General features: G+C 72.2%; 201 protein-coding genes, 1 pseudogene and 2 riboswitches (2 of these 204 running past the window's edge). Of the genes and pseudogenes, 122 read left to right on the top strand and 80 right to left on the bottom strand.

Going from position 1 to position 228,221, the window contains the following annotated elements; all coding sequences use genetic code 11:
- The 3 genes from IE124_RS08045 to glnA all read right to left on the bottom strand — a co-directional run.
- On the bottom strand, positions 1-895 hold the 5' portion of the coding sequence (locus IE124_RS08045; protein WP_229832254.1) for a cytochrome P450. 302 nt of this gene lie to the left of the window's left edge; 895 of the gene's 1,197 nt are visible here — the first part of the coding sequence; the start codon lies at positions 893-895; its stop codon lies off the left edge, out of view.
- Positions 892-1,623 carry a cyclodityrosine synthase gene (locus tag IE124_RS08040; RefSeq protein ID WP_189506251.1) on the bottom strand — a complete coding sequence of 244 codons (732 nt, stop codon included), beginning with the start codon at positions 1,621-1,623 and terminating at the stop codon, positions 892-894. The genes IE124_RS08045 and IE124_RS08040 overlap by 4 nt, the downstream gene beginning before the upstream one ends.
- A 259-nt stretch (positions 1,624-1,882) precedes the next feature.
- Positions 1,883-3,307 carry a type I glutamate--ammonia ligase gene (gene glnA / locus IE124_RS08035; protein WP_150270986.1) on the bottom strand — a complete coding sequence of 475 codons (1,425 nt, stop codon included), beginning with the start codon at positions 3,305-3,307 and terminating at the stop codon, positions 1,883-1,885.
- Between the two features lie 221 nt (positions 3,308-3,528).
- On the opposite strand from glnA, the gene IE124_RS08030 reads away from it, so the two are divergent.
- Positions 3,529-3,996: an RDD family protein gene (locus IE124_RS08030; RefSeq protein ID WP_189506249.1), complete on the top strand. Its 468-nt coding sequence runs from the start codon at positions 3,529-3,531 to the stop codon at positions 3,994-3,996.
- A 111-nt stretch (positions 3,997-4,107) separates the two neighbouring features.
- Here IE124_RS08030 and IE124_RS08025 read toward each other — a convergent pair whose 3' ends face one another.
- From IE124_RS08025 to lipB, 4 genes are all read right to left on the bottom strand, one after another.
- Positions 4,108-4,812 (bottom strand): DUF4191 domain-containing protein, encoded by a 705-nt coding sequence (locus IE124_RS08025; protein WP_055643958.1) that lies wholly within the window; start codon positions 4,810-4,812, stop codon positions 4,108-4,110.
- A gap of 10 nt (positions 4,813-4,822) precedes the next feature.
- On the bottom strand, positions 4,823-5,038 hold the full coding sequence (locus IE124_RS08020) for an SCO2195 family GlnR-regulated protein (RefSeq protein ID WP_141295984.1): 216 nt from the start codon (positions 5,036-5,038) through the stop codon (positions 4,823-4,825).
- A 314-nt stretch (positions 5,039-5,352) separates the two neighbouring features.
- Positions 5,353-6,321 carry a lipoyl synthase gene (lipA, locus tag IE124_RS08015; RefSeq protein WP_150270992.1) on the bottom strand — a complete coding sequence of 323 codons (969 nt, stop codon included), beginning with the start codon at positions 6,319-6,321 and terminating at the stop codon, positions 5,353-5,355.
- Between the two features lie 145 nt (positions 6,322-6,466).
- Positions 6,467-7,276, bottom strand: a complete 810-nt coding sequence (lipB, locus tag IE124_RS08010) for a lipoyl(octanoyl) transferase LipB (protein WP_189506247.1) — start codon at positions 7,274-7,276, stop codon at positions 6,467-6,469.
- 349 nt (positions 7,277-7,625) lie between these two features.
- On the opposite strand from lipB, the gene IE124_RS08005 reads away from it, so the two are divergent.
- The gene (locus tag IE124_RS08005) at positions 7,626-9,200 is read left to right on the top strand and encodes an NsdA family TPR-like regulatory protein (protein ID WP_189506245.1); all 1,575 of its coding nucleotides are present in this window, start codon (positions 7,626-7,628) and stop codon (positions 9,198-9,200) included.
- A gap of 7 nt (positions 9,201-9,207) precedes the next feature.
- Here the strand turns inward: IE124_RS08005 and IE124_RS08000 are convergent, their stop codons facing one another.
- Both IE124_RS08000 and IE124_RS07995 read right to left on the bottom strand, forming a co-directional pair.
- On the bottom strand, positions 9,208-10,578 hold the full coding sequence (locus IE124_RS08000) for an NAD(P)/FAD-dependent oxidoreductase (protein ID WP_189506242.1): 1,371 nt from the start codon (positions 10,576-10,578) through the stop codon (positions 9,208-9,210).
- A 192-nt stretch (positions 10,579-10,770) separates the two neighbouring features.
- The gene (locus tag IE124_RS07995) at positions 10,771-11,682 is read right to left on the bottom strand and encodes a TIGR01777 family oxidoreductase (RefSeq protein ID WP_189506240.1); all 912 of its coding nucleotides are present in this window, start codon (positions 11,680-11,682) and stop codon (positions 10,771-10,773) included.
- 46 nt (positions 11,683-11,728) lie between these two features.
- Here IE124_RS07995 and IE124_RS07990 point away from each other — a divergent pair, with 46 nt between their 5' ends.
- Positions 11,729-12,229: a GNAT family N-acetyltransferase gene (locus IE124_RS07990; protein WP_189506238.1), complete on the top strand. Its 501-nt coding sequence runs from the start codon at positions 11,729-11,731 to the stop codon at positions 12,227-12,229.
- Here the strand turns inward: IE124_RS07990 and IE124_RS07985 are convergent.
- The gene (locus IE124_RS07985) at positions 12,218-12,874 is read right to left on the bottom strand and encodes a TetR/AcrR family transcriptional regulator (protein WP_229832252.1); all 657 of its coding nucleotides are present in this window, start codon (positions 12,872-12,874) and stop codon (positions 12,218-12,220) included. The genes IE124_RS07990 and IE124_RS07985 overlap by 12 nt on opposite strands.
- A 120-nt stretch (positions 12,875-12,994) precedes the next feature.
- Between IE124_RS07985 and IE124_RS07980 the strand changes: the two genes are divergently transcribed.
- Positions 12,995-13,789 carry an SDR family NAD(P)-dependent oxidoreductase gene (locus tag IE124_RS07980; protein ID WP_229832251.1) on the top strand — a complete coding sequence of 265 codons (795 nt, stop codon included), beginning with the start codon at positions 12,995-12,997 and terminating at the stop codon, positions 13,787-13,789.
- 416 nt (positions 13,790-14,205) lie between these two features.
- On the opposite strand, the gene IE124_RS07975 is transcribed toward IE124_RS07980, so the two are convergent.
- Positions 14,206-14,727 (bottom strand): DUF4240 domain-containing protein, encoded by a 522-nt coding sequence (locus IE124_RS07975; protein WP_189506431.1) that lies wholly within the window; start codon positions 14,725-14,727, stop codon positions 14,206-14,208.
- A 110-nt stretch (positions 14,728-14,837) separates the two neighbouring features.
- On the opposite strand from IE124_RS07975, the gene IE124_RS07970 reads away from it, so the two are divergent.
- The gene (locus tag IE124_RS07970) at positions 14,838-15,758 is read left to right on the top strand and encodes an SDR family oxidoreductase (RefSeq protein ID WP_189506233.1); all 921 of its coding nucleotides are present in this window, start codon (positions 14,838-14,840) and stop codon (positions 15,756-15,758) included.
- A gap of 250 nt (positions 15,759-16,008) precedes the next feature.
- Here the strand turns inward: IE124_RS07970 and IE124_RS07965 are convergent, their stop codons facing one another.
- From IE124_RS07965 to IE124_RS07940, 6 genes are all read right to left on the bottom strand, one after another.
- Positions 16,009-16,248, bottom strand: a complete 240-nt coding sequence (locus IE124_RS07965; RefSeq protein WP_189506231.1) for a WCX domain-containing protein — start codon at positions 16,246-16,248, stop codon at positions 16,009-16,011.
- A gap of 116 nt (positions 16,249-16,364) precedes the next feature.
- Positions 16,365-19,070, bottom strand: a complete 2,706-nt coding sequence (aceE, locus tag IE124_RS07960) for a pyruvate dehydrogenase (acetyl-transferring), homodimeric type (RefSeq protein WP_189506229.1) — start codon at positions 19,068-19,070, stop codon at positions 16,365-16,367.
- 319 nt (positions 19,071-19,389) lie between these two features.
- Positions 19,390-20,013, bottom strand: a complete 624-nt coding sequence (locus IE124_RS07955; protein WP_189506227.1) for a GntR family transcriptional regulator — start codon at positions 20,011-20,013, stop codon at positions 19,390-19,392.
- Positions 20,014-20,141: 128 nt separating this feature from the next.
- Entirely contained in the window at positions 20,142-21,941 is a 1,800-nt protein-coding gene (gene sucB / locus IE124_RS07950; protein ID WP_189506225.1) for a 2-oxoglutarate dehydrogenase, E2 component, dihydrolipoamide succinyltransferase, read from the bottom strand.
- 63 nt (positions 21,942-22,004) lie between these two features.
- On the bottom strand, positions 22,005-23,393 hold the full coding sequence (gene lpdA / locus IE124_RS07945) for a dihydrolipoyl dehydrogenase (protein WP_189506223.1): 1,389 nt from the start codon (positions 23,391-23,393) through the stop codon (positions 22,005-22,007).
- A gap of 299 nt (positions 23,394-23,692) precedes the next feature.
- Positions 23,693-25,201, bottom strand: coding sequence for a leucyl aminopeptidase (locus tag IE124_RS07940; protein ID WP_189506221.1), 1,509 nt, complete (start codon positions 25,199-25,201; stop codon positions 23,693-23,695).
- 314 nt (positions 25,202-25,515) lie between these two features.
- On the opposite strand from IE124_RS07940, the gene IE124_RS07935 reads away from it, so the two are divergent.
- From IE124_RS07935 to IE124_RS07915, 5 genes are read left to right on the top strand one after another with little or no spacing between them, the layout of a single operon-like run.
- Positions 25,516-27,606 (top strand): Agd3-related carbohydrate deacetylase, encoded by a 2,091-nt coding sequence (locus IE124_RS07935; RefSeq protein ID WP_189506219.1) that lies wholly within the window; start codon positions 25,516-25,518, stop codon positions 27,604-27,606.
- A 26-nt stretch (positions 27,607-27,632) separates the two neighbouring features.
- Positions 27,633-29,189: a GT4 family glycosyltransferase PelF gene (gene pelF / locus IE124_RS07930; RefSeq protein ID WP_189506217.1), complete on the top strand. Its 1,557-nt coding sequence runs from the start codon at positions 27,633-27,635 to the stop codon at positions 29,187-29,189.
- Positions 29,186-30,676: a hypothetical protein gene (locus IE124_RS07925; protein ID WP_189506215.1), complete on the top strand. Its 1,491-nt coding sequence runs from the start codon at positions 29,186-29,188 to the stop codon at positions 30,674-30,676. Before pelF ends, IE124_RS07925 begins: the two co-directional genes overlap by 4 nt.
- Positions 30,677-30,690: 14 nt before the next feature.
- On the top strand, positions 30,691-31,314 hold the full coding sequence (locus tag IE124_RS07920; RefSeq protein ID WP_189506213.1) for a spherulation-specific family 4 protein: 624 nt from the start codon (positions 30,691-30,693) through the stop codon (positions 31,312-31,314).
- Positions 31,311-32,120, top strand: a complete 810-nt coding sequence (locus IE124_RS07915) for an endo alpha-1,4 polygalactosaminidase (RefSeq protein WP_189506211.1) — start codon at positions 31,311-31,313, stop codon at positions 32,118-32,120. The genes IE124_RS07920 and IE124_RS07915 overlap by 4 nt, the downstream gene beginning before the upstream one ends.
- A 42-nt stretch (positions 32,121-32,162) precedes the next feature.
- On the opposite strand, the gene cobS is transcribed toward IE124_RS07915, so the two are convergent.
- Positions 32,163-32,969, bottom strand: a complete 807-nt coding sequence (cobS, locus tag IE124_RS07910; protein WP_189506209.1) for an adenosylcobinamide-GDP ribazoletransferase — start codon at positions 32,967-32,969, stop codon at positions 32,163-32,165.
- Between the two features lie 25 nt (positions 32,970-32,994).
- Here cobS and IE124_RS07905 point away from each other — a divergent pair, with 25 nt between their 5' ends.
- Entirely contained in the window at positions 32,995-33,759 is a 765-nt protein-coding gene (locus IE124_RS07905; protein WP_189506207.1) for a hypothetical protein, read from the top strand.
- On the opposite strand, the gene IE124_RS07900 is transcribed toward IE124_RS07905, so the two are convergent.
- The 4 genes from IE124_RS07900 to IE124_RS07885 all read right to left on the bottom strand — a co-directional run bounded on the left by IE124_RS07900 (position 33,699) and on the right by IE124_RS07885 (position 38,624).
- A complete protein-coding gene (locus IE124_RS07900; protein WP_189506205.1) occupies positions 33,699-34,409 on the bottom strand; it encodes a hypothetical protein in 711 nt (236 codons plus the stop codon). The two genes, IE124_RS07905 and IE124_RS07900, sit on opposite strands and share 61 nt — an antisense overlap.
- The gene (locus tag IE124_RS07895) at positions 34,406-36,169 is read right to left on the bottom strand and encodes a phosphatidylglycerol lysyltransferase domain-containing protein (RefSeq protein ID WP_189506203.1); all 1,764 of its coding nucleotides are present in this window, start codon (positions 36,167-36,169) and stop codon (positions 34,406-34,408) included. Before IE124_RS07895 ends, IE124_RS07900 begins: the two co-directional genes overlap by 4 nt.
- 111 nt (positions 36,170-36,280) lie before the next feature.
- Entirely contained in the window at positions 36,281-37,375 is a 1,095-nt protein-coding gene (gene cobT, locus IE124_RS07890) for a nicotinate-nucleotide--dimethylbenzimidazole phosphoribosyltransferase (protein WP_189506201.1), read from the bottom strand.
- Between the two features lie 46 nt (positions 37,376-37,421).
- Positions 37,422-38,624 (bottom strand): bifunctional adenosylcobinamide kinase/adenosylcobinamide-phosphate guanylyltransferase, encoded by a 1,203-nt coding sequence (locus tag IE124_RS07885; RefSeq protein ID WP_189506198.1) that lies wholly within the window; start codon positions 38,622-38,624, stop codon positions 37,422-37,424.
- A gap of 91 nt (positions 38,625-38,715) precedes the next feature.
- On the opposite strand from IE124_RS07885, the gene IE124_RS07880 reads away from it, so the two are divergent.
- Complete coding sequence (locus IE124_RS07880; RefSeq protein WP_024758380.1) at positions 38,716-38,922, top strand: hypothetical protein; 207 nt, start codon at positions 38,716-38,718, stop codon at positions 38,920-38,922.
- A gap of 275 nt (positions 38,923-39,197) precedes the next feature.
- Here IE124_RS07880 and IE124_RS07875 read toward each other — a convergent pair whose 3' ends face one another.
- Positions 39,198-39,974 (bottom strand): methyltransferase domain-containing protein, encoded by a 777-nt coding sequence (locus tag IE124_RS07875; protein WP_229832249.1) that lies wholly within the window; start codon positions 39,972-39,974, stop codon positions 39,198-39,200.
- 95 nt (positions 39,975-40,069) lie between these two features.
- Positions 40,070-40,675, bottom strand: coding sequence for a DUF3043 domain-containing protein (locus tag IE124_RS07870; RefSeq protein ID WP_055643981.1), 606 nt, complete (start codon positions 40,673-40,675; stop codon positions 40,070-40,072).
- A 271-nt stretch (positions 40,676-40,946) separates the two neighbouring features.
- On the opposite strand from IE124_RS07870, the gene IE124_RS07865 reads away from it, so the two are divergent.
- The 5 genes from IE124_RS07865 to IE124_RS07845 all read left to right on the top strand — a co-directional run bounded on the left by IE124_RS07865 (position 40,947) and on the right by IE124_RS07845 (position 47,427).
- A complete protein-coding gene (locus IE124_RS07865; protein ID WP_189506196.1) occupies positions 40,947-41,744 on the top strand; it encodes a PspA/IM30 family protein in 798 nt (265 codons plus the stop codon).
- A 35-nt stretch (positions 41,745-41,779) separates the two neighbouring features.
- On the top strand, positions 41,780-42,058 hold the full coding sequence (gene pspAA, locus IE124_RS07860) for a PspA-associated protein PspAA (RefSeq protein WP_189506194.1): 279 nt from the start codon (positions 41,780-41,782) through the stop codon (positions 42,056-42,058).
- Between the two features lie 98 nt (positions 42,059-42,156).
- A complete protein-coding gene (locus IE124_RS07855; RefSeq protein WP_189506192.1) occupies positions 42,157-43,395 on the top strand; it encodes a sensor histidine kinase in 1,239 nt (412 codons plus the stop codon).
- Positions 43,392-44,078, top strand: a complete 687-nt coding sequence (locus IE124_RS07850; RefSeq protein ID WP_189506190.1) for a response regulator — start codon at positions 43,392-43,394, stop codon at positions 44,076-44,078. Before IE124_RS07855 ends, IE124_RS07850 begins: the two co-directional genes overlap by 4 nt.
- A gap of 178 nt (positions 44,079-44,256) precedes the next feature.
- Entirely contained in the window at positions 44,257-47,427 is a 3,171-nt protein-coding gene (locus tag IE124_RS07845) for an efflux RND transporter permease subunit (protein WP_189506189.1), read from the top strand.
- Between the two features lie 73 nt (positions 47,428-47,500).
- On the opposite strand, the gene nadA is transcribed toward IE124_RS07845, so the two are convergent.
- Entirely contained in the window at positions 47,501-48,682 is a 1,182-nt protein-coding gene (gene nadA / locus IE124_RS07840) for a quinolinate synthase NadA (protein WP_189506187.1), read from the bottom strand.
- Between the two features lie 246 nt (positions 48,683-48,928).
- Between nadA and IE124_RS07835 the strand changes: the two genes are divergently transcribed.
- Positions 48,929-49,285, top strand: a complete 357-nt coding sequence (locus IE124_RS07835) for a HesB/IscA family protein (RefSeq protein WP_015033024.1) — start codon at positions 48,929-48,931, stop codon at positions 49,283-49,285.
- A 139-nt stretch (positions 49,286-49,424) separates the two neighbouring features.
- Here IE124_RS07835 and IE124_RS07830 read toward each other — a convergent pair whose 3' ends face one another.
- Together IE124_RS07830 and IE124_RS07825 are read right to left on the bottom strand one after the other, a co-directional pair.
- Positions 49,425-50,942 carry a hypothetical protein gene (locus IE124_RS07830; protein WP_189506184.1) on the bottom strand — a complete coding sequence of 506 codons (1,518 nt, stop codon included), beginning with the start codon at positions 50,940-50,942 and terminating at the stop codon, positions 49,425-49,427.
- 66 nt (positions 50,943-51,008) lie between these two features.
- Positions 51,009-51,215 (bottom strand): hypothetical protein, encoded by a 207-nt coding sequence (locus IE124_RS07825; RefSeq protein ID WP_055643988.1) that lies wholly within the window; start codon positions 51,213-51,215, stop codon positions 51,009-51,011.
- 177 nt (positions 51,216-51,392) lie between these two features.
- Here IE124_RS07825 and IE124_RS07820 point away from each other — a divergent pair, with 177 nt between their 5' ends.
- Entirely contained in the window at positions 51,393-52,367 is a 975-nt protein-coding gene (locus IE124_RS07820) for a carbohydrate kinase family protein (RefSeq protein ID WP_189506182.1), read from the top strand.
- 27 nt (positions 52,368-52,394) lie between these two features.
- On the opposite strand, the gene IE124_RS07815 is transcribed toward IE124_RS07820, so the two are convergent.
- Positions 52,395-53,783: a cysteine desulfurase/sulfurtransferase TusA family protein gene (locus IE124_RS07815; RefSeq protein WP_189506179.1), complete on the bottom strand. Its 1,389-nt coding sequence runs from the start codon at positions 53,781-53,783 to the stop codon at positions 52,395-52,397.
- 510 nt (positions 53,784-54,293) lie between these two features.
- Here IE124_RS07815 and ctaC point away from each other — a divergent pair.
- The 4 genes from ctaC to IE124_RS07795 all read left to right on the top strand — a co-directional run bounded on the left by ctaC (position 54,294) and on the right by IE124_RS07795 (position 58,780).
- The gene (ctaC, locus tag IE124_RS07810) at positions 54,294-55,259 is read left to right on the top strand and encodes an aa3-type cytochrome oxidase subunit II (RefSeq protein WP_189506176.1); all 966 of its coding nucleotides are present in this window, start codon (positions 54,294-54,296) and stop codon (positions 55,257-55,259) included.
- Entirely contained in the window at positions 55,256-56,992 is a 1,737-nt protein-coding gene (gene ctaD / locus IE124_RS07805; RefSeq protein ID WP_189506174.1) for an aa3-type cytochrome oxidase subunit I, read from the top strand. Before ctaC ends, ctaD begins: the two co-directional genes overlap by 4 nt.
- Positions 56,989-57,387 (top strand): cytochrome c oxidase subunit 4, encoded by a 399-nt coding sequence (locus IE124_RS07800; protein WP_189506171.1) that lies wholly within the window; start codon positions 56,989-56,991, stop codon positions 57,385-57,387. Before ctaD ends, IE124_RS07800 begins: the two co-directional genes overlap by 4 nt.
- A gap of 136 nt (positions 57,388-57,523) precedes the next feature.
- Positions 57,524-58,780 carry a L,D-transpeptidase gene (locus tag IE124_RS07795; RefSeq protein WP_189506168.1) on the top strand — a complete coding sequence of 419 codons (1,257 nt, stop codon included), beginning with the start codon at positions 57,524-57,526 and terminating at the stop codon, positions 58,778-58,780.
- Here the strand turns inward: IE124_RS07795 and IE124_RS07790 are convergent, their stop codons facing one another.
- Positions 58,781-59,182 carry a DNA-binding transcriptional response regulator gene (locus IE124_RS07790; RefSeq protein WP_055643994.1) on the bottom strand — a complete coding sequence of 134 codons (402 nt, stop codon included), beginning with the start codon at positions 59,180-59,182 and terminating at the stop codon, positions 58,781-58,783.
- A 191-nt stretch (positions 59,183-59,373) separates the two neighbouring features.
- Here IE124_RS07790 and ctaE point away from each other — a divergent pair, with 191 nt between their 5' ends.
- The 6 genes from ctaE (at position 59,374) to IE124_RS07760 (ending at position 66,612) form a co-directional block, all read left to right on the top strand.
- Positions 59,374-59,994 (top strand): aa3-type cytochrome oxidase subunit III, encoded by a 621-nt coding sequence (ctaE, locus tag IE124_RS07785; RefSeq protein WP_189506166.1) that lies wholly within the window; start codon positions 59,374-59,376, stop codon positions 59,992-59,994.
- A 74-nt stretch (positions 59,995-60,068) separates the two neighbouring features.
- Entirely contained in the window at positions 60,069-60,878 is an 810-nt protein-coding gene (qcrC, locus tag IE124_RS07780) for a cytochrome bc1 complex diheme cytochrome c subunit (RefSeq protein WP_189506164.1), read from the top strand.
- Positions 60,875-61,927: a cytochrome bc1 complex Rieske iron-sulfur subunit gene (gene qcrA, locus IE124_RS07775; RefSeq protein WP_189506162.1), complete on the top strand. Its 1,053-nt coding sequence runs from the start codon at positions 60,875-60,877 to the stop codon at positions 61,925-61,927. The genes qcrC and qcrA overlap by 4 nt, the downstream gene beginning before the upstream one ends.
- Positions 61,924-63,549, top strand: a complete 1,626-nt coding sequence (gene qcrB, locus IE124_RS07770; RefSeq protein ID WP_189506160.1) for a cytochrome bc1 complex cytochrome b subunit — start codon at positions 61,924-61,926, stop codon at positions 63,547-63,549. The genes qcrA and qcrB overlap by 4 nt, the downstream gene beginning before the upstream one ends.
- A gap of 137 nt (positions 63,550-63,686) precedes the next feature.
- Complete coding sequence (gene trpD, locus IE124_RS07765; RefSeq protein WP_189506158.1) at positions 63,687-64,751, top strand: anthranilate phosphoribosyltransferase; 1,065 nt, start codon at positions 63,687-63,689, stop codon at positions 64,749-64,751.
- A gap of 92 nt (positions 64,752-64,843) precedes the next feature.
- Positions 64,844-64,960, top strand: a riboswitch (SAM riboswitch).
- A gap of 221 nt (positions 64,961-65,181) precedes the next feature.
- Positions 65,182-66,612 (top strand): aminotransferase class V-fold PLP-dependent enzyme, encoded by a 1,431-nt coding sequence (locus IE124_RS07760; RefSeq protein WP_189506155.1) that lies wholly within the window; start codon positions 65,182-65,184, stop codon positions 66,610-66,612.
- Between the two features lie 72 nt (positions 66,613-66,684).
- On the opposite strand, the gene IE124_RS07755 is transcribed toward IE124_RS07760, so the two are convergent.
- Both IE124_RS07755 and IE124_RS07750 read right to left on the bottom strand, forming a co-directional pair.
- Positions 66,685-66,966: an Lrp/AsnC family transcriptional regulator gene (locus IE124_RS07755; protein WP_030205672.1), complete on the bottom strand. Its 282-nt coding sequence runs from the start codon at positions 66,964-66,966 to the stop codon at positions 66,685-66,687.
- Entirely contained in the window at positions 66,963-67,697 is a 735-nt protein-coding gene (locus IE124_RS07750; protein ID WP_189506152.1) for a rhomboid family intramembrane serine protease, read from the bottom strand. The genes IE124_RS07755 and IE124_RS07750 overlap by 4 nt, the downstream gene beginning before the upstream one ends.
- Positions 67,698-67,854: 157 nt before the next feature.
- Here IE124_RS07750 and IE124_RS07745 point away from each other — a divergent pair, with 157 nt between their 5' ends.
- The 5 genes from IE124_RS07745 to IE124_RS07725 all read left to right on the top strand — a co-directional run bounded on the left by IE124_RS07745 (position 67,855) and on the right by IE124_RS07725 (position 73,314).
- Positions 67,855-68,097 (top strand): hypothetical protein, encoded by a 243-nt coding sequence (locus IE124_RS07745; protein ID WP_055644001.1) that lies wholly within the window; start codon positions 67,855-67,857, stop codon positions 68,095-68,097.
- 33 nt (positions 68,098-68,130) lie between these two features.
- Complete coding sequence (locus IE124_RS07740; protein ID WP_189506149.1) at positions 68,131-69,495, top strand: NYN domain-containing protein; 1,365 nt, start codon at positions 68,131-68,133, stop codon at positions 69,493-69,495.
- 259 nt (positions 69,496-69,754) lie between these two features.
- Positions 69,755-70,801 (top strand): C40 family peptidase, encoded by a 1,047-nt coding sequence (locus IE124_RS07735; RefSeq protein WP_189506146.1) that lies wholly within the window; start codon positions 69,755-69,757, stop codon positions 70,799-70,801.
- 190 nt (positions 70,802-70,991) lie between these two features.
- Positions 70,992-72,008, top strand: coding sequence for a C40 family peptidase (locus tag IE124_RS07730; protein ID WP_189506143.1), 1,017 nt, complete (start codon positions 70,992-70,994; stop codon positions 72,006-72,008).
- A gap of 70 nt (positions 72,009-72,078) precedes the next feature.
- Positions 72,079-73,314, top strand: coding sequence for a hypothetical protein (locus tag IE124_RS07725; RefSeq protein WP_189506140.1), 1,236 nt, complete (start codon positions 72,079-72,081; stop codon positions 73,312-73,314).
- Here IE124_RS07725 and IE124_RS07720 read toward each other — a convergent pair.
- The gene (locus IE124_RS07720) at positions 73,271-73,849 is read right to left on the bottom strand and encodes a PadR family transcriptional regulator (protein ID WP_189506136.1); all 579 of its coding nucleotides are present in this window, start codon (positions 73,847-73,849) and stop codon (positions 73,271-73,273) included. The genes IE124_RS07725 and IE124_RS07720 overlap by 44 nt on opposite strands.
- A 100-nt stretch (positions 73,850-73,949) precedes the next feature.
- Between IE124_RS07720 and IE124_RS07715 the strand changes: the two genes are divergently transcribed.
- A complete protein-coding gene (locus IE124_RS07715; RefSeq protein WP_189506133.1) occupies positions 73,950-75,314 on the top strand; it encodes an MATE family efflux transporter in 1,365 nt (454 codons plus the stop codon).
- On the opposite strand, the gene IE124_RS07710 is transcribed toward IE124_RS07715, so the two are convergent.
- Complete coding sequence (locus IE124_RS07710) at positions 75,275-76,552, bottom strand: glycosyltransferase 87 family protein (RefSeq protein WP_229832247.1); 1,278 nt, start codon at positions 76,550-76,552, stop codon at positions 75,275-75,277. The two genes, IE124_RS07715 and IE124_RS07710, sit on opposite strands and share 40 nt — an antisense overlap.
- 83 nt (positions 76,553-76,635) lie before the next feature.
- On the opposite strand from IE124_RS07710, the gene IE124_RS07705 reads away from it, so the two are divergent.
- Entirely contained in the window at positions 76,636-77,778 is a 1,143-nt protein-coding gene (locus IE124_RS07705; RefSeq protein WP_189506130.1) for a glycosyltransferase family 4 protein, read from the top strand.
- 110 nt (positions 77,779-77,888) lie between these two features.
- Here IE124_RS07705 and IE124_RS07700 read toward each other — a convergent pair whose 3' ends face one another.
- Positions 77,889-79,685 (bottom strand): AMP-dependent synthetase/ligase, encoded by a 1,797-nt coding sequence (locus tag IE124_RS07700; protein ID WP_189506128.1) that lies wholly within the window; start codon positions 79,683-79,685, stop codon positions 77,889-77,891.
- Between the two features lie 254 nt (positions 79,686-79,939).
- On the opposite strand from IE124_RS07700, the gene IE124_RS07695 reads away from it, so the two are divergent.
- From IE124_RS07695 to IE124_RS07670, 6 genes are all read left to right on the top strand, one after another.
- Positions 79,940-80,707: a metallophosphoesterase family protein gene (locus tag IE124_RS07695; RefSeq protein WP_189506125.1), complete on the top strand. Its 768-nt coding sequence runs from the start codon at positions 79,940-79,942 to the stop codon at positions 80,705-80,707.
- Positions 80,708-80,814: 107 nt separating this feature from the next.
- On the top strand, positions 80,815-81,258 hold the full coding sequence (locus tag IE124_RS07690) for an SRPBCC family protein (RefSeq protein ID WP_055644012.1): 444 nt from the start codon (positions 80,815-80,817) through the stop codon (positions 81,256-81,258).
- A 70-nt stretch (positions 81,259-81,328) separates the two neighbouring features.
- The gene (locus IE124_RS07685) at positions 81,329-82,462 is read left to right on the top strand and encodes an ArsA family ATPase (protein ID WP_189506122.1); all 1,134 of its coding nucleotides are present in this window, start codon (positions 81,329-81,331) and stop codon (positions 82,460-82,462) included.
- Between the two features lie 41 nt (positions 82,463-82,503).
- Positions 82,504-83,001: a DUF5304 domain-containing protein gene (locus IE124_RS07680; RefSeq protein ID WP_189506119.1), complete on the top strand. Its 498-nt coding sequence runs from the start codon at positions 82,504-82,506 to the stop codon at positions 82,999-83,001.
- A 76-nt stretch (positions 83,002-83,077) separates the two neighbouring features.
- Positions 83,078-84,019 carry an ROK family glucokinase gene (locus IE124_RS07675; protein WP_189506116.1) on the top strand — a complete coding sequence of 314 codons (942 nt, stop codon included), beginning with the start codon at positions 83,078-83,080 and terminating at the stop codon, positions 84,017-84,019.
- A gap of 77 nt (positions 84,020-84,096) precedes the next feature.
- Positions 84,097-84,840 carry an endonuclease/exonuclease/phosphatase family protein gene (locus tag IE124_RS07670; protein ID WP_189506113.1) on the top strand — a complete coding sequence of 248 codons (744 nt, stop codon included), beginning with the start codon at positions 84,097-84,099 and terminating at the stop codon, positions 84,838-84,840.
- Between the two features lie 33 nt (positions 84,841-84,873).
- Here the strand turns inward: IE124_RS07670 and IE124_RS07665 are convergent, their stop codons facing one another.
- Together IE124_RS07665 and IE124_RS07660 are read right to left on the bottom strand one after the other, a co-directional pair.
- On the bottom strand, positions 84,874-85,668 hold the full coding sequence (locus tag IE124_RS07665) for a hypothetical protein (protein WP_189506110.1): 795 nt from the start codon (positions 85,666-85,668) through the stop codon (positions 84,874-84,876).
- Positions 85,661-86,443: an alpha/beta hydrolase gene (locus IE124_RS07660; protein WP_189506108.1), complete on the bottom strand. Its 783-nt coding sequence runs from the start codon at positions 86,441-86,443 to the stop codon at positions 85,661-85,663. Before IE124_RS07660 ends, IE124_RS07665 begins: the two co-directional genes overlap by 8 nt.
- A gap of 188 nt (positions 86,444-86,631) precedes the next feature.
- On the opposite strand from IE124_RS07660, the gene IE124_RS07655 reads away from it, so the two are divergent.
- From IE124_RS07655 to IE124_RS07640, 4 genes are all read left to right on the top strand, one after another.
- On the top strand, positions 86,632-87,363 hold the full coding sequence (locus IE124_RS07655; protein WP_370468740.1) for a lysophospholipid acyltransferase family protein: 732 nt from the start codon (positions 86,632-86,634) through the stop codon (positions 87,361-87,363).
- Between the two features lie 32 nt (positions 87,364-87,395).
- Positions 87,396-88,619 carry a MacS family sensor histidine kinase gene (gene macS, locus IE124_RS07650; protein WP_189506103.1) on the top strand — a complete coding sequence of 408 codons (1,224 nt, stop codon included), beginning with the start codon at positions 87,396-87,398 and terminating at the stop codon, positions 88,617-88,619.
- Positions 88,616-89,290 carry a response regulator gene (locus IE124_RS07645; protein WP_189506099.1) on the top strand — a complete coding sequence of 225 codons (675 nt, stop codon included), beginning with the start codon at positions 88,616-88,618 and terminating at the stop codon, positions 89,288-89,290. Before macS ends, IE124_RS07645 begins: the two co-directional genes overlap by 4 nt.
- 100 nt (positions 89,291-89,390) lie before the next feature.
- Positions 89,391-90,401, top strand: a complete 1,011-nt coding sequence (locus IE124_RS07640) for a 2-hydroxyacid dehydrogenase (protein ID WP_189506096.1) — start codon at positions 89,391-89,393, stop codon at positions 90,399-90,401.
- 242 nt (positions 90,402-90,643) lie between these two features.
- On the opposite strand, the gene IE124_RS07635 is transcribed toward IE124_RS07640, so the two are convergent.
- The 3 genes from IE124_RS07635 to IE124_RS07625 form a co-directional block, all read right to left on the bottom strand.
- Positions 90,644-92,524, bottom strand: a complete 1,881-nt coding sequence (locus IE124_RS07635) for an anthranilate synthase family protein (protein WP_189506093.1) — start codon at positions 92,522-92,524, stop codon at positions 90,644-90,646.
- Between the two features lie 104 nt (positions 92,525-92,628).
- Complete coding sequence (locus IE124_RS35610; RefSeq protein WP_107049246.1) at positions 92,629-92,685, bottom strand: trp operon leader peptide; 57 nt, start codon at positions 92,683-92,685, stop codon at positions 92,629-92,631.
- Positions 92,686-92,778: 93 nt separating this feature from the next.
- Positions 92,779-95,562 (bottom strand): N-acetylmuramoyl-L-alanine amidase, encoded by a 2,784-nt coding sequence (locus IE124_RS07625; protein ID WP_440862306.1) that lies wholly within the window; start codon positions 95,560-95,562, stop codon positions 92,779-92,781.
- 196 nt (positions 95,563-95,758) lie between these two features.
- Here IE124_RS07625 and IE124_RS07620 point away from each other — a divergent pair, with 196 nt between their 5' ends.
- Positions 95,759-97,111 (top strand): class II 3-deoxy-7-phosphoheptulonate synthase, encoded by a 1,353-nt coding sequence (locus IE124_RS07620; RefSeq protein ID WP_189506086.1) that lies wholly within the window; start codon positions 95,759-95,761, stop codon positions 97,109-97,111.
- Positions 97,112-97,246: 135 nt separating this feature from the next.
- Positions 97,247-97,495 carry a (2Fe-2S)-binding protein gene (locus tag IE124_RS07615; RefSeq protein ID WP_150271117.1) on the top strand — a complete coding sequence of 83 codons (249 nt, stop codon included), beginning with the start codon at positions 97,247-97,249 and terminating at the stop codon, positions 97,493-97,495.
- A gap of 8 nt (positions 97,496-97,503) precedes the next feature.
- Here the strand turns inward: IE124_RS07615 and bfr are convergent, their stop codons facing one another.
- A complete protein-coding gene (bfr, locus tag IE124_RS07610) occupies positions 97,504-97,980 on the bottom strand; it encodes a bacterioferritin (protein WP_015032978.1) in 477 nt (158 codons plus the stop codon).
- A gap of 184 nt (positions 97,981-98,164) precedes the next feature.
- Between bfr and IE124_RS07605 the strand changes: the two genes are divergently transcribed.
- Entirely contained in the window at positions 98,165-98,815 is a 651-nt protein-coding gene (locus IE124_RS07605) for a sulfite oxidase-like oxidoreductase (RefSeq protein WP_189506084.1), read from the top strand.
- Between the two features lie 37 nt (positions 98,816-98,852).
- Here the strand turns inward: IE124_RS07605 and IE124_RS07600 are convergent, their stop codons facing one another.
- The 6 genes from IE124_RS07600 to thiO all read right to left on the bottom strand — a co-directional run bounded on the left by IE124_RS07600 (position 98,853) and on the right by thiO (position 104,853).
- Positions 98,853-99,458 carry a DUF4396 domain-containing protein gene (locus IE124_RS07600; protein ID WP_189506080.1) on the bottom strand — a complete coding sequence of 202 codons (606 nt, stop codon included), beginning with the start codon at positions 99,456-99,458 and terminating at the stop codon, positions 98,853-98,855.
- A gap of 98 nt (positions 99,459-99,556) precedes the next feature.
- The gene (locus tag IE124_RS07595) at positions 99,557-100,408 is read right to left on the bottom strand and encodes a deoxyribonuclease IV (RefSeq protein WP_189506079.1); all 852 of its coding nucleotides are present in this window, start codon (positions 100,406-100,408) and stop codon (positions 99,557-99,559) included.
- Positions 100,409-100,413: 5 nt separating this feature from the next.
- Positions 100,414-102,336 (bottom strand): Stk1 family PASTA domain-containing Ser/Thr kinase, encoded by a 1,923-nt coding sequence (gene pknB / locus IE124_RS07590; protein WP_189506078.1) that lies wholly within the window; start codon positions 102,334-102,336, stop codon positions 100,414-100,416.
- Positions 102,337-102,683: 347 nt separating this feature from the next.
- Positions 102,684-103,496 (bottom strand): thiazole synthase, encoded by an 813-nt coding sequence (locus tag IE124_RS07585; RefSeq protein WP_189506077.1) that lies wholly within the window; start codon positions 103,494-103,496, stop codon positions 102,684-102,686.
- A gap of 5 nt (positions 103,497-103,501) precedes the next feature.
- Positions 103,502-103,702 (bottom strand): sulfur carrier protein ThiS, encoded by a 201-nt coding sequence (thiS, locus tag IE124_RS07580; RefSeq protein ID WP_189506076.1) that lies wholly within the window; start codon positions 103,700-103,702, stop codon positions 103,502-103,504.
- On the bottom strand, positions 103,699-104,853 hold the full coding sequence (gene thiO / locus IE124_RS07575; protein WP_189506073.1) for a glycine oxidase ThiO: 1,155 nt from the start codon (positions 104,851-104,853) through the stop codon (positions 103,699-103,701). Before thiO ends, thiS begins: the two co-directional genes overlap by 4 nt.
- Positions 104,851-104,963: riboswitch (TPP riboswitch) on the bottom strand. (Overlaps the previous gene by 3 nt.)
- 116 nt (positions 104,964-105,079) lie before the next feature.
- Here thiO and IE124_RS07570 point away from each other — a divergent pair.
- The 5 genes from IE124_RS07570 to IE124_RS07550 all read left to right on the top strand — a co-directional run bounded on the left by IE124_RS07570 (position 105,080) and on the right by IE124_RS07550 (position 109,453).
- Entirely contained in the window at positions 105,080-106,294 is a 1,215-nt protein-coding gene (locus tag IE124_RS07570; RefSeq protein ID WP_189506071.1) for an NAD(P)/FAD-dependent oxidoreductase, read from the top strand.
- Positions 106,295-106,337: 43 nt separating this feature from the next.
- Positions 106,338-106,703: an Rv2175c family DNA-binding protein gene (locus tag IE124_RS07565; protein ID WP_189506069.1), complete on the top strand. Its 366-nt coding sequence runs from the start codon at positions 106,338-106,340 to the stop codon at positions 106,701-106,703.
- A gap of 116 nt (positions 106,704-106,819) precedes the next feature.
- Positions 106,820-107,473 carry a thiamine phosphate synthase gene (gene thiE, locus IE124_RS07560; protein ID WP_189506067.1) on the top strand — a complete coding sequence of 218 codons (654 nt, stop codon included), beginning with the start codon at positions 106,820-106,822 and terminating at the stop codon, positions 107,471-107,473.
- 123 nt (positions 107,474-107,596) lie between these two features.
- A complete protein-coding gene (gene metF / locus IE124_RS07555; RefSeq protein ID WP_189506066.1) occupies positions 107,597-108,514 on the top strand; it encodes a methylenetetrahydrofolate reductase [NAD(P)H] in 918 nt (305 codons plus the stop codon).
- A gap of 54 nt (positions 108,515-108,568) precedes the next feature.
- Positions 108,569-109,453 carry a hypothetical protein gene (locus IE124_RS07550; RefSeq protein WP_189506065.1) on the top strand — a complete coding sequence of 295 codons (885 nt, stop codon included), beginning with the start codon at positions 108,569-108,571 and terminating at the stop codon, positions 109,451-109,453.
- A 22-nt stretch (positions 109,454-109,475) separates the two neighbouring features.
- On the opposite strand, the gene IE124_RS07545 is transcribed toward IE124_RS07550, so the two are convergent.
- The 5 genes from IE124_RS07545 to IE124_RS07525 form a co-directional block, all read right to left on the bottom strand.
- A complete protein-coding gene (locus IE124_RS07545) occupies positions 109,476-110,918 on the bottom strand; it encodes a phytoene desaturase family protein (RefSeq protein ID WP_189506064.1) in 1,443 nt (480 codons plus the stop codon).
- Positions 110,919-110,951: 33 nt separating this feature from the next.
- A complete protein-coding gene (locus IE124_RS07540) occupies positions 110,952-111,605 on the bottom strand; it encodes a DUF4126 domain-containing protein (protein ID WP_189506062.1) in 654 nt (217 codons plus the stop codon).
- 426 nt (positions 111,606-112,031) lie between these two features.
- A complete protein-coding gene (locus IE124_RS07535) occupies positions 112,032-112,640 on the bottom strand; it encodes a TetR/AcrR family transcriptional regulator (RefSeq protein ID WP_189506061.1) in 609 nt (202 codons plus the stop codon).
- Positions 112,641-112,683: 43 nt separating this feature from the next.
- Positions 112,684-114,771 (bottom strand): YhgE/Pip family protein, encoded by a 2,088-nt coding sequence (locus IE124_RS07530; protein ID WP_189506059.1) that lies wholly within the window; start codon positions 114,769-114,771, stop codon positions 112,684-112,686.
- Complete coding sequence (locus IE124_RS07525; RefSeq protein WP_229832244.1) at positions 114,743-115,792, bottom strand: ATP-binding cassette domain-containing protein; 1,050 nt, start codon at positions 115,790-115,792, stop codon at positions 114,743-114,745. Before IE124_RS07525 ends, IE124_RS07530 begins: the two co-directional genes overlap by 29 nt.
- A gap of 165 nt (positions 115,793-115,957) precedes the next feature.
- On the opposite strand from IE124_RS07525, the gene IE124_RS07520 reads away from it, so the two are divergent.
- The 3 genes from IE124_RS07520 (at position 115,958) to IE124_RS07510 (ending at position 118,021) form a co-directional block, all read left to right on the top strand.
- Complete coding sequence (locus IE124_RS07520) at positions 115,958-116,488, top strand: SAV_6107 family HEPN domain-containing protein (RefSeq protein WP_189506055.1); 531 nt, start codon at positions 115,958-115,960, stop codon at positions 116,486-116,488.
- A 67-nt stretch (positions 116,489-116,555) separates the two neighbouring features.
- Positions 116,556-117,344, top strand: coding sequence for a methyltransferase (locus tag IE124_RS07515; RefSeq protein WP_189506053.1), 789 nt, complete (start codon positions 116,556-116,558; stop codon positions 117,342-117,344).
- A gap of 272 nt (positions 117,345-117,616) precedes the next feature.
- Positions 117,617-118,021 (top strand): SCO2097 family morphological protein, encoded by a 405-nt coding sequence (locus tag IE124_RS07510; protein WP_056645593.1) that lies wholly within the window; start codon positions 117,617-117,619, stop codon positions 118,019-118,021.
- Between the two features lie 304 nt (positions 118,022-118,325).
- Here the strand turns inward: IE124_RS07510 and IE124_RS07505 are convergent, their stop codons facing one another.
- The 4 genes from IE124_RS07505 to IE124_RS07490 form a co-directional block, all read right to left on the bottom strand.
- Positions 118,326-120,752 (bottom strand): transglutaminase TgpA family protein, encoded by a 2,427-nt coding sequence (locus IE124_RS07505; protein ID WP_189506051.1) that lies wholly within the window; start codon positions 120,750-120,752, stop codon positions 118,326-118,328.
- The gene (locus tag IE124_RS07500; protein ID WP_189506048.1) at positions 120,749-122,098 is read right to left on the bottom strand and encodes a DUF58 domain-containing protein; all 1,350 of its coding nucleotides are present in this window, start codon (positions 122,096-122,098) and stop codon (positions 120,749-120,751) included. The genes IE124_RS07505 and IE124_RS07500 overlap by 4 nt, the downstream gene beginning before the upstream one ends.
- Positions 122,098-123,117, bottom strand: coding sequence for an AAA family ATPase (locus tag IE124_RS07495; protein WP_189506046.1), 1,020 nt, complete (start codon positions 123,115-123,117; stop codon positions 122,098-122,100). The genes IE124_RS07500 and IE124_RS07495 overlap by 1 nt, the downstream gene beginning before the upstream one ends.
- A gap of 145 nt (positions 123,118-123,262) precedes the next feature.
- Positions 123,263-123,802 (bottom strand): beta-class carbonic anhydrase, encoded by a 540-nt coding sequence (locus IE124_RS07490; protein ID WP_189506044.1) that lies wholly within the window; start codon positions 123,800-123,802, stop codon positions 123,263-123,265.
- A gap of 342 nt (positions 123,803-124,144) precedes the next feature.
- Here IE124_RS07490 and rsmH point away from each other — a divergent pair, with 342 nt between their 5' ends.
- The 16 genes from rsmH (at position 124,145) to IE124_RS07410 (ending at position 142,001) form a co-directional block, all read left to right on the top strand.
- Positions 124,145-125,101 carry a 16S rRNA (cytosine(1402)-N(4))-methyltransferase RsmH gene (rsmH, locus tag IE124_RS07485; protein ID WP_189506042.1) on the top strand — a complete coding sequence of 319 codons (957 nt, stop codon included), beginning with the start codon at positions 124,145-124,147 and terminating at the stop codon, positions 125,099-125,101.
- Positions 125,098-125,784, top strand: a complete 687-nt coding sequence (gene ftsL / locus IE124_RS07480) for a cell division protein FtsL (protein ID WP_370468739.1) — start codon at positions 125,098-125,100, stop codon at positions 125,782-125,784. The genes rsmH and ftsL overlap by 4 nt, the downstream gene beginning before the upstream one ends.
- A 7-nt stretch (positions 125,785-125,791) precedes the next feature.
- Complete coding sequence (locus tag IE124_RS07475) at positions 125,792-127,786, top strand: peptidoglycan D,D-transpeptidase FtsI family protein (RefSeq protein ID WP_189506040.1); 1,995 nt, start codon at positions 125,792-125,794, stop codon at positions 127,784-127,786.
- A gap of 16 nt (positions 127,787-127,802) precedes the next feature.
- Complete coding sequence (locus IE124_RS07470) at positions 127,803-129,524, top strand: UDP-N-acetylmuramoyl-L-alanyl-D-glutamate--2,6-diaminopimelate ligase (protein ID WP_189506038.1); 1,722 nt, start codon at positions 127,803-127,805, stop codon at positions 129,522-129,524.
- A gap of 4 nt (positions 129,525-129,528) precedes the next feature.
- Positions 129,529-130,953 (top strand): UDP-N-acetylmuramoyl-tripeptide--D-alanyl-D-alanine ligase, encoded by a 1,425-nt coding sequence (locus IE124_RS07465; RefSeq protein WP_189506036.1) that lies wholly within the window; start codon positions 129,529-129,531, stop codon positions 130,951-130,953.
- A complete protein-coding gene (mraY, locus tag IE124_RS07460) occupies positions 130,950-132,020 on the top strand; it encodes a phospho-N-acetylmuramoyl-pentapeptide-transferase (RefSeq protein ID WP_189506034.1) in 1,071 nt (356 codons plus the stop codon). The genes IE124_RS07465 and mraY overlap by 4 nt, the downstream gene beginning before the upstream one ends.
- Positions 132,002-133,441, top strand: coding sequence for a UDP-N-acetylmuramoyl-L-alanine--D-glutamate ligase (gene murD / locus IE124_RS07455; RefSeq protein ID WP_189506032.1), 1,440 nt, complete (start codon positions 132,002-132,004; stop codon positions 133,439-133,441). Before mraY ends, murD begins: the two co-directional genes overlap by 19 nt.
- A 55-nt stretch (positions 133,442-133,496) precedes the next feature.
- The gene (gene ftsW, locus IE124_RS07450; protein WP_189506029.1) at positions 133,497-134,837 is read left to right on the top strand and encodes a putative lipid II flippase FtsW; all 1,341 of its coding nucleotides are present in this window, start codon (positions 133,497-133,499) and stop codon (positions 134,835-134,837) included.
- 6 nt (positions 134,838-134,843) lie between these two features.
- Entirely contained in the window at positions 134,844-135,938 is a 1,095-nt protein-coding gene (gene murG, locus IE124_RS07445) for an undecaprenyldiphospho-muramoylpentapeptide beta-N-acetylglucosaminyltransferase (protein WP_150271171.1), read from the top strand.
- 20 nt (positions 135,939-135,958) lie between these two features.
- Positions 135,959-136,756 carry a cell division protein FtsQ/DivIB gene (locus tag IE124_RS07440; protein WP_189506027.1) on the top strand — a complete coding sequence of 266 codons (798 nt, stop codon included), beginning with the start codon at positions 135,959-135,961 and terminating at the stop codon, positions 136,754-136,756.
- Positions 136,757-137,037: 281 nt separating this feature from the next.
- On the top strand, positions 137,038-138,252 hold the full coding sequence (gene ftsZ / locus IE124_RS07435; RefSeq protein WP_189506025.1) for a cell division protein FtsZ: 1,215 nt from the start codon (positions 137,038-137,040) through the stop codon (positions 138,250-138,252).
- A complete protein-coding gene (pgeF, locus tag IE124_RS07430) occupies positions 138,249-138,989 on the top strand; it encodes a peptidoglycan editing factor PgeF (RefSeq protein ID WP_189506023.1) in 741 nt (246 codons plus the stop codon). The genes ftsZ and pgeF overlap by 4 nt, the downstream gene beginning before the upstream one ends.
- Entirely contained in the window at positions 138,986-139,705 is a 720-nt protein-coding gene (locus IE124_RS07425) for a YggS family pyridoxal phosphate-dependent enzyme (RefSeq protein ID WP_189506021.1), read from the top strand. The genes pgeF and IE124_RS07425 overlap by 4 nt, the downstream gene beginning before the upstream one ends.
- Before the next feature lie 139 nt (positions 139,706-139,844).
- A complete protein-coding gene (locus tag IE124_RS07420) occupies positions 139,845-140,468 on the top strand; it encodes a cell division protein SepF (RefSeq protein ID WP_189506019.1) in 624 nt (207 codons plus the stop codon).
- Positions 140,469-140,545: 77 nt separating this feature from the next.
- On the top strand, positions 140,546-140,836 hold the full coding sequence (locus IE124_RS07415; protein WP_055644055.1) for a YggT family protein: 291 nt from the start codon (positions 140,546-140,548) through the stop codon (positions 140,834-140,836).
- Between the two features lie 61 nt (positions 140,837-140,897).
- A complete protein-coding gene (locus IE124_RS07410) occupies positions 140,898-142,001 on the top strand; it encodes a DivIVA domain-containing protein (RefSeq protein WP_189506017.1) in 1,104 nt (367 codons plus the stop codon).
- A gap of 345 nt (positions 142,002-142,346) precedes the next feature.
- Here the strand turns inward: IE124_RS07410 and ileS are convergent, their stop codons facing one another.
- On the bottom strand, positions 142,347-145,490 hold the full coding sequence (gene ileS, locus IE124_RS07405) for an isoleucine--tRNA ligase (protein WP_189506015.1): 3,144 nt from the start codon (positions 145,488-145,490) through the stop codon (positions 142,347-142,349).
- Between the two features lie 568 nt (positions 145,491-146,058).
- Between ileS and IE124_RS07400 the strand changes: the two genes are divergently transcribed.
- The 6 genes from IE124_RS07400 to IE124_RS07375 all read left to right on the top strand — a co-directional run bounded on the left by IE124_RS07400 (position 146,059) and on the right by IE124_RS07375 (position 151,294).
- Positions 146,059-146,820, top strand: a complete 762-nt coding sequence (locus IE124_RS07400; RefSeq protein ID WP_189506013.1) for a TraR/DksA family transcriptional regulator — start codon at positions 146,059-146,061, stop codon at positions 146,818-146,820.
- Between the two features lie 67 nt (positions 146,821-146,887).
- A complete protein-coding gene (lspA, locus tag IE124_RS07395; protein ID WP_189506011.1) occupies positions 146,888-147,484 on the top strand; it encodes a signal peptidase II in 597 nt (198 codons plus the stop codon).
- A 71-nt stretch (positions 147,485-147,555) separates the two neighbouring features.
- On the top strand, positions 147,556-148,497 hold the full coding sequence (locus IE124_RS07390) for an RluA family pseudouridine synthase (protein WP_189506009.1): 942 nt from the start codon (positions 147,556-147,558) through the stop codon (positions 148,495-148,497).
- Positions 148,494-148,961: a GNAT family N-acetyltransferase gene (locus IE124_RS07385; protein ID WP_189506007.1), complete on the top strand. Its 468-nt coding sequence runs from the start codon at positions 148,494-148,496 to the stop codon at positions 148,959-148,961. The genes IE124_RS07390 and IE124_RS07385 overlap by 4 nt, the downstream gene beginning before the upstream one ends.
- 122 nt (positions 148,962-149,083) lie before the next feature.
- Positions 149,084-150,670 carry a Na+/H+ antiporter gene (locus IE124_RS07380; RefSeq protein WP_189506005.1) on the top strand — a complete coding sequence of 529 codons (1,587 nt, stop codon included), beginning with the start codon at positions 149,084-149,086 and terminating at the stop codon, positions 150,668-150,670.
- A gap of 54 nt (positions 150,671-150,724) precedes the next feature.
- Positions 150,725-151,294: a dienelactone hydrolase family protein gene (locus tag IE124_RS07375; protein WP_189506003.1), complete on the top strand. Its 570-nt coding sequence runs from the start codon at positions 150,725-150,727 to the stop codon at positions 151,292-151,294.
- An 85-nt stretch (positions 151,295-151,379) separates the two neighbouring features.
- Here the strand turns inward: IE124_RS07375 and IE124_RS07370 are convergent, their stop codons facing one another.
- The 5 genes from IE124_RS07370 to IE124_RS07350 all read right to left on the bottom strand — a co-directional run bounded on the left by IE124_RS07370 (position 151,380) and on the right by IE124_RS07350 (position 157,507).
- The gene (locus IE124_RS07370) at positions 151,380-152,336 is read right to left on the bottom strand and encodes a zinc metalloprotease (protein ID WP_189506001.1); all 957 of its coding nucleotides are present in this window, start codon (positions 152,334-152,336) and stop codon (positions 151,380-151,382) included.
- 355 nt (positions 152,337-152,691) lie between these two features.
- Positions 152,692-154,341, bottom strand: coding sequence for an alkaline phosphatase D family protein (locus IE124_RS07365; RefSeq protein WP_189505999.1), 1,650 nt, complete (start codon positions 154,339-154,341; stop codon positions 152,692-152,694).
- Positions 154,342-154,529: 188 nt separating this feature from the next.
- On the bottom strand, positions 154,530-155,345 hold the full coding sequence (locus IE124_RS07360; protein WP_189505997.1) for a DsbA family protein: 816 nt from the start codon (positions 155,343-155,345) through the stop codon (positions 154,530-154,532).
- Positions 155,346-155,401: 56 nt separating this feature from the next.
- Positions 155,402-156,088: a hypothetical protein gene (locus tag IE124_RS07355; protein WP_189505995.1), complete on the bottom strand. Its 687-nt coding sequence runs from the start codon at positions 156,086-156,088 to the stop codon at positions 155,402-155,404.
- 93 nt (positions 156,089-156,181) lie between these two features.
- Positions 156,182-157,507 (bottom strand): DUF2252 domain-containing protein, encoded by a 1,326-nt coding sequence (locus IE124_RS07350; protein WP_189505993.1) that lies wholly within the window; start codon positions 157,505-157,507, stop codon positions 156,182-156,184.
- Positions 157,508-157,765: 258 nt separating this feature from the next.
- On the opposite strand from IE124_RS07350, the gene dnaE reads away from it, so the two are divergent.
- Positions 157,766-161,305 (top strand): DNA polymerase III subunit alpha, encoded by a 3,540-nt coding sequence (dnaE, locus tag IE124_RS07345; RefSeq protein WP_189505991.1) that lies wholly within the window; start codon positions 157,766-157,768, stop codon positions 161,303-161,305.
- Between the two features lie 151 nt (positions 161,306-161,456).
- On the opposite strand, the gene IE124_RS07340 is transcribed toward dnaE, so the two are convergent.
- On the bottom strand, positions 161,457-161,630 hold the full coding sequence (locus IE124_RS07340; RefSeq protein ID WP_189505989.1) for a hypothetical protein: 174 nt from the start codon (positions 161,628-161,630) through the stop codon (positions 161,457-161,459).
- 238 nt (positions 161,631-161,868) lie between these two features.
- Here IE124_RS07340 and IE124_RS07335 point away from each other — a divergent pair, with 238 nt between their 5' ends.
- From IE124_RS07335 to IE124_RS07320, 4 genes are all read left to right on the top strand, one after another.
- Entirely contained in the window at positions 161,869-163,176 is a 1,308-nt protein-coding gene (locus IE124_RS07335; RefSeq protein ID WP_189505986.1) for an NYN domain-containing protein, read from the top strand.
- A 20-nt stretch (positions 163,177-163,196) separates the two neighbouring features.
- On the top strand, positions 163,197-164,168 hold the full coding sequence (locus IE124_RS07330; RefSeq protein ID WP_189506424.1) for an ABC transporter ATP-binding protein: 972 nt from the start codon (positions 163,197-163,199) through the stop codon (positions 164,166-164,168).
- Positions 164,169-164,229: 61 nt separating this feature from the next.
- Positions 164,230-165,057 carry an ABC transporter permease gene (locus IE124_RS07325; protein WP_189505984.1) on the top strand — a complete coding sequence of 276 codons (828 nt, stop codon included), beginning with the start codon at positions 164,230-164,232 and terminating at the stop codon, positions 165,055-165,057.
- A 34-nt stretch (positions 165,058-165,091) separates the two neighbouring features.
- Entirely contained in the window at positions 165,092-165,823 is a 732-nt protein-coding gene (locus IE124_RS07320) for a DUF2567 domain-containing protein (RefSeq protein WP_229832240.1), read from the top strand.
- A gap of 3 nt (positions 165,824-165,826) precedes the next feature.
- Here IE124_RS07320 and ybaK read toward each other — a convergent pair whose 3' ends face one another.
- The 4 genes from ybaK to IE124_RS07300 all read right to left on the bottom strand — a co-directional run bounded on the left by ybaK (position 165,827) and on the right by IE124_RS07300 (position 169,913).
- Entirely contained in the window at positions 165,827-166,324 is a 498-nt protein-coding gene (gene ybaK / locus IE124_RS07315; protein ID WP_189505982.1) for a Cys-tRNA(Pro) deacylase, read from the bottom strand.
- Between the two features lie 15 nt (positions 166,325-166,339).
- The gene (locus IE124_RS07310; protein WP_189505981.1) at positions 166,340-167,077 is read right to left on the bottom strand and encodes an LON peptidase substrate-binding domain-containing protein; all 738 of its coding nucleotides are present in this window, start codon (positions 167,075-167,077) and stop codon (positions 166,340-166,342) included.
- Positions 167,078-167,087: 10 nt separating this feature from the next.
- Positions 167,088-168,128 carry a hypothetical protein gene (locus IE124_RS07305; protein WP_189505980.1) on the bottom strand — a complete coding sequence of 347 codons (1,041 nt, stop codon included), beginning with the start codon at positions 168,126-168,128 and terminating at the stop codon, positions 167,088-167,090.
- 171 nt (positions 168,129-168,299) lie between these two features.
- Positions 168,300-169,913 (bottom strand): oxidoreductase, encoded by a 1,614-nt coding sequence (locus IE124_RS07300; protein ID WP_189505979.1) that lies wholly within the window; start codon positions 169,911-169,913, stop codon positions 168,300-168,302.
- Positions 169,914-170,127: 214 nt separating this feature from the next.
- On the opposite strand from IE124_RS07300, the gene hisD reads away from it, so the two are divergent.
- From hisD to IE124_RS07250, 10 genes are all read left to right on the top strand, one after another.
- The gene (gene hisD, locus IE124_RS07295) at positions 170,128-171,471 is read left to right on the top strand and encodes a histidinol dehydrogenase (RefSeq protein WP_189505978.1); all 1,344 of its coding nucleotides are present in this window, start codon (positions 170,128-170,130) and stop codon (positions 171,469-171,471) included.
- The gene (locus IE124_RS07290; RefSeq protein ID WP_229832238.1) at positions 171,468-172,589 is read left to right on the top strand and encodes a histidinol-phosphate transaminase; all 1,122 of its coding nucleotides are present in this window, start codon (positions 171,468-171,470) and stop codon (positions 172,587-172,589) included. Before hisD ends, IE124_RS07290 begins: the two co-directional genes overlap by 4 nt.
- Entirely contained in the window at positions 172,586-173,179 is a 594-nt protein-coding gene (gene hisB, locus IE124_RS07285; RefSeq protein ID WP_015032911.1) for an imidazoleglycerol-phosphate dehydratase HisB, read from the top strand. Before IE124_RS07290 ends, hisB begins: the two co-directional genes overlap by 4 nt.
- A gap of 2 nt (positions 173,180-173,181) precedes the next feature.
- Positions 173,182-173,346, top strand: a complete 165-nt coding sequence (locus IE124_RS07280) for a CG2302 family histidine operon protein (protein WP_189505976.1) — start codon at positions 173,182-173,184, stop codon at positions 173,344-173,346.
- Positions 173,343-173,993 (top strand): imidazole glycerol phosphate synthase subunit HisH, encoded by a 651-nt coding sequence (hisH, locus tag IE124_RS07275; RefSeq protein WP_189505974.1) that lies wholly within the window; start codon positions 173,343-173,345, stop codon positions 173,991-173,993. Before IE124_RS07280 ends, hisH begins: the two co-directional genes overlap by 4 nt.
- Complete coding sequence (priA, locus tag IE124_RS07270; protein ID WP_189505972.1) at positions 173,990-174,718, top strand: bifunctional 1-(5-phosphoribosyl)-5-((5-phosphoribosylamino)methylideneamino)imidazole-4-carboxamide isomerase/phosphoribosylanthranilate isomerase PriA; 729 nt, start codon at positions 173,990-173,992, stop codon at positions 174,716-174,718. Before hisH ends, priA begins: the two co-directional genes overlap by 4 nt.
- Positions 174,715-175,116 (top strand): RidA family protein, encoded by a 402-nt coding sequence (locus IE124_RS07265; protein WP_189505970.1) that lies wholly within the window; start codon positions 174,715-174,717, stop codon positions 175,114-175,116. The genes priA and IE124_RS07265 overlap by 4 nt, the downstream gene beginning before the upstream one ends.
- A complete protein-coding gene (gene hisF, locus IE124_RS07260; protein ID WP_189505968.1) occupies positions 175,113-175,868 on the top strand; it encodes an imidazole glycerol phosphate synthase subunit HisF in 756 nt (251 codons plus the stop codon). The genes IE124_RS07265 and hisF overlap by 4 nt, the downstream gene beginning before the upstream one ends.
- 113 nt (positions 175,869-175,981) lie before the next feature.
- Positions 175,982-176,569, top strand: a complete 588-nt coding sequence (locus IE124_RS07255; RefSeq protein WP_189505966.1) for an ArsR/SmtB family transcription factor — start codon at positions 175,982-175,984, stop codon at positions 176,567-176,569.
- A complete protein-coding gene (locus tag IE124_RS07250; RefSeq protein ID WP_189505964.1) occupies positions 176,566-177,807 on the top strand; it encodes an MFS transporter in 1,242 nt (413 codons plus the stop codon). The genes IE124_RS07255 and IE124_RS07250 overlap by 4 nt, the downstream gene beginning before the upstream one ends.
- A gap of 50 nt (positions 177,808-177,857) precedes the next feature.
- On the opposite strand, the gene IE124_RS07245 is transcribed toward IE124_RS07250, so the two are convergent.
- Positions 177,858-178,493, bottom strand: a complete 636-nt coding sequence (locus tag IE124_RS07245; protein ID WP_189505962.1) for a TIGR03085 family metal-binding protein — start codon at positions 178,491-178,493, stop codon at positions 177,858-177,860.
- Positions 178,494-178,577: 84 nt separating this feature from the next.
- Here IE124_RS07245 and hisI point away from each other — a divergent pair, with 84 nt between their 5' ends.
- From hisI to lgt, 11 genes are all read left to right on the top strand, one after another.
- Positions 178,578-178,928 carry a phosphoribosyl-AMP cyclohydrolase gene (hisI, locus tag IE124_RS07240; RefSeq protein WP_189505960.1) on the top strand — a complete coding sequence of 117 codons (351 nt, stop codon included), beginning with the start codon at positions 178,578-178,580 and terminating at the stop codon, positions 178,926-178,928.
- 11 nt (positions 178,929-178,939) lie between these two features.
- Complete coding sequence (locus IE124_RS07235; RefSeq protein WP_189505958.1) at positions 178,940-180,430, top strand: anthranilate synthase component I; 1,491 nt, start codon at positions 178,940-178,942, stop codon at positions 180,428-180,430.
- A gap of 14 nt (positions 180,431-180,444) precedes the next feature.
- Positions 180,445-181,095, top strand: coding sequence for a TIGR02234 family membrane protein (locus tag IE124_RS07230; RefSeq protein ID WP_189505956.1), 651 nt, complete (start codon positions 180,445-180,447; stop codon positions 181,093-181,095).
- A gap of 206 nt (positions 181,096-181,301) precedes the next feature.
- Positions 181,302-181,556 (top strand): HGxxPAAW family protein, encoded by a 255-nt coding sequence (locus IE124_RS07225; protein ID WP_189505954.1) that lies wholly within the window; start codon positions 181,302-181,304, stop codon positions 181,554-181,556.
- 191 nt (positions 181,557-181,747) lie between these two features.
- Positions 181,748-182,293, top strand: coding sequence for a DUF2752 domain-containing protein (locus IE124_RS07220; protein WP_189505951.1), 546 nt, complete (start codon positions 181,748-181,750; stop codon positions 182,291-182,293).
- A 155-nt stretch (positions 182,294-182,448) separates the two neighbouring features.
- Positions 182,449-183,258, top strand: coding sequence for an indole-3-glycerol phosphate synthase TrpC (gene trpC / locus IE124_RS07215; protein WP_189505949.1), 810 nt, complete (start codon positions 182,449-182,451; stop codon positions 183,256-183,258).
- 7 nt (positions 183,259-183,265) lie between these two features.
- A complete protein-coding gene (gene trpM / locus IE124_RS36000; RefSeq protein ID WP_189505947.1) occupies positions 183,266-183,547 on the top strand; it encodes a tryptophan biosynthesis modulator TrpM in 282 nt (93 codons plus the stop codon).
- Positions 183,548-184,194: 647 nt separating this feature from the next.
- A complete protein-coding gene (gene trpB, locus IE124_RS07205) occupies positions 184,195-185,484 on the top strand; it encodes a tryptophan synthase subunit beta (protein ID WP_189505946.1) in 1,290 nt (429 codons plus the stop codon).
- Positions 185,481-186,299 (top strand): tryptophan synthase subunit alpha, encoded by an 819-nt coding sequence (gene trpA / locus IE124_RS07200; RefSeq protein WP_189505945.1) that lies wholly within the window; start codon positions 185,481-185,483, stop codon positions 186,297-186,299. The genes trpB and trpA overlap by 4 nt, the downstream gene beginning before the upstream one ends.
- A 64-nt stretch (positions 186,300-186,363) precedes the next feature.
- The gene (locus tag IE124_RS07195) at positions 186,364-187,203 is read left to right on the top strand and encodes a DsbA family protein (RefSeq protein WP_189505944.1); all 840 of its coding nucleotides are present in this window, start codon (positions 186,364-186,366) and stop codon (positions 187,201-187,203) included.
- Between the two features lie 64 nt (positions 187,204-187,267).
- Complete coding sequence (lgt, locus tag IE124_RS07190) at positions 187,268-188,275, top strand: prolipoprotein diacylglyceryl transferase (RefSeq protein WP_189505943.1); 1,008 nt, start codon at positions 187,268-187,270, stop codon at positions 188,273-188,275.
- An 88-nt stretch (positions 188,276-188,363) separates the two neighbouring features.
- On the opposite strand, the gene IE124_RS07185 is transcribed toward lgt, so the two are convergent.
- Genes IE124_RS07185 through IE124_RS07155 form a run of 7 tightly spaced genes read right to left on the bottom strand, consistent with a single transcriptional unit; the run spans position 188,364 to position 196,270 of the window.
- Positions 188,364-189,197, bottom strand: a complete 834-nt coding sequence (locus tag IE124_RS07185) for an HpcH/HpaI aldolase/citrate lyase family protein (RefSeq protein WP_189505942.1) — start codon at positions 189,195-189,197, stop codon at positions 188,364-188,366.
- Positions 189,194-190,420, bottom strand: a complete 1,227-nt coding sequence (locus tag IE124_RS07180) for a CaiB/BaiF CoA transferase family protein (RefSeq protein ID WP_189505941.1) — start codon at positions 190,418-190,420, stop codon at positions 189,194-189,196. Before IE124_RS07180 ends, IE124_RS07185 begins: the two co-directional genes overlap by 4 nt.
- Positions 190,417-191,337: a ribokinase gene (rbsK, locus tag IE124_RS07175; protein ID WP_189505939.1), complete on the bottom strand. Its 921-nt coding sequence runs from the start codon at positions 191,335-191,337 to the stop codon at positions 190,417-190,419. Before rbsK ends, IE124_RS07180 begins: the two co-directional genes overlap by 4 nt.
- The gene (locus tag IE124_RS07170) at positions 191,334-192,707 is read right to left on the bottom strand and encodes an ADP-ribosylglycohydrolase family protein (protein ID WP_189505937.1); all 1,374 of its coding nucleotides are present in this window, start codon (positions 192,705-192,707) and stop codon (positions 191,334-191,336) included. Before IE124_RS07170 ends, rbsK begins: the two co-directional genes overlap by 4 nt.
- The gene (locus IE124_RS07165) at positions 192,704-193,870 is read right to left on the bottom strand and encodes an ADP-ribosylglycohydrolase family protein (protein WP_189505935.1); all 1,167 of its coding nucleotides are present in this window, start codon (positions 193,868-193,870) and stop codon (positions 192,704-192,706) included. The genes IE124_RS07170 and IE124_RS07165 overlap by 4 nt, the downstream gene beginning before the upstream one ends.
- Positions 193,836-195,275 carry an ADP-ribosylglycohydrolase family protein gene (locus tag IE124_RS07160; RefSeq protein ID WP_370468738.1) on the bottom strand — a complete coding sequence of 480 codons (1,440 nt, stop codon included), beginning with the start codon at positions 195,273-195,275 and terminating at the stop codon, positions 193,836-193,838. Before IE124_RS07160 ends, IE124_RS07165 begins: the two co-directional genes overlap by 35 nt.
- Positions 195,275-196,270, bottom strand: coding sequence for an ADP-ribosylglycohydrolase family protein (locus tag IE124_RS07155; protein WP_189505933.1), 996 nt, complete (start codon positions 196,268-196,270; stop codon positions 195,275-195,277). The genes IE124_RS07160 and IE124_RS07155 overlap by 1 nt, the downstream gene beginning before the upstream one ends.
- 253 nt (positions 196,271-196,523) lie before the next feature.
- Here IE124_RS07155 and IE124_RS07150 point away from each other — a divergent pair, with 253 nt between their 5' ends.
- The 3 genes from IE124_RS07150 to IE124_RS07140 all read left to right on the top strand — a co-directional run bounded on the left by IE124_RS07150 (position 196,524) and on the right by IE124_RS07140 (position 203,889).
- Positions 196,524-197,252, top strand: coding sequence for a VIT1/CCC1 transporter family protein (locus tag IE124_RS07150; RefSeq protein WP_189505931.1), 729 nt, complete (start codon positions 196,524-196,526; stop codon positions 197,250-197,252).
- A gap of 624 nt (positions 197,253-197,876) precedes the next feature.
- On the top strand, positions 197,877-202,436 hold the full coding sequence (gene gltB, locus IE124_RS07145; RefSeq protein ID WP_189505929.1) for a glutamate synthase large subunit: 4,560 nt from the start codon (positions 197,877-197,879) through the stop codon (positions 202,434-202,436).
- Positions 202,429-203,889: a glutamate synthase subunit beta gene (locus IE124_RS07140; protein WP_189505927.1), complete on the top strand. Its 1,461-nt coding sequence runs from the start codon at positions 202,429-202,431 to the stop codon at positions 203,887-203,889. The genes gltB and IE124_RS07140 overlap by 8 nt, the downstream gene beginning before the upstream one ends.
- Before the next feature lie 288 nt (positions 203,890-204,177).
- Here the strand turns inward: IE124_RS07140 and IE124_RS07135 are convergent, their stop codons facing one another.
- The gene (locus IE124_RS07135; protein WP_189505925.1) at positions 204,178-205,299 is read right to left on the bottom strand and encodes an LLM class flavin-dependent oxidoreductase; all 1,122 of its coding nucleotides are present in this window, start codon (positions 205,297-205,299) and stop codon (positions 204,178-204,180) included.
- Between the two features lie 199 nt (positions 205,300-205,498).
- Between IE124_RS07135 and IE124_RS07130 the strand changes: the two genes are divergently transcribed.
- The 5 genes and pseudogenes from IE124_RS07130 (at position 205,499) to IE124_RS07110 (ending at position 209,999) form a co-directional block, all read left to right on the top strand.
- On the top strand, positions 205,499-206,083 hold the full coding sequence (locus tag IE124_RS07130; protein ID WP_229832236.1) for a PadR family transcriptional regulator: 585 nt from the start codon (positions 205,499-205,501) through the stop codon (positions 206,081-206,083).
- Positions 206,074-206,793, top strand: coding sequence for a vWA domain-containing protein (locus IE124_RS07125; RefSeq protein ID WP_189505922.1), 720 nt, complete (start codon positions 206,074-206,076; stop codon positions 206,791-206,793). Before IE124_RS07130 ends, IE124_RS07125 begins: the two co-directional genes overlap by 10 nt.
- A gap of 169 nt (positions 206,794-206,962) precedes the next feature.
- A pseudogene (locus IE124_RS07120) lies at positions 206,963-207,334 on the top strand (VOC family protein); the annotation flags it as partial.
- 115 nt (positions 207,335-207,449) lie between these two features.
- Positions 207,450-208,070, top strand: a complete 621-nt coding sequence (locus IE124_RS07115; RefSeq protein WP_189505918.1) for a TetR/AcrR family transcriptional regulator — start codon at positions 207,450-207,452, stop codon at positions 208,068-208,070.
- 243 nt (positions 208,071-208,313) lie between these two features.
- Entirely contained in the window at positions 208,314-209,999 is a 1,686-nt protein-coding gene (locus IE124_RS07110; RefSeq protein WP_189505916.1) for a DEAD/DEAH box helicase, read from the top strand.
- Here the strand turns inward: IE124_RS07110 and IE124_RS07105 are convergent.
- The 3 genes from IE124_RS07105 to IE124_RS07095 form a co-directional block, all read right to left on the bottom strand.
- Positions 209,924-210,829: a tyrosine-protein phosphatase gene (locus IE124_RS07105; RefSeq protein ID WP_189505914.1), complete on the bottom strand. Its 906-nt coding sequence runs from the start codon at positions 210,827-210,829 to the stop codon at positions 209,924-209,926. The genes IE124_RS07110 and IE124_RS07105 overlap by 76 nt on opposite strands.
- 437 nt (positions 210,830-211,266) lie before the next feature.
- Positions 211,267-212,736, bottom strand: coding sequence for an ankyrin repeat domain-containing protein (locus IE124_RS07100; protein WP_189505911.1), 1,470 nt, complete (start codon positions 212,734-212,736; stop codon positions 211,267-211,269).
- A 56-nt stretch (positions 212,737-212,792) separates the two neighbouring features.
- Positions 212,793-213,677, bottom strand: a complete 885-nt coding sequence (locus IE124_RS07095) for a hypothetical protein (RefSeq protein WP_189505909.1) — start codon at positions 213,675-213,677, stop codon at positions 212,793-212,795.
- Positions 213,678-213,837: 160 nt separating this feature from the next.
- On the opposite strand from IE124_RS07095, the gene IE124_RS07090 reads away from it, so the two are divergent.
- Entirely contained in the window at positions 213,838-214,620 is a 783-nt protein-coding gene (locus IE124_RS07090; RefSeq protein ID WP_229832234.1) for a S1 family peptidase, read from the top strand.
- Between the two features lie 70 nt (positions 214,621-214,690).
- On the opposite strand, the gene IE124_RS07085 is transcribed toward IE124_RS07090, so the two are convergent.
- Positions 214,691-216,505 (bottom strand): glycoside hydrolase family 35 protein, encoded by a 1,815-nt coding sequence (locus tag IE124_RS07085; protein WP_189505905.1) that lies wholly within the window; start codon positions 216,503-216,505, stop codon positions 214,691-214,693.
- 85 nt (positions 216,506-216,590) lie between these two features.
- Between IE124_RS07085 and IE124_RS07080 the strand changes: the two genes are divergently transcribed.
- From IE124_RS07080 to IE124_RS07055, 6 genes are all read left to right on the top strand, one after another.
- The gene (locus IE124_RS07080; protein ID WP_189505903.1) at positions 216,591-217,478 is read left to right on the top strand and encodes a helix-turn-helix transcriptional regulator; all 888 of its coding nucleotides are present in this window, start codon (positions 216,591-216,593) and stop codon (positions 217,476-217,478) included.
- A gap of 11 nt (positions 217,479-217,489) precedes the next feature.
- Positions 217,490-217,813 carry a chorismate mutase gene (locus IE124_RS07075; RefSeq protein ID WP_189505902.1) on the top strand — a complete coding sequence of 108 codons (324 nt, stop codon included), beginning with the start codon at positions 217,490-217,492 and terminating at the stop codon, positions 217,811-217,813.
- Positions 217,813-218,799, top strand: coding sequence for an asparaginase (locus tag IE124_RS07070; RefSeq protein WP_189505900.1), 987 nt, complete (start codon positions 217,813-217,815; stop codon positions 218,797-218,799). The genes IE124_RS07075 and IE124_RS07070 overlap by 1 nt, the downstream gene beginning before the upstream one ends.
- 58 nt (positions 218,800-218,857) lie before the next feature.
- Entirely contained in the window at positions 218,858-221,344 is a 2,487-nt protein-coding gene (pepN, locus tag IE124_RS07065) for an aminopeptidase N (protein WP_189505898.1), read from the top strand.
- 226 nt (positions 221,345-221,570) lie between these two features.
- Complete coding sequence (locus tag IE124_RS07060; RefSeq protein ID WP_189505896.1) at positions 221,571-222,947, top strand: pyridoxal phosphate-dependent decarboxylase family protein; 1,377 nt, start codon at positions 221,571-221,573, stop codon at positions 222,945-222,947.
- The gene (locus IE124_RS07055; RefSeq protein ID WP_189505894.1) at positions 222,944-224,356 is read left to right on the top strand and encodes a lysine N(6)-hydroxylase/L-ornithine N(5)-oxygenase family protein; all 1,413 of its coding nucleotides are present in this window, start codon (positions 222,944-222,946) and stop codon (positions 224,354-224,356) included. The genes IE124_RS07060 and IE124_RS07055 overlap by 4 nt, the downstream gene beginning before the upstream one ends.
- Before the next feature lie 29 nt (positions 224,357-224,385).
- Here the strand turns inward: IE124_RS07055 and IE124_RS07050 are convergent, their stop codons facing one another.
- Entirely contained in the window at positions 224,386-226,182 is a 1,797-nt protein-coding gene (locus IE124_RS07050) for a 5'-nucleotidase C-terminal domain-containing protein (RefSeq protein WP_189505892.1), read from the bottom strand.
- A 161-nt stretch (positions 226,183-226,343) separates the two neighbouring features.
- Here IE124_RS07050 and IE124_RS07045 point away from each other — a divergent pair, with 161 nt between their 5' ends.
- The gene (locus IE124_RS07045) at positions 226,344-227,030 is read left to right on the top strand and encodes an SIMPL domain-containing protein (protein ID WP_229832233.1); all 687 of its coding nucleotides are present in this window, start codon (positions 226,344-226,346) and stop codon (positions 227,028-227,030) included.
- Positions 227,031-227,176: 146 nt separating this feature from the next.
- Positions 227,177-228,221 carry the 5' portion of a pyruvate kinase gene (pyk, locus tag IE124_RS07040; RefSeq protein WP_189505888.1) on the top strand. 383 nt of this gene lie beyond the right edge of the window, so the window shows 1,045 of its 1,428 coding nt (coding positions 1-1,045); it begins with the start codon at positions 227,177-227,179; the stop codon falls past the right edge of the window.

Genomic DNA, 228,221 nt, shown 5'->3' with positions numbered 1-228,221 from the left:
CGTCGCCGAGCCGCACGTCCTCCATGGCCAGCCGCGGCAGCCCGTCGCCGATCGACAGGTTCACCCGCAGCAGCTCGTCCATCGCACCGGCGACCCCGCCCGGGCCGGCGGCGGTCAGCGCCTCCCGCACGTCCGGCCGGGTCAGCACCGACACGAGCGCCATCGCCAGGAACCCGGCGGTGGAGATCACCCCGGCGCCGAACAGCGTCACGCCCACCGTCGCCAGCATCTCGTCGGTCAGGTGCGCGTACTCGGGATCCTCGCGCAGCGCCGCGAGCTCCGCCATCAGCCCGCCCGTCGTCGGATCGTCGAGGCGCTCGGTCATGTAGGCGATGTCCCGGTCCCAGTGGAGCCGGGCCGCCTCGATCTCGTGCGGGGCGTTCATGAAGGCGACGTCCAGGCTGCGCATCAGCCGCGCCCCGTCCTCCTCCGGGATGCCCAGCATCCGGCAGTGCAGCCCCGCCGAGTACGGGTCGGCGTAGGCGCTCCGCAGGTCCCCGGGCGCACCCTCGGCGACCATCGCGTCCACCAGGGCCCCGGCCCGCGCCCGCAGCCACTCCTCCAGGCCCGGGGCCTTCGGGTTGATCGCCTTCATGACGGCCTTCCGCAGCCCCGCCCCGGTGATGTTGCCCATGTTGTTCACGACGTGCGGCGGGATCGTCAGCGCGTACTGCCGCGGCACGCCCGGCGCCGAGGTGTCCTTCAGGCTGAACTGCGGCCCCTCCAGGACCTGCTTGCACAGCTCGTACGAGGAGACCAGCCAGGCCTCGGCCCCGGCGATCGTGCGGACCTTACGGACCGGCTCGTCGCGCAGCGCCTCGATCTCGGCGGGCAGCCGGGTCCCGTCCCAGTCGAAGGGGAACGCGGTCGGCTCGTTGGTCATGACCACGGTCATCGGGGGTCTCCTTCGGCGGACGCGTCGGCGTCGACGGGCGTGAGGATGCCGTGCCCCTGGTTGCGGGAGGCACGCAGCCCGGTACCCCGGGCGTAGAGCAGGTCGGCCAGCGGCAGGGCCTGGTGGTAGCAGTTGAGCGAGGACGGCACCCCGAGGATCGCGGGCGTGTCCAGGAACAGCGGCACCTCGGCACAGATGTACGCCCGGCACACCTCCTTCTGGAGATCGCTCGCCTCCTGCCCCGCCGTCAGCTTCCCGGCCAGGAAGATCCCGGTGAGCGCGTCACAGGTCTCCCGGACCACCGGGTCCCCGGCGACGGCCGCCACGACCTGGCGGTGCAGTTCCTGGTACGCCGGCACGTCCTGGAACTCGGACATCCCGCGGCCCCGTACCCGTACCCCGGTGGGATCGGCCTCGGCCGCCGCCGCTCCGACCTTGGCCCGCACCCCCCGCAGGTTCTTGACGGCCTTCCGCCGTGCCTCGTCGGCCCCGTACCCCAGCGACTCGTACATGTCGGCGACATGCAGATCGGTGTAGACGAGATCGACCTGATCGAAGTGGTCCAAGCCCCAGCGCGTCAGCTCGCGCAGTCGCTGGGCGGTGAAATAACTGTTTCCCGGAGAGACGCCGATGACCACATGAGCGCCTTCGTCGGCGATGACGCGGCAGTGGTCGGTGTACGGCTGGAGTCGGAGCGTCTCGGCAGGGGCGAAAGCCGCCTGAGTCACGTAGGGAGTCCTCATCGCGCCAGCTAGTCCCAGCGGAGCCCCGTGCTCCGGGTGTGGCGGCAGCGACGACGACAAGCTATCGGCCGGTCGCGGAGCGTGAACAGCCCTACCCGTAGGTAGGTGACATAGTTCGTCAGCTGTTCGCCTTTTCGTGATCTTGGCCGGAATCCTGGCCGGAAAGCGGCGAGGCCCGCCGCCCCCTCGAAAGGGGACGACGGGCCTCGTGACACCTCGCTCGCGCGGTCTCGCGCGGTACGGCCTAGAGGTCGAAGTAGAGCTCGAACTCGTGCGGGTGCGGGCGCAGCTGGATCGGGGCGATCTCGTGGGTGCGCTTGTAGTCGATCCAGGTCTCGATCAGGTCGGACGTGAAGACGCCACCGGCCTGCAGGTACTCGTTGTCGTCCTCGAGCGCGTGGAGGACGGCCTCCAGGTTGGTCGGGACCTGCTGGACGTTGGCGTGCTCCTCGGGAGCGAGCTCGTACAGGTCCTTGTCGATCGGCTCCGCCGGCTCGATCTTGTTCTTCACGCCGTCGAGGCCAGCGAGGAGCAGCGCCGAGAAGGCGAGGTACGGGTTCGAGGACGGGTCCGGCGCGCGGAACTCGACGCGCTTGGCCTTCGGGTTCGAGCCCGTGATCGGGATGCGCATGGCGGCGGAGCGGTTGCGCTGCGAGTACACCATGTTGACCGGGGCCTCGAAGCCCGGGACCAGGCGGTGGTACGAGTTCACCGTCGGGTTGGTGAAGGCGAGCAGCGACGGGGCGTGCTTGAGGATGCCGCCGATGTAGTAGCGGGCGGTGTCCGAGAGGCCCGCGTAGCCCGTCTCGTCGTAGAACAGCGGGTCGCCGTTGGCCCACAGCGACTGGTGGACGTGCATGCCCGAGCCGTTGTCGCCGAAGATCGGCTTCGGCATGAAGGTCGCGGTCTTGCCGTTGCGCCAGGCGACGTTCTTCACGATGTACTTGAAGAGCATCAGGTCGTCGGCCGCGGCGAGCAGCGTGTTGAACTTGTAGTTGATCTCGGCCTGGCCGGCGGTGCCGACCTCGTGGTGCTGGCGCTCGACCTGGAGGCCGACGTTCTCCAGCTCCAGGGAGATCTCGGAGCGCAGGTCGGCGAAGTGGTCGACCGGCGGGGCCGGGAAGTAGCCGCCCTTGTAGCGGACCTTGTAGCCGCGGTTGTTCTCCTCCGCACCGGTGTTCCAGGCGCCGGCCTCGGAGTCGATGTGGTAGAAGCCCTGGTTCGCCGAGGTCTCGAAGCGCACCGAGTCGAAGACGTAGAACTCCGCCTCGGGGCCGAAGTACGCGGTGTCGGCGATGCCGGTGGAGGCGAGGTACGCCTCGGCCTTCTTCGCGATGTTCCGCGGGTCACGGCTGTACTGCTCGCCCGTGATCGGGTCGTGGATGAAGAAGTTGATGTTCAGCGTCTTGTCGCGGCGGAAGGGGTCCACACGGGCCGTCGACAGGTCGGCGCGGAGCGCCATGTCGGACTCGTGGATCGCCTGGAAGCCGCGGATCGACGAGCCGTCGAAGGCGAGCTCCTCCGCCGGGTCGAAGGCCGTCGCCGGGATCGTGAAGTGCTGCATCACGCCCGGAAGGTCGCAGAACCGGACGTCGACCATCTTGACGTCGTTGTCCTTGATGAACTTGTTGACCTCGTCGGCGTTCTGGAACCCGTGCTTCTCGGACATCCAACTCCTCCTACTCCCGGCCCGGGGAGGGGCGGGGTTGCAGCTCGGTCGTGCGGCCAGTGCGGTGGCACACGCTGGACCCGACCATAGGCAGACGGGATTTCTCAAGCATGACCCATTTGTTTCGTCGAAGTTAACCGGAGCGGGTGTGCGGCGCGCAGTGACGCAGCTACGCCGACCCGGACGGAAGTGATCGAAAACGGGCGCAGTACCGTGGTCGGGTGGACAACAGGCAAGCACTCGGATCGTGGCTCTCCGGCCCCCGTGCCGCGGCGGAGCAAGCAGGCGTGGACTTCGGATACCGGGGTCAGCAGCTGGGACTGCCCGAGGAGGGGCCCGGCTCGATCGCCCGCCCGGGCCGCCGGCTCGGCGCCCTCGCCGTCGACTGGGCCCTGTGCCTTCTGATCGCATACGGCTTGATCACCGACAGCTACAGCCAGGCGACCAGCAACTGGGCGCTCGGCCTCCTGCTCGTCCTGAGCGTGCTGACCGTCGGCACCATCGGCTCGACGCCCGGCAAGCGCCTCTTCGGCCTGGTGGTCGTCTCGGCGAACGGCGGCCGGCTGAGCCTCTGGCGCGTGGCCGTCCGCTCCGTACTCGTCTGCCTCGCCGTTCCGGCCCTGATCTGGGACCGCGACGGCCGCGGCCTCCACGACCGCCTCTCCGGCGCCGTCCAGGTCCGCATCTGACCGCGCCTGCCGCTGCGCAGCGAGAAGGGCCCCGGACCGTGTGGTCCGGGGCCCTTCTCCTGTGTTCGGTCGGGCGCGTCAGCGCGTCTCACCGCTCAGCGCGTCTGCGGCTCAGCGCATCTTTCCGCCGCGCGGCATCTTCATGCCCTTGGGCATCGGACCCTTCGGCAGCGGCATGTTGCTCATCAGGTCGCCCATCGCCCGCAGCCGGTCGTTGGCCGCGGTGACCTGCGGGCCGGTGAGCACGCGGGGCAGCTTGAGCATGGTCGTGCGCAGCTTCTTGAGCTGCACCTGACCCTCGCCGTCGCCGACGATGAGGTCGTGCACCGGCACGTCCACCACGACGCGGCTCATCCGCTTCTTCTCGGCCGCCAGCAGCGTCTTCACCCGGTTCGGGTTGCCTTCCGCCACCAGCACGATGCCCGCCCGGCCGACCGCGCGGTGCACGACGTCCTGGCTGCGGTTCATCGCGACCGCGGGGGTCGTCGTCCAGCCGCGCCCGACGTTCTGCAGCACCGCCGCCGCCGCGCCCGGCTGGCCCTCCATCTGCCCGAAGGCCGCGCGCTCGGCACGCCGCCCGAAGACGATGGCCGCCGCCAGGAGCGCCAGGACGAAGCCCAGGATGCCCAGATAGACCGGATGACCGATGAGGAAGCCGATCGCGAGGAGGACACCGAGTACGACGATGCCCACGCCTGCGACGACAAGTCCGACCTTCGGGTCGGCCTTCCGGGTCATCTTGTACGTGAGGGCGATCTGCTTGAGCCGCCCCTGGTTCGCAGCGTCAGCGCTGCCCGTGTTTGCCTTCCTCGCCATGTCCTGAAGTTTACGTGGCCCGGGAAGCGTGGCCAGACGCGGCCTCCATCACATGCTGGGCCTCGACCCGGTCCTTGGCGTGGCGGCGGTCCTCCAGGACGGATGTCCAGGCGTTCCGCCGGGCGGTGCGCTGCCCGGCGCCGAGCAGCAGGGCCTCCACGGCCTTCAGGGCGTCGGTGACGGACGGGATCGCGGTGACGCGGACGTGCGTCGATGCGGCCGGCATGTCGGGGTCCTCCCTCGATTGCGGATGAGACGAGGCGGGGGGTGGTGAGCGAGTGGTGGCGGTGAGTGAATCCACGCTCACAGATCGGTGTTACCAGGGCATGACCCGGTGGTCAAACACTGATGAAACGTTGATGCGGCCGGTCGGAGCATCGGGGGAACGCCGACGCGGCCCGTACGCCCCCGCTGAGCTGCGGGGGCGTACGGGCCGCGCCTGATCCGGCCATTACTGACCGGTAACTGCTTGTGCTCGGATTCACACGAGGGCCTCGTGCGTGAACCCTCGGGCGCACCCGTGGGTCAATCCCGGAGCGGTCAGACCGCCTGCGTGGCGTTGTCGACCGCGCCGCGCTTCTCGATCGCCTGCTGGAAGAGCCGGCCCGCGCGGTACGAGGACCGGACCAGCGGGCCCGACATCACACCGGAGAAACCGATCTGGTCGGCCTCGTCCTTCAGCTCCACGAACTCCTGCGGCTTCACCCAGCGCTCGACGGGGTGGTGCCGGACCGAGGGGCGCAGGTACTGCGTGATCGTGATGAGCTCGCAACCCGCGTCGTGCAGCTGGCGGAGCGCCTCGCTGACCTCTTCGCGGGTCTCGCCCATGCCGAGGATCAGGTTCGACTTCGTGACCAGACCGTAGTCACGGGCCTGGGTGATGACGTCGAGGGAGCGCTCGTAGCGGAAGCCCGGACGGATCCGCTTGAAGATCCGCGGGACGGTCTCGACGTTGTGCGCGAAGACCTCGGGGCGCGAGTCGAAGACCTCCTTCAGGAGCTCCGGGACCGCGTTGAAGTCGGGGGCCAGCAGCTCGACCTTGGTGCGGCCGTCGGCGCGCTCCGCCGTCTGCTGGTGGATCTGGCGCACGGTCTCCGCGTACAGCCAGGCGCCGCCGTCCTCCAGGTCGTCGCGCGCGACGCCGGTGATCGTGGCGTAGTTCAGGTCCATCGTGACGACCGACTCGCCCACGCGGCGCGGCTCGTCACGGTCCAGCGCCTCGGGCTTGCCCGTGTCGATCTGGCAGAAGTCGCAGCGCCGGGTGCACTGGTCGCCGCCGATGAGGAAGGTCGCCTCGCGGTCCTCCCAGCACTCGAAGATGTTGGGACAGCCCGCCTCCTGGCAGACCGTGTGCAGGCCCTCGCTCTTCACGAGGCCCTGCATCTTCGTGTACTCGGGACCCATCTTCGCGCGGGTCTTGATCCACTCGGGCTTACGCTCGATGGGGGTCTGGGCGTTCCGGACCTCCAGGCGCAGCATCTTGCGTCCGTCGGGTGCGACTGCGGACACATCGGCTCCTGTAGCTTCGATTCTTCGGCGCACACCAGGGTACGCCCGTTGCTTCCCATGCCTTACCTCTGGCCAACCCATGGCCAGAGCCCCGCATTCCTCAGGCCGTGCCCCCTGCGGAGGCCGTGCCCGAGCGGGCCCTGCCTCAGACGGAAGCAGGCTCCGCCGGACGCTCGATCTCGCGCGGCTTCAGCTCCGCCTGTTCCAGGACCTCCCGCAGATGGCGCTCCACGACCGGGAGCACCTCCTCGATCGTGACGTCCCGGCCCAGCTCGTTCGCGAGCGAGGCGACGCCCGCGTCGCGGATGCCGCAGGGGATGATCCGGTCGAACCAGGTGTTGTCCGGGTTCACGTTGAGGGCGAAGCCGTGCATGGTGACGCCCTTGGCGACCCGGATGCCGATGGCGGCGAGCTTGCGGTCCTCGCGGCGCTGGCCGGCGTTGGACGGCGCGTACTCGGGGCCGTTCAGGCGGGGGTCGAACTCCTCGTCGGTGAGCCGGGGGTCGAAGTCGAGGTTCAGCCCGCCGAACGAGGGCCGCTGCTCGATCGGGTCACCGAGGACCCAGACGCCGCTGCGCCCCTCGACCCGGCTCGTCTCCACACCGAACTCGGCGGCTGTCCGGATCAGCGCGTCCTCCAGGCGGCGGACGTGTGCGACGACGTCCACCGGGCGGGGCAGCTTCATGATCGGGTAGCCGACGAGCTGGCCGGGGCCGTGCCAGGTGATCTTCCCGCCGCGGTCGACGTCCACGACGGGCGTCCCGTCCAGCGGTCGCTCGTTCTCCGCCGTGCGCCGGCCGGCCGTGTAGACCGGCGGGTGCTCCAGGAGCAGACAGGTATCGGGCGCCTCGTCGGCGAACCGCGCGGCGTGCACCTCGCGCTGCTTGTCCCAGGCCACCTGGTACTCGACGGCTTCCGCGCCGAAACCAAGGCGGACGAATCGCAGCTCACTCACGGCCATGCCTCCTCCTGGGTGCCGGGAACCGGGGACCGGGGATCATCCCGGGCCGGCTCGGCACCATGCGTCATTCGCGCCCATGCCACTGTACGGCGACGCCACGCACACCTGTACGGGGGTGCCGGAGGCAGCCGGCGCCGGGGCGCTTCTACGGGCGGTGCGGGGGTGTGCCCTCCGTCAGCTGGACGGCGACGACTACGTCAGCGATGCCGTCAATCCTCACACGATCGGATGAATGTGGGGCGAAGGTGGCGGTACAGGCCGTGAGGACCGCTAAATTCACGCCGTTCCATGAGGGTCCGAACGGGCTGCACCTGGGCCCGGAAGGCAGGAGACCGCACAGCTGATGACGGAACGACCACCGCAGCGCATCCCGAACCGCCAGCTCGCCGCGCTCATCGCCGAAGCCGGGTTCTCCAATGCGGGCCTCGCCAGACGGGTGGACCAGCTCGGTCTGGAGCACGGCCTCGATCTGCGGTACGACAAGACCTCCGTGACCCGCTGGCTCCGCGGCCAGCAGCCGCGCGGCACCACCCCCGCCCTCATCGCCGAGGTCTTCACCCGGCGCCTCGGCCGCCGGCTCTCCGCGCAGGACCTCGGTCTCGACGCCTGTGCGCCGGTCTACGCGGGCCTGGAGTTCGCGGCGACCCCCGAGGAGGCCGTCGACATCGTCAGCGGGCTGTGGCGCAAGGACTCCGGCAGCCACGCCGAACTCCGCAAGATCGCCTTCACCCCGGCCGGGCTGGTCGTGCCCAGTCGCGACTGGCTCATCGGCCGCGCCGACGACCGGGTGGCCCGCGGCGAGCTCGCCCCCGGCCCGCCCGCCTCCCGGCCCCACACAGGGGCGCCCGGCGACCCCCACGCGCGGCACGACCCGCGCTCCCCGCACGAACCCCGGATCCCGAACGACCCCCGGGTGACCCAGCACGACCCGCGGGTGACCCAGCACGACCCGCGCGTCCCCGCGCAGGGCCGCTTCTCCGTGCCCCGCCAGCGCGGTACGGACCGGGGGCCGGGCCAGCGGGTCTCCAGCGGGGACGTCGCCGCCCTCCGCTCCGTCGGCGAGCTCTTCCGCACCCTCGACCACGCCTACGGCGGCGGGCACGCGCGCCAGGCCCTCGTCCGCTACCTGGAGCACGAGGCCGAGCCGATGCTGCGCGGCACGTACGGCGAGTCCGTCGGCCGCCGTCTCTTCGCCGCCGCCGCCGACCTCACCCGGCTCGCCGGGTGGACCTCGTACGACATCGCCGCCCACGGCCTCGCCCAGCGCTACTTCGTCCAGGCGCTGCGCCTTGCCCAGGCCGCCGGCGACCGGGCCTACGGCTCGTACGTGCTCCTCACCATGAGCTGCCAGGCCGTCTACCTCGGCCACGGACGCGAGGCCGTGCAGCTCGCCCGGGTCGCCCAGCAGGGCGTCGGGCCCGCCGCGCCGCCCGTCGTCCAGGCGATGCTGCACGCGATCGAGGCCCGCGGGCACGCCGTCCTCGGCGAGGCCCGCGTCTGCGGCGCCTCCCTGGTCCGGGCCGAGCGGGCCCTCGAAGCGGCCCGGCCCGGCGACGAGGTGCCCTACTGGGCCAGGATGTTCGACGAGGCCCAGCTCGCCGACGAGCTCGGGCACTGCCACCGCGACCTCCAGCAGTACCGGCCCGCCGCCCAGCACGCCGAGCGCGCCCTCCAGCTGCGCGCGCCCGGCTTCGCCCGGAGCCGGCTCTTCTGCCGGGTCGTCCTCGCCACCTCCCGCCTCGCCCTCGGCGAACTCGACCAGGCGTGCGCCCTGGGCGCGGAGGCCGCCCAACAGGCCTCCGAGATGCGCTCGGCACGCGCCGTCGAGTACGTCCGCGACTTCGAGCGCCGCCTGGAGCCCTACCGCGACGCCGCAGCCGCCCGCACCTACCGCGACCGCGTCGCAGCCATCGGCTGACCGCGCTTCACGCGGCCTCCTCCGCCGCCTCTTCCTCCTCCTTCGGGAGCCGGAAGCCGAGGTCGGCGAGGAGGGCGCGGGCCGCGCGCGCCCCCGAGGCGAGGGCGCCCTGCGGGGTGCCCGCGTCCCGGTGGTCGCCGCACACGTACAGGCCTGCGAGCAGCCGGACCGGCCGCCGCGCGTCGTACGGCGGCGGCATCGCCGGCACGGCCTCCCGCGTGTGGTGCAGCGCCAGCAGCTCCCACTCGTCGGTCGACGTGCCGTACAGCGTGGCGAGGTGCTTGCGGACCCGGCGCTCCGTGTCGTCCGGCGGCGCCCCGAGCACCGTCGAGGTGATCAGGGACCGGCCCTCCGGGGCGCGGACCGGGTCGACGGCGCTCATCACGGCCGTGTGGGCCACGGGCCCGCCCGGGTCCGACTCCAGGAGCAGCGTCGGGTCACCGGTGGGCGCCACGGGCGCCGTGTGATGGAGGACCGTCACCGCGTGGAAGGCGGGCGTCCGCAGGCCGGGCAGCAGCTCGGCCGCCGTCCGCGCCCCCGTCGCGAGCAGCACCGCTCGGCAGCCGAGGACCCCGTGCTCGGCGGTCGTCACTCGGGAGACGGATGCCTCGGTGACCCGGACGCCGGCACGGACCGTGCCGGGCGGCAGCGCCGCGGCGAGCCGCTCGGGGAGGGCCGCTGCACCGCCCTCCGGCACGGCGAGCCGGCCCCTGGCGAAGGCGCGGAGGGCCAGGTCGGCCCGACGGCTCGACGTGCCGAGGTCCGGGTCGCCGAGGAGCGCCGCGAGCAGCGGCCGCAGCACGCCCTGCACGGTCCGGGAGGGCAGCCGGGCGGTCAGCGCCTCGCGCGCGGTCCGCTCGGGGCGGGCGAGCAGCCGCTGCGACGGGGTCGCGGCGAGCCGGACCAGGGACGCGCCGAGCCGCGCCTGGTCGAGCGAGGCCGCCGGCCGCCGGGGGGCGCTCGCGAGGGCGCGCGCCATGCTGAACGCTCCCCCCACGCTCCGGTGCCCCCCTCCGCGGGGCGCGCCGCCCGTCCGGCGCGGGTGCGGGGCGCCCCACCGGGCGTACCGGCCGTCGCTGTGCACGAGCACCCCCGGCGCGAAGGGGCGCAGCGCGAGGCCGTCGAGCCCCGGCACGGCCCGCAGCTCCTCGGGCGAGAGGGTGAGCAGGGGGCCCACCCGGTCGAGCAGGAAGCCGTCGACGGAGTCGGTGGCCATCCGGCCGCCCACCTGCGGTTCCGCCTCCAGGACGGCGACGGAGACACCGGCCTCGGTCAGCCGGAGGGCGGCCGTGAGCCCCGCGATCCCGGCCCCCACGATGACGACGTCGACGGTCTCTCCGACGTCCGTTCGCTGTGCGGTACTTGCGGTACTGAGCACGTGCCCCTCCCCAGGTCGGCGCCGCCGGTGGGAGGCCTTATGCCCCCAACCGGCCCCCGGAATGCCCGCGTTCGCGGTCGTATCGAACAATGGGCATCGAGCCTAGGGAGCGCGCCCGCGGAAGTCGGCCCGCGCGCGGCGGGGTGCACGCAGCACGGGGGAGCGCAGGGCGCCGCGGGGAGGGGGCGGGGGTCAGCGGGCCGCGGCCCTGATCGCCTCGTCGATCGTCGGGAAGGCGAAGTCGAAGCCGGACTCCAACAGCCGGGCCGGCAGCACCCGCTGACTGCCCAGCACGTCCTGGGCGAAGTCCCCGAGTACCAGCTTCAGCGCGGGCGCGGGCACCGCGCAGACCGTCGGCCGCCGCAGGACCCGGCCCATCGCGGCCGTCACCTCCCGGTTGGTGACCGGCTCGGGGGCCGTCAGGTTCACCGGGCCGGACAGGGCCGGGGTGTCGACCAGGTGACGCAGGGCGGCCACCTCGTCGTGGAGGGAGATGTGGGACCAGTACTGGCGGCCGTCGCCCATCCGCCCGCCGAGCCCGGCGCGGAAGACCGGGAAGAGCCGCCCCCACGCCCCGCCCTCGCGGGCCACGACCAGGCCGGTGCGGGCGTGGGCGACGCGGATGCCGGCCTCCACGGCGGGCGCCGCGGCGGCCTCCCACTCCACGCACACCGAGGGCAGGAAGCCCGTCCCCGCGGGCGCGCTCTCGTCGACCGCGCGGCTGCCGGTGTCGCCGTAGTAGCCGAGCGCGGTGCCGCACACCAGGACCTCCGGCGGCTCCGCGAGCGAGGCCAGCGCCTCGGCGACCGCCCGGGTGCCGAGGACGCGGCTGTCGCGGATCTCCCGCTTGTACGCCTCGGTCCAGCGGCGCTCGCCGACGCCGGCGCCCGCCAGGTGGACCACGGCGTCCACCCCGACGAGTCCGGCGGCGTCCACGTACAGCCGCTTCGGGTCCCACTCGACCTCGTCGGCGGTCGCGGCGGGCCGTCTGACGAGGCGGAGGACGTCGTGACCGTCGGCGCGCAGGGAGCGGACGAGGGCCCGGCCGATGAGTCCGGTCGCGCCGGTGACGGCGACGCGCTTGCGAGTGGCGGAACGCTGCATGGGCTCATCCTGCCCTTCGGGGCCCGTGCGTGACACAGTGGCCGTCATGATCGTGCCGCAGACGCAGATACGTATCGCCGAGGCCGGGGACGAGGGCGCCCTCGGCGCGCTCGACCGGGCCGCCTGGTCGCCCCTGCACGCGGTAGTGCCCGCGCCGACGGAACCGTACGAGCCCTTCTTCGACGAGCGCCACCGGCCCGAGGACTACCTCGTCGCGGTGGTGGACGGCGCCGTGGCCGGATACGTCCGGCTCGCCCTGCCGACCCCGCTCGCCGCCAACGCTCACGTGCGCCAGATCCAGGGCCTCGTGGTCGACGAATCCGTCCGCGGCCGGGGCGTGGGGCGGGCGCTGCTGCGGGCGGCGGCGGAGCGGGCCCGCGCGGAGGGCGCCCGACGGATCACCCTGCGGGTCCTCGGGCACAACACGCCGGCCCGCGCGCTCTACGCCTCCGAGGGGTACGCGGTCGAGGGCGTCCTGCCGGGCGAGCTCCTGATCGACGGGGAGTACGTGGACGACGTCCTGATGGGCCGCGCGCTACGCGACTGAGCTGTCCCCGGCGGGCGTGTCCCCGAGGAGCCGCATCCCGCCCATCAGCTCGCGCATGCAGCGGACGGCGAGAGCGGCCGGTGAGCCCTCGCCGCGCACCGGCGCGTCCGTCTCCGCCCAGGTCTCCAGGGCGATCCGGATGGCGTCCGTGGCCGCCGCCGCCGCGAGCCGGAGCTCCAGGGGGTCGGTCCCGGGGCCCGCGAGCCCGGCCAGGACCTCGCGCAGCTTCTCCTCGGACTCCTGGTTGACCCGGTACCAGACGGCTCGCAGGGCGGGGTCCTCCGCGGCCGCCCGCAGGAGCCCGCGCGTCCACAGCAGCCCCTCGGCCCTCTCCTCGTCCTCCGCGGCCAGCGACTCGGCGATCGAGCGCTCCAGGGCCTCGGGAAGGCGGGCCCCGGGGCCCGCCGCCGCGAGCTGCTCGCGCCAGCGGTCCGCGCCGCCCGCGAGGAGCGGGGCCACGGCGTCCTGCTTGGAGCGGAAGTACCGGTAGAAGGTGCGCAGGGCGACCCCGGCCCGCAGGGCGATGTCCTCGGCCGTGGTGCCGTCGGGCCCGCGCTCGGTGAAGAGCTCGGCGGCGGCGCGGGCGATGTCCAGCTGGGTCGCGGCCTTGCGGCGCTCCGTCAGGGAGGGGGGCTTGGTGCTCACCGTACGAAGACTACGCCCGCGCCTGCCGGAAGTGCATGCCGTGCAACTCTGGCAAAACGTGCCACTCGGGCGTACGGTGGCAGGCGTTCCACGGAAGCTTGACATCGAGAGGTTGCCGCCATGAACCAGCTGACCCGTTACGAAGGACGCCGCGCCCTCATCACCGGCGGTGGCTCCGGCATCGGCCAGGCCACCGTGCTCCGGGTGCTCGCGGAGGGCGGCCGGGTCGTCGCCGCCGACATCAGCGAGGACGGCCTCAAGGACACCGTCGCCAAGGCCGGCGAGGCCGCCGACCGCCTCACCACCGTCGTCGTGAACGTCGCCGACGAGGCCTCCGTACGGGCCGGCGTCGCCGCCGCCGTCGAGGCGCTCGGCGGTCTCGACGTCCTGGTCAACGCGGCCGGCATCCTGCGCTCCTCGCACACCCACGAGACGAGCCTCGACTCCTTCGAGCAGGTGCTGCGGATCAACCTCACCGGCACCTTCCTCATGATCCGCGAGTCGATACCGGCCCTCCTGGAGGGCAACGGCTCCGCCGTCGTGAACTTCTCCTCGACCTCCGCGATGTTCGCCCACCCGTACATGGCGGCCTACGCGGCCAGCAAGGGCGGCATCCAGTCCATGACGCACGCGCTCGCCGCCGAGTACGCCAAGCAGGGCATCCGCTTCACCGCCGTGCAGCCCGGCTCCATCTCCTCCGGCATGACCGACGGCACCGGCGCCAGCAAGCAGTCGATCGGTCCCGGCCTGCCCGAGGACACCGACTGGTCCCTCTTCGCGAAGCTCGCCCCCGCCCTCGGCCAGGGCTTCGCCGGCCCCGAGACCGTCGCCGGCGTCGTCGCGATGCTCGCGAGCGAGGACGGGAAGTTCATCACCGGCACCGAGGTCCGCGTCGACGGCGGGACGCACTTCTGACGAGCGCCCTCGCCGAGCGCGTCTTCGGTGGCCGCACGGCCGTCGTCACGGGCGCCTCCTCCGGGATCGGCGCCGACCACCTGCAGACCCTCGCCGACTAGCACGGACCGACCCCCGAGGAGCACGCCGAGCGGCGTCTTCGAGATGGTCGCCGAGGGGAAGTACTGGGCGATCCCGCAGCCGGAGCAGCTCTTCCCGGCGCTCCAGCCGCGCACGGACATGATCCTCGGCCAGGTGAACCCGCGGCTCCAGCAGGGCTGACGGACGCCGGCACCGGGAGACCGGTGGCCGGCAGTCTTCGCGGAGGCGGCACGGAGGCGGCACGGAGGCGGCACGGAAGAGCCGGCACCGGCAGAGCCGGTACGGACCCGGGGTGGGACGGCCCCCGGGTCCGTACCTCTTTCCCGTACCAGCCTCTACGCGGCCCCGAAGCGCTCCCACAGCCGGGGGAAGCGGGCCGCGAGGACGTCGTCGCTCTCCATGTCGAAGGGCGTGCCCAGCGGCTCCCCGCCCGGCATCGGAATGCCCAGGTCCGGGGTCTCGGCGCCGGTCAGCTGCTCGTACGCCTCGTCCGCCGCGAAACCGATCTCCTCGCCGTCCCCGTCGATCTCCACGTCGAAGTCGCCGAGGAGCTCCGCCAGCGCGTCCGGCTCGTGCACGGCCCCCTCGAAGACCTCCCGGCCCTGGCCGATGAGCCAGCAACGGAAGGCGTCGAAGGTCTCGTCACCCGCCCCGTCGAAGAGCACCGCCGCCGCGCCCCACAGATCCCAGAGGTACGCGCGGTTGTACCGGGCCTCGAAATGGCGGGCGTAGTCGAGCACGGAGTCGGGATCCAGCCGGGTCAGCCGTTCCACGAGCAGATCGGCCTGCTCCTCGGGGTCGCCCTCGGCGGCCTCGCGGGTGGCATCGATGATCTCCCAGAACTCCGTCTCGTCCATCACGGGACCAGCATCCTGTCTCGACGGGCGCGACGCACCCGGAATGCCCGAAGAACTCCGGAAGTGAATCCGGACAGAAGATGTCGTACTTTCCTGCCAGGCTGGTGTCCATGACGACGGAAACCACACCCCTGCGGGGACGCATCTGCCTGGTCGCCGGGGCCACCCGGGGCGCGGGACGGGCCATCGCCGTCCAGCTCGGCGCCGCCGGAGCCACCGTGTACGTCACGGGGCGCACCACCCGCGAGAAGGTCAGCGAGGTCGGCCGCACAACCGAGACCATCGAGGAGACGGCCGAACTGGTGACGGCCGCGGGCGGTGAGGGCATCGCGGTGCCGACCGACCATCTGGAGCAGGACCAGGTCCGGGCGCTCGTCGACCGGATCGACCGGGAACGGGGACGGCTCGACGTCCTCGTCAACGACGTGTGGGGCGGCGAGCACCTCCTCGTCTTCGGGAAGAAGACCTGGGAGAACGACCTGGACGACGGCCTCAGGATGCTCGAACTCGGCGTCCGGACGCACGTCATCACCTCGCACACGGCACTGCCGCTGCTCATCCGGAACCCCGGCGGACTCGTCGTCGAGCTCACGGACGGCACCACCGAGTACAACGGCACCCGCTTCCGCGAGAACCTCTTCTACGACCTCGCCAAGAACGCCCCCCTCCGGATGGCCTTCGGCCTCGCCGCCGAGCTGGAGGAGCACGGCGCCACGGCGGTCGCCCTCACCCCCGGCTGGCTCAGGTCGGAGCAGATGCTGGAGTCCTTCGGCGTCACCGAGGAGAACTGGCGCGACGCCGTCGAGAAGATCCCCGGCTTCGCCGTCGCCGAGTCCCCGGTGTACGTCGGCAGGGCCGTCGCCGCCCTCGCCGCCGACCCCGACCGCCACCGCTGGACGGGCCGGTCGCTGTCCAGCGGCCAGCTGGCGAGGGAGTACGGCTTCACCGACGCCGACGGCTCACGGCCGGACGCCTGGGGCTACATGCTCGCGGACGAGACGGGCACACCGGACGTGGCGGACTACCGCTAGGGGGTGTCGTCACATTCCCGTCTGCCCCGCGGCGCTCCCCCAGCTACCGCTGGGAGGTGCCCCCAGGCACGCACTCTCGCCGCACCGGGCGAAAGCCCACGTACGTCCAGTACGTGGGCTTCCACCCGGCACGCCGAGAGCGCGCACCAGACGCCGCGGGGCCGCCCTTAGGGCGACGACGGGAATGTGACGACACCCCCTAGGGACACGGAGTACGGGGCCGGGGGTACGTGGGCCGGTCCCTCGCCCGTCAGGCGTACAGCGTCGCCAGAGCCGCGGCCGCCGTCGTGAAGCGTGCGCGGAGGGCGGGCGGGGACAGGATCTCGGCCTCCGGACCCAGGGTGAGGAGCTGGGAGAAGGCGACCTCCTCGCTCTCCACCCGCAGCACGACCCGTACCCGGCCGTCGGCCTCCGCGGCCGGTTCGGCGGCCGTCATCGACGGACGGGACTGGAGCAGCAGGACCAGCTTGATGAGACGGGTGGCGCGCATGGACCCATCTTCGGGGCACGGCAGCCCCCAGGACAGGCCGAGGGGCCGTGCCCGTACGAGAAGTACGGGCACGGCCCCTCGGGGATGTCCTGTGGGCTGCCGGTCAGTCGGCCGGACTACAGGCCGTAGCGCTCGCGCGCCTCCTTCACGGCCGAGGCCGGGACCTCGCCGCGGCGGGCGAGCTGCGCGAGGGCCGCGACGACGATCGACTGGGCGTCGACGCCGAAGTGGCGGCGGGCCGCGTCACGGGTGTCCGAGAGGCCGAAGCCGTCCGCGCCGAGCGAGGACCAGTCCTGCTCGACCCACTGCGCGATCTGGTCCGGGACCTGGCGCATGTAGTCGGAGACCGCGAGGACCGGGGACTCGACGCCCTCCAGGGCCTTGCGGATGTACGGCACCTTCTCCTCGCCGCGCAGCAGCGCCGCGTCCGCCTCCAGGGCGTCGCGCCGCAGCTCCGTCCAGGAGGTCGCGGACCACACGTCGGCGGCCACGCCCCACTCGGCGGCGAGCAGCTTCTGCGCCTCGAAGGCCCAGTGGATCGCCGTGCCGGAGGAGAGGAGCTGGATGCGCGAGGCGTTCGCCGGCACGTCGAGACCGGCCGACTCCGCGGTGTTGAAGCGGTAGAGGCCCTTGACGATGCCCTCGTCGATGCCGGACGGCTTGGCCGGCTGCGGCATCGGCTCGTTGTAGACCGTCAGGTAGTAGAAGACGTTCTGGTCCTCGCCCTCGGCGGCCTCGCCGTACATCCGGCGCAGACCCTCCTTGACGATGACGGCGACCTCGTACGCGAACGCCGGGTCGTAGGTCAGCGCCGCCGGGTTCGTCGCCGCGATCACCGGCGAGTGGCCGTCGGCGTGCTGGAGGCCCTCACCGGTCAGCGTGGTGCGGCCGGCGGTCGCGCCGACGAGGAAGCCGCGGCCGAGCTGGTCGCCGAGCTGCCACATCTGGTCGGCGGTCCGCTGCCAGCCGAACATCGAGTAGAAGATGTAGAACGGGATCATCGCCTCGCCGTGCGTGGAGTACGCGGTGGAAGCGGCGATGAAGTCGGCCATCGAACCGGCCTCGGTGATCCCCTCGTTGAGGATCTGGCCGTTCTTGGCCTCCTTGTAGTACATCAGCTGGTCGCGGTCGACCGGCTCGTACGTCTGGCCCTTCGGCGAGTAGATGCCGAGCGACGGGAACAGTGACTCCATACCGAAGGTACGGGCCTCGTCCGGGACGATCGGGACCCAGCGCTTGCCGGTCTCCTTGTCGCGGATCAGGTCCTTGATCAGTCGCACGAAGGCCATCGTCGTCGCCATCGACTGCGAGCCGGAGCCCTTGTCGAAGGCCGTGAACGCCTTGTCGGCCGGGGCCGGCAGCGCGGGCAGCGCGTGGGTGCGGCGGGCCGGGGCCGGGCCGCCGAGCGCCGCGCGGCGCTCCTGGAGGTAGCGGACCTCGGGGGAGTCGGCGCCGGGGTGGCCGTAGGGCACCTGGCCGTCGACGAACTGCGCGTCCGAGATCGGCAGCTCCAGAAGGTCACGCATGTTCTTGAACTCGTCGGTCGTCAGCTTCTTCATCTGGTGGTTCGCGTTCTTCGACGCGAAGCCCTCACCGAGGGTGAAGCCCTTGACGGTCTGCGCGAGGATGACCGTCGGCGCGCCCTTGAACTCCAGGGCGGCCTTGTACGCGGCGTACACCTTGCGCGGCTCGTGGCCACCGCGGGAGAGGTGGAAGCACTCGAGGATCTTGTCGTCGCTCAGCAGCTGCGCCATCGCGACGAGCGCCGGGTCCTTGCCGAAGAAGTCCTGGCGGATGTAGGCGGCGTCGCGGGTCTGGTACGTCTGGACCTGCGCGTCCGGCACCTCGCGGAGGCGGCGGACGAGGGCGCCGGTGGTGTCGAGCGCGAACAGCTCGTCCCAGGCGTTGCCCCACAGCGACTTCACGACGTTCCAGCCGGCGCCGCGGAACTGGGCCTCCAGCTCCTGCACGATCTTGAAGTTGGCGCGGACCGGGCCGTCGAGGCGCTGCAGGTTGCAGTTGATGACGAAGGTGAGGTTGTCCAGACCCTCGCGGGCGGCGAGCGCGAGGGCCGCCGTCGACTCGGGCTCGTCCATCTCGCCGTCACCGAGGAAGGCCCACACGTGGGACGCGGAGACGTCCTTGATGGAACGGTTCGTCAGGTAGCGGTTGAAGCGTGCCTGGTAGATCGCGGAGAGCGGGCCGAGGCCCATGGAGACGGTGGGGAACTCCCACAGCCAGGGCAGTCGGCGCGGGTGCGGGTAAGAGGGCAGGCCGTTGCCGCCGGACTCCTGCCGGAAGTTGTCGAGGTGGGCCTCGTTCAGGCGGCCGTCGAGGAAGGCGCGGGCGTAGATGCCCGGGGAGGCGTGGCCCTGGATGAAGAGCTGGTCGCCGGAACCGTCGGCTTCCTTGCCCTGGAAGAAGTGGTTGAAGCCGGTCTCGTAGAGCCAGGCCGCCGAGGCGAAGGTGGCGATGTGGCCGCCGACGCCGTACTTCGAGCCGCGGGTGACCATCGCGGCCGCGTTCCAGCGGTTCCAGGCGGTGATCCTGCGCTCCAGCGCCTCGTCGCCGCCGGACTCGGCGATCGACGGCTCCGCGGAGGTGGGGATCGTGTTGACGTAGTCCGTCTCCAGCAGCTTGGGCAGGGCGAGGCCCGCGCCCTCGGCGTGCTGGAGCGTGCGGCGCATCAGGTAGGCGGCCCGGTGAGGGCCGGCGGCCTTGGTGACGGCGTCCAGGGAGGCCGCCCACTCGGCGGTCTCCTCGGTGTCACGGTCCGGGAGCTGGTCGAGCTCGCTCGGAATCTTGCCTACGGGATCGGTCATGATCGCCGCCTTCCGGACAGGTGGGGTGGAGAAAAGGGGGCCTTGTCTGGCAGGACAGGGCGAAGGGCCGGGTGACGGCCCGCCGAAGACTGTAAACCGGCGATCGATGATCGATCAAAGGGTTGAAGGGGAAAACCTCTTCAGATCGAGAAAGTCGGCACAGGGTGCCGCGAAGAAGGGCACCGGGTGCCTCGCAAACGACTCGATTCCGGCTAGTTCTCGCAGGTGGGAGCGGTCGTCTGAGGGGGTACTCGCACGAATGAGCGGGCCCACCCGGAGGGCGGACCCGCTCGGTTCCGGCAGCGGAACGGGGGAGGCGTCAGGCGCGCGGAGCGCAGCCCAGGACGTGGGCCTTCACGAGCGCCCCGATGTTCGGGTCGCCCCTGCGGAAGGCCTCCACGAGCTCCTGGTGCTCTTCCGCGTACGACTTCTGGACCGTGCCGAGCCAGCGGATCGACAGGGCCGTGAAGACCTCGATGCCGAGCGTCTCCCAGGTGTGCAGCAGCACGCCGTTCCCGGCGGCCTTCACCAGCTCCCGGTGGAAGGCCACCGTGTGCCGCACCTGCGCCGTGCCGTCGGCGGTCGCGTCCGCCTCGTACAGGGCCGTCACGTGCGGCTCCAGGGCCGAGCAGTCCGTCGCCAGACGGCCGGCGGCCAGCTCGGCCGCGATCTGCTCCAGACCGGCGCGTACGGGGTAGCTCTCCTCCAGGTCGGCCGCGGTCAGATTGCGGACCCGGACGCCCTTGTTGGGGGCCGACTCGATCAGGCGCAGGGACTCCAGCTCGCGCAGGGCCTCGCGGACCGGGGTCTGGCTGACCTCCAGCTCCGTCGCGATCCTGCGCTCCACGATGCGCTCTCCCGGCTTCCAGCGGCCGCTGACGATCCCCTCCACGATGTGCTCGCGGATCTGTTCGCGCAGCGAGTGGACGACGGGGACGGTCATGAAGGCTCCTCGGGGAGTGTTGACCCTTAGACAATACGGCGGCGCCCCCGTCCGGAAACACTTCCGGGCGGGGGCGCCGCAGGTGAGGCTCGTTACGTTGCCAGCGGGCAACGGGCCCTCACATGGCCTTACAGGCCGAGGTCGACCTCGAACTCGCCGGCCTCGAGGATCGCCTTGACGGCCGTCAGGTAGCGGGCGGCGTCGGCGCCGTCCACCAGACGGTGGTCGTAGGACAGGGCGACGTACGTCATGTCGCGGACCGCGATCGTCTCACCCAGGTCCGGGTGGTTGATGACGACCGGGCGGCGCACGGTGGCGCCGATGCCCAGGATGGCGACCTGGTTCGGGGGCACGATGATCGTGTCGAACAGCGCGCCGCGCGAACCGGTGTTGGAGATGGTGAAGGTCGCACCGGCGAGGTCGTCCGGCGTGATCTTGCTGGCGCGCACGGCGCCGGCCAGCTCCGCGGTCTTCTTCGAGATGCCGGCGATGTTGAGGTCGCCCGCACCCTTGATGACCGGGGTCATCAGACCCTTCTCGGAGTCCACCGCGATACCGATGTTCTCGGTGTCGAAGTAGGTGATCGTGCCCTCGTCCTCGTTGATCCGGGCGTTGATGACCGGGAAGGCCTTCAGCGCCTGGGCCGCCGCCTTGACGAAGAACGGCATCGGCGAGAGCTTGACGCCCTCACGAGCCGCGAACGCGTCCTTGGCGCGGGCGCGCAGCTTCATCAGCTTCGTGATGTCGACCTCGACGACCGAGGTCAGCTGGGCCTGGCCGTGCAGCGCCTTCATCATGTTGTCGCCGATGACCTTGCGCATGCGGGTCATCTTGACGGTCTGACCGCGCAGCGGGGAGACCGCGAGGGCCGGAGCCTTCGCGGCGGCGGCCGGAGCGGCCGGAGCGGCGACGGGGGCGGCAGCGGCCTTCTTGGCCTCGGCGGCCGCGAGGACGTCCTGCTTGCGGATGCGACCGCCGACGCCCGAGCCCTTGACGGCCGCCAGGTCGACACCGTTCTCGGTGGCGAGCTTGCGGACCAGCGGGGTCACGTACGCGCCGTCCTCGGCCGGGGCGACCGGGGTGACCAGCGCCGGGGCGATGGACGGGGCGGCCGGCGCGGCCGGGGCCGGAGCGGCCACGGGGGCGGCCGGAGCCACCGGCGCGGGAGCCGCGGCGGGGGCGGCCGGGGCCACCGGAGCCGCGGCGGGGGCGGCCGGGGCCACCGGAGCCGGGGCGGCGACGGGAGCCGCCGGGGCGGCCGGGGCCGGAGCGGCGGCCGGAGCCGGGGCGGCGGGGGCGGCCGGAGCGGCACCCGCGGCACCGATGACGGCCAGCTTGGCGCCGACCTCGGCGGACTCGTCCTCGGCGACGACGATCTCCAGGAGGACACCGGAGACCGGGGCCGGGATCTCGGTGTCGACCTTGTCCGTGGAGACCTCGAGCAGCGGCTCGTCGGCCTCGACGCTCTCGCCGACCGACTTCAACCAGCGGGTCACGGTGCCCTCGGTCACGGACTCGCCCAGCGCGGGCAGCACGACGTCCGTACCGGCGGCGCCGCCGGCCGGAGCCGCGGCGGGGGCCTCGGCGACCGGCGCCGGGGCGGCCGGGGCCTCGGCCACCGGGGCCGGGGCGGCGGCCGGAGCCGGAGCGGCCTCGGCGGCGGGAGCGGCGGCCGGGGCCGGGGCGCCCGTGCCGTCGTCGATGATGGCCAGCTCGGCGCCGACCTCGACCGTCTCGTCCTCGGCGACCTTGATGGAGGCCAGGATGCCCGAGGCGGGGGCGGGGATCTCGGTGTCGACCTTGTCGGTCGAGACCTCGAGCAGCGGCTCGTCGGCCTCGACACGCTCACCCTCGGCCTTGAGCCAGCGGGTGACGGTGCCCTCGGTGACGCTCTCGCCGAGCGCCGGCAGGGTTACGGAAACCGACATGGTTTCAGTTGCTCCTAACGAATTGCGGAAAGTGGTCGTCGCGCCCTGTGATGACGATGAGCGTCAGTCGTGGGAGTGCAGCGGCTTGCCGGCCAGGGCCAGGTGGGCCTCGCCGAGCGCCTCGTTCTGCGTCGGGTGGGCGTGGATGAGCTGCGCGACCTCGGCCGGCAGCGCCTCCCAGTTGTAGATCAGCTGCGCTTCGCCGACCTGCTCGCCCATGCGGTCACCGACCATGTGGACGCCGACCACGGCACCGTCCTTGACCTGGACGAGCTTGATCTCGCCCGCGGTCTTGAGGATCTTGCTCTTGCCGTTGCCCGCGAGGTTGTACTTCAGGGCGACGACCTTGTCCGCGCCGTAGATCTCCTTGGCCTTGGCCTCGGTGATGCCGACGGAGGCGACCTCGGGGTGGCAGTACGTCACCCGCGGCACGCCGTCGTAGTCGATCGGGACGGCCTTCAGACCGGCCAGGCGCTCCGCGACGAGGATGCCCTCGGCGAAGCCGACGTGCGCGAGCTGGAGCGTCGGGACGAGGTCGCCCACGGCCGAGATCGTCGGCACGTTGGTACGCATGTACTCGTCGACCAGGACGTAGCCGCGGTCCATCGCGACGCCCTGCTCCTCGTAGCCGAGACCGGCGGACACCGGGCCGCGGCCGATCGCGACGAGCAGCACCTCGGCCTCGAAGGTCTTGCCGTCGGCCAGGGTGACCTTGACGCCGCTGTCGGTGTACTCGGCGCTCTGGAAGAAGGTGCCGAGGTTGAACTTGATGCCGCGCTTGCGGAACGCGCGCTCAAGAAGCTTCGAGCTGTTCTCGTCCTCGACCGGGACGAGGTGCTTCAGGCCCTCGATCACCGTCACGTCGGTGCCGAAGGACTTCCACGCCGAGGCGAACTCGACGCCGATGACGCCGCCGCCCAGGATGATCGCGGACTCAGGGACCCGGTCCAGGGTCAGCGCGTGGTCCGAGGAGATGATCCGGTTGCCGTCGATCTCCAGACCGGGGAGCGACTTCGGCACGGAGCCCGTGGCGAGGAGGACGTGACGGCCCTCGACGCGACGGCCGTCGACGTCGACGGTGGTCGGGGAGGAGAGGCGACCCGTGCCCTCGATGTAGGTCACCTTGCGGGAGGCGACGAGACCCTGCAGACCCTTGTACAGGCCCGAGATCACGTCGTCCTTGTACTTGTGCACACCCTTGATGTCGATGCCCTCGAAGGAGGCCTTGACACCGAACTGCTCCGCCTCGCGCGCCTGGTCGGCGACCTCGCCGGCGTGGAGCAGGGCCTTCGTCGGGATGCAGCCGTTGTGCAGGCAGGTGCCGCCGAGCTTGTTCTTCTCGATCAGTGCGACGTCCAGGCCCAGCTGCGCTCCGCGCAGCGCCGCGGCGTAACCGCCGCTACCGCCGCCGAGGATCACTAGGTCGAAAACGGTGCTGGCGTCGTTCGCCACGTCACGTCCTCCATGCATGTGCGCTCGTCGCCGGTCTTCAGTGACCGGGCGGCGGCTGGTGTTCGGCCGCTTTATTTCGGCCCTGTGGTGGGGGCCCTGTCCTGCCGAGAACCCATCTTCGCACTTGTTGACGGATGGCGGGACGCGGGGCCGGGCTGTGAGACGGCCGATCGTCCGTACGGAGCGATCGCCGCAGCGTAGAAACCTACGGATTTCGTCGCGGGCGAACGGCCGCTCACGGGCAAGGACAGGGGCGGCCCCGGGCGCGAGACCCGGGGCCGCCCCTGTCACGGGTGTGCTCAGAGCTCGCCGGCCGCCGTCAGCTCGGCCAGCTTCACCAGGGTGCGCACCGAGGAGCCGGTGCCGCCCTTCGGGGTGTACCCGTACGGGGCGCCCTCGTGGAAGGCCGGGCCCGCGATGTCCAGGTGGGCCCAGGTGATGCCCTCGCCCACGAACTCCTGGAGGAAGAGACCGGCGACCAGGCCGCCGCCCATCCGGACGCCCATGTTCGCCATGTCGGCGGTGGGGGAGTCCATCGACTTCCGCAGGTCCGCCGGGAGCGGCATCGGCCAGGACTGCTCGCCGACCTCCTCGGCGATCTCGTGGATCGCGGTCCGGTAGTCGTCGTCGTTGGCCATGATGCCGAAGGTGCGGTCGCCCAGGGCGAGGACCATGGCGCCGGTGAGGGTCGCCACGTCGACGATCGCGTCAGGGTGCTCCTCGGAGGCCCGGGTCAGCGCGTCGGCGAGGACGAGCCGGCCCTCGGCGTCGGTGTTGAGGACCTCGACGGTCTTGCCGCTGTACATGCGCAGCACGTCACCCGGGCGGGTGGCGCTGCCGGACGGCATGTTCTCGGCGAGGGCGAGCCAGCCGGTGACGTTGACGGCGAGACCGATGCGGGATGCCGCGACGACGGCGGCGAAGACGGCGGCGGCGCCGCTCATGTCGCACTTCATCGTCTCGTTGTGGCCGGCAGGCTTCAGGGAGATGCCGCCGGAGTCGTACGTGATGCCCTTGCCGACGAGGGCGAGGGTCCGCTCCGCCTTCGGGTGGGTGTAGGCGATCCGGACCAGGCGCGGGCCGCGGACGGCGCCCTTGCCGACGCCGAGGATGCCGCCGTAGCCGCCCTTCTCGAGCGCCTTCTCGTCGAGCACCTGCACCTTGAGGCCGTGCTCCTTGCCGGCGGCCGTGACGACGGCGGCGAACGACTCGGGGTAGAGGTCGTTCGGCGGCATGTTGATCAGGTCGCGGGCGCGGTTCATCTCCTCGGCCACGGCCAGGGCGCGCTCGGCGGCGGCCTTGTACGCCTTGTCGCGCGGCTTGGCGCCGAGCAGGGCGACCTCGGCCAGCGGCTTCTTCGCGTCCTTGCCGTTCTCCTGGTACGCGGTGTAGGCGTACGCGCCGAGCAGGGCGCCCTCCGCGACGGCGGCGGCGTCCTCGGCGGAGGCGATCGGCAGCGCGAAGGCGGCCTTCTTGGAGCCGGTCAGCGTGCGGGCGGCGGTGCCGGCGGCGCGGCGCAGGGTCTCCGCGCCGAAGGACTCGCCGTCCTCGGGAGCGGCGCCCAGGCCGACGGCCAGGACGACGGGGGCCTTGAGGCCGGCGGGCGCGGGCAGCTTGATCGCCTCACCCTCGGAACCCGAGGCGCCCAGGGTCTCCAGGACGGCGGCGAGCCGCCCGTCGAAGGCCTTGTCGACGGCCTCGGCGCCCGGGGCGACGACGAGCGTCTTCCCGGACTTCGCGACGCCGACCACGAGGGCGTCGGCGCGCAGCGTCGCCGCACCGGCAGTGCTGAGAGTGAGAGCAGTCACGGTGGTGATTTCTCGCTTCCATTGAGTTCTGTGGCGGTCGAGGGATGGGCCGACCGTGCCCGCCGCATCGTATTTCGGCCCGGAGAGCGCCGAGAACGAGCCTACGCTCGCTCACCGCGTTCGCTCACGGCGGCAGTGATTCACTCATCCGTGGTGTCTCTTTCATGTTTACCGTTCAGGCTCGGAGCGCTCGTCCACACTCGCCTCAATCCCGCAAGGCGAACGCACTCGCCTTTGCACCATCTGCATCATCTCCACAGGTCCCGCCGGTCCGGCTCCGGCCCGGACGGGCCTGCCGAGGGGGGACACCACCGATGGACTCCGGCCGACTCCGCACGCCCAGAAGCGCCCGCACCACCGCGCCCCGCACCGCGCCCCGTACCGCCCGGGTGGCCGCACTCGCCGCCGCCGCCCTGCTCGCCACCGTCATGCCGTCCGCTCAGGCCGCCGCCGCGCCGGCGCCCCGCGTCGACCTGACGGTCCTCGTCGTCGACGACGGCGGCAGCGCCGTCGAGGCGATCACCGCCGAGCTGAAGGGCTCCGGCGTCCCGTACCGCAGGATCGACCTCAACGACCCGAACCGGCCCGTCCTCGACCCGGCCTTCCTCAGTGACACGCTCGACGGACGCCCCCGCGCCAAGTACCAGGGCGTCGTCCTGCCCCACGAGACCGCCTTCGGCCCGGACTCCGCCGAGCACACCGCGCTCCAGGCCTACGAGCGGACCTTCGGCATCCCGCAGGTCGACGCCTACACCTGGTCGCACCCCGGCGTCGGCCTCGACTACACCAACGAGGGCGGCTGGTCCGGCGTCCTCGACGGCACCACGGCCGGCGTCACCACCGCCGGGAAGGCGGGCCCCTTCCGGTACCTCGCCGGAGCCCTCACCTTCGAGGACAACGACCCCTCGATCGCCGAGAGCTACGGCTACGCGGGCCGTCCCCGCGCCGGCTACACCAGCTACGTCGACATCCCGGTCGACGGCGGCGGCCGGGCCAGCCTCGTCGGCGAGTACACCGCCGACGGGCGCCGCGAGCTCGTCGTCACCTTCGCCTACAACCAGTACCAGCGGCAGTTCCGCGCCCTCGCGCGCGGCATCGTCGAATGGCTCACCCAGGGCGTCCACCTCGGCCAGAGCCGCAACTACCTCTCCGTCCACGTCGACGACGTCTTCGCCCCCGACGCCCGCTGGGACTCCGCCCTCAACTGCACCCCCGGTGACTTCGACTGCGTCGACGACGACGGCGAGGGCGTCAACCCCATCCGGATGACCGCCGCCGACGCCCAGTACGCCGCCGCCTGGCAGAAGGCCTCCGGCTTCACCCTCGACATGGTCTACAACGGCGGCCAGGGCGAGCAGTGGAAGACCGAGCACGGCGGCACCGACCCGCTCACCACGCAGCTCCTCGCGGACCGCGCCCAGTACCGGTGGATCAACCACACCTACACCCACCCCTTCCTCGGCTGCGTCCAGGACAACACCACCGTCCCCTGGCAGTGCGCCAAGGACGTCTCGGGCAACACCCTCTGGGTCAGCCGCTCCGAGCTCTCCGGCCAGATCCGCAACAACCACAACTGGGCCGTCGGCAAGGGCATCTCCGTCGACCGCTCCGAACTCGTCACCGGCGAGCACTCCGGTCTGAAGACCCTGCCCCAGCAGCCCGTCGACAATCCGAACCTCGCCGGCGCCCTCGCCGACAACGGCGTGAAATGGACCGGGAGCGACAACTCCCGCGAGCCGCAGCAGCGTTCCGTCGGCACGGGCAGCGCCGCCGCGAAGACCGTGCCCCGCCACCCCATGAACGTGTACTACAACGTCGGCACCGCCGCCGAGATGACCGACGAGTACAACTGGATCTACACCTCCCGCGCCGACGGCGGCAGCGGCATCTGCGAGGACAACCCCCTCTCCACCTGCCTGCCCGCCCCGCTCCCCACCACCACGGGCTACGCCGAGCGGATCGTCCCGCAGGAGGCCCGCACGGCGCTCTCCCACGTCCTCGGCAACGACCCCCGCCCGCACTACGTCCACCAGTCCAACCTGGCCGAGGAGCGCCTCCTCTACCCCGTCCTCGACCGCGTGCTCGCCGACTACCGGGCCCTCTTCGCGCCCAGCGCACCCCTGGTGAACCCGCGTCAGAAGGACGTCGGCACCGAGCTGGGCCGCCGCGCCGCCTGGGACCAGGCCGTCGCCACCGGAAAGGTCACCGCCTACCGCATCGGCACCACGGTCACCGTCAAGGCGCCGTCCGGCCTCACCGTGCCCGTCACCGCGCCCGAGGGCACCCGCAAGCAGCTCCTGCTCGGCTCGACCGTCTTCGGCACGGGATACGCGGGCACCCGCTCGGCCTGGACCGCACCCGAACTGCTCCAGACCGCCGTCACACTCACGCTCCCGACCGCCTGACCAGCACGTCCTGGGGGGAAACGCACATGCCGAGCAGTGGCCGTCACGTCACCATGCTCACCGAAGGCACCTATCCGCACGTCCACGGCGGCGTCAGCACCTGGTGCGACCAACTCGTCCGCGGCATGCCGGAGGTCGACTTCGAGATCCTCGCCCTCACCGGCAGCGGCCGTGAACCCGTCACCTGGGAGCTGCCGCCCAACATCACCCGGCACACCGCGTTCCCCCTCTGGGGCCACCCGCAGGGGCCGGCGCGCTCCGGACTGTTCTCCGGAGCGCGCCGGCCCCTGCGGGGGCGCGAACGCCGCCGCTTCCTCGACACGTACGAACGCCTGCTCCTCGCCCTCCTCGACCCGGGCGCGGGCTGCGACTTCGGCACGAGCCTGTACGAGCTGGCCGGACTGGCCCGGCAGGGACGGCTCACGTCCTTCCTGCGCTCCGAACCGGCCCTGCGCTCCCTGATGTGGATCTGGACCATGCCGCACCTGCCGACGCTTGCGGCCCGGCCCACCGTCCACGACGCGCTCACCGCCACCGACCTGCTGGAACACGCCCTGCGCCCGCTCGCCGCCCGGATAGCCTCCGGCAGCGTGGCCCACGCCGTCTCCAGCGGCCTCGCCACGCTGCCCGCCCTCGTCGCGCAGCACTTCGAAGGGGTGCCCTTCCTGCTCACCGAACACGGCATCTACCTCCGCGAGCGCTACCTCGGCTACCGCACCGACACGCAGCGCTGGCCCGTCAAGGCCCTCATGCTCGGCTTCTACCGCGAGCTCAACACGCTCGGCTACCGCAAGGCCGACCTCATCACCCCCTGCAACCAGTACAACCGGCGCTGGGAGGAGCGCGGCGGCGCACCCGCCGACCGCATCCGCACCGTCTACAACGGCGTCGACCCGGCCCTCTTCCCGGAGGCCGGACCCGAACCCGAGACCCCCACCCTCAGCTGGTGCGGGCGGGTCGACCCCATCAAGGACCTCGAAACGCTGATCAGGGCGTACGCGATCTGCCGCGCCGAACTCCCCGAGCTGCGGCTGCGGTTGTTCGGACCGGTCCCCGCGGGGAACGAGGACTACCGCACCCGCCTGGAGAAGCTCGCCGCCGAACTGGGCGTCACCGACGGCATCACCTTCGAGGGCCGCGTCTCCGAGGTCCCGCGCGCCTACGCGGCCGGCAGCGTCGTCATGCTCTCCTCCATCAGCGAGGGCTTCCCCTTCTCCCTCATCGAGGCCATGTCCTGCGGCCGGGCCACCGTCTCCACGGACGTCGGAGGCGTACGGGAGGCCGTCGGCGACACCGGGATCGTCGTGCCGCCCCGCGAACCGGCCGTCATGGCCGCCGCCGTCACCGAACTGCTCAGGGACGGCGCCCGGCGCGCCGAACTCGGCCGCCTGGCACGGCAGCGGGTCATCGACCGGTTCACCCTGAACCGCTCGGTCGACGGCTTCCGCCAGATCTACCGCGAGCTGGCCGGCGGACGGCCCGCCGCCCCCCGCCCCCTCCCCGCCCCGAAGGCGTGGACGATCCGTATCCCCGCGCCCCGCCGCGCCCCCGCGTCCCTCGTGGCGGGAGGCACCCCGGCATGAGCGGATCCCTCTGGCTGAAACCCCCGATCACGGTCACCCCGCTGCCCGCGATCCCCCGCCCCCGCGGGGAGAAGCGGACAGCGGAGCCCATCGCGGAGGGCTCCACCGCCGACGGCTCCACCGCCGACGGCCTCGCGGTCGACGGCCTCGCGGTCGACGGCCTCGCGGTCGACCCCGTCGACGAACTCGCCGGACGCCTCGACGACTTCGTCGCTCTCGCCGTCCACCCGGACGAGATCGCCGCGCTCCTCGAGTCCGACGGCATGACCGACGACCACATCCGCCTCACCTACGGCCGCGCCGACTCCTTCGCCCTCGCCGAGGACCTCTACGCGCGCGTGGAGCGGCGCCACACCGCACCGGAGGCACCGCCCGCCGGCCCCTGGCACGGCGAACTCGCGGGCTGCCTCCTGCGCGGGCTCGTCTTCGCGCTGCCCGGCCTCGCCTACGTCCTGGCCGCGCCGCTCCTCGCCGGGGAGCACGGCCGGTTCGGCCTCCCCGGCGGAACGATCCCCCTCCTCGCCGGGGCCGTCACCGGCTGGGTGTGGAACCAGGCCCTGTCCCACCGCGCGTACACCTGGCTCGGCCTCGGCGACCGGCCCGCCGCGGCCCGCGCACTGCTCACCGGAGCTCCGGCGGGCGCCCTCGCCGGATCGGCCGTCGCCTTCGCGGTCGCCGGGCCCGGCGAGATCCCGGCGGCCCTCTTCGCCGCCGGCCAGTCGCTCTACCTCGCCGCGGCCACCGTCCTCCTGGTCCTCGGCCGCGAACGGGCCCTCCTCCTGGCCCTGCTGCCGCTCGGCGGAGCCCTCCCCGCCTTCCGCTGGGACCTGCCCGACCTCCTGCGCGGCGGGCTCCTCCTCGGCTCGCTCACCGCCGCCGTCGCGTTCGCGGCGCTCGTGCTCCGGCCCGGCGCGCGGCGCGGGGCGGCGGGCCGGGCCGGGCCCCCACGCGCGGCCTCCCTCCCGTACGGACTCTTCGGTCTCGGCAGCGGCCTGCTCGTCCTCCACGCGGGCATCGGCGACACGCTCGTGAGCGGCGCGGGGGCGGTCGTCGCGCTCACCCTCTCCATGGGACCGGCCGAGTGGCTGCTGCACCGCTTCCGGGGCGAGAGCCTGACCCGGCTGCGGACCCTCTCCACGGCCCGCGAGTTCCGCAGGGCGGTCACCGGCACCCTCGTGCTCTGCCTCGGCGGCTACCTCACCGTCCTCGTCGGCCTCACCCTCGTCGCGACCCTGGCCTGGCCCGGGGCGCCCTGGCCGACGCTCCCGCGCCTCGTCACGCTGCTGCTCATCGGGACCGTGCTCTGGCTGGGGCTGCTGCTCCAGGCTTTCGGCGCGGTGGCGAGCGCGGCGGCCGTCTGTCTGGTCGCGGCGGCGGCGCAGACCGTGGAGCCGGCGGCGGGCCTGGCGGCGACCGGGGGAGCGGCGGCGCTGCTCGCCGTCCTCACCTGTGTTCTGCTGGTTCGACCGACCGCCCACCGCGCCTAGGGGGTGTCCTGGGGATGACCGTGACACCGTCCCTCCTGGTGCCGTACTACGAGCACCCCGCCGACCGCCCCGAGGCCTGGTCGGCCCTCGTCGCCGCCGCGCCCACCCTGTACGGCGTCGTCCTCAACCCGGCGAGCGGCGCGGGCCGGGCACCCGACCCGGCCTTCGCCGAGGTGTCCGCGCGGCTGCGGGAGGCCGGTGTCCGTGTCCTCGGGTACGCGGACACCGCCTACGGCCGCCGCCCGCACGCCGAGGTCGTCACCGACCTGCTCCGGCACCGTGACTGGTACGGCGCCGACGGGAGCTTCCTCGACCAGGTGACGACCGCGCCCGGCGGCCTCGCCCACTACCGGCGGATCGCCGTCGCGGCCCGGGCCGCCGGGGCCGCGACCCTCGTCCTCAACCACGGGGCCCACCCGGACCCGGGGTACGGGGAGTTCGCCGACCTCCTCGTCACCTTCGAGGGCCCCTGGGACACGTACCGGACGCTCGACCTGCCGGTTGCCCCGCACTACTGCCACCTCGTCTACGCCGCCCCGCCCGGGGTGCGTCCCGCCACGCCGGTGCACTGCGCCGTCCCCGGCGCGGGCGCCCACCCCTGGGGCACCATGCCGCACCTCCTGGAGCCCGCCCGATGAGACGTCTGCTGCCCCTGCTCGCAGGGCTGTTGCTGCTGGCCACGGCCTGTACGACGGCCCCGGGACCGGGCCCCGGGCCGACCCCCGACCCGAAACCCTCGCCGGAGGACCGCTGGCGGCCGAAGCCCGGCCTGGCCTGGCAGTGGCAGCTCAGCGGCCGGCTCGACCCGACGGTCGACGTCCCGGTGTACGACATCGACGGCTTCGACCACCCGGCGTCCACGGTGAAGGACCTGCACGCCCGCGGCCGCAAGGTCATCTGCTACCTCTCCACCGGCGCCTGGGAGGACTTCCGCCCGGACGCCGACCGCTTCCCGAAGTCCGTCCTCGGCGCGGGCAACGGCTGGGAGGGCGAGCGCTGGCTCGACATCCGACGCACCGACGTCCTCGAACCCCTCATGGCGAAGCGGCTCGACATGTGCCGGGACAAGGGCTTCGACGCCGTCGAGCCCGACAACATGGACGGCTACCGCAACCGCACCGGCTTTCCGCTCACCGCCGCCGACCAGCTGCGCTACAACCGCCTCATCGCCCGCCTGGCCCACGACCGGGGCCTCGCGGTGGGCCTCAAGAACGACCTGGACCAGATCCCCCGGCTGCTCCCGGACTTCGACTTCGCGGTCAACGAACAGTGCGCCGAGTACGACGAGTGCGGCCGCCTGGCCCCGTTCGTGGCGGCCGGCAAGGCTGTCTTCCACGTCGAGTACGAGCTGGAAACCAGAGAGTTCTGCCCCCAGGCGCGGAAGCTGGGCCTCAGCTCGATGCTGAAGAAGTACGAGCTCGGCGTCTGGCGCAAGCCCTGTTAGGAGCCTTCGACGCCGGGGTCGCCCGGGCCCGCGGCGCTCGGCTCACCCCAGGGTCAGCGCGATCAGCGCCACCGTTGCCGCCGTCTCCTCCAGCGCGCCGAACACGTCCCCCGTCACCCCGCCGAAGCGCCGTGCGCACCGGCGGAGCAGCAGCGCCGCCGCGCACAGGGCGGCGCCGGCCGCCAGGACGTTCCGTACCGCGTCGAGCGGGGAGGAGAGCAGGCCCGCCGCCGCGCACGCCACCAGGACGAGGGCGGTCGAGAGGGTCGCGGAGCGGACCGGGACCGTCTCCGCGACGATCGCGCCGAGGCCCTCGGGGCGGGCCGCGGGGACGCCGTGGCGGGAGGCGTGGGTGAGGGCGAGGCGGGCGACGGTCGCGGCGAGGACGGCGGCGACCGTGCCGTGCGCCCAGCCCTCGTCGTACAGCCGGGTGAGGGCGGCGACCTGGGCGAGCAGGACGAGGACGATCGTGATGACGCCGAACGGCCCGATGTCCGACTGCTTCATGATGCGCAGCGCGTCCTCGGCGGGCTTGGCGCTGCCGAGTCCGTCGGCGGTGTCGGCGAGGCCGTCGAGGTGGAGGCCGCGGGTCAGCACGGCGGGGACGGCGGTGGCGGCCACGGCCGCCAGCAGCGGGCCCGACCCGAGCTGCAGGAACGTCCCGCCGAGCGCGGCGGAACAGACTCCGACGACCAGTCCGGCCACGGGGGCGCAGAGCATGCCGGCGCGCGCCGCGTCCCGGTCCCAGCGGGTGATGCGGGCGGGGAACACCGTGAGGGTGCCGAAGGCGAAACGCAGGCCGTCCATCCGGGCAGGGTAATCGCCGCCTCCGGACGGTAGATTGCGCATATCACGCAAATCGGAACGGGGTGGCATGGGTCACTGGTTCTCCCGCAACATCGTCGAGCCGGGCAAGCTCCCGATGCTGCTCGCTCTGACCTCCTTCGTCCTGACATTCCTGGTCACGCGCACCGTCACCCGGCTGATCCGGGCGGGGAAGGGTCCCTTCGGGAACGTCTCCTCCGGAGGCCTCCACATCCATCACGTCGTGCCCGGCGTCGTCCTCACCGTCCTCGGCGGGTTCGGCGCGGTGGCCAGCGACCGGCACGGTGTGGGCGCGTGCGTCTTCGCCGTCGTCTTCGGGATCGGCGCGGGGCTCGTCCTCGACGAGTTCGCGCTGATCCTCCATCTCGACGACGTGTACTGGACGGACCAGGGCCGCAAGAGCGTCGAGGTGGTCGTCCTCACCGCGGCACTCGTGGGGCTCACGCTCAGCGGCTTCTCACCGCTGGGCGTCAACGACATGACGGCGGAGGAGCGCCAGAACCGTGGCACCTTCCTCCTCACCCTGGCGGTGAACTTCCTCTTCATCCTCGTCGCACTGGTGAAGGGGAAGTTCCGGATGGCCGTCCTCGGGACCCTGATCCCCTTCGTGGCGATCGTCGGCGCCGTCCGGCTGGCCCGCCCCGGCTCCTGGTGGTCCAAGCACTTCTACCGGCGCAGATACAAGGCCCGCGCCCGCTCCCGCATCCGCACGTACCGCCACGACAGGCGATGGAACAAGGTGCGGCGCCGTCTTCAGGACCTGATCGGCGGCTTCCAGGAGCGGGTGCCGGGCCGGGGCTCGGCGTCCTCCTGACCGCGTTCGCGCCAGGCCTGGACGGCGATGAGGACGAGTACGCCCGCGATGGCCGCCAGGTGCTCCTTGCCCGCCAGGTTCGGCTTGACGATCACCTCGACGACCATGGCCAGGACCACCGCGCCGCCCGTCCACCACGCCCGGTAGCGCCAGCAGACGTAGACGGCGAGGCCCACCACGGCCGCCGAAGGGCCGGTGTCGACCACCTGAGCGTCGGAGGCCGGGAGACCGAAGGGGGTGCCCGGCCCGAGGGCGATGCCCACGCGCGCGTACAGCGTGCCGCAGAGCGTGGCCAGATAGGCCACGCCGAGCGTCCGCCACCGTCCGAGACAGATCTCGGCGATCCCGAACACCAGCAGCACCTGGGCCAGCGCACCCCACACGGGCAGGTCGAGCGCCGGGACGAAGAGCGAGAGCGGGGTCCGCAGCAGAGACGCCCACAGCGGGTCCTCGGCCCGTACGGAACCGATGTTCTGGACCGGCTGATACCCCCAGTCCTGGTTCTGAACGAGCTGGAAGAGGGCCGTCAGACAGACGGCGGCCAGCGTCATCGGGACCGCGTTCCATCCCCGGGTGACGAGCGCCGCCCGCACGGTGCCGAACAGCGGCCCCCACTCGCGGCGTGCGAAACGCGTGACGGACCCGCTCAACGCCCGCTCTCCAGGTGCTTGCGGTGCAGCCACTTCGGCAGACCCGGGGCTTCGAGGAACCCCTCGGCCCGGCCGGCGGCGAGGCCGATGCGCAGCAGGTCGGCGCTCTTCTCGAAGAGCATGAATCGGGGCTCCCAGATCGGTCGGTACTTGGCGTTGGCGCGGTACAGCGACTCGATCTGCCACCAGCGGGAGAAGAAGCTGAGCAGTGAACGCCACATGCGCAGCACGGGTCCCGCCCCGAGCTTCGAGCCACGTTCGAAGACGGAGCGGAACATCGCGAAGTTCAGCGAGACCTGGGTGATCCCGATCTCCTTCGCGCGCTGGAGCAGCTCGATCACCATGAACTCCATCAGGCCGTTCTCGGAGTCCCGGTCACGGCGCATCAGGTCGAGCGAGAGGCCCTTCGGCCCCCAGGGCACGAAGGAGAGCACCGCCCGCAGCTCACCCTGACCGTCGGTGCACTCCAGCATCACGCAGCGCCCGTCCCGCGGGTCCCCGAGCCGCCCGAGCGCCATCGAGAAGCCGCGCTCGGTGGCTCCGTCCCGCCAGTCGTCCGCCTTGCGGAGCAGCTCGTCCATCTCCGGGGCCGGGATGTCCTCGTGGCGCCGGATGCGGACCTCGTAACCGGCCCGCTTCACCCGGTTGAAGGCCTGCCGGACCGTCCGCATCGCGCGCCCGTCCAGGGTGAACTCGTCGGTCTCGACGATCGCCTCGTCGCCCAGCTCCAGGGCGTCGAGACCGTGCCGGGCGTAGATGACCCCGGCCTCCTCGCTCGCGCCCATCACGGCCGGGATCCAGCCGTGCTCGCGCGCCTCCGCCAGCCAGGGCTCGATCGCGCCGGGCCAGGCCTCGGGGTCGCCGATCGGGTCACCGGAGGCGAGCGATACCCCGCCGACCACCCGGTAGGCGATGGCGGCCTTCTCGCTCGGCGACCACACGACGCTCTTCTCGCGGCGCAGCGCGAAGTAGCCGAGCGAGTCCCGGTCCCCCTGCTTGTCGAGGAGGGCCCGCAGCCGCTCCTCGTCCTCCTCGGTCAGCGGGTCGACGGCCCGCCGGGCCCGGAAGGCGGCGAAGAGCACCGCGAAGAGCAGCAGCGTGGAGAGGACGTTGATGGTGACGTCCACCCAGCCGGGGGTGGTGATGCCGGCGAAGCGCGAGTCGTCGGAGGCCAGCGTCACCAGCCGCATCAGGCCGTACCGCCAGCGCTCCAGGAAGGTGGAGGGGGCGGTGGAGGTGTTGGTGACGGTGACCAGGACGGCGGCGATCAGCGAGGTGACGAGCAGTCCGCCGACCGCGACGATCGCGGCGAGCAGCGGGTTGGAGCGGTCGCCCTTCGCGTAGAACTCCTTGCGGCCGAGCAGCAGCGCCAGGACGAAGGCGGCGGTCAGCGCGAGCGAGATCCAGTTCTGGGCGTGCTGCCGGATCTCCGGGAAGACCATCACGACGGCGAAGAGCAGCAGGAAGAGCCCGGCGAGGACCATGTTGAGGATCCAGGCTGCCCGCTTGCGGCGGCGCATGGTGATCGCCAGGAAGAGCGTGAAGACGCCCGAGGCGAAGCCGGCGGTGAGCATGTACGGGGTGAAGTAGTTGTCCTCGTTGTGGCGGCGCAGGTCCTGTCCGAAGGAGACCCAGACGGCGCTCAGGAAGTTGATGAACGTGACGACGCGCAGGTACCAGACGGCGAACGCGGCGCTGCGCCGCGAACGGACGGTGGAGCCTCGGGGCGCTGCTTCGGCGGACAAACGGACCTCTCCCATGAAAAGCGATCATATGGGGCATCGCTTCTCCTGCGGAGACGCCGGAGGCGGCCACGCGCGTCGCGCGTGACCGCCCCGGAGTCGACGATCCGTCTTTCCCGCTTCTCCCCGTCAGACCTGTGGCGCGGTCTCGGCCTCCGGAGCCGCCCCGGCCTCCGGACTGGTCGGATCCGGGCGCTCGGGCAGCTCCGCGGCGAAGGCCGCCGCGGCCTGGACGAGGGGAAGCGCGAGCAATGCCCCGGTTCCCTCACCCACATGGACGCCGTGGTCGAGCAGAGGGTTGAGCGCCATCCGGTCCAGTGCCTTCGCCTGCGCCGGCTCCCCGCTCACCTGCCCTGCCAGCCACCAGTCCGGCGCGCGGAACGCCGCCCGCTGCGCCACCAGCGCGCAGGCCGCACCCACCACACCGTCCAGGATCACCGGCATCCGCCGCACCGAGGCCTGCAGCAGGAAGCCCGTCATCGCCGCGAGGTCCGCGCCGCCCACCGCCGCGAGCAGCTCAAGCTGGTCGCCGAGGACCGGCCGGGCCCGCCGCAGCGCGTCCCGGACCGCCGCGCACTTGCGCATCCACGCCAGGTCGTCGATCCCGGCGCCGCCCCGGCCCGTCACCACGGAGGCGTCCGTCCCGCACAGCGCCGCGATCAGCGTCGACGCCGGGGTCGTACCGCCCACGCTCAGGTCCCCGAGCACCACCAGATCGGTGCCCGAGTCCGCCTCCTCGTCGGCGATCGCGATGCCGAGCCGGACCGCCGCCTCGGTCTCCTCGACCGTCAGCGCGTTCTCCACGTCGATCCGGCCGCTGCCCCGCCGCACCCGGTGGCGGACCACCTCGGCGGGCAGCAGCTCCGGCTCGCAGTCCAGGCCCGCGTCCACGACCCGTACGGGCACGCTCATCGAGCGGGCCAGGACGGCGACCGGGCTCGCCCCGTCCAGGACCGCGCGCACCAGCTCGTGCGCGGAGCCGGGCGCGCGGCCCGACACGTCCAGCGAGGCCACCCCGTGGTCGCCCGCGAAGAGCAGCACCTTCGGCTGCTCGATCGCCCGCACCTTGACCGAGGCCTGCGCGGCCGAGAGCCACTCGCCGAGCTCGTCGAGCCGGCCGAGCGCGCCGGGCGGCACGGTCAGCCGCTCGCGCCGCTCCTCGGCGTCCCGCCGGATCCCCCCGTCGGGGCGCTCGATCAGATCGGAGAAGTCGTCCAGGTTCACGGGTTCCGCCTTGTGACAATCAGCGAGGGCCATCGGTGTTGGCACCCTACCCGCGCAGCACCAGCGCCTGTCCTGCGACCACGAGGAGGACCTCTTCGCACTCCTCGGCGAAGGCCGCGTTCAGCCGGCCCAGCTCGTCCCGGAACCGCCGCCCCGACGCCGTGCCCGGCACGACCCCCGAGCCCGTCTCGTTCGTCACCGCCACGACCGTGCGGCGCGTCGCCCGCACCGCCGCGACCAGCTCGGCCGTCCGCTCCCGGAGCGCCGCCTGGCCACCGTCCGCCCACTTCTCGTCGTCCCAGGCGCCCACCCGGTCCATGGCGTCCGTCAGCCACAGCGACAGACAGTCGATGAGGAGCGCCGGACCGTCCTCGGCGAGCAGCGGTACGAGCTCACAGGTCTCGGCGGTACGCCACGCACCCGGCCGCCGCTCCCGGTGCAGCCCCACCCGCTCCGCCCAGTCCGGATCGCCCTCCCGGGTCCCGCCCGTCGCCACGTACAGCACCTCGGGGAAGGTCTCCAGGCGCCGCTCGGCCTCCACGGACTTCCCCGACCGGGCCCCGCCGGTCACCAGCGTCCGCCGGGGCACCTCCGGCACCTCGTGGTAGTCGCCGACGTACAGCGTCGTCCCGTCGGTCACCGCCCGCGCGCCCGCCGCCGCGAGCCGCCGGTCCAGTGCGGCCCCCGTCGGCACGTCGTGGTCCAGGTGGACGGCGATCACCTCGGTGGCCGCGCCGACCGCCCCGGTCGCCCGCAGCCGCGCGATCCCGTCCGGACGGCCCGTCACATCGGCGACGACCATGTCGTACGGCAGGGCGTGGTCCTCCGAAAGCCCCGCCGGAGCCCCGCCCGGCGGCAGGTAGAGCAGCCGCTCTCCGTCCGGGGAGGTCACCTCGTACCCCGTACCGGGGGAGTCCATCGGCACCGCCCGCACCCGGTGCCCGCTGATCAGCGTCAACTCCCTGCCGTCCGGCACCCGGCCCGCCGTCGGGAGCCCGGCCGGCACCTCCACGGCGGGACCGTCGTGCGGATGCGTGAGCAGCACCTGTCGCACGCCCACGAGCGAGTGGCCCGAACGGGCCGCGGCGAGCGCGGCCCCGGGGGTGAGATCGAGCAGCAGGGCCCCGTCCACGAGCAGCGCGGTCGCGGCCCGGACACGGGTCCCGCGGGAGAGCGCGCAGACGGCGCAGGGGCATTCGGGGCGGGGGAGCCCGAGGGGGGCACCGGTGCCGAGCAGAGTCAGTTCCACCCTCAGATCCTCCCGCGCCACCGCGAGGCGTGCGCGCCCGGCTACGCTGCGGGCAGGAAACCGATCATCCGGTGAGCGCCTGGAGGCGGACATGGCATGGACGTGGCGGTTCGAGAAGTCCGACGGCACGGAGGTCGAGCCGGTGGTGACTCCCGAGGAGTTCACCACCCAGGGCGACGCCGAGAGCTGGATCGGAGAGCACTGGCGTGACCTCCTGGGCGGCGGCGCGGACCAGGTGACGCTCTCGGAGGACGGCGCCAAGATCTACGGCCCGATGCCGCTGGACGCGGAGGGCTAGGTCCTGTCGTCAAACTCCCGTCGTCCGCCCGAAGGGCGGGCCCTGCGGCGTCAGGTGCGTGCTCTCGGCGTGCCGGGCGCGGGCCCGCGTACTGGATGTACGCGGGTCTGTGCCCGGTGCGGTGAGAGTGCGTGCATGGCGTCGCAGGGCAGGCGGGAGTTTGACGACAGGGCCTGGGACGGGCCCCCTGGAACGACCGGCCCCCGTCGTGCCCACCTGCCACCCCTCCGGGGGAGGGTGTGGGCATGGCGGGGGCGCTCCTCGTCGGTCCCGGGTCAGCCCCGGACGCCGCACAGGTGAAGCAGCGCCGCGATTCGTCGGTACGGCTCCGTGCGGCCCGCGCGCTCCTCGGCGGCGAGCAGCCGGTCCAGCTCCTCGGCGGCGGGCAGGCCCGTCTCGGCCGGGATGCCGTCGGTGAAGACCCGCACGCCGTACCAGGCGTGCAGCGGCGCCGCGATCCCGGCGAGCGTCGACGTCAGGGCGTCGAGCCGGTCGGCCCGCACCTTCACGCCGTTGTCGTCGGTGTAGACATCGGTGTCGAAGCCCGAGAGGGCCCCGGACCAGTCGCCGGCGAGCCCGGGGCGCATGGCGAGCGCCTCGCCGTTCCGCACGACGAGGGAGAGCAGCCCACCGGGGGCCAGCATCCGGGCCAGCCCCGCGAGCAGCGCGTCCGGCTCGTCCGCGTACATGAGGACGCCGTGGCAGAGCACCACGTCGAAACTGCCGGGCAGGAAGTGGACGCCGGTCTCGCGTCCGTCCCCCTCGATCAGCCGGACCCGCTCGCGGATCCCGGCGGGCTCCGTCGCGAGCGACTCGCGCGCCGCCTTCAGCAGCTCGGGATCGGCCTCCAGGCCGGTCACGGTGTGTCCGGCGCGGGCCAGGCGCAGGGCCTGCGTGCCCTGTCCCATGCCCGCGTCGAGGATCCGCAGCCGCTGCCCCACGGGGTAGCGGGCGGATATCTGCTCGTCGAGCTGGCGGGCGATGACCTCCTGCCGGATGGTGTCGCGCAGCCCGCCGTACCCGGCGGGCCAGTGCACGACGGCGGGCAGCACGGCGCCGCCCGTCGCCGACGCGTCCGCGCCGAAGGCCGGTTCATCGAGAGCGCGCTCGCCGAAGGCCTGCCCGCCGAGGGCCGAGCTGTCGGCGCTCAGGGCCGCTCTCCGCGCTTGACCTGCGGCTTCGGCAGCCGCAGTCGGCGCATCTGGAGCGTACGCATGAGGCCGTAGGCTACGGCTCCGCGCTTCGGCTCGTTCGGGAAGCGCTCGTTCAGCTGCTTGCGCAGCCGGATCCAGATGCCGACCGAGTCGATCACGATCAGGATGATCACGCCGAGCCAGAGCAGCAGGGAGATGTTCTGCAGGCTGCGGTTGGCGTTCCCGAAGAGCGACAGCACGAGGATCACCACGGCCATCGGCAGGAAGAACTCGGCGATCGCGAAGCGCGAGTCGACGAAGTCGCGCACGAACTTGCGCACCGGGCCCTTGTCACGGGCGGGCAGATAGCGCTCGTCGCCGCTCGCCAGCGCCTCGCGCTGCCGGGCCAGGTCCGAGCGACGCGCCTCGCGCTGACGCTTGGCGGCCTCCTTGCGGTCGGTCGGCACCGTCGCGGCACGCCGACGCTGGGTCTGCGCTTCGCTCCGCTTCGGTGTCGGGCGGCCCTTGGGGGCCTCGGGGTCGCGGGGCTGCTTGGTGGAGAGGTCCGCCGTCACCTTGTCGGTGGGGGCCTTCTCGTCCTTCGAACGGCTACGGAACACAAAACCCAAGGGTACGGGGTGGTGGGCATGGACCCCAGCCCGGGCGGGAACGATCCGCTAACGGACTGCGTCTACGCGGTACGTACGGAGGACACGCGAGGGTTCCCCCTAGATCCGTCTACACCCTGGGCGGGAGGGAGACCGGAGCATAGTCGTCCTTGGGGAGGAGCGCATCGCGCTCCGAACAGTGCGGTAATGGAGACAGGGCCCGTAGTGTGGACCTGTTGGAGAGCTGGAGCCGAAGTCCGTCAGAAGGGGGCGCGCGAAGCCCATGAGCGGTGTCATGAAGCGTATGGGGATGATCTTCCGCGCGAAGGCGAACAAGGCCCTTGACCGGGCCGAGGATCCGCGCGAGACGCTCGATTACTCCTACCAGAAGCAGCTGGAGCTGCTGCAGAAGGTGCGGCGCGGCGTGGCCGACGTCGCCACCTCCCGCAAGCGGCTCGAACTCCAGCTGAACCAGTTGCAGGGCCAGTCCGCCAAGCTGGAGGACCAGGGCCGCAAGGCGCTGGCGCTCGGCCGCGAGGACCTGGCGCGCGAGGCGCTGTCCCGGCGGGCCGCGCTCCAGCAGCAGGTCAGCGACCTGGAGGTGCAGCACCAGACGCTGCAGGGCGAGGAGGAGAAGCTGACGCTCGCCGCGCAGCGCCTCCAGGCCAAGGTCGACGCCTTCCGCACGAAGAAGGAGACGATCAAGGCGACCTACACGGCCGCGCAGGCCCAGACCCGGATCGCCGAGTCGTTCTCCGGCATCTCGGAGGAGATGAGCGACGTCGGTCTCGCGATCCAGCGGGCAGAGGACAAGACCGCCCAGCTCCAGGCGCGCGCGGGCGCGATCGACGAGCTGCTCGCCTCGGGCGCCCTCGACGACCAGTCCGGGCTCGCCAAGGACGACATCCAGGCGGAGCTGGACCGGCTCTCGGGCGGCACGGACGTCGAGCTGGAGCTCCAGCGGATGAAGGCCGAGCTCGCCGGCGGCCCCTCGGCGCAGCAGCAGGCCCTCGAAGGCGGCGGCGAGTCCGCGCCGCAGGACCGCACCCAGCAGCAGTCCCACCCGCGGTTCGAGAAGTAGCAACCGGCCGACCTAGCCGACAGACAGGACGCGTCATGATCGTACGGATCATGGGGGAAGGCCAGTGGAAGCTGGCCGACAGCCACTTCGCCGAGCTCAACAAGCTCGACGACGAGCTGCTCGCGGAGATGGAGTCGGGGGACACCGAGGGCTTCCGCCGCACGCTGGGCGCCCTCCTCGACGCCGTCCGGCGGCTCGGCGAGCCGCTCCCCGACGACGCCCTGGAGCCCTCGGAGCTGATCCTCCCGGCACCGGACGCGAGCCTCGACGAGGTCCGCGAGATGCTCTCCGACGACGGCCTGATCCCCGGCTGACGTCCACGCGACGCCCGACGGTGTCCCATCGCCCCCACCGGGGCGGTGGGACACCGTGCTTTCCTCCCCCGGACGCTTTGCCCGTACCGTTCTCCGACGTGACCCCCACCGGCCCCGCCACCGGCACCCTCTACGCCCGCCTCCGCGACTGGTTCCGCGCCCACCCGCTCGCCTTCGACGCGACCATCGCCGCCGGCACGCTCGTCTGCATGATCGCCGCCTCCTTCACCGACCCGCACGGCAGCCCGGAAGGGCCGACCTTCGGCGACCGCACCCCGGATGCGGGGAGCGTGCTGATCATGGTGATCGGGGCCGCCGTACTGGTGCTGCGCCGCCGGCGCCCCTTCGCGGTGCTCTGCTTCACGGTCACGATCTGCTTCGTCGAGCTGGTCGACGACGTCCGGCCCGCCCCGATCGCCATGAGCGCCGTCGTCGCGCTCTACACCGTCGCCTCCCGCACCGACCGCCCCACCACCTGGCGCGTCGGACTCGCCACGATGGCGCTGCTCACCGCCGCCGCCATGATCTTCGGCCCGACGAACTGGTACGCGCAGGAGAACCTCGGCGTCTTCGCCTGGACCGGCATGGCCGCGGCGGCCGGGGACGCCGTCCGCAGCCGCCGCGCCTTCGTCGACGCGATCCGCGAGCGCGCCGAGCGGGCCGAGCGCACCCGCGAGGAGGAGGCGGGCCGCCGGGTCGCCGAGGAACGGCTGCGCATCGCCCGCGACCTCCACGACGTCGTCGCCCACCACATCGCGCTGGTCAACGTCCAGGCCGGGGTCGCCGCCCACGTCATGGACAAGCGCCCCGACCAGGCCAAGGAGGCCCTCGCGCACGTCCGCGAGGCCAGCCGCTCCGCCCTCGACGAGCTCCGCGCCACCGTCGGGCTGCTGCGCCAGTCCGGCGACCCCGAGGCGCCCACCGAGCCCGCCCCGGGCCTCGCCGTCCTCGACGGGCTCCTCGACAGCTTCCGCAAGGCCGGCCTCCCCGTCGCCCTGGCCCGCGCCGACGGCGACGGGGCGCTGCCCGGCACCGTCGACCTCGCCGCGTACCGGATCGTGCAGGAGGCCCTCACCAACGTCCGCAAGCACGCGGGACCGGACGCCGAGGCGGAGGTGAGCGTCGTCAGGGTGGGCCGTACGGTCGAGATCACCGTCCTCGACAACGGCGCACCGCAGCCGGGCGTCCCCGCCGACTCCGGCGGCCACGGCCTCCTCGGCATGCGCGAGCGGGTCAGCGCCCTCGGCGGCACCCTGACCGCCGCACCCCGCTACGGCGGCGGCTTCCGCGTCCAGGCGATACTGCCCGTGACGACCCGCACGGGGGAGGACGCATGACGATCCGGGTACTGCTCGCCGACGACCAGGCCCTGCTCCGCAGCGCCTTCAAGGTCCTGGTCGACTCCGAACCGGACATGGAGGTGGTCGGCGAGGCCGCCGACGGCGCCCAGGCCCTCGACCTGGCCCGCGCCGAGCGGCCGGACGTCGTCCTCATGGACATCCGGATGCCGGGCACCGACGGCCTCGCCGCGACCCGAGCGATCACCGCGGACCCCGAGCTGTCCGCCGTACGCATCGTCATGCTCACCACCTTCGAGGTCGACGAGTACGTCGTGCAGTCCCTGCGCGCCGGGGCCTCCGGCTTCCTCGGCAAGGGCGCCGAACCGGAGGAGCTGCTCGGCGCGATCCGGATCGCCCACGCCGGCGAGGCGCTGCTCTCCCCGGCCGCCACCAAGGGCCTCATCGCCACCTTCCTCGCACAGGGCGGCGGGCTCGAACCCGCCACGGGCGACCGGCCCTACTCCGAGCGGCTCGCCGCGCTCACCGCCCGCGAGCGCGAGGTCCTCGTCCTCGTCGGCGGCGGCCTCTCCAACGACGAGATCGCGGAGCGGCTCGACGTCAGCCCGCTCACCGTCAAGACGCACGTCAACCGGACCATGGCCAAGCTCGGCGCCCGCGACAGGGCCCAGCTGGTCGTCACGGCCTACGAGTCGGGACTGGTACGTCCGAGGGTGGAGTGACCGAAGGCCCCGGCGTACTCCAGACGCGGTATGCGCGGGATAAGGATGTGGACCCGGGGGGCGAGGACTTCCGGCGGCGGATGGCCGATCGTAGGGGCGGGGGGCATCTCCGGCGGCTCAGGGCCGGGGTCTTGGCTGCTCCCGCCTGTCGACGAGTACGCCACAGAAGAGAGACCCCATGTCCTGGCTGTCGAGATTCAGCCTCGCGCAACGGGCCCTGATCGGGCTGACGTCCATCGTCGCGATCGTGTTCGGGGCGATCGCGATACCGCAGCTGAAGCAGCAGTTGTTCCCCTCGATCGAGCTCCCCATGGTCTCGATCCTCGCCCCGTACCAGGGCGCCTCTCCCGATGTGGTCGAGAAGCAGGTCGTCGAACCGCTGGAGAGCAACCTGAAGGCCGTCGACGGCCTGAAGGGCGTCACCTCCACCGCCTCCGAGGGCATGGCCGTCGTCATGGCCTCCTTCGACTACGGCGACGAGTCGACGAAGCAGCTCGTCGCCGACGTCCAGCAGGCCGTGAACCGGGCCCGCGCCCAGCTCCCCGACACCGTCGACCCGCAGGTCGTGGCCGGCTCGACGGACGACATGCCGACCGTCGTCCTCGCCGCCTCCTCGGACAAGGACCCGCAGGCACTCGCCGACCTCCTGGAGCGGACCGTCGTGCCCGCCCTCGAAGGCATCGAGGGCGTCGGCCAGGTCTCCGTCAGCGGCGTCCAGGACCTCCAGATCTCCGTCGTCCCCGACGAGCGCAAGCTCGCCGCGGCCGGGCTCAGCTCCATGAAGCTCGCCGAGGCCCTCCGCTCCGGCGGTGCCACGATGCCGGCCGGCTCCTTCTCGGAGGCCGGCAAGAGCCGCACGATCCAGATCGGCGGCGGCTACACCTCCCTGAAGCAGGTCGAGGACCTGCGCATCCCCTCGGCCACCCCCGGCAAGGGCAAGGCGGTCCGTCTCGGCGACGTCGCCACCGTCCGCCAGGAGGAGTCGCCGCGCGTCTCCCTCACCCGCACCAACGGCAAGCCGAGCCTCGCCGTCATGGCCACGATGGACAAGGACGGCAGCGCCGTCGCCATCTCCGACGCCGTCGAGGAGAAGCTGGACGACCTGCGCCGCGACCTCGGCGCGGGCGCCGAGCTGACCGTCGTCTCCGACCAGGGCCCGGCCGTCGCCAAGGCGATCTCCGGCCTGACCACGGAGGGCGCGCTCGGCCTCGTCATGGCCGTCCTGGTGATCCTGGTCTTCCTGACCTCGATCCGCTCGACCCTGGTGACCGCCGTCTCCATCCCGCTCTCGGTCGTCCTGGCCCTGATCGTGCTGTGGAGCCGCGACCTCTCGCTCAACATGCTGACCCTGGGCGCGCTCACCATCGCCATCGGCCGGGTCGTCGACGACTCGATCGTGGTCCTGGAGAACATCAAGCGTCACCTCGGCTACGGCGAGGAGCGCCAGGCCGCGATCCTCACCGCGGTCCGCGAGGTGGCCGGCGCGGTCACCTCCTCGACCCTCACCACCGTCGCCGTCTTCCTGCCGATCGGCCTGACCGGCGGCATGATCGGCGAGCTGTTCGGCTCGTTCTCGCTGACGGTCACCGCGGCCCTGCTGGCCTCCCTGCTCGTCTCCCTGACCGTGGTCCCGGTCCTCTCGTACTGGTTCCTCCGCGCCCCCAAGGGCACCTCGGAGGACCTGGAGGAGGCCCGCAGGCTGGCCGAGGAGAAGGAGGAGAAGAGCCGTCTCCAGCGGCTGTACGTGCCCGTCCTGCGGTTCGCGACCCGGCGCCGGATCATGAGCCTCGCCATCGCGCTCGTCGTCCTCGTCGTCACCTTCGGCATGGCCCCGCTCCTGAAGACGAACTTCTTCGACCAGGGCGAGCAGGAGGTGCTCAGCATCAAGCAGGAGCTGGCGCCCGGCACCAGCCTGAGCGCCTCCGACGAGGCCGCGAAGAAGATCGAGAAGGTCCTCGCGGAGACCGAGGGCGTCAAGGACTACCAGGTCACCGTCGGCTCCTCCGGCTTCATGGCGGCCTTCGGCGGCGGCACCGGCTCCAACCAGGCCTCCTACCAGGTGAGCCTGGAGAACGCCGACGCGTACGAGAAGACCCGGGACTCCATCGAGAAGGCGATCGCCGGCCTCGACGGCATCGGCGACACCACCATCGCGGCCGGTGACGGCTTCGCCAGCCAGGACCTGAGCGTGGTCGTCAAGGCGGCCGACCCGGAACTCCTCAAGAAGGCCTCCGAGCAGGTCCGCACGGCGATCGCCGGGATGAAGGACGTCACCGACGTCCAGAGCGACCTCTCCCAGTCCGTCCCGCGCATCTCCGTCCGCGCCAGGCCTGCCGCGGCCGACGCCGGCTTCGACACCGGCACGCTCGGCATGATCGTCGCCCAGGCCGTCCGGGGCACCCCGGCCGCCAAGGCGATCATCGACGACAGCGAGCGGGACGTGCTCATCACCTCGGCGAAGCCCGCCACCACCCTCGCCGAGCTCAAGGCCCTGCCGCTCGGCCCGGTGAAGCTGGGCGACGTCGCCACCGTCGAGCTGGTCCCCGGCCCGGTCTCCATGACCCGGATCGACGGCGCCCGCGCGGCGACGATCTCGGCCAAGCCGACCGGTGACAACACCGGCGCGGTGAGCGCCGCGCTCCAGTCGGAGCTCGGCAAGCTCGACCTGCCCGAGGGCGCCACCGCCACCATCGGCGGTGTCTCCGAGGACCAGTCCGAGGCCTTCACCAACCTGTTCCTGGCGATGCTCGCGGCCGTCGCGATCGTCTTCATGCTGCTCGTGGCGACCTTCCGGTCGCTGATCCAGCCGCTGATCCTGCTGGTCTCGATCCCGTTCGCGGCGACCGGCGCGATCGGTCTGCTGGTGGTCACGGACACCGCGATGGGCGTCCCGGCGATGATCGGCATGCTGATGCTCATCGGCATCGTCGTCACCAACGCGATCGTCCTGATCGACCTGATCAACCAGTACCGGGCCCAGGGCCTGGGCGTCGTCGAAGCGGTGGTCGAGGGCGGCCGGCACCGGCTCCGCCCGATCCTGATGACCGCACTGGCGACGATCTTCGCCCTGCTCCCGATGGCCCTCGGCATCACCGGCGAGGGCGGCTTCATCGCCCAGCCGCTCGCCGTGGTCGTGATCGGCGGCCTGATCACCTCGACGCTGCTGACCCTGCTCCTCGTCCCGACGCTCTACGCGATGGTGGAGCTCCGCAAGGAGCGCCGCGCGAAGAAGAAGGCGGCGAAGAAGGACGCGAAGGAGTCGGCCGCGAAGAAGGGCGAGAGGACGGAGATCCCGGAGCAGCCGGACACCACGCCGGTGGACGGCACGCTGCTGGACATCCTCGACTGATCTCCCCCGGGAGACGGAAGGGGCGCCCCGCGAGTCCGCGGGGCGCCCCTTCGGCGTACGTACCGGAGAACCGTTACGGCAGCGCCAGCATCCGCTCCAGGGCGAGCTTGGCGAAGCTCTCCGTCTCCTTGTCGACCTGGATCTGGTTCACGAGGTTGCCCTCGGCCAGCGACTCCAGCGTCCACACCAGGTGCGGCAGGTCGATGCGGTTCATGGTCGAGCAGAAGCAGACCGTCTTGTCGAGGAAGACGATCTCCTTGTCCGGGTGCGCGTTGGCGACACGGCGGACGAGGTTCAGCTCGGTGCCGATCGCCCACTTCGAGCCGGCCGGGGCCGCGTCCAGGGTGTTGATGATGTACTCGGTCGAGCCCACGTAGTCCGCGGCGGCGACGACCTCGTGCTTGCACTCCGGGTGGACCAGCACGTTCACGCCCGGGATGCGCTCGCGGACGTCGTTGACCGAGTCCAGCGAGAAGCGGCCGTGCACCGAGCAGTGCCCGCGCCACAGGATCATCTTGGCGTTGCGCAGCTCCTCGACGGTGAGCCCGCCGTTGGGCTTGTGCGGGTTGTAGAGCACGCAGTCGTCCAGGGACATGCCCATGTCGCGGACGGCGGTGTTGCGGCCCAGGTGCTGGTCCGGCAGGAAGAGCACCTTCTCGCCCTGCTCGAAAGCCCAGTCGAGGGCGCGCTTGGCGTTCGACGAGGTGCAGATCGTGCCCCCGTGCTTGCCGGTGAAGGCCTTGATGTCGGCCGAGGAGTTCATGTACGAGACGGGCACGACCTGCTCGGCGACGCCGGCCTCGGTCAGCACGTCCCAGCACTCGGCGACCTGCTCGGCGGTGGCCATGTCGGCCATCGAGCAGCCGGCCGCCAGGTCCGGCAGGACGACCTTCTGGTCGTCGGTGGTGAGGATGTCGGCCGACTCGGCCATGAAGTGCACACCGCAGAAGACGATGTACTCGGCCTCCGGCTTGGCGGCGGCGTCACGCGCGAGCTTGAACGAGTCGCCGGTGACGTCGGCGAACTGGATGACCTCGTCACGCTGGTAGTGGTGGCCGAGCACGAAGACCTTGTCCCCGAGCTTCTCCTTGGCCGCGCGGGCGCGCTCCACGAGGTCCGGGTCGGAGGGCGACGGCAGGTCGCCCGGGCACTCCACGCCGCGCTCGCTCTTCGGGTCGGCCTCACGGCCGAGCAGGAGCAGGGCGAGCGGCGTCGGCTGGACATCCAGGGGCTGGGCGGTGGTCACGACACGCACCCTTTCTTCGGGTCTTCGGGTCTTCGGGACAAGCCTTTTCGTCGAAATGACGCTATCTATCATAACCGCTTCACGTCACGTTGACGATGTCCATAGTGTCGATGTGACGAATTCGCCGTCCGCACTCACGGACAGGGTGTGCGAGCATGAAGAGAGAGAAAGACCCGCTCGGCCCGGAATGAATCCGGGACACCGCCGGTTGCAACCGTCGGCAAGCAGTCTCCGTACACACCGGGAGAGAAGCAGATGTCCGTATCGGACGAGAAGACCACTGTCAGCGACGGCATCCTCCTGTCCGACGCCGCCGCGGCCAAGGTCAAGGCCCTCCTCGACCAGGAAGGCCGCGAGGACCTGGCCCTGCGCGTCGCCGTACAGCCCGGTGGCTGCTCCGGCCTGCGTTACCAGCTGTTCTTCGACGAGCGTTCGCTCGACGGCGATGTCGTGAAGGACTTCGACGGAGTCAAGGTCGTCACCGACCGCATGAGCGCCCCCTACCTCGGTGGCGCCTCGATCGACTTCGTCGACACGATCGAGAAGCAGGGCTTCACGATCGACAACCCGAACGCCACGGGCTCCTGCGCCTGCGGCGACTCGTTCAGCTAAGTCGCACCACCAGCACGACCGCGAGGGCGGCGGTCCGGGACTCCCGGACCGCCGCCCTCGCGGCATGTGCACCCAGGGGGTGTCTTGCCGATCACCCCGCGAGCCCGACCTGATCGGCAGGACACCCCCTATGGGGCGGTCAGTGGCGCGGCACGGCCTCACCGCTCGCCCCGTCGACGACCGGCCGGTCACCCAGCGGCCCGTCGAGCGTCACCGTCTTCTTCACCTCGACCGCGATGGCGATGCAGGCCCTGCCCGGGTCGATCGGCGTCTCCTTCACCCGCAGGGTGACCCGGTCCGCGCTCTCCGTCGCCGTCACCGTGTAGTCGCTGCACACCCCGCCCCAGAAGGTGACGGTCAGCTTCCGGCCGTCGTCGCCGGTCCGGTACGACTCGACCTGCCGCGCCGGAGACGTGCCCTCGTCGGGCGCGGGCGTCGGCGTGGGCGAGGGCTTCGCCGGCGGCGCCAGGAACTCCGGGGCCACCGCCGTCCGCGTCACCGTGTACGGCTCCGCGCCCGCGGGGTCCGCGGTGAACAGCCACGCCGGTACGAGCAGCCGCTCGCCGGCCACGTCCTGCGCGGCCAGCCCGAGCACCGCGCCCGTCACCGGCACCTGCTCCGGCGGCGCCATGTCCACGATCGACTCGCAGGGCGCGCCCGGCGTGCTCGCCCCGGTCGTCGGCTCGCCCAGGTCCGGCCTGCCGACGTCCGGCACCGCCGTCCCGGGCTTCCCCGCCTCGGGCACCCCGGCCGGCGGGTCGGTGGCGCAGCCGCCGATGCCGATCGGGCCGGTGCCCTTCGAGGCCTCGTTCAGCTCGGCGAGCGCCTTCTTCGCCCCGATCACGGGGTACGTGTCGCCCTTGGCCGGATCCTTGAGCATCCCGCTCCCGGCGACCGGCCGGCCGTCCGGACCGATGTGGAGCCCCGTCGACCAGCCGTAGGTCGGCAGCCCGCCCACGACGGGGTCGGCGTTGACCACCCGGACCGAGCCGTTCATGACCTGGGTCGCCGACACCTTGGCATCGTCCTGCCCGAGCGCCTTCAGGACGGGCGCCGCCGCGGCCTTCGCCGCCGTCTCGCTCACCGGCGAACCACCGGGGGAGGGCTTCGTCTCGCCCGGCGGCGGACAGGCCTTGCCCTTCAGGCAGGCGTCGCCGGCCGGACCGCCGTCGTACCAGGAGTACGTCCAGTTCCCCGGCGCCTTCCGGGCCACGTCGAGGCGCGCTCCCGTGCCGTCCTTCTCCGGCCGGATCGTCCAGACGTCACCCACCAGGGCGGGGCTCCCGGGGATGCCCAGCGCCTCGGCCAGCCTGGTCACTTCGGCCGAGGTGACCAGGCCCTCGGGCCGGTGGACCGCGGCCGAGGAGGGCCCGTGGGGGAGTGGGCCCTTGGCTGTGTAGACGGTCCCGTTCGGGCCGCCTCCGGGGTCGGGCTCGCCGGGGGCGATGCCCGTCCCGCCGTCCGCGCCGCTCTCCAGGCGCAGCAGCGGCGGCGCCGCCGCGCGGGGGGTGTCGGCCGCCCCGCCCGGTGTGGCCCCGCCGGGCGCCGTCGCGGCCATGGCGAGATAGACCCCGCCGCCACCGGCGAGGAGGACACCCGCCGCCACCGAGGCGGTGAGCAGCCTCCGCCGCCTCTGCCCGTTCTCCGTACCGCTCACCGCATCGCTCCCTCGTATCGATCGGACACGGGTGGGACGGAGCGGGCGCGCGGACGGTTCCGTCCGTCAGCCGCCGTACTCCGCGGTGGCGGCGATCAGCCGCGCGGAGGCGGCCGGGACGACGACCCCGTGGATCAGGGCGGGGGAGACCGGGGCGGGGGCGGGAGAGACCGGGGACACCCAGTGGGGGGCCATCCGAGCGCCGTCGCCGCACAGCTGGGCGAGGCTCAACTCGGACTCGTGACGCTCGCGAGGAGCGGGGTAGGTGGTCATGGGCGCACCGTATGCACCCCGGCGCTCCGGAGAAAAGGCCTACTCTGGGGTAGTTTCCACTGTTCGGCAGGGCCGCCCCCACCGGGTAGCGTGAACTGTCGCCCGCCCGTCGACCATCACCACCCTTCAGTCGAGCGCCTCGCGCGCCCCTATCGATTTCCGCAGGAGCACCCCGCCGTGCGTATCGCAGTCACCGGCTCCATCGCCACCGACCACCTCATGACCTTCCCCGGCCGGTTCGCCGACCAGCTCGTGGCCGACCAGCTCCACACGGTGTCCCTCTCGTTCCTCGTCGACAACCTGGACGTGCGCCGGGGAGGCGTCGCGGCCAACATCTGCTTCGGCATGGGCCAGCTCGGCAGCACCCCGCTCCTCGTGGGCGCCGCCGGCTTCGACTTCGACGAGTACCGCGCCTGGCTCGACCGCCACGGCGTCGACACCTCCTCGGTGCGGATCTCCGAGGTCCTGCACACCGCCCGCTTCGTCTGCACCACGGACAAGGACCACAACCAGATCGGCTCCTTCTACACGGGCGCGATGAGCGAGGCCCGGCTGATCGAGCTCAAGGCCGTCGCCGACCGCGTGGGCGGCCTCGACCTGGTCCTGATCGGCGCCGACGACCCCGAGGCGATGCTCCGCCACACGGAGGAGTGCCGCTCCCGGTCGATCCCGTTCGCCGCCGACTTCTCGCAGCAGATCGCGCGCATGGACGGCGAGGAGATCCGCACGCTCCTCGACGGGGCCACCTACCTCTTCTCCAACGAGTACGAGAAGGGCCTCATCGAGTCCAAGACGGGCTGGACCGACGCGGAGATCCTCGCCCGAGTCGGCCACCGCATCACCACCCTCGGCTCGCGCGGCGTCCGCATCGAGCGCGTGGGCGAGACCACGATCGAGGTCGGCTGCCCCGAGGAGACGGCCAAGGTCGACCCGACCGGCGTCGGCGACGCCTTCCGCGCCGGCTTCCTGACGGGCCTGCACTGGGGCGTCGACCTGGAGCGCGCCGCCCAGATCGGCTGCATGCTCGCCACGCTCGTCATCGAGACCCTGGGCACGCAGGAGTACACCCTGCGCCGCGCCAACTTCATGGACCGCTTCACCAAGGCCTACGGCGACGAGGCCGCCGCCGAGGTCCAGTCCCACCTGGGCTGACGCCCCCAGCGGTGTGCGGCGGGCGGCTCAGGCCACCCGTCGCACCACGTACGCCACACCGCCCCGCTCCGACGGCTCCTCGCCCACGTACTCCTGGCCGCGCATCTCGCACCAGGCCGGGATGTCGAGGCGGGCCGCCGCGTCGTCGGCGAGGACGGTCACCGTCCCGCCGACCGGGACGTCGCCGATCACCTTCGCCAGCTCGATCACCGGGATCGGGCAGCGCCGGCCGAGCGCGTCCACCACGAGCGCGCCGGTCCCGGCCGCCGGGGCCGCGGCCGGGGCAGCCGGAGCGCCGAGCCGCTCCCGTACCTGCGCGACCACCCCCGGCAGCACGTCGAGGAAGCGGTCCACGTCCTCCGCCGGGGTGCCGGCCGGCAGCGACACCCGGACGTTTCCCTCGCTCAGCACGCCCATCGCGCGCAGCACATGGCTGGGCGTCAGCGTCGAGCTCGTACACGACGAACCGGACGAAACGGAGAAACCCTCCCGGTCCAGCTCGTGCAGCAGGGTCTCCCCGTCGACATAGAGACAGGAGAACGTGACCAGATGGGGGAGCCGGGCCACCGGATCGCCCACCACCTCCACGTCCGGCACCAGCTCGGGCACCCGCGCCCGGATCCGGTCCACCAGGCCGCGCAGCCGCGTCGCCTCGGCCGCCGCCTCCGCCCGGACAGCCCGCAGCGAGGCCGCCGCCGCCACGATCGCCGGCAGGTTCTCGAAGCCGGGCGCCCGCCCCGACTCCCTTTCGTCCGCGGGGCCTTGGGGAGCGAACCGCACCCCCTTCCGGACGGCGAGGAGCCCCACGCCCGCCGGTCCGCCCCACTTGTGCGCGCTCGCCGCGAGCAGCGACCAGCCGCCCGCCACCGGCCCCCAGCCCAGCGACTGGGCCGCGTCCACGAGCAGCGGCACCCCCGCCGCCCGGCAGGCCTCGGCGACCTCGGCGACCGGCTGCTCGGTCCCCACCTCGTGGTTGGCCGACTGGAGACACGCCAGGGCCGTCCCGGCCTCCAGCGCCCTCGCGAAGACCTCCGCGTCCACCGCGCCCGACCGGCCCACCGGCACCTCGGTCACGGTGCCGCCCGCCGCCGCGTGCCGCTCGCCCGCGTGCAGGACGGAGGAGTGCTCGACCGCCGAGACGACGAGCCCGGTCCCGACACGCCGACGGCCCGCGAGGGCCCCGGAGATTCCGGCGTGAACCGCGCGCGTCCCCGAAGGAGTGAACACGAGCTCGTCCGGACGGCACCCCACCGCCTCCGCCGCGGCCTCCCGCGCCGCGTCCAGCAGAAGCCGGGCCCGCCGCCCCTCCCGGTACAGCCGGGCCGGATCGGCCCAGCCCTCGTCCAGGGAGGCGAGCAGCGCCTGGCGGGCGACGGGGTGCAGGGGCGCGGCGGACGCGGCATCGAAGTACGGCATCCGCCCACGGTAGGGCCGTCCCGCCCCGACCCGCCGAGGCACCCCTCCCCGACCCGCCGCCCGGCCCCGTCACCACCCGCCGCCCGGCCCCGTCCCCACCGGCCGGGCCGCCCCCGTCCCGACCCGCCCGGCCGGCCCTCGCCGACCCGCCGGCGCGGCCCCGCCCCGAGGTCCGGCCGACACGCCCGACGCGCCCGGCCCGCACCGCTGTCCTCACCTCCGTCCGCACATCCGTCCGACGCTCGTGAGCCCTCGTCAGAAGGCCCTCCCGGTACGACGGCAGGCCGCCGAACGGCCGTCCGGGACCCCCCTGCGGAACCCCCGAGTCCACCCCTTCGGGGACTCGGACGGCGCGTTGGGCACCCTCCCCGCGCGACCCCAAATAGCGTCCAGTAGGGTTTGGTCCGCATAAACATCCAAACCCCTGCCCGCGGCCGGGGCGGCGACCGACCAGCGAGACGGACGGCCGTGGCCGACCACTGCGGGCCGAGACTCTCGGGAAGGCGCTACGTGAGTCCCAACGGCTCCGACCGCTCGTCGCGGCGCCCGATGCGGCGGAAGCTGCCGCAGGTGCTGACTGCGGGCCTGATCCTGGCGACAGCCACGGGCTGCTCGTACAACTGGGAAGACTTCCCCCGCCTTGGCATGCCCACCCCCGTCACGGAAGAGGCGCCTCGGATCCTCTCCCTCTGGCAGGGATCGTGGGCCGCCGCGCTCATCACCGGAATCCTGGTGTGGGGCCTGATCCTCTGGTCCGTCATCTTCCACCGGCGGACCCGGACCAAGGTCGAGGTACCTCCGCAGACCCGTTACAACATGCCCATCGAGGCGCTGTACACGGTCACTCCGCTCATCATCGTCTCGGTGCTCTTCTACTTCACCGCGCGCGACGAGTCCAAGCTCCTTGCTCTCACCCCCAAGCCGCCCCACACCATCAACGTGGTCGGCTACCAGTGGAGCTGGGGCTTCAACTACGTCGAGAGCGTGCCCGGTGTAGAGGGCGACGCCAAGACGGACAAGAACCTCTCCTCGATTCCGGACAAGTACCTCGAGGCGTTCCCGGCGAACGCCGGTGGCGTCTACGACGCCGGTATCCCCGGTGACCGGAACCCGCAGACCGGCAACCCGGGTCCGACCCTGTGGCTGCCGAAGGGCGAGAAGGTCAGGTTCGTCCTGACCTCGCGTGACGTCATCCACTCCTTCTGGGTGGTCCCCTTCCTGTTCAAGCAGGACGTCATCCCGGGCCACACCAACGTCTTCGAGGTGACCCCGACCCAGGAAGGCACCTTCCTCGGCAAGTGCGCCGAGCTGTGCGGTGTCGACCACTCCCGGATGCTCTTCAACGTCAAGGTGGTCTCCCCGGAGCGCTACCAGGCTCACCTGAAGGAGCTGGCCGAGAAGGGGCAGACCGGCTACATCCCGTCTGGCATCGAGCAGACGGACCCGGCCAGGAATGCGGAGAAGAACCAACTGTGAGCATCCACAACGAAACCCAGGGTGCCGCCGCAGCTGAGGACTCGTACGAGAACGAGCTGCCCGTACGGCGCAAGCAGCCCGGCAATGTCGTGGTCAAGTGGCTGACCACCACCGATCACAAGACGATCGGGACGATGTACCTGGTCACGTCGTTCGCGTTCTTCTGCATCGGCGGTCTCATGGCGCTCTTCATGCGCGCCGAGCTGGCCCGTCCGGGTACGCAGATCATGTCGAACGAGCAGTTCAACCAGGCGTTCACGATGCACGGCACGATCATGCTGCTGATGTTCGCGACGCCGCTGTTCGCCGGATTCGCGAACTGGATCATGCCGCTGCAGATCGGTGCGCCCGACGTGGCGTTCCCGCGGCTGAACATGTTCGCCTACTGGCTGTACCTCTTCGGCTCGCTCATGGCCGTGGGTGGCTTCCTCACCCCGCAGGGCGCCGCCGACTTCGGCTGGTTCGCCTACTCCCCGCTGTCGGACGCCGTCCGTTCGCCGGGTGTCGGCGCCGACCTCTGGATCATGGGTCTGGCCTTCTCCGGCTTCGGCACGATCCTCGGTTCGGTCAACTTCATCACCACGATCATCTGCATGCGCGCTCCGGGCATGACGATGTTCCGCATGCCGATCTTCACCTGGAACGTGCTGCTGACCGGTGTCCTGGTCCTGCTGGCCTTCCCGGTCCTGGCGGCCGCGCTGTTCGCCCTGGAGGCGGACCGCAAGTTCGGTGCCCACGTCTTCGACGCGGCCAACGGCGGAGCGCTGCTCTGGCAACACCTCTTCTGGTTCTTCGGACACCCAGAGGTGTACATCATCGCGCTGCCGTTCTTCGGCATCGTCTCGGAGATCATCCCGGTCTTCAGCCGCAAGCCGATGTTCGGCTACATCGGTCTGGTGGCCGCGACCATCGCGATCGCCGGCCTTTCCGTGACCGTGTGGGCGCACCACATGTACGTCACAGGCGGCGTGCTCCTACCGTTCTTCTCCTTCATGACGTTCCTCATCGCCGTACCGACAGGCGTGAAGTTCTTCAACTGGATCGGAACGATGTGGAAGGGCTCGTTGTCCTTCGAGACACCGATGCTCTGGACGATCGGCTTCCTGATCACCTTCACCTTCGGTGGTCTGACGGGTGTCATCCTGGCCTCGCCGCCGATGGACTTCCACGTCTCCGACTCGTACTTCGTCGTCGCGCACTTCCACTACGTCGTCTTCGGCACCGTGGTCTTCGCGATGTTCGCCGGCTTCCACTTCTGGTGGCCGAAGTTCACGGGCAAGATGCTGGACGAGCGCCTTGGCAAGATGACGTTCTGGACGCTGTTCATCGGCTTCCACGGCACCTTCCTCGTGCAGCACTGGCTCGGTGCCGAGGGCATGCCGCGTCGTTACGCGGACTACCTCGACGCCGACGGCTTCACCGCGCTGAACACGATCTCGACGATCTCCTCCTTCCTGCTCGGCCTGTCGATCCTTCCGTTCATGTACAACGTCTGGAAGACCGCCAAGTACGGCAAGAAGATCGAGGTCGACGACCCGTGGGGCTACGGCCGCTCCCTCGAGTGGGCGACCTCCTGCCCGCCGCCGCGGCACAACTTCCTCACCCTGCCGCGGATCCGCTCCGAGTCCCCGGCCTTCGACCTGCACCACCCTGAGATCGCCGCTGTCGACCAGCTGGAGAACAAGGGGCACGTGGCCGAGGCCCTCACGAGCGGCAAGGAGGCCGGCAAGTGAAGATCCAAGGCAAGATGTTCATCTGGCTGAGCGTCTTCATCCTCGCCATGGCCATCCTGTATGGCGTGTGGTCGAAGGAGCCGGTCGGCACGACGGCGCTGTTCCTCGCGTTCGGCCTGTCCATCATGATCGGCTACTACCTGGCCTTCACGGCCAAGCGTGTCGACGCGATGGCGCAGGACAACAAGGAGGCCGACGTCGCGGACGAGGCCGGTGAGGTGGGCTTCTTCGCCCCGCACAGCTGGCAGCCGCTCTCGCTGGCCGTCGGTGGTGCGCTCGCCTTCCTCGCCGTCGCGATGGGCTGGTGGATCCTGTACTTCTCCGCCCCGCTGATCCTGGTCGGCCTCTTCGGCTGGGTCTTCGAGTTCTACCGCGGCGAGAACCAGAACCAGTAGCAGCACCGCACCAGCGGTACCCCGCTCCGCACCGGAGCACCCAGAGGGGCCCGGACACTTCGTCACCGAAGTGTCCGGGCCCCTCTTTTGCCGCACTCGGCGCGCTGGTGTCGATAACAGTCCCTAGCGTGAAGTCATGAACGACACGCCGCGCATTCGGACTGTTCTGAGCTGCACTCTTCTGGCCGTCACCGTCACCGCGGCCGCCACGTCGTGCGCGGGCTCCGATGGCCATCCGCTGTCGGTGAAGCCCTACGACGCGGCGGACCAACTGGCGATAAGCGCCGACAGCGGCGGTGGCAAGGCGAACCCGGAGAAGCCCCTGGAGATCTCGGCCAAGGGCGAGGACGGCCGTATCACCGACGTCACCGCCACCGACGCCGCCGGACGCCACCTGGCGGGCGAACTCACCGCCGACGGGCAGCGCTGGCGCTCCACGGCCTCCCTCGCGGCCGGCACGCGCTACACGGTCCGGGTGGCCACCGAGGACGAGGACGGGGCTCCAGGCGCCCGTACGTACACGTTCGAGACGGCACCGGCCAAACGGGCCCTGACCGCCACCTTCGGGCCGGAGGCGGGCACATACGGCGTCGGGCAGCCCCTCACCGCCGACCTCAGCCTCCCGGTGAAGGACAGGGCGGCCCGCGCGGTCGTCGAGCGGGCCCTCAAGGTCCGCTCCACCCCCGCCGTCGAGGGCTCCTGGTACTGGGTGGACGACAAGAAGCTGCACTTCCGCCCGAAGGAGTACTGGCCCGCGGGCGCCAGCGTGACGGCCACCGCCAACCTGGACGGCCTCAAGGTGGGCGACAAGCTCTACGGCGGCGCGTCCAAGCCGCTGAAGCTCACCATCGGTGACCGGATCGAGGCCGTCGCGGACGCCGGGTCGCACTACATGACCGTCCGGCGCAACGGAGAAGTGATCAACACCATTCCGGTGACCACCGGCAAACCGGGCTTCTCCACGCGAAACGGCATCAAGGTCGTGCTCGGCAAGGAGTACTACGTCCGGATGCGCGGCACCAGCATCGGCATCTCGGAAGGCAGTTCGGAGTCGTACGACCTGCCGGTCTACTACGCCACCCGGGTGACATGGAGCGGTGAATACGTCCACGCCGCGCCCTGGTCCGTCGGCTCGCAGGGCGTGGCGAACGTCAGCCACGGCTGTGTCGGCATGTCGACCGGGAACGCGGCCTGGTTCTACGAGACCGTGCGTCCCGGCGACATCGTCAAGACCGTCAACAGCTACGGCGACACGATGGACACCTTCGGCAACGGCTTCGGCGACTGGAACCTGCCGTGGGACAAGTGGCGCAAGGGCAGCGCCCTGGTGGAGGAGTCCGGGGACCCGACTGCCACCGAGGACGCCAAAGCCCGTCTGCGGCCCTCGATCTAGCTACGCGTCGAGGGAGAGGCGGGAGCGCAGCAGGGACGCCAGGGACGCCGCGAACTCCACCGGTTCCACCGGAAGGGTGATCGCGGCGTCCGCGCGGCTCCAGGTGGCCAGCCAGGCGTCCTGCGGGCGTCCGATGAGCAGCAGCACCGGCGGGCAGCGGAAGATCTCGTCCTTGATCTGCCGGCACACGCCCATGCCGCCGGCGGGCACCGCCTCGCCGTCCAGGACGCACACGTCGACACCGCCCTCGTCCAGGCGCTTCAGCACCGCCGGCAGCGTCGCGCACTCCACGAACTCGACCGGGGGGACGTCGGCCGCGGGCCTGCGCCCGGCGGCGAGGCGCACCTGCGCGCGGGTGTTCGCGTCGTCGCTGTAGACCAGGACCGTGGCACTCGACTGCATCGTTCCTCCGTGGGGAAGTCCGTGGGAAGGTCGTCGATCGATGCGCGGGATGCTACTCCGGTCCACACCCCGTCAACACCCGTTCAGCACCTGTTCGAAGGGCCTTCCGATGGGCCGTTCGGGCTGGACACGCCCCCCTGACACTCCGAACGGCACCCCCCGGAGTGAGGGCGGGATAAGCGACCGACATAATGTCGGTCGTGGCGACAGTAACGACAGTAGAAACAGGGCACGCGCACCCGTCGGTCAATCGACCGAACCTCACCAGCGTCGGAACCATCATCTGGTTGAGCTCCGAGCTGATGTTCTTCGCGGCCCTCTTCGCGATGTACTTCACCCTGCGATCGGTGACCGGTCCCGAATACTGGCAGTCCCAGGCGGAACACCTGGCCTTCCCGTTCTCGGCGACCAACACCACGATCCTGGTGCTCTCCTCCCTCACCTGCCAGCTCGGCGTCTTCGCCGCCGAGCGGGGCGACGTGAAGAAGCTCAGGACGTGGTTCATCATCACGTTCGTGATGGGTGCGATCTTCATCGGCGGCCAGGTCTTCGAGTACACCGAGCTGGTCAAGGACGCGGGCATGTCGCTCTCGTCCGGGCCCTACGGCTCCGTGTTCTACCTGACCACCGGCTTCCACGGCCTGCACGTGACGGGCGGTCTCATCGCCTTCCTGCTGGTCCTCGGCCGGACGTACGCCGCCAAGAGGTTCACCCACGAGCAGGCAACCGCCGCCATCGTCGTGTCCTACTACTGGCACTTCGTCGATGTCGTCTGGATCGGCCTCTTCGCCACGATCTACATGATCAAGTAATCGGTCACCGCCGCATGGCGGACCGAGACATCCAGCAAGCATCGACGCAGAAGATCCTGACACCGGGGTAATCCGTGAAAAAGCTCTCCGCACGACGACGCCATCCGCTGGCGGCGGTCGTCGTCCTCCTATTCGCGCTGGCGGCCACTGGGGGGCTGTACGCCGCGTTCGCGCCCGCGGGCACGGCGAAGGCCGATGAAACCGCCCAGTCCCTCGCCATCGAGGAGGGCAAGAAGCTCTACTCCGTCGGCTGCGCCAGCTGCCACGGAACCGGCGGTCAGGGCACCTCTGACGGCCCGTCCCTGGTCGGCGTCGGTTCGGCCGCCGTCGACTTCCAGGTCGCCACGGGCCGCATGCCGGCCCAGCAGCCGGGCGCCCAGGTCCCGAAGAAGCCGAACATCTACTCGCAGGCCCAGATCGACCAGCTCGCGGCGTACGTGGCTTCCCTCGGCGCCGGCCCGATCACGCCGACCGAGAGCCAGTACGACCCTGCCGGGGCCGACATCGCCAGGGGTGGCGAGCTGTTCCGCAGCAACTGTGCCCAGTGCCACAACTTCACCGGTGAGGGCGGCGCGCTGAGCAACGGCAAGTACGCCCCCAGCCTCGAAGGCGTGAGCCCGAAGCACCTCTACGAGGCCATGCAGACCGGCCCGCAGAACATGCCCTCCTTCCCGGACACCACCATGCCGGAGCAGGAGAAGAGGGACATCATCGCGTACGTCCAGGCCGTCAACGGCGAGAAGGCCGACAACCCGGGCGGTCTCTCGCTCGGTGGCCTCGGCCCCGTCTCCGAAGGCCTGTTCGCCTGGGTCTTCGGTCTGGGTGCGCTGATCGCAGTTGCCGTCTGGGTCGCGGCCCACACCGCTAAGGCCAAGAAGTCATGAGTAGCCAAGAGATTCCAGAAGAGAACCTGCCCGCGGGGCAGGACACCGCGCACGGCGCGGTGAAGGTCGCCGACGACCCGTTCGCCGACCCGGGCCTTCCGCCCCACAAGCCGCGCATCCAGGACATCGACGAGCGGGCCGCCCGCCGGTCCGAGCGTGCGGTCGCCTTCATGTTCACGCTGTCGATGCTGGCCACCGTCGGCTTCATCGCCTCGTACGTGATCTTCCCGGTCGACAAGATCGTGTACATCTGGCCCTTCGGCCGGGTGTCCGCGCTCAACTTCGCCCTGGGTCTGACCCTCGGTTCCGCCCTCTTCTTCATCGGCGCGGGCGCGGTCCACTGGGCCCGCACCCTGATGTCCGACGTCGAGGTCGCGGACGAGCGTCACCCGATGGCGGCGTCGCCCGAGGTCAAGGCGAAGGTCATGGCGGACTTCGCGGCCGGTGCCGCCGAGTCCGGCTTCGGCCGCCGCAAGCTCATCCGCAACACGATGTTCGGTGCGCTGGCGCTCGTCCCGCTCTCCGGCGTGATGCTCCTGCGTGACATGGGTCCGCTGCCCGAGAAGAAGCTCCGGGTCACCAAGTGGGCCCGCGGCAAGCAGCTGATCAACATGAACACGCACGAGCCGCTGCGTCCCGAGGACGTCGCGGTCGGTTCGCTGACCTTCGCGATGCCCGAGGGCATGTCGGAGCACGACCACGACTTCCAGGTCGAGATCGCCAAGGCCGCCCTGATGATCGTCCGGATCCAGCCGGAGGACATCAAGGACAAGCGCGAGCTCGAGTGGTCGCACGACGGTGTCGTCGCCTTCTCGAAGATCTGCACCCACGTGGGTTGCCCGATCTCCCTGTACGAGCAGCAGACGCATCACGTGCTCTGCCCGTGCCACCAGTCCACCTTCGACCTCTCCGACGGCGCCCGCGTCATCTTCGGCCCGGCCGGTCACGCCCTCCCGCAGCTGCGGATCGGCGTGAACGACAAGGGCTTCCTGGAGGCGCTCGGCGACTTCGACGAGCCCGTCGGCCCTGCCTTCTGGGAGCGCGGATGAGCACCGTGACCGATACGACGAAGAAGGCACCCGCCGGTGAGCGGGTCGCCGACTGGGCCGACGGTCGCCTGGGGATCTACACGCTGGCCAAGGCCAACATGCGGAAGATCTTCCCGGACCACTGGTCCTTCATGCTGGGCGAGATCTGCCTCTACAGCTTCCTCATCATCATCCTGACGGGCGTCTATCTGACGATGTTCTTCCACCCGTCGATGAACGAGGTGGAGTACGTCGGACCGTACGTCCCGCTCCAGGGACAGCTGATGTCCGAGGCGTTCAACTCGACCATGCACATCTCCTTCGAGGTGCGCGGTGGTCTGCTGATCCGGCAGATCCACCACTGGGCGGCGCTGATCTTCCTCGCCGGCATGTTCGTGCACATGATGCGCGTGTTCTTCACCGGTGCGTTCCGCAAGCCGCGTGAGATCAACTGGCTGTTCGGCTTCCTGCTGTTCTTCCTGGGCATGTTCACCGGTTTCACCGGTTACTCGCTCCCGGACGACCTGCTCTCCGGCACCGGTGTCCGCTTCATGCAGGGCGCGATCCTGTCGGTGCCGATCGTCGGCACCTACCTGTCGATGTTCCTGTTCGGCGGGGAGTTCCCCGGCGGCGACTTCGTGGCCCGGTTCTACTCGGCGCACGTGCTCCTGCTGCCCGGCATCATGCTGGGCCTGGTGGTCGCCCACCTCATCCTGGTGTTCGTGCACAAGCACACGCACTTCGAGGGCCCCGGCCGGACGAACAAGAACGTCGTCGGCATGCCGCTGCTGCCCGTGTACATGGCGAAGGCCGGAGGCTTCTTCTTCCTGGTCTTCGGTGTCATCGCGGTCATCTCGGCGGTCGCCTCGATCAACCCGATCTGGGCCCTCGGCCCGTACCGCCCGGACCAGGTGTCCACCGGCGCCCAGCCCGACTGGTACATGGGCTTCGCCGAGGGTCTGATCCGTGTCATGCCGGGCTGGGAGATCAACCTCTGGGGCCACACGCTCGTCCTGGGCGTGATGATCCCGCTGGCGATCTTCCCGGCGGTCCTCGCGGCCATCGCGGTCTACCCGTTCATCGAGTCCTGGATCACCGGCGACAAGCGCGAGCACCACATCGCGCAGCGCCCGCGCAACGCTCCGACGCGCACCGCCTTCGGTGTCGCCTGGATCACGGCGTACATGGTCATGCTCGTGGGTGGTGGAAACGACCTCTGGGCGACCCACTTCCACCTGTCGATCAACTCGATCACCTGGTTCGTGCGGATCTTCTTCTTCCTCGGCCCGGTCATCGCGTTCATCGTCACCAAGCGGATCTGCCTCGGCCTCCAGCGCCGCGACAAGGACAAGGTGCTGCACGGCCGCGAGTCCGGCATCATCAAGCGCCTGCCGCACGGTGAGTTCGTCGAGGTCCACGAGCCGCTCAGCCAGGGCCAGCTGCACCGCCTCACGGCGCACGAGCAGTACGAGCCCGCGGAGCTTCCGCCGGCCGTCGACGAGAACGGCGTGGAGCGCAAGATCGGCGCCATGGAGAAGCTCCGGGTCAAGCTCAACAAGGGCTACTACGGCGCGGACAACCAGGTCGCCAAGCCCACCTCGGAGGAGTACAAGGAGATCCAGAGCGGCCACGGCCACCACTGATCCCCTGACCTTCCACTGACGTAGGTCGCCACGGTGAGAGCCCCGTCCATTCGATGGACGGGGCTCTTCGCCGTCCCCGGGGGTCGATAGGGTGAGTGTCGTTACATATTGCGTACGCACATCTAAGAGGAGCGGTCATGAGCGCTGTGCACCCCGCTGGAGGCGACTTCGCGGCGGGCCGCTCCTGGCCCGTCGTCCTGGACGGCCTGCTCTCCGGTCGTGACCAGAGCGCCGACGACACGGCCTGGGCGATGGACCGCATTCTCCGCGGCGAGGCCACCGACGCCCAGATCGCCGGCTTCGTCGTCGCCCTGCGCGCCAAGGGCGAGACCGTCGACGAGATCACCGGTCTCGTCCGGACCATGTACGAGCACGCCAACACGATCGAGGTCCCCGGCCCTTCCGTCGACATCGTCGGCACCGGAGGCGACGGCGCCAAGACCGTCAACATCTCCACCATGTCGGCGATCGTCGTCGCCGGCACCGGCGCCAAGGTCGTCAAGCACGGCAACCGGGCCGCGTCCTCCGCGTCCGGCGCCTCCGACGTCCTGGAGAAGCTCGGCGTCAATCTGCAGCTGACCCCGAAGCGGGTCGTCGAGGTCGCCGAGGAAGCGGGGATCACCTTCTGCTTCGCGGTGAAGTTCCACCCCGCGCTGCGGCACGTCGCGACGGCCCGCAAGGAGCTGGGCATCCGGACCGTCTTCAACTTCCTGGGCCCGCTCACCAACCCCGCCCGGGTCAAGGCCCAGGCGACCGGTGTCGCCGACCCCCGGATGGCCCCGATCGTCGCCGGCGTCCTCGCGGACCGCGGTTCCTCCGCGCTCGTCTTCCGCGGCGACGACGGCCTCGACGAGCTGACCACCACGGCCACCTCGCGGGTATGGATCGTCCGGGACGGTTCCGTGCGGGAGGAGGCCTTCGACCCCCGGGACGTGGGCATCGGGATCGTGCCGGTGGAGGCCCTGCGCGGCGCCGACGCCTCGTACAACGCCGATGTCGCCCGGCGGCTGCTCGCGGGGGAGACCGGACCCGTACGGGACGCGGTGCTCCTCAACTCGGCGGCGGCGCTCACCGCCCTGGAGCCGGGCGACGGCACCCTCGCGGAGCAGCTGCGGGCAGGGATCGCGAAGGCCGCCGAGGCGATCGACTCCGGCGCGGCCGGCCGGGCCCTGGAGCGCTGGATCGCCGCCAGCAACGCGTAGACACCCCCTAGGGGTGCCTTGCCCCCGGACCCCGGTCCAGCATGCGGACCGGGGTCTTGCGCATCCGCGATCATGTGGCAGGATGCTTGACAGGTCATGAGTGACAGCTACGAAGCCCCGGCTTGCTGTCCGGCAACCCTCCGTCCGTGGCGGGGTGCCCCGGGTGAAGACCAGGCCGTGGACAGCAAGGTCCACGGCAAGCGCGGACCCCTCGACACACCAGGGGTCCTGGTCTCTCGAGGAGCGTTTTCCGTGAGCAAGCGAATGCGATAGGGCGAATCCGCCCCTACTTCACCCTCGGAATCAGGGTCGCTTCCGCGTACCCGTGTGCGCCCTTGTCGTCTCCGAGGCATCACCCGTACCCCGCCGTGTCCGGCCGCGTACGGGATTCACCGAAGCCATTCCGCACCGCCCGCCGGGAGATTCCGCCATGTCCGCATACCCGAACGCCGCCGTCGCGACCGCCGACTCCGAGTCCGCCGACCCCTGCTGCGCCGCTCCGCTGCCGGTCCTCGGCCGGGACGTCACCGTCCCGCTCGTCACCGGCGGAGAGGTGACCTACGCGGCGCTCGACTACGCCGCCAGCGCCCCGGCGCTCCAGCGGGTGTGGGACGACGTCGCCGCGTACGCCCCCTACTACGGCAGCGTCCACCGCGGCGCCGGCTACCTCTCCCAGCTCTCCACCGACCTCTTCGAGAACAGCCGCGCCACCGTCGCCGAGTTCCTCGACTGCCGCCCCGGCGACCAGGTCGTCTTCACCCGCTCCACCACCGACTCGCTCAACCTGCTCGCCCGGACCATCCCGTCCGGCTGCGAGGTATTCGTCTTCGAGACCGAGCACCACGCCTCCCTCCTGCCGTGGCAGGACGCCCGCGTCACCTACCTCAACGCGCCCCGCACCCCGGCCCAGGCCGTCGAGACCCTGGAGCGCGCCCTGGCGGACCGCGACCCTTCCCCAAGCTCTCGGCTTCGCTCGAGCAGGGGATACCCCACACGTCCCGCGCTGGTCTGCGTCACCGGCGCGTCCAACGTCACCGGTGAGCTGTGGCCGGTGAAGGAGCTCGCCGCCGCGGCCCACGCCCACGGTGCCCGGATCGTCCTCGACGCCGCACAGCTCGCGCCCCACCACCCCGTCTCCGTACAGGAACTGGACGTGGACTGGGTCGCCTTCTCCGGACACAAGCTGTACGCGCCCTTCGGCTCGGGCGTCCTCGCGGGCCGTTCCGACTGGCTCCAGGAGGCCGAGCCGTACCTCGCCGGCGGCGGCGCGTCCCGCAAGGTGGCGCGCCGCGCCGACGGCGGCGTGGACGTGGAGTGGCACACCACCGCGGCCCGCCACGAGGCCGGCTCCCCGAACGTCATCGGCGTCTACTCCATCGCCTCCGCCTGCAAGGCGCTCACCGAGGCCGGCTTCGACGAGCTCGTCGCCCGCGAGCAGCACCTGATCGACACCGTCCGCGCGGGGCTCGCCGAGGTCCCCGAGGTGAAGGTCCTCTCGCTCTTCGGCGACGACGCGCCGCGCGTCGGCGTCATCTCCTTCGTCGTGGAGGGCTGGAACAGCTCCCACTTCGCCGCCGCGCTCTCCGCCGAGTACGGCATCGGCGTCCGCGACGGCCTCTTCTGCGCCCACCCGCTGGTCCGCACGCTCCTCGGCAGCGCCCCGCAGGACCCGGGCGAGTGCGGTGCCCCCGAGGCCGCGCCCGGCGAGCGCTCGCTCAACGCCATCCGGGTGAGCTTCGGCGCCGGTACGCCGGACGAGCACGTGGAGCGGTTCGTCGGCGCCGTGAAGGAGCTCGTCCGGGACGGCGCGCAGTGGAAGTACCGCACCGAGGACGGCCGCTGCGTCCCCGACCGCGGCTGACCGGTCACTCGTACGGGTGAAGGGGGCCTCCCGAATCGGGAGACCCCCTTCACTCATGACGCGTGCGCGGCTTCAGGACTCCAGGCCGATGGCGAAGGCCGCCTCCAGGTCGTGCTGGGAGTACGTGCGGAACGCCACGTGCGTGTCCGTGGCCTCGACGCCGGGGATCTTGCTGATGCTTCCGGGGATCACGTCCGCCAGGTCGTCGTGGCGCGGCACGCGCACCATGGCGATCAGGTCGTAGGTGCCGGTCACGGAGAAGACCTCGCTGACGCTGTCGAGCGCGGCGATCGACTCGGCGATCTCGGGGATGCGGTCCACGCTGGTCTTGATGAGCACGATCGCGGTGATCACGGCTGGCTTTCTCCCTCGGTCGCCGCGGCTGGAGCCTTCACTCTATCCCCACCCCGGTAGCGGCCCCAGGCGTACAGGAAGCCGACGGAGAAGCCCACCACATGGGAGAGATAGGCGACGCCGGGACCCGGTCCCGCGGCCCGCGCCGCCAGCCACTGGAGCACGAACCAGAAGATCAGCACGATCCAGGCGGGGAAGCGCAGCGGCAGGAAGAAGAGGAAGGGGAAGAGGCTGGTCACCCGGGATCGCGGGAAGAGGAAGAGGAAGGCCCCGAGCACCCCGGAGATCGCCCCGGATGCCCCGACCAGCGTCTGCTCGCTGTTCGCGTGCGCCACCGCGTACCCGACGAGGGCGAGGTAGCCGGTGCCCAGGTAGAAGAGGGCGAAGCCGGCCGGGCCCATGCGCTCCTCGGCCATCGCGCCGAAGACGTAGAGGAACAGCATGTTCCCCAGCAGGTGGAGCCAGCTGCCGTGGACGAAGAGCGCGGTGAACGGGGTGAGCAGGGCGCGGGGCTCGCCGCTCATCAGCTCGGCGGGGACCACGCCCCAGCGGCGGAAGTACGTGCCCTGGGCCGCGAGGAGCGCGTCGCCCGTGCCGTACACCGGGTTGAGTCCGGAGACCGGGCTCACCGCGAAGAGCAGGCAGCAGGCGGCGATCAGGCCGTAGGTCACCGTGGGGCCGCCGCGGGTGCCCCGCCAGGCGCCGAGAGTCGCCGCTCGCCAGTCGATCATGGACAGATCATGGCTTACCGGGGCCGAACTGGACAGAGTGCCTCGCCGTGCTCCGGCGCACCGGCGAGGCCGTAGGGTAACGGGCAGTACGACCGCAGTTCGACGGCGCACCGCGGCTCCCGCACCTGGCACACGCAACAGGAAGAAGGACGGCACGATGACGACGGTTCCCCTGCCGACCGACGAGACCCGCTGGCGCTGCACTCTCTGCGGCAACCTGACCCGGTTCGACGTGACCCGCTCCTCGAAGGTCGTGGAGTACGTCCATCTGGACCTCGCGGGCGACCCGACGGTCGAGGAGCGGCAGGTGGTCAGTGAGACCATCGAGTCGGTCCGCTGCCGCTGGTGCAACGCGGTGGACCAGATCGAACTGGTGGACAGGCCGGGCGCCGCCTCCTGAGGGACGGCGCGGACGACATAGGGGTGACGGATCGTGGAGCAGCCCGCGCACGGTGGAGAGCCGGCCGGCGCGGCAGGTGACGCTGCCGAGACGCTCGACCACCCACTGACGGAAGGCGTACGTCGGCGGGTCGTCGCGCTGGTCGCGGACGCCTTCGGCGGGCTGACCGTCGCGGAGCTGCCGGCACCCCTGCGGCAGTACGCCCGCTTCACGGCGAGCCGGCGGGCCAAGTTCGCCGGCAACGCGATGGCGGCCGCCCTGGAGAGCGACCCGCTCTTCCGGCAGCGGATCGGCGAGCGCTTCAAGCAGGCCCAGCCCGAACTGGCCGGGGCCGTCGAGACGGGCACCCCGCCCGCCGCCGCGGACCCGGTCGACGTGGCCGCGGCCGCCTATGTGCTGCGCCCGGTCGGCTGGGTCAAGCTCGTGGCCGCCGCGGGCGAGGAGGCCCAGCGGGCGGACGCCGAACGGGCCGACGAGGCCGGGCGGCGCGAGCTGGAGCGGCTGCGCGAGGAACTCACCGCCGCCAAGGACCGCTCGCGCGGCGAGACGGAACAGCTGCGCCACGATCTGGAAGCCGCGAAGAAGGAAGCGGAATCGCTTCATCGCAAGCTGCGCAGCGCCCAGAGCGATGTGAAGCGCCGCGAGGCGGCGATGCGCCGCGCGCAGGGCGAGATCGACGCCGCGCGGGCGGAGGCGGCGGCCCAGGTGTCGGCCGCCGAGAGCGAGAGCCGGCGGCTCAAGGCCCGGCTCGGCGAGGTCGAGGCGGCCCTGGAGGCGAGCCGCAGGACCGCCCGCGAGGGCCGCTCGGTGGAGGACATGCGGCTGCGGCTGCTGCTCGACACCGTCCTGGACGCGGCCCAGGGGCTGCGCCGCGAACTGGCGCTGCCGCCCGTCTCCGTGCACCCGGCGGACACCGTGGACGCGGTGGAGCCGGGACGGATGTCCCCGAAGGACATCGCGGCGCGGGCGCTCTCCGAGACCGACCCGGCCCTGCTCGACCAGCTGCTCGCGCTGCCGCAGGCCCATCTGGTCGTCGACGGCTACAACGTCACCAAGACCGGTTATCCGACCATGCCGTTGGAGAAGCAGCGGCTGAGGCTGCTCGGCAGCCTCTCGGCCCTCGCGGCCCGTTCGGGCGCCGAGGTCACCTGTGTCTTCGACGGGGCGGAGCTGGCGGCCCCGGTGCTGCTCGCGCCGCCGCGCGGGGTGCGGGTGCTGTTCTCCAAGCCCGGTGTCACGGCGGACGAGTTGATCCGGCAGCTGGTGCGGGCCGAGCCGGTGGGGCGGCCCGTGGTCGTGGTCTCGACCGACCGCGAGGTGGCCGACGGCGTCGCGAAGGCGGGGGCGCGGCCGGTGGCGTCCGCCTTGTTGCTGAAGCGGCTTTCGCGGCTCTCGTAGGTACCTCGCAACTCCTGGGTGATATGCCCGAATTATGGATGGCGTACCGTCAAGTGGCCATCACTGGCCGTGTGGTGCGTGTGAACAAAGTGCTGCGCGAGCGATATTTTTGCCGGTGGGATTTGAACTGATCACAACTTGGTCACTAGGGTCAGGGCTCGAACCTTCGCACGGTCGATCACTCATCCGGGGTGGCGGCGGAGGAACCGCCTGCCCCTCAACCGGTTGGGCGGCTCTGAGGAAGAAGGAGATCGCCTTCGTGGCGTCCCACCGTCGACCCAAGCAGCCGAGCCGTGCCCGCGTGACCGTGCTCACCGCGGCCGCGGCCGCCGCCGTCGCCATCTCCGCCCAGACCGGAGCCCAGGCGGCCCCCAAGCCCAAGATCGACGAGGTCAAGGCCAAGGTCGACGATCTGCACCACGAGGCCGAAGAGGCCACGGAGCAGTACAACCAGGCCGAAGAGCGCCGGGGCAAGCTGCAGGACGAGATCGGCAACCTCCAGGACAAGGTGGCCCGCGGTCAGCAGGAGCTCAACACCCTGCGCGACCAGATCGGTTCGGTCGCCAGCGCTCAGTACCGCTCCGGCGGCATCGACCCGGCGCTCCAGCTCTTCCTCTCCGCCGACCCGGACAGCTACCTCGACAAGGCGTCCGCGATCGACCAGCTGAGCGCCCAGCAGGCCGACGTCCTCACCTCGATCCAGGCCAAGCAGCGGACCCTCGCGCAGCAGCGCGCCGAGGCGACCACGAAGCTCGCCGACCTCGAGGACGTCCGCAAGACCCTCGGTGCGAAGAAGAAGAAGTACCAGGGCAAGCTCGCCGAGGCGCAGAAGCTCCTCAACACCCTCACGGCGGCCGAGAAGGCCAAGCTGGAGCAGGAGGAGCGGGCGAAGGAGCAGCGCGCCAGCCGCGCCGCCGGCGAGCGGATCGACCTCGGCAACGAGGCCCCCGCGAGCGGCCTCGGCGCCGCCGCGCTCTCCGCCGCCGCCACCCAGATCGGCAAGCCGTACGTCTCCGGCGCCGAGGGGCCCAACGCGTACGACTGCTCCGGCCTGACCCAGTGGGCCTACGGCCAGGCCGGCGCCGGCCTCACCCGCACCACCTACACCCAGCAGAACGACGGCGTGAAGATCGGCCGCAGCCAGCTCAAGCCGGGCGACCTGGTCTTCTTCAACGGCCTGTCGCACGTGGGCCTGTACGCGGGCAACAACACGATCCTCCACGCTCCCAAGCCGGGCGCCAGCGTCCGCTACGAGTCGATGAGCTACATGGGCACGTTCCAGTTCGGTGTCCGCATCGGAGGCTGACACGCCCCGCTCGGGTATGCCGCCCAAACGGGTGGTTCGCCCGGACCCTCGCTGACCTGACGCCCCGCCGGTGACCTGTGTTCTCCGGCGGGGCGTCACTTTGTGTGCCCGTCGGCTTCGTTGGACACGGCGTGATCAGCGGCTACTGTCTGCCGCCTCAGTCTGCGTCGAGCCGAACGGAGCGCGATCTGTGGCGTCCCATCGCCGACCCGCGAGGGTCACCGTCCTGACCGCGGCGGCCGCGGCCACCGCGGCGGCGTCCCTCGGGGCCGTCCCCGCGAGCGCCGACCCGGGGGCCGGCGGCAGCGCCGCCACCAAGGCCACGGTCGACCGCCTCTTCGAGGAGGCCGAGAAGGCCACCGAGGGCTACAACCAGGCGGACGAGAAGACGGACGCGCTGCGCAGGACGGTCTCCCGGGCCCAGGACGGGCTCGCCAGGGGCCAGGACCGCATCAACCTCATGCGGGGCGCCCTCGGCGCGGTCGCCGGCGCCCAGTACCGCTCCGGCGGCATCGACCCCGCCCTCGCGCTGCTGCTCTCCTCCGACCCCGACAGCTACCTGGACCGCGCCTCCGCCCTCGACCGCGCCACCGCCCGGCAGGGCGCCGCGCTCGGCGAACTGCGCCGGGAGCAGCGCCGGCTGAACCAGCGGCGGGACGAGGCGCGCACCGCCCTCGCCGAGCTGGAGCGCAGCCGGGCCGACGTCGCCCGCCACAAGCGCGCCGTCGAACGCAAGCTCGCCGAGGCCCGTCGGCTCCTCGCCTCCCTCACCGTCGCGGAGCGCGCCGACTACGACCGGGCCTCCCGCTCCGGCGGGCGCGCCGAGGAGCTGCCGCCCCTCGCCGACGTCCCTCCCGGCTCCTCCCGGGCCTCCGCCGCGGTGATCGCCGCGCGCAGCGCGATCGGCAAGCCGTACGTGTGGGGGGCGACCGGGCCCTCCGGCTTCGACTGCTCGGGCCTGATGGTCTGGTCGTACCGGCAGGCCGGGATCAGCCTCCCGCGCACTTCCCAGGGCCAGCGGCACGCGGGCCGGCAGGTGCCGCTCTCGCAGGCGCAGCCCGGCGACCTGGTCACGTACCGCGGAGACGCCAGCCATGTGGGCATCTACGCGGGCAACGGGCAGGTCATCCACGCGCCCTACCCCGGCGCGCGGGTCCGCTACGACCCGGTGAACATGATGTCGAACGTGACGGTGACGCGGGTCTGAGCCCGGGGCGGGGCGCCGATCCCGCCGGACCGGAAGCGGTACCGCCCGGTCCGACCGTACGATCGGGGGCGTGGCAGGTCAGGGGTGTGGAGCGCGGCGACCGGCCGTGGCCTGCCTGCTCGCCCTGCTGCTCACGCTCACGGCGCTCGCCGGCTGCTCGTCGGGCAGCCCCGGCGGCCCCGCCGCGGCCGTGGTGGCCCGGGAGATACAGACGCTCCTCGACACGCACGCCAGGGCGCTCCTCGACCGTGACGAACCCGCCTTCCGGGCCGCCCTCGACCCCGCGTACGCGCCGGCCGCGCTGACCGGGTTCCGGCGGCTCGCGAAGGTGCCGCTCGACGGCTGGACGTACCGGGTCACCGGGATCGACCGCACCGGCGACGACCGGGTCACCGCCCGCGCCGAGCTCGGCTACCGCCTCCGGGGCCACGACCGGGGGCCCGTCACCAGCGGGCGCGTCCTGGACCTGACCGAGCGGGACGGACGCTGGTACGTGATGGGCGACCGGCCCGCGGAGGGCGCGCCGCGGCAGCTCTGGGAGCAGGGGGACGTCACCACCGTCCGGGGCGCACGCTCGCTCGTCCTCGGCGTCGGCCAGGATCCGGGGCGGCTCCGGGCGATCGCCGCCGCCGCCGACCGGGCCGTCCCCGCCGTGAGCGCGGCCTGGCCCACGGTGTGGGCCCGTGAGGTCGTCGTCCTCGTCCCCGGCTCGCTGGACGCGATGGGCGGACTCCTCGGGGCGCCGGGCAGCTCCTACCGGGGCATCGCGGCCGTCACCACGGGGGAGACGGCGGGCGGGACGGACGCTCCCGCGGACCGGGTCATCGTCAATCCCGAGGCGTACGGCGCCCTCGGCGACTTCGGCCGGCAGCTGGTCCTCACCCACGAGACGGTCCACGTCGCCACCCGGGCCCACACCTCCGGGTCCACCCCGGTCTGGCTCTCCGAGGGCTTCGCCGACTGGGCCGCCTACCGGGGCACGGGCCGGACGCCCGCCCAGGCGGCCCCCGAGCTGGCCCGGGCGGTCCGCGCGGGCCAGCTGCCCGCCCGGCTGCCGGAGGACGCGCACTTCGGCTTCGGCGGCGACGCGGAGGCGCTCGCCCGGGCCTACGAGGGTGGCTGGCTCGCGTGCGCGCTGATCGCGGAGCGCTGGGGCGAGAAGGAGCTCACCGACTTCTACCGCGCCGTGGGGGCGCACCCGGGCCGGGACGGCGCGGTGGAGAAGGCGCTCCAAGAGGTTCTGGACACGACGCCGGAGGAGTTCACGGCCGCGTGGCGGACGTATCTGGGGGAGCGGCTCGGCTGACGCGCTCCGCGCGCGCGTCAAGCTCGGCGAGGGCCTCCGCAAGCCAGGCCTTCTCCTCCGTGCCCGTCGCGCGGGCGATCCGCAGCATGCCGCGGCGGAAGAGGTCGGCCTCCTCCTCGGCGCGCACCGGGGTCCCGCCCTCGTAGAAGAAGCTGGCCGGGGCGGTGAGGAACTCCTGGCGGCGGCGGAGCACGGCCGCCTGGTCCGCCGGGTCGGGGAGGTGGCCGAGGAAGGCGAGCAGCGTGAAGAAGCGCTGGCCGTCGGTGATCTCGGAGTCCTTGGGGGTGCGCAGCCGGGCGAGCAGCTCCCGGCGGCCCTCGGGGGTGAGCGAGAGCGTGCGGCGCGGGGCGGCGCTCGCACCCGGTTCCGTACGGCTGTCGACCAGGCCGCCCTTCACGAGGCGGGTGATCGCCGGGTAGAGGGCGCCGTCGCTGACCGGGCGGACGTGGCCGCTCAGGCCCTGGATGCGCTCCTTCAGCTCGTACCCGTGCAGCGGCTTCCCGTACAGGAAGCCCAGGATCGACAGCTCCAGCACCGGACGTCCTCCTTCGCGCTTGTCGTGGGACCGGTCGCCATGCTACCTCTTTTCGAGGTGCCTCTATTCGAGGTACATCGAATAGAGGGGGATTCCTCGCATGTCCGCACACCGTCGCACCCTCGTCCGGCTCGCCCGACCGGTGTACTTCGAGCTCCTCGCCGGAGTCGCCGCCGGCATCATCAACATGGTCTGGGTCGCCCGGCTCGGGGGAGACGCGGTCGCCGCCGTCGCCGTCGCCACCAACGTCGAGAACCTCCTCCTCGGCGTCGTCCTCCTCGCCGGCTCGGGCACCACCGTGCTCGTCGCCCGCGCCCGGGGCGCCGACGACCCGGGCGCCGTCCGCGCCGCGGTCCGCGGCGGCACCGCCCTCTGCGCGCTGCTCGTGCCGCCCGTCGCGCTCGGCGGCTACCTGCTGCGCGAACCGCTCGCCGCCCTGCTCCTCGGCGGCCCGGACCGTCCCGCCCACGCCCTGGCCGCCGCCTACTTCGCGATCTCGCTCCCCGGCACGGCCGTCTTCTTCGCCACGAACGTCCTCGACGGCATCCTCAAGGGCGCCGGGGACACCCGCACCCCCATGCGGCTCGCCTTCCTCGCCAACGGACTGATCCTCGTCCTCGACCCGCTGCTCATCCACGCCTACGGAGTACCGGGCGCCGCCCTCGCCACCGTCATCGGCCGGACCGTCGCCCTCGCCGCAGGGCTGCTCGTCCTGCGCCGCGACGCCCTGCTCAAGGCCGCACGCGCCGCCCGGCCCGCCCTGCCGACCGCCGCCGCCCTGCGCCGTACCGCCGCCACCGGGCTGCCCATGTCCGTCGACTTCACCGTCCGGATGGCCGGAGCGCTCGCGCTCGTCTCCGTCGTCGCCCGGCTCGGCGTCACCGAGATCGCCGCCTACGGCATCGCCACCAAGGCCATGTACGTCGCGACGATGGCCTTCTACGCCGTCCGGCAGGCCGCCGCGATCCACACGGCGCACCTCCTCGGCGCCCTGGGGGCACCGGGCGCCTCACCGCGGCCCGGCGCCCGGGGGACCGAGGAGCGGAAAGCCGTCGCGCGGCAGGCCCTGGTCCTCGCCGCCGGCCTCGGCACCACCGCCGCCGTGCTGCTGTTCCTCGGCGCGGGACCGGTCATGCGGGCCTTCGGCGCCGAACCGGCGGTCGCGGGGGCGGGCACGCTCTTCCTGCGCTGCCTCGGCCCCTACCTGCTGCTCCTCGCCTGCTGCATCGGGGTCGCCGGGGTCTTCGAGGGCAGCGGAGCCGGTCCGTACCTCGCGCGGATCACCGTCGTCGGCGTCCTCGTCCAACTGCCGCTCGCCTACGCGCTGTCAGGCCTCGGCCTCGCCGGGATCTGCCTGGCCATGACCCTCGCCGCGGCCGCCCAGTGCGCCGCCCTCGGCCTGCTGCACCGCCGGGGCACCGGCACTCAGAAGGAGCCGGACAGGGCCTTCTCGCGCTCCGGCTGAGTCGCCTGGGCGGGGATGACCGCCCCGACGAGACGCGGCTCCGTCACCGTCTGGCGCCACAGGATCCGGCAGGCGATGAGCGCGGCGGCGATCAGCAGGCCGTTCCGGGTGAACAGCACCGCCACACCCAGCGGGTCGCTGCGCGTCACGTGCGAGAACCACACCGGGAATTCGAACTGTGTCACCGCCGTCGCCCAGATCACCAGGTGCACCGGCCGCTGCATCCGGCTCGACCGGTACGCGAGACAGACCGCGCCGAGACCGACCAGCCACAGCATGTACTGGGGGGAGAGCACCCGGCTCGTCACCGTGAACAGAAGCACGGCCACGAAGGCCGCGTCCGCCACCGTCGACGAGGTGAAGCGGCGCGAGCGGACCCGCCACAGCAGCAGCCAGCCGAAGGCGGCGACGGTGAGCCCGAGCGCGGCGGTGGAGACCGCGGAGACGTACGGCCCGAGGAACTCGATCGAGCCGTAGTTCATCCGCGCCTCGCCCTCCCAGCCGAAGTGCCGGATGACGTGGAAGACCATCGAGCCCAGCGACTCGACCTCGGTGCCCCGGTCCCGCTGGAAGGAGAGGAAGGCCAGCGCCCCCGGCATCCACAGCACGCACAGCAGCAGGACGGCGACCGCCGCGCCCGCCGCGGTCGACCAGGCGCGGAAGGTCGCGCGGCCCTTCGCGGTGCCCGCCAGGATCAGCGCGGGCCACACCTTCAGGACCGCGCCGAAGCCGGCGAGGGCGCCGAGGACACGCGGGCTCCGGCCGGCCGCGAGCAGCCCCGCCACCGCGACGGCGGTCACCATCACGTCGTACCGGGCGTAGGCGGTCGGGCCGAGCAGCGGGACGCCCGCGATCCAGATCCAGGCGCCGTTCAGCGTCCGGCCCGCCCGGCGGCCCGTGTGCACGAGCAGCCCGAAGACCAGCGCGTCACAGAGGAAGGCGAGGACGAAGAACGCGGAGGCGTAGCCGAGGAACGGCAGCAGCCCGGGCGAGAGGATCGCGAGGGCCGCGGCCGGCGGGTACTGCCACGTGACGTCGTCCAGCGGGTACGTGCCCGTCCGCAGGACCTCGTACCAGCCCTGGTAGATGTTCGAGATGTCGAAGGTGATGTCCGGCCCGGGGACGACCACGACCTTGAAGACGCAGAGCAGCAGGATGACCCTGGTGAGGGCCCAGAGGCCGAGCGGAAGCCGCAGACCTGTCCGTGAACCGTCCTTCACTGCGCCGCCCGTCTTCACTGGATCGTCCTTGTCCTGTCGGTCCGCTCGCGCGGAGAGTGGTGGTGCCGGGCGGTGAGTGCCATCGCGTACTGTCGGCCACGATGGACAAGACCCTGATCGTAACCAACGACTTCCCGCCGCGACCCGGCGGAATCCAGGCGTTCCTGCACAACATGGCGCTGCGCCTGGACCCCGAGCAGATCGTGGTCTACGCCTCCACGTGGAAGCGCAGCCGCGAAGGGGTCGAGGCGACTGCTCTGTTCGACGCCGAACAGCCTTTCACGGTTGTCCGCGATCGCACCACCATGCTGCTGCCCACCCCCCGGGTCACCGCCCGCGCCACCGCCCTGCTGCGTGAGCACGGCTGCCGGTCCGTGTGGTTCGGTGCCGCCGCGCCGCTCGGCCTGATGGGCCCGGCGCTGCGCCAGGCGGGCGCGAAGCGGCTCGTCGCCACCACCCACGGCCACGAGGCCGGCTGGGCCCAGCTGCCCGCCGCCCGGCAGCTCCTGCGGCGGATCGGCGAGGGCACGGACACCCTCACCTACCTCGGCGAGTACACCCGCTCCCGGATCGCGGAGGCCCTCACGCCCGCCGCGGCCGCGCGGATGGTCCAGCTCCCGCCGGGCGTGGACGAGAAGACCTTCCACCCCGACTCCGGCGGCGCCGAGGTCCGCGCCCGCCTCGGGCTCAGCGACCGGCCCGTCGTCGTCTGCGTCTCCCGGCTCGTCCCGCGCAAGGGCCAGGACACCCTGATCCGTGCCCTGCCCGCGATCCTGCGCCGGGTGCCGGACGCGGTCCTCCTGATCGTCGGCGGCGGCCCGTACGAGAAGGACCTGCGCCGCCTCGCCGACGAGACCGGCGTGGCCGGATCCGTACGCTTCACCGGCGCCGTCCCCTGGTCCGAGCTCCCCGCCCACTACGGGGCCGGCGACGTCTTCGCGATGCCCTGCCGCACCCGCCGCGGCGGCCTCGACGTCGAGGGCCTCGGCATCGTCTACCTGGAGGCCTCGGCCACCGGCCTCCCGGTCGTCGCCGGCGACTCCGGCGGCGCCCCCGACGCCGTCCTCGACGGCGAGACCGGCTGGGTCGTCCGCGGCGAATCCGCCGAGGAGACCGCCGACCGCGTCAGCACCCTCCTCCTGGACCCCGAGCTCCGGGCCCGCATGGGCGAGCGGGGCCGTGCCTGGGTCGAGGAGAAGTGGCGCTGGGACCTCCTCGCGGAGCGGCTCAGGGAGCTGCTCTGACACGGCGGCAGGACGTCGGACCGTCCGGTTGCCAGGACGTACGGAGAGGGCCCCGGGTGGATGTCCACCCGGGGCCCTCTCCGTACGTGCCTCAGGGGCGGCCGACCGGCTCAGCCCCCGTAGATCGCCTCGATCTCGTCCGCGAACTCCCGCGCCACGACGTTGCGCTTCAGCTTCAGGGACGGGGTGATGTGCCCCGCCTCCTCCGTGAACTGGGCCGGGAGCACCCGGAACTTGCGGACCGACTCGGCCTTGGACACCGCCGCGTTGCCGTCGTCGATCGCGCGCTGGACCTCCGCCAGGAGGTCGGCGTCCTCGCGCAGGGAGGCCGCCGAGGAGCCGGCCGGCTTGCCGTGGTCGGACGCCCAGCGGCCGAGGAACTCCTCGTCGATCGTGACGAGCGCGCCCACGAACGGCCGGCCGTCGCCCACCACCATGCACTCCGCGACCAGCGCGTGCGCGCGGATGCGGTCCTCGATGACCGCCGGGGCGACGTTCTTGCCGCCCGCCGTCACCAGGATCTCCTTCTTGCGGCCCGTGATCGCGAGGTAGCCGTCCTCGTCGAGCGTGCCGATGTCGCCCGTGTGGAACCAGCCGTCCGCCAGCGCCTCGGCCGTCGCCGCCTCGTTGTTCCAGTACCGCGAGAAGATGTGCTCGCCGTGCAGCAGCACCTCGCCGTCGTCGGCGATCCGCACCACCGAACCCGGCAGCGGCTGACCGACCGTGCCGATCTTCTGCCGGTCCCACGGGTTGAAGGCGGTCGCCGCGCACGACTCCGTCAGGCCGTAGCCCTCCAGGACCGTGAAGCCGATGCCCCGGAAGAAGTGGCCGAGCCGCTCGCCCAGCGGCGCACCGCCCGAGATCGCGTACTCGCCACGACCGCCGAGGACCGCCCGCAGCTTGCTGTAGACGAGCTTGTCGAAGATCTTGTGCTTGAGCTTGAGGCCGAAGGACGGGCCCGCGGGGGTCCCGATCGCCCGGCTGTACGCGATCGCGGTGTGCGCGGCCTTGTCGAAGATCTTGCCCTTGCCGTCGGCCTGTGCCTTGGCCCGGGCCGAGTTGTAGACCTTCTCGAAGACCCGGGGCACGCCCAGGATCAGCGTCGGCCGGAAGGAGGCCAGCTCGTCGGTGAGGTTCTTGATGTCCGGGACGCAGCCGAGCCGGATCGGCGCCATGACGGACGCGACCTCGACGAGCCGCCCGAAGACGTGCGCGGCCGGCAGGAAGAGCAGAACCGAGCACTCGCCGGTACGGAAGAGGGGCTTCAGCCGCTCCACGATGTTGCCGCACTCGGCGAAGAAGGCCCGGTGGGACAGGACGCAGCCCTTGGGGCGGCCGGTCGTGCCCGAGGTGTAGACGATCGTGGCCGGGTCGTCGGCGTTCGCCGCCGACATCCGCGCGTCGAGCAGCTCGTCGGAGACGTCCGCGCCCTCGGCGGTGAGCCGTTCGACCGCGCCGGCGTCGATCTGACGGACGCCCTTGAGGTCCGGGAGGTCCGTCCGGACGGACTCCACCGAGGCCTCGTGGGCCGCGCTCTCCACGAGCGCCAGCGAGGCGCCCGAGTCGCCGAGGATCCACTGGATCTGCTCCGGCGAGCTCGTCTCGTAGACCGGCACGGTCACGCCGCCCGCGCTCCAGATCGCGAAGTCGAGGAGCACCCACTCGTAGCGCGTGCGGGACAGCAGGGCGACCCGGTCGCCTGCCTCGACGCCCGAGGCGATCAGGCCCTTGGCGACCCCGCGGACCTCCGCGAGGAACTGCGTGGCCGTCACGTCCGTCCAGACCCCGTCGACCTTGCGTCCCATCACGGCGACATCTGGGTGCCGGGAGGCGTTGCGGCGGATGAGATCCGTCAGGTTGCCGTCCGTGGGGACCTCGTACAGGGCCGGAAGGCTGAACTCGCGCAAGACTGCTGCTCCTCATCGGGCGCCGGCGCCACGGCTCTGTGTGATGCACCGGTGTGGTCCATGATCGGGCAGGTGCTCAGTGGGGGTGAGCACGACTGGACCGACCGGACGTTACCCATCAGTAGTTGGTTCCGATAGGGGGTCCCGGCCAGATGTTCCGTGCGTCACACATGCATGACGATGCTGTGCGCACAGTAGTCCACGGGTTTCGCGACTCGGAAGTAACCGCAGGTGACACCCCCTAAGGTGGGCTCATGCGAGTCCATGTGGTCAGTGACGTGCACGGCAACGCCGAAGACCTCGCCAAGGCGGGGGAGGGCGCCGACGCCCTCATATGTCTCGGGGACCTGGTTCTCTTCCTCGACTACGCCGACCACGGTCGCGGGATCTTCCCCGACCTCTTCGGCGTCGAGAACGCCGACCGGCTCGTGGAGCTGCGCACCGCCCGCCGCTTCGACGAGGCCCGCGACCTGGGCCGCCGCCTCTGGGCCGAGCTGGACGTCGACCGCGAGACCGCCATCGAGGCCGCCGTCCGCCGCCAGTACGCCGACCTCTTCGCCGCCTTCCCCGCCCCCACCTACGCCACCTACGGGAACGTCGACATCCCCCGGCTCTGGAAGGAGTACGCCGGACCGGGCACGACCGTCCTCGACGGACAGCGCGTCGAGCTCGGCGGCCTCACCTTCGGCTTCGTCGGCGGCGGACTGCGCACTCCGATGCGCACCCCGTACGAGATCTCGGACGAGGAGTACGCGGCCAAGGTCGAGGCCCTCGGGGACGTCGACGTCCTCTGCTCCCACATCCCGCCGGACGTCCCCGAGCTGACCTACGACACGGTGGCCCGCCGCTTCGAGCGCGGCAGCCGCGCGCTGCTCGACGCGATCAGGCGCACCCGGCCCCGGTACTCCCTCTTCGGCCACGTCCACCAGCCGCTCGCCCGCCGGATGCGGATCGCCGCGACCGAGTGCGTCAACGTCGGCCACTTCGCCTCGACCGGCAGGCCCTTCGCCCTGGAGTGGTGACGGGCGCGGAGCCACGGCGCGATAGCCTTCCGTCGGCACCTCTGTACGTTTGTGCCCTTGTTTTTCTTCGAGTTCTCGCCTGACCGCACAGTGGAGGAGCCACCGCGATGGCCGAACACACCAGCTCCAGCATCACCATCGAAGCGGCGCCGGCCGACGTCATGGGTGTGATCGCCGACTTCGCCCGCTACCCGGAGTGGACGGGCGAGGTGAAGGAGGCCGAGGTCCTGGAGAAGGACGCTTCCGGCCGCGCGGAGAAGGTCCGGCTGCTCCTCGACGCCGGCGCCATCAAGGACGACCACACCCTGGCGTACACCTGGACCGGCGCCGACGAGGTCAGCTGGACCCTGGTCAAGTCCCAGATGCTCCGCTCCCTCGACGGCTCCTACCGGCTCGCCGCGCTCGGCGGCGGCACCCGTACCGAGGTCACCTACCAGCTGACCGTGGACGTCAAGATCCCCATGCTCGGCATGATCAAGCGCAAGGCCGAGAAGGTCATCATCGACCGCGCCCTGGCCGGCCTGAAGAAGCGCGTCGAATCCGGCGTGTGACCCCGGGGGCTCCCCGGTCCGGACCGACCGGCAGCACAGCCCCCAGGAGGGCGGCGGTAACGTCCTCCGCATGCGGATCATCCTTGTCACCGGCCCCGGCGGCGCCGGACGCACCACCGTCGCCGCCGCGACCGCCCTGGCCGAGGCGCGCGCCGGGCACCGGGTCCTGCTCGTCTCCGAGGAGGCCGACCCGGGGCTCGCCGGAGACGGCCTGAGCATCCTGCGTCCCGATCCCGCCGCCGACTTCCGGCGCGAGTTCCTCGCGCTCCAGGCCCGCTCCGGCGCCGCCCTCGACCTCCTCGGCGCCGCGCCCTTCGAGGAGGCCGAGCTCACCGAGCTCCCCGGCAGCCGCCAGTTCGCCCTGCTGAGGGCCCTGCGCGACGCCGCCCGGGGCACGCACGACCTCGCCGTCGTCGACCTGCCCCCGCTCCCCGAGGCCCTCGCCCTCCTCGCCCTGCCCGAGCAGCTCCGCCGCTATCTGCGCCGTCTCCTGCCGCCCGAACGACAGGCCGCCCGCGCGCTGCGCCCCATGCTCGCCCAGCTCGCCGGCGTCCCCATGCCCGCGCAGTGGCTGTACGAGACCACCGCCCGCTGGGAGGCCGAGCTCGCCGCCGCCCAGGCCGTCGCCGACGCCCCCACCACCAGCGTCCGGCTCGTCCTCGAACCCGGACCCGCCGCCGTCCGCGCCCTGCGCACCGCCCGGCTCGGGCTCGCCCTCCAGGGCCTCGCCCTCGACGCCGTCGTCGCCAACCGGCTGCTCCCCGCCGACTCCGAGGACCCCTGGCTCGCCGGGCTCACCGCCCAGCAGCACCGGCACCTGGCGGAGCTCCGTACCGCCGCGGGCGTCGTGCACGAGCTGCCGCACCTCGGCCGGGACCCGCGCGGCGCCGAGGACCTCGCCCTCCTGGCGCCCGTCCCGCCCGCCGCCCCCGCTCCGGCCCCCGTACCCGGTCGTGAGGTCGAGGACCGGCGGGAGGAGGACGGCGTCCTCGTCTGGCACATCGCGCTGCCCGGCGCCGTCAAGGAGGAGCTCGCCCTCGTCCGCCGCGGCGACGAACTGCTCCTGACCGTCGGCCCGTTCCGCCGCCACCTGCCCCTGCCGCCCGCCCTGCGCCGCTGCACCGTGACCGGCGCCGGGCTCGTCGAAGGGGACCTCAGGGTCCGCTTCACGCCCGACCCGGGACTCTGGCCCCGGACCCCCTGAGGGCGTGTACCGTCGAAGTACCAGCCACTGAGGAGTACGCCATGAGCGATTCGGATGCCTGGGCCAAGGCGTGCGCCGAGGACCTGGAGGCGGAGAAGGCCCGCCGCCGCGCGGAGCGCGGAGCCGAGCCCGGCTCGGCCGCCGAGGAACTCCGCAAGCTCTTCGACGCCGTCGCCGACAAGGTCTCCGGAGGACTCGGAGGCCCGCTGCTCGGCGGTCTCGGCGGGATCAGCGGACAGACCGTCCAGCAGTTCGTCAACCAGGCGAAGGCCGCCGTCGAGCCCGTCATCGAGCGCAACCCGCAGGTCTTCGACCACCTCGCCGCCGCCGGGAACGAACTGCTCGCCGCCTACCGCTCCGCCGTCGAGGGCCACGAGACCCGCTGGACCCGCGGCGGGACCGTCGCCGACGACGACCCGCGCCGCGAGGCCGACGCCCGCCCCGACCGGGACGGCGGGGACAGCGGGGACGGTGACGGGGACGAGCCGCGCCGCGACGACGAAGGCCCCGGAACGGGCCAGCAGATCGACCTCGACTGATCGGGACTGATCGGGACGACCCCTCCCCTCGGGTACGGTGGGCCGTAGCGGGGCTCGACCGAATACTGAGGGACACATGGGACTCACCATCGGCGTCGACATCGGCGGCACCAAGATCGCGGCCGGCGTGGTCGACGAGGAGGGCAACATCCTCGACACGCACAAGGTGCCCACCCCGCCGACCCCCGAGGGAATCGTCGACGCGATCAGCGCCGCCGTCTCCGAGGCGGGCAAGGGACACTCGATCGAGGCCGTGGGCATCGGTGCCGCGGGCTACGTCGACGACAAGCGCGCCACCGTCCTCTTCGCGCCGAACATCGACTGGCGGCACGAGCCGCTGAAGGACAAGGTCGAGCAGCGCGTCGGCCTCCCCGTCGTCGTGGAGAACGACGCCAACGCGGCCGCCTGGGGCGAGTACAGGTTCGGCGCCGGCCAGGGCCACGAGGACGTCATCTGCATCACCCTCGGCACCGGCCTCGGCGGCGGCATCATCATCGGCAACAAGCTGCGCCGCGGACGCTTCGGCGTGGCCGCCGAGTTCGGCCACATCCGGGTCGTCCCCGACGGCCTGCTCTGCGGCTGCGGCAGCCAGGGCTGCTGGGAGCAGTACGCCTCCGGGCGCGCGCTCGTCCGGTACGCGAAGCAGCGCGCCAACGCCACGCCGGAGCGGGCGGCGATCCTGCTGGGCCTCGGCGACGGCACCCCCGAGGGCATCGAGGGCAAGCACGTCAGCCAGGCCGCCCGCGCCGGCGACGCGGTCGCCGTCGACTCCTTCCGCGAGCTGGCCCGCTGGGCGGGCGCCGGCCTCGCGGACCTGGCCTCGCTCTTCGACCCCTCGGCGTTCATCGTCGGCGGCGGCGTCTCGGACGAGGGCGACCTCGTCCTCGACCCGATCCGGAAGTCCTTCCGGCGCTGGCTGATCGGCGGCCAGTGGCGCCCGCACGCGCAGGTCCTCGCGGCCCAGCTCGGCAACAAGGCCGGCCTGGTCGGCGCGGCCGACCTGGCCCGCCAGGGCTGACACCCGTACGAAGGCACACGACGACCGCCCGCCGCGTCCTCTCGGACACGGCGGGCGGTCGTCGTATGTTGACCGGCATGGCGATCAGTGAGCTGCCCAACTCCCGCACCGAGGCGGACGGTTCGGCCGTCCTCCGGGTCCTGAGCTACAACGTCCGCTCGATGCGCGACGACGAGGACGCCCTCGCCCGCGTGATCCGGGCCTGCGCTCCGGACCTCGTCTTCGTCCAGGAGGCCCCGCGCTTCTTCCGCTGGCGCAAGCACGCGGCCCGGCTCGCCGCCAAGAGCGAGCTCGTGATGCTGAGCGGCGGCGCCACCGCGGCGGGGCCGATGCTCCTCTGCTCCCTGCGGGCCACCGTGGAACGCACCGAGGACGTGCTGCTGCCGCTCACCCCGGGCCTGCACCGCCGCGGCCTCGCGACCGCGGTCGTCCGCTTCGCCGGGGCCAGGGTCGGGCTGATCAGCTGCCACCTGAGCCTGCGGAAGGACGAGCGGTACGCCCAGGCCGGGATGGTCCTCGACCGGGTCGCCGCGCTGGGCACCCCGTACACCCTCGTGGCCGGAGACCTCAACGAACGGCCCGGCGGCCCCGCCTTCACCCGGCTCGCGACGGAGCTCCGGGACGGCTGGGCGGTCAGCCCCTGGGGCGGCGAGCACACCTCGACCCCGGCCGACCCGCACCAGCGCATCGACGCGATCCTGGCCACCCCGGGCATCGAGTTCCTCGGCTGCGGGGTTCCGCCCCACCTCGACCCCACGGACCTGAGAGCGGCCACGGACCACCTGCCAGTCCTGGCGGCGGTCCGTGTGCCCGCTTCGTAAGGCGGGAGGGTGCTTCTTCGGGCGGTCCGGTGGTTATACGACCGCCCCGCGGCCCGGGTCGCCGAAGCCGTCGTCATCGTCGTCGTCGTGCTTCATGCGCGCCACCAGGGTCGCGAAGCCGCCGAGGAAGCCGCCGACGCAGAGCGTCGTCAGCCACCACGTCATGTCCCACTGGAAGAGGACGGCCGCCAGCATCAGCACCGGACCGCCGACCACGCCCAGCCAGGCGAACTTGGTCGTCGCGTCGGCCTCCGGGAGCGGCGGGGGCTCCGGCGGGACGAAGTGTCCCTCCTCGGCGCCGTCCGGGCCGTCCTCCGGCTCGGCCGGGGAGTAGTCCCGCGGGCCGCTCGGGCGGACCCCGGGCGCGAAGACGATCGAGCTGCCCAGTGCGGGCTTCTCCGCTCCTGCCTCCGGCCGCCGGTCGGGATCGGCCGGCGGCTCGCCGTCCGCTCCCGTCGGCCCGGTCGCTCCGGACTCGTCGCCGGACGGGGCCGTCTCGGCACCGGAACCGGCCGCCTCGGACCGGGACGCGTCCCCGGATCCGGACGCGGACGCCGACCCCGTACCCGTACCCGACCCCGTACTCGTACCCGACCCCGTACCCGTCCCGGACGTCGTCGCCGGGCCCGGGCCCGTCCTGGTGTCCGGCTGCGCGTCCTCGTCCTCGTCCTCCGGCTCGGGCAGCGAGAGGGTCTCGATCGGCCGGAACGGCCTCGTCCCGGGGGGATCCGCGGGCTCGTCCCCGTACCCGGCGACGATCGCGGCCCAGGCCGCCTCCTCGTCGATGGGCTGCGGCTCCCGCTCGCCGCCGTCCTGCTGATCAGCCACCGCTGCTGCTCCTCTTCCCGTCGACCGGACTCGGGGCGAGACGCTCGACGAACGCCCAGCTCTCCTCGAAGATCCGCTCCGCGTCATGGTCCAACGTCGCGACGTGGTAGCTCTGTTCCAGCAGGATCTCCCGGACGTCCGTCGAGGAAACGCGGCTGAGGATCCGGGCCGAGTCGGCCGGCGGCACCACGTGGTCCTGCGGGCTGTGCAGCACGATCAGCGGCTGCGTGACCTGCGGGAGCTCCGCGTCCACCGTGCGGAAGAACTGGCGCAGCGTGTGCGCGGCGTGCAGCGGAACCCGGTCGTAGCCGACCTCCGTCACGCCCTCCTTGGCGATGTCACTCGCGATGCCGGCCGTCGTGCGGACCAGGTGCCGGGCGACCGGCAGGGCGTGCGCCGCCAGGCCGTGGACCTTGTTGCCCGGGTTGACGAGGACGATGCCGCGCACCGCGTCACCGTGCTGCGCGGCCAGCCGCAGCGTGAGCGCCCCGCCCATGGAGAGACCGAAGACGAAGACGGTCTCGCACCGGTCCAGGAGCTCGCGCAGGGCCCGGTCCACCTCCGCGTACCAGTCGCGCCAGGTGGTGAGCTGGAGGTCCTCCCAGCGGGTGCCGTGGCCCGGCAGCAGCGGCAGCGACACGGTGAGTCCGCGGCCGGCCAGATACTCGGCCCACGGGCGCATCGACTGCGGGGAACCGGTGAATCCGTGACAGAGAAGGACGCCGACCTCTCCGCCTTCGTGGCGGTACGGCTCGGCTCCGGGAAGGACCGGCACCGGGGTCTCCTGTTCGGTTGCGACTTCGGCGGCTGCGGGTGCGCCGAAGCGACGGAAGATGGGGAAGGACCTTCACGGTACGCGACCGGACCGACACCGACCAGGGCCGCAGCGGGGGCCGTGGCCAGGTACGGGATAAAGTCGTCGCGACGGCACACGGAAGGCATGGCGAGTTGATCTACGGCGCAATGAAGTTCTCCATCGGAGGGTCCCTGAAGCTGGCCTTCCGGCCCTGGGTCGAGGGTTTGGAGAACATTCCGGCCGAGGGTCCCGCGATCCTGGCGAGCAATCACCTCTCCTTCTCGGACTCCTTCTTCCTTCCCGCCGTCCTGGACCGCAAGGTCACCTTCATCGCGAAGGCCGAGTACTTCACCTCCCCGGGGGTGAAGGGCAAGCTGACCGCCGCCTTCTTCAAGGGCGTCGGCCAGCTCCCGGTCGACCGCTCGGGCGCCCGCGGCGCCGGCGAGGCGGCGATCAAGGCCGGCATCGAGGTCGTCGAGGGCGGCGGGCTCTTCGGGATCTACCCCGAGGGCACGCGTTCGCCCGACGGCCGCCTCTACCGCGGCAAGCCCGGTGGTCTGGCGCGGGTGGCCCTGGCCACCGGCGCGCCCGTGATCCCGGTCGCCATGATCGACACGGAGAAGATCCAGCCGCCCGGCAAGGTCGTCCCCAAGCTGATGCGCCCGGGCATCCGGATCGGCAAGCCGCTGGACTTCACCCGCTACCAGGGCATGGAGGGGGACCGCTTCATCCTCCGCTCGGTGACCGACGAGGTCATGTACGAGATCATGAAGCTGTCCGGCCAGGAGTACGTCGACATCTACGCGACCGCCGCCAAGCGGCAGATCGCGGACGCGGAGAAGGCGGCCAAGGAGGCCGTCAAGGCCGAGATCGCGGCGCGGGAAGAGTCCGGCGCGTAAGCACCCCCAGGGGTGTTCGGGGGGTGGGGGAGATGGTCAAGCGCGAACGTGTCGTGCGCATGTCGGTCGAGCAGCCGCTGTGGCGGGCGCTGACCGGCTACCGCGTCCTGACGATGGTCTACGCCGTACTGCTCTTCGCCTTCGGGCGGGAGCGGTACGAACGGCCCTGGATCGCCGTCGCCTATCTGGCGGTCATGTGCGTCTGGACGCTCGCGACCCTCCCCAAGGTGGCGAACGCGGCCAGCTGCACCAAGCGCTTCCTCGGCGCCGACCTCACGATCGCCCTCGTCGGCATCCTCCTCACCCCGCTCGCCGACGCCCAGGCCCAGTCGGTCGACCACGCCACCCTGCCGACCATATGGACCGCAGGCTCCGTCCTCGCGTACGCGATCAAGGGCGGCTGGCGCTGGGCCGGAATCGCCTCCTCGCTGGTCGCCGTCGCCAACCTCGTCGAGCGCGGCCACCCCAGCCGGGACACCCTCCACAACGTGCTGCTCGTCTGGGTGGCCTCCATCGCCATCGGATACGTCGTCGAGGTGGCCCGCGCCTCCGAGCGCACCCTCGCCCGCGCCCTGGAGATCGAGGCCGCGACCCGGGAGCGGGAGCGGCTCGCCCGGGACATCCACGACAGCGTCCTCCAGGTCCTCGCGATGGTGCAGCGGCGCGGCACGGCGCTGGGCGGCGAGGCCGCCGAGCTCGGCCGGATGGCGGGGGAGCAGGAGGTGGCGCTCCGGACGCTCGTCGCGGGCGGCCTCGCCCGGCCCAGCCTGGTCTCGGAGGACGAGTCCGAGGGGGCCGTGGTCCGGGTCGTCGACGTGGACGACGATCCCCCCTTCGGCGCCGGGGACACCCCCGTCGACCTGCGCCTGCTGCTCGCCCCGCGCGCCGGGGCCCGGGTCACCCTCTCCGAGCCGGGCGCGCCGGTCATGCTGCCGCCGCCCGCCGCCCGCGAGCTGAACGCCGCCGTCGGCGCCGCCCTGGACAACGTCCGGGTGCACGCGGGGGAGGGCGCCCAGGCCTGGATCCTGGTCGAGGACTGGCCGGACGAGGTGATCGTCACCGTCCGGGACGACGGCCCCGGCATCCCGGAAGGCCGCCTCGCGCAGGCCGAGGGCGAGGGCCGGATGGGGGTCGCCCTCTCCATCCGGGGCAGACTGCGGGACCTGGGCGGCTCGGCCGAGCTGATCTCGGTCCCCGGGCAGGGCACGGAAGTCGAGTTGAAGGTTCCCCGGGGGAAGGCAGGACAGGAAAGATGAGCGAGCAGCAGCAGATCAGGGTGATGGTCGTCGACGACCATCCGATGTGGCGGGACGCGGTCGCCCGAGACCTCGCGGAGGCGGGCTTCGACGTCGTCGCCACGGCGGGCGACGGCGAGCAGGCCGTGCGCCGGGCCACCGCGGTCGGCCCCGACGTCCTCGTCCTGGACCTGAACCTGCCGGTCAAGCCGGGCGTCCAGGTCTGCAAGGAGCTCGTCGGAGCCCACCCCGCGCTGCGGGTCCTGGTCCTCTCGGCGAGCGGCGAGCACGCCGACGTCCTGGAGGCGGTCAAGTCCGGTGCCACCGGCTACCTCCTCAAGTCGGCCAGTACCGCGGAGCTGATCGACGCCGTGCGGCGGACGGCCGTCGGCGACCCCGTCTTCACCCCCGGCCTCGCCGGTCTCGTCCTCGGCGAGTACCGCAGGCTGGCCTCCGAGCCCGCCCCTGCCGCCGGCGCCGACGAGCCGAAGGCCCCGCAGCTGACGGAGCGCGAGACCGAGGTCCTGCGGCTGGTCGCCAAGGGGCTCAGCTACAAGCAGATCGCCGAGCGCCTGGTGATCTCGCACCGCACCGTCCAGAACCACGTCCAGAACACGCTCGGCAAGCTCCAGCTGCACAACCGCGTGGAGCTCGTCCGGTACGCCATCGAGCGCGGTCTCGACGACGCGTAGCTCCCGCCCTCCCGGGAACGCCGGGCGCGGTGACGTGAGGGGCCGTATATTCGCGGAGGACCGCGCATATACGGCCCTTCACCGCTTCTGGGGGAAACCCGTGGAAATCCTGGCATTCGGCGTGCAGGCGGACGAGAAGCCGATGATCGAGAGGGCCTTCGAAGGGCACCACGACGTCCGCTGCCTGGGCGTCTTCCTGACCGAGGACACCGCGCCGATCGCGGCCGGCTACGAGGTCATCTCCACCAGCGTCAACGCCGACCTCGGCCACAGGGTCCTCCAGACCCTCGCCGCCGGCGGCACCCAGATGATCGCCCAGCGCTCCACGGGCTTCAACAACATCGACCTGGAGGTCGCCGAGCGGCTCGGCCTGACCGTCGCCCGGGTCTCGTACTACTCCCCGTACTCCGTCGCGGAGTTCGCCTGGACGCTCGCGATGACCGTCAACCGCCGGATCGTCCGCGCCTCCAACCGGACCCGCGACTTCGACTTCCGCCTCGACGGGCTGATGGGCCGCGACCTCCGCGGCCGCACCGTCGGCGTCCTCGGCACCGGCAAGATCGGCGAGGCCTTCACCCGGATCGCCCACGGCTTCGGCATGAACCTGCTCGGCTGGGACGTCGCCGAGAACCCCGCCTGCGTCGGGCTCGGCATGAAGTACGTCGAGAAGGAGCGGCTCCTCGCCGAGGCCGACGTCGTCAGCCTCCACGTACCGCTGCTCCCGTCCACCCAGCGCGTCATCGACGCCGCCGCCCTGCGGGCCATGAAGGACGACGCGATCCTGGTGAACTCCAGCCGCGGCGGCCTCGTCGACACCGAGGCCCTGGTCGGCGAGCTCAGGAAGGGCCGCTTCACCGGGGTCGGGCTCGACGTGTACGAGGCGGAGGCCGGGCTCTTCTTCCTCGACAAGTCCCTGGAGGCCGTCGCGGACGACACCCTGGCCCGCCTGGTCACCTTCCCGAACGTGGTGGTCACCTCCCACCAGGCGTACTACACGGTCGACGCCGTGAGCCAGATCATCGACACCACGGTCCAGAACGTCCTCGACTACACCGCCGGGCGGCGCGGCGAGAACGTCCTGGTGCCGAGGGCCTCCGATCACCCCTCCTAGGTCCTGTCGTCACACTCCCGTCGTCCGCCCGAAGGGCGGGCCCTGCGGCGTCAGGTGCGTGCTCTCGGCGTGCCGGGCGCGGGCCCGCGTACTGGATGTACGCGGGTCTGTGCCCGGTGCGGTGAGAGTGCGTGCATGGCGTCGCAGGGCAGGCGGGAGTTTGACGACAGGGCCTAGGGGGTGTCGTCACATTCCCGTCTGCCCCGCGGCTTCGGGCGACGACGGGAAGTTGACGACACCCCCTAGACCAGTACTCCCGCGAGGAGCGAGGCCGTCAGGGCCGCCCCGTCCATCGTGAGCACCGACTCGGGGTGGAACTGCACGCCCGCGAAGCCCGGCCCGCGCAGCGCGTGCACCTCGTCGGTCTCCGCGTCGCGGCTGACCTCGATCCGGTGCAGGGCCAGCTCCGTCGCCGCCCGGTCGTCGCACCGGGCCGTGAAGCTGTTGTAGAAGCCGACCGTCTGCTCCTGCCCGAAGAGGTCGATCCGCAACTGCGCCCCCTGGAACGGGGTCCGCTTGCGGACGATCTCCAGACCCAGCTCGGCGGCGATCAGCTCGTGCCCCAGACACACCCCGAGCAGACCGTGCCGGTGGCCGCGCACCAGCTCGGCCGTCAGACCGCGCAGGAAACGCATCTTCGGGTCGGCGGCGTCCGAGGGGTTCCCGGGGCCGGGCCCGAGCACCACCGGCCCCTCGTGGGCGAGGGCCAGCTCCCGTAGCCCCGGCTCGTCGTAGCGGAGCACCGACACCTCGAGGCCCGAGGAGCGCAGCACGTGCGCGAGCATCGCCGTGAACGTGTCCTCGGCGTCGATCACCAGCGCGTGGCCCGACAGCTCCGCGGAACGCACCTGCATCCGCAGCCAGAACGGCGCGAGATCGGCCCGCCGCGCGTCCAGGGCGGCCCGCACGCGCGGATCGTCGGCGAGGCGCGCGGGCGCCGGAGCCGCTCCGTCCACCGTCGGGCGCCCCTCCCGCACCCCGAGCGCCGTCAGCACCCCGGCCGCCTTGGCGTGCGTCTCGGCCACCTCGCCGGCCGGGTCCGAGTGCCGGACGAGGGTCGCCCCGACGGGCACCCGCAGCCGCCCGCCCGAGTCGATGTCGGCGGTACGGATGAGGATGGGCGAGTCCAGCGTCTGCGCCCCGCTCTCGTCCGTACCGAGAAGCGCGAGCGCGCCCGCGTAGTAGCCGCGCCCGCCGGTCTCGTGACGCTCGATCACCCGGCAGGCGTTCTGCACCGGCGAGCCGGTCACGGTCGCCGCGAACATCGTCTCCCGCAGCACCTCGCGCACGTCGAGGGAGGAGCGGCCGCGCAACTCGTACTCGGTGTGCGCGAGATGGGCCATCTCCTTCAGCCGGGGCCCGATCACGACCCCGCCCATGTCGCCCACCGTGCACATCATCTTGAGCTCCTCGTCCACCACCATGGAGAGCTCCTCGGTCTCCTTGCGGTCGGCGAGGAAGGCCAGCAGGTCCTCGGGCGTCGGGGCGGCTCCGGCCGGGTAGCGGTACGTACCGCTGATCGGGTTCATCACGACCGTGCCGCCCGACATCCGCACGTGCACCTCGGGGCTCGCCCCGACGAGCGTCCGCTCGCCCGTGTGCACGACGAAGGTCCAGTACGCGCCCCTCTCGCCCGCGAGGAGCCGCCGGAAGAGCGCGAGCGCGTCGGCCCGCCCGAAGCCAGGGATCTCACCTGTGTAGGTGCGCCGGATGACGAAGTTCGCGCCCTCGCCGGAGCCGATCTCCTCGTCGATCACCCGGCGCACCGTCCCGGCGTACTCCTCGTCCGAGACGTCGAACGCGCCGCCCTCGACGTGCACGTCGTGCGCGGGCAGGCGGCCGAGCGCCTCGTCCAGCGGCAGTTCGTACGCCTCCTCGGCGACGAGCACGGAGAGCGGGGTGCCGTCGTCCCGCACGTCGAAGCCGCGCTCCCGGATCTGCCGGAAGGGCACGAGCGCCAGCGTCGGCAGCGGGCCCACGGGCAGCTCGGCGAGCCGCCCGGCCTCGTGGACCCGGCCGATCAGCACCTCGACGGTGTCGTGATCACGACCGGGCGTACGCCTGCGCAGCAGGGCGAAGGGCGGGCAGGAGTCGTCCAGGAGGCGGGAGAGGTCGAAGGTCATGGCGTGCGGGTTCCTTCCGGTCGGAGTACGGAGAGGAACGGCCTCGCGGATACGAGAAAGGCCGCCCCTCGGGCGGCCTTCGCGTGGTCTTCGGATACGCGCAGTCAGTGGGCCGCCGGAGGGACGGTCCACCACCAGTTCTGGGTCGGAAGCGCGTACATGCAAGCACTGTAACCCAGCGGGGAGCGGGAAACGGGGTCCGTTCCGCACCGCGGACGGTACGGAACGGACCCCGTTCGTGGGCGGTTACCCGATCAGACGATCAGGTTGTACGCCGACCAGCCGCCGCCGACCCGCTGCATGGGGGCGTACGGGTTCGGGTATCCGCCCTGGTTCTTGTAGAACCACAGGACACCGGAGGCGTCCCGGGCGATCAGGTCAGGCTTGCCGTCCTTGTCCAGGTCACCGGGGCCGACCATGAGGTTGTAGACGCTCCAGCCGCCGCCGACCCGGCCACGGGTGGCGTACGGGTTGGGGGAGCCGCCGGTGTTCTTGTACAGCCACAGCACACCGGTCGTGTCGCGGGCGATCAGGTCGGGCTTGCCGTCGCCGGTCATGTCGCCGGTGCTGATCAGCTCGTTGTAGATGTTCCAGCCGCCGCCGACGCGGACCCGCGTGGCGAAGGGGTTCGGGGAGGCGCCGGTGTTCTCGTACAGCCAGAGCACGCCGGACCTGTCCCGGGCGATCAGGTCCGCCCGGCCGTCGGCGTTCATGTCGCCGACGCCGAGGATCTTGTCGTAGATGTTCCAGCCGCCGCCGACCTTCAGTCGCGTCTTGAACGGGACGGAGGGGTTGCCGGTGCCCTTGTAGTACCAGAGCACCCCGTCCTTGTCCCGCGCGACGACGTCCCCGGTGCCGTCGGCCCGGAGGGTCGTCATGGGCGTGATGGCGTTGTACACCTGCCACCCGGGCCCGACCCGGTACTTGGTCAGGAACGGCGTGGTCCCGCTGCCGGTGCCCTGGTACTGCCAGAGCACGCCGGCCGCGTCCCGGGCGATGACGTTGTTGCGGTTGGTCGCGGAGACGGGGGCCTTGGTCGCGACCTCCTTGACGTCGGCGGCCTTCACCCACGCCAGGCGGTGGTTGTAGCGGATCGGGATGAAGGCGTTCGTCTTGCCGGCGACCCGGGTGCCGTTGGTGTTGTACGCGCTGGAGTAGTAGTCGCCCACCACGGAGTCGCCGACCTTCGTGTACAGCTGCCCGGCCGGGAGGCTGTACTTCGTCAGCGACGCGTTGTTGCTGGGCTGGACCGACACCCCGGTGCCCGTGTAGGCGGCGTCCTCGGGGTAGGCGCGGCCGTAGACCGGGATCGAGGTGGCGCCGTCCTTGGCGGTGATCGCCGTCTTCACGCCCACGGGGGCCGTGTACTGGCCGCCGGGGTTGTAGAACCAGGCCTTCTTGCCGCCGTACCAGATGGCGGTCCAGTTGGTCCGCGACTCGGCGACGACGTGGCTGCTGCCGGCCGTCACCTTGTTCGCCCAGTTGGAACCGTACTGCCAGCCCGCCGAGAAGTACGGGTCGGTCAGCGCCTTGGTCTGGTCGGCCACGGGCTCCGAGTAGAGGTAACCGAAGTTGACCGGCAGCGCGACGGTGGTCTTGGTGACCCCCGCCTCCGTGTACTTCATCTGCTGCTGGTTGGCCGAGGTGAACGGCGGGACGATCCGGACGAGCTGTCCGGCCTGCAGGAGGCCGCCCGCGTTACCGGCGCCGGTGGGGGCGCCGAGCAGCTTCATGAAGTGGTTCCAGTCCCAGAACGGCCCCGCGTCCCAGTGGTCCTGGATCTTGCTGTCCAGGACACTCGGCACTTCGTCGTGGCCGATGATGTGCTCGCGGTCCAGCGGGATGGAGAACTTCGCGGCAAGGTACTTCACGAGCGCGGCGGAGGACTCGTACTCCGGCTCGGTGTACCAGCCGGCGTCGCCCTTGATGGCGTAGCCCTCGTGCTCGATGCCGACCGAGTGCATGTTCACGGTCTTGTTGCCCGCGTGGAACGCCTCGTTCTTGGTCTCGACCATCTGGGTCACGCGACCGTCTGCACGCACGATGTAGTGCGCGCTCGCCCACTTGTTCGGGTTCTGGAAGACGCTCACGGCGCCGTCGTGGGTGCCCTCGATGTCGTGGATGACGATCTGGCGGATGTCGAACCCGCCACTGCCGTTCGCGGTGCGGCTCGCGATGTTGTAGTTGCCCAGATCCTGCTGGTACGCGGCCGGGATGAAGCCGCAGACCGAGACCAGCTCGGGCGGGCATTCCGCCGTCGGCGTCGCGGCGGTGTCCGCGGTGCTGGCGGCCAGCGGCACGTTCGCCGGCTCGACCGGGTCCACCGACGGGTTCGCCGGGAGGACGACCTGCTCACCCTCCGCCGTGATCTCCTGCTCACCGGTCCTGATCGACTCGAAGACGCGCTTCGCGAAGAGGTCCGCGCCGTCCCGGTCCTCGGACTGGCTGTAGCGGGCCACGGCCGGGTACCAGGCGCCCGGGTCGTCGGACAGCTCGGCGCCGGCCTGCTTCTGGTACTCGGCGAGAAGCGCCGCGCCGGCCCGGATCGAAGCGGCCGAGTCCTCCTGGACGGAGTCGGTCGAGCCGTCGATCAGCTCCGCGGCCTTGTCCAGGGTGTGCAGCTTCGGGTCGTCCGTGTCGACCGTCGCCTCGGGGACGGGCGCCTGTGCCTTCTTCTTGTCGATCTTCTTGTCGACCGACGGGTCGCCGGTGCCGTTCACGAGGTGATGGAGGAGGTCCTCGCCCGCGTCGGCCTGGATGTCCTCGGGGTCGACCTTCGTCAGGCCCATCACGTTGTACGCGCCGGTCGTGCTCGGCAGCCCGTCGTGCGACTCCCACCGCGTCTGGCGGTACGACACCGCCATCAGCACGCTCTGCGGCACATCGAACTCACGCGCCGCGTTTGCGAACTGCGACTGGAGGGAAGCCTCACCAGCGGCTGCCTTGGCGTCGCCCGTCGTGCCGAGGAGGCCCGGCGACGCGACCGCGATGGTGCCGAGTGTGGCGGTGGCGACGACTGCGGCCGCCGCTCCGTACATGAATCGTTTCTTCTTGCGGTCCCTGCGGTGCCCCTGGGTCACGCCCACCCCTGTGAATCGACTGTCTACTTGTCAAACGGGCCAGAGGGTAACACCACCCGAAGGCGTGAAGACCGCCAAGGGACATTTCGGTCGGCCGTCTCAGCCACTGGGCAGGGGGCCGAGATGGGGCGAAGGACCCCGTAATGTAGTGAGCGTGACCGTGAACGCTGATACCCACGCCGTCGCCAAGGCGACCTGGCGAGACCTGCCCGCGGCGCAGCAGCCCGAGTACCCCGATGCCGAGGCTCTGCGCGATGTGATCGCGGACCTCGAGTCGTATCCTCCGCTCGTCTTCGCCGGCGAGTGCGACCAGCTGCGCGCCCGGATGGGAGCCGTCGCCCGTGGCGAGGCGTTCCTGCTCCAGGGCGGCGACTGCGCCGAGGCCTTCGACGCCGTGTCCGCCGAGCACATCAGGGCCAAGCTCAAGACGCTGCTCCAGATGAGTGCCGTCCTCACCTACGCGGCCTCCGTGCCCGTGGTGAAGGTCGGCCGCATCGCCGGCCAGTACTCGAAGCCCCGCTCCAAGGGGACCGAGACCCGTGACGGAGTGACCCTGCCGACGTACCGGGGCGACTCGGTCAACGGCTTCGGCTTCGACGAGAAGTCCCGCATCCCGGACCCCGAGCGCCTGAAGCGGATGTACAACGCCTCCGCCTCCACGCTCAACCTGGTGCGCGCCTTCACCACCGGTGGCTACGCCGACCTGCGCCAGGTGCACGCCTGGAACCAGGACTTCGTGAAGTCGTCCCCCTCGGGCCAGCGCTACGAGCAGCTGGCGCGGGAGATCGACAACGCGCTGAACTTCATGAAGGCCTGTGGCACCGACCCGGCCGAGTTCAAGGCTGTCGAGTTCTACGCCTCCCACGAGGCGCTGCTGCTCGACTACGAGGGTGCCCTGACCCGTACGGACTCGCGCACCGGCAAGCTGTACGACACCTCCGGCCACATGGTCTGGGTCGGTGAGCGCACCCGCCAGCTGGACCACGCGCACATCGAGTTCTGCTCGCAGATCGCCAACCCGATCGGCATCAAGCTCGGCCCGACCACCACGGTGGACGAGGCGCTGACGTACATCGACCGCCTCGACCCGGACCGCGAGCCGGGACGGCTGACCTTCATCGTCCGCATGGGCGCCGACAAGGTCCGCGACAAGCTCCCCGAGCTCGTCGAGAAGGTCACCGCCTCGGGCGCGGTCGTCGCCTGGGTCACCGACCCGATGCACGGCAACACCTTCGAAGCCGCCTCCGGCCACAAGACGCGCCGTTTCGACGACGTGCTCGACGAGGTCAAGGGCTTCTTCGAGGTCCACAAGGCGCTCGGCACCCACCCGGGCGGCATCCACGTCGAGCTCACCGGTGACGACGTCACCGAGTGCGTGGGCGGCGGCGACGAGATCTTCGTCGACGACCTGCACCAGCGCTACGAGACGGCCTGCGACCCGCGCCTCAACCGGAGCCAGTCGCTCGACCTGGCGTTCCTGGTGGCGGAGATGTACCGCGACCAGTGAGCGTGATCAGTAGGTAGATACCTACGACGATGGGGCGCGGATCCATGTGATCCGCGCCCCATCGTCGTATCCAGGGCTTTTGAGGCTCCCGCCCGCCGGGTAAGGTTAGGTTAGCCTAATCGATCTCGGCGGGAGGTGAACCGCGTGTACGTCTGCTCATGCTTCGGTGTCACGGAGAAGCAGGTCAAGGAGCACGCGGACGCGGGTGCCTGCACGCCGCGCCAGATCGCCTCGGCCTGCAAGGCCGGCACGGACTGCGGTTCATGCGTCCGTCGCATCCAGGCCATCCTCGGGCGCGGCAACTGCCCCCGCCGCGAGCTTCTGGACCAGGGCATGCCCGCCCTGACCGCGGAGACCTACACGGAGCTCGACGAAGCCGCCTGAGCGGCCCGCTAGCTCGGCTGCTCGATCAGGGTCGAGATGTAGAGCGCCTCGCCCAGGGACTCGATCAGCTCCAGCTGCGTGTCCAGGTAGTCGATGTGGTGTTCCTCGTCGGCGAGGATCTCCTCGAAGAGGTTGGCGGACGTGATGTCCCCCTTGGCGCGCATGACCTCGATCCCGCGCTTGAGGCGGTCGATCGCCTCCACCTCGACCTGGCGGTCCGCCTGGAACATCTCGGTGATCGTCTGTCCGACCCGGACGTGGAAGAGCCGCTGGTAGTTGGGCAGGCCGTCGAGCATCAGGATGCGCTCGGTCAGCTTGTCCGCGTGCTTCATCTCGTCGATGGACTCTTCACGGGTGTACTTGGCGAGCTTCGTCCACCCCTTGTTGTCCTGGATGCGGTAGTGCAGCCAGTACTGGTTGATGGCCGTCAGTTCGCCGGTCAGCTGCTCGTTGAGGAACTCGAGAACCTCGGGGTCGCCCTGCATCGCAGAGGCTCCTTCCACTTCCACGTTGCGTGTCTGTGCCGTCACTGGGCAGGATGGCCGCATCCTCGCACCCCGAATGGGGGGCGTCCAGTAAGTGCAGGCTTAGTGGGAGTTGCCCGAATCCCGGACGGGTGGGAGGTTGGCTGGTCATGACCACCCCTCGCCGTCTGTCACCATGGATGACATGGGTCAGCCGGAGAGCGGAGAACGCCGGGAAGGGGAAGCGGGGGAGCCGGATCGTTCGCCGGACCTTCCGCCGGGTCAGCGGCTGCAGCGCGGCTGGCCGGTCACCCACTACGGGCCCGTCCCCAAGTTCAAGCCGGACCGCTGGGAGTTCCGCGTCTTCGGCGCGACGGCGGACGGCGACAAGCGGTGCTGGAACCACGAGGAGTTCTCGGCGCTGCCGTTCTCCACGGTCGTGGCCGATCTGCACTGCGTCACGAAATTCAGCATGCTCGGGGCCGAATGGGGTGGGGTGCCCGCCCGGACCATCCTCGAACTGGCTCCGCCCGCGCCGCAGGTCACGCACGTGATGGTCTGGGCCGAGTACGGCTACAGCGCCAACATGCGGCTCGCCGACTTCGCCGCGGACCGCACGATCTTCGCCACCCACAAGGGCGGCGAGCTGCTCACCGCCGAGCACGGCTTCCCGCTGCGGCTCGTCGTCCCGCATCTGTACGCCTGGAAGGGGCCCAAGTGGGTCCGGGGCGTGGAGTACATGGCCGCCGACCGCCGGGGCTTCTGGGAGGAGCGCGGCTACCACAACCTCGGCGACCCGTGGACGGAGCAGCGCTACTCGTACCAGGAGGAACCGGGAGACGGCCCGGAGCTGTAGCGCTCCGGACCGCCGGGGTGTGTCTCGGACGGTCCGTTCAGTGGTGGTACTGGTGGACCACCGCGTGGCCCTTGCCGCGGCCGATCATCCACTTGTTCACCGGAGTGGTGATCACGAACGCCGCTGCGAGCGCGATGGCGAGCACGATCCAGAACAGCGGCGCCGAGAGGTGTGCGTCCATGGCACCCGGCCAGAGGGCGATGACGCCGTTGTCGATGATCTCCATGACGGCGATCGAGAGCGTGTCGGCGGCGAGCGCGACCTTGAACGCCGTCCTGAAGTCGACGCCGGCGGCCAGGATGCCGCGCAGGGTGAGCGCGTAGCCGAAGAAGAAGGCCAGGGCGATCGCGAGGACCATCGTCTGGACGTTGCCCCAGCCGAGCGCCGTGCCGATGACCATGCCGAGCACCTCGCCGATGGCGCAGCCGGTGAGACAGTGCAGCGTGGCCTTGGCGGCCGTGCCCCAGGAGACCTTGCCGTCGGCCTGATGGTGGGCGTGGTGGGCGCTGTGGTCCTGGTGCTGCTCCTCGTGGCCCTGGTGCTGGACGTGCTCGCCGTGCTGGGTGCGGTTCTCGTGGCCTTCGTGGCCTTCGTGACCCTCGTGGGCGCCGTGGTCGTGTTGGGCGTGCGCTTCGTGCTGCATGGTGCCCCCAAGCTCGGGTAGCGGCTCCTGCGCTCCTGTTCTCTACAGGAGACCGTATACCCCCCCGGGGTACTACTCAACAGGAAATGCCGGCCCGGTCAGCCCCGCAGCTTCTTCAGGAGCTCCACGTCGGCCACGTGTCCCTCCGTGCCGCCCGGGGTCTCGATGATCAGGGGCACCCCGTCCGTCGCCGGGTGGCGCAGCAGGGCGCGGAAGGCGTCCTCGCCGATGTGGCCGGCGCCGATGTTGGCGTGACGGTCCTTGTGGGCGCCCACGACGTCCTTCGAGTCGTTGGCGTGGATCAGCTTCAGCCGGCCCTCGCCGACGGTCGCCACCAGCTCGTCCAGCGTCCGCACCGCGCCGCCCGGCTCCGCGAGGTCGTGGCCCGCCGCGAAGATGTGGCAGGTGTCGAGGCAGATGCCGAGCTTCGGGTGGCGGTCGAGCGCGTCGAAGTACGGGCCGAAGTCCTCCGCGCGCGAGCAGAGCGAGAACCCCTGGCCGGCCGTCGACTCCAGGAGCAGGTACGGGTCGTCCGGGTGCGTCAGCTCGTCGAGGAGCGGGAGCATCCGCTCGCGTACCTGGGCGAGGGCCACCTCGCGCGGGCGGCCCGCGGTCGCCGAGCCGGTGTGCACCACCACGCCCTTCGCACCGATCTCGCGGCCCCGGCGCAGCGAGTGCCGCAGCGACTCGACCGACTTCTCCACGGTGGCCTCGGTGTGGGAGCCGAAGTTGATCAGATACGGGGCGTGGACCCAGGCCGAGATCGACTCGGCCTCGCACTCGGCCCGGAACAGCTCGTCCTGGGCCGGGTTGCCGACCGGGGTGGCCCAGCCACGCGGATTGGCGACGAAGACCTGCACGGTCTCGGCGCCGAGGACGCGGGCGTAGGCGAGGCCGGTCGTGGCGAGGCCACCGGCCACGGGGACGTGGCCGCCGACGGGGTTGCGCATGAGCTCTAGAGTCCCTTGATCGTGATGGTGACGGTGGAGCCTTCGGGGGCGGTCTCGCCGCCCTCCACGGACTGGCTCGTGACCGTGTCGCCGAGGAAGGGGAAGGACTTCTTGACCTCCACCTCGAAGCCCGCGTCCTCCAGGATCGTCCGGGCGTCCTCGGTGCTCTCCTCCGTGACGTCCGGGACCTCGACCAGCTTCGGGCCCTTGGAGACGGTGAGGGTGATCGTGTCGCCCTCGGCGGCCCGGCTGCCCTCGGCGAGCGACTGGGCGGCGACCGTGCCGGCGTCCTCGGGCGAGTGGATCCGCTCCGGCGCGACCCGCACGGTGAGGCCGGCCTCCTGGAGCGTGGCCGTGGCGTCGGCGACGGTCTCGGCGGTGACGTCGGGCACGTCGATCGGGGAACCCTTGCTGACCACCAGGGCGACGGCCGAATCGGGGCGGCGCTCCGTGCCGGGCTCGGGGTCGGAGCCGATCACGGCGCCCTGGGCGACGGAGTCGTGGAACTCGCGCGTGACCACCCCGGGGGCCAGCCCCTCCTTCTTCAGGATGGCCTTGGCCTCCGCGAGCGGCTTGTTCCTGAGGTTCGGCACCTTCACGATCTCGGGGCCGCGCGAGAGCGTGAGGGTGACCGTGGCGTTGCCCCGGACGCGCTCGCCGGGGGCGGGGGCGACGGCCATGACCGTGCCGCGCTCGTACACGTCGCTGAAGGCACGTTTCGTCGTGCCGACGTCCAGGCCGGCATCCTTGATCCGCTGTGTCGCGGCGGCCTCGGTCTGGCCGAGGACGGCCGGGACGCGGGTGAACTGGCCGGAATTGATGTACCAGACACCGGTGCCGACACCGAGTGCGAGCAGGACGCCGAGGACGATCAGGAGCGGGCCGCGGGGGGCTCGCGAGAGCCGGGCGGCGCGCCGGCCGGGCGCGGCCGGGGGCGCCTCGGGGGCCGGCAGCCGGTTCGTGTGCTGCACCTGCTGGACGTCGGACTCGGCCGGCGCGACGCGGGCGATCACGCTCGTCCGGTCCTCGGCGGTGTCCCGGGTCTCGGAGCGCGCCTGCGGCGGCTCGGCGTCCAGCTGCTCGTCGCCGAGCGCAGCGCGGGCCTCCCGGACCAGGGCGAGCAGCGCGACGGCGTCGTGCGGGCGGAGGTCGGCGTTGCGGGCGGAGGCGGCCGCGACCAGCTCGTCCAGCTCCGGGGCGAGCCCGGGGACGGTGGCGGATGGGGCGGGCACGTCCGTGTGGAGGTGCTGGTAGAGGACCTGGGCGGGGGTGTCGCCCGCGTGGGGCTTGCCGCCGGTCAGCATCTCGTACAGCACGACACCGCAGGCGTACACGTCGGCGCGGGTGTCGGCCGTGCCGTGCTCGATCTGCTCCGGTGCCAGGTACGAGACGGTCCCGAGGACCGAGCCGGTGGTGGCGGTCGCCGAGCCCACGGCCCGTACGAGACCGAAATCGGCCACCTTGACCCGGCCGTCGTCCCCTATCAGGACGTTCTCCGGCTTCATGTCCCGGTGCACGAACCCGGCCCGGTGCGCGGCGCCCAGCGCGGCGAGGACCGGCTCCAGGATGTCGAGCGCGGCGCGGGGCGTCAGGGCGCCGCGCTCGCGCAGGACGTCGCGGAGGGTGCAGCCGGCGACGTACTCCATCGCCAGGTAGACGTACGCGCCCTCGGCGCCCTGGTCGAAGACGCCCACGACGTTCGGGTGGGCGAGCCGGGCGACGGACTTCGCCTCGCGGATGAACCGCTCGACGAAGGCGGCGTCCGTCGCGAGGGCGGGGTGCATCACCTTGAGCGCGAGGACGCGGTCGAGGCGGGTGTCGACGGCCCGGTAGACGGTGGCCATCCCGCCGACGGCGATGCGCGCGTCGACGCGGTAGCGGCCGTCGAGCAGCCGCCCGACGAGGGGGTCCTGAAGGGTCGTGTCCACGGCGACGAGTCTACGAGCCGTGGACACGGCCCCTGCGCGGATGCCCCGGTACTGCAGCGGAGCTGTGACGAGCGCCGCAGCCGGACCGGCTGGGGGGTGTCCGGAAAGTCCCGCCTGGCTCGCGGCGTCCGGCGCGCACACTCGCCGCTTCCCCTAGGGGGTGTCTTGTCGATCATGCCGGGCTCGCGGCGTCCGTGATCCGGCCTGATCGACCAGACACCCCCTAGCCCAGAGGGCCTGGGGAGACCCCAAGCCCAAATGCCCACGTAGCGAGCTACGAGGGCATCCCGGCGCCTTGCGATCGCACGCACCAGACGTCGCGAGCCCTGCCCTGCGGGCAGACGGCGCTACTTTCCGGACACCCCCTGGAAGGCCGGGCGCTCCGGGTCCAGGTGGGGGCGGCCTTCCACCGGGGACGAGGCCTCCGCGAAGTGGCGGCGGGGGATGCGGCCCGCGCGGTGCGCGAGGCGGCCCGCCTCCACCGCGTGCCGCATCGCCGACGCCATGAGCACCGGCTCCTGCGCCCGCGTCACCGCCGAGGCCAGCATCACCGCCGCGCACCCCAGCTCCATCGCGAGCGCCGCGTCCGAGGCCGTGCCCGCACCGGCGTCCAGGATGACCGGCACCCCCGCCCGCTCCGTGATCAGCTGGAAGTTGTGCGGGTTGCGGATGCCGAGCCCGGAGCCGATCGGGGAGCCGAGCGGCATGATCGCCGCGCACCCCACGTCCTCCAGCTTCCGCGCGAGGACCGGGTCGTCGTTCGTGTAGGGCAGGACGGTGAAGCCGTCGTCCACGAGCGTCTCGGCCGCGGCGAGGAGCTCCTCGCCGTCCGGCAGCAGCGTCCGCTCGTCGGCGACGACCTCCAGCTTGATCCAGTCGGTGCCGAGCGCCTCCCGGGCGAGCCGGGCGGTCAGGACCGCCTCGCCCGCCGTGAAGCAGCCCGCCGTGTTCGGCAGGACCCGGATGCCGAGCCGTTCCAGGACGGAGAGGACGGAGCCCTGGACCGTCGGGTCGAGCCGCCGCATCGCGACGGTGGTCAGCTCGGTGCCGCTGGCGACCAGCGAGCGCTCCAGGACGTCGAGGCTCGGCGCGCCGCCGGTGCCCATGATCAGGCGGGAGGAGAACTCCGTACCGCCGAGGAGGAACAGGTCGTCGGACATCGTGTTCAGCCTCCCTGTACCGCGGTCAGGACCTCGACCCGGTCGCCCTCTCCCAGCAGTGTCAGCGACCACTCGCTGCGCGGCACGACCGCCTCGTTGACGGCCGCCGCCACTCCGGACGGGGCCGTGCTCAGGGTCGCGACGAGGGCGTCGAGGGAGACGGGGCCGGCGAGCTGGCGCGCCTCTCCGTTCACGGACACGTTCATGCGGGCTGCTCCAGACGGACGGGCGAGAAACGGCGGGGGGTGAAGGGGCGCGCCTCCTCGGGGAGGGTGCCCGTGGTGAGCAGCTCCGCCATGACGTCGCCGGTGACGGGGGTGAGCAGGACCCCGTTGCGGTAGTGGCCGGTGGCCAGGTGCAGGCCGGGCAGGGCGCTGGGGCCGAGCAGCGGAGCGTTGTCCGGGGACGCGGGACGCAGTCCGGCCAGCGTCTCGGTGAGCGGCAGCTCGGTGATGCCGGGGACGAGCTCGTGGGCGTCGCGCAGCAGCTCGTACACCCCGCCGGCCGTGACCGTGGTGTCCCAGCCGAGCTCCTCGCTGGTCGCGCCGACGACGAGCTCGCCGCTCTCGCGCGGGACGAGGTAGACGTGGCTGCCGCGCACGACGGCCCGGACGGTGCGGGAGAGGAAGGGGGCATACGCGGGCGGGATCCGCAGCCGCAGGACCTGGCCCTTCACGGGGCGGACCGGCGGCAGGACCTCGTCCGGCACGCCCGCGAGCCGCCCGCTCAGGCTGCCCGCGGCCAGGACGACCTGGTAGGCCGTCAGTTCCTCGCCGTCCGCGAGGACGACCCCGCGGGCCCGGTCGCGGACGACCGTGAGGCGCTCCGCGAGGACACGGTGGAAGACCACCCCGGCCCGCTCGCAGGCCAGGAGGAGAGCGGCGGCCAGCCGGCGCGGATCGACCTGGTGGTCGCCGTCCACGCGCAGCCCGCCGCGCACGCCGGGGGCGAGCATCGGTTCGAGCCGGCGGCAGTCGCGCCCGCTCAGCCACTCCGAGGTGAGGCCGCAGCGGGTCTGGAGGGCGTGGAGCTCCCGCAGATGGGCCCGGTCGTCGGCGTCGAGGGCGACGGCGAGGGTCCCGCAGGCGCGGTAGCCCACGTCGAGACCGGTGGACTCCTCCAGTTCGGCGACGAACGCGGGATAGCGCGCGGCGGAGGCGAGATTGAGCCCGAGCAGGGTCTCCTCGCCGTAGTGGAGCTCGGTGACGGCGGCGAGCATCCCGGCCGCGACCCGCGCGGCGCCGCCGCCCGGGTCCGGGTCGACCACGGCGGTGCGCAGCCCGCGCCGCGCGGCCCGCCAGGCCGTGACCAGGCCGATGATGCCGCCCCCGACCACGAGGACATCGGAAGAACGCATGGGCGTCCAGCCCCTCCCTTCGCCGGCATGACCCGGATCAGGTTCGTACGGTCGGAGGCCGCCCAGCCTCCCTCTCAGCCCGGTGCGTCCGGGCTCCCGCGAGTGCTTTACGCCCGCCAGACTAGCCCCCGCCTCCGGCGAGCCACAGTCCCCTCCCCGGAGGCCCCAGGGGTCGGCGCCGGGCCCCTCCCTTACTGACGGTCCGTCAGATGCGTAAGGTGGACGGGTGAGCGAGCAGAAGCAGGCCCAGCAGCAGGTCGTGATCGTCGGCGCCGGGATGGCGGGTGTGCAGACCGCCGTCGCCCTGCGTGAGCAGGGCTTCACCGGCCCCGTCACCCTCATCGGGGCCGAGCCCCACCAGCCCTACGACCGGCCCCCGCTCTCCAAGGCGATCCTCCTCGGCAAGGCCGAGGACTCCGCCTTCGACGTCGACTTCGAGGCCCTCGACGTCGAACTCCGCCTCGGCCTCGACGTCACCGGGCTGCGCGCCGCCGACCACGAGATCGACACCGAGGCCGGACCCGTCCCGTACGACGTCCTGGTCGTCGCCACCGGGGCCCACCCGATCACCCTGCCAGGCGCCGAGGGCGTCCCCGGGGTCCACCTCCTGCGCACCCTCGACGACGCCGTGCGCCTCGGCCCCGTCCTGGAGCGCCGCCACACGGTCGTGGTCGTCGGCGCGGGCTGGATCGGCGCCGAGTTCGCCACCGCCGCGCGCGCGGCGGGCTGCGCCGTCACCGTCGTCGAGATGGCCGACCGCCCGCTCGCCGGGGCCCTGCCCGCCGAGGTCACCGCCCCCATGGCCGGCTGGTACGGGGCGAACGGCGCCGAACTCCTCACCCACGCGCGCGTGGACACGGTCGAACCCGGCCGCGTCGTCCTCGCCGACGGCCGCGAGCTGCCCGCCGACGCCGTCGTCGTCGGCATCGGCGCCCGTCCCGCCACCGGCTGGCTCGCCGGCTCCGGCATCGCCCTCGACCCGAGCGGCGCCGTCACGGCCGACGAGCGGCTGCGCACCTCCCTGCCCGACGTGTACGCCGTCGGCGACTGCGCCTCCTACCCCTCCGCCCGCTACGGCGAGCGCCTCCTCGTCCACCACTGGGACAACGCCCTCCAGGGCCCGCGCACGGTCGCCGCGGCGATCACCGGCGCCGACCCCGGCCCGTACGACCCCGTGCCGTACTTCTGGTCCGAGCAGTTCGGCCGGTTCGTCCAGTACGCCGGACACCACGCGGACGCCGACGAGCTCCTGTGGCGCGGCGACCCGGCGGACGAGACCTGGTCCGTGCTCTGGCTGCGCGGCGGGGTCCCGGTCGCCCTCCTCGCCGTGGGCCGCCCCCGCGACCTGGCCCAGGGCCGCAAGCTCATCGAGACGGCCACCGCCGTCGATCCCGGGCGCGCCGCCGACCCTTCCGTCCCTCTGAAGGCGGCAGTCCGGTAGGGCCCGACTACCGGCTGTCAGTCCGGGATGGCAGGCTTGTCCTGTGACCGAGATTGACGTAAAGATCGATGAGCTCGTCCCCGCCTGGCTCTACGTGCCCGACATCGCGGAGATGCTCGATGTCGACGTGGTGCGCGTGCGACAGCTGATCAAGGACGGCCAGCTCATCGCCGTGCGCCGCGGTGAGAACAACTCCCTGCAGATCCCCGCCGCCTTCATCCAGGGCGACAAGATCGTCAAGGGTCTCGTCGGGCTCCTGACCGTCCTGCGGGACGACGGCTTCACCAACGAGGAGATGCTGGAGTGGCTCTTCACTCCGGACGAGAGCCTGCCGGGCACGCCCGCTCAGGCGCTCAACGAGAATCGCGGCACGGAGGTGAAGCGCCGCGCCCAGGCGCTCGCCATCTGACGCCCGCGCGCTGACGCGCACACGCACCGAAGACACCACCAGCGGGTGTCGCGGCGACCGGCCTCTCACGGGCCGGCCGCCGCGGCACCGGCGACACCGACGGGGGGAACCCACCCATGCCCACGCCTCGTGAGCAGCTCGCCGACGCCCGGCTCTACCTGTGCACCGACGCCCGGAAGCGCCAGGGCGACCTGCCCGCCTTCCTCGACGCCGTGCTCTCCTCCGGCGTGGACATCGTGCAGCTCCGCGACAAGGGCATGGAGGCCGGTGAGGAGCTGGAGCACCTCGCCGTCTTCGCCGAGGCCGCCCGCAGGCACGGCAAGCTCCTCGCGGTGAACGACCGGGCGGACGTCGCCCACGCCATCGGCTCCGACGTCCTCCACCTCGGCCAGGGCGACCTGCCCGTGCCCGCCGCCCGCGCGATCCTCGGCGAGCAGGTCCTGACAGGCCGCTCCTGCCACGCCGAGTCCGAGGCGGCCGCGGCCGCCGTCGAACCGGGCGTGGACTACTTCTGCACCGGGCCCTGCTGGCCCACCCCCACCAAGCCCGGGCGGTACGCGCCGGGGCTCGACCTCGTGCGGTACACGGCGGGTCTGGCTCAGAACCGCCCCTGGTTCGCCATCGGCGGCATCGACGAGACCAACCTGGACGAGGTCCTGGACGCGGGCGCCCGCCGGATCGTCGTCGTCCGCGCGATCACCGAGGCGGCGGACCCGGCGGCCGCCACCGCCGCCCTCGCCAAGCGCGTCCGGGAGCGTGCCGCGGCCTGAGCCAGGCTTCGCGGGCGGTGTTCTCCCCGGCGCCAGGGCGGCGCCCCGCGAGAATGTCCGAAAAATTGTCCACAACGCGGACGCCTTCTACGCGGCTCCTCGACACCCGTCTAACCTGCCCGTATGGCCCTAGGTACCGCTTCCGTCCGCTCGGACCGCGCACGCACGGTCCGCGAGATCCTCGCCTCCGGCGGCACGTCGTACTCCTTCGAGTTCTACGCGCCGCGGACGGCGAAGGGCGAGCAGGTCCTCTGGAACGCGATGCGCCGGGTCGAGGCGGTCGGCCCCAGCTTCGTCTCCGTGACCTACGGCGCCGGCGGCACCACCCGGGGCGGCACGGTCAAGGCGACCCAGAAGATCGCCTCCGACACCACGCTCACCCCCGTCGCGCACCTCACCGCCGTCGACCACTCGGTGGCCGAACTGCGCAACGTCCTCGGCCAGTACGCCGACGCCGGCATCCGCAACATGCTCGCGCTGCGCGGCGACCCGGCCGGCGACCCGCTGGGGGAGTGGGTCGAGCACCCGGAGGGCGTCCTGTACGCCGCCGACCTGGTCAGGCTCATCAAGGAGTCCGGCGACTTCTGCGTCGGCGTCGCGGCCTTCCCCGAGATGCACCCCCGCTCCACCGACTGGGACACGGACATCCGGCACTTCGTGGACAAGTGCCGCGCGGGCGCCGACTATGCGATCACCCAGATGTTCTTCGATCCGGAGAACTACCTTCGGCTCCGCGACAGCGTGGTGAAGGCGGGCTGCGAGACCCCGATCATCCCCGAGGTCATGCCCGTTGTGAACGTGAAGACCCTCGACCGGCTGCCGCAGCTGAGCAACGCCGCCTTCCCCGCGCACGTGAAAGACCGCATCCTCGCGGTCAAGGACGATCCGGCCGCTGTACGCTCCATCGGTATCGAGTTCGCGACGGAGTTCTGCGCGCGTCTGCTCTCCGAGGGTGTCCCCGGACTGCACTTCATCACGCTGAACAGCTCCACCGCGACGCTCGAGATCTACGAGAATCTCGGACTGCACCAGCAGTCGTGACCGGTCGTACCCGCCCCGACCCGCGGCGGTGACCGTGGAGAGGGGCGGCGGGGCATGGGGTGGACGGTCCTCTACATCGCGTTCGGCGTGGTCGCGCTGTGGCTGCTGGGGGAGGTGCTCCTCCAGTACAAGGCGCGGCTGCGCTGGCGAATCCTCGCCTTCACCGGCTTCCTCGGCGTGGTCCTGGGCGTCCTGATGCCCTCGGTGGCGGTCATCATCGCCGGCGCGGTCGCCTTCGCCGTCGGCCAGACCTATGTGACGCTCTCCTTCCGCCGCGGCTTCTCCACCGGCTGGGCGATCGGCGGGAACCCGGGCGCGAGCCGCCGCCGCAAGGCCGGCGCTCAGGCGGGTCCGACGCTGGAGGTCACCGAGCTCTCGTACGACACCGCCGACGGCTACGACCCGGCCGACGGCCACCGCCAGGAGGACCCGGCCGTCCCGGCGGCCGAGCACACCGCGGTCTACGAGCCCCAGCCGCTGCCGGACGAGACCGGCCAGTACGGGATCTACGACATTGGCCGGCAGGGCCAGGACCACACGGGTCACCACGACACGGGTCACCACGACACCGGCCACCACGACACCGGGCAGGGCGCGGGTTACGGCACCGGGTACGAGCAGCCGCAGCAGCCCGCCTACGACCCCTACGCCCCGGCGTACGAGCAGCAGCAGCCGGCCTACGACTACGGGGTGCCCGCCGCGCAGCAGCAGTACGCCGCCTACTCCGACCCGTACATCGGCCCGGGCACGGACGGCCAGCAGTACACCTCGTACTACGGCGACCCCTACGCCCCCTCGTACACCTACGACACCCCGCCCGGCGGCGTCTGGGTCCCGCAGCAGCGCGACACCGAGCAGCCCCCGCAGCAGGCGCCGCAGCAGCAGAGCCCGTACGGCTACGAGCAGCACCCGGACGAGCAGCAGCAGTACCGCTACTGACCGGACGCGTCCCGCGGCCTGCTCAGCGCGAGCCGCGGAAGTCCGCGCCCTCCACGATCAGGCCCGCCACCAGCGCGCCCGACATGCCCGCGTGGGCGAGCCCGCCGCCCGGGTGGGACCAGCCGCCCGCGAACCAGAGCCCGGGCAGCGGGGAGCGGTTGGCCGCTGGGAGCAGCAGGCCGCGCCCGCCGCCGAGGGCGGGGCCCGGCACCTCGGCCGCGCCGGTGTCCCGCCGCACGTCCTCCGGCGTGCGGATGTGCCGCCACAGCAGCCGCTCCCGCAGCCCGGGCACCGCCAGGGCGGCCGCCTCGACCATCCGGTCGGCGAAGGCCTCCCAGCCCTGCCCGTCCCGCTCCGGAGACGTCCCGACCGTCGCCGTGACCGTCACCGACTCGTGCTCCGCGTCGGGCCGCAGCGCCGGGTCGTCCGGCCGCAGCACCGTCACCGTCGGCCGCTCGCCCGCCGCGTGCACGACCGTGCGGTGGGCGGCCGTGGACTCCCGGGGCCCGCGCAGGGCCAGACAGACCGTCACCCTGCTCGTCCCCGTCGCCTGGTGGCGCGGCAGGTCGTCCTCCTGCTCCCACGCCACGACGTGGTCGCGGTAGAGCGACGGCAGCGGGGCGCCGGAGACGACGTGGTCGGCCTCGACGGTCCCGCCGTCGGCCAGCCGGACGCCGACCGCGCGGCCGTCCTTCTCCAGGACGTCCTCGACGGCGGTCCCGAAGACGAACTCCACCCGCCGCTCACGGCACCGCTCGTGCACCGCGTCGGCGAGCGCCCGCAGGCCCCCGCCCACGTACCAACTGCCGAAGGTCTGCTCCATGTACGGCAGGACGGCGGCCGCTGCCGGGGCGGTCGCCGGGTCGAAGCCGTACGACCCCGCGTACGCGTCGAGCAGGGCGGCGAGCCGGGGATCGCCCAGCTCCCGCGCCCCGACCTGGGCGAGCGTCGTCGTCGGGCGGCGCAGCAGACCCGCCTTCAGCGCCGGGTACGGCTCCCGGGCCAGCGGCGCCGGGTCGGCCGGCTGTGGCTCCTCCAGGAGCGGACGGCGGGTCCGGTCCCAGGCCTCGCGGGCCCGCACCAGGAACTCGCCCCAGCGCTCGCCCGCGCCCGCGCCGAGTGCCGCGTCCAGGGCGGCGACCGTGCCTGCCCGGGAGGCGTTCGGCAGGTCGACGCGCGTGCCGTCGGCGAAGACATGACGGCTCGCCGGATCGACCTGCGTCAGCGCGACGCACTCCTCCAGCGGCTCCTTGCCCGTCTTCACGAACAGGTCCCGGTAGACGGCGGGCAGGTGCAGCAGCCCCGGGCCGGTGTCGAAGACGAAGCCCTCGCGGGCGAAGCGGCCGACCGCCCCGCCGTACGTCGCCGTCCGCTCGTACACCGTCACCCGGTGGCCCGCCACGGCCAGTCGGGCCGCCGTCGCCATGGCGCCGAGTCCCGCGCCGATCACCACAATCCGTGCCATGTCACCGACCCTATCCGGCGGGTCGGACACCGCTCAGAAGTGGTCGGACTCGTCCGGCGGGGGCGGTGTCCGCGCCGCGCGTCTCCCCGCGGAGGAGTCCACGAGCCGCTTCTCCTCGCGGCGCTGGGACCAGCGGCGCAGGAAGCGGCGGATCTTCTGGGCGAGGAAGAACAGTATGGCCAGGCCGAGGGCGAGCAGGACGGCCGCGATGATCGACGCCGCCACCGGGTTGAAGATCGCGAAGGTGACGATCGCGGCCACCCCGAGGTCCTCCGCGAGGCTCAGCGCGATGTTCGAGAACGGCTCAGGCGAGGTGTTGACCGCCATTCTCGTCCCGGCCTTGACGAAGTGGCTCAGGAGGGCCGTCGAGCCGCCGACCGCGCCCGCCGCGAGCTGCGGCAGCGAACCGTCCTGGCCGGCGAGGAGAGCGGCGATCACGGCACCCGCGATCGGCCGGATCACCGTGTGGACGGAGTCCCAGGCCGAGTCGACGTACGGGATCTTGTCCGCCACCGCCTCGCACAGGAACAGCACGCCCGCGACGACGAGGACATCGGTGCGCTGCAAGGACGCGGGCACCTCGTCGGTCAGCCCGGTCGCGCCGAAGATGCCGAGGAGCAGGACCACCGCGTACGCGTTGATCCCGCTGGCCCAGCCACTGGTGAACACGAGGGGGAGTACCGACACGCCCGCGATCGTAACCAGGACTGAGTATCCGTACCTAGAGGGGGAGATGAGTAGGTTCGCGGATGGGCCCGGACCCGCCGGGACGGCAGAGTGGTGACCACGGAAGGGGCGCGGCGCCGGCACCGCCGGCACGGGGCTGCGGAACGGGGCCGCGCACCTACCGCCCGGGGTACGGGGGATGTGCCACGGGTGCACGGGGGTGCACGGGGGTGCACGCGAAGAACAAGGCCGGTGCGGTGGGGCTCGGGGGGAACGAGCCTCACCGCACCGGCCTTTCGCGTGCGTCCGGGGTGCGACGGAACCTCTCCGCGTACGGCCTCTTCGCGTGCGGGCCTTCCGCGTACGGCCTCTTCGCTTACGGGCCTTCCGCGTACGGACCTTTTTGCGTGCGGACCTTTCCGCGTACGGATCTCTTCGCTCACGGGCCTACCGGCCGCCGACCCGGCCGTGGAGCAGGCGCGAGAGCGCCGCGTGCACGTCGTCGAGCGAACGCTCGCTCTGGAAGGCCTGCCAGTCGAGCGCCGCCACGAGCACCATGCCCACCAGCGCCGCCGCCGTCAGCTGGACGTCGATGTCCTCGCTCAGCTCACCGGCCGCGACCCCCTCCCGCAGGACCCCCTCGACGACCGCGACGGCCTCCTGGCGGACCACCAGGAGCGTCGAGTTCCAGGCCCGGTTGGTGCGCCAGAGCTCGGCGACGTACAGCTGGGTGAAGGCCGGGTAGCGGTCGATGAAGACGAGTCCCGCCCGGATCATCGCGTCCAGTGCGTCGACCCGGCTCCCGCCCCGCTCGTCCGTCTCCTCCGCCGCGGCCCGCAGCGAGGCGGTGAGCAGGGAGACCCCGTGCCGCAGCAGCTCCTCGAAGAGCTCGGTCTTGCTCTTGAAGTTGTAGTAGACCGTGCCCTTGGCCACCCCGGCCCGCTCGGCGATCTCGTCCACCGTCGTCGCGGAGAAGCCCTGCTCCGCGATGAGGGTGACGGCCGCCTCGTAGAGCTTCGCGCGGGTGGCCTGGCGTCGGGTGCTGCTGCTGTCCATGGGGTCGATTCTCACAGGTGTCGCGGGTGTCGCCGGCCCTGTCTCACAGGGTCAGCTCGGGGTGGAGTCGGTCGAGCGTCCAGACCTGCCGCTTGCGGGCGGAGACGGCGGTCAGGGCCAGGGCGCCCAGGGTGAAGGCGGTCAGCACCGCGCAGGCCTGCCAGACCGGTTCGATCCCGCCGCCCGTGATCAGCCGGCGCAGCGCCTCGACCACGTACGTCATCGGCAGGAAGGGATGGATCGCGTTGAAGAAGCCCGGGCTGGTCTGGACGGGGTAGGTGCCGCCCGCCGAGGTCAGCTGGAGCATCAGCACCGCGAGCACGAGGATCCGGCCCGCCGCGCCGAAGCGGGCGTTGAGCCACTGGATGATCGCGGCGAAGCAGCAGGTGACCAGGGCGAGGAAGCCGATCGTGCCGGCGGCCCTGGCCATCTGGAGGCCGAGGCCCCAGTGCAGGACGGACATGAGGGCACCGACCTGGAGGATGCCGATCGCCGCCACCGGGAGCCAGCCCGCGAGCGCGATCCGCCAGGCCGATCCGCCGGCCGCGAGGGCACGCCGGTTCAGCGGCTGGATGATCATGTACGCCACCATCGCGCCGACCCAGAGGGAGAGCGGGATGAAGTACGGGGCGAAGCCCGTGCCGTAGTTCGGCGCCTTGTGCAGGGACTGGGAGGCCAGCTGCACCGGGTCGGCCATGACCTCCGTACGCCGGTCGCGGTCCTTCTCGTCGTAGTCGGGGATCTGCTTGACCCCGTCGTGCAGACCGACGGCCAGCGCGCCGGAGCCGTCGGCCAGCTTGAACAGCCCGCCGTCGAGCTCGCCCGCGCCCTTCTTGAGCTTGCCGATGCCGGTGTCGAGGTCGGCCGAGCCGGTCTTGGCACCGCTGATGCCGGTGTGGAGCCGGTCGGCGCCGTCGGCGACCTTCCTGGCGCCCGCGTTGAGCTCGTTGATCTTCCTGATGGCGTCCTCGACGTCCTCGTCGAGGTGCGGGGCGCGGACGGCCAGCTCGTCGGCCTGCTTCTTGAGCTTGACGAGCCGCGCGTCCAGGGTCTTGAGGTCGCCGGTGCTGTTCTTGGTCAGGGCGTGCACGTCGTCGGCGATGGTCGCCACGTCGTTCGCGGAGACCGTGGCCTTCTTGAGCACCCCGCACACCCTGGCGTCGGGCTCCGGGTTCTTCTCGCACTCGTCGCGGTGGAGGGTGGCGAGCCCGTCGTTCGCCGCGTGCGCGCCGGCGCGGACCACCGGGGCGCGCCTGACGAGGTCGCCGAGGTTGTTGCGGACGGCCTCGATGGAGTCCGAGGCGAGGCGGGCGCTGTCGCGGATCGACGTGCCGTTGTTCGCCAGGTACGGACGGACCTTGTCGGCGGTGCCGTTGACCTTGTCGGCGAGCTTCTGCGTGCCGTTCGCGACCTTGCGCGAACCGTTCTCCACGTCCCGGGCGCCCTTGTCGAGCTTCTTGAGCCCGGCGGCCAGGTCGCCGCTGCCCTCCTTGGCGTCCTTCAGGCCCGCGGCCAGGTCCTTGGAGCCCTTCTTCGCCTTGTCGACCCCGTCCTTGAGGTCGTCCGCGCCCTTGGCGGCCTTCGCGGTGGCCTCGTGGATGTCGGAGAAGGAGATGAAGATCTTGTCGAGGAAGGTGCGCGAGGACTTGGTGGAGGCGGCCGTGCGCACCTCGGAGAAGACCGTGCGGGAGATCTGGCCGACGATGTAGTTGTTGGCGTCGTTCGTCCGGACCCTGAGGGCGCCGGTCTCGGGGGAGGCTCCGGAGCTGGAGGCGATCCGCGAGCTGAAGTCGCCGGGCATGGTGAGCGACAGGTAGTACGTCCCGTCCTCGACGCCCTTGCGCGCCTCGGCGTCGCTCACCCGGTGCCACGCGAAGGTGTTGCTCTCCAGGAGCCCCTCGGCGATGTCGTCACCGGCGTTGATCTTCTTGCCGTCGGCGGTGGCGCCCCGGTCTTCGTTGACGAGGGCGACGGGGATCTTGTCGAGCCTGCTGTACGGGTCCCAGAAGGAGTACAGGTACAGGGCGCCGTAGAGCAGCGGCAGCAGCAGGATCGCGACGAGCGCGGCGCGCGGCAGCTTTCCCCTGCCGAAGCGCTTCAGCTCAAGAGCGGCCAGTTTCGGCGAGCGCATCGGCCGTCCCCTCCTCGGTGTCGTCTTCGGTGTCCGCGTCGGCATCGGTGGTGGCGGGCTCGGCGTCGTCGGGCCGGGATTCCTGCTCGGATCCCTGCTCGGATCCCTGCTCGGATCCCTGCTCGGATCCCTGCTCGGATCCCTGCGCGGACCCCTTCTCGGACTCCTTCTCGGACCCGTTCTCGGATTCCTTCGCGGGCGCCGTCCTGACGGCCTTCTCCCGTTCCCCGGCCTTCTTGGGCTTGGTGGCCTTCTCGGGCTTCGTCGGGTCCTCCGGCTGGTCCGCCGGCTTCTCAGCCGGCTCCGCCGTGTCGGCGACCGTCGTGATCCGCTGGGCGTCCGCAGGTGCCTCGGCACAGACGGCGAGGACGGTCGTGCCGGCGTCGGCCACCGAGCGCAGCAGCGCCCAGACCTCGGCCCGGTCGGCGTCCGAGAGCTTCAGGTCCGTGTCGTCCAGGGCGAGCAGCCGGGGCCGGCCGACGAGGGCCAGCGCGATGGAGAGCCGCAGCGCTTCGAGCCGCTCCAGATCGCGTACGGAGGTCCGCTCGCCCTTCGGCAGGGCGGCGAGGTCGAGACCGGCGGCCTCGACGGCCTCGTCGATCCGGGCCCGGGCCTCCGCCGCCCGCTCGGCGGGGCGCCGCAGGAACGCCCGTACGGAACCGTCGAAGCGGCGCTGGAGCAGCGCCCGCTCGCGCAGGTGCTCGGCGACCGTGAAGGCGGGGTCCAGCTCGCTCACACCGGGCACCTGCCCGAGGGCGCTGAAGCGGCGCACCGCGCCCAGCTTGCGGGGCAGCCGCACCCCGCCGACCTCGGCGTGTCCCTCCGTGGCCTTCATGCGGCCCGTCAGGGCCAGCAGCAGGCACGTACGACCGGAGCCGGACGGGCCCTCGATCGCCATCAGCGCGCCCGGCTCGGCCCGGAAGGAGACCTCCCGGAAGGCCCAGCCGCGCGGCCCCTTCAGTCCGAAGCCGTCCGCGACGACGGCGGCGCCGTGCGGCTGCTCCTCTGCCTCCGCTCCCACGGGCCCACCCCCCACTTCCCCATTTTTGAACTGACTGGTCAGTTCAAAAGTTACCCCGGGGTAGTCGATCACGCAAAAGCCCAGGTCAGCCCGCGTTGTCAGTGGGGGCCTGCACGATGGACACATACGGCCACAGAGCCGTCACGCGACGACAGGAGGCACGTCATGGCCAGCCCTTCCGCAGCAGCCGCGCCCCGCCCCCGCCCCGGCGGCACCGCCGCACCCGCACGGTCCGGACCAGCCTCCGACGTCCACCCCGTCCCGCGCCGGGCCGGCGCCCCGCCCGCCGCGCTCGACCTGCTCGCCAAGGCCCGTGCCGGACTCGCCGAGGCCGCCGGGCTCGACCGGCCCCACGAGCGGTACGCCACCGCCCACCTCGCCGCCCTGCGGGCCGCGGCGGCCGTGCTCGCCGTCCGAGCCAGGCCCGAGACCGCCCCCCGGCACCGACAGCGGATAAGGAGCACCTGGGAGTTGCTGCCCCGGCTCGCGCCCGAGCTGACCGAGTGGAGCGCCCTCTTCGCCTCCGGCGCCCAGCGCAGGGCCCGCGCCGAGGCCGGGATCACGAGCGCGGCGAGCCGGCGCGAGGCCGACGACCTGCTCCGGGACGCGGCCCTGTTCCTGCGGCTGGTCGAGCGGCTGCTCGTCCTCCAGCCGGTGCTGCCCCGTCAGCCGGGGGCCGGAGAGGCCGGCGGCTGATCCGAAACGCAGGCCCGAGGCCATAGGGTGGGGACCGTCCGTACCCGTCACCGAGGAGTCAACAGCCGTGCCGGACCCTTCCCCTGTCTTCGGTCGAGAGACGTCGTCGCGACCGTCGCGCGCCTCCCTGCGTACCGCCGTCGTCTGGGACGTCCTCAAGGACGCCCTGGACCGCCGGGTCAAGGCCACCGGGAAGGACAGCCTCGATGTCCTCGACACGGGCGGCGGCTCCGGGAACTTCGCCGTGCCGGTGGCCCGCCTCGGGCACCGCGTCACCGTCGTCGACCCCAGCCCGAACGCCCTCTTCGCGCTGGAGCGCCGGGCCGCCGAGGCCGGGGTCGCGGACCGGGTCACCGGGGTCCAGGGCGACGTCCACGGTCTCTTCGACGTCGTCGAGCGCGAGGCGTACGACGCCGTGCTCTGCCACGGCGTCCTGGAGTACGTCGACGACCCCGCCGAGGGCGTGCGGAACGCGGTCGCCGCGCTCCGCCCCGGCGGCAGCCTCAGCCTGCTCGCCGCCGGGCTCGGCGGCGCCGTGCTGGCCCGCGCGCTCGCCGGGCACTTCACCGAGGCCCGGCACGCGCTCACCGACCCGGACGGCCGGTGGGGCGCGGGCGACCCCGTGCCCCGCCGCTTCACCGCCGAGCAGCTCACCGAGCTCACGGCGGAGGCCGGTCTCCAGATCGGCGCCGTGCACGGCGTCCGGGTCTTCGCCGACCTGGTTCCGGGAGTCCTCGTGGACACCGAGCCGGGCGCCGCGGAGGCTCTCCTCAAGCTGGAGGCCGCGGCCGCCGAGCTGCCCTCCTTCCACGCCATCGCCACCCAGCTGCACGTTCTCGGCGAGAAGCGCGCCTGACAGCCACGGGCCCCCGTTCGGCGCTGCGGGCCTCGGGCGGCGATGGAGTACGCCACAGCCCGCCCGATGTGGGGTTCCGCCCCGTATGATCGGGGGAGACCATCCGGCATGACGGAGAAGGCGCTGGGGAATCAACGCCTCAGCAACCGATCCGCATGGCGGCCCGGATTGGCTATTCGGCATTGTGGGCGGGTTTCACGGGGGCGATTCCCTGCCTATCCTGAAAGGGCCGCAAACCGGTCGCCCCCGCGACCGACGACTAGGAGGACTCCGTGCCGCTCTCGGAGCACGAGCAGCGAATGCTCGAGCAGATGGAGCGAGCGCTGTACGCCGAAGATCCCAAGTTCGCGACAGCGCTCGAGGGAAGCGGGCTGCGTACGTACACCCGCCGACGGGTTTACCAGGCAGTCGCCGGCTTCCTGGTGGGTATCGCGCTCCTCATGGCCGGAATGGTCGCACAGCAGATCTGGATCAGCGTGGTGGGATTCCTCGTCATGCTGGGCTGCGCGGTCCTGGCGGTCACCGGATGGCGCAAGGCGCCCAAGCCGGGCGAACAGCAGGCCAGGGGTGGGACGGCGGCCGGTGGTCGCCAGACCCGGCAGCGACGCTCCACCATGAATCGGATCGAAGAGCGGTGGCAGCGCCGCCGCGACGAACAGCAGGGCGGCGGCCACTGACGGCCCCCTGAGCGGTAGCCCCGCACCCTGACAAGGACCGAGCCCCGCAGGGCCCGCGCCACGGCGCGGTGCCCTGCGGGGCTTCGTCGTCGGCACTCCCGTCGTCGGCACTCCCGTCGTTCGTGGACTGCTCCGCCGGACCGCCGCTCCGGCTCGGACCGCTGCTTGGGTTGGGACCGTTGCTCCGGCTCGGACCGCTGCTTGGGGTTTCGGACCGCCGCTCCGGCTCGGACCGCTGCTTGGGTTCGGACCGTTGCCGCCGCTGGACCGCCGCTCCGCACGGAGCGGCGGTCCACCAGGGCCGTCAGCCCGCTTCGCGGGGCGTGCGGCGGAGGAGCGAGGCCGTACGCGAGACCAGCGCCTGGCGGCGCTCCGCCCACACCGTCGTCACGGCCGACCAGCGGGCCGAGGCCGCCCAGCGGAGGCGGACCGCCGAGCGCGGGGCCAGCACCGCGCGCAGGCGCGCACGGCGGTCGGCGCTCGCGTGGAATCCCGCCCTGACCCGGGCGGCCTCCTCGGCCAGACCCGCGGCCGGCACGGGCCGGGGCGCGTAGAGCACCTCCTCCACCGCACGGGCCACGCGGTGCACCGAGTCCGCCGGCTCACCCTGCAGCTCACCCAGTCGGACCACGCGCGCCGCGGTCTTCCTCGGCGTCATGGACTCGTCCGGCTCGACCCCGTAGTCCCAGGCCGTGTCGGTGATCTCCCGCCAGACGGCGAGCGTCCGCGCCGCCAGGTCCTCCGGGCCGCGACCGCCGCCCGGACCGAGCCGACGGGACCGCACCCGGGTCCGCCACAGCACCGGCAGGAACGGCAGCGCCAGCACCACGAGCGCCCCGAGCGTCACCAGACCGGCCGTCAGGAAGTCCGGGCCGGACCCGTCCGACTCCGCGCCGGCCACCGCCGCGTCCGGACCGCAGTCGCCGAGCCTGCGCATCTGCGGCGTGCAGCTCTCCGAGGCGCTCGGCGCGGCGGACGGCTGCGCCGAGGCGCTCTGCTCGGGCTGCGCGGGACCGGTGGCCGTGCCCGACGGCGTGTTCTGCCGGGTGTAGGCCGGGGTGGAGCCCCGCGACGGCGTCGGCTCGAACCGCATCCAGCCCGCCCCGTCGAAGTACAGCTCGGGCCAGGCGTGTGCGTCCCGGATGCCCACCGAGACCGAGCCGTCGGTCTGCGGCGTGCCCGGCATGAAGCCGACGGCCACCCGCGCGGGGATGCCGAGCGAGCGGGCCATCGCCGCCATGGAGAAGGAGAAGTGGACGCAGAAGCCCTCCTTGTCCTTCAGGAAGCGGGAGATCGCCTGCGCCCCGGTGCCGGAGGTCACCTCGACGTCGTAGCGGAAGCCGCCGTCCTCGGAGAACCAGTTCTGGAGCTTGACCGCCTTCTCGTAGTCGTTGCGCGCTCCCTTGGTGACCTCCCGGGCCGTCGCCTTCACATCGGCGGGGAGGGAGGCGGGGATCTTCGTGTACTCGGCGCGCAGCTTCTCCGGGGCGCTCCCGGCCGCGGCCAGCTGCCCTGACGTGGGCTGCACGTCCAGGCTTGAGACCTGGTAGCGGACGCCGCTGGTGGTCTGCTTGTCGTCGCCGACGAGCATCCGTCCGGCCGGCTCGAAGCGCCACTTGCCGCTGATGTCGACCCGGCCCGCAGGGAACGGCATGGGCAGCCACCGCTGCTCGTACGCCTCGGAGGCGACGAGATTGGTGGTCACCTCGCTGACCTTGACGTCCTGGCTGAGCCCCTCGGGCCACGGAAGCTGCTTCGGCACGTCCTCGATCGGACGGACCGAGGACTTCCAGGACGCGCCGTCGAACTGGTCGAGGGCGACGAGCCGCATGTAGAGGCCGCTGGTGTCGCGGGCGTTGGTCCGGTAGCGGAGGACCTCCCGGTCCTCGGGCTGGCGCAGGTTGTCCTGAAGGGAGACCAGCGGGTTCACGGCGGAGATCGTGCCGCCGGGGCCGGAGCCCCCGCCGTTCTCACCCCCGCCGGTCCCGAACAGACCGCCGGAGAGACCGGGCAGCGCGAGCGGCACGACCATGGCGACACCCATCGCGACGGCGCCGATCCGGCGCCCGGTGCGGGCCGGCGCGAAGGCGGGACCGCCGCCCGAGCCCGAGGAGCCCGGCCGGCCGGAGCGCTGGGCGCCACCGAAGACCCGCCCCCACTGCGAGAGACGGTCGCGGCCCTCCGCGAGGAGCAGCAGCAGATAGCCGGAGGCCGCGAGGAGGAACCAGAGCCAGCCCGCGCCGCCGCCGGAGAGCCCCGCGGCGACCGAGTACAGGGCGAGCAGCGGAAGACCGGCCGGGGCCGCCCTGCGGAAGGTGACCGCGAGGGTGTCCACCAGGAGCCCGATCGCGACCACACCGCCGACGAGCATGAGCCGGATGCCCTCGGTGTCCGGCGCCGGGATCGCGTACCGGCCGACGTCCTCGGCACCCGCCTGGAACAGCTCGACGGCGTGCGTCACGGCCTGCGGACCGGGGATCAGCCAGAGGACGGCCTGCTCCCGGGCGAAGAACACCGTGAGCGCGAGCAGGACGACGGCCGCCTGCGCGAGCAGCGTCAGCGGCCGGGCCAGCGGCACCCGCCGGGCCAGCGTGCCCACGCCGCTCACCAGGGCGAGGACGAAGGCCGCCGTGAAGATCCAGTTCGCCGGCTTGACCAGCGGGAGCAGCGCCCCGGCCGCCATCAGCGTGGCGCCCCAGGAGGCGAGGGTCAGCCGTGCGCGGCCGCTCATGACCAGCCTCCGTAGGTGTCGGCGGCGGATTCCGTACGGGCTCCGGCCGCCTGCTGCCACACGTCGGCGATCCGCGCCCCGGACGGCACGGCAAGCGCCGTCCAGCCCGCCTCGCGCAGCTGCCGTACGCGGTTCTCGACCCGCCTGCCGGCCGCGGCGCCGGTCAGCCAGGTGCCCGAGTCCAGGACGAAGGCGACGGCCGCGCCGGTCCGCCCGCGCATCCGGGCGGTCAGGGCCGCCTGCTCCTCGTCGAGGTCGCCGAGGAAGGCGATGAGCAGCCCTTCGTTCCCGCCGCGCAGCACGTCGGAGGCGCGGGAGAGTCCGGCTCCTTCGGAGTGGTCGACGATCGCGAGCGTGTCCATCATCAGACCGGCCGTGTCGGCCGAGTCCTGCGCCGAGCCGGCGAAGCCGTCGGAGCCCTCTCCGGGCACCGCGCTGCCGGTGTCGGTGAGCAGCCGGACCGCGTAGCCGCGCTCCAGCATGTGCACCAGCGCGGAGGCGGCGCCGGAGACCGCCCACTCGAAGGCGGAGTCGGGGCCCGTGCCCTGGTAGGCGACCCGGCGGGTGTCGAGGAGCACGGTGCAGCGGGCCCGCTGCGGCTGCTCCTCGCGGCGCACCATCAGCTCGCCGTAGCGGGCGGTGGAGCGCCAGTGCACCCGGCGCAGGTCGTCGCCGTGCCGGTAGGTGCGCGGGATGACGTCGTCGTCGCCGGCGAGCGCGAGGGAGCGCTGGTGCCCGTCGCCGTACCCCGCGGCCTCGCCGGCGAGCTTCACCGGGGGCAGCGGCTCCGTGCGCGGGACGACGGTGAGGGTGTCGTACGCGCTGAAGGCACGGGTCAGCTCGCACATCCCGAAGGGGTCGTTGAGCCTGAGCTGGAGCGGGCCAAGCGGAAAGCGTCCGCGCAGGTCGGAGCGGACCCGGTAGGAGACCTCGCGCCGCCCGCCCGCCTCGACCCGGTCGAGGACGAAGCGCGGGCGGGGTCCCAGCATGTACGGCACGTGGTCCTGGAGCATGAGCAGCCCGGTGGGGAGCTTGGAGACGTTCTCCATCCGGAGCTGGACCCGGGCCTCCGAGCCCGCCTCCACCCGCTGCGGGGTGAGGCGGCGGGAGGCCGCGACCCGGTAGCGCGTGCGGTGCAACACGAGGACGCAGATCAGCGGCAGGGCGGCGAGGAGCAGCCCGACGCGCAGCAGATCGGCCTGGCCGAGCACGTACGCGCAGACGGCGGCGGCCACCCCGGCGGCGAGGAAGGACCGGCCGCGGGTCGTGAGACCGCCGAAGGCGGCCCGCAGACCGCCCCGGTCGTCGCCCTGCCGCTGCCCGTCCGGTACGGCGGCGGTCGCCATCACAGCCGCCGGGCGCCGGGCTGCTGCTGGCCGTAGAGCGGTCCGGCGGGCGGGGCCGCGGCCGGGACGGGGGTGCGCTGGAGGATGTCCTGGACGACCTGCTCGGCGGTGCGCCGGTTCAGCTGGGCCTGCGCCGTCGGCAGCAGCCGGTGGGCGAGTACGGGTGCGGCGAGGGCCTGGAGGTCGTCCGGCAGGACGTACTCGCGGCCGCTGAGCGCGGCCGAGGCCTTGGCGGCCCGCAGCAGGTGGAGCGTGGCCCGGGGCGAGGCGCCGAGCCGCAGGTCGGGGTGGGTGCGGGTGGCGGCGACGATGTCGACCGCGTACCGGCGGACGGCGTCGGCGACGTGCACCGCGCGCACGGCCTCGATCAGCTTGAGGATGTCGTGGGCGTGGGCGACCGGCTGGAGGTCGTCCAGCGGGGACACCGAGCCGTGCACGTCGAGCATCTGGAGTTCGGCCTCGGCGCTCGGGTAGCCCATGGAGACCCGGGCCATGAAGCGGTCGCGCTGGGCCTCCGGCAGCGGGTAGGTGCCCTCCATCTCCACCGGGTTCTGGGTGGCGACGACCATGAACGGGCTGGGCAGCTCGTAGGTCTGGCCGTCCACGGTGACCTGCCGCTCCTCCATGGACTCCAGGAGCGCGGACTGGGTCTTCGGCGAGGCGCGGTTGATCTCGTCGCCGATCACGATCTGGGCGAAGATCGCGCCCGGCTTGAACTCGAACTCCCGTCGCTGCTGGTCGAAGATCGACACGCCCGTGATGTCCGAGGGCAGCAGGTCGGGGGTGAACTGGATGCGGCGCACCGAGCAGTCGATGGACCGCGCCAGGGTCTTGGCGAGCATGGTCTTGCCGACGCCGGGGACATCCTCGATGAGGAGGTGCCCCTCGGCGAGCAGCACGGTCAGAGAAAGCCGTACGACCTCGGGCTTGCCCTCGATCACACTCTCCACCGACCCGCGGACACGCTCCGCGGTCGTGGTCAGATCAGTGAGGCTCGCTCGATCGTCATAGGTCGTCACCCGGCCCTCCTCGGCCTTTCCGGAACACGACACCTGCCCCCGGGGACATGTTTCGGGGGGTGTCACCTGAGCATTCTTGTTGGCGTGGCCGCGTCGTGTCACTCGCCTGTGGACAAGTGCGAGGGAAATGCCGGGGTTTGGTCGGTTACGTCGGGTCGATCTCGCGGAGCAGGCCCGTCGTCACGTCGAAGACGAAGCCCCGGACGTCGCCCTTGTGCAGCAGGAACGGGGAGGTCCGCACCCGCTGCATCGACTGGCGGACGTCCTGGTCCACGTCACGGAAGGCCTCGACCGCCCACGCCGGCCGCTGGCCGACCTCCATCTCCAGCTCGTGGCGGAACTCCTCGGTGAGGGACTCCAGACCGCAGCCGGTGTGGTGGATCAGCACCACGCTGCGGGTCCCGAGGGCGCGCTGGCTGATGGTGAGGGAGCGGATCACGTCGTCCGTGACCACGCCGCCCGCGTTGCGGATGGTGTGGCAGTCGCCGAGCTCGAGGCCCAGCGCGGCGTGCAGGTCGAGGCGGGCGTCCATGCAGGCGACCACGGCGACGCCCAGCACGGGGCGCGCGTCCATCCCGGGATCGGTGAACGCGGCGGCGTACTGCTCGTTCGCCTGTACGAGGCGGTCGGTGACGGTGGAGTCGGCGGCTATCACGTCGGCGGAGGGGTGCGCGGAGGTCGACATGGTTCCGACGGTAATGGTCACAGCCCCGTGCGGCCTGCTGTGAGAGGGGACAAAGAACCGCAACGAGCCTTGTTGTGAGCTAACCCACAGGCCTCGGGTGGACGGCCCCGAACGGGTGAGCCGCCCGGAATGTCCGAGCCCGTCACCGGACCCGGGCGACGCGCCAGCCGGTTGATTGACCGGCGGGTGACGTGGACTAAAGTGACGCGAAGTTCACGGAGACATCGAGCGATTTCCGCGGTTTCTCCCCCGTGTGTGCGGCGGTACTTACGGCTCGGCCTCCTCCCGCTCGCCGGTCGGACCCGGCGGTACGTCCCACCGCGCCGGATCTGAGAGGGCGCATTGAGCAACGACCGCCACGTCCCGGTGATGCTCCAGCGGTGCCTGGACATGCTGGCCCCCGCACTGGAGCGCCCCGGCGCGGTCGTCGTCGACTGCACCCTGGGCCTCGGCGGCCACAGCGAGGCCCTGCTCCAGCGCTTCCCCGAGGTGCGGCTCGTCGCCCTCGACCGCGACAAGGAGGCGCTGCGCCTCTCCGGCGAGCGGCTCGCGCCCTACGGTGAGCGGGCCACGCTCGTCCACGCCGTGTACGACGAGCTGCCCGAGGTCCTCGACCGGCTCGGCATCCCCAAGGTGGACGGCGTCCTCTTCGACCTGGGCGTCTCCTCCATGCAGCTGGACGAGGCCGACCGGGGTTTCGCCTACGCGCAGGACGCCCCCCTCGACATGCGCATGGACCAGTCGACCGGCATCAGCGCGGCCGAGGTCCTCAACACCTACCCGGCCGGCGAACTGGTCCGCATCCTCCGCGCCTACGGCGAGGAGAAGCAGGCCAAGCGGATCGTCTCCGCGATCGTGCGCGAGCGCGAGAAGGAGCCCTTCAGCAACAGCGCCCGGCTCGTCGAGCTCATCCGCGACTCCCTGCCCCAGGCGGCCAAGCGCACCGGCGGCAACCCCGCCAAGCGGACCTTCCAGGCCCTGCGCATCGAGGTGAACCGCGAACTCGAAGCCGTCGAGAACGCGATCCCGGCGGCCGTGAAGGCCCTCGCCGTCGGTGGCCGGGTCGCCGTCCTCTCGTACCAGTCGCTGGAGGACCGCATCGTCAAGCAGGTCTTCGCCGCCGGCGCCGCCACCACCGCGCCGCCCGGACTCCCCGTCGTCCCGGAGAAGTATCAGCCGCGCCTCCAGCTGCTCACCCGGGGCGCCGAGCTCCCCACCGAGGAAGAGGTCGCCGAGAACCGGCGCGCCGCGCCCGCCCGTCTCCGCGGCGCGCAGCGCATCCGGGAGGACGTGCTGTGAGCACGGCGAAGGGGCCCCTCAAAGGGCGGGCCGCGCGACTCGGACGGCTCATGCCGTCGGGGCCCAGCTCGGCCGCCCGCACCCCCTTCGTCCTGCTCGTCTTCGTGCTCCTCGGCGGCGGGCTCATCGCCCTGCTCCTGCTGAACTCGGCCCTCAACCAGGGCTCCTTCAAGCTGCGCGAGCTCAAGGACCGGACCACCGAGCTCACCGACGAGGAGCAGGCGCTCCAGCGGGACGTGGACGACTACGCGGCCCCCGACGCCCTGGAGCGGCGGGCCCGCGAGCTCGGCATGGTCCCCGGCGGCAGCCCCGCCTTCCTCGGCCCGGACGGCAAGGTGCTCGGCGAGCCCTCGGTCGCGGTCGCCCCGAAGCCGACCCCCAAGCCGTCCGCCACCACGGCCTCCCCGAAGCCGCCATCGAACACCGCCACTCCGAGCACCGCCGGCGCCGCCACCGCGGGCACCGGCGCGGCCCAGGCCATGAACGCCGAGACCGGCCCGACCGGCCCGACCGGCCCGACCCCCAACGGCCCGGGCCTCCCCGGCACCGGCCAGGCAACGACAGCGCCGGTACCGGCAGGCCAGGACCCCACCGGTGCCGGCCTCCCCGGCACCGGCCAGGCCGGAACAGCCCCGGCAGGCCAGGACCCCGCAGCCGCAACCCGACACCCCTCCGGCAGGTGACCGCGCAGTGCCCTCCAAGGAGCCACCCCGCCGCCGCGTCCCCGGACCCGCCCGGCCCGCCCGCCCCCGGCCCGCCTCCGCCGGAGCGCGCCCCTCGCGTCCCGCCGCCTCGCGCCCCGCGCCGCGCCCGGCCGCGAAGCGCCCCGGCCCGCGGCCCCCGGCCCGCCGGCCCCGCACCATCCGGCTCGGCAGCCCCCGGCCCCGGCTCCGGCTGATCTCGCTCGGCCTGACCCTCGTCATGCTGGTCTTCGTGGTCCGGCTGCTCCAGGTCCAGGCCGTCGACGCCAGCGCGTACGCGGCCAAGGCCGACAAGTACCGCTTCCAGGACCACACGCTCTCCGCCGAGCGGGGCGAGATCACCGACCGCAACGGCATCGCGCTCGCCGCCAGCGTCGACGCGTACGACATCACCGCCGACCCCAAGCTCTTCACGCCCGAGGAGTCCAAGGTCCCCGACGCGCCCGAGCAGGCCGCGGCCCTCCTCGCCCCGATCCTGGGCAAGGAGCCCGCCGAGCTCGCGAAGAAGCTCCGTACCCCCAAGTCCCGCTACACCCTGCTCGCGCGCAAGCAGACCCCGCAGGTCTGGAACCAGATCAAGGACCTCAGGAAGGTCTACGGGGAGAAGGCCCGCGCCACCGGCGGAACCGGCGTCAATCTGCTCGGCGGCGTCCTCAGCGAGCCCAGCACCAAGCGCGTGTACCCGAACGGCGAGCTCGCGGCCGGGATACTGGGCTACGTCAACGCCGAGGGCAAGGGCGCCGGCGGCGTCGAGTCCATGCTCGACCCGGAGCTCGCCGGCAAGGACGGCAAGGTCCGCTTCACCGAGTCCGGCGGCCGCCAGGTGCCCACCGCGGGCTCCCAGGGCACCCCCGCCGTGCCCGGCTCCGACATCGAGCTCACCATCGACCGGGACATCCAGTGGGCCGCCCAGCAGGCCATCACCGAGCAGGTGGGGAAGTCCAAGGCCGACCGCGGCTACGTCGTCGTGCAGAACACGCGGACGGGCGAGGTCCTCGCCATGGCCAACGCCCCCGGCTTCGACCCCAACGACCTCTCCGCCGCCAACGCCGCCTCCATGGGCAACGCCGCCCTCCAGGACGCCTACGAGCCCGGCTCCACCAGCAAGGTCATGTCCATGGCCGCCGTCCTGGAGGAGGGCAAGGCGACCCCCCAGACCCATGTCACCGTCCCCAACCGGCTCCACCGCGGCGACCGGCTCTTCAAGGACGACGTCGACCACAAGACCTGGTACCTGACCCTCAACGGCGTCCTCGCCAAGTCCAGCAACATCGGCACCATCCTCGCCACCGGCCGGCTCGGCGCCACCCAGTCCGAGTCCAACCGGGTCCTCCACTCCTACCTGCGCAAGTTCGGCATCGGCAGCCCCACCGGCCTCGACTTCCCGGGGGAGACCCCGGGCATCCTTGCCAAGCCGGGAGACTGGTCCACCTCGCAGCAGTACACGATCCCCTTCGGCCAGGGCCTCTCCGTGAACGCCATGCAGGCCGCCTCCGTGTACTCGACCATCGCCAACAAGGGCGTACGCGTCGAACCGACCCTCGTCCGCGGCACCAAGGGCCCCGACGGCCGCTTCACCCCGGCCCCCGAGCCCAAGGAGTCCCGGGTCGTCAGCGAGAAGACGGCAGGCACCCTCGCCAAGATGCTGGAGTCCGTCGTCGACGACCGGGAGGGCACCGGCACCAGGGCCGCGATCCCCGGCTACCGGGTCGCGGGCAAGACCGGCACCGCCAACCGGGTCGACCCCGAACTCGGCCGCTACAAGGGGTACACCGCCTCCTTCGCGGGCTTCGCCCCCGCCGACGACCCGCAGATCACCGTCTACTGCGCGATCCAGAACCCCACCAAGGGCAGCTACTTCGGCGGCCAGATCTGCGGCCCCATCTACAAGAAGGTCATGGAGTTCGCCCTCAAGACCCTCCACGTCGCCCCCACGGGCAGCGAGCCCGCCCGACTGCCGGTCGACTTCGAACCCACCCCGTGACACTCCGGGAGCACCAGTGACAACGATCACCCCCCATTCCGGGAACCGGAAATCGAACTCCGGCGACGCCCCGGGCTCTTTTGGCCCCGCACAGGGTGAGCCCGGTACGCTCACCGCCGTGCCACACGCTGATCAGTACCGAACCACCCCGCCCCGGCCGGAGCAGGCCCGCCCGACACCCCTGGGCGACCTGGCCGCACAGCTGGGCGCCGACATCCTCGGCGCCGGCCCTGGCCCCGTGGACATCACGGGCATCACGCACGACTCCCGGGCCGTACGCCCCGGAGACGTGTACGCGGCCCTGCCAGGCGCCCGCCTGCACGGCGCCGACTTCGTCGCCCAGGCCGCCGGGCTCGGAGCCGCCGCGGTCCTCACCGACCCGACCGGCGCCGAGCGCGCCGCCGCCACCGGCCTGCCGGTCCTCGTCGTCGAGAACCCACGCGGCCGGATGGGCGAGCTCGCCGCCGAGATCTACGGGCGACCCGGCGCCGACCTCCTCCAGATCGGCATCACCGGCACCTCCGGCAAGACCACCACGGCCTACCTGGTCGAGGGCGGCCTGCGCGGCGCCGGGCGGAGCACCGGCCTCGTCGGCACCGTCGAGATGCGCATCGGCGACGAGCGCATCAAGTCGGAGCGGACCACCCCCGAGGCCACCGACCTCCAGGCCCTCTTCGCCGTCATGCGCGAGCGGGGCGTCGACGCGGTCGCCATGGAGGTCTCCAGCCACGCCCTCGTGCTCGGCCGGGTCGACGGCTGCGTCTTCGACGTCGCCGTCTTCAACAACCTCAGCCCGGAGCACATGGAGTTCCACTCCGACATGGACGACTACTACCGGGCGAAGGCCGGGCTCTTCACGCCCGAGCGCAGTCGCCTCGGCGTGGTCAACCTCGACGACGAGTACGGCCGCCGCCTCGCCGGCGAGGCGGCCGTCCCGGTCGTCACCTTCTCCGCCGAGGGCCGCGCCGACGCCGACTGGCGCGCCGAGGACGTCGTCCTCGGCTCCCACGACTCGACGTTCACCGCCGTCGGCCCCGGGGGAGAGCGGATCGCGGCCACGGCCCCGCTGCCCGGCCCGTTCAACGTCGCCAACACCCTCGCCGCGATCGCCACCCTGGCCACCGCGGGCATCGACCCGAAGAGCGCCGCCGAGGGCGTCGCCGCCGTCCCCGGCGTCCCCGGCCGCCTGGAGCGGGTCGACGCCGGCCAGCCGTACCTCGCGGTCGTCGACTACGCCCACAAGACGGACGCCGTCGAATCGGTCCTGCGCTCCCTGCGCGAGGTCACCGAGGGCAGGCTGCACGTGGTCATCGGCTGCGGCGGCGACCGCGACACCACCAAGCGCGGCCCGATGGGCGCCGCCACGGCCCGGCTCGCCGACACCGCCGTCCTGACCTCCGACAACCCCCGCTCCGAGGACCCCCTCGTGATCCTCTCCGCCATGCTCGCGGGCGCCGCCGAGGTCCCCGCGGAGGAGCGCGGCGAGGTCCTCGTCCTCGCCGACCGCGCAGCCGCCGTCGCCGCCGCCGTGGCCCGCGCGCAGCCGGGCGACACCGTCCTGGTCGCGGGCAAGGGCCACGAGCAGGGCCAGGAGATCGCCGGGGTCGTACGCCCCTTCGACGACCGCCAGGTCCTGCGCGCCGCGATCCTCGAACAGGCGGCGACCCTCGAACAGAACGGCCGGGCCGCCCTGGTGGGCGGCAAGGACACAGACAGCCACCAGAACAGTCAGGGATGAAGCAGTGATCGCCCTCTCCCTCGCCGAGATCGCCGAAATCGTCGGCGGGCAGACGCACGACATACCGGATCCGGCCGCACGGGCGACCGGGCCCGTCGTCATCGACTCCCGTGAAGTGCGGCCCGGCAGCCTCTTCGTCGCCTTCGCGGGCGAGCACGTCGACGGCCACGACTACGCGGAGCGCGCCGTGCAGGCGGGAGCGGCGGCCGTACTCGCCGCCCGCCCCGTCGGCGTCCCCGCGATCGTCGTGGACGACGTCCAGGCCGCGCTGGGGGCCCTCGCCCGCGCGGTCGTGAAGCGGCTCGGCACCGACGTCGTCGCCCTCACCGGCTCCGCCGGCAAGACCTCGACGAAGGACCTGATCGCCCAGGTCCTCGACCGGCACGCGCCCACCGTGTGGACGCCCGGCTCCCTCAACAACGAGATCGGCCTGCCGCTCACGGCGCTGAAGGCCACCGACGACACCCGGCACCTGGTCCTGGAGATGGGCGCCCGAGGCATCGGGCACATCCGCTACCTCACCGGCCTCACCCCGCCCCGTATCGGCCTCGTCCTCAACGTGGGCACCGCCCACATCGGCGAGTTCGGCGGCCGGGAGCAGATCGCCGAGGCCAAGGGCGAGCTCGTCGAGAGCCTGCCCTCCGCGGAGGAGGGCGGCGTCGCGGTCCTCAACGCCGACGACCCGCTCGTCCGCGCGATGGAGAGCCGCACCAAGGCCCGCGTGGTCCTCTTCGGCGAAGCGGACGAAGCGGCCGTACGGGCCGAGAACGTCCTCCTCACAGAGAACGGACAGCCTTCTTTCAGGCTTCACACACCCACCGGGTGCAGCGACGTGACCTTGCGCCTGTACGGTGAGCACCACGTGTCGAACGCGCTCGCCGCGGCCGCCGTCGCGCACGAGCTGGGCATGCCTGTCGAAGAGATCGCCACCGCGCTCTCCGAGGCCGGCACCCTGTCGCGCTGGCGCATGGAGGTCACCGAGCGTCCGGACGGCGTGACGATCGTCAACGACGCCTACAACGCGAATCCCGAGTCCATGCGAGCCGCCCTGCGCGCGCTCGCGTCCATGGGCCGGGCCGCACAGGCCCGAGGGGCCCGTACGTGGGCGGTGCTCGGCAAGATGGCCGAGCTCGGGGACGCATCGCTCGTCGAGCACGACGCGGTCGGACGGCTTGCCGTCCGGCTCAACGTCAGCAAGCTCGTCGCGGTCGGGGACAGGGAAGCGTCCTGGCTGCAACTGGGCGCATATAACGAGGGTTCGTGGGGTGAGGAGTCGGTGCACGTGTCCGACGCGCAGGCGGCTGTCGACCTGTTGCGCAGTGAGCTGCGCCCGGGGGATGTCGTCCTTGTGAAGGCTTCCAGGTCGGTCGGCCTCGAAAAGGTGGCCCTGGCGCTCCTCGACACCGAGGGCGAGGTCGCCGTCCGATGAGGCAGATCCTCTTCGCGGGGGCCATCGGGCTCTTCCTGACCCTGATCGGCACCCCGCTGCTCATCAAGCTCCTCGCCCGCAAGGGGTACGGGCAGTTCATCCGGGACGACGGCCCGCGCGGCCACGCCGGCAAGAAGGGCACGCCCACCATGGGCGGCATCTCCTTCATCCTGGCCACGCTCATCGCGTACGCCCTGGCCAAGGTCATCACCGGTGAGGACCCGACGTACTCGGGCGTCCTGGTGCTGTTCCTCATGGCCGGCATGGGCCTGGTCGGCTTCCTCGACGACTACATCAAGATCGTCAAGCAGCGTTCGCTGGGCCTGCGGGCCAAGGCGAAGATGGCCGGCCAGCTGATCGTCGGCATCGCCTTCGCCGTGCTGTCGCTGCAGTTCGCCGACCTGCGCGGGCTCACGCCCGCCTCGGAGAAGCTCTCCTTCATCACGGACTTCGGCTGGTCCATCGGCCCGGTCCTGTTCGTGATCTGGGCGCTCTTCATGATTCTCGCCATGTCCAACGGCGTGAACCTGACGGACGGCCTGGACGGCCTGGCCACCGGCGCCTCGGTGATGGTCTTCGGCGCGTACACCTTCATCGGGCTCTGGCAGTTCCAGGAGTCCTGTGCGAACGCCATGACCCTGACCAACCCCAACGCCTGCTTCGAGGTGCGCGACCCGCTCGACCTCGCGGTCGTCGCCTCCGCGCTGATGGGTTCCTGCTTCGGCTTCCTGTGGTGGAACACCTCGCCGGCCAAGATCTTCATGGGTGACACCGGCTCGCTGGCGCTCGGCGGCGCCCTCGCCGGTCTCGCCATCTGCTCCCGTACGGAGCTTCTGCTGGCCCTGCTCGGCGGCCTGTTCGTGCTGATCACGATGTCCGTGGTCATCCAGGTCGGCTCGTTCAAGATGACCGGCAAGCGCGTCTTCCGGATGGCCCCCCTCCAGCACCACTTCGAACTCAAGGGGTGGTCCGAGGTCCTGGTCGTCGTCCGGTTCTGGATCATCCAGGGCATGTGCGTGATCGTGGGCCTGGGCCTCTTCTACGCGGGATGGGCAGCAGAGAAGTGACAGAACAGCTCGACTGGAACGGCAAGAAGGTCACCGTCGCGGGGCTCGGGGTGTCCGGCATCCCGGCCGCCCGCGTCCTGCACGGCCTCGGCGCGCTCGTGACCGTCGTCAACGACGGCGACGACGAGCGCTCCCGGGCCCAGGCGGCCGACCTGGAGGCGGAGGGCATCACCGTCCGCCTCGGCGACGGGGCCACCCTGCCGTCCGGCACCGAGCTGATCGTCACCACCCCCGGCTGGCGGCCCGACAAGCCGCTCTTCACGGCCGCCGCAGAGGCGGGCGTGGAGGTCTGGGGCGACGTCGAACTGGCCTGGCGCCTCCGCGGCCCCGGCGCGGCCCCCTGGCTCGCGGTCACCGGCACCAACGGCAAGACCACGACCGTGCGGATGCTCGCCTCGATCCTGGAGGCGGCCGGTCTGCGGACCGCCGCCGTCGGCAACATCGGCGTCTCGCTCCTCGACGCCGTCCTCGGCGACGAGCAGTACGACGTGCTCGCCGTCGAGCTCTCCAGCTACCAGCTCCACTGGGCGCCCTCCGTCCGCGTCCATTCGGCCGCCGTGCTCAACCTGGCGCCCGACCACCTCGACTGGCACGGCTCGATGGAGGCGTACGCCGCCGACAAGGGCCGGATCTACGAGGGCAACCAGGTCGCCTGCGTCTACAACGTCGCCGACAAGGTCACCGAGGACCTGGTCCGCGAGGCCGACGTCGAGGAGGGCTGCCGAGCCATCGGCTTCACCCTCGGCACCCCCGGCCCCTCCCAACTGGGCGTCGTCGAGGGCATCCTCGTGGACCGCGCCTTCGTCGAGAACCGGCAGAAGAACGCCCAGGAGCTCGCCGAGGTCACCGACGTCCAGCCCCCGGCCCCGCACAACATCGCCAACGCCCTCGCCGCGGCCGCCCTCGCCCGCGCCTTCGGCGTCGACGCGAAGGCCGTACGGGACGGCCTGAAGGCCTTCCGGCCGGACCCGCACCGCATCGAACTGGTCGAGGAGGTCCAGGGGGTCACGTACGTCGACGACTCCAAGGCCACCAACACCCACGCCGCCGAAGCCTCGTTGGCGGCCTACGACCCGATCGTCTGGATCGCCGGCGGCCTCGCCAAGGGCGCCGCCTTCGACGAGCTCGTACAGAAGTCGGCGAAGCGCTTGCGCGGGGCCGTCCTGATCGGCGCCGACCGCGCGCTGATCCGCGAAGCCCTGACGCGACACGCCCCGGAGGTACCGGTGGTGGACCTCGACCGGACCGACACTGGGGCGATGTCCGAGGCGGTCCGGGAGGCGGCCGGGCTGGCCCGCCCGGGGGACACGGTGCTCCTCGCCCCGGCCTGCGCCTCGATGGACATGTTCACCAACTACAACAAGCGCGGTGAGGCCTTCGCGGACGCGGTCCGCGCCCTCGCCGCCACCGGGGACGCCTGACCTGACCAGTGGGAGGGTCCGGCCGGACCGGGCACGACCGGAGGGGGCAGCGACCATGCCGAGCAAGATCGCCGGGACACGCAGGCCTTCCGCCGTACGCGGCGGAGGGCGGTCACCGGCGACCCCGCGGCGACCCGGTGGCCGGGGCGTACGGCGGCTGTACGAGCGGGCGCTGAAGGCCTGGGACCGGCCCCTCACGGCGTACTACGTGATCATCGGCGCGGCCCTGCTCATCACCATGCTCGGCCTGGTGATGGTCTTCTCCGCCTCGATGATCACGGCACTCCGCTACGATCTCGTGCCCTCCTACTTCTTCCGGAAGCAGTTCTTCGCCGCGCTCCTGGGCACCGGGCTGCTCCTGGCGGCCTCCCGGATGCCGGTGAAGCTGCACCGGGCGCTGGCCTACCCGATCCTGGTCGGCGCGGTCTTCCTGATGGTGCTCGTGCAGATCCCCGGGATAGGGCACTCGGTCAACGGCAACCAGAACTGGATCTCGCTCGGCGGCCCCTTCCAGCTCCAGCCCAGCGAGTTCGGCAAGCTGGCCCTGATCCTGTGGGGGGCCGACCTGCTCGCCCGCAAGCAGGACATGAGGCTGCTGACCCAGTGGAAGCACATGCTCGTCCCGCTGGTCCCGGTGGCCTTCATGCTGCTCGGTCTGATCATGCTCGGCGGCGACATGGGCACCTCCATCATCCTCGCCGCGATCCTCTTCGGCCTGCTGTGGACGGCCGGCGCGCCCACCCGGCTCTTCGTCGGAGTGCTCTCCGTCGCCGGCGCGATCGGCGTGCTGCTGATCAAGACGAGTGACAACCGGATGAAGCGCTTCGACTGCATCGGCGCGACCGACCCCGGCGGCGAGGGAGCCCCCTGCCTCCAGGCCGCGCACGGAATCTATGCTCTGGCCTCGGGCGGATGGTTCGGTTCCGGACTCGGTGCCAGTGTGGAGAAATGGGGCCAACTCCCTGAAGCGCACACCGACTTCATCTTCGCGGTCACCGGTGAGGAACTGGGTCTCGCGGGGACGCTGTCGGTACTCGCCCTGTTCGCGGCTCTAGGCTATGCGGGTATCCGCGTGGCCGGACGCACGGAGGACCCCTTCGTGAGGTACGCCGCGGGAGGCGTGACCACCTGGATCACGGCGCAGGCCGTGATCAACATCGGTGCGGTGCTCGGCTTGCTGCCGATCGCCGGAGTCCCGCTCCCGCTGTTCTCGTACGGGGGGTCGGCCCTGCTGCCGACCATGTTCGCCGTCGGGCTCCTCATCGCCTTCGCGCGACAGGAACCCGCCGCGAAAGCGGCCCTGGCCCTGCGCCGCCCCGGCTGGGGCAAGCGGGCCGGGGTGAGATGGAAGTCGATGCGACGGCGCGTCAAGAAGCGCCCGTCCGGAGAGCGGTGAATTTCGGTGCATGTCGTACTCGCCGGCGGGGGGACCGCCGGCCACATCGAGCCCGCGCTGGCCCTCGCGGACGCCCTGCGCAGGCAGGACCCCAGCGTGGGGATCACAGCGCTGGGCACGGAAAAGGGTCTGGAGACCCGGCTCGTGCCCGAGCGGGGCTACGAGTTGGCGCTCATCCCCGCCGTACCGCTGCCCCGTAAGCCCACCCCCGAGCTGATCACCGTCCCCGGACGGCTCCGCGGCACCATCAAGGCCGCCGAGCAGATCCTGGAGCGCACGAAGGCCGACTGCGTCGTCGGCTTCGGCGGCTACGTGGCGCTGCCGGGCTACCTCGCGGCCAAGCGGCTCGGCGTGCCGATCGTGGTCCACGAGGCCAACGCCCGGCCCGGCCTGGCCAACAAGATCGGTTCGCGGTACGCGGCCGGGGTCGCCGTCGCCACCCCGGACAGCAAGCTCCGCAACGCCCGCTACATCGGCATCCCGCTGCGGCACACCATCGCGACCCTCGACCGGGCGCGGGTGCGTCCCGAGGCGCGCGCCGCCTTCGGGCTCGACCCGAACCTGCCGACGCTGCTCGTCTCGGGTGGTTCGCAGGGCGCCCGGCGGCTCAACGAGGTCGTCCAGCAGATCGCCCCGGTGCTCCAGCGCTCCGGCATCCAGATCCTGCACGCGGTCGGCCCGAAGAACGAACTGCCGCGTGTCGACAACATGCCCGGTATGCCGCCGTACGTGCCGGTACCGTACGTGGACCGGATGGATCTCGCGTACGCCGCGGCCGACATGATGCTCTGCCGCGCGGGCGCGATGACCGTCGCCGAGCTCTCCGCCGTCGGGCTGCCGGCCGCCTACGTCCCGCTGCCCATCGGCAACGGCGAACAGCGGCTCAACGCCCAGCCGGTGGTCAAGGCGGGCGGCGGACTCCTCGTCGACGACGCGGAGCTGACGCCGCAGTGGGTGCAGGGCAACGTCCTGCCCGTACTGGCCGATCCGCACCGGTTGTACGAGATGTCCCGCGCAGCTGCCGAGTTCGGTCGCCGGGACGCCGACGACCTGCTCGTCGGCATGGTGTACGAGGCGATCGCCGCCCGCCGACAGGCGTAGCGGCGGCGAAGGGCGGAAGCGTGGCAGCCGGATCGACGACCGCCGAGAAGGGCGGCGCGAAGAGGCCGAAGTCGGAGCGGCCGTCCCGCACGGGCACCCGGAATCAGCGATTCCGGGTGCCCGCCCCCCGCGTGCTCCTCGTCGTACTCGGCGTCGTCGCCCTCACCGCCGGGGTGATCTGGGCGCTCTACGGATCGACCTGGTTCCGTGTGGAACGTGTGAAGACTTCCGGCACCGGGGTGCTGACCCCCGGCGAGGTGGAGGCGGTCGCCGCCGTCCCGACGGGCGCGCCGCTCGTCTCCGTCGACACCGAGGCGATCGAGGCGCGGCTCCGGCAGGAGCTGCCGCGCATCGAATCGGTCGACGTCGTGCGGTCCTGGCCGCACGGAATCGGTCTGAAAGTGACGGAACGGAAGCCCGTTCTCCTGCTGGAAAAGGGCACGAAGTTCATCGAAGTGGACGCGACCGGCGTCCGGTTCGCCACCGTCGACACCGCCCCCAAGGGCGTCCCCCGGCTCGTCCTCGACGCGTCCGCCTCGCCCAGCCTGCGCCGCTTCGACGCGGACCGGCTGCTGAAGGAGGCGGTCCGCGTCAGGGGTGAACTCCCGGACGAAATCGCCCGGAACGCTCGTGTCGTCCGCGTCACCTCGTACGACTCCGTCACTCTGGAGCTGACCGGCGGGCGCAGCGTCTTCTGGGGGAGCGCCGAGCACGGCCCGGTGAAAGCCAGGGTGCTGACCGCCCTCATGAAGGCCTCGCCCAAAGCGGGGCACTTCGATGTAAGTGCCCCCACGGCGCCCGCTTCGTCCGGCAGTTGACGGGTATCGGCCCTGGCCAGCACCCTGGTTGGCCAGCGCTCCGGGTGATCACATAGGGTGAAAAGAAAAACGGGAGGTTCGGCGTGTTCGTTGAACGTGCGCCGCTTGTCGACTTAGTGTCCTGTTCGGAAGAGTCCAGCGAACAGCGACACTGGTAACCCTAAACTTCAACGTTAGGGTTCGGGTCGGCGTTCCGGACCGCCCCAATCGGCATCCGTCGTCGCAGCGCGACCAACCACCGCGTACCGGCGACACGTAACTCGAGGCGAGAGGCCTTCGACGTGGCAGCACCGCAGAACTACCTCGCAGTCATCAAGGTCATCGGTGTCGGCGGCGGTGGTGTCAATGCCATCAACCGAATGATCGAGGTCGGCCTCAAGGGCGTCGAGTTCATCGCGATCAACACGGACGCGCAAGCGCTGTTGATGAGCGACGCCGACGTCAAGCTCGACGTCGGCCGTGAACTCACGCGCGGCCTGGGCGCCGGGGCCAACCCGGCCGTCGGTCGCAAGGCGGCAGAGGACCACCGCGAGGAGATCGAGGAGGTCCTCAAGGGGGCCGACATGGTCTTCGTCACCGCCGGCGAAGGCGGCGGCACCGGCACCGGCGGCGCACCCGTCGTCGCCAACATCGCGCGCTCGCTGGGCGCCCTGACGATCGGTGTGGTCACCCGACCCTTCACCTTCGAGGGCCGGCGCCGCGCCAACCAGGCGGAGGACGGCATCGCCGAGCTCCGCGAAGAGGTCGACACCCTCATCGTCATCCCGAACGACCGACTGCTCTCGATCTCGGACCGCCAGGTCTCCGTGCTCGACGCGTTCAAGTCGGCCGACCAGGTGCTGCTGAGCGGCGTCCAGGGCATCACGGACCTCATCACCACCCCGGGTCTGATCAACCTCGACTTCGCCGACGTCAAGTCGGTCATGTCCGAGGCCGGCTCGGCCCTCATGGGCATCGGCTCCGCCCGTGGCGACGACCGCGCGGTGGCCGCCGCGGAGATGGCGATCTCCTCGCCGCTCCTCGAGGCCTCCATCGACGGCGCCCGCGGCGTGCTGCTCTCCATCTCCGGCGGCAGCGACCTCGGTCTCTTCGAGATCAACGAGGCCGCGCAGCTGGTCAGCGAGGCGGCCCACCCCGAGGCCAACATCATCTTCGGCGCCGTCATCGACGACGCCCTCGGCGACGAGGTCCGGGTCACGGTCATCGCGGCCGGCTTCGACGGCGGCCAGCCGCCGGCCCGCCGGGACAACATCATCGGCTCGGTCTCGGCCAAGCGCGAGGAGCCGGCTCCGGCGCCCCGCATCAGCGAGCCCTCCCGCCCGATGGGCGGACTCGGCACGGTGGCCCCCCGCGAGGAGCCGGCCGCCGTCCCGGTCGAGCCGGTCCCGGTCGTCAACGAGACCCCGCTGACGCCGGCCCCGCCGGTCGTCCCGCCGGCCCGTCCGTACGCGGACTCCCAGGCCGAAGAGCTGGACGTCCCGGACTTCCTGAAGTGATAGGGCAGTACTTCGACGCGAACGGCGCGCACTTCGCCTTCACCGACAGGTGGGGCGGGGTGAGCGCCGTTCCGTACGAGGAGCTCAACCTCGGCGGCGCGGTCGGGGACGACCCCGAGTCCGTACGGACCAACAGGGCGCTGGCCGCCGGCGCCCTCGGGCTCGACCCGGCGCGGGTCGTCTGGATGAACCAGGTGCACGGCGCCGATGTCGCCGAGGTCGAGGGCCCGTGGACCGGCGAGGCCGTCCCGGCGGTCGACGGTCTCGTGACCGCGGCCCGCGGGCTCGCCCTCGCCGTCCTCACCGCGGACTGCGTCCCGGTCCTGCTCGCCGATCCCGTCGCCGGGGTCGTGTCCGCCGCCCACGCCGGACGGCCCGGAATGGTCTCCGGGGTCGTCCCCGCCGCCGTGGAGGCCATGATCGGCCTCGGCGCCGAACCGGCCCGGATCGTCGCCCGCACCGGCCCCGCCGTCTGCGGGCGGTGCTACGAGGTACCGGAGGCGATGCGCGCCGAGGTCACGGACATCGAGCCCGCCGCCTGGGCCGAGACGAGCTGGGGCACCCCCGCCGTCGACGTCACGGCCGGGGTGCACGCCCAGCTCGAACGGCTGGGGGTCACGGACCGGAAGGCCAGTGAGGTCTGCACCCGGGAGTCCGGTGACCACTACTCGTACCGCCGCGACCGCACCACAGGGCGACTCGCGGGATATGTCTGGTTGACCCAGGAAGAGACATGACGGACCGGAAGTCGCAACTCGCCGAGAATCTGGCCCACGTGGAGGAGCGGATCGCCGCTGCCTGCGCCGCCGCCGGGCGCCCGCGGGAGGAGGTGACCCTGATCGTGGTCACCAAGACCTACCCCGCGAGTGATGTGCGGCTGCTGCACGGACTGGGCGTGCGGCACGTCGCCGAGAACCGGGACCAGGACGCCGCCCCCAAGGCCGCCGCGTGTGCGGACCTTGATCTGACCTGGCACTTCGTGGGTCAGTTGCAGACCAACAAGGTCCGATCCGTGGTGGGTTATGCCGATGTGGTGCAGTCCGTCGACCGATTGAAGCTCGTTTCCTCTCTCTCCGCGGCCGCGGAGAAGGAGGGGCGGGAGCTCGGCTGTCTGCTCCAGGTCGCACTCGACGCCGAGTCCGGGGAGCGCGGCGCCCGGGGCGGCGTCTCGCCCGAGGGTGTCGAGGAGTTGGCGGCCTCGGTGGACGGCGCCCCCGGACTGCGGCTCGACGGCCTGATGACCGTCGCGCCGCTCTCCGGTCCGTACGCGGGCAGACAACGCGCCGCCTTCGACCGGTTGATGGATTTGTCGACTGCCCTGCGCGCGACCCGTCCGACTGCGAACATGGTGTCAGCAGGGATGAGTGCGGACCTCGAGGAGGCCGTCGCTGCCGGGGCGACACACGTACGCGTCGGTACGGCGGTACTCGGCGTCCGCCCCAAGCTCGGGTAACGTCGCGAAGCAAGTCGGACCACAGCAGAAAATATGGTCATTCCGCAGAACGGCGGGGTGGCCTGTGGATCGCGGGCACTTCGTGACGCTGCGACTTTGGCCTGTACGGCGATCCACCACAGAGCGGAGGACTCAGAGAATGGCCGGCGCGATGCGCAAGATGGCGGTCTACCTCGGCCTCGTGGAGGACGATGGGTACGACGGCCGGGGCTTCGACCCCGACGACGACTTCGAACCCGAGCTGGAGCCGGAGCCCGAGCGCGAGCGGCGCCACACCCCCCCGCGACAGATCGAGCGCGAGGAACCGGTGCGTGTGGTGCAGCAGCCCCCGGCACCCCGGGAACCGATCGCTCATTCTGTCCCGGTACTCGCCGAAAGCGGACGTCCGGCCCGAATTGCCCCCGTGGCATCCATCACACCCGAACGCCCGAGCATGGAGAAGAACGCACCGGTGATCATGCCCAAGGTCGTGTCCGAGCGGGAGCCCTACCGCATCACCACACTGCACCCCCGGACCTACAACGAGGCCCGTACCATCGGGGAACACTTCCGTGAGGGCACTCCCGTGATCATGAACCTCACGGAGATGGACGACACGGACGCGAAGCGACTTGTCGACTTTGCCGCCGGACTCGTCTTCGGGCTCCATGGCAGCATTGAGCGCGTGACGCAGAAGGTGTTCCTGTTGTCGCCTGCTAACGTCGATGTCACGGCGGAGGACAAGGCCCGGATCGCAGAGGGCGGATTCTTCAACCAGAGCTGAGAACGGAACCGGACGGACCGGCCGCAACGCGGCCGGAAAAGTGAGAGCACGTAAGCCAGGGGAGAGGGAAACGCGGGATGGGCGTCGCACTACAGGTGGTCTACATCGTGCTGATGTGCTTCCTCGTCCTCCTGATCGTCCGGCTGGTCATGGACTACGTCTTCCAGTTCGCGCGTTCATGGCAACCCGGTAAGGCGATGGTGGTCGTTCTGGAGGCCACCTACACTGTCACCGATCCACCGCTCAAGCTTCTGCGGCGACTCATCCCGCCGCTGCGTCTCGGGGGCGTGGCACTCGACCTGTCCTTCTTCGTTCTGATGATCATCGTCTACATCCTGATCTCCCTCGTGAGCAGGTTCGCCGGGTGAAGGTGAAAGTGGACGATACGGTCTTGCCGACTGCCGACGACTACGTAGAGGTGAAGAAGAGATGCCGTTGACCCCCGAGGACGTGCGGAACAAGCAGTTCACGACCGTCCGCCTTCGAGAAGGCTATGACGAGGACGAGGTCGATGCCTTCCTCGACGAGGTCGAGGCCGAGCTGACCCGCCTGCTCCGGGAGAACGAGGACCTGCGCGCCAAGCTGGCCGCCGCGACGCGTGCCGCCGCGCAGAACCAGCAGCAGCAGGGCATGCGCAAGCCCCCGGAGCCGCAGGATCGTCCCGTCGGTCCCGGCGCGCCGGTGCCCGCGGCCATATCCGGACCGCCGGTCCAGCAGCAGCCGCCGCAGATGGGCCCGCCGCAGCTGCCTTCCGGTGCCCCGCAGCTTCCCGCCGGCCCCATGCAGGGCGGCCCCATGCAGGGCGGGCCCATGGGCCCCGGCCCGATGCAGGGTGGCCCCATGCAGGGCGGACCGATGGGTCCCGGCCCGATGCAGGGCGGCCCCATGGGTCACCCGCAGCAGCAGCAGATGCAGCAGCAGCCTCCGCAGGCCCCGGGCGGCGACAGCGCCGCGCGTGTCCTCTCGCTGGCCCAGCAGACCGCCGACCAGGCGATCGCCGAGGCCCGCTCCGAGGCCAACAAGATCGTCGGCGAGGCGCGCTCCCGCGCCGAGGGCCTGGAGCGGGACGCCCGCGCCAAGGCGGACGCTCTTGAGCGGGACGCCCAGGAGAAGCACCGCGTCGCGATGGGCTCCCTGGAGTCCGCCCGCGCCACGCTGGAGCGCAAGGTCGAGGACCTGCGAGGCTTCGAGCGCGAGTACCGTACGCGCCTGAAGTCGTACCTGGAGTCGCAGCTGCGTCAGCTGGAGACCCAGGCGGACGACTCGCTGGCCCCGCCGCGGACCCCGGCCACGGCCTCCCTGCCGCCGGCGCCCTCGATGGCCTCGGCCGGCGCGAGCGCCCCGTCCTACGGTGGCAACGGCGGCATGGGCGGCGCGCCGTCCATGGGTGGCGCGCCCTCCTACGGCGGTCAGCAGCAGATGTCCCCGGCCATGACCCAGCCGATGGCTCCGGTCCGGCCGCAGGCTCCCCAGCCGATGCAGCAGGCGCCGGCGCCGATGCGGGGCTTCCTGATCGACGAGGACGACAACTGACGCGGCGGGCACGCGTGCTGAACGCGTAGCCGTCGGCAGGCTACGAAGGGCCGGGCCCTGGGTACTCCCCAGGACCCGGCCCTTCGGCGTACCCGGGGAGGGGGCGGGGTGGGGCGCCTGCGGCGGGCCCCGGCGGCGGGCCTTCACCCCACCCCGCCCCTTCCCGAAACCGGGGGCAAGCCCCCGGACCCCGTACGGCCTGGCAGCCGTGCCCTCAAACGCCGGGCGGGCTGAATGGCGTGGGGCCTGGGGCGGCGCCCCGGTTTCGGTAAGGGGCGGGGTGGGGGGACAAAGCCGAAGGCCCGGCCTCCCCTCAGGGGAGAGGCCGGGCCTTCGGCGTGTGGGTTACGCCTTGCGGAGGCGGAACGTGAGGGCCAGGCCCTCGTCCTCGAAGGGGAGGCCGTACGTGTCGTCGGCTTCGCCCTCCGCGTGGTCCGTCGCGAGGACCTCGTCCGCGATGAGCCCGGCGTGGGCCGCCAGCGCCTCCGTCGTCTCCGGGGAGGTGGACGTCCAGCGCAGGGCGATCCGGTCCGCCACGTCCAGGCCGCTGTTCTTGCGGGCCTCCTGGATCAGGCGGATCGCGTCGCGGGCGAGGCCGGCGCGGCGCAGTTCCGGGGTGATCTCCAGGTCCAGGGCGACCGTCGCACCCGCGTCCGAGGCCACCGACCAGCCCTCACGCGGGGTCTCCGTGATGATGACCTCCTCGGGGGTGACGGTGATCTCCTCACCGTTCACCGAGAGCGTCGCCTCGCCCGAGCGGAGCGCCAGCGACAGTGCCGCCGCGTCCGCCGCCGCGACCGCCTTGGCGACGTCCTGGACGCCCTTGCCGAAGCGCTTGCCCAGGGCCCGGAAGTTGGCCTTCGCCGTCGTGTCGACGAGCGAGCCGCCGACCTCGGAGAGGGAGGCCAGGGAGGAGACGTTCAGCTCCTCCGTGATCTGGGCCTGGAGGTCCGCGGAGAGGTTCGCGAAGCCCGTCGCCGCCACCAGCGCGCGCGAGAGCGGCTGGCGGGTCTTGACGCCCGACTCCGCGCGCGTCGCCCGGCCCAGCTCCACCAGGCGGCGGACCAGGAGCATCTGCTCGGAGAGGGTCTTGTCGATCAGGTCGGCGTCCGCCTCCGGCCAGGTGGCGAGGTGGACCGACTCCGGGGCCTCCGGGCTCACCGGCACGACCAGGTCCTGCCAGACCCGCTCCGTGATGAACGGGGTCAGCGGGGCCATCAGGCGCGTGACCGTCTCGATCACGTCGTGGAGGGTCCGCAGGGCCGCCTTGTCGCCCTGCCAGAAGCGGCGGCGCGAGCGGCGGACGTACCAGTTGGAGAGGTCGTCGACGAAGGCCGAGATCAGCTTGCCGGTGCGCTGGGTGTCGTACGTCTCCATCGCCTCGGTGGTCTCGGCCACCAGCGTGTTCAGCTCGGAGAGCAGCCAGCGGTCGAGGACCGAGCGGTCGGCCGGGGCCGGGTCCGCGGCGCTCGGCGCCCAGCCGGACGTACGGGCGTACAGCGCCTGGAAGGCCACCGTGTTCCAGTACGTCAGGAGGGTCTTGCGGACGACCTCCTGGATCGTGCCGTGGCCCACCCGGCGCGCCGCCCACGGCGAGCCGCCGGCCGCCATGAACCAGCGGACCGCGTCGGCGCCGTGCTGGTCCATCAGCGGGATCGGCTGGAGGATGTTGCCCAGGTGCTTGGACATCTTCCGGCCGTCCTCGGCGAGGATGTGGCCCAGGCAGACCACGTTCTCGTACGAGGACTTGTCGAAGACGAGGGTGCCCACCGCCATCAGCGTGTAGAACCAGCCACGGGTCTGGTCGATGGCCTCGGAGATGAACTGCGCCGGGTAGCGGGACTCGAAGAGTTCCTTGTTCTGGTACGGGTAGCCGTACTGCGCGAACGGCATCGAGCCCGAGTCGTACCAGGCGTCGATGACCTCCGGCACGCGCGTCGCGGTCTTCCCGCAGCCCTCGGACCGGCACGGGAAGGTGACCGCGTCGATGTACGGGCGGTGCGGGTCGAGCTCCGACTGGTCGGTGCCCGTCAGCTCGGTGAGCTCGGCGCGGGAGCCGACGCAGGTGAGGTGGTCGTCCTCGCAGCGCCAGATCGGCAGCGGGGTGCCCCAGTAGCGGTTCCGGGAGAGCGCCCAGTCGACGTTGTTGGTGAGCCAGTCGCCGAAGCGGCCGTGCTTCACCGAGTCCGGGAACCAGTTCGTCCGCTCGTTCTCCGCCAGCATGCGGTCCTTGACCGCCGTCGTGCGGATGTACCAGGACGGCTGCGCGTAGTACAGCAGGGCCGTGTGGCAGCGCCAGCAGTGCGGGTAGCTGTGCTCGTACGGGATGTGGCGGAAGAGCAGGCCGCGCGCGCCCAGGTCGGCGGTGAGGGCCTCGTCGGCCTTCTTGAAGAAGACGCCGCCGACCAGCGGCACGTCCTCCTCGAAGGTGCCGTCGGGGCGGACCGGGTTCACGACCGGCAGGCCGTACGCCTTGCAGACCTTGAGGTCGTCCTCACCGAAGGCGGGGGACTGGTGGACCAGACCCGTACCGTCCTCGGTCGTGACGTACTCGGCGTTCACGACGTAGTGCGCCGGGGCGTCGAAGGGGACCAGCTCGAACGGGCGCTGGTAGGTCCAGCGCTCCATCTCGGCGCCCGTGAAGGACTCGCCGGTGGTCACCCAGCCCTCGCCGAGCGCCTTCTCGAGGAGAGGCTGCGCGACGACGACCCGCTCGTCGCCGTCGGTCGCGACCACGTAGGTGACCTCGGGGTGGGCGGCGACCGCCGTGTTGGACACCAGGGTCCAGGGGGTCGTCGTCCAGACGAGGAGCGCCGCCTTGCCGGCCAGCGGGCCGGAGGTCAGCGGGAAGCGGACGTAGACCGACGGGTCGACGACCGTCTCGTAGCCCTGCGCCAGCTCGTGGTCGGAGAGACCCGTGCCGCAGCGCGGGCACCAGGGGGCGACCCGGTGGTCCTGGACCAGCAGGTCCTTGTCGAAGATCTGCTTCAGCGACCACCAGACCGACTCGATGTACGAGGGGTCCATGGTCCGGTAGGCGTCGTCGAGGTCGACCCAGTAGCCCATGCGGGTCGTCAGCTCGGCGAAGGCGTCGGTGTGGCGGGTCACCGACTCGCGGCACTTGTCGTTGAACTCGGCGATGCCGTACGCCTCGATGTCCTTCTTGCCGGAGAAGCCCAGCTCCTTCTCGACGGCGAGCTCGACCGGCAGGCCGTGGCAGTCCCAGCCGGCCTTGCGGGCCACGTGGTAGCCGCGCATGGTCCGGAAGCGGGGGAAGACGTCCTTGAAGACGCGGGCCTCGATGTGGTGCGCGCCGGGCATGCCGTTCGCGGTGGGCGGGCCCTCGTAGAACACCCACTCGGGGCGTCCCTCGGACTGCTCGAGGGTCTTCGCGAAGACCTTGCTGTCGCGCCAGAAGTCGAGCACGTCGTGCTCCAGCGCGGGCAGGTCGACCTGGGCGGGCACCTGGCGGTACTGCGGCGGTGTCATCGGGTTCCTCCGGCGGACTGTCGTCGTTCCGTCCGGAGGGACGAGAGCGCTGCTCCCGCGGTACCACCCTCCTTGGCTCCGGGCAGGCACGCTCCCTGAGCCCCCTCATTGGGGTCGCGACGCCGGGTCTAGTCACCGCGCTCTCGCACGGCTTTCTTCCGACGGCTCCGGGGTGATGCTTCACATCGGGCTCGCCCCCGGGCTCTCACCGTCCCCGGGTCGCTCATGGCTGCGTACGACGCTACTCGTCCCCATCCAAGCCTTTCGCTGTGCCCAGTGTACGGGCCGCGACGGGGGGTGGCCGACCGTATTTCCCGAGCCCCGGACGGCCACCCGGACCGCCACCCGAATGGCCATACGAAGCGGGGCGGAGTTCCGTTACGGCCATGTGGGGGAGGGGCGGGGCGGATTACCGGGCGGGGAGCTGGGCACAACGGAGGCAGGCCCGCCCTGCGGGGAGCGGGGGCGGGTGGGAACGGCGGCGTGCCCCGTTGCCGCGGGCCTTGGGCCGATTTATCGTCCCAGCACGATTCGCGAGCAAGATCACAAAATGTGAAGGGGCCGCGACATGGTGGCGAAGAAGACCGCCGCGAAGAAGTCCTCGACCGCCGTCTCCACCGGTGCGGCGGCCGTGGACGGCAAGGACGTGGCCGGAAAGAAGTCGACCGCCGCCAAGAAGGCGGTCGGCAGGAAGGCCGCGGCGAAGAAGGCTACGGCGGCCCCTGACCCCGAGGCGGCGGCCGTGGCCGCGGAGGCCGCCGAGGACACCCCCGCCGCGCACGCCCCGGCCAGGAAGGCCTCGGCGAGGAAGACGGCCGCCAGGAAGGCGACCGCCGCGAAGAAGCAGACAGGAGCCAGGACGGTGGCAGCGAAGAAGACCGCGGGTGGCGTGACGACCGCAGAGGACGAGGCCGCGGTGCCCACGGCCCGTACCGGTGAGCTCGCGGTGCGCCCCGGCGAGGACCCGTGGACGCCGGAGGAGGTCGAGGAGGCCCGCAGCTCGCTCCAGGCGGAGGTCCTGCGGCTGCGCAGCGAGCTCGTCCACTCGCGGGAGGAGCTCACCGGCCTCATGCGGGACTCGGGCGACGGCGCCGGCGACGACCAGGCCGACACCGGCACCAAGAACATCACGCGCGAGCACGAGCTCGCGCTCGCCGCCAACGCCCGGGAGATGCTGGAGCAGACCGAACACGCCCTGGAGCGGCTCGACGCGGGCACGTACGGCCTCTGCGAGGTGTGCGGGAAGCCGATCGGCAAGGCGCGGATGCAGGCCTTCCCCCGGGCCACCCTCTGCGTGGAGGACAAGCAGCGGCAGGAGCGGCGCGGCTGACGGTCTCGTACGCCTGTGCCGTACCCTCGGGGCACGGTCAGGCATCGAGGTCGAGGGACTCACTCACGTGGCAGAGGCGGAGCGCATCATCGGTACGCCGGATTCAGCAGGGGCCGACGAGCCGGCGGCCCCCGAAGGCACGGCCGACGGCACGGCCGCTCCCGAGGAGCAGCCCAAGGGCAGGCGCAGGATCGTCGCGCTGCTCGTGGTGGCCGTGCTGGCCTATCTGCTCGACCTGGGCAGCAAGATGCTGGTGGTCGCCAAGCTGGAGGGCCGCGAGGCGATCCCGCTGATCGGCGACCTGCTGCGCCTCGACGCCATCCGGAACCCGGGCGCCGCCTTCGGCATGGGCGAAGCCTTCACGATCGTCTTCACCTGCATCGCCGCCGTCGTGATCATCGTGATCGTCCGGCTGGCGCGGAAGCTCTACAGCCTGCCCTGGGCCATCGCCCTCGGTCTGCTGCTCGGCGGCGCGCTCGGCAACCTCACGGACCGGATCTTCCGCTCGCCGGGCGTCTTCGAGGGCGCGGTGGTGGACTTCATCGCCCCCGCGAACTTCGCCGTCTTCAACCTCGCCGACTCGGCGATCGTCTGCGGCGGCATCCTCATCGTGTTCCTGTCCTTCCGGGGCGTGGACCCGGACGGGACCGTCCACAAGGACTGAGAGGACCCGGTGGGAGCGGGCGGGGAGCCCGGCCAGTACGGAGTACCTCCCGCGCAAGGCATACTCGACGGGTGAGTACGAGTCCCGAGATCCGCACGCTGCCCGTTCCCGATGGCCTGGAGGGCGAGCGCGTCGACGCCGCCATCGCCCGGATGTTCGGGTTCTCCCGCACGAAGGCGGCCGAGCTGGCTGCCGCAGGGAAGGTCCAGGTCGACGGCTCCGTCGTCGGCAAGTCCGAGCGGGTCAGCGGCGGCGCGTGGCTCGAGGTCGAGATGCCGGGGGCGCCCGCGCCCGTGCAGATCGTCGCCGAGCCCGTCGAGGGCATGGAGATCGTCCACGACGACGACGACATCGTCGTGATCATGAAGCCGGTCGGCGTCGCCGCGCACCCCAGCCCCGGCTGGACCGGCACCACGGTCATCGGCGGCCTCGCCGCCGCCGGGTACCGCATCTCCACCTCCGGCGCCGCCGAGCGCCAGGGCATCGTGCACCGTCTCGACGTCGGCACCTCCGGCCTGATGGTGGTCGCCAAGTCCGAGTACGCGTACACCTCGCTCAAGCGCCAGTTCAAGGAGCGCACGGTCGACAAGCGCTACAACGCGCTGGTCCAGGGCCACCCCGACCCGATGAGCGGCACCATCGACGCGCCGATCGGCCGGCACCCGAACCACGACTACAAGTGGGCGGTCACCGCCGAGGGCAAGCCCTCCGTCACCCACTACGACCTCATCGAGGCGTACCGGTCGGCCTCGCTGCTCGACATCAAGCTGGAGACGGGCCGCACCCACCAGATCCGGGTGCACATGTCCGCCCACCGCCACCCCTGCGTCGGCGACCTCACCTACGGCGCCGACCCGACCCTCGCCAAGCGCCTCGGCCTGACGCGGCAGTGGCTGCACGCCGTCCGTCTCGGCTTCGAGCACCCGGGCGACGGCTCGTGGGTCGAGTTCGCCAGCACCTACCCGGAGGACCTCCAGAAGGCCCTGGACCGGATCGCCTCGGAGAGCCGGTGACCACCGCGTACAGCGTCCGCGAGGCGCTCGTCCCCGAGGACCGCGAGGCCTGCTTCGCGGTGCGCCGCGAGGTCTTCGTGGTGGAGCAGGGTGTTCCGCAGGAGCTGGAGTACGACACGTACGACACGACCGCCGTGCACGTGCTCGCGGTGCGCGAGGACGGGCTGCCGTTGGGCACCGGACGGCTCCTCTTCGGGTCGGACGCGGTCGGCAAGACCGGCGCCGACACCTCGGTGGGCTCGCTCGGCCGGCTCGCGGTCTCCGAGTCCGCGCGCGGCCTCGGCGTCGGCGCGGCCCTCGTGCGGGGCATCGAGGACGCGGCGCGCGAGCGCGGTCTGACCGCCGTCGACCTGCACGCGCAGACCCACGCGCTGGGCTTCTACGAGCGGCTCGGCTACGAGGCGTACGGCCCCGAGTTCCCGGACGCGGACATGCCGCACCGGGCGATGCGGCGCTCGCTGTAGGACCCCGCGTCACCGAGGGCGTCTCCTCCGGCGTTCCCCCTGCCCCCTGTCACACCCGCCGCGTGCGGGCGTACACAGGGGGCAGTCGCATGGAAAACGGACATACGTGACAGGGTGTGTCCGTGGATCAATTGGCCCTGTTGTTCTTGCTGCTGCTCGGCGCTCTGCTCACCGTGCCCCTCGGTGACCGGCTCGGACTGCCCGCGCCCGTCCTGATGACCCTCATCGGGATCGCGCTGGCCTTCCTGCCGTTCGTGCCGAGCGTCGAGATCCCGCCGGAGTTCATCCTCCCCCTGGTGTTGCCGCCCCTGCTGTACGCCTCCGTGCAGCGCACCTCCTGGCGTCAGTTCGCGGCGAACAGACGGCCCATCTTCCTGCTCGCGGTCGCCCTCGTCTTCGTGACCACCGCCGCCGTCGGCGCGGTCGCGCACACGCTCGTGCCCGGCATCTCGCTGGCCGCCGCGATCGCGCTCGGCGCACTCGTCGCGCCGCCGGACCCGGTCGCGGCGACCGCCGTCGCCGGCTCGCTCGGGCTGCCGCGGCGGCTCGTGTCGATCCTGGAGGGTGAAGGCCTCTTCAACGACGTCACCGCGATCGTGCTCTACCACGTGGCGATCGCCGCCGTCGTCAGCGGCTCCTTCTCCTGGCCCGAGGCGATCGGCGAGTTCGTGCTGTCCGCGGTGGTCGCCACGATCCTCGGCCTGGTGCTCGGCTGGCTGACCAACAAGCTCATCGGACTCCTGGGGGACGCCACGCTCCAGACCGGGCTCACCCTCCTCGTCCCCTTCGTGAGCTACGTCCTCGCCGAGGAGCTGCACGGCTCCGGCGTCCTCGCGGTCCTGATCACCGCGCTCTTCCTCGCCGAGCACGCGGCCGACGCCGACGACGTCATGGGCCGGCTCGCCGGACAGACCTTCTGGCAGATCGTGGACACCCTCGTCACCGGCATCGCCTTCGGGCTCATCGGTCTGGAGCTCGTCCACGTCTTCGGGGTGGCCGAGGGGCGTGGCCTGGAGATGCTCGGCTGGGGCGCCGCCGTGGTCGCGGTGGTCGTCGGGGTCCGGCTGCTGTGGCTGCTGCCCGCCACCTGGCTGGCGAAGCGGCTCCACACGCGCCGGGACGTCGACGAGGAGATCCCGATGAGCTGGCGTGAGACCGTCGTCATGTGGTGGGCGGGGATGCGCGGGGTGGCCTCGGTGGCGCTCGCGCTGGCCATCCCGCTCCGTACCGACGACGGCGAGCCCTTCCCCGGCCGGGACGAGATCGTCTTCATCGCCTTCTGCGTGATCATCGCCACCCTCGTCTTCCAGGGGCTCACCCTGCCGTGGCTGGTCCGGAAGCTCGGGGTCCGGGCCGACGCCGACGCGGAGCGGGCCCTGGAGCGAGATCTCGCCATCCGGGCCGCGAAGGCCGCCAAGCGCAGGCTCAAGGAGATCGAGGAGGTCGAGGAGCTGCCCGAGGAGGTCCAGGAGCGGCTGCTGCGCGGGGCGTACGACATCGGGGCGCGGATCAGTCCGGACATGGTCGACGAGGAGCGGAGGGCCGCGTTCGTCGAGCGGACGAAGCGGTTCAAGGCCGTGCAGCGGATCCAGCGGGAGCTGATGTCGGCCGCCCGGCACGAGGTCCTCTCGGCGCGCAGCGAGCCGGGCGCCGACCCGGAGGTGGTGGACCGGGTGCTGCGTCAGCTGGACGTGCGCAGCATGCGGTGAGGCCGGTGAGCCGGGTGATCGGTGCGGTCCCGGCCGGGTGGCAGGATGGGACGCATGGACATCATGCTCTTCCACTCGGCCTACGGGCTGACTCCTTCCGTCGAGGCCGCCGCCGAGCGGCTCCGGGCCGCCGGGCACCAGGTCTGGACGCCCGACCTGTACGACGGCAAGACGGTCGGGACCGTCGAGGAGGGCGTGGCGCTCCGGGACGAGATCGGCAAGGACGAGCTGCTGAAGCGTGCGGTCCTGGCCGCCGCCCCCTACTCCGAGCGGGGCCTGGTCTACATGGGCCTCTCGCTGGGCGCCTCGATCGCCCAGACCCTGGCGCTCGGCGACGAGAAGGCGCGCGGGCTGCTGCTGTTCCACGGCACCTCGGACCTCGCGGAGTCCGCCTCGGTGGACGAGCTGCCCGTACAGCTGCACGTGGCGGAGCCCGACCCCTTCGAGACGGACGACTGGCTGTCGTCCTGGTACCTCCAGATGCGCAAGGCCGGGGCGGACGTGGAGGTCTACCGCTACCGGGGCGCGGGGCACGTGTACACGGACCCGGAGCTGCCCGACTGGGACGCGGAGGCGGCCGAGCGGACCTGGTCGGTGGCGCTGTCCTTCCTGGACAGCCTGTAGGAAGCACGCCCGAGGGCGCGGCGGGAGTCTCCTCCCGTCGCGCCCTCGGTGTTGTCCGGTGTGCCAGGTCCGTGCGGGGTGTGGGTCAGCCCGCGCGGTACGAGGTCCAGAACTGGTTCATCCGGGTCACCTGGCCGGAAGTGAACTGGTACATGCACGCGTCGTACGTGTAGTCCATGAAGTTGTGGATCGGGTCCACGCCGGCCTTGGAGGCGCAGGAGTCACGGCCGGTCGGGCACTCGTACGCGGGGCTCTTCTCGGCCGGGGTGTCGGCGACGGAGTCACCGGCGCCGTTGCAGCCGCCCTGGAAGGTGTGGTAGAGGCCCATCCAGTGGCCGACCTCGTGGGTCGCGGTGTCACCCTCGTTGTAGTTGGCCGCGGAACCGCCCGGGAGGGAGGAGTCGAGGACCACGACACCGTCCATGGACGGGTTCGAGGCGTACGAGGACGGGAAGGTCGCCCAGCCGAGGAGGCCGCCGCTCAGGTTGGCGGTGTAGAAGTTCAGCGCGCCGGCGCCGCCCTTGCGGAGGGTCTGCTTCATCGCCTTCTCGGCGGTGGAGCCGGAAGCCAGGTTGTACCAGGAGGCGTTGTCCGTGTAGTCGGTCTCGGCCAGCGTGAACTGGAAGTTGGAGTTCACATTGCCGGTGCCCTGGCCGGCGTACGCCGCGTTCAGGACCGCCATCTGGTTGTTGATCTGGGTGGCGGACAGCTTGCCCGTCGTGCCGCTGTGGATGACGTGGAAGTAGACGGGGATGTTGACCACGGCGGCGGCGTCCGCGGCGGCGCTGAGACGCCCCTGGACCGAGGCCGAGGCCAGCTTCTTCTTCAGGTCGTCGTCCATGGCCTTGGCCTTGGCGGCCGAGAGCTCGTTGGGCTCGGCGGCGTGGCTGTCGGCACCGCGGGCCTTGCGGGCGCTGGAGACGCCGGCGTGGTCGGCGTGGTCGTCGACGCAGTCCTCGGCGGAGGCGGCGGCCAGCGTGTCGGTCGACGCGCCGGTGGCGACGGGGGCGGAAAGCGGAGCCAGGGCCAGGGTTCCGGCCATGACGGCGGTGCCAAGAATACGACGTGACATACGGGGCGATATACGGGCAAGAGCACGCACGGTGACTCCTCGTGGGGGAGGGTGGGAGAGGAACTTCCTCGCCACGGCCGGAGATTACGCGGCCATGTCAGACGTAGTTGAGGAGTGATCAAGCCCAATCATTCATGGGGCAATTCGGTCCATCGGGAAGAAATTCTTGCGCCGATTCCGGAGTTTGAGACCTCGACGTAACGGAAGAGGTGCCGGAGGCGGGTGGTGTGTCCGGATTCGATCTCCGAAACTCGCCACCCGCCGTAGCGATGTGATCTCCCGTTAACAGAAGAGATCATGGCTGAAAATCGCCGTTAGGGCCTCGTCAGCGAACCGGCTGGTACACCCGCTCGACACGCTGGGTTCCGCTCTTGGTCCGGTACGAGCGCGCCCAGGCGCTCGTCGCCGCCGGATCCGCCTTGTCGGAGACCGTGTAGTAGTCCATCTGCGAGCGCTCGGAGGTCACGTCGAGCACGCCGTAGCCGTGGTGGTCCATGTCCACCCACTTCACATGGCGGTTGGCGGCCTTCACGGCGCCCGCGGCCACGACCGAGAGCGTCCCCGGGGCCACGTTGAGCATGTCGTCCAGGTTGTCCGAGGTCACCGAGGTGACGACGAACTCGGTGGCGGCCGAGGCCGACAGCGGGTACGTCGCCGCCTTCACCGGCACGTCGTTGGCCCAGGCCATGTGGATGTCGCCGGTGAGGAAGACCGTGTTGCGGATCGCCCGCGAGGTCAGGTGTCCGATCAGTTCCTTGCGGTCGTCGGTGAAGCCGTCCCACTGGTCGACGTTGACCGCGAGCCCCTCCGTCGGCAGGCCCATCAGCTCGGCGAGCGGCTCCAGGAGGTGGGCGGGCAGGGCGCCGAAGGCGATCGGCGAGATCATCACCGACGTTCCGACCAGCTGCCAGGTCGCGTCCGAGCCCGCGAGACCGGCCTTGAGCCAGTCCAGTTGGGCGCGTCCGGTGATCGACCGCTCCGGGTCGTCGACCGTGCCGCTGCCGGTCTTCGCCGGGGCGGAGCGGAAGGTCCGCAGGTCCAGCAGGTGCAGATCGGCCAGCCGGCCGAAGCGCAGCCGCCGGAAGACCGTGCCCTCGGTGGAGGCGCGGACCGGCATCCACTCGAAGTACGCCTGCTTGGCGGCGGCCACCCGGGCCGCCCACTCGCCCTCGGCGCTGGGGGCGTGGTTCTCGGCCCCGCCCGTCCAGGCGTCGTTGGCGAACTCGTGGTCGTCCCAGATGGCGACCACGGGGTGGGCGGCGTGCAGGGCCTGGAGGTCGGCGTCCGTCTTGTAGTGCCCGTGCCGGGTGCGGTAGTCGGCGAGCGAGACGATCTCGTGCCGCGGCTCGTGCTGCCGGACGGTGTCCTTCGCCTCCGGGTAGACGCCGCTGGCGTACTCGTAGACGTAGTCGCCGAGATGGAGGACGGCGTCCAGGTCGGCGCGGCCGGCGAGGTGGCGGTACGCGGAGAAGTGGCCGGACTCCCAGTTCGCGCAGGAGACCACGCCGAAGCGGACCCCGGGGGTGGCGGCGTCGGCGGGCGGCGCGGTCCGGGTGCGGGCGGCCGGCGAGACGGCGTCGCCCGCCGTGAAGCGGAACCAGTAGGCGGTCGCCGGGCGCAGGCCCCGCACGTCGGCCTTCACGGTGTGGTCCGAGGAGGCGCTCGCCGTGGTCGAACCCGAGGCGACGGTGCGGGCGAAGCCGCGGTCCTCGGCGAGCTCCCAGCCGACCGTGACGTCCGGGCCGAGCCCGGATCCGGGCACGGCCTCCGCGGAGGGGGTGACGCGCGTCCAGAGGAGGACGCCGTCGGGCAGCGGGTCGCCGGAGGCGACGCCGTGGAGGAAGGCGGGTGCCCCGGAGTCCGCGAGAGCGGGGGAGGCGGCGCCCAGCAGGGCGGGCGCGGCGACGGCGGTGACGGCGGCGGCCTTGACGACCGTGCGACGACTGGGGGCAGGGGATATGAACTGACTGGTCACGGGCAGTCAGATTACTGACGGGTAGGCCTGTTGGTCAGGCGAATTCCGGAAGTTCGTCGACTTGTCGCCCACAGGACGTGTCCCGCCCCGTGCGTCGCCGGCGTCTCGACCGCACCGAGCCCGGACGCCGCCGGCCCCGGACCTCAGGAGGTCCGGGGCCGGGCGACGGGCGGGAGGGGTCTCGCGGATCAGCCCTTGAGGGCCGCGTCGATCGCCGTCGTGAACTGGTCGGCCGTCATCGGCGGGCTGTCGGAGCCCTGCGCCGTGACGGTCTTGCCGCCCATCTTCAGCGTCGGCGTGCCCTGCACACCGCTCGCGTCGAAGGCCTTGGACATCTTCATCGCCCAGGCGTCGAACGTGCCGTCCTCGACGTTCTTCTTGAACTCGGCGTTGCTCTTGAGGGCCGGGACCGAGTCCGCGATCTCCAGGAGGTAGGAGTCCTTGGCGAACTTGTCCTGGTTCTCCTCCGGGTGGAACTTCGTCGAATAGAGCGCCGACTTGAACTTCAGGAAGGCCTCGGGGCTCACGTCCAGGGCCGCGCCGAGGGCCGACAGGGCGTTCTTCGAGCCCTCGCCGGGGACGCCGTTGTCGATGAAGGTGGCGCCGACGTACTTGATCTTGTACTTGCCGGACTCGACGTCCTTCTCGATCGTCGCGCCCACGCCCTGCTCGAAGGTCGCGCAGACGGGGCAGCGCGAGTCCTCGTACAGCTCCAGGGTCTTCGTCGCGGACGACTTGCCGATGACGACCGTCGTGCCGTTCGTGCCCGAGGTGTTCTTCGGGGCCTTCACGGTCGTGGCCTCGGCCGCCGTCTCCCACTGGGTGGGCTTGTTGGACTGCACGACCGCGTAGCCGATGCCGCCGGCGGCGGCCAGCACGGCCACGGCCGAGACGGCGACGACGAGCTGCCGGCGCGCCTTGTCCTTCTTCGCCTGCCGCTCGCGCTCGACGCGCAGCCGCTCGCGGGCGGCGGCCTTGTTGGACTGGCTGTTGCGTGCGCTCATGATCGTGATCTCCGTGAAAGGTGGGAAAGAGAGGGGAACCGCTGTGCCGGGGTCGCTCAGACGAGAGCGAAGCCCGGGAACGGCGGCCCCCGCCGCCCCACGGAGTGCACGAGAAGACGGACACGGGACGACCGGGGCCGTCCCGCGGGCCGGGCGGCGAGGCCCGGAGCCGTACCGCCGCCGCGGAAGAAGGCCGCCACGAGCAGCAGCGGCCGGAACGCGAAGGCGGCCACCGCGCCGAGCAGCCGGGCCAGCGCCCGCTCCCCGCCGCGCAGCCACGAAGCCGCCGCGAGCCCGACACCGACGTGCGCAAGGAGCAGCAGCCACGGCAGCGCCGGGTCGGGGGAGTCGAGCAGGGCGGCCGCGGTCCCGCTCGCGGGGGCGGCCACGCCCGGCAGCGGCGCGCCCACCGCGCCGCCGCAGAAGACCTCCACGCCGACCGCGCGCAGCGAACCGGCGACCGGACCGCCCGCGGCGCCGTAACAGACCACCTGTCCGCTGGTGAAGAGAGTGTCGGCCGCCAGCTCGAGCGGGACGAGGAGCCCGGCGATCGGGCCGAAGCCTCGCTCGCGGCCGGCCAGCGCGTAGGCGACGGCGAAGACGCCGGCCGCGACCGGGACGACCGTCCCCAGCGGTAGCGGCACGCCGGAGAGCAGCACGTGGGACGCCACGGACAGCGTCACGACCAGTGCCGTGAAGAACGCCGCCCGCAGCGCCCTCAGCTGCGTCACTGCCATGTCCATCGTCGTGGAGTGTGCCATGTCGTGCCGTAAGGGGTCGCTAAAGGCAGGCTGTGAACCGTCCCGCCCCGCCCCCGTGGCGCCTGTCGCCCGGTCCTACAGCCCCGGGATCCGGCCGTTGCGGAAGAGGTCCACGAAGATCTGGTGGTCGGCCCGCGCCCGGGCCCCGTAGGCATGCGCGAAGTCCACCAGGAGGTCGGCGAAGCCCTCCTCGTCCGCGGCGATCGCCGCGTCGATGGCCCGCTCCGTCGAGAACGGCACCAGCGAGTGCCCGCTCGACTCGTCCGCCGCCGCGTGCATGGTCGCCGTCGCCCGGCCCAGGTCCGCGACGGTCGCCGCGATCTCGTCGAGGTCGTCGATGTCCGACCAGTCCAGGTCCACCGCGTACGGCGAGACCTCGGCGACCAGCTGCCCGGCCCCGTCCAGCTCCGCCCAGCCCAGCCACGGGTCGGCGTGCGCCTGGAGCGCCCGCTGCGAGATCACGGTGCGATGGCCCTCGTGCCGGAAGTACTCCCGTACCGCCGGGTCCGTGACATGGCGGGAGACCGCCGGGGTCTGCGCCTGCTTCAGATAGATCACGACGTCGTTCTCCAGGGCGTCGCTGTGCCCCTCCAGCAGGATGTTGTACGAGGGCAGGCCGGCCGAGCCGATGCCGATCCCGCGCCGCCCGACGACGTCCTTCACCCGGTACGAGTCGGGGCGGACCAGGCTGGCCTCCGGCAGGGTCTCCAGATAGCCGTCGAAGGCGGCCAGGACCTTGTAGCGGGTGGCCGCGTCCAGGTCGATCGCCCCGCCGCCGGCCGCGAAGCGGCGCTCGAAGTCGCGGATCTCGGTCATCGAGTCGAGCAACCCGAAGCGGGTCTGCGCCCGGGCGGCCCGCAGGGCCCCGAGCAGCGCCCCGTCGGCGGTCTCCAGGGTGAAGGGCGGCACCTCGTCCTCGCCGGCGCCGGTCGCGAGGGCGTGGATCCGCTCGCGGTAGGCGGCGGCACAGATGCGGACCCCCGTGGTGATCTGCTCGTCGCTGAGCGCCTTCGCGTATCCGATCAGGGCGAGCGAGGCGGCGAGCCGCTTCAGGTCCCAGGTGAAGGGGCCCACGTACGCCTCGTCGAAGTCGTTGACGTTGAAGATCAGCCGGCCGTTGGCGTCCATGTACGTGCCGAAGTTCTCGGCGTGCAGATCGCCGTGGATCCAGACCCGGCCGGTGCGCTCGTCGAGGTAGGGCCCGCCCTGCGCCTCCTTCTCCAGGTCCGAGTAGAAGAGGCAGGCCGTCCCCCGGTAGAAGGCGAAGGCCGAGCCGGCCATCTTCCGGAACTTGACGCGGAAGGCGGCGGGGTCGGCGGCGAGGAGCTCACCGAAGGCGGTGTCGAAGACGGCGAGGATGTGCTCACCGCGCTCCGCGACGGTGGGCTGGGTGACCGACATCGAGGTGCCTCCTGGTACCGGACGTACTGCGAGAATGTTCACGACAATTTGGGGGTCCCCCCAGCTCGCGAGGGGGAGCGTGTTCCGTGTCTCTCAACGCGCGACCCTAATCGCGAGTGCCCGACGTCTGTCAGTCCGGAGACGTAGACTTCCACGCTGTCCCCCCAGACTGTCCGCAGCCTGTCTCCCACCCGTCGCCCGACCGCCACCCCCGTACGAGGCGCTCCGCGCCGCAGACTTTTTCGGAGGCCCCCCGCCGTGACCAAGCCGCCCTTCACGCACCTCCACGTACACACCCAGTACTCGCTGCTGGACGGTGCCGCGCGGCTCAAGGACATGTTCAACGCGTGCAACGAGATGGGCATGACCCATATCGCCATGTCCGACCACGGCAACCTGCACGGGGCGTACGACTTCTTCCACTCGGCGAAGAAGGCCGGGGTCACCCCGATCATCGGCATCGAGGCGTACGTCGCCCCCGAGTCCCGGCGCAACAAGCGCAAGATCCAGTGGGGCCAGCCGCACCAGAAGCGGGACGACGTCTCCGGTTCCGGCGGTTACACCCACAAGACGATCTGGGCGGCGAACTCCACCGGACTGCACAACCTCTTCAAGCTGTCCTCCGACGCGTACGCCGAGGGCTGGCTGCAGAAGTGGCCCCGGATGGACAAGGAGACCATCTCGAAGTGGTCCGAGGGGCTCATCGCCTCCACGGGCTGCCCCTCCGGAGAGCTCCAGACCCGGCTCCGCCTCGGCCAGTTCGACGAGGCCCTGAAGGCCGCCTCCGAGTACCAGGACATCTTCGGCAAGGAGCGGTACTTCCTGGAGCTGATGGACCACGGCATCGAGATCGAGCGCCGCGTCCGCGACGGACTCCTGGAGATCGGCAAGAAGCTCGGCATCCCGCCGCTCGTCACGAACGACTCGCACTACACGTACGCGCACGAGTCGACCGCGCACGACGCCCTGCTCTGCATCCAGACCGGCAAGAACCTCTCCGATCCGGACCGCTTCCGCTTCGACGGCACCGGCTACTACCTCAAGTCCACGGACGAGATGTACGCCATCGACTCCTCGGACGCCTGGCAGGAGGGCTGCCGCAACACCCTCCTGGTCGCGGAGCAGATCAACACCGACGGCATGTTCGTCGAGAAGAACCTCATGCCGAAGTTCGACATCCCGGAGGGGTACACCGACACGACCTGGTTCCGCGAGGAGACCATGCGGGGCATGCACCGCCGCTTCCCCGGGGGCATCCCCGAGGACCGCATGAAGCAGGTCGAGTACGAGATGGACACCATCATCTCGATGGGCTTCCCCGGCTACTTCCTCGTCGTCGCCGACTTCATCATGTGGGCGAAGAAGCAGGGCATCGCCGTGGGCCCCGGCCGAGGCTCCGCGGCCGGCTCGATCGTCGCGTACGCCATGGGCATCACCGACCTCGACCCGATCCCGCACGGACTGATCTTCGAGCGCTTCCTCAACCCCGAGCGCGTCTCCATGCCCGATGTCGACATCGACTTCGACGAGCGTCGGCGCGTCGAGGTGATCCGGTACGTGACGGAGAAGTACGGCTCCGACAAGGTCGCCATGATCGGCACCTACGGCAAGATCAAGGCGAAGAACGCGATCAAGGACTCCGCGCGCGTCCTCGGCTACCCCTACGCCATGGGCGACCGGCTCACCAAGGCCATGCCCGCCGACGTCCTCGGCAAGGGCATCGACCTCAACGGCATCACCGACCCCTCGCACCCGCGCTACGGCGAGGCCGGCGAGATCCGCGCGATGTACGAGAACGAGCCGGACGTCAAGAAGGTCATCGACACCGCCCGGGGCGTCGAGGGCCTGGTCCGGCAGATGGGCGTGCACGCGGCCGGCGTGATCATGTCCAGCGAGCCCATCGTCGACCACGCCCCGATCTGGGTGCGGCACACGGACGGCGTCACCATCACGCAGTGGGACTACCCCCAGTGCGAGTCGCTCGGCCTGATCAAGATGGACTTCCTGGGCCTCAGGAACCTCACGATCATGGACGACGCCGTCAAGATGGTGAAGGCCAACAAGGGCGTCGAGCTCGACCTCCTGGCCCTCCCGCTGGACGACCCCAAGACGTACGAACTGCTCTGCCGCGGTGACACCCTCGGCGTCTTCCAGTTCGACGGCGGACCCATGCGGTCGCTGCTGCGGCTGATGAAGCCCGACAACTTCGAAGACATCTCCGCCGTGTCCGCCCTGTACAGGCCGGGCCCGATGGGCATGAACTCGCACACGAACTACGCCCTGCGCAAGAACAAGCAGCAGGAGATCACCCCGATCCACCCCGAGCTGGAGAAGCCGCTCGAAGAGGTGCTCGCGGTCACCTACGGCCTGATCGTGTACCAGGAGCAGGTGCAGAAGGCCGCCCAGATCATCGCCGGCTACTCGCTCGGCGAGGCCGACATCCTGCGCCGCGTGATGGGCAAGAAGAAGCCCGAGGAGCTGGCGAAGAACTTCGTCATCTTCCAGGAGGGCGCGAAGAAGAACGGCTACAGCGACGAGGCGATCCAGGCACTCTGGGACGTGCTGGTCCCCTTCGCCGGCTACGCCTTCAACAAGGCGCACTCCGCCGCGTACGGCCTGGTCTCCTACTGGACCGCCTACCTCAAGGCGAACTACCCCGCCGAGTACATGGCCGGTCTGCTCACCTCGGTCAAGGACGACAAGGACAAGTCCGCCGTCTACCTCAACGAGTGCCGCCGCATGGGCATCAAGGTGCTCCCGCCGAACGTGAACGAGTCCGAGTCGAACTTCGCCGCCCAGGGCGACGACGTCATCCTCTTCGGCCTCTCCGCCGTGCGGAACGTCGGCACGAACGTCGTCGAGTCGATCATCAAGTCGCGCAAGGCGAAGGGGAAGTACAGCACCTTCCCGGACTTCCTCGACAAGGTCGAGGCCGTCGTCTGCAACAAGCGGACCATCGAGTCGCTGATCAAGGCCGGCGCCTTCGACGAGATGGGCCACACCCGCAAGGGCATGGTCGCCCACCACGAGCCGATGATCGACAACGTGGTCGCGGTCAAGCGCAAGGAGGCCGAGGGACAGTTCGACCTCTTCGGCGGCATGGGCGAGGAGACGAGCGACGAGCCCGGCTTCGGGCTCGACGTCGAGTTCTCCGACGTCGAGTGGGAGAAGTCCTACCTGCTCGCCCAGGAGCGCGAGATGCTCGGCCTCTACGTCTCCGACCACCCGCTCTTCGGCATCGAGCACGTCCTGTCGGACAAGACGGACGCGGCGATCTCGCAGCTCACCGGCGGCGAGCACAGCGACGGCGCGGTCGTCACCATCGGCGGCATCATCTCGGGCCTCCAGCGCAAGATGACCAAGCAGGGCAACGCCTGGGCGATCGCCACCGTCGAGGACCTGGCCGGCTCCATCGAGTGCATGTTCTTCCCGGCCACCTACCAGCTGGTCTCCACCCAGCTCGTCGAGGACACGGTCGTCTTCGTCAAGGGCCGGCTCGACAAGCGCGAGGACGTGCCCCGGCTCGTCGCCATGGAGCTGATGGTCCCCGACCTGTCGAACGCCGGGACCAACGCGCCGGTGATCCTCACCATCCCGACGGTGAAGGTGACCCCGCCGATGGTCAGCCGGCTCGGCGAGATCCTCAAGCACCACAAGGGCAACACCGAGGTGCGGATCAAGCTCCAGGGCCCCCGGACCACGACCGTGCTCCGGCTCGACCGGCACCGGGTGACGGCCGACCCGGCGCTCTTCGGCGACCTGAAGGTGCTGCTCGGCCCGTCCTGCCTGGCCGGCTGACCTTCGTCGGCCGACTTTCCTCCGGGCTGACCTTGGTCGGCCGACCTTCCGCCGGGCCGACCCTCGTCGGCCGGCCCGGCGGCCTTCCTTCGCCCGCACGCGCAAGGGGCGCGCCCGTCGTCACGGGCGCGCCCCTTTGCCGTCGATCGCGTCAGTTGTGGCCGAAGCGCTTCTGACGGCCCTTCCGTGCCATGTCACCAGGGGTCACCTGGGCGGCGCGCTGCTCCGCCTGCGACTCCATCGCGGACTGCTGCGCCTGCTGGGTGCCACGCTCTGCTGCCGACGCCTTCTGCTGCATACGGTCCTGCTTGCGGTTCTTGGCCATGGGGATGATGCCTCCTCAAAGGGACCTAGGGGCCAGGGCCGCTGTCAGATTCACACACGCGAGAAGGGGCCGCATTTTGGATCATTACGGAACGTAAGGGCCGGGTGGACGTGATATCCGCCACGCCGATGATCCAGTTCCGACCGTCAAGCCCGCGGCCGTCGGGCAGACTCGAAGTGAACGAAGACACGGAGCACCTTCCGACCCCCGAGTCCGACCCCGAGGTTCCCGAAAGAGGGTGGAACACGTGGACCGCTGCGTCGTCCTGGTGGACGCCGGCTACCTGCTGGGCGCCGCTGCCAGTCTCCTCGCCGGGGAACCGGCCCGCTCCAGAATCGCCGTCGACCACGCCGCGCTCATCCAGCAGCTGCGTGAGCGCGCCGAGGCCGAGACCGCGCTGCCCCTCCTGCGGATCTACTGGTTCGACGGCGCACCCGACCGGGTGCCCCAGCCCGAGCACCGCAGGCTGCGCGTGATGCCCCGGGTCACCGTCCGGCTCGGCGCCCTGACCAGGAGCGACGGACGCTGGGCGCAGAAGGGCGTCGACGCGGCCATGCACACCGAGCTGACCGAGCTCGCCCGCAACAGGGCCTGCTCCGACATCGTGCTCGTCACCGGCGACGGCGATCTGCTGCCCGGCCTCATGTCCGCCAAGGAGCACGGCGTCGCCGTCCACCTGTGGGCCGTCCAGGCCGCCGACGGCGACTACAACCAGTCCGAGGACCTGGTCGCCGAGGCCGACGAGCGGCGGGTCCTCGACCGGACCTGGATCACCCGGGCCGTCCGCGCCAGGGACCTCACCGGCATCTGCGCGCCCCCGCCCGCCCCGCGCCCCGAGATCGCCGCGATCCTCTCGGCGCCGCTGCCCGAGGCAGCCCTCGCGGCCTCCGCCGAACGGGCCGCCGAGGCCGCTTCGGCCGCGCGGAACGGGAGTGGACCGGGCCCGGCCGAGGCGCCCGCCTCCTCCAACGGCCATGCCCACAGTGTCCCCGCCCCGGGCGCGGGCAAGGGCGTCCCCACCCCCAAGGATCTCGCGGGACTGCGCGGACCGGGCGGGCCGGGCGGGCCGGGCGGGCCGCTCGCCCCGGTGCCGCAGGGGGCGAGCGCGCTCCGCTGGTCCTCCGACCGGGGCTGGATCGACCGCCCCGCCACCTCCGCCCTCGGGGAGCCGGCCGAGACCGCGTCCCTGCCCACCCTCGCCCTGCTCACCAGCGCCGAGCAGCGCTGGGCGGACCGCGAGGAGGACATCACGACCGTCGGCGGAGACCCCTTCGAAGTCGGGCAGGTGTTCGCCCGCCGCTGGATGGAGCGGCTCCCCGAGCAGAGCCACGTCCAGAAACTCTCCACCCTCTACCCCCGCATCCCGCACCGCATCGACGGCGAACTCCTCCGCTACGCGGCACGGTTCGGTCTGCTCGCCCACAAGGACGACCAGATCGACGAGCACGACCGGTACGCCATCCGGGCCGGGTTCTGGCGCGAGATCGACGTCCGGGCCGCCGCCGAACAAGCCCCCGCGCCCGGAGCGGGCCCGGCGACCACGTAGGCTCTTGCCCCGTGAATACGGTGTGCGTGGTGCGGGATCTGGTCAAGACGTACCCCGCCACGCGCGGCAGGCGCGGCGCGCCCGCGACACCCGAGGTGCGCGCCACCGACGGGATCAGCCTCGACGTGCGCGGCGGTGAGATCTTCGGCCTGCTCGGACCCAACGGGGCCGGCAAGTCCACCCTCGTCCGCCAGCTCACCGGGCTCATGCGCCCCGACTCCGGCTCCGTCGAGCTCCTCGGCCACGACCTCGTACGCCACCCGGAGCGCGCGGCCCGGCTCCTCGCCTACCTCGGCCAGGAGTCCACCGCCCTCGACGAGCTGACCGTCGCCCTCGCCGCCGAGACCACCGGACGCCTGCGCGGGCTCGGAGCCCAGGAGGCGCGAGCCGAGCGGGACGCCGTCCTGGAGGAGCTCGGCCTCACCGCGCTCGCCGGCCGCCCCCTCAAGAAGCTCTCCGGAGGCCAGCGGCGGCTCGCCTGCCTCGCCACCGCGCTCGTCGGCCACCGGCAGGTCCTCGTCCTCGACGAGCCCACCACCGGCATGGACCCCGTCGCCCGCCGGGCCGTCTGGGCCGCCGTCGACCGGCGGCGCGCCGAGCACGGCACCACCGTCCTGCTCGTCACCCACAACGTCATCGAGGCCGAGACCGTCCTCGACCGCGTCGCCGTCCTCGACCGCGGCCGGGTCATCGCCTGCGACACCCCCGCCGGACTCAAGGAGCGCGTCGCCGGAGAGGTCCGCGTCGAGCTGGTCTGGCGCGAGGCGCCGCCGCTCCAGCTGCCCGAGGTCGCCGCCCTGCGGGAACTCGCCCAGGAGACCGGACGGCGCTGGAGCCTCCGGCTCGCCCCCGACGCCGCCCGTGCGGCCGTCGCCACCGTCACCGGCGGGGCCGCCTTCGCCGCGCTCGACGACTTCACCCTGGCCACGCCCAGCCTGGAGGACGTCTACCTCGCGCTGGGCGGCGCGTCCGAGGGACTGGTGAAGGCATGAGCCCCGCACTTCCGTACGTGACCCCCCACGTTCCGCACGTGACCGTCAGGAGCTGTACGCAGTGAGCACCGTGCCCGCCGAGGTCCTGCCGACCGGCGCGCTCCCCTTCCGGTCGCAGGAAGCCGGGGACGGCGCAGCGCCGCTCGCCCCGCGCGCCCGGCTGCTGCCGGCCATGGCGGCCGTCTACCGCGCGCAGCTCTCGCGCGCCCGCGTGGCCCGCATCCCGCTGCTCTTCGTGGCGACCTTCCAGTCGATCGGGATCATGGTCCTGATGCGCGGGGTCGTCGACGGCGGCTCCGAGGCGCGGGCCGTCGTGGCCGGCTCCACCGTCCTCGTCGTCGCCTTCGTCGCGCTCAACCTGCTCGCCCAGTACTTCGGGCAGCTGCGGGCGAGCGGCGGCCTCGACCACTACGCCACCCTGCCCGTGCCGCCGGCGGCCGTCGTGCTCGGCGCGGCCGGCGCTTACGCCTCCTTCACCGTGCCCGGGACCGTCGTCACCGCCGTCGCCGGGTCCCTGCTCTTCGGGCTGCCCCTCGGTCAGCTGTGGATCCTCGGCGCCGTCGTCCCGCTCGCCGGAGCGGCGCTCGCCGGACTCGGCGCCGCCCTCGGCCTCCTCGCCCCCCGGCAGGAGCTCGCCACGCTCCTCGGCCAGCTCGGCATGTCGGCGGCGCTGCTCCTCGGTGTGCTTCCGGCCGAGCGGCTGCCGGAGCCCATCGGCTGGGCGCGGGACCTGCTGCCGTCGACGTACGGCGTCGAGGCCCTGGCCCGTACCTTCGAGTCCCGCCCGGACTGGGCGGCCGTCGGCTTCGACCTCGCCGTCTGCGGGGCGGTCGGCGTGGTGTCCCTGGCGGTCGCCACCTGGGCCTACCGGCGGGCGGCCGTCCGCTGAGGCGGGCCACAGACACACCTGGCACGATGGCGGGGTGACCGCACCTCTGACTCCGCCTCACCAGCCTCCGCACGACTCCGACTGGCCCCCGCCGCCCCCGCCGCCGCTCGGGCCCGTCGGGGACCCGATCACGGCGGCCGAGGTCCTGCGGGGTGGCGTCGTCGCCGCCGTCTCGACGGCCGCGGGTGCGGTGCTCGGTCTGCTGTGGCTGTGGCTGGCGCCGCGCGTCCTGCTCATCTCGGACGGCAAGGGGGTCTACCTCCGCGACTCCGAGGGCGAGTCGGCGATCGGCGCGGACGGGACCTTCGTGCTCCTCGCGCTGGCCTTCGGGGCGGTCGCCGCGCTCGTCGTGTTCCTGCTGCGCCGTGAGGGCGGGGTGCCGCTGGTGATCGGCCTGGCGCTCGGCGGCGTCCTCGGATCGCTGCTCGCCTGGGGCGTGGGGACGTACTTCGGCCCGACGCGGGACGTGGTCGCCCACGCCAGGGAGGTCGGCCCCGATGTGGTCTTCGACGCGCCCCTCGAACTGAACATGGCGGCTGCCGCCATGCTGGCCTGGCCGCTGGCGGCGATGATCGTCCACCTGGTGCTGACGGCGCTCTTCGGCCCCCGCGACCCGGAGCCGGAGTACTGGGGGCCGCATCAGCCGAACCCCCACCCGCAGCCGCAGTCGAACCCGACGCCGGACCCGCAGCCTCGGTCGAACCCGCAGCCTCAGCCGAACCCGCAGCCTCAGCCGAATCCGCAGCCCGGGCCGAAGTCCCTCTGAGCGTCAGCCGCGGCCGATCGGGGCCACGACCGCCGAGGTGAGGGCCGCCAGGTCGGCGGGGGAGAGCTCCACCTCCAGGCCGCGGCGGCCCGCCGAGATGCAGATCGTCGCGTGGTCCGAGGCCGAGGAGTCGAGGACCGTACGCAGACGCTTGCGCTGGCCCAGCGGGGAGATGCCGCCCCGGACGTACCCCGTCGTGCGCTCCGCGGCGGCCGGGTCGGCCATCGCCGCCCGCTTCCCGCCGACCGCCGAGGCCAGCGCCTTCAGGTCCAGCTGCCCCGCGACCGGGACCACCGCGACCGTCAGCTCGCCGTCGACGTCGGCCACCAGCGTCTTGAAGACCCGGCCGGGGGAGACGCCGAGCGCCTCCGCGGCCTCCTCGCCGTAGGAGGGGGAGGCAGGGTCGTGCTCGTACGCGTGCAGGGTGTACGGGGTGCCGGCCGCGGCCAGCGCGACCGTCGCCGGAGTGCCCCCGCTGTTCTTCTTCTGCTTCTTCGCCACGCGCCTCGCCCTTCCTCAGTTCGGGTTCGTCGGACCCTGCGTCAGGTCGACCGCCGGCAGCGAGGGCAGGTGCCGCAGCACCGCCGTCTCCGCGCGCAGCAGCGCCAGCTCCTCGCGCAGCCGCGTCGCCGTGTCCGGGGCCTGGAGCAGCCGCTGCTTCGCCGGGGTGTCGAGCACCGCGGCCGCCGCGACCAGGTACGACACGACCGACGGGTCGTCCGGCAGCTCGCTCGTCGTCAGCGACCGCTCCCGCGCCCCCGCCAGCCGCTTCTGGTAGTTCCGGAAGGCCCGCAGCACGCCCTCGGAGAGGGTGCCCGCGTCCTCGCCCCGCTCCTCCGGGATCTCCTCGACCTCGGCGACCAGGAACGGGCCGCTCGCGTCGACCGAGAGGAGCTTGACCCGGGTCGTCCCGGTGGCCATGACCTCGAAGCTGCCGTTGGAGCGCTCGCGGATGCTCGCCGCGTCGGCGATGCAGCCGACCCGGTGGAAGGCCTGGATCGGGTCGGCGCCGAAGCCGGCCGCGGGGCCCTTCTCCGGCAGCGCCGTCGGGTCGGGCATCCCGGGAGCCGTGGGCGCGACCTCGCGGCCGTCGCGGATGGCGACGACGGCGAAGCGGCGCGGCTCCGTGTCGTCGATCGTGAGCAGCTCCCGCATCATGGCGCGATAACGCTCCTCGAAGACGTTCAGCGGCAGCACGAGGCCAGGGAACAGCACCGCATTGAGCGGGAAGAGAGGCAGGCGAGCGGTGGTCACGGCGGCAAGCCTAATGGCCGCCGCGACCGGCCCGTCCGGCCCGTCCGTCTCCGGGCCTCCACAGGGGCGTCCGGCCGGCCGACTCGGCCCGCACGACGTCCCGTACGGCGAGGAACCGGCGCAGAGGATCCTCCTGCACGGCGCCCCGCCGCGCACCCCACGGGAAGGAGGTCGCGTGGGGGCCGATCCGGCGGAACTCGTCCAGCGCGTCCGTCCACCGCGCCCGCTCCACCAGCACGTACGCGAGCAGATTGCGCACCTCGGCGGGCCACGGGTCGCCCGCGGGGAAGGCGGCCGACAGCGCGAGCGCCCGGTCGGCCGCCCGGTCGAGCCGCACCGCGGCGGCGGAACGGTCAGGCCTGGGCAGCGACCGGAGCCGGTCGTAGGCCGCGCGGACGGGGAGTGCCCGCACGAGCGAGTCAGGGGCGGCGTCGTCGGCGGCCTGCTCGGCGAAGTCGAAGGCGGCCCGGTGCGAGCCGTACCACTGCGCGGAGAGGTACTTGAGGGCCGCGACGTGGCTGCCGTAGTGGTGCGGGGAGCGGCGCACGGCCTGCTCCCACAGCGTCTCGAAGACGGTGTGTCCGGCGTGCGCCCCGCGCGCGTGGTCGAGGGCGAGCCGCCACGGCACCGGGTCGTGCGGTGCCTCCTCGGTGACCGTCCGGATCAGCGGGTCGAGCTCGCGCAGCCGCTCTGCACGGGCGGGGGACTCCCAGGCCCTGCGGACGGCGAGCTGGGCCGAGACGAGCAGGGCGTCGGGGTCGTGGGGGGCGACGGCGATCCAGTGGGCCAGCCAGTCGCTCCGGTGGTAGGCGAAGGTGGCGAGCCGGGTGACGTACCGGTCGCGGTCCTCCCACTCGGCGCAGTCCCGGGTGGTGGCGAGCAGCTTCGCCGCGGGCTCCGGGTCGGCCAGCGCGGCGGCGACCAGGGCGGGGGCGAGCCGCTCGTCCGGGGCGTCGAGCAGCACGTCGTCGTCCGGCACGAGCCCGGCGGTGAACCGCGGGGTGTGCCGACCCGATCGGACGGCGCCGATCAGGGCGCGGAGGAAGGACATGGTGCGAAGTATTTTCCCACCGGGTCGTGCTGTTTCGCGCCCATCTGCCCAGCCCTTTCACCCCCACCTCACCCGGCCCCCTCACATCGCCGCCGCGGCGCGGCCCCGGGCGCCCGCGCCGCCGCCTTCTCGCGGCCGCCCCACCGCCGTGCCGGAGGCGGTTCCGGCAGGTCAGCCGCGGCGCAGGAGGCGGGTCGCACCGGCCGCCACGGTCGTCGCCAGGATCCAGCCGAGGAGTATGAGCACCGCCGCCGCCCACTGCCAGACGCCCTCCAGGCGCCAGTAGCCGTCCTGCCCGAGGTTGATCACCGGCAGCAGCAGGTCCAGCGCGTACAGCGGCCCGTTCCACTCGGGGGCTTCCTCCCCCTTCAGCGGCACCGGGCGGTAGTGCGAGAAGGCCACGGTGCCCGCCGCCCACAGCACCGCCATCCACAGGGCCGCCCGGCCCGGCCGGTAGCCGTACGCCACCGTCAGGTCCTGGACGTACCCCCACAGCTTCCCTGCCACCGGCAGCGTCTCCCGCCGGCGCCGCTGCTTGGCGAGCAGCACCTCGCGCGCGTCCGCGTCCTCCCCGCTGTTGCGCAGGACCGTCGCCAGCCGCTCGTACGGCTCGGGGGCGTACTCCGGGGTCGCCGCCGCCACCCACTCCAGGCGCCGGGCCAGCGGGAAGTGCCCGTACGGCACGAGGTTCTCGTAGACGAAGCCGCCCATCGCCAGTCCACCGGGCCCCGGCCAGCTGGTCGACAGGTCGATCAGGGTCACGATCCGGGCGCCGTTGAGCACCACCCGCCCCTCCTCCGGGCGCTCGCCGTTGAACCGCAGCTCCGGGGTGGCGATCCGGCGCAGCGACACCTCCTCCCGGCGCGAGCCGTTCAGCAGGAACCGGGCGGAGTGCAGGTCCACCGCGTCACCGAACCGGCCGTCGTCGAGCCGGACGCCGCCGTGGCACTCCACGGGCTTGCGCCGGGTGCCCAGGGCCGGCGTCACGCCGTACGGCGGGGTGGCCGTCGCGCCGCCCGAGTTGCCCAGGCTCTCCGTGTCCTCGTACACCCACGCCGCGTTCAGGTAGAGCGAGCGCTCCACCGTCAGCTGCGGGGCGTTGAGCGCGCGCCGCTGCTGCGCCCCGCGCAGCACGCTGCCGCGCAGGCTGAGCGAGACGCCGACCTTCGCGCCGCGCAGGCTCAGCTCGCCGTGCGTCTCGATCAGCTCGGCCTGGAGGTCCTGGGCCACCACCATCCCGTCCGCCGCGATCGCCCGTCCGCGCAGGTCCGGCCAGACCTGGATCTGGTTGATGAGCAGGTCCGTGCCGATCTGCGCGTCCGTGAGCCGGATGCCGTGGCCCACCCGGCAGCGCGGCAGATGCAGGTCGCCCGTCGTGTGCAGCCGGGCGGCCTCCAGGCGCGGGATCGCGCAGGCGACCATCCGCAGCGTGCCGAACTGGGCCTCGGGGAGCACGACCTCGCCGTCGAACCGGCAGCCGTGCAGCTCCACGTACGGTCCTATCGTCCCGCCCGCCAGGTTCAGCACGCCCGTGATCCGCACGCCGCGCAGCTTCAGCGCGGCCACCCGTCCCGACCTGGCCTGCGGCCCGTCGAGCAGCAGCAGGGCCACCACGTCCGCACGGACGCTCCGCTCGGGGCCCCACTCCCGGGTGCCGAACGGGTCGTCCCGCTCGGCGATCCCCTCCGTCAGATCGCAGGTCCTGCCGATCCGGAACGCCCGCCACACGGCCCGCTCCGGGCCCGTGAGCCCGTCGGGCATCCCGTCGTCGTGCGGCTCGGTCACGCCGCCCCCCTCGCTTTCCACGTCCGCTCCCACGATTTCCCGTGCCGGGATCCGTGGATTCGTACAGCCGTTCTTCCCGCTGAGTGACGGGCTGAACGCTAACGGTCAGCTGTGGCGACAAGACGCCAGTGTGGCGGGTATCAGTCAGTGATTGGCATGTATCAGCTGTTGATACGGGCGATCGTCGTTCTAGGCCGTCTGCGAGAATTGACCCGTGATCTCTCGAATCGATCTGCGCGGTGAGACCCTCCCCGAGGGTTCCGCCCTGCGCGACCTGCTGCCCCGTGCCGAGTTCGACGTGGAAGCCGCCCTGGAGACGGTGCGGCCGATCTGCGAGGACGTCAGGCATCATGGCGCGGCCGCGGTGATCGACTACGGGGAGAAATTCGACCACGTCCGCGTCCCGAGCCTGCGCGTCCCCGCCGAGGCGATCAGCCGCGCCCTCGACGAGCTCGACCCGGCCGTCCGCGCCGCCCTGGAGGAGTCCATCCGGCGCGCCCGGCTCGTCCACCGCGAGCAGCGCCGCACCACCCACACCACCCAGGTCGTCCCCGGCGGCACGGTCACCGAGAAGTGGATCCCGGTCGAGCGCGTCGGTCTGTACGTTCCGGGCGGCCGCGCCGTCTACCCGTCCTCCGTCGTGATGAACGTCGTCCCGGCCCAGGAGGCCGGCGTCGAGGGCCTGGCCGTGGCCTCGCCCCCGCAGAAGGAGTTCGGCGGCCTGCCGCACCCGACGATCCTCGCCGCCTGCGCCCTCCTCGGCGTCGACGAGGTGTACGCGGCCGGCGGCGCCCAGGCCGTCGCCATGTTCGCGTACGGCACCACGGCCACGGACACCGAGCCCGGCTGCGCCCCCGTCAACCTGGTCACCGGCCCCGGCAACATCTACGTCGCTGCCGCCAAGCGCCTCCTCAAGGGCCGCATCGGCATCGACGCCGAGGCCGGACCGACGGAGATCGCGATCCTCGCGGACTCCACCGCCGACCCCGTCCACGTCGCCGCCGACCTCATCAGCCAGGCCGAGCACGACCCCATGGCCGCCTCCGTCCTCGTCACCGACTCGGACGAGCTGGCCGCCGCCACCGAGGCCGAACTGAAGACCCAGGTCGCCGCCTCCAAGCACGTCGACGACCGGATCGTCCCGGCCCTCGCCGGCCGCCAGTCCGCGATCGTCCTCGTCCGCGACCTGGCCGACGGCCTCAAGGTCGTCGACGCGTACGGCGCCGAGCACCTGGAGATCCAGACCGCCGACGCCGCCGCCGTCGCCGACCGCGTCCGCAACGCGGGCGCGATCTTCGTCGGCCCCTGGGCCCCGGTCTCGCTCGGCGACTACTGCGCCGGCTCCAACCACGTCCTCCCCACCGGCGGCTGCGCCTGCCACTCCTCGGGCCTCTCCGTGCAGTCCTTCCTGCGCGGCGTGCACATCGTGGACTACACGCGCGACGCCCTCGCCGACGTCGCCCACCACGTGGTGACGCTCGCCGAGGCCGAGGACCTGCCCGCGCACGGCGCGGCGATCAAGGCCAGGTTCGGATGGAAGGTTCCCGAGAGCAAGTGACCTCGAACGACGCCCTCCGCATCGACGACCTGCCCGTCCGCGACGAGCTGCGCGGCAAGTCCCCTTACGGCGCGCCCCAGCTCGACGTCCCCGTCCAGCTGAACACCAACGAGAACCCGTACCCGCTGCCCGAGCCCCTGGTGGCCCGGATCGCGGAGCGGGTCGCCGAGGCCGCCCGCGGCCTCAACCGCTACCCCGACCGCGACGCGGTCGAGCTGCGCACCGAGCTCGCCGCCTACCTCACCCGGACCGGCAAGCACCGCGTCGGCGTCGAGAACGTGTGGGCGGCCAACGGCTCCAACGAGGTCCTCCAGCAGCTCCTGCAGACCTTCGGCGGCCCCGGCCGTACCGCGATCGGCTTCGAGCCCTCGTACTCGATGCACGCCCTGATCGCCCGCGGCACCGGCACGGGCTGGATCTCCGGCCCGCGCAACGAGGACTTCACGATCGACGTGGCGGCGGCCGCCCAGGCCATCGCGGAGAACACGCCGGACGTCGTCTTCATCACCTCTCCCAACAACCCCACCGGCACCGCGGTCGAGGCCGACACCGTCCTCGCCCTGTACGAGGCGGCCCAGGCGGCCAAGCCCTCGATGGTGGTCGTGGACGAGGCGTACGTGGAGTTCAGCCACCGCGACTCGCTGCTGCCGCTCCTCGAAGGCCGGCCGAACCTGGTGGTCTCCCGGACCATGTCCAAGGCGTTCGGCGCCGCCGGGCTGCGCCTCGGCTACCTCGCCGCGCACCCGGCCGTCGTCGACGCCGTCCAGCTGGTCCGCCTGCCGTACCACCTCTCCGCCGTCACCCAGGCCACCGCGCTCGCCGCCCTGGAGCACACCGACACCCTCCTCGGGTACGTCGAGCAGCTCAAGGTCGAGCGCGACCGGCTCGTCACCGAGCTGCGTGCCCTCGGGTGCGAGGTCACCGAGTCCGACGCCAACTTCGTGCAGTTCGGCAGGTTCGCCGACACGCACGGGGCCTGGCAGCGGATCCTCGACCGGGGCGTCCTGGTCCGGGACAACGGCGTACCGGGCTGGCTGCGGGTCACCGCGGGCACCCCCGAAGAGAACGACGCGTTCCTCGACGCGGTCCGTGAACTGATGAAGGAGCAGAAGCGATGAGCCGCGTAGGCCGCGTTGAGCGCACCACCAAGGAGACGTCCGTCGTCGTCGAGATCGACCTCGACGGCACCGGAAAGGTCGACGTGTCGACCGGGGTCGGCTTCTACGACCACATGCTCGACCAGCTCGGCCGCCACGGCCTCTTCGACCTGACGGTCAAGACCGACGGCGACCTGCACATCGACTCGCACCACACCATCGAGGACACCGCCCTCGCCCTCGGCGCCGCCTTCAAGCAGGCCCTCGGCGACAAGGTCGGCATCTACCGCTTCGGCAACTGCACCGTCCCGCTGGACGAGTCGCTCGCCCAGGTGACGGTCGACCTCTCCGGCCGCCCCTACCTCGTGCACACCGAGCCCGAGAACATGGCGCCGATGATCGGCTCGTACGACACGACGATGACCCGGCACATCTTCGAGTCCTTCGTCGCCCAGGCCCAGATCGCGCTGCACATCCACGTCCCGTACGGGCGCAACGCCCACCACATCGTGGAGTGCCAGTTCAAGGCCTTCGCCCGCGCCCTGCGCTACGCCTCCGAGCGCGACCCGCGCGCCGCCGGAATCCTCCCCTCCACGAAGGGCGCGCTCTGACCGTGAACGGCCTCTCCACCATCCTCATCGTCGTCGGGCTCTTCCTGCTCGGCGGCATCTACTCCTTCGTCAAGCAGCAGATGCCCAAGGGCGTCATCGTGCTCGTCGCCATCGGCGCCGCCATGTCCCTCGGCGCCGGCGTCCTGCGGCTGGACGTGTGGTCATGACCGTGACCGGCAGCCCCAAGAAGGTCGTCGTCTTCGACTACGGCTTCGGAAACGTCCGCTCCGCCGAGCGCGCGCTCGCCCGGGTCGGCGCCGACGTCGAGATCACCCGCGACTACGACAAGGCCATGAACGCCGACGGACTCCTCGTCCCCGGCGTCGGCGCCTTCTCCGCCTGCATGAGCGGACTCAAGGACGCCCGTGGCGAGTGGATCATCGGTCGCCGGCTCTCCGGCGGGCGTCCCGTCATGGGCATCTGCGTCGGCATGCAGATCCTCTTCGCCCAGGGCATCGAGCACGGCGTGGAGACCGAGGGCCTGGACGAGTGGCCCGGTACGGTCGAGCCGTTGAACGCCCCCGTCGTGCCCCACATGGGCTGGAACACGGTGGACGCGCCCGAGGGCAGCGAGCTCTTCGCCGGCCTCGACGCCGACGCCCGGTACTACTTCGTGCACTCCTACGCGGTGCGCGAGTGGACCCTGGAGGTCGGCAACAAGAACATGCGCGCCCCCAAGGTCACCTGGGCCACCCACGGCGAGCCGTTCGTCGCGGCCGTCGAGAACGGCGCCCTGTGGGCGACCCAGTTCCACCCCGAGAAGTCCGGCGACGCCGGAGCCCAGCTCCTCACCAACTGGATCGGAACCCTGTGAGCACTCTCGAACTCCTCCCCGCCGTCGACGTCCGTGACGGCCAGGCCGTCCGCCTCGTGCACGGCGAGTCCGGCAGCGAGACCTCCTACGGCTCCCCGCTCGAAGCGGCCCTCGCCTGGCAGCGCTCCGGCGCCGAGTGGCTGCACCTCGTCGACCTCGACGCCGCCTTCGGCACCGGTGACAACCGGCAGCTGATCGCCGAGGTCGCCGGGGCCATGGACATCAAGGTCGAGCTCTCCGGCGGCATCCGCGACGACGCCTCCCTCGCGGCGGCCCTCGCCACCGGCTGCACCCGCGTCAACCTCGGCACCGCCGCGCTGGAGACCCCCGAGTGGGTCGCCAAGGTCATCGCCGAGTTCGGCGACAAGATCGCCGTCGGCCTCGACGTGCGCGGCACGACCCTGCGCGGCCGCGGCTGGACCCGCGACGGCGGCGACCTGTACGAGACGCTCGCCCGCCTCGACGCCGAGGGCTGCGCCCGCTACGTCGTCACCGACATCGCCAAGGACGGCACGCTCCAGGGCCCCAACCTGGAGCTCCTGAAGAACGTCTGCGCGGCCACCGACAAGCCCGTCGTCGCCTCCGGCGGCGTCTCGTCCCTGGACGACCTGCGGGCCATCTCGGAGCTCGTCCCGCTCGGCGTCGAGGGCGCGATCGTCGGCAAGGCGCTCTACGCCAAGGCCTTCACCCTCGAAGAGGCGCTCGCGACGGTGGCCGCCGTATGACCGACTCCGTACGCAAGGTCGTCACCGGCGCTCCCTGGGAGGAGCAGTTCGGCTACTCCCGCGCGGTGGAGCTGCCCAACGGCACGGTCCTGGTCGCCGGCTGCACCTCGGTCGTCGACGGCCAGATCGCCGACGGCGGTCCGTACGACCAGACGGTCAACTCCTTCGAGGTGGCCTTCGCCGCGCTCAAGCAGCTCGGCCTGGGCGTGCAGGACGTCGTGCGGACGCGGATGTACATCACCCACGCCCGCGACGTGGACGAGGTCGGCCGCGCCCACAAGGAGCTGTTCGACGCCGTCCGCCCCGCCGCCTCGATGATCATCGTCTCCGGCTTCGTCGACCCGCGCCTGGTCGTCGAGGTGGAGGTCGAGGCCTACCGGACGGAGGAGTCCGCATGAGCCTCGCCGTACGCGTGATCCCCTGCCTGGACGTGGACAACGGCCGGGTCGTCAAGGGCGTCAACTTCCAGAACCTCCGCGACGCGGGCGACCCCGTCGAGATGGCCAAGCTGTACGACGCCGAGGGCGCCGACGAGCTGACCTTCCTCGACATCACCGCCTCCTCCGGCAACCGGGAGACCACCTACGACGTGGTGCGCCGCACCGCCGAGCAGGTCTTCATCCCGCTCACCGTGGGCGGCGGGGTCCGCACGGCGGAGGACGTCGACAAGCTGCTGCGGGCCGGGGCCGACAAGGTGGGCGTCAACACCGCCGCCATCGAGCGCCCCGAGCTGATCCAGGAGATCGCGGAGCGCTTCGGCCGCCAGGTGCTCGTCCTCTCGGTCGACGCCCGGCGTACCGCCTCCGGCTCCTTCGAGGTGACGACGCACGGCGGCCGCAAGGGCACCGGCATCGACGCCGTCGAGTGGGCGCACCGGGCCGCCGAGCTCGGCGCGGGGGAGATCCTCCTCAACTCGATGGACGCCGACGGCACGAAGGACGGCTACGACACCGAGATGATCGCGGCCGTGCGCAAGCACGTCACGGTCCCGGTGATCGCCTCCGGCGGCGCCGGCAAGCTGGCCGACTTCCCGCCGGCCGTCGCGGCGGGCGCGGACGCGGTGCTCGCGGCTTCCGTCTTCCACTTCGGCGACCTGCGGATCTCGCAGGTCAAGGACGCGCTGCGGGAGGCGGGCCACCCGGTCCGCTGAGCCGTTTGCCGGAAGGGGCTCCCTCGGGAGCCCCTTCCGCTTCTCCAGATGTGCAGGATTATTTGCGCAATATTCATTGCGCAAGTTTTCCTTCGTATCTAGGGTCGGGTGTCATGACCTCGCAGGAGAACCGTCGGATCACCGACCTCGGCACCCTCAAGGCCATCTCGCACCCGCTGCGGATGCGCCTCTACCGGGCCCTCTTCGTGGCCCGCACGGCCACGGCCTCCCAGCTCGCCGACCAGCTCGACGAGGCCGTCTCGCTCGTCAGCTACCACCTGCGCAAGCTCGCCGACCACGGCCTCATCGAGGAGGCCCAGAGCCGGTCGACGGACGGCAGGGAGCGGTGGTGGCAGCCTGCCTCGTACGGCATCAGCGTCCAGGAGGAGGACGTCCGGAGCACGCCCGAGCTCGTCGCCGCGAGCGTCGCCTTCGGCCGCACCATCAACGAGCAGCGCGTCGAGCTCCACCGCCGCTTCCTCGACGAGCGGCTCACCTGGTCCGGCGAATGGCGCACCGCCGCCGTCAGCTCCGAGTGGCTGCCCCGCCTCACCGCCGCCGAACTCACCGCCCTCGGAGCGGAACTCGAAGCCGTCCTGAAGAAGTACGACCAGGCTGCCCGCGCCGCGGAAGCGGCCGGCGAGACCGAGGGCCGCGAGAACATCGCCGTCCACCTCCACGCGTTCCCCTACCGCTCATGACGGCCACCCAGCTCGCGCCCGTCGAGCGGCCCGCCTACCGCGACCCCAACGTGCTGCGCTGGCTCGGCGCCTACACCGCCTCCACCACCGGCGACATGGTCTACCACCTGGCCCTCTCCTGGGCCGCCGTCCAGAGCGGAACCCCCGCGCAGGCCGGAATCGTGCTCGCCCTCAGCGCCGTGATGCGCGCCCTGCTGATGCTCTTCGGGGGAGTCGTCGCCGACCGGTTCGGACCCCGCCGGGTCGTCATCTCCTCCGACGCCGTCCGCTGTGTCGTCGTCCTCGGCGTCGCCGCCCTGCTCGCGCTCTCCACCCCTGGGCTCTGGGCCCTCGCCGCCATCGCGCTCGTCTTCGGAGCCGTGGACGCCCTGTTCATGCCCGCCGTCGGCGCCCTGCCGCCGCGGATCGCCCCCTCCGCCCAGCTCGGCAGGGTCCAGGGCATGCGGGGGCTCTCGTACCGGATATCGGTCCTCGTCGGCGCCCCGCTCGGCGGGCTCGCGGTCGCCTCCGGCGGGCCGGCCGCTGCGTTCGGCGCGGCCGGTCTGCTCTTCGCCTTCTCGCTGCCCCTGCTCCTGGCGCTCCGCCTCTCGCCGCTGCCCTCCGACGGCGAGCCCCGGGAGAAGACCACCGCCCTGCGGGACCTGACCGACGGCCTGCGCTACCTCCGCGGACACCGCGTCCTCGGCCCGCTGGTCGTCGTCATCGCCCTCAGCGACCTCGGCTTCGTCGGCCCCCTCAACGTCGGCCTCGCGCTCCTCTCCGACGCACGCGGCTGGGGCGCCGCCGGCATCGGCTGGATCCTGGCCGGATTCGGTACGGGAGCGGGGGCCGCCTCCCTGCTCCTGACCGTACGGGGCCGCATCCCGCGCGCCGGGCGCGTGCTCTCCTGGACCATCGCCCTCGGCGCGGTCTCGATCGGCGCCCTCGCGTACGTGCCGAAGCTGCCCGTCACCGTGGCCGTGGCGGTCACGGTCGGCCTGCTCGCCGGACTCAGCGGCGCCCTGTGCGGAGCACTCACCCAGACCGAGTGCGACCCCGCCTACCTGGGCCGGGTCACCTCGGTCACCACCTTCTTCAGCCTCGGTATCGCCCCGCTGAGCTTCCCGCTCGTCGGCGCGGCCGTCGGAGCCTGGGGCCCCGCGCCCGTCTTCACCGCCTGCGCCGCCGTCTGCGCCCTCGGCGGGATCTACGGCCTGTCCGTGAAGGCCCTGCGCCGCGCCGAACTGCCCCGAAGCTGACCGCCCAGACCGAGATCCCCAGCTGCTTCGTCTCTCCCGCAGCCGGGAGACTAGATCCCCAGCTGCTTCGTCTCCCGCAGCCGCTCGATCGCGTCCGGCTCGCCCTCCAGAGCCACCTTGGCGGAGTCCTGGCGCCCGTACAGGTACATCAGCAGTTCGCCCGGCTCCCCGGAGGCCGTCACCACCGGGGTGCCGCGGTGGGCCACCGCCGTCTGGCCGTTCGGGCGGCGCAGCACCAGGCCCACCGGGGCCTTCCGGCCCATCAGCCGGGCCGCCCGCTCCAGGCGGGACCAGAGGACGTCCGCGAAGACCGGGTCGAGCTCGCGCGCCGACCACTCGGGCTGGGCACGCCGCACGTCCTCCGTGTGGACGTAGAACTCGACGACGTTCGCACCCTCGTCCACCTGCTTGATCGTGAACGGCGAGAACCGCGGCGGCCCCGTACGGATCAGCCGGATCAGCTCCTCGTACGGCTTCTCGGCGAACTCCGCCGTCACCCGGTCCATCCGCTCCTTCAGCACCGGTACGACCGCACCCGCCGCCGCGTCCGGCCGCCGCTCGCGCACCACCACGTGGGCCGCGAGGTCCCGGGTCCGCCAGCCCTCGCAGAGCGTCGGGGCGTCAGGACCCGCCGCCTCCAACAGATCGGCGAGCAGAAGCCGTTCACGTTTCGCATGTGTCGACATGCCCGCCAGCGTACGACCGGGGCCTCCGGTCCGCCCAGTGGACACCGCGCCGGACACCGCCTCCGCGCGCGGCACAATGGCCCCATGAGCAGCAATCTCGACCCGGCCGTCGCCTCCCGCCTCAAGCGCAGCCCCGACGGGCTCGTGCCCGCCATCGCCCAGCAGTACGACACCGGCGAGGTGCTGATGCTCGGCTGGATGGACGACGAGGCCCTCCACCGCACCCTCACCACCGGCCGCGCCACCTACTGGTCCCGCAGCCGCAACGAGTACTGGGTCAAGGGCGACACCTCCGGGCACGTCCAGCACGTCAAGGCCGTCGCCCTCGACTGCGACGCCGACACCGTCCTCGTCAAGGTCGACCAGGTCGGAGCCGCCTGCCACACCGGCGACCGCACCTGCTTCGACGCCGACGTGCTCCCGCTCTCCCAGTAAGGTCTGGCGCCATGGATCTCGAGACCTTCCGCAAGCTGGCGGCCGACCGCCGCGTCATCCCCGTCAGCCGCAGGCTCCTCGCGGACGGCGACACGCCGGTCGGGCTCTACCGCAAGCTCGCGGCCGAACGCCCCGGCACCTTCCTCCTCGAATCCGCGGAGAACGGCCGAAGCTGGTCCCGCTACTCCTTCGTCGGAGTCCGCAGCGACGCCACCCTGACCGTGAAGGACGGCGAAGCCCACTGGCTGGGCACCCCGCCCGTCGGCGTCCCCACCGACGGCGACCCGCTCCAGGCCCTGCGCGCCACCGTCGAGACCCTCCACACGCCCCGGAGCCCCGAGCCCGGCATGCCCCCCTTCACCGGCGGCATGGTCGGCTACCTCGGCTACGACATCGTCCGTCGCCTGGAGAAGATCGGCGACTCCACCCGCGACGACCTGCAGCTCCCCGAGCTGACCATGCTCCTCACCAGCGACCTCGCGGTCCTCGACCACTGGGACGGCTCGGTCCTGCTGATCGCCAACGCGATCAACCACAACGACCTGGAGACCGGCGTCGAGGAGGCGTACGCCCACGCCGTGGCCCGCCTCGACGCCATGGAGGCCGACCTCGCCCGCCCGGTCGCCGCCGCCCCCACCGCGCTCCCCGCCTCCGAACTTCCCGAGTTCTCCGCGCTCTGGGGCGGCCCGGCCTACCAGGACGCCGTCGAGGACATCAAGGAGCGGATCCGGGCCGGCGAAGCCTTCCAGGTCGTCCCCTCGCAGCGCTTCGAGACCCCCTGCGAGGCCTCCGCGCTCGACGTCTACCGGGTCCTGCGGGCCACCAACCCCTCCCCGTACATGTACCTCTTCCGCTTCGAGAACGGCTTCGACGTCGTCGGATCCAGCCCCGAGGCCCTCGTCAAGGTCGAGGACGGCCACGCCCTCCTCCACCCCATCGCCGGCACCCGGCACCGCGGCGCCACCCCGCAGGAGGACCACGACCTCGCCGAGGAGCTGCTCGCCGACCCCAAGGAGCGGGCCGAGCACCTCATGCTCGTCGACCTCGGCCGCAACGACCTCGGCCGGGTCTGCGCGCCCGGCTCGGTGGAGGTCGTCGACTTCATGTCCGTCGAGCGCTACTCGCACGTCATGCACATCGTCTCCACCGTGACCGGCAGGGTCGCCGACGGACGGACCGCCTTCGACGTCCTCACCGCCTGCTTCCCGGCCGGCACGCTCTCCGGCGCGCCCAAGCCCCGCGCGATGCAGATCATCGAGGAGCTCGAACCCTCCCGGCGCGGCCTCTACGGCGGATGTGTCGGTTATCTCGATTTCGCCGGCGACGCGGACACGGCCATCGCCATCCGCACCGCGCTCCTCCGGGACGGAACGGCGTACGTGCAGGCCGGAGCGGGTGTCGTCGCGGATTCCGATCCGGTTGCCGAGGACAACGAGTGCCGCAACAAGGCCGCCGCCGTGCTCCGCGCCGTACACACCGCCAACCGGATGAACGGCTCCTGAGTCCGTAGGGGATAGTGGGGTACGTGAGTGCCGTACCCGTACCCCAGCCCCGGGCCGCCCGAGTGGCCGTCCCCTCCGGCGGCCGCCGCAGCCTGGCCGCGGCCCTCCTCCTCGGCGCCCTCGGCGCCACCGTCGTCCTGCTCTCGGCCGGCCAGATCTGGGCGGAGGGCACCGCGTCCGTCGGCGGCGGCACCGTCCCCGTCGAGGCCGACGGCGGCGCCGTCACCGGGGTGCCGACCGCCCTCGCGATCGTCGGACTCGCCGCGCTCTTCGCCGTCTTCGCCGTCCGCCGCACCGGCCGCACCCTCGTCGCCGCGCTCCTCGCGCTGAGCGGCGCGGGCGCCGCGCTCGCCGCCGTCCTCGGCGCCTCCGACAGCGCCGCGCTCGACGCCGAGGCCGCCCGGATCAGCGGCGACACGGCCGCCGCCGTGGCCGGTCTGACCCACACCGCCTGGCCGTACGTCACGGCCGCCGGGGCCGTCCTCATCCTGCTCGCCGGCCTCCTCGCGCTGCGCTTCGGCACGACCTGGCCCGCGATGGGCGGCCGGTACGAGCGGTCGGGGACCCCGCGCACCGCGCGCAAGGCCCCCACCGTCGACCCCGACCGGCCCGAGGACCTCTGGAAGGCCCTGGACCGCGGCGAGGACCCCACCCGGGGCGAATGACCGGCCTGAGGGCCGAGTCGGCGCGACCGGCCGCGGAGTCCGTCCGGAGAGCCCGTCCGGAGAGTTCGGTGGGAGTGGCGCGCCGCGACGCGTGATCGTCCGGGCACCCCCGATTCATCCTCGCGTGCCCGCGTGCGGGACAATGGGCACCGAGTGTCCGCGCACGCGAGACCTCACCATCGAGCAACTGCAACGAGGAGCAACTCATGGCGGGCAGCGCCCACGGACACACCCCGGCCGCCTGGACCGGTGTCATCATCTCCTTCATCGGCTTCTGCATCGCCGGCGTCTTCATGGTGGCCGCCAACCAGCCCGGATTCTGGGCCGGCGTGGGTGTCATCGTCCTCGGCGGCATCGTCGGCGGCGCGATGAAGATCGCGGGCCTCGGCATGCCGAAGGAGTCGGCGGCCGTCGCCGCCGCCCGCGAGGTCGCCACCGCGACCGCGCAGGCCCGTTCCTGACGCGACACGCAGCACCCGAGAGCGCAGTCCGGCCGTGCCGGGCTGCGCTCTCGCGCGTCAGGGGCGAGAATCACCGGGTGGACCCGCAGCCGACGGCCGAAGCCGAGACCGACGCAACTCTCGCCCGACCGGGTGAATCCGCCCGGACGGCCGCTCACGGCCCGGCCGCGCCTGCAGACCCCCTGGCAGCCGTGCCCCCGGGTCCCGCGGCGTTCGCGCCCCCGGGTCCCGCGGCGTTCGCGCCCCCCGGCTCCACCACGGCCGCGCCCCCGGGTCCCGCGGGGTTCCCGGGAGGCCCAGCGCCCTCCGGGCACCTCGCTCCACAGAGGCCGCGGCCGAGGCCGCTCGGCCGCCGGCTCCTCCCGCCGGTCGCGACCCTCGCCGGGGTCGCCGCCGCCTTCGCCTACGTCGGGGCCGTCGACCCCAACGAACCCGGGCACTACCCCGTGTGCCCCATGCTCCGCTTCGCCGGCGTCCTCTGCCCCGGATGCGGCGGACTCCGCAGCGCCCACGCCTTCGTCCACGGCGACCTGCCGGCCGCCCTGGGCGCGAACGCCCTCGCCGTCGTCGGTTACGGGGTCTTCGCCGTCGTCATCGCCATGTGGCTGGTTCGTGCCTTCCGCGGTGTGCCGATGCGCCTCGCGATCTCCCCGGTCTGGTGGTGGGGGATCGGGGCCGTACTCGCCCTCTTCACCCTGGTCCGGAACCTCCCCCTCGGCTCAGCACTGGCCCCCTGAGGGGCCCGCGCGCTCCCGGTCGAACCCCGACGGGAGTCCCAGCAGGTGGGACGCGACTCCGGCCGATGCGAGTCCGGGGCCGTCCTGCGGATAGGATCGATGTGGCTGAACCTGGTTCATCATCACCATCACCGTCCCGGAAGGGGGCCCCTCGCGTGAGTGTGCTCGACGAGATCATCGAAGGCGTACGCGCCGACCTCGCAGAGCGGCAGGCGCGGGTCACCCTCGACGAGCTCAAGGAGCGCGCCGCCAAGGCGCCGCAGGCCAAGGACGGCGTCGCCGCGCTGCGTGGCGACGGCGTCAAGGTGATCTGCGAGGTCAAGCGCTCCAGCCCGTCCAAGGGTGCGCTCGCCGCGATCGCCGATCCGGCGGGACTCGCCGCGGACTACGAGGCGGGCGGCGCGGCCGTCATCTCCGTCCTCACGGAGGAGCGCCGCTTCGGCGGCTCCCTCGCCGACCTGGAGGCCGTGCGCGCCCGGGTCGACATCCCGGTCCTGCGCAAGGACTTCATCGTCACCGCGTACCAGCTCTGGGAGGCCCGGGCGTACGGAGCGGATCTCGCGCTCCTCATCGTCGCCGCCCTGGAGCAGGAGGCGCTCGTCTCCCTCATCGAGCGTGCCGAGTCCATCGGGCTGACCCCGCTGGTCGAGGTCCACGACGAGGAAGAAGTCGAGCGTGCCGTCGACGCGGGCGCCCGCATCATCGGCGTCAACGCCCGCAACCTCAAGACCCTCAAGGTCGACCGCTCCACCTTCGATCGCGTCGCCCCCGAGATCCCGGCGGGCATCGTCAAGATCGCCGAGTCCGGTGTCCGCGGCCCGCACGACCTGATCGCGTACGCCAACGCCGGCGCAGACGCGGTCCTGGTCGGCGAGTCCCTCGTCACCGGCCGCGACCCGAAGGCCGCCGTCGCCGACCTGGTCGCCGCCGGGGCCCACCCGGCGCTCCGCCACGGCCGGAGCTGACCGCACCATGACCCTCGTCCGCGCCACGCCGACCGCCCTGGGCTCCGCCCCGGGCGGGCCGGTCGTGCCCGCGGACGCCTCGGGGCGCCGTGGCCGTCTCCGTACGGCCGCCGCCCCCGTCTCCAAGCACGCCCCGCTGGCCAGGGGCTGCCGACCGCGTGGCTGCCGCGCACCCGCCCGCCGTGTCCACGGCCGCCGGGTCCGGTACGTGATCGGCGACGAGCCGGGCCAGGTCAACGGCATGCGATGGCGCCCGCGCCTCGCGCGCACCTCCACGTACGACGCATAGCCGACACCTGAGCCGAGCCCTAGCTGCATGGGCCCGTGCCCTCGGTCCGAGCTTCCGCCTCCCGTGCAGGCCCGCCGCCCGTGCCGTGCCCACCTCCGATGGCCGCACCGCTCGCACCGCCGCCCACCCCGTGTGGACCCGGCCCCGCCCGCGCCGCTGCCTCCCCGGAGCAGGCCCGCCCCGCTCGCGCTGCTGCCCACTCCATGTGGATCCCGCACCGCTCGCGCCGGTGGGCCGCACCCCGCTCGCGCCGCTGTCCACCCCGTGTGGGCATTCGTCCCGCTGGGCTGGGGGTTCCCCCCTCTGGGGGGAGGGTGGGCACACGGGGCGGCGCCCTCTGCGGGCGCCTCCGCCTCCTGTACCGGCCCGCACCACCAGCGAGCCGAGCACGGGGTGCGGGTCCAGGCGCGGGAGCCTAGGCCCGGCACGGGGCGCCGTCCCGTTGTGCCCACCCTCCCCCAGAGGGGGGAACCCCAGCCCCGCGGGACGATTGCCCACAACGGGCGGGGAGCACCGCACCGGGACGGGCTGCGCCCGCAACGGGCGCGGCACAGGCCGGGGCGTTGGCGTAGGTGGAAGGCTCGCGCGCATACCGTGACCATCAACCACACGTATCCCGGGGCACCCGCCCCGCGAGGAGCATCCGCATGACCAGCGAGTTCTTCATTCCGGACCCGGAGGGTCAGGTTCCGACCGCCGAGGGCTACTTCGGTGCCTACGGCGGCAAGTTCATCCCGGAGGCGCTCGTCGCCGCCGTCGACGAGGTCGCCGTCGAGTACGACAAGGCCAAGTCCGACCCCGAGTTCGCCCGCGAGCTCAACGACCTCATGGTCAACTACACCGGCCGCCCGAGCGCCCTCACCGAGGTCCCCCGGTTCGCCGAGCACGCCGGCGGTGCCCGGATCTTCCTCAAGCGTGAGGACCTCAACCACACCGGCTCCCACAAGATCAACAACGTGCTCGGTCAGGCCCTGCTGACCAAGCGCATGGGCAAGACGCGGGTCATCGCCGAGACCGGCGCCGGCCAGCACGGCGTTGCCACCGCCACCGCCTGCGCCCTCTTCGGTCTCGAATGCACCATCTACATGGGCGAGATCGACACCCAGCGCCAGGCACTCAACGTGGCCCGGATGCGGATGCTCGGCGCCGAGGTCGTCGCCGTGAAGTCCGGCAGCCGCACCCTCAAGGACGCCATCAACGAGGCGTTCCGCGACTGGGTCGCCAACGTCGACAGGACGCACTACCTGTTCGGCACCGTCGCCGGCCCGCACCCCTTCCCCGCCATGGTCCGCGACTTCCACCGGGTCATCGGCGTCGAGGCCCGGCGCCAGCTCCTGGAGCGCGCCGGCCGCCTCCCCGACGCGGCGATCGCCTGCGTCGGCGGCGGGTCCAACGCCATCGGCCTCTTCCACGCCTTCGTCCCGGACGCGGGCGTGCGCCTGATCGGCTGCGAGCCGGCCGGCCACGGCGTCGAGACCGGCGAGCACGCGGCCACCCTGACGGCCGGCGAGCCCGGCATCCTGCACGGCTCGCGCTCGTACGTCCTCCAGGACGAGGAGGGCCAGATCACCGAGCCGTACTCGATCTCGGCCGGCCTCGACTACCCGGGCATCGGCCCCGAGCACGCGTACCTCAAGGACAGCGGGCGCGGCGAGTACCGAGCCGTCACCGACGACGCCGCCATGCAGGCGCTCCGCCTGCTCTCCCGCACCGAGGGCATCATCCCGGCCATCGAGTCGGCACACGCCCTCGCGGGAGCCCTGGAGGTCGGCAAGGAGCTCGGCAAGGACGCCCTGCTCCTCGTCAACCTCTCCGGGCGCGGCGACAAGGACATGGACACGGCCGCCCGCTACTTCGGCCTGTACGAGACCGACACCGAGGTCGCCGCGGACGCCGGGGCCGACGACGCCGCGGAGATCGAGAGGGACGCGAAGTGAGTGGGAACATCCAGCTGCTGAGCGAGACCCTCGCCAAGGCGAAGGCGGAGAACCGGGCCGCGCTCATCGCGTACCTCCCGGCCGGCTTCCCGACCGTCGACGGCGGCATCGCGGCGATCAAGGCCGTCTTCGACGGCGGCGCCGACGTGGTCGAGGTCGGTCTGCCGCACAGCGACCCGGTCCTCGACGGCCCGGTCATCCAGACCGCCGACGACATCGCCCTGCGCGGCGGCGTCAAGATCGCCGACGTGATGCGAACGGTCAAGGAGGCCCACGCGGCCACCGGCAAGCCGGTCCTCGTCATGACGTACTGGAACCCGATCGACCGCTACGGCATCGAGCGCTTCACCGAGGAGCTCGCCGCGGCCGGCGGCGCGGGCTGCATCCTGCCCGACCTGCCGGTCCAGGAGTCCGCCGTCTGGCGCGAGCACGCCGACAAGCACGGTCTCGCCACCGTCTTCGTCGTCGCGCCCAGCAGCAAGGACGAGCGCCTCGCCACCATCACGGCGGCCGGCTCCGGTTTCGTCTACGCCGCCTCGCTCATGGGTGTCACCGGCACCCGCGAGTCGGTCGGCGAGCAGGCGGCCGACCTCGTCCGCCGCACCCGCGCCACCTCCGGACTCCCGGTGTGCGTCGGGCTCGGCGTCTCCAACGCCACGCAGGCCAAGGAGGTCGCCGCCTTCGCCGACGGCGTCATCGTCGGCTCCGCCTTCGTGCAGCGGATCCTCGACGCCGACGGTGACGAGGCCGCCGGGCTCGCCGCCGTAAGGGAACTGGCGGGCGAACTCGCCGCCGGTGTGCGTCGCGTTTCGTAACCCATCCGGGTGGATCTGGGACCGGGGAGGCACGTACGTGCCTCCCCGGTTCGTTGCTGTGGGCGTGAGCGAGAAGAACCGTGGTGACGGTAACCGGAGCGCGCGGGAGCGCCTCCAGCAGCAGCGCGAGCGCGACAAGGCCCGCGAGAAGCAGCGGCGCGTCCTCATCGTGTCGGCGGCGGTCGTCGGCGTCCTCGGCCTGGCCGCGGTCGTCGGAGTGATCGCGGCCAACAGCGGCGACGACGGCGGATCGGACACGGCGGGTCCCGTGGTGGCACCGTCGGGGTCCGTCGAGGGTGACAAGCCAGCCGTCCCCACGGGCAAGACGGACGCCCCCTCGACGCTCGCGATCTGGGAGGACTTCCGCTGCCCGGCGTGTGCCCAGTTCGAGAACGTCATGCGGGACACCATCCACGAGCTGGAGGCGTCCGGCGCGCTCAAGGCCGAGTACCACCTAGCCACCCTCATCGACGGGAACATGGGCGGCAGCGGCTCGCTCCGCGCGGCGAACGCGGCCGCGTGCGCGCAGGACGCGGGGAAGTTCACCGCCTACCACGACGTGCTCTACATCAACCAGCCGCCGGAGACGGACGACGCCTTCGGGAAGAACGCCAAGCTGATCGAGCTGGCGGCGAAGGTGCCCGGACTCGACACGCCCGCATTCCGCAGCTGTGTCGAGGAGGGCACGCACGACAGCTGGGTGGAGAAGTCCAACGAGGCCTTCAGGAACGGCGGCTTCCGCGGCACGCCGTCCGTCCTCCTCAACGGCGAATCGATCTTCCCGACGAAGGGGAGCGAGCAGATCTCCCCGGAGAACCTGAAGAAGTGGGTCGCCGAGGCCAACAAGGGCAAGAAGCCCGGCACGGCATCCGCCCCGGCTCCCGCGGCTTCTTCGGCGGGTTAGTTACCCAGACGTTGCCGGGTGGGCTGCCGTCGCGCCCGCCCGGCAGGGTAGCGTCGGTCCTGCCATGGACCTTGCCTACATTCCCAGCCCGTCGACCGGCGTGATCAACCTCGGACCGATCCCGCTGCGCGGCTATGCCTTCTGCATCATCATCGGTGTCTTCGTCGCCGTCTGGTACGGCAACAAGCGGTGGATCGCCCGGGGCGGCACCGCCGGCACCGTGGCCGACATCGCCGTCTGGGCGGTGCCCTTCGGCCTCGTCGGCGGACGCCTCTACCACGTGATCACCGACTACCAGCTGTACTTCAGCGAGGGTGAGAACTGGGTCGACGCCTTCAAGATCTGGGAGGGTGGCCTCGGTATCTGGGGCGCCATCGCGCTCGGCGCGGTGGGTGCCTGGATCGGCTGCCGCCGCCGGGGCATCCCGCTCCCTGCGTACGCGGACGCCATCGCGCCCGGTATCGCCCTCGCCCAGGCCATCGGCCGCTGGGGCAACTGGTTCAACCAGGAGCTCTACGGCAAGCCGACCGACCTGCCCTGGGCCCTGAAGATCACCGAGAGCGCCAACCGCGAGGCCGGGCTCTACCACCCGACCTTCCTCTACGAGTCTCTCTGGTGCGTCGGCGTCGCCGCCCTCGTCGTCTGGGCCGACCGCCGCTTCAAGCTCGGCCACGGACGCGCCTTCGCGCTCTACGTCGCCGCGTACTGCGCGGGCCGCGGCTGGATCGAGTACATGCGTGTCGACGAGGCGCACCACGTGCTCGGCCTCCGGCTGAACGTGTGGACGGCGATCATCGTCTTCCTGCTCGCGGTGACCTACATGGTCATCTCGGCGCGGATCCGGCCGGGACGCGAGGAGATCGTGGAGCCCAAGGCCGGGAAGGCCGAGGCGTCCGGGGAGGCCGCGGACCTCGCGGCGGCGATCGGCCTGGACCTCGACCCCGACGGACCCGAGGACGCCGTCTCCGACGCGGTCCCGGACTCCGACGCCGCCCCGGACTCCGACGAGGACGTGGACGGGGACGTCGACCACGGTGCCGGCAACGGCGCCGGGTCCGCCGCCAAGGGCTGACCCCCAGTCGTCACAGGGCCGCCGGGACCGAGAGGTTCCGGCGGCCCTTTCGCGTACGGCGGCCCTTTCGCGTACGGCGCCACGGGAGTCAGGCCGTGCGGGAGGCGAGGGCGAGGACCCGGTGGGCACCCTCCACGACCGCCGCGTCGACGAAGCGGCCGTCGGAGAGAGCCAGGGCTCCCGGGTCCGTCCCCGCCGCCGCGACGACCTCACGCGCCGCGTCGACCTCCTCCGGAGTGGGGAGGTAGGCCCGCTCGATGACGGGGAGCTGGCGGGGGTGGATCGCCGCCCGGCCGAGGAAGCCCATCGCCCGGCCCCGGGCGCAGCCGGCGGCCAGGGCGTCGAGGTCGCCGATGTCGGGATGGACCGACTGCGCGGGGGGCGGCAGGGCCGCAGCGCGGGCCGCGACGACCAAGCGACCGCGTGGCCAGTCGAGGCCGCTGTCGTCCCGTAGCCCCAGGTCGGCCCGGAGGTCGGCCTCGCCGAGCGCGATGCCGCGCACGGCGGGGTGGGCGGTGGCGATGGCGTAGGCGTGCTCCACGGCGAGGGCGTTCTCCAGGAGCGGGTAGAGGGGGAGACCGGGGGCGAGGCCGGCGATCCGGTGGATGTCAGTGGCGTGTGTCACCTTGGGTACACGGAGACCGCAGAGGCCGGGGAGGGGGGCCAGGGTGGGGATGTCGAGCAGGGAGTGGACGCGGACGTGCACCGGGACGGGGTGGGTGTCGGCGAGCAGATCGACCGTGGCGTCGAGGGCGTACGCCTTGCGGTGCGGGGCGACCGCGTCCTCCAGGTCGACGATGACGACGTCGGCGCCGGAGGCCAGGGCCTTGAGGACGACCCCGGGACGGTCGCCCGGCGCGTACAGCCAGGTGAGGGGGGTGCGCGGGCGCACGAGGCCGGCGATACCGCGTGGATCGCTCATACCGCTCCCTGGCTGCGGAGGGCGTCGATCTCGGCGGGCGTGAGGCCGAGCTCGGTGAGGACGGCCTCGGTGTCGGCGCCGTGGGGGCGGCCGGGCCAGCGGATCGCCCCGGGTGTCTCGGAGAGTCGGAAGAGCACGTTCTGCATCCTGATCGGGCCGAGTTCCGGGTCCTGTACCTCGGTGACGGTGCCGAGCGCCCGGTACTGCGGATCGTCGAGGACGTCCCGGACGTCGTAGACCGGGGCGATGGCGGCTTCGGCCTTCTCGAAGGCGGACATGGCCTCGTCGCGGGTGCGGCGCGCGATCCAGGCGCCGACCGCCTCGTCCAGGACGTCCGCGTGCTCGGCGCGGCCCGTGCCGTCGGCGAACCACGGCTCGTCGATCAGCTCCGGACGGCCGACGAGCCGCAGCACGCGCTCGGCGATCGACTGGGCGGAGGTGGAGACGGCCACCCAGGAGCCGTCGGCGGTCCGGTAGGTGTTGCGGGGGGCGTTGTTGCGGGAGCGGTTGCCGGTGCGGGGCTGGACGTAGCCGAGCTGGTCGTACCAGAGGGGGTGGGGTCCGATGACGGAGAGCATCGGTTCGATGATCGCCATGTCGACGACCTGGCCGCGGCCGGTCGTGGTCCTGGCGGTGAGCGCGGTCATCACCGCGTACGCGGTGGCGAGGGCGGCGATCGAGTCGGCCAGGCCGAAGGGGGGCAGGGTGGGCGGGCCGTCGGGCTCGCCGGTGATGGCGGCGAAGCCGCTCATCGCCTCGGCGAGGGTGCCGAAGCCGGGGCGGTGGGCGTACGGGCCGAACTGGCCGAAGCCGGTGACGCGGGCGAGGACGAGACGGGGGTTGACGGCGGAGAGCTCCGCCCAGCCCAGACCCCAGCGTTCCAGGGTGCCGGGGCGGAAGTTCTCCACGATCACGTCGGCCTCGGCGGCCAGCCCGAGGAGGGTGTCCCGGCCGCCCGGCGCGGAGAGGTCGAGGGTGATCGTCCGCTTGTTTCGGCCGAGGACCTTCCACCACAGACCGACGCCGTCCTTGGCGGGGCCGTGGCCGCGGGACGGGTCGGGCTTGCGGGGGTGCTCGACCTTGACGACGTCGGCGCCGAAGTCGCCGAGCATCGTGGCCGCGAGCGGGCCGGCGAAGAGGGTCGCGAGGTCCAGGACGCGCAGTCCGCGCAGGGGAGGCGTGGCCGGGGCGGGGGTCGTGGGGGCGTGCTGCGTGGTGGTCATACGGGGTCGGCCTCCAGGTCGCCGAGGGAGCCGAAGGCCGCCTCGATCTCGGTCCGGTAGGGCATCGAGGTCGACGCGCCCTCGCGCTGGACGGAGAGCGCGGCGGCGGCCTGCGCCCAGGCCAGCGCCTCGGGGACGGGCCGGCCCTCGCCGAGGGCGACCGCGAGGGCGCCGACGAAGGTGTCGCCGGCCGCGGTGGTGTCCACGGCCCTGACGCGGGGGGCGGGCACGGTGACCGGTTCGGCGCCGCGCGCCGCGTACAGGCTGCCGGACGCGCCCAGGGTGACGACGACCTCGGGGACGTCCCGCAGCAGGGCCTGGGCGGCGGCGCGCGGGTCGGTGTGTCCGGTGAGCGCGGCCGCCTCGTGCTCGTTGGGCACCAGCAGGTCGGTGGCGGCGAGGAGTTCGGGAGGGAGCTGCTGGGCCGGTGCGGGCGTGAGGACGGTGCGGACGCCGAGGCGGCGGGCGGTCGCGGCGCCCTCGGTGACAACGGAGAGGGGGAGTTCGAGCTGGAGGAGCAGGGTGTCGGCGGTGCCGATGAGGGCCTCGTCGCCGTGGCTGAGGGAGGTGACGGTGGCGTTGGCTCCGGGGACGACGACGATCGCGTTGCCGCCCTCGTCGTCGACGACGATGTGGGCGGTGCCGGAAGGGCCCTCGGCGGTGCGAAGGAGGTCGGTGTCGACGGCGCAGTGCTCCAGGTTGGACCGGAGGCGTACGCCGAAGTCGTCCGCGCCTACCGCGCCGATCATCGCCACCTCGGCGCCGGCGCGGGCGGCGGCGACGGCCTGGTTGGCGCCCTTGCCGCCGGGGACCGTGCGGAACGCGCGGCCGGTGACCGTCTCGCCGCGGGCGGGCGCCCTCGATACGTAGGCGACGAGGTCCATGTTCATGCTGCCGAGTACGACGATGCTGGTCATGGGCGTACAGCCTCCAGGTGGGTCAGTTCGGCCAGGGTGTCGAAGCCGATGCCGTCGAAGGACGGGACCGAGGTCGCGAGCCGGTTCTTGAGGGGGGCGGTCCACCGCTCGGGCAGCCGGTCGGGGTGCCCGGCGAGCAGCCCGGCGACCGAACCGGCGGTGGCGCCGTTGGAGTCGGTGTCCCAGCCGCCGGAGACCGCCGCGCAGACGGAGCGGGTGAAGTCGCCGTCGGCGTGGGTGAGGGCGGCGGTGAGGAGCGCGGCGTTGGGGACGGCATGGACCCAGTGGTACCCGCCGAGCTCGGTGTGCAGGCGGTCGACGACGGTGTCGAAGTCGCGCTCCTCGCGGGCGGACGCGATGCCCAGGCGGACGGCTCCGGCGAGGCGGGAGCGGGGCGGGACCACCGCGAGTCCGGCGGCGAGCGAGCGGTGGACGTCGGCGGTGCCGGTCGCGGCGGCGGCGAGGGTCGCGGCGACGAACATGGCGCCGTAGACGCCGTTCCCGGTGTGGGTGAGGACCGCGTCCCGGTAGGCCTGCGCGGCGGCGGCCGCCGGGTCGCCGGGGTGGGTCCAGCCGTGGACGTCCGCCCGGATCTGGGCGCCGATCCACTCGCGGAAGGGGTTGCGGTGGACGGCGGTGAGCGGGGGCTCGACGCCGTCGAGGAGGTTGCGGTAGGCGACGCGCTCGGCCGTGAAGGTGCGGCCGGCGGGGAGTTCGTCGAGCCAGAGGCGGGCGACGTCGGCGGTGGTGAAGTCGCGTCCGTACCGCTGGAGGAGCAGCAGGTTGAGGAGGGGGTAGTTGAGGTCGTCGTCCTCGGGCATCCCGTCGATGTTCTCGGCGAGGGAGGTGGCGGCGGAGCGTCGGTTCCAGGGGTGGGCGGCGAGCAGCTCCGGCGGTACGCCGCGGGCGGTGAACCAGGTGGAGAGCGGCCAGTTGCCGGTGGCGCGGGCGAGGGAGCGGATGGCGGCGAGGGGCAGTTTCTCGACGGGCTTGCCGAGCAGGCACCCAGCGGCCCGTCCGAGCCAGGCGGCGTGCAGCCGGTCGCGGAGGGCGTCGCCCCCGGCCGCCTCGGAGTCCGGCGGAGGGAGGGCCTGCGGGGCCGCCAGGGACCGGATCTCGGGGAGGGAGGTCGGCTCGTCGTCCGGCACGGGGGTGGGGAGGTTCGCCAGGGAGCCGAGGAGTTCCTCCGCCAGGGGACGGAGGTCCGGGCGGGGGAGCTCGGAGGCGCCGGCCGTCTCCGGGGCCGGCGGGCCGCCCGCCTCGTACCAGCGGGCCGCGAGGGCACGGGCGTCGCGGCCGTCCTCGGCGGCCTGGCGGAGCTCGTGGCCCACCAGGTCCTCCGGCTGCACCCAGGTCAGCCGGAGGTTCACCGGTCCGCGCTCGCCAGCGTCGCGAACGCCGACTCGTGCGCCCGGCGGAGCTCCACGTCCCGGGCGAAGACCTCGCGGGTCACCCGGGCCAGTGCGGCCGCCGGGGCGTGCAGGTCGAGCCGGCTCGCCTCCGCGACGCGCTTCGCCCAGTCGGACGGCACGGCGGCCTCGCCGTGCAGCGCGCCGGCGATCGCGCCCGCCATCGTGGCGATCGAGTCGCAGTCGCGGCCGTAGTTGACGGCGCCGAGGACCGTACGCCGGAAGTCGCCCTCGCCGACGAGCAGCATGCCCAGGGCGATCGGCAGCTCCTCGATCGCGTGCAGCCGGGAGGGGCGGCGGGCGCCGAGGGAGGGGGACCGGTAGTCGGGGCCGACCGTGTCGAAGGGGGCCACCGCCGCGCGGAGCGGGCTGAGGGCGGACTCGAAGTCCGTGTGCCGGACGGCCACTTCGGCGACCGCCTCGACCGCGGACCGGGTGCCGTCCTTGGCGAGGGAGAGGGCCGTGTCGACGACCGAGGAGGGCGTCGCGCCCGGCGCGCAGGCCGCGGCGACCGCCGCCGCGAACACGCCGGCCGCCTCCCGCCCGTACGAGGACTGGTGGGCGCCGGCGATGTCGAGGGCCTCGGCGTACGCGGCCGCGGGGTGGGCGGCGTTGACGAGTCCGACCGGCGCCATGTACATCGCGGCGCCGCAGTTGACGATGTTGCCGTCGCCGGCCTCGCGCGGGTCCACGTGGCCGTAGTGGAGCCGGGCCACGAGCCACTTCTCGGCGAGGAAGATCCGCTGGAGGGGGAGGGCCTCGGCCTCCAGCTCCGGGATCCAGACGGGGGAGCCCATGAGTTCGGGGACGAGGAAGTCCGCGACCGCGTACGCGTCGAGGTGGCCGCGGACCTTCTCGTAGACCCTGATCAGGGCGTGGGTCATCAAGGTGTCGTCGGTGACGTGCCCGTCGCCCTTGTGGTACGGCGCGATGGGACGGGCGGTGCGCCATTCTTCGCCGTTCCAGGGACCGACGATCCCGGTGACGCGGCCGCCGTGACGCTCCAGGATCTGCTGGGGGGTGTAGCCCTCGACGGGGCCGCCGAGCGCGTCGCCGACGGCGGCCCCGAGGAGGCTGCCGGTGATCCGGTCATCCAGGGTGGGCACATCCAGTGTGGGTGTCATGTCGGAATTGTCCACCTGGGGAGGCCGGTTCCGTGGCTCCCAGGAGCCCGGCGAGTTCGACCAGGTCCGTCCCCGCGAGCCGGGGCAGCGCGCACCCCGCGAGCGTCCGGCAGGCCTCGCGCCAGGTCGGGGGCACCGAACGGCCGCCGCCCAGCGCGCCGGTGAGCGCGCCTGCGAGCGCGGGGGCGGAGTCCGCGACCCGGGAGAGACAGACGGCGGCCGGTACGGCGGCCGTCATCTCGCCCCGGGCGGCGGTGGCGAGGGCGAGGGCGACCGGAACGGTCTCGGCGGCGGCGATCCCGTAGCTGTAGACGTGGTCCACGATCTGGTGCTCCAGGAGCGGGACCAGCTCGAAGGCCGAGCCGGCGGTCCTGGCCAGCTGCACCGCGTACCGGGCGTTGCGGCCGATCTCGGTGGCGGGCGGGAGTTCGGCGAGGGCCGCGCCGACGGCCTCGTCGACGGTCGCCCCGCCGAGGGCCGCAGCGACCGCCGCCGCCGTCGCGCGGGCGCCGTGGACGCCGTCCCCGTCCTGGGTGTACCGGGCGTCGAACTCGGCGAGTTCGGCGGCGGCGCGCGGGTCGCCGGGGTGGACGACGGCGAGGACGGCGGCCCGGACGCAGGCGGCGTCGTCGAAGTAGTGCGGGTTGTCGTGGCCGGTGGCGGGCGGGCGCAGACCGGTGGCGAGATTGCCGAGGCCCGCGCGTACGGAGATCCGGGCGCGGAGGGGGAGGACGGCGGACTCGACCTCGGGGGCGCGGTCGGCGGCGGCGGCGACCTGGCCCGCGAGGGCGTTCCAGGCGAGGTCGACGGCGGCGCGCAGGCGGCGGTCCGGAGGGAGGCCGGCGAAGAAGGGGCCGGCGGCGGCGAGGACCGCCTCGGCGGTGAAGGCGGCCCACTCGGCGTCGTCGGAGGGGCCGAGGCGGAGGGGCTCCGGGGGCTGGTTGAGGGCGATGGGGACGGGGAGGGTGGTCGTGGCGTTCTGCTCGGCGAAGGTGTCGAGTTCGCGGGTGAGGCGGCGGGTCCATTCGGGCATGCGGGCGGCTCTGTGGCGGGCGGCGGGCCAGCCGGCGGCGTCGCCCGCGGCGAGGCCGAGGAGAAGGCCCTCGGTCCTCTCGCGGCTCGCCCTGCGGGGCTCGTCGGCCGGCACGGCCTCGTGGGCGCCGCCCCAGGTGCCGGTGACCCGCACCAGGGGTTGCCCCGGCGAGCCGAGGTCCGGCACCAGGGTTACCACCAGGTCCTGGTGAGCACCGGTCGCAGGGCCGGAGCCCGGCACCGGGGGCTGTGCCCACCCTCCCTCGGAGGGGCGACCCTCAGGCCCTGCGGGACGATCGCCCACAGCGGCCGGGAGGCTGCCCGTGGTGGCGGGGCTCGCGGGTGGCGTCGTGGTCGTCGTGTCTCCGCTCATCAGGAGTCCCCCTCCGGGGTCAGCAGGTCCGCGACGTCCAGGATGTGGTAGCCGCGCATGGAGGGCAGGCAGCTGCCCGTGACCGGGGCGATGGCCGTGGCCCAGTCGGTCGGGATGGAGCTCAGGCCACCCGCCGCGCCGGCCAGGGCGCCCGCCACCGCTGCCGTCGTGTCGGCGTCGCGGCCCATGTTGACCGCGGTCAGGACCGCCGTACGGAAGTCCCCGCGGGCCGCCGCGAAGGCGCCGAAGGCCAGGCCCACCGCCTCCGGGGCCAGGTCCGTCCACGGGTAGCCGCCGATGACGACCGCCGAGCGGACCTTGCGCTCGCGGGTGAGTGGGTCCGGCTGGACGCGCTGGGCGGCGACGACCGCGCGGCGCAGGGAGCGGGCCGTCCAGGAGTCCATCGGGACGACGGAGAGCGCCGCCGCGATGACCGAGGTCACGCCCGCGCCCGCCATCGCCGCCGCGACGCCCGCCGCGACGGCCTGGCCGCCGTAGATGCCCTCTCCCTCGTGGCTGACGCTGCCGTCGATCGCGACGAGGCGTGCCGCTTCCGCAGGCCGGCCGGCCGCGAAGACCCCGAAGGGCGCGGCGCGCATCGCGAGCCCGTCGCTCCAGGCGTGGCGGTGCTGGGCGGAGATGGGCGCGGCGAGGCCCCGGCGGAGGTTCTCCAGCGTGCCGCGCTCCGAGAAGCCCGCGCCGCGGAAGGGGCCTTCGTCGAGGTCGGCGATCCAGTGGTGCCAGGCCCGTTCGACGTGGTGGACGGTGAGCGCCGAGCCGTGCCGGGCGAGGAGCAGGGCCGAGAAGATCGCGTACTCGGTGTCGTCGGTGCCCGCCGGGCGGTCCGTCACGAAGCCCTCGATGCGGCCCCATCGGCGGCGGATCTCCGAAGGGCGCATGTTCTCGGCGGGGGCTCCCAGGGCGTCGCCGACGGCGAGGCCGAGGAGCGCCCCCCTCGCCCGTTCGCGCGTGTCGCATGCCGTGGTGGTCACCATCTCGCGGCCCCTTCCTCGGGTGGGGCGCGCGGTCGGCGCCCCGATGCCTGGATCTGTGCCACCGCCGGCCGTGAACTCGCCGAAGAAACGGTTCTGTCACCCGGCTGACGCCACGTGGGAATCCGGCGCGGGCAGTGAGGCGGGCCTTAGTAAGTACGGCCTGCCTTGCTGGCGGACCCCTTACATCGCGCGTATTTTCGAGGGTGTTGGGGGCGGCGGGTGCAACCCGGCCCGCCGGAACGAGGGGAGAGTCATGTCCATCATCGAAGCTCAGGCACCACTGCACGAGGCGCACCGCGACAACCACACGCACCGTGACGTGAACGGCGGTTGGCTGCGCCCGGCGGTGTTCGGCGCGATGGACGGTCTCGTCTCCAACCTCGCCCTGATGACCGGTGTCGCCGGCGGCGCGGTGTCCACGCAGACCGTGGTCATCACCGGCGTCGCGGGGCTCGCCGCCGGAGCCTTCTCCATGGCGGCCGGCGAGTACACCTCCGTGGCCTCGCAGCGCGAGCTCGTCCAGGCGGAACTCGACGTCGAGCGCCGTCAGTTGCGCAAGCACCCGATCGACGAGATGGAGGAGCTCGCCGCGCTCTACGTCTCCCGGGGCGTCGAGCCCGCCCTCGCCCGCGAGGTCGCCATGCAGCTGTCGAAGGACCCCGAGCAGGCCCTGGAGATCCACGCCCGCGAGGAGCTCGGCATCGACCCCGACGACCTCCCGTCGCCGATGGTCGCCGCGGTCTCGTCCTTCGGCTCCTTCGCGCTCGGCGCCCTGCTCCCCGTACTGCCGTACCTGCTCGGGGCGACCGCGCTCTGGCCCGCCGTGCTGCTCGCGCTCATCGGCCTCTTCGGCTGCGGGGCGCTGGTGGCCCGGGTGACCGCCCGCGGCTGGCTCTTCAGCGGGATGCGGCAGCTCGTCCTGGGTGGCGCCGCGGCCGCCGTCACGTACGGGCTCGGGATGCTCTTCGGGGCGGCGCTGTAGCGGCGCTGTCCGCGGGCTGTGCGCGGCGCTGTCCGGGGGCCTGTCCGCGGGCTGTCCGCGGGCTGTCCGCGGCGCGGCAGGGACGGTGTGATGGCGGTGTCGCCGCTCCGGATATCGGAACGGATTTCGTACCCGTAGAGACGACCGGGAGGCCCCTTCGAGGGGCCTTTCCGGCATTTCGGGGCACCTTTTCGGGGCGTACGGCACGAATCGGCTGTGACGTATATCCCCTGCTCGATCCGCCGCGGCGATGAGACACTATGCACGGCGCCACATAAGTAGCCGGTTACCCGGCGGTTTCGAACTCGTGACCAACGGGAATGAGGCTTGAGCGCCGTCGGGCAATGGAGCCCACCCAGGCGGGCAACGATGCCCGCTCAGCGACGGACCGCCGAAGCCCGGAGATCCCTCCGGCTCCCCCGGCCCGTCCCCGCGGGACAGCCCCTTGTCCCCGCACCCCACAGGTGAGAACACACCACCACTGCGTGTCGGTGGTGTCCGCATGCTGGAACGAGCTATCCACTTCGCGAGAAGCCAGCCATCATGTAACCTGCACGAAATTTCGCGGAGGGCCAACGTCGTCCCTCGGCAGTTGCATATGCCACGACGACGACGGGAGAGCCGATGCGTTCCGACGCCTGGTCGCCCATGGACGGTCGCCCCGCTCCGCAGGGGATGTACGACCCCCGTAACGAACACGACGCCTGTGGTGTCGGGTTCGTGGCCACCCTCACCGGTGTAGCCAGCCACGCGCTGGTCGAGCAGGCGCTGACCGTACTGCGCAACCTCGAGCACCGCGGCGCCACCGGCTCCGAGCCCGACTCCGGAGACGGCGCCGGCATCCTTTTCCAGGTCCCGGACGCCTTCCTGCGCGAGGTCGCCGGATTCGAGCTCCCCGAGGCCGGCGCCTACGCCGTCGGCATCGCCTTCCTCCCCGAGGACGGCACGGACGAGACCGTCTCGAAGATCGAGACGATCGCCGCCGAAGAGGGCCTCACCGTCCTCGGCTGGCGCGAGGTCCCCGTCGCCCCCGAGCTGCTCGGCGCCTCCGCCCGCTCCACCATGCCGGTCTTCCGCCAGGTCTTCGTGGCCGACGGCGAGAACACGGGCATCGCGCTGGACCGCAAGGCGTTCGTGCTGCGCAAGCGCGCCGAGCGCGAGGCCGCGACCTACTTCCCGTCGCTCTCCGCCCGCACGATCGTCTACAAGGGCATGCTGACCACCGGCCAGCTGGAGCCGTTCTTCCCGGACCTGTCGGACCGCCGCTGCGCCTCCGCCGTGGCCCTGGTCCACTCCCGGTTCTCCACCAACACCTTCCCGAGCTGGCCGCTGGCCCACCCGTACCGCTTCGTCGCCCACAACGGTGAGATCAACACCGTCAAGGGCAACCGGAACTGGATGACCGCCCGCGAGGCGCAGCTCGACTCCCAGGTCTTCGGCGAGGGCTCGCTGGACCGGATCTTCCCGATCTGCACCCCGGACGCCTCCGACTCGGCCTCCTTCGACGAGGTCCTGGAACTGCTCCACCTCGGCGGCCGCTCCCTGCCGCACGCGGTCCTGATGATGGTCCCCGAGGCGTGGGAGAACCACGAGACCATGGACCCGGCCCGCCGCGCCTTCTACCAGTACCACTCCACGATGATGGAGCCCTGGGACGGCCCGGCCTGCGTCACCTTCACCGACGGCGTCCAGGTCGGCGCGGTCCTCGACCGCAACGGTCTGCGCCCCGGCCGCTACTGGGTCACCGACGAGGGCCTCGTCGTCCTCTCCTCCGAGGTCGGCGTCCTCGACATCGACCCCGCCAAGGTCGTCCGCAAGGGCCGCCTCCAGCCGGGCAAGATGTTCCTCGTCGACACCGCCGAGCACCGGATCATCGAGGACGACGAGATCAAGGCCGGTCTCGCCGCCGAGCACCCGTACGCGGAGTGGCTGGAGACCGGGGAGATCGAGCTCTCCGACCTTCCCGAGCGCGAGCACATCGTGCACACCCACGCCTCGGTCACCCGTCGCCAGCAGACCTTCGGCTACACCGAGGAAGAGCTCCGCGTCATCCTCGCCCCGATGGCCAACACCGGCGGCGAGCCCCTCGGCTCCATGGGCACGGACTCGCCGATCGCGGCCCTGTCCGCCCGCCCGCGGCTGCTCTTCGACTACTTCACCCAGCTCTTCGCGCAGGTCACCAACCCGCCGCTGGACGCCATCCGCGAGGAGCTCGTGACGAGCCTGCGCTCCTCGCTCGGCCCCGGCAGCAACCTGCTGGAGCCCACCTCCTCGTCGTGTCGCAGCGTCACCCTGCCCTTCCCGGTGATCGACAACGACGAGCTGGCCAAGCTCATCCACATCAACGCCGACGGCGACATGCCCGGCATGAAGGCCGCGACCCTCTCCGGCCTCTACCGGGTCTCCGGCGGCGGCGAGTCCCTCGCCGCCCGCATCGAGGCGATCTGCGCCGAGGCCGACACCGCGATCGAGGGCGGCGCCCGGCTGATCGTGCTCTCCGACCGGCACTCCGACGCCGAGCACGCGCCGATCCCCTCGCTGCTGCTCACCGCGGCCGTCCACCACCACCTCATCCGCACCAAGCAGCGCACCAAGGTGGGTCTGCTGGTCGAGGCCGGTGACGTCCGCGAGGTCCACCACGTCGCCCTGCTCATCGGCTACGGCGCCGCGGCGGTCAACCCGTACCTCGCCATGGAGTCCGTCGAGGACCTGGTCCGCGCCGGCACCTTCATCGAGGGCCTGGAGCCCGAGCAGGCCATCCGGAACCTGATCTACGCGCTCGGCAAGGGCGTCCTCAAGGTCATGTCCAAGATGGGCATCTCGACCGTCGCCTCCTACCGTGGCGCCCAGGTCTTCGAGGCCGTCGGCCTCGAAGCCGGCTTCGTCGCCACGTACTTCAACGGCACGGCCACCAAGATCGGCGGCGCCGGTCTCGACGTCGTCGCCAAGGAGGTCGCCGCCCGCCACGCCAAGGCGTACCCCGTCTCCGGCGTCCCCTCGGCGCACCGCGCCCTGGAGATCGGCGGCGAGTACCAGTGGCGCCGCGAGGGCGAGCCGCACCTGTTCGACCCGGAGACCGTCTTCCGCCTGCAGCACGCCACGCGCAACAAGCGGTACGACATCTTCAAGAAGTACACGGACCGGGTGAACGAGCAGTCCGAGCGCCTCATGACGCTCCGCGGCCTCTTCGGCTTCTCCTCGGGCCGTGAGGCGATCTCGATCGACGAGGTCGAGCCGGTCAGCGAGATCGTCAAGCGGTTCTCGACGGGCGCCATGTCGTACGGCTCCATCTCCCGCGAGGCGCACGAGACCCTCGCCATCGCCATGAACCAGCTGGGCGCCAAGTCCAACACCGGTGAGGGCGGCGAGGACCCGGACCGCCTGTACGACCCGGCGCGCCGCTCCTCCATCAAGCAGGTCGCCTCCGGCCGCTTCGGCGTCACCAGCGAGTACCTGGTCAACGCCGACGACATCCAGATCAAGATGGCCCAGGGCGCCAAGCCCGGCGAGGGCGGCCAGCTGCCCGGCCACAAGGTCTACCCGTGGGTCGCCAAGACGCGTCACTCGACGCCCGGCGTCGGCCTCATCTCGCCGCCGCCGCACCACGACATCTACTCCATCGAGGACCTGGCTCAGCTGATCCACGACCTCAAGAACGCCAACCCGGTCGCCCGCATCCACGTGAAGCTGGTCTCCGAGGTCGGCGTCGGCACGGTCGCCGCCGGTGTCTCCAAGGCCCACGCGGACGTCGTCCTCATCTCCGGCCACGACGGCGGAACGGGCGCCTCCCCGCTGACCTCGCTGAAGCACGCGGGCGGCCCCTGGGAGCTCGGCCTCGCCGAGACCCAGCAGACCCTGCTGCTCAACGGCCTGCGCGACCGCATCGTCGTCCAGACCGACGGCCAGCTCAAGACCGGCCGCGACGTCGTCATCGCCGCGCTGCTCGGCGCCGAGGAGTTCGGTTTCGCGACCGCGCCGCTCGTCGTCTCCGGCTGCGTCATGATGCGCGTCTGCCACCTGGACACCTGCCCGGTCGGAATCGCCACCCAGAACCCGGCGCTCCGCGACCGGTTCTCCGGCAAGGCCGAGTACGTCGTCAACTTCTTCGAGTTCATCGCCGAGGAGGTCCGCGAGATCCTCGCCGAGCTGGGCTTCCGGACGATCGAGGAGGCCGTCGGCCACGCCGAGCTGCTCGACACCAGCCGCGCCGTCACCCACTGGAAGGCGCAGGGTCTCGACCTGGAGCCGCTCTTCTACGTGCCGGAGCTGCCCGAGGGCGCGGTCCGCCACGCCCTGATCGAGCAGGACCACGGTCTGGAGAAGGCCCTCGACAACGAGCTGATCCAGCTCGCCGCCGAGGCCCTGAACGCCGCCTCCGCCGAGGAGGCGCAGCCGGTCCGCGCCCAGGTCGCGATCCGGAACATCAACCGGACCGTCGGCACGATGCTCGGCCACCACGTCACGAAGAAGTTCGGTGGCGCGGGCCTGCCCGCCGACACCATCGACATCACCTTCACCGGCTCCGCCGGCCAGTCCTTCGGCGCCTTCCTGCCGAGCGGTGTCACCCTCCGCCTGGAGGGCGACGCCAACGACTACGTCGGCAAGGGCCTCTCCGGCGGCCGCATCGTCGTCCGCCCGGACCGCGGCGCCGACCACCTGGCCGAGTACTCGACCATCGCGGGCAACACCATCGGCTACGGCGCGACCGGCGGCGAGCTGTTCCTGCGCGGCCGCACCGGCGAGCGCTTCTGCGTCCGCAACTCCGGCGCCCTGGTCGTCTCGGAGGGCGTGGGCGACCACGGCTGCGAGTACATGACCGGCGGTACGGCGGTCGTCCTCGGCGAGACCGGACGCAACTTCGCGGCCGGTATGTCGGGCGGTGTCGCCTACGTCGTCGACCTCGACCGGGACAACGTCAACTCCGGCAACCTGGGCGCGATCGAGACCCTTTCGGACGCCGACAAGGACTGGCTGCACGATGTCGTGCGCCGCCACCAGGAGGAGACCGGCTCGACGGTCGCGGAGAAGCTCCTCGCCGACTGGGACGCCGCGGCGGCCCGGTTCAGCAAGATCATCCCCACCACGTACAAGGCAGTGCTCGCCGCCAAGGACGCCGCTGAGCTCGCCGGTCTCTCCGAGACCGAGACCACCGAGAAGATGATGGAGGCGGCGACCAATGGCTGACCCCAAGGGCTTCCTTACCACCGGGCGCGAAGTCGCCAAGACCCGTCCGGTGGGCGAGCGCGTCAGGGACTGGAACGAGGTCTACGTTCCCGGTTCGCTGCTGCCGATCATCAGCAAGCAGGCCGGCCGCTGCATGGACTGCGGCATCCCGTTCTGCCACAACGGCTGCCCCCTCGGGAACCTCATCCCCGAGTGGAACGACTTCGCCTACCGCGAGGACTGGTCGGCGGCGCAGGAGCGCCTGCACGCCACCAACAACTTCCCGGAGTTCACCGGCCGCCTGTGCCCGGCTCCGTGCGAGTCGGCGTGCGTGCTCGGCATCAACCAGCCGGCCGTCACCATCAAGAACGTCGAAGTCTCCATCATCGACAAGGCCTGGGACGCGAACGACGTCAAGCCGCAGGTGCCCGAGCGCCTGTCCGGCAAGACCGCGGCCGTCATCGGCTCGGGCCCTGCGGGTCTCGCCGCCGCCCAGCAGCTGACCCGGGCCGGCCACACCGTGGTCGTGTACGAGCGCGCCGACCGCATCGGCGGCCTGCTGCGCTACGGCATCCCCGAGTTCAAGATGGAGAAGCGGCACATCAACCGCCGCATCGAGCAGATGCGCGCGGAGGGCACCAAGTTCCGCACGGGCATCGAGATCGGCCGCGACCTGACGTCGACGGACCTGCGCAAGCGGTTCGACGCCGTGGTCATCGCCGCCGGTGCCACCACCGCGCGTGACCTGCCCGTCCCGGGCCGCGAGCTGAACGGCATCCACCAGGCCATGGAGTACCTGCCGCTGGCCAACAAGGTCGTCGAGGGTGACTTCGTGGCCCCGCCGATCACCGCCGAGGGCAAGCACGTCGTGGTCATCGGCGGCGGCGACACCGGCGCGGACTGCGTCGGTACGGCGCACCGCCAGGGCGCGGCCTCGGTCACGCAGCTGGAGATCATGCCGAAGCCGGGCGAGGACCGGAACGCAGGCCAGCCCTGGCCGACCTTCCCCATGCTGTACAAGGTCACCTCCGCTCACGAGGAGGGCGGCGAGCGGGTCTACTCCGTCTCCACCACCCACTTCGAGGGCGACGAGGACGGCAACGTCCAGTTCCTCCACCTCGTCGAGGTCGAGTTCGTCGAGGGCAAGCTGACCCAGAAGCCGGGCACGGAGCGCAAGATCCCCGCCCAGCTGGTCACGCTCGCGATGGGCTTCACCGGCACGGACGTGGAGAACGGCCTGGTCGCGCAGTTTGGTCTGGACCTCGATGAGCGGGGTAACATCGCCCGTGACGCGGACTTCGCCACCAACGTCGATGGCGTGTACGTCGCCGGTGACGCCGGCCGCGGCCAGTCCCTCATCGTGTGGGCCATCGCCGAGGGCCGCTCCGCCGCCCGTGGCGTGGACCGCTACCTGACCGGAGCCAGCTCCCTGCCGGCCCCGATCCGTCCGACGGACCGTTCGCTGACGGTCTGATCCCGCCGGATCACCCTGAGAACGTCCCGTACAACGACGTGCGGAACTGAGCGCGGCGCCCCCCGAATGTCCCCGACCGGACGACTGGGTGGGCGCCGGTGCTCGTGGTGAAGGTCCGCAGCTGTCCGTCGTGGGACACGTCGTGGGTTCGGCGGCGCGTACGGTTGCTCCCTGTGCTCCCTGTGCTCCCTGTGCTCCCTGTGCTCCCTGTGCTCCCTGTGCTCCCTGTCCTCCGGTGCGCGTCGGTGGGCGCTGCCCGGTGTCCTTGGTGTCCGTCGCGGGCGGGGATCACCCGCACGGCGCGCGGAAGTGCGGGATCACCTTCGTGCCCCACTGGCGGATGGTCTCCAGGCAGACCTCCTGCGGCACTGTGCCCATCTGGATGAGGCACATCACCTCGTCGACGCCGATCTCCCGGAGTCGTTCCACGTAGGCGATCGCGGTCGCGGCGTCTCCGTAGGCGTGGTCGGTGTTGTACGTGCCGGTGTCGACCGGGCGGGCCGGGATGTTCGCCTCGTGGAGGCGGGCGATCAGTTTCTCGCGTTCCTGGCCGAGTGCTCCCGTATGGTCCTCGTCCTCCGCGTAACCGGTGGGCGCGGGGGCGCCCCCGTGCCAGTGGGCGATCGACTCGGCGAAGAAGCGCTGGCCGCGCGTGCCGAGCCGCAGGGCGCGGTCGGCGTCGTCCAGGACGATCGTCGGGCAGAGCGCCGAGAAGTGGTCGTTGACCTCGGTGGAGACGCACCGCGACCCGTCGCGGGCGGCGATGGCCCCGTCGTACACCGCACGCATCGCCCGGACGTCCTCGGCGCCCGCGAAGCCCATCACCAGGGCCCCGATGCCCAGTTCGGCCGCCTGTCGCAGGGAGTCGTGCTGTGAGCAGGCCATGAAGAGGGGCGGGTGCGGCCGCTGCACGGGGCGGGGGAGGACCGCGCCGGGGCCGATGTCGAGGGAGCCGTGCCACTCGAACTCCGGCTCGCGCCACGCGGCGGCGAAGATCCGCAGGGCCTCCTCGGTCTGCGGCCGGGTGTCGGCGGGGTCCACCCCGAACATCCGCATCTCCTGGCGGGTCGCGCCCCGGCCGGCGCCGACGTCGAGGCGTCCGCCGGAGAGCACGTCGAGCATGGCGGCGCGTTCGGCGACCCGGACCGGGTGCTGGTATCCGAAGGGCATGGTGACCACGCCGTGCCCGACGCGGATCGTCCGCGTGCGGGCGGCGACCCAGGTCAGGAAGATCTCGGACGCGCTCATGTGGGCGTACCGGGTGAGGGAGTGGTGCTCGACCGCCCAGACGCGGTCGAAGCCCATCTCCTCGGCGAGGACGGCCTGTTCGACGCAGTCGTGGATGACCGCGCGTTCGCGTGCGGGGGTGGGGTCGACGAGCTGCGCTTCGAAGATCATGGAGAACTTCACCGGGGCTCCTCCCGAGGCGGCGGCCGGACGGCTGCGCCTGATCGAGCTGTGTCTGATCGAGCTATGTCTGATCGAGCTGTCTGATCAAGCTGTCCGATCGAGCTGTGCCAGGTCGAGCCATGCGTATCGAGCTATGCCTAATCGAAATACTTCTAGCAGGCATGGATCGAGGAGGGAAGGGAGCCGTAGACTTCCCGTCGTGGTGGATGACGAGACCGTGCCGGGGCTTCCCGCGACCAGCTGGGCCGTCCTCGGACTGCTCTCCTTCGGGCGGGAGTTGTCCGGCTACGACGTCAAGAAGTGGTCCGACCGGTCCCTCGGCCTCTTCTACTGGAGCCCGTCCTTCAGCCAGATCTACGGCGAGCTCAAACGGCTGGAGAAGACCGGCTACGCCACCTCCCGCCTGGTCGCACCGGAGACCGGCACGCGCGACAAGCGCGTCTACCGAATCACCGACGAGGGCCTCGCCGCCGTCCGCACCTGGGCCCGCACCGCCCCCCTCGACCCGCCCGTCCTCAAGCACGGGCCGATGCTGCGGCTCTGGCTGGGCCACCTCCTCGAACCCGAGCGGATGCGCGAGATCCTGGCCGGACACCGGGAGTACGCCGAGTCCATGCGGCTGCGGGCCGAGGCCGACGCGGCGGACGCCGGGACCGACGAGGCGTGGGCCTACCCCCGGCTGACCCTCACCTGGGCCGAGCGGTACTACGCGGCCGAGCGCGACCTGGCCGACGCCATGCTCGCGGACATCGAACGCCTGGAGAAGGAGCGCCCATGGCCATGAGCCTGCGGAAGGTCGAGGAGACCGCGCCCGTGCTGGTCAACCTCTACAAGTCGGCGGGGGAGTCCCTCCGGAAGCACGGCATGGGCGGGCAGCGGGTCGCCGTCTACCTGGTCGTCGACTACTCGGGGTCGATGAAGCCGTACTACGCCGACGGCACCGTCCAGGCCCTGGCCGACCGGGTCCTCGGGCTCTCCGCGCACTTCGACGACGACGGCCGCGTGCCGGTGGTCTTCTTCTCCACCGACATCGACGCCGAGACCGACATCCGGCTCGACGACCACGCCGGCAGCATCGACCGGATCGTCGCCGGCCTCGGCCACATGGGCAAGACCAGCTACCACCTCGCCATGGACGCCGTTATCGACCACTACCTGGACAGCGGCTCCACCGCGCCCGCGCTCGTCGTCTTCCAGACCGACGGAGGGCCGATCAACAAGCCGGCCGCCGAGCGGTACGTGTGCAAGGCGGCCCGGCTGCCGATCTTCTGGCAGTTCATCGGCTTCGGCGACCCCGGCAGCCGGCAGTTCGACTTCCTCCGCAGGCTGGACGAGCTGGACGTGCCGGCAAAGAGGCCCGTCGACAACGCCGGCTTCTTCCACGCGGGCCGCGAGCCGCACCGGGTCCCGGACGCGGAGCTGTACGACCGGCTCGTCTCCGACTTCCCCGCGTGGCTCGCGGCCGCCCGGGCCCAGGGCATCGTCCGCTCGTGAGCCGCAGGCCCCCTCGGCCCTGTCGTCGAACTCCCGCCTGCCCTTCGGGCGGACGACGGGAGTTTGACGACAGGACCTAGCCGAAGCGAGGGTCGTCAACTCGCCACCGCCGCAAGGCGCAGGGGATATCCGTTGGCCGACTCCCGGGCGCCCGGGGGATCATGAAGCCATGACCTCTCTCGTACGCCACGTGACCATCGACTGCGCCGACGCCTACGCCCTGGCGAGTTTCTGGGCCGCCGCCCTGGACGCGAAGCTCGGCGACGACGACCTGCCCGGCGACCCCGAGGCCGTCGTCGAGTCGCCCGGCGCGAACCTCCTCTTCATCCAGGTCCCCGAGGCCAAGGAGGTCAAGAACCGCGTCCACCTCGACCTCCAGCCGCAGGACCGCACCCGCGACGAGGAGGTCGAGCGCCTGCTCGCCCTCGGCGCCACCCTGCTCGACGACCGGCGGAACGCCGACGGCACCGGCTGGGCGACCCTCGCCGACCCGGAGGGCAACGAGTTCTGCGTCGAGCGCAGCGCGGCCGAGCGCGCCGCCGCCTCCTGACGGCTCGGCCTTCCGACGCCCGGCCTCTGGTGTGGGGGCCTCTGGTGTCGGGGCCTCCTGAGCAGGGCGGGCACCCGGCGCGGCGCGCCGGGTCCAGAATGGACAGGTGCCGAACACTGCCAGCAAGAAGAAGACCCAGGTGAGCGCCGGGCCCGAGCGGCGTCGTGAGCTCCTCGAGACGGCGGCCGAGGTCTTCGCCGCCCAGGGGTACAACGCCACCACCGTCCGCAAGATCGCGGACGCCGCCGGCATGCTCGCCGGCAGCCTCTACTACCACTTCGACTCCAAGGAGTCGATGCTCGACGAGATCCTCTCCAGCTTCCTGACCGAGCTGTGGGAGGGCTACGACGCCGTCCTCGGCGCCGGGCTCGGGCCCCGCGAGACCATCGAAGCCCTCGTCACCGAGTCCTTCCGGGAGATCGACCGGCACCGCGCCGCCGTCGCCATCTACCAGAAGGAGTCGCGGCACCTCACCGACCTGCCCCGCTTCCAGTACCTGGTGGAGTCGCAGGAGAGGTTCGAGAAGGCCTGGCTCGGCACCCTGGAGCGCGGTGTCGCGGCCGGGGTGTTCCGCGCCGACCTCGACATCCGGCTGACCTACCGCTTCGTCCGCGACACCGTCTGGGTCGCCGCGTCCTGGTACCGGCCGGGCGGGCAGCACCGCCCGGAGGAGATCGCCCGCCAGTACCTGACCATGGTGCTGGACGGAGTCGCCGTACGCGCGTGACGACTGTGAGGTCGCCCACGTAGGGGCGTCCGGGCCTGGGCTGATCCGTCCGGGCATCGGTCGGGCGGGGCGGGAAGGTCCTGAGGCGCACTATTGTTCCGGTAGAGACATCCGGAGTGCGTATCGCGTGTTCCGGGAGAAGCAGCCGGGGCCCGTTCGCGTGTTCCGGAACGAACAGCCGGGGCCCGCATCGCGCAGGTGCGGGCCCCGGCTGTGCCGCGAGCACCGGCCAGGAAGGCACGCATGACCCGCTCCGAACGCCCCCACAAGCGCGGCCCCCGCACCGCCCCGGCGAAGTCCACGTCACAGCCGAAGGCCTCCCGCGGTGGCCGTCGTCCCACCGCGCCCCCGCCGCCGGCGGAGTTCACCCCGCCGGAGACGGTGACGCCCGCGCTCCCCGCGGTGGCCTCCTTCTCCGACCTGGACATGCCCGAGGGCCTCCTGCGGATTCTGGGCGAGCAGGGTGTGACGGAGCCGTTCCCGATCCAGGCCGCGACCCTGCCGAACTCCCTCGCCGGGCGCGACGTCCTCGGCCGGGGCCGCACCGGCTCCGGCAAGACCCTCGCCTTCGGCCTCGCGCTCCTCGCGCGCACCGCCGGCCGCCGCGCCGAGCCGACCGCGCCCCTCGCGCTGGTCCTGGTGCCCACCCGCGAGCTCGCCCAGCAGGTCACCGACGCCCTCACCCCGTACGCCGGCGCCCTGCGCCTGCGGATCACCACGGTCGTCGGCGGCATGTCGATCTCCCGGCAGTCCTCCGCGCTGCGCCGCGGCGCCGAGGTCCTCATCGCCACGCCCGGCCGCCTCATGGACCTCATCGACCGCGGCGACTGCCGTCTCGACCAGGTGGCGATCACGGTCCTCGACGAGGCCGACCAGATGGCCGACATGGGCTTCCTGCCGCAGGTCACCAAGCTGCTCAAGCAGGTCGAGCCGGGCGGCCAGCGGCTGCTCTTCTCGGCGACGCTCGACCGGAACATCGACAAGCTCGTCAAGATGTTCCTGGACGACCCGGTCGTGCACTCGGTCGACCCCTCGGCCGGCGCGGTGACCACCATGGAGCACCACGTCCTGTACGTGATGGACGAGACCGACAAGAAGGCCGTCACGCTGAAGATCGCGGCCCGCGACGGCCGGACGATCCTCTTCCTCGACACCAAGCGGTCCGTGGACCGGCTGGTCAAGCGGCTCCTGGCCAACGGCGTACGGGCCTCCGGCCTGCACGGCGGCCGCTCGCAGCCGCAGCGCAACCGGACCCTGGACCAGTTCAAGACCGGCCAGGTCACCACGCTCGTCGCGACGAACGTGGCGGCCCGCGGCATCCACGTCGACGACCTCGACATGGTCGTGAACGTCGACCCGCCGATGGACCACAAGGACTACCTGCACCGCGGCGGCCGCACCGCCCGCGCCGGCGAGTCCGGCAGCGTCTTCACCCTGGTCCTGCCCGAGCAGAAGCGGGACATGGGCCGACTGATGTCGAACGCCGGGATCAGCCCGCGCACGGCGCAGATCAAGTCCAGCGACCAGCACCTGACCGACCTCACCGGCGCCCGTGAGCCCTCGGGCGTCCCGGTCGTCATCGAGACGCCGCAGCCGACCCCGCCGCGCAAGGCGCCGGGAGCCGGCGGCGCCGGGAGCGGGGGCGGCCGCGGCCGTCGTCGCCGTCCCGCCGCCGGTACGGGCACGGCCACGGCCGCGTCGACGGGGGCGGGGCGCGCCTCCGGCTCCGGCGGTTCGTCCACGGGCCGCGGTTCCGGTGCGGGTCGCGGCTCCGGCGCGGGTCGGGGCTCCGGCTCCGGCGCGGGTGCCGGGCGCGGTGCGTCCGCCGGGGCCGGAGCCGCCCGCGGCGGACGTCAGGCGTCGAGCACGAGCCGTTCCCGCAGCGCCAGCACGTCGCGGAACTCCAGGCCGAGGCCGACGGACACGTAACGGAAGAGGCTTCCGTAGGAGACCCGGACCTGATCGAGGGCGCTGTCGAGATAGGCGTCCCGCACCTCCTGGAGGGGCACGATCAGGTCCGGGTTCTGCATGTACCCGCCCTGCTTGAGCCCCTCGCGCACCTTGGCGTCGTAGGCGGCGCGGATGGTGTTCGAGGCCAGGTAGTCGGCGCGGGCCGCCGAGGCCGGCACGCCGACCAGGTTGAGCAGCAGATAGCCGGTCCAGCCGGTGCGGTCCTTGCCCGAGGTGCAGTGCAGGAGGAGCGGCCCCCGGCGGCGGTCGGCCAGGTCCCGCAGGGTCTGGGCGAAGGCGGCCCGGTTGGCGGCGTCGGTGACGAAGGTCCGGTACACCTCGGTCATGAAGGCGGCGGCCCGCCCGCCGCCGAGCATCTCCTCCTGCCGCACCGGGTCGCGGGAGCCGATCGCGGCCGTCAGCCGCCCGAAGAGACCGTTGTCGGTGATGGGCCGGGCGATCGGGACGGCGTCGGCCGGCAGCCGGTCGGCACCGTCGTACGAGACCTCCAGCGGGATCCGCAGGTCGACGACCGTGCCGAGACCGAGCCCGGCGAGCGTGACGAGGTCGGCGTCGGTGAGCTTCGCGAGGTGGTCGCCCCGGTAGGCGAGGCCGTGACGGACCCGGCCGCCGTCGTAGGTGGCGTACCCCCCGAGATCGCGGACGTTGACCGCGCCCTGGAGCGGGATCTGGCGGATGGTGTTCCGGAGCGCACGCGGAAGCGGGCGGGCCTGGGCGTTCGCCGGCAGCGCCGCGAACAGGGCGGCGGCGCCGGTGGTGCTGAGCAGCGCGCGTCGGGACAGGGGCATGGCGGGACTCCCTCATGGACGTACGGACTGACGGACGTACGACTGACGGGCGGACGGGCCCACCAAACGTTTGTTAGGCGACTCGGGAGGAAGGTAGCAGCCCCCGGGGCCGTAGGGGAGGGTCGTGCTCGCACGGGGATGAACCGCGCGCGTGGAAGCGCGTCCGCCGGCGGTCCCGGCCTCGGTGCGGGGGCGCGTCGGCCCCGGGCGCGGGCCGCGCGTCACTCTCTCCGCTACGCGGGCGCGTCGGACCCGGCGCAGGGCTGCGCCGGCTCCGGTGCGGGGCGCGTCGGCCGCTGCGGGGCCGTCTCGGCCCCGCGCGGATCGCCTCGGCCCCGGGCCCGGGGCCGCGCGTCAGCCCCCGCTACGCGGGCGTCGTCGGTCTCATCCGCCGGTCTCGGCGTCGGTCTCGACGCCGGCCTCGGCGTCGGGCCGCGTCAGCCCCGCCGTGGCGTCGTCCACTCCAGGCGGGTTCTGACCCGGGCGTCCCGGATGTGTTCGAGGGCGGCGAGGGCCGTCTCGCGCGCCGTGCCGTCCGGGTCGCCGTCCGCCAGGGCCGAGGCCAGCGCGTCCACGGCCCGCGGGTCCTGACGGATCGCCAGGCCCCGGGCCGCCTCCGCCGCCGTCTCCGGATCGTCGTCGCCGAGCCGCTCCGCGAGCCCCTCCCGGACGAGCGGGGTGTCGTCGGGCAGTTCGGCGAGCGCGAGCGTCGCCCAGTCGCGCACCCGGGAGTCACCGTCCCGGCTCAGCGCGAGGAGCACCCCGAGGGCCTCCGTGTGCCCCGCCGGCACGATCCCGGCCAGCGCCCCCGCGACCGCCCGCCGCACCGCCGCCTCGGGATGCCCGGCCGCCGCGAGCAGCTCCGGTACGGCCCCCGCGTCCCCGCACTCACCGAGCGCGAGCACGGTCGACAGCAGGGGCTCCCGCGCCGTGGGCAGGGCCTCCGCGGCCAGCCGCCGCAGCACGGGCAGCGCGCTCGCCCCGAAGCCCGGCAGTGCGCCGAGCACCCGCGCGCCGAGTGCCCGGCGCAGCGGATCGCGGTAGGCGCACCAGCCCGCCGCCGTCACGAAGGTCTCCTCGTCGGCCCGGCCGGCCAGTTCGGCCACCGCCGTCGTCCAGGCGTCGAGCTCCGGGTCCCCGCAGCGCAGCGCCCGCGCCGCGAGCTCCTCGTGCGGGGTGCGCAGCCCCATCGCCGCCTCCAGGAGCGTGGCGATCGCCGCGTGACCGGTCTGCCGCTCGTCGCCGCGCGTGGGTGCGCCGTCCTCCCGCAGCAGTTCGACGACGACCGTCACCCCGCCGTCCTCCCGGACCCGGCGGACGACCGCCTCGTACGTCTGCCCGCCGTCGTTCCCGGCGACGAGCCCCCGCCGCAGCTCCGCCGCGATGTCCGCGCCGATCCAGCGCCGGGCCTCCCGCAGCGCGGCCTCCGGGGCCGCCGCCCCGTGGTCGAGCAGCGTCCGTACGCAGGCGGTGGAGCCGCGCCGGGCGGCGGCGACGAGCGGGAGGAAGCCGTCGGGCCCCGGGCGGTCCGGATCGGCGCCGTGCTCCAGAAGCACCCGCGCGGTCCCGGCGTGCCCGAGACGGAGCGCCCAGGCGAGCGCCGTGAAGCCGAACTCCTCCTCCTGGTCGGCCTCCGCGCCGCCCGCGAGCAGCGCCCGCACCACCTCGGCGTGCCCGCCGCAGGCCGCCCCGCACAGCGGCAGGTCGCTGTCCTCCTCCCCGCTGCGGCGCCCCGGATCGGCCCCGGCGGCGAGGAGTACCCGGACGATCCCGGGCTCGTCGCCGACGGCCGCGCGGTACAGCGCGGTCTCCCCGTCCTCCCGGCCCTCGGGGTCCGCCCCGCTCCGCAGGGCCCGCACGGCCCCGTCCTCGTCCCCGGCTCGGATGGCGTCGAACAACGTACTCATACGCCGACCCTGACGCGCCGTCCGCACATGGCGCAAATCCATTCCCCGTACGGCCGTCAGGCCGCGCACTCCAGCACGGAGCCGCACACCCCGCACCGCGCCCGCAGGCTCCGGCCCGTGGGGACGCGCAGGCGTTGGAGGCAGACGGGGCAGGCGAAGGAGACGCCGGTCGCCGGGGCGCCGCCGTCGAAGGCGTAGGGGGCTCCCGCCGCGGCCCCGCCCTGGCGGCGCTCCCTGCCGTACCGCCGCCGCTCCGCCCAGCCCGCGCCGGCGAGCGGTGGCTGCCGCAGCTCCTTCGCGGCCTCGGCCCGGCCGCGTACCCACGCCTCGTACGCCACCGCGCTGGTGAACCACGGCGAGGGGTCCTCCCCGAAGAGCTCGGCCCGCTTGGCGAGGACGTAGCCGAACTCCTCCGGGGTCAGATAGCCGAGCTTCTGGCTCTCGACGCCGTCCTGGCGGTACGCGTCGAGGAGCAGCCAGCCCGCGCCCAGGTAGGTGGTCACGACGTCGGTGAGGATCTCGTTCTCCGGCGTGCCGGGGAAGCCGAGCCCGAGCCTGTGCAGCAGGACGTGGGTGATCTCGTGGGCGAGGGCCGCGCCGATGTCACGGCGGCGGGTCCTGAAGCGGTCGTTGAGTTCGACGAAGTACTCGGGTCCCGCGGCGAGCTCGACGGTCGCCGCGTGCTCCATGGGGCGGAAACTCGCCACGATGCGGGCGTCGGGGAGCCGAAGGTGGTGGACGAGCGCGCGGGCCACGCATTGGGTGCCCAGATGGAGGTCCTCGTCGTCGCCGATGGCCATGTCGGCGGCCGGCACGCTCACCGGAAAACGGTGCACACCGTCGGTGGAGAGGCGCCGGTAGAGCGCGGTGAGCGACGCCCGGACCGCCGCGCGGTGCGGGAAGCCGTGGCCGACACGGTCGGCCCCCTGACGGTTCGGCATGCCGGATCCCCCCTCCCGTCCACTGTACGGTCCCCTCACCGGTTCTGGCCGAAAAGGCTTTCTTGTGGCGGCAGTTGAGCGCTGTCGATAATCCGGACATGGCTTGACGGGCGCATGTCATTCCCGTCGGGCTCAACCCCCCATGGAAGAAGGAGCACGCGTGAAGAAGAACCGCCTGGTCAGCGCCCTCCAGAAACTCGCCGCCGCCGGCGCCGTCGTCCTGGCCGCCGTCAGCCTCCAGCCCACCACCGCCTCCGCCGCCCCGGCGCCCGTCGTCGGCGGCGTCCGCGCCGCCCAGGGCGAGTTCCCCTGGATGGTCAGGCTCTCGATGGGCTGCGGCGGCTCGATGCTGACCCCGCAGATCGTTCTCACCGCCGCCCACTGCGTGAACGGCTCCGGCAACAACACCAGCATCACCGCCACCGCCGGCGTCGTCGACCTGCAGAGCAGCAGCGCCATCAAGGTCCGTTCCACCAAGGTCCTCCAGGCCCCCGGCTACAACGGCACGGGCAAGGACTGGGCCCTGATCAAGCTCGCCTCGCCGATCACCTCGGTCCCCACCCTGAAGATCGCCGAGACGACCGCGTACAACAGCGGCACGTTCACCGTGGCCGGCTGGGGTGGCACCCGCGAGGGCGGCGCGCAGCAGCGCTACCTGCGCAAGGCGAACGTCCCGTTCGTCTCGGACGCCTCCTGCCAGTCCGCGTACGGCAGCTCCCTCGTGCCCGCCGAGGAGATCTGCGCCGGGTACGACCAGGGCGGGGTCGACACCTGCCAGGGTGACTCCGGCGGCCCGATGTTCCGCAAGGACAACGCCGGTGCCTGGATCCAGGTCGGCATCGTGAGCTGGGGCGAGGGCTGCGCCCGGGCCGGCTACCCCGGCGTCTACACGGAGGTCTCGACCTTCGCCGCCGCGATCAAGTCGGCCGCGGCCACGCTGTAGCCGCACCGCCGCCCGGTAGGGAAGCCGAGGTGTACGGGGACGGTGACCGTCCCCGTACACCTCGGGTCGTTCAGTCCAGCCGTACGCCCCCGGCCCCGCCCGCCAGCTCCAGGACCCACACCTCGTTGGCGCCCTCGCGCAGCACCGGGCCGGGCACGAACAGCGACTCCTGCGGGCCGGCGCTCCAGTACCGGCCCAGGCAGAAGCCGTTGACCCAGACGAACCCGCGCGTCCCGCCGGGCACGGAGAGCCACGCGTCACCGGCTCCCGCCACGTCCAGCGCGACCCGGTGGAGCCCCGGCCCGTAGCCGCCGGGACCATCGGCGGTGCCCCCGCCCGCCGGTCCTCCGGCCCGGGGCTCACCGGCCTCCGGACCGGCGTCCGCCGGGAGCGGGCGGAAGGGCACCTTGCCGACCGCCGCCGCCTCGAAGGCGTCCAGCCGCAGCCCCCGGGCCCGGAAGCCGTGCAGGTACTGCCGCTCGTGCCGAACCCCGCCCGTGATCCCCTTCGGCTCCGCGAGCCGCGGCCCGTAGTTGACCCGCCCCAGCGACTCCACCCACAGGTCCACCACGGCGGGCCCGGCGACCGGCTCCGGCAGCGCCGCGTCCTCGGCGTCGAGCGCCCCCGCCAGGACCCCGTCCACGTACACCGTCGCCCGGTCCCGCAGCCCCGTCACCCCCAGCGTGTACGGCTGCCGGGGCCCCGGGACCTCCACCCGGTAGCGGACCAGGCCCCGGTCCACGCCCAACTCCTCGAAGGACGGCGGCACCGGCGACACCCGCTCCTCGTCGCCGAGCACCTCCAGGACCTCGCCCAGCGGCGCCCAGCCGTCGGCCTCGCCCCGCACCGGCACCGCGAGCCGCGCCGGCGGCTCGGGCACCGCGGGCAGCGGCCCCCCGGCGTACCGAGCGAGCACCTCGCGGAAGCGCCAGAACTTCTCCGTCGGCCGCCCCGCCTCGTCCACCGGCGCGTCGTAGTCGTACGAGGTCACCGTCGCCCGCAGCGCCCCGTCGTGCAGCTCACCGGTCCGGTTCGCCCCCGCCCAGCCGCCGAAGTTGGTCCCGCCGTGCGCCATGTACACATTGACCGAGGCACCGCACTCCAGGATCTCCCGCAGCGCCGCCGCCGCGCCCGCCGCGTCCCGCACCGTGTGCTCCGTGCCCCAGTGGTCGAACCAGCCGCACCAGAACTCCATGCACATCAAAGGACCCGAGGGTTGATGGCGCCGCAGCGTCGCGAAGCCCTCCCGAGCACCCGAGCCGAAGTTCGCCGTCGCGAGCACCCCCGGCACCGAACCACCCGTCAGCATGTGGTCCTCCGGCCCGTCCGAGGTGAAGAGCGGCACGCTCACCCCGCACGCCCGCAGCAGCTCCGCCAGCCACTCCAGATAGCCCAGGTCGCTGCCGTAACTCCCGTACTCGTTCTCCACCTGCACCAGGACCACCGGGCCGCCCCGGTCGATCTGCCGCTCCACCACCTGCGGGAGCAGCCGCCGGAACCAGCCCCCCACCGCCGCCAGGAACTCCGGGTCGAGCGTCCGCACGCGCCGCCCCAGCGGCCCCGTCAGCCAGTGCGGCAGCCCGCCGTTCTCCCACTCGGCGCAGATGTACGGACCCGGGCGCACGATCGCGCGCATCCCGGCCCGCCCCACCGCGTCCAGGAACCGGCCGAGCGCCTCCACGTCCCCGTACCGGCCGGGCTCCGGCTCGTACAGGTTCCAGGGGACGTACGTCTCGACACAGTCCAGGCCCATCGCCCGCAGCATCCCGAGCCGGTGCTCCCACTGCGCCTCGTGCACGCGGAAGTAGTGCAGCGCTCCCGAGAGGAGGCGCACCGGCCGCCCGTCGAGCAGAAAGTCCTCGTCACCCACAGCGAACGTGCTCATGGGCTCACCCTCGCCCTCTGGCGGCGGACCGGTCCATGGACAAAGATCGTCGCAGTTTGGACGTTACGGAGGGGGCCTCACCGCCATGTACCACACCTGGATGCGCTACTTCACGCCCAGCCCCGTCCACCACCGCCTCGGCCTCGTCTGCCTCGGCGTCGGCCTCCAGCACGGCACCCTCCCCACCGTCGGACCGCGCACCCTCGACCACCACGTCGCCGTCGTCGTCTCCGCCGGCAGCGGCTGGTACCTCGCCGCCGACGGCCGCCGCACCGCCGTCACCGCCCCCGCCCTCATCTGGCTCACCCCCGGCACCCCCCACCACTACGCCGCCGACCCCGGCACCGGCTGGGACGAGGCCTTCGTCGACTTCTCGGGACCCGCCACCGCCACCTACACCGAGCTCGGCTACATCGAACCCGACCGGCCCGTCGTGCCCCTCTCCGACGCCGCCCCCGCCCGCGCCGCCATCGGCCGCATCGCCAGGGCCGCCCGACCCGGCAACCCCCTCCTGGAGGTCGAGACCGGCGCCGCCGTCCACGAGCTGCTCGTCGCCCTGCGCCGGGCCCGCGCCGACACCAACGCCGACGGCGACCCCGTCCTCGCCGCGCTGGCCCGCGACGCCTTCCAGCCCCTCTCCGTCGCCGAGCACGCGGCCCGGCACGGCATGACCCCCGCCGAACTGCGCACCGCCGTCCGCCGCGCCGCCGGCTGCAGCCCCAAGGACTACCTGCTCACCGTCCGCCTCGGCCGCGCCAAGGAGCTCCTCGCCGCCACCGAGCTCCCCGTCGCGGCCGTCGCCCGCCGCGTCGGCTACGACGACCCCGCCTACTTCTCCCGGCTCTTCACCCGCCGGGTCGGCACCGCACCCATACGCTTCCGCGAGCAGCAGGGGCGTGCCGTCCACGGCGGCTGGAGCAACCGCGTACCGGATCCCGAACACCCGCCCACGATCCTGCCGAGATCCGTCTAAGCTCGCAGATCATGAGCGACTCCACCCCGCCCCGCCCGGTCGACGACTCCGTACTGGCCGACCTGACCCGGCTCCGCGAGAGCATCGACAACATCGACGCCGCGGTCGTGTACATGCTCGCCGAGCGCTTCAAGTGCACCCAGCAGGTCGGCGTCCTCAAGGCCGAGCACAAGCTGCCGCCCGCCGACCCCGCCCGCGAGGCCCGCCAGATCGCCCGGCTGCGGGAACTGGCCGAGAGCGCGAAGCTGGACCCGGCCTTCGCGGAGAAGCTCCTCAACTTCATCATCGCCGAGGTCATTCGCCACCACGAGACGATCGCGGACGGAGCACGCTGATGGCACGCGTCACGGTCTTCACCCTCGGCGGGACCATCTCCGCGCGCGGCGGCGACGCGGCCCGCATGACCGGCCAGGAGGTCCTCGCCGAGCTGGGCGCGCCCGAGGACGTCGTCCTCCGCGACTTCCGGCGCGTCCCCAGCTCCTCGATCACCCACGAGGACCTCGCCGCGCTCGCCGAGGAGGTCCGCAAGACCGTCGCCGACGGCTCCGGAGTGGTCGTCGTCCAGGGCACCGACACCCTGGAGGAGACCGCCTTCCTCCTCGACCTGCTCTGCACCACCGAGCAGCCGATCGCCGTCACCGGCGCCATGCGCCGCCCCGACCTGCCCGGCGCCGACGGCCCCGCCAACCTCGCCGCCGCGCTCGCCGTCGCCGCCGACCCCGCCTGCCGGAACCTCGGCGTCCTCGTCGTCCTCGGCGACGAGATCCACGCCGCCCGCCTCGCCCGCAAGACCCACACGACCTCGGTCACCACCTTCGCCTCGCCCGGCGCGGGCCCGATCGGCACCGTCGTCGAGGGCGAGCCCCGGATCCTGCTCCGCCCCGCCGTCCCCGCCGCGCTCTGCCCACTGACCTTCGACCCGTCGGTACGGGTGGCCCTCCTGACGCTCTCCCAGGGCGACCGGGGCGAACTCCTCGAAGCCGTCGACCACCGCTTCCAGGGCCTCGTCGTCGCCGCGTTCGGCGCCGGCCACGTCCCCGCCTGGTTCGTCGACCCGCTCGCCGAGCTCGCCCGCCGCATCCCGGTCGTCCTCGCCTCCCGCACCGGCGGCGGAGCGACCCTCTCGCACACCTACCGCGGCCCCGGCTCCGAGTACGACCTCCTGCACCACGGACTGATCCTCGCGGGCCCCCTCGACCCCGCCAAGGCCCGGATCCTCCTCCAGACGCTGCTCTCCAGCGGCGCGGCCGGCCCCGCCGGCTACGACCGCCCCCGCCTCACCGCCGCCTTCGCCCATCTGAACGGCTCCGGACTCGCCTGATCACGAGGAGGCGCACCACCCCTGCCCGACGCGGAAGGCATCGGGCAGCATAGGGCCCATGTCCGTACTGACGCGCGACGAAGCGCAGACCCGTGCCCAGCTCCTCGACGTCCACCACTACCGCGTGGACCTCGACCTCACCACCGGCGACGAGACCTTCCACTCGCAGAGCATCATCCGCTTCACGGCCCGCGCCGCGGGGGACACCTTCGTCGACCTCAAGCCCGAGATCCTGCACTCCGCCACCCTCGACGGCGAGCCCCTCGACACCGCCGCCCTCGACGGCAACCGGCTCCCGCTGAGCCTCGCCGAGGGCGAGCACGAGCTGAGCGTCACCACGACCATGCGGTACTCCCGCACGGGCGAGGGCATGCACCGCTTCACGGACCCCACCGACGGCGAGTCGTACGTCTACACCCAGCTCTTCATGGAGGACGTCCAGCGCGTCTTCGCCGCCTTCGACCAGCCCGACCTGAAGGCCGTCTTCGAGCTGGGCGTCACCGCCCCCGAGGGCTGGACCGTCCTCTCCAACGGCATCACCGAGCAGCAGCCCGACGGCAGCTGGCGGGCCGCACCCACCCCGCTGCTCTCCACCTACTTCGTCTGCGTCGCCGCCGGCCCCTGGCACTCGGTCCGCACCGAGCACGCCGGGCTCCCCTTCGGCATCCACTGCCGCCGCTCCCTCGCCCCCCACCTCGACGCCGACGCCGACGAGATCCTCGCCGTCACCAAGGCCTGTTACGACCGCTACCACGAGAAGTTCGACGAGCCGTACCCCTTCGACTCGTACGACCAGGCCTTCGTCCCCGAGTTCAACGCCGGCGCGATGGAGAACCCCGGACTCGTCACCTTCCGCGACGAGTTCGTCTTCCGCTCCGCCGTCACCGTCACCGAGCGCCAGACCCGGGCCATGGTCATCGCCCACGAGATGGCCCACATGTGGTTCGGCGACCTCGTCACCCTGCGCTGGTGGGACGACATCTGGCTCAACGAGTCCTTCGCCGAGTACATGGGCTTCCAGACCGTCAACGAAGCCTGCGCCGACCTCTTCCCCGACACCTGGGTCGACTTCGGCGTCACCCGCAAGGCCTGGGGCTACGAGGCCGACCAGCGACCCTCCACCCACCCCGTCGCCCCGGACCCGGAAGCCGTCCCCGACACCGCCTCCGCCCTCCTCAACTTCGACGGCATCTCCTACGCCAAGGGCGCCTCCGCCCTCCGCCAGCTCGTCGCCTGGCTCGGCGAGAAGGACTTCCTCGCCGGCATCAACATCCACTTCAAGCGGCACAAGTTCGGCAACGCCACCCTCGCCGACTTCATCGACAACCTCGCCGCCGCCACCGACCGCGACGTCCACGGCTGGGCCGAGCAGTGGCTGCGCACCACGGGCGTCGACACCCTCACCCCGCGCCTCGACGGCGAGGGCACCCGCTGGCAGCTCACCGCCGACCGCGCCGGCAGCCGCCCGCACCGCATCGAGGCCGGCGTCTACGACCGGCGGCCCGACGGCGAGCTCACCCTCCGCGAGCGCCTCGCCCTCGACGTCCCGCAGGCCGCCCCCGCCGAACTGCCGGGCCCGCGCCCCGCCCTCGTCACCCTCAACGACGGCGACCTCACCTACGCCAAGCTGCGCTTCGACCAGGTCTCGAAGGAGACCGTCCTGCGCGGCCTCTCCGCCGTCCCCGACCCGCTGACCCGCGCCGTGATCTGGAACGCGCTGCGCGACATGGTCCGCGACGGCGACCTCGCCCCCGCCGAGTACCTGGAGACGGCCCTCGCGCACCTGCCCGACGAGACCGAACTCTCCCTCGTCCAGGGCGTCCTGGCCTTCGCCCGCACCCAGATCGCCGACCGGTACGTCACCGAGGACGAGCGCCCCGCCGCCCTCGCGACCATCGGCGAGATCGCCCGCGCCCTGCTGCGCCGCACCGAGGACGGCGACGCCCCCGGCCTGCGCCTCACCGCCGTCCGCACCTTCGTCGACAGCGCCACCACCCCCGAGAAGATCGCCTCCTGGCTGGAGGAGGGCACCGTCCACGGCGGACCCGAGCTCGACCCCGAGCTGCGCTGGCGGATCCTCGCCCGCCTTGCCGTCCTCGGCGCCACCGACGAGACGGTGATCGCCGCGGAGCTGGAGCGCGACCCGAGCGCCACAGGCCAGGAGGGCGCCGCCCACTGCCGGGCCGCCCTCCCGGACCCGGCGGCGAAGGAGGCCGCCTGGTCGGCGCTCTTCGACACCGACGACCTGTCCAACTACCTCTTCACCGCCACCGCCAGGGGCTTCTGGCAGCCCGAACAGGCCGAGCTCGTGCAGGAGTACGTGCCCCGCTTCTACGCCGCCGCCACCGCCCTCGGCGCCCGGCGCGGCCCCGCGATGGCCGAGGCCGCCGGCCGCTACGCCTTCCCGTCGTACGCGATCGACGCCGACTCCCTGGCCCTCGGCGAGTCCCACCTGACCGCCGACACCATGATCCCGGCGCTCCGCCGCAAGCTCGTCGACCAGCTCGACGACCTGCGCAGGGCCCTCACGGTCCGCGCGGCCTGACGCCCCTGGCGCGGGGCGGCCACCACCGCCCCGCACCCGGGCCTGCCGTCCAACTCCCGCCAGCCCCGCGGCCTCCGGCACGCACTCTCGCCGCACCAGACGCCGCAGGGCCGCCCTTCGGACGACGACGGGAATGTGACGACACCCCCTTACCCGTGTCCCCCGTTCGGGTCACAGGAACCGACTCCTCGGACAAACCCCGACAACCCCCGGCACGCTGTCGTCCATGCGTGCCGCACCCCCACCCCTCGCCGGAGGAACCCCCGGCGCCGACGCCCTCCGACCCCTCCTGGACACCGTCCTCGACGCCCTGCGCATCGGCGCCGAGGAGCGAAGCGGACCCCTTCCGGCCGGCGGTCCGGAGACCGTCGCGGCACGGGTGGAAGCCCTCGGGGCCGTACTCCCCGAGACCGGCACCGGCCCCCACGAAGCCCTCCGCTCCCTCGTCAGGGCCCTGGCCGCCGGCGCCGCCGACCCCGCGCACCCGCTCTGCGCCGCCCACCTCCACACCCCGCCCCTCGCGCTCGCCGCCGCCGCCGACCTCGCCGCCTCCGCACTCAACCCGTCCATGGACTCCTGGGACCAGGCCCCCGCCGCCTCCGCCCTCGAAGCCCTGGTCACGGCCGCCCTCGCCGCCGAGGCGTTCCCCGCGGCCCGGCACCCCGACGCCCTCGTCACCACCGGCGGCACCGAGTCCAACCAGCTCGCCCTCCTCCTCGCGAGAGAACGCCAGGGAACCGTCCGAACCGTCCTCGGCGCCAACGCCCACCACTCCTTCCACCGCGCCGCCTGGCTCCTCGGCCTCCCCGCCCCCGTCACCGTCCCCACCCCCCACGGCGTCCTCGAACCGGCCGCCCTCGCCGAAGCCCTGGCCCACACCGAAGGCCCCGTCCTCGTCGCCGCCACCGCCGGCACCACCGACGAAGGCCTGATCGACCCGCTCCCGGAGCTCGCCGACGTCTGCGCGGCCCACGGCGCCGAGCTCCACGTCGACGCCGCCTACGGAGGCCCCGCCCTCCTCAGCCGCACCCACCGCCACCTCCTCGACGGCCTCGACCGGGCCCGTACCGTCACCATCGACCTGCACAAGCTCGGCTGGCAGCCGGCCGCCGCCGGACTCCTCGCCGTGCGCGACGCCGCCGACCTCGCCGTCCTCGGCCACACCGCCGACTACCTCAACGCCGACGACGACACCGAGGCCGGCCTCCCCGACCTCCTCGGCCGCTCCCTGCGCACCACCCGCCGCCCGGACGTCCTCAAGACGGCCGTCACCCTCCGCGCCCTCGGCCGATCCGGCCTCGGCGCCCTCGTCGACGCGTGCATCACCCTCGCCCAGGACCTCGCCGACCTCGTGGAGAAAACCCCCGGCCTCGACCTGCACGCCCGGCCCACCCTCACCACCGTCCTCTTCCGGCCGGCGGACGCCGACGACGAGGCCGTCGCCGAGATCCGCCGCACCCTCCTCGCCGAGGGCCGCGCCGTCCTCGGCCGCGCCGAGGCGAACGGCCGCCTCTGGCTCAAGGCCACCCTGCTCAACCCCCACGCCACCCCCGGCGACCTGGCTCAGCTCATCACCCTCGTGGAAGGCAGCGCGCACCGATGACCGGCAGCACCTCCAAGGACGACCTCGACCGGCCCCACGACCTGGTGGGCGTCGGCATCGGCCCCTTCAACCTCTCGCTCGCCGCCCTCGCGCACGGCGTCCCCGGCGGCCTCGCCGCCGCCTTCTACGAGCAGCGGCCCGCCTTCCACTGGCACCCCGGCCTCCTCATCGACGGCGCCACCCTCCAGGTCCCCTTCCTCGCCGACCTGGTGACCCTCGCCGACCCCGCCAGCCCCTGGACCTTCCTCAACTACCTGAAGAGCCGCGAGCGGCTGTTCCCCTTCTACTTCGCGGAGAAGTTCCACATCCAGCGCGCCGAGTACGACGCCTACTGCCGCTGGGTCAGCGAGCGGCTCCCCGGCCTCCACTTCGGCCACCAGGTCGACTCCGTCCGCTGGAACCCCGAGCGCCGCCTCTTCGAGGTCGACTTCACCCAGATCGACCCGGAGGGCGAGGCCGAAGCCCTCGGCCGCGCCTACACCCGGAACGTCGTCCTCGGCGTCGGCACCGAGCCCTTCGTCCCCGAGCCCCTCCGGCCGCTCGCCGACGCCCCCGGCGTCCCCGTCATCCACTCCGCCGACTACCTCACCCACCGCGAGACGCTCCTCGCCGCCGGGCACGTCACCGTCATCGGCTCCGGCCAGTCGGGCGCCGAGGTCTTCCTCGACCTCCTCCGGGCCCGCCCCGCCGGAGCCGAGCGCATCCACTGGCTGGCCCGCACCGAGGCCTTCGCGCCCATGGAGTACTCCAAGCTCGGCCTGGAGCACTTCACCCCCGACTACACCCGCTACTTCCACTCCCTGCCCGAGCCCGTACGAGGCGAACTCGTCCCCCGCCAGTGGCAGCTGCACAAGGGCATCGACGCCGAGACCATCGCCGCCATCCACGACGAGCTCTACCGCCGCACCCTGCACGGCGGCTGGCCCGATGCCGTCCTCACCCCCGGCGTCCGGGTCCGCACCGCCGGCCGCGTCGCCACCACCCAGGTCGAACTGCACCTCGAACACCTCCAACAGGGCAGCCGCTCCCGCCTCACCACCGACGCCGTCGTCCTCGCGACCGGCTACCGCGAGCGCCCCGTCGACCGGATGCTCGCCGGACTCGACCCCTACCTGCGGCACGACGCCTCAGGCCGCGCCCGGATCGACGAGCAGTACCGCCTGGTCCTCGACCCTTCCGTGACCGGCTCGGTCTTCGTCCAGAACGCCGAGAAGCACACCCACGGCGTCGGCGCACCCGACCTCGGCCTCGCCGCCTGGCGCAGCGCGGCCATCCTCAACACGGTCACCGGCAAGGAGCCCTACCCGCTCCCGCGCCGCACCGCCTTCACCAGCTTCGGCCTGGAAACGCGAGAGGCGCCGAGCATCCCGGCCCAGAGCCAGAAGCTGACGCCTCTCGTACAACACTGACCGAAACGACCGGCCCCAGAACGCCGGCCCTAGAACACCGGCACGCCGTCCCGGGTCAGCTTCCAGTCCACCGACGCGAACAGACCCGGGTCGACCGTCCCCTTCGCCTTCACCCACTGGATGATCGTGTTGCGGATCTCGTCCGAGTTCGCCCACAACTGCTGGGCGTTCGCGACGTGCGGGAAGGCGCCGCCACCGCTGGCCCGGTAGTTGTTGACCGCGAGGACGAACTGCGCGGCCGGGTCGAGCGGCCTGCCCTCGAACGACAGCCCGACGATCCGCTGCCCGGCGGGCTGCGCGATGTCGATCTCATACGTCAGACCCGACACGGCGTCGTAGTTGTAGTCCGGCGTACCGTCCGCGTTCGTCAGCTTCGCCGTGTCCACGGGCGCACCCGCCGCCGTCCGGACGTAGTACTTCGCCGAGTACTCCAGGTACTCCTTCAGCTGGGCGCCCGTCATCAGGCGGGCCTCCAGGGTGTTCTCGAAGGGGTACAGCCCGGCGGCGTCCTTGATGGAGATGGCGCCGACCGGGATACGGGCCGTGCGCGAGAAGCAGGAGGCCTGCGAGAGCACCGGAAGAGCGGCGTGCGCGCCGCCCGCGAGCGCAGCCCTCACCGTCTCCGCCTGGACGACGTTGATCAGGTCGATGATCGGCTCGTCCTTCCACGGAGCGTCGGCCGTGGTCATGACCGCCGTGGACGTGCCGATGACCTGGTTGACGTAGTCGACGACCTTCCGATGCTCGTCCGCGAGCAGCCCGGTGATCTCCGGGTCCTCCGCCACCGCGTTGGAGTTGAGGACCTGCGCCGCGACCTTCTCGACGACCCAGCGGCCCTTCTCCCACACCAGGTCGAAGTCGAAGGTCGTGAGGCGCTGGCCCCACTTGAGCGGCTCGGACAGGACGACGTCCTTGCCGGTCTCCTTGTTCTTCACCCGGTATTCGGCGATCTCGGTGTGCGCGTGGCCGACGAGGATCGCGTCGATGCCCGGCACCTGCTCGGCGACGAGCCCGGCCGCGTTCTCGATGTGCGGGAGCTGGTCACCGTACGAGGAGGTGCCGCTGGATCCGGAGTGCGCCGAGACGACGACCACGTCCGCGCCCATCGAGCGCAGCTTCGGCACCCACTTCGCGGCCTGCTCCTCCAGGCCGGGGAAGACCATCTTCCCGGAGACGTTCGCCTTGTCCCAGATGGCGATGCCCGGGTTGGTCAGGCCGAGTATCGCGACCTTGACGTCCTTGCCGTGCGGGGTGCACATCCGGTGCATGCTGTACGGGGGGAAGGCCGGGCGCAGGGTCTTCGCGTCGAGCGCGTTGGCGCCGAGCAGCGGGAAGTCGCACTGCTCCTCGAACTTGCGCAGCACCGGGATGCCGTAGTTGAACTCGTGGTTGCCGAGCGCGGCGGCGTCGTAGCCGATGGCGTTCATCGCCTGGGCCATCGGGTGGACCGGGCCGCCGGCCTTGGTGATGGGGTCGACCTTGGCGTAGTAGTAGGACAGCTGGGTGCCCTGGATGGTGTCGCCGGCGTCGATGAGCAGGGTGTTGCGGCGGCCCTTGGCCGCGCGCACCTGGTCGACGAGGGTGGAGATCTTGGCGAGACCGATGTCGTTGTGCGCCTTGTCGTCGAACTCCTTGTCCGTGAAGTAGTCCCAGTTGAAGACGTTGCCGTGCAGGTCGGTCGTGCCCATCACGGTGAACGAATACCGCTTCGCCGGCTTGGGGCGGCGCTCGTGGGCCTCGGCGGGGGCGGCGACACCCGCGGTGAGGGCGGCTCCGGCCCCGACGGCCACGGAGCTCTCCAGGAACGTCCGGCGGTTCAACGGCATGTGTTTCTCCTTGGTTCGACGGCGTTGCTCACGGCGCACGATCGGCACGCACAACGCGCGTAGATTCTGGCTCAGGCGGCACGTCGGCAACAGCCCTTTCGGGTTACGGAGTGGGAAAGTGTTCGGTGGACGATCGTTGCCGAACATGGAGGAGTCAGGACGTGACGCAGGAACACGCGACCTCGCAGGCCCCGCAGGTGACGGTGCGTGGCGAGGGCCGGCTGGAGGTCGATCCCGAGTTCGCCCGGATCTGGGTGACGGTCTCCGCGCGCGGCACGGACCGCTCGGCGACGCTGGCGGAGCTGACCCGGCGGAACGCCCAGGTGCTCGACCTCGTCAAGGCGCAGGGGGAGACCGTCGACAAGCTGGAGACGGGCCGGTTCTCGATCTCGCCCGAGCTCGGCAGGCGCGGGCGCGGCGAGCGGGTGCACGCCTATGTGGGCCGGGTCCGGCTGACAGCCGAGCTGACCGACTTCACCGCCCTCGGCGAGCTGGTGACCCGCCTCGCCGACCTGGAGATGACGGGGGTCGACGGCCCGTGGTGGGAGCTGCGGCCGGACTCCCCGGCGTACGCGGAGGCGCGGCGCCTCGCGGTGACGGAGGCCGTGCAGCGGGCGCGGGCCTACGCGGAGGCGCTTGGCACCTCGCTGGCCTCACTCCTCGAACTCTCGGACGCCGGACTCGCGGGCGCCGGCCTCTCGCCGACGTCCCCGGTCTTCGCCGCGGCGCCGGCGGGCTTCGCGACTGAGCGGGCCGGCGAGGCCCCTCCGCTGGACCTCGAACCGCAGCGACAGACGGTCACGGCCGAGGTCGTCGCGCGCTTCACGATGGTGCCGCCCGCACTCTGAGCCAAACGGCGCGAGGGCGCGAAAATCGCTCATCAGAGCACGCCGGTGCACAGATTCAAGACTTGTCAACAACCTTTCACGGAAAGGTTGTTGAGTAGTCATGCCACACCAATTTCCTACTGATGGGTAAGGCCTAGGCTCGACTCATGCGCCGAGCGAAAATCGTTTGTACCCTTGGGCCCGCCACCGAAACATACGACCAGATCAAGGCGTTGATCGAGGCCGGAATGGACGTGGCCCGCTTCAACCTCAGCCACGGCACCTACGCCGAACACGAGGAGCGCTACCAGCACGTACGCAAAGCCTCCGACGAGACCGGCCGCAGCATCGGCGTCCTCGCCGACCTTCAAGGCCCGAAGATCCGCCTCGGCCGCTTCCGCGAAGGCCCCGTACTCCTTGAACGCGGCGACGAGTTCACCATCACCGTCGAACCCACCGAGGGCGACCGCCACTGCTGCGGGACCACCTACCCCGGCCTCGCCGCCGACGTCACCACAGGCGAACTCATCCTCGTCGACGACGGCCGCGTCACCCTGGAAGTCACCTCCGTCGAAGGCCCCCGGGTGAACACCCTGGTCATCGAAGGCGGCATGGTCTCCGACCACAAGGGCCTCAACCTCCCCGGCGTCGCCGTCTCCGTACCCGCACTCTCCGACAAGGACATCGAAGACCTCCGCTGGGCCCTGCGCACCGGCGCCGACGTCATCGCCCTTTCCTTCGTCCGCAGCGCCCAGGACATCGAGGACGTCCACCGGATCATGGACGAGGAGGGCCGCCGACTGCCCGTCATCGCCAAGATCGAGAAGCCCCAGGCCGTCGAGAACATCGAGGAGATCGTCGCCGCCTTCGACGGCATCATGGTCGCCCGCGGCGACCTCGGCGTCGAAATGCCCCTGGAACAGGTGCCGATCGTCCAGAAGCGCGCGGTCAAGCTCGCCAAGCGCAACGCCAAGCCCGTCATCGTCGCCACCCAGATGCTCGACTCCATGATCGACAACTCCCGCCCCACCCGCGCCGAGGCCAGCGACGTGGCCAACGCCGTCATCGACGGCACCGACGCCGTCATGCTCTCCGGCGAGACCAGCGTCGGCCGCCACCCCATCGAGACGGTCCGCACCATGAGCCGCATCGTCGAAGCCGCCGAGGAAGACGTCCTCGCCAAGGGCCTCCCGCCCCTCACCGACCGAAACA

The sequence above is a fragment of the Streptomyces narbonensis genome (assembly GCF_014649015.1).
Taxonomy (GTDB): Bacteria; Actinomycetota; Actinomycetes; order Streptomycetales; family Streptomycetaceae; genus Streptomyces; species Streptomyces narbonensis.
This window is presented reverse-complemented; position numbering and strand designations above follow the sequence as displayed.

What these genes read in the sequence shown, in the direction of transcription:
- glnA (WP_150270986.1), bottom strand. Translation starts at nt 3,307, where the DNA reads ATGTCCGAGAAGCACGGGTTCCAGAACGCCGACGAGGTCAACAAGTTC.
- IE124_RS08025 (WP_055643958.1), bottom strand. Translation starts at nt 4,812, where the DNA reads ATGGCGAGGAAGGCAAACACGGGCAGCGCTGACGCTGCGAACCAGGGG.
- IE124_RS08020 (WP_141295984.1), bottom strand. Translation starts at nt 5,038, where the DNA reads ATGCCGGCCGCATCGACGCACGTCCGCGTCACCGCGATCCCGTCCGTC.
- IE124_RS08005 (WP_189506245.1), top strand. Translation starts at nt 7,626, where the DNA reads ATGACGGAACGACCACCGCAGCGCATCCCGAACCGCCAGCTCGCCGCG.
- IE124_RS07995 (WP_189506240.1), bottom strand. Translation starts at nt 11,682, where the DNA reads ATGCAGCGTTCCGCCACTCGCAAGCGCGTCGCCGTCACCGGCGCGACC.
- IE124_RS07990 (WP_189506238.1), top strand. Translation starts at nt 11,729, where the DNA reads ATGATCGTGCCGCAGACGCAGATACGTATCGCCGAGGCCGGGGACGAG.
- IE124_RS07980 (WP_229832251.1), top strand. Translation starts at nt 12,995, where the DNA reads ATGAACCAGCTGACCCGTTACGAAGGACGCCGCGCCCTCATCACCGGC.
- IE124_RS07975 (WP_189506431.1), bottom strand. Translation starts at nt 14,727, where the DNA reads ATGGACGAGACGGAGTTCTGGGAGATCATCGATGCCACCCGCGAGGCC.
- IE124_RS07970 (WP_189506233.1), top strand. Translation starts at nt 14,838, where the DNA reads ATGACGACGGAAACCACACCCCTGCGGGGACGCATCTGCCTGGTCGCC.
- IE124_RS07965 (WP_189506231.1), bottom strand. Translation starts at nt 16,248, where the DNA reads ATGCGCGCCACCCGTCTCATCAAGCTGGTCCTGCTGCTCCAGTCCCGT.
- aceE (WP_189506229.1), bottom strand. Translation starts at nt 19,070, where the DNA reads ATGACCGATCCCGTAGGCAAGATTCCGAGCGAGCTCGACCAGCTCCCG.
- IE124_RS07955 (WP_189506227.1), bottom strand. Translation starts at nt 20,013, where the DNA reads ATGACCGTCCCCGTCGTCCACTCGCTGCGCGAACAGATCCGCGAGCAC.
- sucB (WP_189506225.1), bottom strand. Translation starts at nt 21,941, where the DNA reads ATGTCGGTTTCCGTAACCCTGCCGGCGCTCGGCGAGAGCGTCACCGAG.
- IE124_RS07935 (WP_189506219.1), top strand. Translation starts at nt 25,516, where the DNA reads ATGGACTCCGGCCGACTCCGCACGCCCAGAAGCGCCCGCACCACCGCG.
- pelF (WP_189506217.1), top strand. Translation starts at nt 27,633, where the DNA reads ATGCCGAGCAGTGGCCGTCACGTCACCATGCTCACCGAAGGCACCTAT.
- IE124_RS07925 (WP_189506215.1), top strand. Translation starts at nt 29,186, where the DNA reads ATGAGCGGATCCCTCTGGCTGAAACCCCCGATCACGGTCACCCCGCTG.
- IE124_RS07920 (WP_189506213.1), top strand. Translation starts at nt 30,691, where the DNA reads ATGACCGTGACACCGTCCCTCCTGGTGCCGTACTACGAGCACCCCGCC.
- IE124_RS07915 (WP_189506211.1), top strand. Translation starts at nt 31,311, where the DNA reads ATGAGACGTCTGCTGCCCCTGCTCGCAGGGCTGTTGCTGCTGGCCACG.
- cobS (WP_189506209.1), bottom strand. Translation starts at nt 32,969, where the DNA reads ATGCGCAATCTACCGTCCGGAGGCGGCGATTACCCTGCCCGGATGGAC.
- IE124_RS07905 (WP_189506207.1), top strand. Translation starts at nt 32,995, where the DNA reads ATGGGTCACTGGTTCTCCCGCAACATCGTCGAGCCGGGCAAGCTCCCG.
- IE124_RS07895 (WP_189506203.1), bottom strand. Translation starts at nt 36,169, where the DNA reads ATGGGAGAGGTCCGTTTGTCCGCCGAAGCAGCGCCCCGAGGCTCCACC.
- IE124_RS07880 (WP_024758380.1), top strand. Translation starts at nt 38,716, where the DNA reads ATGGCATGGACGTGGCGGTTCGAGAAGTCCGACGGCACGGAGGTCGAG.
- IE124_RS07865 (WP_189506196.1), top strand. Translation starts at nt 40,947, where the DNA reads ATGAGCGGTGTCATGAAGCGTATGGGGATGATCTTCCGCGCGAAGGCG.
- pspAA (WP_189506194.1), top strand. Translation starts at nt 41,780, where the DNA reads ATGATCGTACGGATCATGGGGGAAGGCCAGTGGAAGCTGGCCGACAGC.
- IE124_RS07850 (WP_189506190.1), top strand. Translation starts at nt 43,392, where the DNA reads ATGACGATCCGGGTACTGCTCGCCGACGACCAGGCCCTGCTCCGCAGC.
- IE124_RS07845 (WP_189506189.1), top strand. Translation starts at nt 44,257, where the DNA reads ATGTCCTGGCTGTCGAGATTCAGCCTCGCGCAACGGGCCCTGATCGGG.
- IE124_RS07835 (WP_015033024.1), top strand. Translation starts at nt 48,929, where the DNA reads ATGTCCGTATCGGACGAGAAGACCACTGTCAGCGACGGCATCCTCCTG.
- IE124_RS07825 (WP_055643988.1), bottom strand. Translation starts at nt 51,215, where the DNA reads ATGACCACCTACCCCGCTCCTCGCGAGCGTCACGAGTCCGAGTTGAGC.
- IE124_RS07815 (WP_189506179.1), bottom strand. Translation starts at nt 53,783, where the DNA reads ATGCCGTACTTCGATGCCGCGTCCGCCGCGCCCCTGCACCCCGTCGCC.
- IE124_RS07795 (WP_189506168.1), top strand. Translation starts at nt 57,524, where the DNA reads ATGAACGACACGCCGCGCATTCGGACTGTTCTGAGCTGCACTCTTCTG.
- IE124_RS07790 (WP_055643994.1), bottom strand. Translation starts at nt 59,182, where the DNA reads ATGCAGTCGAGTGCCACGGTCCTGGTCTACAGCGACGACGCGAACACC.
- ctaE (WP_189506166.1), top strand. Translation starts at nt 59,374, where the DNA reads ATGTCGGTCGTGGCGACAGTAACGACAGTAGAAACAGGGCACGCGCAC.
- qcrA (WP_189506162.1), top strand. Translation starts at nt 60,875, where the DNA reads ATGAGTAGCCAAGAGATTCCAGAAGAGAACCTGCCCGCGGGGCAGGAC.
- qcrB (WP_189506160.1), top strand. Translation starts at nt 61,924, where the DNA reads ATGAGCACCGTGACCGATACGACGAAGAAGGCACCCGCCGGTGAGCGG.
- trpD (WP_189506158.1), top strand. Translation starts at nt 63,687, where the DNA reads ATGAGCGCTGTGCACCCCGCTGGAGGCGACTTCGCGGCGGGCCGCTCC.
- IE124_RS07760 (WP_189506155.1), top strand. Translation starts at nt 65,182, where the DNA reads ATGTCCGCATACCCGAACGCCGCCGTCGCGACCGCCGACTCCGAGTCC.
- IE124_RS07750 (WP_189506152.1), bottom strand. Translation starts at nt 67,697, where the DNA reads ATGATCGACTGGCGAGCGGCGACTCTCGGCGCCTGGCGGGGCACCCGC.
- IE124_RS07745 (WP_055644001.1), top strand. Translation starts at nt 67,855, where the DNA reads ATGACGACGGTTCCCCTGCCGACCGACGAGACCCGCTGGCGCTGCACT.
- IE124_RS07715 (WP_189506133.1), top strand. Translation starts at nt 73,950, where the DNA reads ATGTCCGCACACCGTCGCACCCTCGTCCGGCTCGCCCGACCGGTGTAC.
- IE124_RS07705 (WP_189506130.1), top strand. Translation starts at nt 76,636, where the DNA reads ATGGACAAGACCCTGATCGTAACCAACGACTTCCCGCCGCGACCCGGC.
- IE124_RS07695 (WP_189506125.1), top strand. Translation starts at nt 79,940, where the DNA reads ATGCGAGTCCATGTGGTCAGTGACGTGCACGGCAACGCCGAAGACCTC.
- IE124_RS07690 (WP_055644012.1), top strand. Translation starts at nt 80,815, where the DNA reads ATGGCCGAACACACCAGCTCCAGCATCACCATCGAAGCGGCGCCGGCC.
- IE124_RS07685 (WP_189506122.1), top strand. Translation starts at nt 81,329, where the DNA reads ATGCGGATCATCCTTGTCACCGGCCCCGGCGGCGCCGGACGCACCACC.
- IE124_RS07680 (WP_189506119.1), top strand. Translation starts at nt 82,504, where the DNA reads ATGAGCGATTCGGATGCCTGGGCCAAGGCGTGCGCCGAGGACCTGGAG.
- IE124_RS07675 (WP_189506116.1), top strand. Translation starts at nt 83,078, where the DNA reads ATGGGACTCACCATCGGCGTCGACATCGGCGGCACCAAGATCGCGGCC.
- IE124_RS07670 (WP_189506113.1), top strand. Translation starts at nt 84,097, where the DNA reads ATGGCGATCAGTGAGCTGCCCAACTCCCGCACCGAGGCGGACGGTTCG.
- IE124_RS07655 (WP_370468740.1), top strand. Translation starts at nt 86,632, where the DNA reads ATGAAGTTCTCCATCGGAGGGTCCCTGAAGCTGGCCTTCCGGCCCTGG.
- macS (WP_189506103.1), top strand. Translation starts at nt 87,396, where the DNA reads ATGGTCAAGCGCGAACGTGTCGTGCGCATGTCGGTCGAGCAGCCGCTG.
- IE124_RS07645 (WP_189506099.1), top strand. Translation starts at nt 88,616, where the DNA reads ATGAGCGAGCAGCAGCAGATCAGGGTGATGGTCGTCGACGACCATCCG.
- IE124_RS07635 (WP_189506093.1), bottom strand. Translation starts at nt 92,524, where the DNA reads ATGACCTTCGACCTCTCCCGCCTCCTGGACGACTCCTGCCCGCCCTTC.
- IE124_RS07625 (WP_440862306.1), bottom strand. Translation starts at nt 95,562, where the DNA reads ATGTACGGAGCGGCGGCCGCAGTCGTCGCCACCGCCACACTCGGCACC.
- bfr (WP_015032978.1), bottom strand. Translation starts at nt 97,980, where the DNA reads ATGCAGGGCGACCCCGAGGTTCTCGAGTTCCTCAACGAGCAGCTGACC.
- IE124_RS07605 (WP_189506084.1), top strand. Translation starts at nt 98,165, where the DNA reads ATGGGTCAGCCGGAGAGCGGAGAACGCCGGGAAGGGGAAGCGGGGGAG.
- IE124_RS07600 (WP_189506080.1), bottom strand. Translation starts at nt 99,458, where the DNA reads ATGCAGCACGAAGCGCACGCCCAACACGACCACGGCGCCCACGAGGGT.
- IE124_RS07595 (WP_189506079.1), bottom strand. Translation starts at nt 100,408, where the DNA reads ATGCGCAACCCCGTCGGCGGCCACGTCCCCGTGGCCGGTGGCCTCGCC.
- IE124_RS07585 (WP_189506077.1), bottom strand. Translation starts at nt 103,496, where the DNA reads ATGTCCGACGACCTGTTCCTCCTCGGCGGTACGGAGTTCTCCTCCCGC.
- thiS (WP_189506076.1), bottom strand. Translation starts at nt 103,702, where the DNA reads ATGAACGTGTCCGTGAACGGAGAGGCGCGCCAGCTCGCCGGCCCCGTC.
- thiO (WP_189506073.1), bottom strand. Translation starts at nt 104,853, where the DNA reads ATGCGTTCTTCCGATGTCCTCGTGGTCGGGGGCGGCATCATCGGCCTG.
- thiE (WP_189506067.1), top strand. Translation starts at nt 106,820, where the DNA reads ATGCCCACGCCTCGTGAGCAGCTCGCCGACGCCCGGCTCTACCTGTGC.
- metF (WP_189506066.1), top strand. Translation starts at nt 107,597, where the DNA reads ATGGCCCTAGGTACCGCTTCCGTCCGCTCGGACCGCGCACGCACGGTC.
- IE124_RS07550 (WP_189506065.1), top strand. Translation starts at nt 108,569, where the DNA reads ATGGGGTGGACGGTCCTCTACATCGCGTTCGGCGTGGTCGCGCTGTGG.
- IE124_RS07545 (WP_189506064.1), bottom strand. Translation starts at nt 110,918, where the DNA reads ATGGCACGGATTGTGGTGATCGGCGCGGGACTCGGCGCCATGGCGACG.
- IE124_RS07535 (WP_189506061.1), bottom strand. Translation starts at nt 112,640, where the DNA reads ATGGACAGCAGCAGCACCCGACGCCAGGCCACCCGCGCGAAGCTCTAC.
- IE124_RS07530 (WP_189506059.1), bottom strand. Translation starts at nt 114,771, where the DNA reads ATGCGCTCGCCGAAACTGGCCGCTCTTGAGCTGAAGCGCTTCGGCAGG.
- IE124_RS07520 (WP_189506055.1), top strand. Translation starts at nt 115,958, where the DNA reads ATGGCCAGCCCTTCCGCAGCAGCCGCGCCCCGCCCCCGCCCCGGCGGC.
- IE124_RS07505 (WP_189506051.1), bottom strand. Translation starts at nt 120,752, where the DNA reads ATGAGCGGCCGCGCACGGCTGACCCTCGCCTCCTGGGGCGCCACGCTG.
- IE124_RS07500 (WP_189506048.1), bottom strand. Translation starts at nt 122,098, where the DNA reads ATGGCGACCGCCGCCGTACCGGACGGGCAGCGGCAGGGCGACGACCGG.
- IE124_RS07490 (WP_189506044.1), bottom strand. Translation starts at nt 123,802, where the DNA reads ATGTCGACCTCCGCGCACCCCTCCGCCGACGTGATAGCCGCCGACTCC.
- mraY (WP_189506034.1), top strand. Translation starts at nt 130,950, where the DNA reads ATGAGGCAGATCCTCTTCGCGGGGGCCATCGGGCTCTTCCTGACCCTG.
- murD (WP_189506032.1), top strand. Translation starts at nt 132,002, where the DNA reads ATGGGCAGCAGAGAAGTGACAGAACAGCTCGACTGGAACGGCAAGAAG.
- ftsW (WP_189506029.1), top strand. Translation starts at nt 133,497, where the DNA reads ATGCCGAGCAAGATCGCCGGGACACGCAGGCCTTCCGCCGTACGCGGC.
- IE124_RS07425 (WP_189506021.1), top strand. Translation starts at nt 138,986, where the DNA reads ATGACGGACCGGAAGTCGCAACTCGCCGAGAATCTGGCCCACGTGGAG.
- IE124_RS07420 (WP_189506019.1), top strand. Translation starts at nt 139,845, where the DNA reads ATGGCCGGCGCGATGCGCAAGATGGCGGTCTACCTCGGCCTCGTGGAG.
- IE124_RS07415 (WP_055644055.1), top strand. Translation starts at nt 140,546, where the DNA reads ATGGGCGTCGCACTACAGGTGGTCTACATCGTGCTGATGTGCTTCCTC.
- IE124_RS07410 (WP_189506017.1), top strand. Translation starts at nt 140,898, where the DNA reads ATGCCGTTGACCCCCGAGGACGTGCGGAACAAGCAGTTCACGACCGTC.
- ileS (WP_189506015.1), bottom strand. Translation starts at nt 145,490, where the DNA reads ATGACACCGCCGCAGTACCGCCAGGTGCCCGCCCAGGTCGACCTGCCC.
- IE124_RS07400 (WP_189506013.1), top strand. Translation starts at nt 146,059, where the DNA reads ATGGTGGCGAAGAAGACCGCCGCGAAGAAGTCCTCGACCGCCGTCTCC.
- IE124_RS07375 (WP_189506003.1), top strand. Translation starts at nt 150,725, where the DNA reads ATGGACATCATGCTCTTCCACTCGGCCTACGGGCTGACTCCTTCCGTC.
- IE124_RS07370 (WP_189506001.1), bottom strand. Translation starts at nt 152,336, where the DNA reads ATGGCCGGAACCCTGGCCCTGGCTCCGCTTTCCGCCCCCGTCGCCACC.
- IE124_RS07360 (WP_189505997.1), bottom strand. Translation starts at nt 155,345, where the DNA reads ATGAGCGCACGCAACAGCCAGTCCAACAAGGCCGCCGCCCGCGAGCGG.
- IE124_RS07355 (WP_189505995.1), bottom strand. Translation starts at nt 156,088, where the DNA reads ATGGACATGGCAGTGACGCAGCTGAGGGCGCTGCGGGCGGCGTTCTTC.
- IE124_RS07350 (WP_189505993.1), bottom strand. Translation starts at nt 157,507, where the DNA reads ATGTCGGTCACCCAGCCCACCGTCGCGGAGCGCGGTGAGCACATCCTC.
- IE124_RS07340 (WP_189505989.1), bottom strand. Translation starts at nt 161,630, where the DNA reads ATGGCCAAGAACCGCAAGCAGGACCGTATGCAGCAGAAGGCGTCGGCA.
- IE124_RS07305 (WP_189505980.1), bottom strand. Translation starts at nt 168,128, where the DNA reads ATGTCCTTCCTCCGCGCCCTGATCGGCGCCGTCCGATCGGGTCGGCAC.
- hisB (WP_015032911.1), top strand. Translation starts at nt 172,586, where the DNA reads ATGAGCCGCGTAGGCCGCGTTGAGCGCACCACCAAGGAGACGTCCGTC.
- hisH (WP_189505974.1), top strand. Translation starts at nt 173,343, where the DNA reads ATGACCGTGACCGGCAGCCCCAAGAAGGTCGTCGTCTTCGACTACGGC.
- IE124_RS07265 (WP_189505970.1), top strand. Translation starts at nt 174,715, where the DNA reads ATGACCGACTCCGTACGCAAGGTCGTCACCGGCGCTCCCTGGGAGGAG.
- hisF (WP_189505968.1), top strand. Translation starts at nt 175,113, where the DNA reads ATGAGCCTCGCCGTACGCGTGATCCCCTGCCTGGACGTGGACAACGGC.
- IE124_RS07255 (WP_189505966.1), top strand. Translation starts at nt 175,982, where the DNA reads ATGACCTCGCAGGAGAACCGTCGGATCACCGACCTCGGCACCCTCAAG.
- IE124_RS07250 (WP_189505964.1), top strand. Translation starts at nt 176,566, where the DNA reads ATGACGGCCACCCAGCTCGCGCCCGTCGAGCGGCCCGCCTACCGCGAC.
- IE124_RS07245 (WP_189505962.1), bottom strand. Translation starts at nt 178,493, where the DNA reads ATGTCGACACATGCGAAACGTGAACGGCTTCTGCTCGCCGATCTGTTG.
- hisI (WP_189505960.1), top strand. Translation starts at nt 178,578, where the DNA reads ATGAGCAGCAATCTCGACCCGGCCGTCGCCTCCCGCCTCAAGCGCAGC.
- IE124_RS07235 (WP_189505958.1), top strand. Translation starts at nt 178,940, where the DNA reads ATGGATCTCGAGACCTTCCGCAAGCTGGCGGCCGACCGCCGCGTCATC.
- IE124_RS07225 (WP_189505954.1), top strand. Translation starts at nt 181,302, where the DNA reads ATGGCGGGCAGCGCCCACGGACACACCCCGGCCGCCTGGACCGGTGTC.
- trpM (WP_189505947.1), top strand. Translation starts at nt 183,266, where the DNA reads ATGACCCTCGTCCGCGCCACGCCGACCGCCCTGGGCTCCGCCCCGGGC.
- trpB (WP_189505946.1), top strand. Translation starts at nt 184,195, where the DNA reads ATGACCAGCGAGTTCTTCATTCCGGACCCGGAGGGTCAGGTTCCGACC.
- lgt (WP_189505943.1), top strand. Translation starts at nt 187,268, where the DNA reads ATGGACCTTGCCTACATTCCCAGCCCGTCGACCGGCGTGATCAACCTC.
- IE124_RS07185 (WP_189505942.1), bottom strand. Translation starts at nt 189,197, where the DNA reads ATGAGCGATCCACGCGGTATCGCCGGCCTCGTGCGCCCGCGCACCCCC.
- IE124_RS07180 (WP_189505941.1), bottom strand. Translation starts at nt 190,420, where the DNA reads ATGACCACCACGCAGCACGCCCCCACGACCCCCGCCCCGGCCACGCCT.
- rbsK (WP_189505939.1), bottom strand. Translation starts at nt 191,337, where the DNA reads ATGACCAGCATCGTCGTACTCGGCAGCATGAACATGGACCTCGTCGCC.
- IE124_RS07165 (WP_189505935.1), bottom strand. Translation starts at nt 193,870, where the DNA reads ATGACACCCACACTGGATGTGCCCACCCTGGATGACCGGATCACCGGC.
- IE124_RS07160 (WP_370468738.1), bottom strand. Translation starts at nt 195,275, where the DNA reads ATGAGCGGAGACACGACGACCACGACGCCACCCGCGAGCCCCGCCACC.
- IE124_RS07155 (WP_189505933.1), bottom strand. Translation starts at nt 196,270, where the DNA reads ATGGTGACCACCACGGCATGCGACACGCGCGAACGGGCGAGGGGGGCG.
- IE124_RS07150 (WP_189505931.1), top strand. Translation starts at nt 196,524, where the DNA reads ATGTCCATCATCGAAGCTCAGGCACCACTGCACGAGGCGCACCGCGAC.
- gltB (WP_189505929.1), top strand. Translation starts at nt 197,877, where the DNA reads ATGCGTTCCGACGCCTGGTCGCCCATGGACGGTCGCCCCGCTCCGCAG.
- IE124_RS07140 (WP_189505927.1), top strand. Translation starts at nt 202,429, where the DNA reads ATGGCTGACCCCAAGGGCTTCCTTACCACCGGGCGCGAAGTCGCCAAG.
- IE124_RS07125 (WP_189505922.1), top strand. Translation starts at nt 206,074, where the DNA reads ATGGCCATGAGCCTGCGGAAGGTCGAGGAGACCGCGCCCGTGCTGGTC.
- IE124_RS07110 (WP_189505916.1), top strand. Translation starts at nt 208,314, where the DNA reads ATGACCCGCTCCGAACGCCCCCACAAGCGCGGCCCCCGCACCGCCCCG.
- IE124_RS07105 (WP_189505914.1), bottom strand. Translation starts at nt 210,829, where the DNA reads ATGCCCCTGTCCCGACGCGCGCTGCTCAGCACCACCGGCGCCGCCGCC.
- IE124_RS07100 (WP_189505911.1), bottom strand. Translation starts at nt 212,736, where the DNA reads ATGAGTACGTTGTTCGACGCCATCCGAGCCGGGGACGAGGACGGGGCC.
- IE124_RS07095 (WP_189505909.1), bottom strand. Translation starts at nt 213,677, where the DNA reads ATGCCGAACCGTCAGGGGGCCGACCGTGTCGGCCACGGCTTCCCGCAC.
- IE124_RS07085 (WP_189505905.1), bottom strand. Translation starts at nt 216,505, where the DNA reads ATGAGCACGTTCGCTGTGGGTGACGAGGACTTTCTGCTCGACGGGCGG.
- IE124_RS07080 (WP_189505903.1), top strand. Translation starts at nt 216,591, where the DNA reads ATGTACCACACCTGGATGCGCTACTTCACGCCCAGCCCCGTCCACCAC.
- IE124_RS07075 (WP_189505902.1), top strand. Translation starts at nt 217,490, where the DNA reads ATGAGCGACTCCACCCCGCCCCGCCCGGTCGACGACTCCGTACTGGCC.
- IE124_RS07070 (WP_189505900.1), top strand. Translation starts at nt 217,813, where the DNA reads ATGGCACGCGTCACGGTCTTCACCCTCGGCGGGACCATCTCCGCGCGC.
- pepN (WP_189505898.1), top strand. Translation starts at nt 218,858, where the DNA reads ATGTCCGTACTGACGCGCGACGAAGCGCAGACCCGTGCCCAGCTCCTC.
- IE124_RS07060 (WP_189505896.1), top strand. Translation starts at nt 221,571, where the DNA reads ATGCGTGCCGCACCCCCACCCCTCGCCGGAGGAACCCCCGGCGCCGAC.
- IE124_RS07055 (WP_189505894.1), top strand. Translation starts at nt 222,944, where the DNA reads ATGACCGGCAGCACCTCCAAGGACGACCTCGACCGGCCCCACGACCTG.
- IE124_RS07050 (WP_189505892.1), bottom strand. Translation starts at nt 226,182, where the DNA reads ATGCCGTTGAACCGCCGGACGTTCCTGGAGAGCTCCGTGGCCGTCGGG.